Origin of the sequence: Bradyrhizobium sp. TM102 (genome assembly GCF_009176685.1) — a bacterium.
Lineage (GTDB): Bacteria > Pseudomonadota > Alphaproteobacteria > Rhizobiales > Xanthobacteraceae > Bradyrhizobium > Bradyrhizobium ottawaense.
Window position 1 is genome coordinate 1653112 of the sequence record NZ_AP021855.1, and the last position, 228775, is coordinate 1881886.

The 228775-nt window shown below is 64.9% G+C and carries 211 protein-coding genes and 1 other RNA gene (2 of these 212 running past the window's edge); 129 read left to right on the forward strand and 83 right to left on the reverse strand.

Features of this window, described 5'->3' with window-relative positions; translation table 11 throughout:
- Positions 1–65, reverse strand: the beginning of a protein-coding gene (gene metH / locus GDN70_RS07730; RefSeq protein ID WP_095424663.1) for a methionine synthase. 3787 nt of this gene lie to the left of the window's left edge; the window shows 65 of its 3852 coding nt (coding positions 1–65); it begins with the start codon at positions 63–65; its stop codon lies beyond the left edge, outside the window.
- 6 nt (positions 66–71) lie between these two features.
- On the reverse strand, positions 72–992 hold the full coding sequence (gene metF, locus GDN70_RS07735) for a methylenetetrahydrofolate reductase [NAD(P)H] (protein WP_038971331.1): 921 nt from the start codon (positions 990–992) through the stop codon (positions 72–74).
- 398 nt (positions 993–1390) lie between these two features.
- Here metF and GDN70_RS07740 point away from each other — a divergent pair, with 398 nt between their 5' ends.
- Positions 1391–2404: an LLM class flavin-dependent oxidoreductase gene (locus GDN70_RS07740; protein ID WP_095424665.1), complete on the forward strand. Its 1014-nt coding sequence runs from the start codon at positions 1391–1393 to the stop codon at positions 2402–2404.
- A 127-nt stretch (positions 2405–2531) separates the two neighbouring features.
- Here the strand turns inward: GDN70_RS07740 and GDN70_RS07745 are convergent, their stop codons facing one another.
- Positions 2532–3392 (reverse strand): prephenate dehydratase, encoded by an 861-nt coding sequence (locus tag GDN70_RS07745; RefSeq protein WP_028142118.1) that lies wholly within the window; start codon positions 3390–3392, stop codon positions 2532–2534.
- Between the two features lie 39 nt (positions 3393–3431).
- Positions 3432–4172, reverse strand: coding sequence for a 3-deoxy-manno-octulosonate cytidylyltransferase (locus GDN70_RS07750; protein WP_152102359.1), 741 nt, complete (start codon positions 4170–4172; stop codon positions 3432–3434).
- Between the two features lie 233 nt (positions 4173–4405).
- Here GDN70_RS07750 and GDN70_RS07755 point away from each other — a divergent pair, with 233 nt between their 5' ends.
- The 6 genes from GDN70_RS07755 (at position 4406) to GDN70_RS07780 (ending at position 12907) form a co-directional block, all read left to right on the forward strand.
- Complete coding sequence (locus GDN70_RS07755) at positions 4406–4960, forward strand: cytochrome c family protein (RefSeq protein WP_028142116.1); 555 nt, start codon at positions 4406–4408, stop codon at positions 4958–4960.
- Between the two features lie 212 nt (positions 4961–5172).
- Positions 5173–7074, forward strand: a complete 1902-nt coding sequence (locus GDN70_RS07760) for an extracellular solute-binding protein (RefSeq protein WP_038971333.1) — start codon at positions 5173–5175, stop codon at positions 7072–7074.
- A 14-nt stretch (positions 7075–7088) separates the two neighbouring features.
- The gene (locus GDN70_RS07765; protein WP_152102360.1) at positions 7089–8975 is read left to right on the forward strand and encodes an extracellular solute-binding protein; all 1887 of its coding nucleotides are present in this window, start codon (positions 7089–7091) and stop codon (positions 8973–8975) included.
- Between the two features lie 2 nt (positions 8976–8977).
- The gene (locus GDN70_RS07770; protein WP_028142113.1) at positions 8978–10087 is read left to right on the forward strand and encodes a microcin C ABC transporter permease YejB; all 1110 of its coding nucleotides are present in this window, start codon (positions 8978–8980) and stop codon (positions 10085–10087) included.
- Complete coding sequence (locus tag GDN70_RS07775) at positions 10087–11265, forward strand: ABC transporter permease (RefSeq protein WP_152102361.1); 1179 nt, start codon at positions 10087–10089, stop codon at positions 11263–11265. Before GDN70_RS07770 ends, GDN70_RS07775 begins: the two co-directional genes overlap by 1 nt.
- 4 nt (positions 11266–11269) lie before the next feature.
- On the forward strand, positions 11270–12907 hold the full coding sequence (locus GDN70_RS07780; RefSeq protein ID WP_095424668.1) for an ABC transporter ATP-binding protein: 1638 nt from the start codon (positions 11270–11272) through the stop codon (positions 12905–12907).
- An 80-nt stretch (positions 12908–12987) separates the two neighbouring features.
- Here GDN70_RS07780 and GDN70_RS07785 read toward each other — a convergent pair whose 3' ends face one another.
- From GDN70_RS07785 to GDN70_RS07800, 4 genes are all read right to left on the reverse strand, one after another.
- On the reverse strand, positions 12988–13215 hold the full coding sequence (locus GDN70_RS07785) for a hypothetical protein (RefSeq protein ID WP_028142110.1): 228 nt from the start codon (positions 13213–13215) through the stop codon (positions 12988–12990).
- A gap of 36 nt (positions 13216–13251) precedes the next feature.
- Complete coding sequence (locus GDN70_RS07790; protein ID WP_152102362.1) at positions 13252–13533, reverse strand: hypothetical protein; 282 nt, start codon at positions 13531–13533, stop codon at positions 13252–13254.
- 199 nt (positions 13534–13732) lie between these two features.
- Positions 13733–14575 (reverse strand): NlpC/P60 family protein, encoded by an 843-nt coding sequence (locus tag GDN70_RS07795; protein ID WP_152102363.1) that lies wholly within the window; start codon positions 14573–14575, stop codon positions 13733–13735.
- Positions 14568–15941 (reverse strand): M17 family metallopeptidase, encoded by a 1374-nt coding sequence (locus tag GDN70_RS07800; RefSeq protein ID WP_152102364.1) that lies wholly within the window; start codon positions 15939–15941, stop codon positions 14568–14570. Before GDN70_RS07800 ends, GDN70_RS07795 begins: the two co-directional genes overlap by 8 nt.
- A gap of 200 nt (positions 15942–16141) precedes the next feature.
- Here GDN70_RS07800 and GDN70_RS07805 point away from each other — a divergent pair, with 200 nt between their 5' ends.
- Positions 16142–16345 carry a hypothetical protein gene (locus GDN70_RS07805; protein WP_018318792.1) on the forward strand — a complete coding sequence of 68 codons (204 nt, stop codon included), beginning with the start codon at positions 16142–16144 and terminating at the stop codon, positions 16343–16345.
- Between the two features lie 234 nt (positions 16346–16579).
- Complete coding sequence (locus GDN70_RS07810; RefSeq protein WP_038950029.1) at positions 16580–17395, forward strand: tetratricopeptide repeat protein; 816 nt, start codon at positions 16580–16582, stop codon at positions 17393–17395.
- A 75-nt stretch (positions 17396–17470) separates the two neighbouring features.
- Here the strand turns inward: GDN70_RS07810 and GDN70_RS07815 are convergent, their stop codons facing one another.
- The 10 genes from GDN70_RS07815 to GDN70_RS07855 form a co-directional block, all read right to left on the reverse strand.
- The gene (locus GDN70_RS07815; RefSeq protein ID WP_028142105.1) at positions 17471–18445 is read right to left on the reverse strand and encodes a type II secretion system F family protein; all 975 of its coding nucleotides are present in this window, start codon (positions 18443–18445) and stop codon (positions 17471–17473) included.
- 9 nt (positions 18446–18454) lie between these two features.
- On the reverse strand, positions 18455–19432 hold the full coding sequence (locus GDN70_RS07820; RefSeq protein ID WP_028142104.1) for a type II secretion system F family protein: 978 nt from the start codon (positions 19430–19432) through the stop codon (positions 18455–18457).
- A gap of 10 nt (positions 19433–19442) precedes the next feature.
- Positions 19443–20912: a CpaF family protein gene (locus GDN70_RS07825; protein WP_028142103.1), complete on the reverse strand. Its 1470-nt coding sequence runs from the start codon at positions 20910–20912 to the stop codon at positions 19443–19445.
- Positions 20913–20933: 21 nt separating this feature from the next.
- On the reverse strand, positions 20934–22202 hold the full coding sequence (locus GDN70_RS07830) for an AAA family ATPase (protein WP_095424672.1): 1269 nt from the start codon (positions 22200–22202) through the stop codon (positions 20934–20936).
- On the reverse strand, positions 22199–22933 hold the full coding sequence (locus tag GDN70_RS07835) for a CpaD family pilus assembly protein (RefSeq protein WP_028142101.1): 735 nt from the start codon (positions 22931–22933) through the stop codon (positions 22199–22201). The genes GDN70_RS07830 and GDN70_RS07835 overlap by 4 nt, the downstream gene beginning before the upstream one ends.
- A gap of 20 nt (positions 22934–22953) precedes the next feature.
- Complete coding sequence (locus GDN70_RS07840) at positions 22954–24429, reverse strand: type II and III secretion system protein family protein (RefSeq protein WP_028142100.1); 1476 nt, start codon at positions 24427–24429, stop codon at positions 22954–22956.
- An 11-nt stretch (positions 24430–24440) separates the two neighbouring features.
- Positions 24441–25238, reverse strand: a complete 798-nt coding sequence (gene cpaB / locus GDN70_RS07845) for a Flp pilus assembly protein CpaB (protein ID WP_028142099.1) — start codon at positions 25236–25238, stop codon at positions 24441–24443.
- A 128-nt stretch (positions 25239–25366) separates the two neighbouring features.
- Positions 25367–25891: a prepilin peptidase gene (locus GDN70_RS07850; protein WP_028142098.1), complete on the reverse strand. Its 525-nt coding sequence runs from the start codon at positions 25889–25891 to the stop codon at positions 25367–25369.
- Between the two features lie 123 nt (positions 25892–26014).
- Positions 26015–26161, reverse strand: coding sequence for a hypothetical protein (locus GDN70_RS34870; RefSeq protein WP_162832269.1), 147 nt, complete (start codon positions 26159–26161; stop codon positions 26015–26017).
- A gap of 71 nt (positions 26162–26232) precedes the next feature.
- Entirely contained in the window at positions 26233–26397 is a 165-nt protein-coding gene (locus GDN70_RS07855) for a Flp family type IVb pilin (RefSeq protein ID WP_007599783.1), read from the reverse strand.
- 269 nt (positions 26398–26666) lie between these two features.
- On the opposite strand from GDN70_RS07855, the gene GDN70_RS07860 reads away from it, so the two are divergent.
- The 4 genes from GDN70_RS07860 to GDN70_RS07875 all read left to right on the forward strand — a co-directional run bounded on the left by GDN70_RS07860 (position 26667) and on the right by GDN70_RS07875 (position 29603).
- Entirely contained in the window at positions 26667–27494 is an 828-nt protein-coding gene (locus tag GDN70_RS07860; protein WP_028142097.1) for a sterol desaturase family protein, read from the forward strand.
- 150 nt (positions 27495–27644) lie between these two features.
- Positions 27645–28142 (forward strand): pilus assembly protein N-terminal domain-containing protein, encoded by a 498-nt coding sequence (locus GDN70_RS07865; RefSeq protein ID WP_038950036.1) that lies wholly within the window; start codon positions 27645–27647, stop codon positions 28140–28142.
- Between the two features lie 229 nt (positions 28143–28371).
- Positions 28372–28953, forward strand: a complete 582-nt coding sequence (locus GDN70_RS07870; protein ID WP_038950038.1) for a TadE/TadG family type IV pilus assembly protein — start codon at positions 28372–28374, stop codon at positions 28951–28953.
- A 23-nt stretch (positions 28954–28976) separates the two neighbouring features.
- Positions 28977–29603 (forward strand): TadE/TadG family type IV pilus assembly protein, encoded by a 627-nt coding sequence (locus GDN70_RS07875; RefSeq protein ID WP_028142094.1) that lies wholly within the window; start codon positions 28977–28979, stop codon positions 29601–29603.
- A 102-nt stretch (positions 29604–29705) separates the two neighbouring features.
- Here the strand turns inward: GDN70_RS07875 and GDN70_RS07880 are convergent, their stop codons facing one another.
- From GDN70_RS07880 to GDN70_RS07890, 3 genes are all read right to left on the reverse strand, one after another.
- Entirely contained in the window at positions 29706–29918 is a 213-nt protein-coding gene (locus GDN70_RS07880) for a cold-shock protein (RefSeq protein WP_028142093.1), read from the reverse strand.
- Between the two features lie 258 nt (positions 29919–30176).
- The gene (gene infA / locus GDN70_RS07885) at positions 30177–30464 is read right to left on the reverse strand and encodes a translation initiation factor IF-1 (RefSeq protein WP_008131890.1); all 288 of its coding nucleotides are present in this window, start codon (positions 30462–30464) and stop codon (positions 30177–30179) included.
- Between the two features lie 23 nt (positions 30465–30487).
- Positions 30488–32086 (reverse strand): DEAD/DEAH box helicase, encoded by a 1599-nt coding sequence (locus GDN70_RS07890; protein WP_050995607.1) that lies wholly within the window; start codon positions 32084–32086, stop codon positions 30488–30490.
- Between the two features lie 480 nt (positions 32087–32566).
- Here GDN70_RS07890 and urtA point away from each other — a divergent pair, with 480 nt between their 5' ends.
- The 15 genes from urtA (at position 32567) to GDN70_RS07965 (ending at position 46616) form a co-directional block, all read left to right on the forward strand.
- Positions 32567–33889 (forward strand): urea ABC transporter substrate-binding protein, encoded by a 1323-nt coding sequence (urtA, locus tag GDN70_RS07895; protein WP_026202068.1) that lies wholly within the window; start codon positions 32567–32569, stop codon positions 33887–33889.
- 84 nt (positions 33890–33973) lie between these two features.
- Positions 33974–35581, forward strand: a complete 1608-nt coding sequence (gene urtB / locus GDN70_RS07900; RefSeq protein ID WP_028142091.1) for an urea ABC transporter permease subunit UrtB — start codon at positions 33974–33976, stop codon at positions 35579–35581.
- Entirely contained in the window at positions 35578–36747 is a 1170-nt protein-coding gene (gene urtC, locus GDN70_RS07905; protein WP_028142090.1) for an urea ABC transporter permease subunit UrtC, read from the forward strand. Before urtB ends, urtC begins: the two co-directional genes overlap by 4 nt.
- 6 nt (positions 36748–36753) lie before the next feature.
- On the forward strand, positions 36754–37515 hold the full coding sequence (gene urtD, locus GDN70_RS07910) for an urea ABC transporter ATP-binding protein UrtD (RefSeq protein WP_028142089.1): 762 nt from the start codon (positions 36754–36756) through the stop codon (positions 37513–37515).
- Between the two features lie 3 nt (positions 37516–37518).
- Complete coding sequence (gene urtE / locus GDN70_RS07915) at positions 37519–38214, forward strand: urea ABC transporter ATP-binding subunit UrtE (protein WP_018318770.1); 696 nt, start codon at positions 37519–37521, stop codon at positions 38212–38214.
- Between the two features lie 32 nt (positions 38215–38246).
- Positions 38247–39077 carry an urease accessory protein UreD gene (locus tag GDN70_RS07920; RefSeq protein WP_028142088.1) on the forward strand — a complete coding sequence of 277 codons (831 nt, stop codon included), beginning with the start codon at positions 38247–38249 and terminating at the stop codon, positions 39075–39077.
- A 37-nt stretch (positions 39078–39114) separates the two neighbouring features.
- Positions 39115–39417 carry an urease subunit gamma gene (locus tag GDN70_RS07925; protein ID WP_028142087.1) on the forward strand — a complete coding sequence of 101 codons (303 nt, stop codon included), beginning with the start codon at positions 39115–39117 and terminating at the stop codon, positions 39415–39417.
- A 112-nt stretch (positions 39418–39529) separates the two neighbouring features.
- A complete protein-coding gene (locus GDN70_RS07930; RefSeq protein ID WP_035708642.1) occupies positions 39530–39835 on the forward strand; it encodes an urease subunit beta in 306 nt (101 codons plus the stop codon).
- Between the two features lie 57 nt (positions 39836–39892).
- Positions 39893–40432, forward strand: a complete 540-nt coding sequence (locus GDN70_RS07935; protein WP_038971343.1) for an HD domain-containing protein — start codon at positions 39893–39895, stop codon at positions 40430–40432.
- Between the two features lie 34 nt (positions 40433–40466).
- Positions 40467–42182 carry an urease subunit alpha gene (gene ureC, locus GDN70_RS07940; protein WP_097668322.1) on the forward strand — a complete coding sequence of 572 codons (1716 nt, stop codon included), beginning with the start codon at positions 40467–40469 and terminating at the stop codon, positions 42180–42182.
- A gap of 142 nt (positions 42183–42324) precedes the next feature.
- Positions 42325–42624 (forward strand): putative quinol monooxygenase, encoded by a 300-nt coding sequence (locus tag GDN70_RS07945; RefSeq protein ID WP_018318764.1) that lies wholly within the window; start codon positions 42325–42327, stop codon positions 42622–42624.
- Between the two features lie 14 nt (positions 42625–42638).
- Positions 42639–43289 (forward strand): urease accessory protein UreE, encoded by a 651-nt coding sequence (locus GDN70_RS07950; RefSeq protein ID WP_028142083.1) that lies wholly within the window; start codon positions 42639–42641, stop codon positions 43287–43289.
- On the forward strand, positions 43270–43998 hold the full coding sequence (locus GDN70_RS07955; protein WP_080670166.1) for an urease accessory protein UreF: 729 nt from the start codon (positions 43270–43272) through the stop codon (positions 43996–43998). The genes GDN70_RS07950 and GDN70_RS07955 overlap by 20 nt, the downstream gene beginning before the upstream one ends.
- 39 nt (positions 43999–44037) lie before the next feature.
- On the forward strand, positions 44038–44661 hold the full coding sequence (gene ureG / locus GDN70_RS07960) for an urease accessory protein UreG (RefSeq protein ID WP_008131868.1): 624 nt from the start codon (positions 44038–44040) through the stop codon (positions 44659–44661).
- Positions 44662–44957: 296 nt separating this feature from the next.
- The gene (locus GDN70_RS07965; protein ID WP_028142081.1) at positions 44958–46616 is read left to right on the forward strand and encodes an HWE histidine kinase domain-containing protein; all 1659 of its coding nucleotides are present in this window, start codon (positions 44958–44960) and stop codon (positions 46614–46616) included.
- 65 nt (positions 46617–46681) lie between these two features.
- Here GDN70_RS07965 and GDN70_RS07970 read toward each other — a convergent pair whose 3' ends face one another.
- The 5 genes from GDN70_RS07970 to GDN70_RS07990 all read right to left on the reverse strand — a co-directional run bounded on the left by GDN70_RS07970 (position 46682) and on the right by GDN70_RS07990 (position 50818).
- Entirely contained in the window at positions 46682–47290 is a 609-nt protein-coding gene (locus tag GDN70_RS07970) for a TetR/AcrR family transcriptional regulator (protein WP_038971346.1), read from the reverse strand.
- A gap of 84 nt (positions 47291–47374) precedes the next feature.
- Positions 47375–48517 carry an OpgC domain-containing protein gene (locus GDN70_RS07975; RefSeq protein ID WP_028142079.1) on the reverse strand — a complete coding sequence of 381 codons (1143 nt, stop codon included), beginning with the start codon at positions 48515–48517 and terminating at the stop codon, positions 47375–47377.
- Between the two features lie 189 nt (positions 48518–48706).
- A complete protein-coding gene (locus GDN70_RS07980; RefSeq protein WP_038950047.1) occupies positions 48707–49162 on the reverse strand; it encodes a hypothetical protein in 456 nt (151 codons plus the stop codon).
- Between the two features lie 93 nt (positions 49163–49255).
- Positions 49256–49627: a YqjD family protein gene (locus GDN70_RS07985; protein ID WP_028142077.1), complete on the reverse strand. Its 372-nt coding sequence runs from the start codon at positions 49625–49627 to the stop codon at positions 49256–49258.
- 78 nt (positions 49628–49705) lie between these two features.
- Positions 49706–50818, reverse strand: coding sequence for an AI-2E family transporter (locus GDN70_RS07990; protein ID WP_028142076.1), 1113 nt, complete (start codon positions 50816–50818; stop codon positions 49706–49708).
- 209 nt (positions 50819–51027) lie between these two features.
- Between GDN70_RS07990 and GDN70_RS07995 the strand changes: the two genes are divergently transcribed.
- Both GDN70_RS07995 and GDN70_RS08000 read left to right on the forward strand, forming a co-directional pair.
- Positions 51028–51807, forward strand: coding sequence for a L,D-transpeptidase (locus tag GDN70_RS07995; RefSeq protein ID WP_038971355.1), 780 nt, complete (start codon positions 51028–51030; stop codon positions 51805–51807).
- Between the two features lie 17 nt (positions 51808–51824).
- On the forward strand, positions 51825–52472 hold the full coding sequence (locus GDN70_RS08000) for a DUF2865 domain-containing protein (protein WP_028142074.1): 648 nt from the start codon (positions 51825–51827) through the stop codon (positions 52470–52472).
- Positions 52473–52689: 217 nt separating this feature from the next.
- Here GDN70_RS08000 and GDN70_RS08005 read toward each other — a convergent pair whose 3' ends face one another.
- Together GDN70_RS08005 and GDN70_RS08010 are read right to left on the reverse strand one after the other, a co-directional pair.
- Complete coding sequence (locus GDN70_RS08005) at positions 52690–54783, reverse strand: methyl-accepting chemotaxis protein (RefSeq protein ID WP_038971356.1); 2094 nt, start codon at positions 54781–54783, stop codon at positions 52690–52692.
- 198 nt (positions 54784–54981) lie between these two features.
- Positions 54982–57075: a methyl-accepting chemotaxis protein gene (locus GDN70_RS08010; protein WP_038971357.1), complete on the reverse strand. Its 2094-nt coding sequence runs from the start codon at positions 57073–57075 to the stop codon at positions 54982–54984.
- A 271-nt stretch (positions 57076–57346) separates the two neighbouring features.
- Here GDN70_RS08010 and GDN70_RS08015 point away from each other — a divergent pair, with 271 nt between their 5' ends.
- Entirely contained in the window at positions 57347–57502 is a 156-nt protein-coding gene (locus GDN70_RS08015; protein WP_007599832.1) for a Thivi_2564 family membrane protein, read from the forward strand.
- Between the two features lie 169 nt (positions 57503–57671).
- On the opposite strand, the gene GDN70_RS08020 is transcribed toward GDN70_RS08015, so the two are convergent.
- From GDN70_RS08020 to cysD, 4 genes are all read right to left on the reverse strand, one after another.
- Positions 57672–57872, reverse strand: a complete 201-nt coding sequence (locus GDN70_RS08020) for a CsbD family protein (protein ID WP_008546815.1) — start codon at positions 57870–57872, stop codon at positions 57672–57674.
- Between the two features lie 142 nt (positions 57873–58014).
- Positions 58015–60180: a malate synthase G gene (locus GDN70_RS08025; protein WP_038971358.1), complete on the reverse strand. Its 2166-nt coding sequence runs from the start codon at positions 60178–60180 to the stop codon at positions 58015–58017.
- Positions 60181–60573: 393 nt separating this feature from the next.
- A complete protein-coding gene (gene cysC / locus GDN70_RS08030) occupies positions 60574–62490 on the reverse strand; it encodes an adenylyl-sulfate kinase (RefSeq protein ID WP_152102365.1) in 1917 nt (638 codons plus the stop codon).
- Positions 62491–62509: 19 nt separating this feature from the next.
- A complete protein-coding gene (gene cysD, locus GDN70_RS08035) occupies positions 62510–63304 on the reverse strand; it encodes a sulfate adenylyltransferase subunit CysD (RefSeq protein ID WP_038950054.1) in 795 nt (264 codons plus the stop codon).
- Positions 63305–63549: 245 nt separating this feature from the next.
- On the opposite strand from cysD, the gene cysG reads away from it, so the two are divergent.
- The 12 genes from cysG (at position 63550) to GDN70_RS08095 (ending at position 74882) form a co-directional block, all read left to right on the forward strand.
- Entirely contained in the window at positions 63550–64974 is a 1425-nt protein-coding gene (gene cysG / locus GDN70_RS08040; RefSeq protein ID WP_152102366.1) for a siroheme synthase CysG, read from the forward strand.
- Positions 64971–65288: a DUF2849 domain-containing protein gene (locus GDN70_RS08045; RefSeq protein ID WP_028142067.1), complete on the forward strand. Its 318-nt coding sequence runs from the start codon at positions 64971–64973 to the stop codon at positions 65286–65288. Before cysG ends, GDN70_RS08045 begins: the two co-directional genes overlap by 4 nt.
- 11 nt (positions 65289–65299) lie before the next feature.
- Positions 65300–66955, forward strand: a complete 1656-nt coding sequence (locus GDN70_RS08050) for a nitrite/sulfite reductase (protein WP_038971363.1) — start codon at positions 65300–65302, stop codon at positions 66953–66955.
- Positions 66942–67457 (forward strand): DUF934 domain-containing protein, encoded by a 516-nt coding sequence (locus GDN70_RS08055; protein ID WP_038971364.1) that lies wholly within the window; start codon positions 66942–66944, stop codon positions 67455–67457. The genes GDN70_RS08050 and GDN70_RS08055 overlap by 14 nt, the downstream gene beginning before the upstream one ends.
- Positions 67454–68185, forward strand: a complete 732-nt coding sequence (locus GDN70_RS08060; RefSeq protein WP_038971365.1) for a phosphoadenylyl-sulfate reductase — start codon at positions 67454–67456, stop codon at positions 68183–68185. The genes GDN70_RS08055 and GDN70_RS08060 overlap by 4 nt, the downstream gene beginning before the upstream one ends.
- 108 nt (positions 68186–68293) lie before the next feature.
- A complete protein-coding gene (locus tag GDN70_RS08065) occupies positions 68294–69307 on the forward strand; it encodes a sulfate ABC transporter substrate-binding protein (protein WP_085968341.1) in 1014 nt (337 codons plus the stop codon).
- 87 nt (positions 69308–69394) lie between these two features.
- Positions 69395–70180: a sulfate ABC transporter permease subunit CysT gene (cysT, locus tag GDN70_RS08070; protein ID WP_038950061.1), complete on the forward strand. Its 786-nt coding sequence runs from the start codon at positions 69395–69397 to the stop codon at positions 70178–70180.
- Between the two features lie 10 nt (positions 70181–70190).
- A complete protein-coding gene (gene cysW, locus GDN70_RS08075; protein ID WP_038950062.1) occupies positions 70191–71114 on the forward strand; it encodes a sulfate ABC transporter permease subunit CysW in 924 nt (307 codons plus the stop codon).
- Positions 71104–72138: a sulfate/molybdate ABC transporter ATP-binding protein gene (locus tag GDN70_RS08080; RefSeq protein ID WP_038971366.1), complete on the forward strand. Its 1035-nt coding sequence runs from the start codon at positions 71104–71106 to the stop codon at positions 72136–72138. The genes cysW and GDN70_RS08080 overlap by 11 nt, the downstream gene beginning before the upstream one ends.
- Before the next feature lie 197 nt (positions 72139–72335).
- Positions 72336–72839, forward strand: coding sequence for a CAP domain-containing protein (locus GDN70_RS08085; RefSeq protein ID WP_018318739.1), 504 nt, complete (start codon positions 72336–72338; stop codon positions 72837–72839).
- Between the two features lie 77 nt (positions 72840–72916).
- A complete protein-coding gene (locus tag GDN70_RS08090; RefSeq protein ID WP_028142058.1) occupies positions 72917–74092 on the forward strand; it encodes a patatin-like phospholipase family protein in 1176 nt (391 codons plus the stop codon).
- Position 74093: 1 nt separating this feature from the next.
- Positions 74094–74882, forward strand: coding sequence for a 3-hydroxybutyrate dehydrogenase (locus GDN70_RS08095; RefSeq protein WP_028142057.1), 789 nt, complete (start codon positions 74094–74096; stop codon positions 74880–74882).
- A gap of 155 nt (positions 74883–75037) precedes the next feature.
- On the opposite strand, the gene GDN70_RS08100 is transcribed toward GDN70_RS08095, so the two are convergent.
- The 3 genes from GDN70_RS08100 to GDN70_RS08110 form a co-directional block, all read right to left on the reverse strand.
- Entirely contained in the window at positions 75038–75862 is an 825-nt protein-coding gene (locus GDN70_RS08100; protein ID WP_028142056.1) for a sulfite exporter TauE/SafE family protein, read from the reverse strand.
- Between the two features lie 197 nt (positions 75863–76059).
- Positions 76060–77427 carry a flippase gene (locus GDN70_RS08105; protein ID WP_173015768.1) on the reverse strand — a complete coding sequence of 456 codons (1368 nt, stop codon included), beginning with the start codon at positions 77425–77427 and terminating at the stop codon, positions 76060–76062.
- A gap of 300 nt (positions 77428–77727) precedes the next feature.
- Positions 77728–78567 (reverse strand): protein-disulfide reductase DsbD domain-containing protein, encoded by an 840-nt coding sequence (locus GDN70_RS08110; protein WP_038971368.1) that lies wholly within the window; start codon positions 78565–78567, stop codon positions 77728–77730.
- Between the two features lie 142 nt (positions 78568–78709).
- Here GDN70_RS08110 and GDN70_RS08115 point away from each other — a divergent pair, with 142 nt between their 5' ends.
- Complete coding sequence (locus tag GDN70_RS08115) at positions 78710–79354, forward strand: YqgE/AlgH family protein (protein ID WP_028142053.1); 645 nt, start codon at positions 78710–78712, stop codon at positions 79352–79354.
- A 247-nt stretch (positions 79355–79601) separates the two neighbouring features.
- Here GDN70_RS08115 and GDN70_RS08120 read toward each other — a convergent pair whose 3' ends face one another.
- Together GDN70_RS08120 and GDN70_RS08125 are read right to left on the reverse strand one after the other, a co-directional pair.
- Positions 79602–80489, reverse strand: coding sequence for a TauD/TfdA family dioxygenase (locus GDN70_RS08120; RefSeq protein WP_038971369.1), 888 nt, complete (start codon positions 80487–80489; stop codon positions 79602–79604).
- Positions 80490–80586: 97 nt separating this feature from the next.
- Positions 80587–81366, reverse strand: coding sequence for an SDR family NAD(P)-dependent oxidoreductase (locus GDN70_RS08125; protein ID WP_038971370.1), 780 nt, complete (start codon positions 81364–81366; stop codon positions 80587–80589).
- Positions 81367–81463: 97 nt separating this feature from the next.
- Here GDN70_RS08125 and GDN70_RS08130 point away from each other — a divergent pair, with 97 nt between their 5' ends.
- A complete protein-coding gene (locus GDN70_RS08130; RefSeq protein WP_038971373.1) occupies positions 81464–82201 on the forward strand; it encodes an SDR family NAD(P)-dependent oxidoreductase in 738 nt (245 codons plus the stop codon).
- A gap of 196 nt (positions 82202–82397) precedes the next feature.
- The gene (locus GDN70_RS08135) at positions 82398–82766 is read left to right on the forward strand and encodes a CsbD family protein (protein WP_028142049.1); all 369 of its coding nucleotides are present in this window, start codon (positions 82398–82400) and stop codon (positions 82764–82766) included.
- Positions 82767–82987: 221 nt separating this feature from the next.
- On the opposite strand, the gene GDN70_RS08140 is transcribed toward GDN70_RS08135, so the two are convergent.
- Positions 82988–84700 (reverse strand): SGNH family hydrolase, encoded by a 1713-nt coding sequence (locus GDN70_RS08140; RefSeq protein ID WP_152102367.1) that lies wholly within the window; start codon positions 84698–84700, stop codon positions 82988–82990.
- Between the two features lie 170 nt (positions 84701–84870).
- Complete coding sequence (locus tag GDN70_RS08145; protein ID WP_173015938.1) at positions 84871–86256, reverse strand: lytic murein transglycosylase; 1386 nt, start codon at positions 86254–86256, stop codon at positions 84871–84873.
- Positions 86257–86471: 215 nt separating this feature from the next.
- On the opposite strand from GDN70_RS08145, the gene galU reads away from it, so the two are divergent.
- Positions 86472–87347, forward strand: coding sequence for a UTP--glucose-1-phosphate uridylyltransferase GalU (gene galU, locus GDN70_RS08150; RefSeq protein WP_028142046.1), 876 nt, complete (start codon positions 86472–86474; stop codon positions 87345–87347).
- A gap of 178 nt (positions 87348–87525) precedes the next feature.
- Here the strand turns inward: galU and GDN70_RS08160 are convergent, their stop codons facing one another.
- On the reverse strand, positions 87526–89022 hold the full coding sequence (locus GDN70_RS08160) for a diguanylate cyclase (RefSeq protein ID WP_028142045.1): 1497 nt from the start codon (positions 89020–89022) through the stop codon (positions 87526–87528).
- A gap of 171 nt (positions 89023–89193) precedes the next feature.
- Here GDN70_RS08160 and GDN70_RS08165 point away from each other — a divergent pair, with 171 nt between their 5' ends.
- Entirely contained in the window at positions 89194–89457 is a 264-nt protein-coding gene (locus GDN70_RS08165) for a hypothetical protein (protein ID WP_026202061.1), read from the forward strand.
- 148 nt (positions 89458–89605) lie between these two features.
- On the opposite strand, the gene GDN70_RS08170 is transcribed toward GDN70_RS08165, so the two are convergent.
- A complete protein-coding gene (locus GDN70_RS08170) occupies positions 89606–92482 on the reverse strand; it encodes an EAL domain-containing protein (RefSeq protein ID WP_038974849.1) in 2877 nt (958 codons plus the stop codon).
- 140 nt (positions 92483–92622) lie between these two features.
- Complete coding sequence (locus tag GDN70_RS08175) at positions 92623–93621, reverse strand: NAD(P)H-quinone oxidoreductase (protein WP_038971376.1); 999 nt, start codon at positions 93619–93621, stop codon at positions 92623–92625.
- A gap of 109 nt (positions 93622–93730) precedes the next feature.
- Between GDN70_RS08175 and GDN70_RS08180 the strand changes: the two genes are divergently transcribed.
- Positions 93731–93922: a DUF1192 domain-containing protein gene (locus GDN70_RS08180; RefSeq protein WP_028142042.1), complete on the forward strand. Its 192-nt coding sequence runs from the start codon at positions 93731–93733 to the stop codon at positions 93920–93922.
- A gap of 576 nt (positions 93923–94498) precedes the next feature.
- A complete protein-coding gene (locus tag GDN70_RS08190; protein WP_018318720.1) occupies positions 94499–95008 on the forward strand; it encodes a DUF1465 family protein in 510 nt (169 codons plus the stop codon).
- A gap of 188 nt (positions 95009–95196) precedes the next feature.
- Here GDN70_RS08190 and rpmE read toward each other — a convergent pair whose 3' ends face one another.
- The gene (rpmE, locus tag GDN70_RS08195) at positions 95197–95424 is read right to left on the reverse strand and encodes a 50S ribosomal protein L31 (RefSeq protein ID WP_007599895.1); all 228 of its coding nucleotides are present in this window, start codon (positions 95422–95424) and stop codon (positions 95197–95199) included.
- Positions 95425–95620: 196 nt separating this feature from the next.
- Here rpmE and GDN70_RS08200 point away from each other — a divergent pair, with 196 nt between their 5' ends.
- Complete coding sequence (locus tag GDN70_RS08200; protein WP_152102368.1) at positions 95621–97471, forward strand: ABC transporter ATP-binding protein/permease; 1851 nt, start codon at positions 95621–95623, stop codon at positions 97469–97471.
- 245 nt (positions 97472–97716) lie between these two features.
- On the opposite strand, the gene GDN70_RS08205 is transcribed toward GDN70_RS08200, so the two are convergent.
- From GDN70_RS08205 to GDN70_RS08220, 4 genes are all read right to left on the reverse strand, one after another.
- Positions 97717–97932 carry a hypothetical protein gene (locus GDN70_RS08205; protein WP_028142040.1) on the reverse strand — a complete coding sequence of 72 codons (216 nt, stop codon included), beginning with the start codon at positions 97930–97932 and terminating at the stop codon, positions 97717–97719.
- Between the two features lie 88 nt (positions 97933–98020).
- Positions 98021–98467 (reverse strand): GNAT family N-acetyltransferase, encoded by a 447-nt coding sequence (locus GDN70_RS08210; RefSeq protein ID WP_028142039.1) that lies wholly within the window; start codon positions 98465–98467, stop codon positions 98021–98023.
- The gene (locus GDN70_RS08215) at positions 98467–99495 is read right to left on the reverse strand and encodes a peptidoglycan -binding protein (protein ID WP_097668377.1); all 1029 of its coding nucleotides are present in this window, start codon (positions 99493–99495) and stop codon (positions 98467–98469) included. The genes GDN70_RS08210 and GDN70_RS08215 overlap by 1 nt, the downstream gene beginning before the upstream one ends.
- A gap of 143 nt (positions 99496–99638) precedes the next feature.
- Positions 99639–100658: a flagellar motor protein MotA gene (locus tag GDN70_RS08220; protein WP_028142037.1), complete on the reverse strand. Its 1020-nt coding sequence runs from the start codon at positions 100656–100658 to the stop codon at positions 99639–99641.
- Positions 100659–100826: 168 nt separating this feature from the next.
- Between GDN70_RS08220 and GDN70_RS08225 the strand changes: the two genes are divergently transcribed.
- From GDN70_RS08225 to GDN70_RS08240, 4 genes are all read left to right on the forward strand, one after another.
- Positions 100827–101843 (forward strand): cyclopropane-fatty-acyl-phospholipid synthase family protein, encoded by a 1017-nt coding sequence (locus tag GDN70_RS08225; RefSeq protein ID WP_152102369.1) that lies wholly within the window; start codon positions 100827–100829, stop codon positions 101841–101843.
- Between the two features lie 300 nt (positions 101844–102143).
- Positions 102144–104756, forward strand: coding sequence for an autotransporter outer membrane beta-barrel domain-containing protein (locus GDN70_RS08230; protein ID WP_152103674.1), 2613 nt, complete (start codon positions 102144–102146; stop codon positions 104754–104756).
- A 310-nt stretch (positions 104757–105066) separates the two neighbouring features.
- Entirely contained in the window at positions 105067–106260 is a 1194-nt protein-coding gene (locus GDN70_RS08235) for an efflux RND transporter periplasmic adaptor subunit (protein WP_085968065.1), read from the forward strand.
- Between the two features lie 6 nt (positions 106261–106266).
- Positions 106267–109422 carry a multidrug efflux RND transporter permease subunit gene (locus GDN70_RS08240; protein ID WP_028142034.1) on the forward strand — a complete coding sequence of 1052 codons (3156 nt, stop codon included), beginning with the start codon at positions 106267–106269 and terminating at the stop codon, positions 109420–109422.
- Between the two features lie 120 nt (positions 109423–109542).
- Here GDN70_RS08240 and GDN70_RS08245 read toward each other — a convergent pair whose 3' ends face one another.
- The 8 genes from GDN70_RS08245 to tkt all read right to left on the reverse strand — a co-directional run bounded on the left by GDN70_RS08245 (position 109543) and on the right by tkt (position 119094).
- On the reverse strand, positions 109543–110334 hold the full coding sequence (locus GDN70_RS08245) for an inositol monophosphatase family protein (RefSeq protein ID WP_038971383.1): 792 nt from the start codon (positions 110332–110334) through the stop codon (positions 109543–109545).
- Positions 110335–110430: 96 nt separating this feature from the next.
- The gene (locus GDN70_RS08250) at positions 110431–111504 is read right to left on the reverse strand and encodes a tetratricopeptide repeat protein (protein ID WP_038971384.1); all 1074 of its coding nucleotides are present in this window, start codon (positions 111502–111504) and stop codon (positions 110431–110433) included.
- A gap of 8 nt (positions 111505–111512) precedes the next feature.
- Positions 111513–112202 carry a thiamine phosphate synthase gene (locus GDN70_RS08255; protein ID WP_038950778.1) on the reverse strand — a complete coding sequence of 230 codons (690 nt, stop codon included), beginning with the start codon at positions 112200–112202 and terminating at the stop codon, positions 111513–111515.
- 3 nt (positions 112203–112205) lie between these two features.
- Complete coding sequence (locus GDN70_RS08260) at positions 112206–113231, reverse strand: class I fructose-bisphosphate aldolase (protein ID WP_038971385.1); 1026 nt, start codon at positions 113229–113231, stop codon at positions 112206–112208.
- 256 nt (positions 113232–113487) lie between these two features.
- The gene (gene fba, locus GDN70_RS08265; protein WP_038971386.1) at positions 113488–114555 is read right to left on the reverse strand and encodes a class II fructose-bisphosphate aldolase; all 1068 of its coding nucleotides are present in this window, start codon (positions 114553–114555) and stop codon (positions 113488–113490) included.
- A 56-nt stretch (positions 114556–114611) separates the two neighbouring features.
- Positions 114612–115808 (reverse strand): phosphoglycerate kinase, encoded by a 1197-nt coding sequence (gene pgk, locus GDN70_RS08270; protein WP_152102370.1) that lies wholly within the window; start codon positions 115806–115808, stop codon positions 114612–114614.
- 144 nt (positions 115809–115952) lie between these two features.
- A complete protein-coding gene (gene gap / locus GDN70_RS08275; protein ID WP_028142027.1) occupies positions 115953–116960 on the reverse strand; it encodes a type I glyceraldehyde-3-phosphate dehydrogenase in 1008 nt (335 codons plus the stop codon).
- A 148-nt stretch (positions 116961–117108) separates the two neighbouring features.
- Positions 117109–119094, reverse strand: coding sequence for a transketolase (gene tkt / locus GDN70_RS08280; protein ID WP_152102371.1), 1986 nt, complete (start codon positions 119092–119094; stop codon positions 117109–117111).
- Between the two features lie 385 nt (positions 119095–119479).
- Here tkt and GDN70_RS08285 point away from each other — a divergent pair, with 385 nt between their 5' ends.
- From GDN70_RS08285 to GDN70_RS08305, 5 genes are all read left to right on the forward strand, one after another.
- On the forward strand, positions 119480–119800 hold the full coding sequence (locus tag GDN70_RS08285; protein WP_028142025.1) for a DUF4164 domain-containing protein: 321 nt from the start codon (positions 119480–119482) through the stop codon (positions 119798–119800).
- Positions 119797–120180, forward strand: a complete 384-nt coding sequence (locus tag GDN70_RS08290) for a cell division protein ZapA (protein ID WP_018318702.1) — start codon at positions 119797–119799, stop codon at positions 120178–120180. The genes GDN70_RS08285 and GDN70_RS08290 overlap by 4 nt, the downstream gene beginning before the upstream one ends.
- Before the next feature lie 242 nt (positions 120181–120422).
- Positions 120423–120583, forward strand: a non-coding RNA gene (gene ssrS, locus GDN70_RS08295) — 6S RNA.
- A 169-nt stretch (positions 120584–120752) separates the two neighbouring features.
- Positions 120753–121349 carry a 5-formyltetrahydrofolate cyclo-ligase gene (locus GDN70_RS08300; protein WP_152102372.1) on the forward strand — a complete coding sequence of 199 codons (597 nt, stop codon included), beginning with the start codon at positions 120753–120755 and terminating at the stop codon, positions 121347–121349.
- On the forward strand, positions 121327–122151 hold the full coding sequence (locus GDN70_RS08305; RefSeq protein WP_028142023.1) for a TIGR00282 family metallophosphoesterase: 825 nt from the start codon (positions 121327–121329) through the stop codon (positions 122149–122151). The genes GDN70_RS08300 and GDN70_RS08305 overlap by 23 nt, the downstream gene beginning before the upstream one ends.
- 211 nt (positions 122152–122362) lie before the next feature.
- Here GDN70_RS08305 and GDN70_RS08310 read toward each other — a convergent pair whose 3' ends face one another.
- From GDN70_RS08310 to GDN70_RS08330, 5 genes are all read right to left on the reverse strand, one after another.
- Positions 122363–123706 (reverse strand): cytochrome c, encoded by a 1344-nt coding sequence (locus tag GDN70_RS08310; RefSeq protein WP_152102373.1) that lies wholly within the window; start codon positions 123704–123706, stop codon positions 122363–122365.
- Positions 123703–125871, reverse strand: coding sequence for a xanthine dehydrogenase family protein molybdopterin-binding subunit (locus GDN70_RS08315; RefSeq protein WP_173015769.1), 2169 nt, complete (start codon positions 125869–125871; stop codon positions 123703–123705). The genes GDN70_RS08310 and GDN70_RS08315 overlap by 4 nt, the downstream gene beginning before the upstream one ends.
- Before the next feature lie 8 nt (positions 125872–125879).
- Positions 125880–126344, reverse strand: a complete 465-nt coding sequence (locus GDN70_RS08320; protein ID WP_028142020.1) for a (2Fe-2S)-binding protein — start codon at positions 126342–126344, stop codon at positions 125880–125882.
- Positions 126345–126978: 634 nt separating this feature from the next.
- Complete coding sequence (locus tag GDN70_RS08325) at positions 126979–128403, reverse strand: methyl-accepting chemotaxis protein (RefSeq protein WP_028142019.1); 1425 nt, start codon at positions 128401–128403, stop codon at positions 126979–126981.
- Between the two features lie 178 nt (positions 128404–128581).
- Entirely contained in the window at positions 128582–130327 is a 1746-nt protein-coding gene (locus GDN70_RS08330) for a methyl-accepting chemotaxis protein (protein WP_173015770.1), read from the reverse strand.
- 210 nt (positions 130328–130537) lie between these two features.
- Between GDN70_RS08330 and GDN70_RS08335 the strand changes: the two genes are divergently transcribed.
- The 8 genes from GDN70_RS08335 (at position 130538) to GDN70_RS08375 (ending at position 136599) form a co-directional block, all read left to right on the forward strand.
- Positions 130538–131284: a YebC/PmpR family DNA-binding transcriptional regulator gene (locus GDN70_RS08335; protein WP_028142017.1), complete on the forward strand. Its 747-nt coding sequence runs from the start codon at positions 130538–130540 to the stop codon at positions 131282–131284.
- Positions 131285–131519: 235 nt separating this feature from the next.
- Entirely contained in the window at positions 131520–132047 is a 528-nt protein-coding gene (gene ruvC / locus GDN70_RS08340) for a crossover junction endodeoxyribonuclease RuvC (protein ID WP_092254529.1), read from the forward strand.
- Positions 132048–132264: 217 nt separating this feature from the next.
- Positions 132265–132882 carry a Holliday junction branch migration protein RuvA gene (gene ruvA, locus GDN70_RS08345; protein WP_038971395.1) on the forward strand — a complete coding sequence of 206 codons (618 nt, stop codon included), beginning with the start codon at positions 132265–132267 and terminating at the stop codon, positions 132880–132882.
- A 149-nt stretch (positions 132883–133031) separates the two neighbouring features.
- The gene (ruvB, locus tag GDN70_RS08350) at positions 133032–134066 is read left to right on the forward strand and encodes a Holliday junction branch migration DNA helicase RuvB (protein ID WP_173015939.1); all 1035 of its coding nucleotides are present in this window, start codon (positions 133032–133034) and stop codon (positions 134064–134066) included.
- Positions 134067–134195: 129 nt separating this feature from the next.
- Positions 134196–135116, forward strand: coding sequence for a metallophosphoesterase (locus tag GDN70_RS08355; RefSeq protein ID WP_028142012.1), 921 nt, complete (start codon positions 134196–134198; stop codon positions 135114–135116).
- A gap of 239 nt (positions 135117–135355) precedes the next feature.
- Positions 135356–135796, forward strand: a complete 441-nt coding sequence (ybgC, locus tag GDN70_RS08365; RefSeq protein ID WP_244625873.1) for a tol-pal system-associated acyl-CoA thioesterase — start codon at positions 135356–135358, stop codon at positions 135794–135796.
- A gap of 98 nt (positions 135797–135894) precedes the next feature.
- The gene (locus GDN70_RS08370; protein WP_371731522.1) at positions 135895–136038 is read left to right on the forward strand and encodes a hypothetical protein; all 144 of its coding nucleotides are present in this window, start codon (positions 135895–135897) and stop codon (positions 136036–136038) included.
- Between the two features lie 93 nt (positions 136039–136131).
- Positions 136132–136599: a nuclear transport factor 2 family protein gene (locus GDN70_RS08375; RefSeq protein WP_028140373.1), complete on the forward strand. Its 468-nt coding sequence runs from the start codon at positions 136132–136134 to the stop codon at positions 136597–136599.
- A gap of 162 nt (positions 136600–136761) precedes the next feature.
- On the opposite strand, the gene GDN70_RS08380 is transcribed toward GDN70_RS08375, so the two are convergent.
- Together GDN70_RS08380 and GDN70_RS08385 are read right to left on the reverse strand one after the other, a co-directional pair.
- Positions 136762–137466 carry a type 1 glutamine amidotransferase gene (locus GDN70_RS08380; RefSeq protein ID WP_028140372.1) on the reverse strand — a complete coding sequence of 235 codons (705 nt, stop codon included), beginning with the start codon at positions 137464–137466 and terminating at the stop codon, positions 136762–136764.
- Positions 137467–137588: 122 nt separating this feature from the next.
- Entirely contained in the window at positions 137589–138515 is a 927-nt protein-coding gene (locus GDN70_RS08385) for a LysR family transcriptional regulator (protein WP_028140371.1), read from the reverse strand.
- A 184-nt stretch (positions 138516–138699) separates the two neighbouring features.
- Between GDN70_RS08385 and GDN70_RS08390 the strand changes: the two genes are divergently transcribed.
- Genes GDN70_RS08390 through GDN70_RS08430 form a run of 9 tightly spaced genes read left to right on the forward strand, consistent with a single transcriptional unit; the run spans position 138700 to position 147441 of the window.
- Positions 138700–139623, forward strand: a complete 924-nt coding sequence (locus GDN70_RS08390) for an N-carbamoyl-D-amino-acid hydrolase (protein WP_038951053.1) — start codon at positions 138700–138702, stop codon at positions 139621–139623.
- Between the two features lie 39 nt (positions 139624–139662).
- Positions 139663–140490 (forward strand): ABC transporter substrate-binding protein, encoded by an 828-nt coding sequence (locus GDN70_RS08395; RefSeq protein ID WP_038951052.1) that lies wholly within the window; start codon positions 139663–139665, stop codon positions 140488–140490.
- Entirely contained in the window at positions 140487–141344 is an 858-nt protein-coding gene (locus GDN70_RS08400; RefSeq protein WP_161966357.1) for an amino acid ABC transporter permease, read from the forward strand. The genes GDN70_RS08395 and GDN70_RS08400 overlap by 4 nt, the downstream gene beginning before the upstream one ends.
- Positions 141341–142105: an amino acid ABC transporter ATP-binding protein gene (locus tag GDN70_RS08405; RefSeq protein ID WP_038951050.1), complete on the forward strand. Its 765-nt coding sequence runs from the start codon at positions 141341–141343 to the stop codon at positions 142103–142105. Before GDN70_RS08400 ends, GDN70_RS08405 begins: the two co-directional genes overlap by 4 nt.
- A gap of 14 nt (positions 142106–142119) precedes the next feature.
- Positions 142120–142935 carry an ABC transporter substrate-binding protein gene (locus GDN70_RS08410; protein WP_173015771.1) on the forward strand — a complete coding sequence of 272 codons (816 nt, stop codon included), beginning with the start codon at positions 142120–142122 and terminating at the stop codon, positions 142933–142935.
- The gene (locus GDN70_RS08415; RefSeq protein WP_152102379.1) at positions 142922–143806 is read left to right on the forward strand and encodes a polysaccharide deacetylase; all 885 of its coding nucleotides are present in this window, start codon (positions 142922–142924) and stop codon (positions 143804–143806) included. Before GDN70_RS08410 ends, GDN70_RS08415 begins: the two co-directional genes overlap by 14 nt.
- An 8-nt stretch (positions 143807–143814) precedes the next feature.
- Positions 143815–144465 carry an aspartate/glutamate racemase family protein gene (locus GDN70_RS08420; RefSeq protein ID WP_097668337.1) on the forward strand — a complete coding sequence of 217 codons (651 nt, stop codon included), beginning with the start codon at positions 143815–143817 and terminating at the stop codon, positions 144463–144465.
- A gap of 22 nt (positions 144466–144487) precedes the next feature.
- Entirely contained in the window at positions 144488–146071 is a 1584-nt protein-coding gene (locus GDN70_RS08425) for an ABC transporter substrate-binding protein (RefSeq protein WP_152102380.1), read from the forward strand.
- Complete coding sequence (locus GDN70_RS08430) at positions 146068–147441, forward strand: amidohydrolase family protein (protein ID WP_152102381.1); 1374 nt, start codon at positions 146068–146070, stop codon at positions 147439–147441. The genes GDN70_RS08425 and GDN70_RS08430 overlap by 4 nt, the downstream gene beginning before the upstream one ends.
- Here GDN70_RS08430 and GDN70_RS08435 read toward each other — a convergent pair.
- Entirely contained in the window at positions 147431–148348 is a 918-nt protein-coding gene (locus tag GDN70_RS08435) for a LysR substrate-binding domain-containing protein (protein WP_038951043.1), read from the reverse strand. The genes GDN70_RS08430 and GDN70_RS08435 overlap by 11 nt on opposite strands.
- 272 nt (positions 148349–148620) lie before the next feature.
- On the opposite strand from GDN70_RS08435, the gene GDN70_RS08440 reads away from it, so the two are divergent.
- From GDN70_RS08440 to GDN70_RS08485, 10 genes are all read left to right on the forward strand, one after another.
- The gene (locus GDN70_RS08440) at positions 148621–149655 is read left to right on the forward strand and encodes an ABC transporter substrate-binding protein (protein WP_152102382.1); all 1035 of its coding nucleotides are present in this window, start codon (positions 148621–148623) and stop codon (positions 149653–149655) included.
- Positions 149656–149681: 26 nt separating this feature from the next.
- Entirely contained in the window at positions 149682–150722 is a 1041-nt protein-coding gene (locus tag GDN70_RS08445; protein ID WP_038951041.1) for an ABC transporter ATP-binding protein, read from the forward strand.
- Positions 150719–151594, forward strand: coding sequence for an ABC transporter permease (locus GDN70_RS08450; RefSeq protein ID WP_038951040.1), 876 nt, complete (start codon positions 150719–150721; stop codon positions 151592–151594). The genes GDN70_RS08445 and GDN70_RS08450 overlap by 4 nt, the downstream gene beginning before the upstream one ends.
- A complete protein-coding gene (locus GDN70_RS08455) occupies positions 151591–152400 on the forward strand; it encodes an ABC transporter permease (RefSeq protein WP_018317729.1) in 810 nt (269 codons plus the stop codon). Before GDN70_RS08450 ends, GDN70_RS08455 begins: the two co-directional genes overlap by 4 nt.
- A gap of 8 nt (positions 152401–152408) precedes the next feature.
- Entirely contained in the window at positions 152409–153605 is a 1197-nt protein-coding gene (locus GDN70_RS08460) for an FAD-binding oxidoreductase (RefSeq protein ID WP_038951039.1), read from the forward strand.
- A gap of 29 nt (positions 153606–153634) precedes the next feature.
- Positions 153635–153931, forward strand: a complete 297-nt coding sequence (locus GDN70_RS08465) for a (2Fe-2S)-binding protein (RefSeq protein ID WP_028140357.1) — start codon at positions 153635–153637, stop codon at positions 153929–153931.
- Positions 153928–155346, forward strand: a complete 1419-nt coding sequence (locus tag GDN70_RS08470; RefSeq protein ID WP_152102383.1) for an NAD(P)/FAD-dependent oxidoreductase — start codon at positions 153928–153930, stop codon at positions 155344–155346. Before GDN70_RS08465 ends, GDN70_RS08470 begins: the two co-directional genes overlap by 4 nt.
- A complete protein-coding gene (locus tag GDN70_RS08475; protein ID WP_038951036.1) occupies positions 155343–156464 on the forward strand; it encodes an FAD-binding oxidoreductase in 1122 nt (373 codons plus the stop codon). The genes GDN70_RS08470 and GDN70_RS08475 overlap by 4 nt, the downstream gene beginning before the upstream one ends.
- Positions 156465–156481: 17 nt before the next feature.
- Positions 156482–156829 carry a RidA family protein gene (locus tag GDN70_RS08480; RefSeq protein WP_038951035.1) on the forward strand — a complete coding sequence of 116 codons (348 nt, stop codon included), beginning with the start codon at positions 156482–156484 and terminating at the stop codon, positions 156827–156829.
- 161 nt (positions 156830–156990) lie between these two features.
- Positions 156991–158604: an ABC-F family ATP-binding cassette domain-containing protein gene (locus GDN70_RS08485; RefSeq protein WP_152102384.1), complete on the forward strand. Its 1614-nt coding sequence runs from the start codon at positions 156991–156993 to the stop codon at positions 158602–158604.
- Positions 158605–158790: 186 nt separating this feature from the next.
- On the opposite strand, the gene GDN70_RS08490 is transcribed toward GDN70_RS08485, so the two are convergent.
- Entirely contained in the window at positions 158791–160125 is a 1335-nt protein-coding gene (locus GDN70_RS08490) for a dicarboxylate/amino acid:cation symporter (RefSeq protein WP_152102385.1), read from the reverse strand.
- A gap of 140 nt (positions 160126–160265) precedes the next feature.
- Between GDN70_RS08490 and GDN70_RS08495 the strand changes: the two genes are divergently transcribed.
- The 9 genes from GDN70_RS08495 to GDN70_RS08535 all read left to right on the forward strand — a co-directional run bounded on the left by GDN70_RS08495 (position 160266) and on the right by GDN70_RS08535 (position 172165).
- Entirely contained in the window at positions 160266–161585 is a 1320-nt protein-coding gene (locus tag GDN70_RS08495) for a solute carrier family 23 protein (RefSeq protein ID WP_152102386.1), read from the forward strand.
- A 73-nt stretch (positions 161586–161658) separates the two neighbouring features.
- A complete protein-coding gene (locus tag GDN70_RS08500; protein WP_097668343.1) occupies positions 161659–162495 on the forward strand; it encodes an SDR family oxidoreductase in 837 nt (278 codons plus the stop codon).
- A 116-nt stretch (positions 162496–162611) separates the two neighbouring features.
- Entirely contained in the window at positions 162612–164411 is a 1800-nt protein-coding gene (locus GDN70_RS08505; protein WP_028140350.1) for a cation:proton antiporter, read from the forward strand.
- A gap of 76 nt (positions 164412–164487) precedes the next feature.
- The gene (locus tag GDN70_RS08510; RefSeq protein WP_097668345.1) at positions 164488–165309 is read left to right on the forward strand and encodes an NAD-dependent protein deacetylase; all 822 of its coding nucleotides are present in this window, start codon (positions 164488–164490) and stop codon (positions 165307–165309) included.
- Between the two features lie 141 nt (positions 165310–165450).
- Positions 165451–167535, forward strand: coding sequence for a hydantoinase/oxoprolinase family protein (locus GDN70_RS08515; RefSeq protein WP_028140348.1), 2085 nt, complete (start codon positions 165451–165453; stop codon positions 167533–167535).
- Positions 167536–167537: 2 nt separating this feature from the next.
- A complete protein-coding gene (locus tag GDN70_RS08520; protein WP_038951027.1) occupies positions 167538–169196 on the forward strand; it encodes a hydantoinase B/oxoprolinase family protein in 1659 nt (552 codons plus the stop codon).
- Positions 169197–169229: 33 nt separating this feature from the next.
- Positions 169230–170228, forward strand: coding sequence for a TRAP transporter substrate-binding protein (locus GDN70_RS08525; RefSeq protein ID WP_152102387.1), 999 nt, complete (start codon positions 169230–169232; stop codon positions 170226–170228).
- A 7-nt stretch (positions 170229–170235) separates the two neighbouring features.
- Positions 170236–170829 carry a TRAP transporter small permease subunit gene (locus GDN70_RS08530; protein ID WP_038951026.1) on the forward strand — a complete coding sequence of 198 codons (594 nt, stop codon included), beginning with the start codon at positions 170236–170238 and terminating at the stop codon, positions 170827–170829.
- 31 nt (positions 170830–170860) lie between these two features.
- Complete coding sequence (locus GDN70_RS08535; protein ID WP_095426690.1) at positions 170861–172165, forward strand: TRAP transporter large permease; 1305 nt, start codon at positions 170861–170863, stop codon at positions 172163–172165.
- A 980-nt stretch (positions 172166–173145) separates the two neighbouring features.
- Here GDN70_RS08535 and GDN70_RS08545 read toward each other — a convergent pair.
- The gene (locus tag GDN70_RS08545) at positions 173146–173790 is read right to left on the reverse strand and encodes a glutathione binding-like protein (RefSeq protein ID WP_095426689.1); all 645 of its coding nucleotides are present in this window, start codon (positions 173788–173790) and stop codon (positions 173146–173148) included.
- A gap of 103 nt (positions 173791–173893) precedes the next feature.
- On the opposite strand from GDN70_RS08545, the gene GDN70_RS08550 reads away from it, so the two are divergent.
- Positions 173894–174556: a TetR/AcrR family transcriptional regulator gene (locus GDN70_RS08550; RefSeq protein WP_152102388.1), complete on the forward strand. Its 663-nt coding sequence runs from the start codon at positions 173894–173896 to the stop codon at positions 174554–174556.
- Positions 174557–174723: 167 nt separating this feature from the next.
- Here the strand turns inward: GDN70_RS08550 and GDN70_RS08555 are convergent, their stop codons facing one another.
- Together GDN70_RS08555 and GDN70_RS08560 are read right to left on the reverse strand one after the other, a co-directional pair.
- Positions 174724–176691 (reverse strand): methyl-accepting chemotaxis protein, encoded by a 1968-nt coding sequence (locus GDN70_RS08555; protein ID WP_161966359.1) that lies wholly within the window; start codon positions 176689–176691, stop codon positions 174724–174726.
- A gap of 302 nt (positions 176692–176993) precedes the next feature.
- Positions 176994–177959 (reverse strand): glyoxylate/hydroxypyruvate reductase A, encoded by a 966-nt coding sequence (locus tag GDN70_RS08560; protein WP_152103676.1) that lies wholly within the window; start codon positions 177957–177959, stop codon positions 176994–176996.
- 142 nt (positions 177960–178101) lie between these two features.
- On the opposite strand from GDN70_RS08560, the gene GDN70_RS08565 reads away from it, so the two are divergent.
- From GDN70_RS08565 to GDN70_RS08580, 4 genes are all read left to right on the forward strand, one after another.
- Positions 178102–178470: a YciI family protein gene (locus GDN70_RS08565; protein WP_028140339.1), complete on the forward strand. Its 369-nt coding sequence runs from the start codon at positions 178102–178104 to the stop codon at positions 178468–178470.
- Entirely contained in the window at positions 178467–179759 is a 1293-nt protein-coding gene (locus GDN70_RS08570) for an RNA polymerase sigma factor (RefSeq protein WP_028140338.1), read from the forward strand. The genes GDN70_RS08565 and GDN70_RS08570 overlap by 4 nt, the downstream gene beginning before the upstream one ends.
- 124 nt (positions 179760–179883) lie before the next feature.
- Entirely contained in the window at positions 179884–180423 is a 540-nt protein-coding gene (locus GDN70_RS08575; protein WP_028140337.1) for an SRPBCC family protein, read from the forward strand.
- Positions 180424–180453: 30 nt separating this feature from the next.
- Positions 180454–180867 carry a VOC family protein gene (locus GDN70_RS08580; RefSeq protein ID WP_028140336.1) on the forward strand — a complete coding sequence of 138 codons (414 nt, stop codon included), beginning with the start codon at positions 180454–180456 and terminating at the stop codon, positions 180865–180867.
- Between the two features lie 112 nt (positions 180868–180979).
- Here GDN70_RS08580 and GDN70_RS08585 read toward each other — a convergent pair whose 3' ends face one another.
- The 4 genes from GDN70_RS08585 to GDN70_RS08605 form a co-directional block, all read right to left on the reverse strand.
- On the reverse strand, positions 180980–181342 hold the full coding sequence (locus GDN70_RS08585; RefSeq protein ID WP_028140335.1) for a hypothetical protein: 363 nt from the start codon (positions 181340–181342) through the stop codon (positions 180980–180982).
- Between the two features lie 543 nt (positions 181343–181885).
- Complete coding sequence (locus GDN70_RS08590; RefSeq protein ID WP_028140334.1) at positions 181886–182323, reverse strand: hypothetical protein; 438 nt, start codon at positions 182321–182323, stop codon at positions 181886–181888.
- A 128-nt stretch (positions 182324–182451) separates the two neighbouring features.
- Positions 182452–183240, reverse strand: coding sequence for an SDR family NAD(P)-dependent oxidoreductase (locus tag GDN70_RS08600; RefSeq protein WP_152102389.1), 789 nt, complete (start codon positions 183238–183240; stop codon positions 182452–182454).
- Between the two features lie 108 nt (positions 183241–183348).
- On the reverse strand, positions 183349–185013 hold the full coding sequence (locus tag GDN70_RS08605; RefSeq protein WP_152102390.1) for a PAS domain-containing methyl-accepting chemotaxis protein: 1665 nt from the start codon (positions 185011–185013) through the stop codon (positions 183349–183351).
- Between the two features lie 316 nt (positions 185014–185329).
- Between GDN70_RS08605 and GDN70_RS08610 the strand changes: the two genes are divergently transcribed.
- From GDN70_RS08610 to GDN70_RS08640, 7 genes are all read left to right on the forward strand, one after another.
- Positions 185330–185692 (forward strand): nuclear transport factor 2 family protein, encoded by a 363-nt coding sequence (locus GDN70_RS08610; protein WP_038948382.1) that lies wholly within the window; start codon positions 185330–185332, stop codon positions 185690–185692.
- A gap of 125 nt (positions 185693–185817) precedes the next feature.
- The gene (locus GDN70_RS08615) at positions 185818–186222 is read left to right on the forward strand and encodes a YciI family protein (protein ID WP_028140330.1); all 405 of its coding nucleotides are present in this window, start codon (positions 185818–185820) and stop codon (positions 186220–186222) included.
- Positions 186223–186280: 58 nt separating this feature from the next.
- Positions 186281–186646 carry a YciI family protein gene (locus tag GDN70_RS08620; protein ID WP_028140329.1) on the forward strand — a complete coding sequence of 122 codons (366 nt, stop codon included), beginning with the start codon at positions 186281–186283 and terminating at the stop codon, positions 186644–186646.
- 129 nt (positions 186647–186775) lie between these two features.
- Positions 186776–187516 (forward strand): TetR/AcrR family transcriptional regulator, encoded by a 741-nt coding sequence (locus GDN70_RS08625; RefSeq protein ID WP_038970904.1) that lies wholly within the window; start codon positions 186776–186778, stop codon positions 187514–187516.
- A gap of 122 nt (positions 187517–187638) precedes the next feature.
- Complete coding sequence (locus GDN70_RS08630) at positions 187639–188130, forward strand: DUF2852 domain-containing protein (protein WP_038948384.1); 492 nt, start codon at positions 187639–187641, stop codon at positions 188128–188130.
- Between the two features lie 401 nt (positions 188131–188531).
- Entirely contained in the window at positions 188532–189425 is an 894-nt protein-coding gene (locus GDN70_RS08635; protein ID WP_152102391.1) for a peptidoglycan-binding protein, read from the forward strand.
- A 44-nt stretch (positions 189426–189469) separates the two neighbouring features.
- Positions 189470–190234, forward strand: coding sequence for a peptidoglycan-binding protein (locus tag GDN70_RS08640; RefSeq protein ID WP_083859298.1), 765 nt, complete (start codon positions 189470–189472; stop codon positions 190232–190234).
- Between the two features lie 90 nt (positions 190235–190324).
- Here the strand turns inward: GDN70_RS08640 and GDN70_RS08645 are convergent, their stop codons facing one another.
- Positions 190325–191488, reverse strand: a complete 1164-nt coding sequence (locus tag GDN70_RS08645; RefSeq protein ID WP_095426681.1) for an acyl-CoA desaturase — start codon at positions 191486–191488, stop codon at positions 190325–190327.
- Positions 191489–191808: 320 nt separating this feature from the next.
- On the opposite strand from GDN70_RS08645, the gene GDN70_RS08650 reads away from it, so the two are divergent.
- Entirely contained in the window at positions 191809–192573 is a 765-nt protein-coding gene (locus tag GDN70_RS08650; protein WP_152102392.1) for a serine acetyltransferase, read from the forward strand.
- 92 nt (positions 192574–192665) lie between these two features.
- On the opposite strand, the gene GDN70_RS08655 is transcribed toward GDN70_RS08650, so the two are convergent.
- Positions 192666–193184, reverse strand: a complete 519-nt coding sequence (locus tag GDN70_RS08655) for a DUF2231 domain-containing protein (RefSeq protein WP_152102393.1) — start codon at positions 193182–193184, stop codon at positions 192666–192668.
- A gap of 523 nt (positions 193185–193707) precedes the next feature.
- On the opposite strand from GDN70_RS08655, the gene tolQ reads away from it, so the two are divergent.
- From tolQ to GDN70_RS08710, 11 genes are all read left to right on the forward strand, one after another.
- Positions 193708–194424, forward strand: coding sequence for a protein TolQ (tolQ, locus tag GDN70_RS08660; RefSeq protein WP_018641591.1), 717 nt, complete (start codon positions 193708–193710; stop codon positions 194422–194424).
- 43 nt (positions 194425–194467) lie between these two features.
- Complete coding sequence (gene tolR / locus GDN70_RS08665) at positions 194468–194917, forward strand: protein TolR (RefSeq protein WP_028140322.1); 450 nt, start codon at positions 194468–194470, stop codon at positions 194915–194917.
- Between the two features lie 3 nt (positions 194918–194920).
- The gene (locus tag GDN70_RS08670) at positions 194921–195880 is read left to right on the forward strand and encodes a hypothetical protein (protein WP_028140321.1); all 960 of its coding nucleotides are present in this window, start codon (positions 194921–194923) and stop codon (positions 195878–195880) included.
- Positions 195881–195922: 42 nt separating this feature from the next.
- Entirely contained in the window at positions 195923–197269 is a 1347-nt protein-coding gene (gene tolB, locus GDN70_RS08675; RefSeq protein ID WP_028140320.1) for a Tol-Pal system beta propeller repeat protein TolB, read from the forward strand.
- 252 nt (positions 197270–197521) lie between these two features.
- Positions 197522–199852, forward strand: a complete 2331-nt coding sequence (locus tag GDN70_RS08680; RefSeq protein WP_038974611.1) for a bifunctional diguanylate cyclase/phosphodiesterase — start codon at positions 197522–197524, stop codon at positions 199850–199852.
- A 190-nt stretch (positions 199853–200042) separates the two neighbouring features.
- The gene (locus GDN70_RS08685) at positions 200043–200783 is read left to right on the forward strand and encodes a hypothetical protein (RefSeq protein ID WP_028140318.1); all 741 of its coding nucleotides are present in this window, start codon (positions 200043–200045) and stop codon (positions 200781–200783) included.
- Between the two features lie 305 nt (positions 200784–201088).
- Positions 201089–201577 (forward strand): peptidoglycan-associated lipoprotein Pal, encoded by a 489-nt coding sequence (pal, locus tag GDN70_RS08690; RefSeq protein WP_018317777.1) that lies wholly within the window; start codon positions 201089–201091, stop codon positions 201575–201577.
- A 204-nt stretch (positions 201578–201781) separates the two neighbouring features.
- On the forward strand, positions 201782–202846 hold the full coding sequence (gene ybgF / locus GDN70_RS08695) for a tol-pal system protein YbgF (RefSeq protein ID WP_152102394.1): 1065 nt from the start codon (positions 201782–201784) through the stop codon (positions 202844–202846).
- A 77-nt stretch (positions 202847–202923) separates the two neighbouring features.
- Complete coding sequence (tilS, locus tag GDN70_RS08700) at positions 202924–203982, forward strand: tRNA lysidine(34) synthetase TilS (protein ID WP_152102395.1); 1059 nt, start codon at positions 202924–202926, stop codon at positions 203980–203982.
- A gap of 264 nt (positions 203983–204246) precedes the next feature.
- Positions 204247–206172, forward strand: a complete 1926-nt coding sequence (gene ftsH / locus GDN70_RS08705) for an ATP-dependent zinc metalloprotease FtsH (RefSeq protein ID WP_018317780.1) — start codon at positions 204247–204249, stop codon at positions 206170–206172.
- Entirely contained in the window at positions 206173–207789 is a 1617-nt protein-coding gene (locus tag GDN70_RS08710; RefSeq protein ID WP_244625874.1) for a hypothetical protein, read from the forward strand.
- Position 207790: 1 nt separating this feature from the next.
- On the opposite strand, the gene GDN70_RS08715 is transcribed toward GDN70_RS08710, so the two are convergent.
- The 4 genes from GDN70_RS08715 to GDN70_RS08730 form a co-directional block, all read right to left on the reverse strand.
- Positions 207791–208474, reverse strand: a complete 684-nt coding sequence (locus GDN70_RS08715; protein WP_173015772.1) for a class I SAM-dependent methyltransferase — start codon at positions 208472–208474, stop codon at positions 207791–207793.
- 8 nt (positions 208475–208482) lie between these two features.
- Positions 208483–209478, reverse strand: coding sequence for a glycosyltransferase family 2 protein (locus GDN70_RS08720; RefSeq protein WP_091956434.1), 996 nt, complete (start codon positions 209476–209478; stop codon positions 208483–208485).
- 165 nt (positions 209479–209643) lie between these two features.
- Complete coding sequence (locus tag GDN70_RS08725) at positions 209644–211206, reverse strand: hypothetical protein (protein ID WP_152102397.1); 1563 nt, start codon at positions 211204–211206, stop codon at positions 209644–209646.
- A 102-nt stretch (positions 211207–211308) separates the two neighbouring features.
- Entirely contained in the window at positions 211309–212799 is a 1491-nt protein-coding gene (locus GDN70_RS08730) for a hypothetical protein (protein WP_095426671.1), read from the reverse strand.
- 414 nt (positions 212800–213213) lie between these two features.
- Here GDN70_RS08730 and GDN70_RS08735 point away from each other — a divergent pair, with 414 nt between their 5' ends.
- The gene (locus GDN70_RS08735; RefSeq protein WP_028140309.1) at positions 213214–213378 is read left to right on the forward strand and encodes a Flp family type IVb pilin; all 165 of its coding nucleotides are present in this window, start codon (positions 213214–213216) and stop codon (positions 213376–213378) included.
- A gap of 248 nt (positions 213379–213626) precedes the next feature.
- Here GDN70_RS08735 and GDN70_RS08740 read toward each other — a convergent pair whose 3' ends face one another.
- On the reverse strand, positions 213627–215117 hold the full coding sequence (locus tag GDN70_RS08740) for a hypothetical protein (RefSeq protein WP_152102398.1): 1491 nt from the start codon (positions 215115–215117) through the stop codon (positions 213627–213629).
- A 289-nt stretch (positions 215118–215406) separates the two neighbouring features.
- Between GDN70_RS08740 and GDN70_RS08745 the strand changes: the two genes are divergently transcribed.
- Entirely contained in the window at positions 215407–216087 is a 681-nt protein-coding gene (locus GDN70_RS08745; protein ID WP_028140307.1) for a TetR/AcrR family transcriptional regulator, read from the forward strand.
- A gap of 151 nt (positions 216088–216238) precedes the next feature.
- On the opposite strand, the gene pyk is transcribed toward GDN70_RS08745, so the two are convergent.
- Both pyk and GDN70_RS08755 read right to left on the reverse strand, forming a co-directional pair.
- Entirely contained in the window at positions 216239–217675 is a 1437-nt protein-coding gene (pyk, locus tag GDN70_RS08750; RefSeq protein WP_018317789.1) for a pyruvate kinase, read from the reverse strand.
- Positions 217672–218265, reverse strand: coding sequence for a DUF1036 domain-containing protein (locus tag GDN70_RS08755; RefSeq protein ID WP_095426669.1), 594 nt, complete (start codon positions 218263–218265; stop codon positions 217672–217674). The genes pyk and GDN70_RS08755 overlap by 4 nt, the downstream gene beginning before the upstream one ends.
- Positions 218266–218436: 171 nt before the next feature.
- Between GDN70_RS08755 and GDN70_RS08760 the strand changes: the two genes are divergently transcribed.
- The 3 genes from GDN70_RS08760 (at position 218437) to GDN70_RS08770 (ending at position 219791) form a co-directional block, all read left to right on the forward strand.
- Positions 218437–218742, forward strand: a complete 306-nt coding sequence (locus GDN70_RS08760; protein ID WP_018317791.1) for a DUF1244 domain-containing protein — start codon at positions 218437–218439, stop codon at positions 218740–218742.
- A gap of 196 nt (positions 218743–218938) precedes the next feature.
- On the forward strand, positions 218939–219211 hold the full coding sequence (locus tag GDN70_RS08765) for a DUF2312 domain-containing protein (protein WP_014492426.1): 273 nt from the start codon (positions 218939–218941) through the stop codon (positions 219209–219211).
- Positions 219212–219353: 142 nt separating this feature from the next.
- Positions 219354–219791, forward strand: coding sequence for a hypothetical protein (locus tag GDN70_RS08770; RefSeq protein ID WP_095426668.1), 438 nt, complete (start codon positions 219354–219356; stop codon positions 219789–219791).
- Between the two features lie 46 nt (positions 219792–219837).
- Here the strand turns inward: GDN70_RS08770 and GDN70_RS08775 are convergent, their stop codons facing one another.
- The 3 genes from GDN70_RS08775 to GDN70_RS08785 all read right to left on the reverse strand — a co-directional run bounded on the left by GDN70_RS08775 (position 219838) and on the right by GDN70_RS08785 (position 225793).
- On the reverse strand, positions 219838–221466 hold the full coding sequence (locus GDN70_RS08775) for a DUF882 domain-containing protein (protein WP_095426667.1): 1629 nt from the start codon (positions 221464–221466) through the stop codon (positions 219838–219840).
- Positions 221467–221735: 269 nt separating this feature from the next.
- Positions 221736–223949 (reverse strand): murein L,D-transpeptidase, encoded by a 2214-nt coding sequence (locus GDN70_RS08780; RefSeq protein ID WP_152102399.1) that lies wholly within the window; start codon positions 223947–223949, stop codon positions 221736–221738.
- 347 nt (positions 223950–224296) lie between these two features.
- Complete coding sequence (locus GDN70_RS08785; RefSeq protein ID WP_152102400.1) at positions 224297–225793, reverse strand: sigma-54 dependent transcriptional regulator; 1497 nt, start codon at positions 225791–225793, stop codon at positions 224297–224299.
- Positions 225794–225920: 127 nt separating this feature from the next.
- On the opposite strand from GDN70_RS08785, the gene GDN70_RS08790 reads away from it, so the two are divergent.
- From GDN70_RS08790 to GDN70_RS08805, 4 genes are all read left to right on the forward strand, one after another.
- A complete protein-coding gene (locus tag GDN70_RS08790) occupies positions 225921–227828 on the forward strand; it encodes a M3 family oligoendopeptidase (protein ID WP_152102401.1) in 1908 nt (635 codons plus the stop codon).
- A 72-nt stretch (positions 227829–227900) separates the two neighbouring features.
- Positions 227901–228167, forward strand: coding sequence for an AbrB/MazE/SpoVT family DNA-binding domain-containing protein (locus GDN70_RS08795; protein ID WP_038948412.1), 267 nt, complete (start codon positions 227901–227903; stop codon positions 228165–228167).
- Positions 228164–228550, forward strand: coding sequence for a type II toxin-antitoxin system death-on-curing family toxin (locus GDN70_RS08800; RefSeq protein ID WP_038948414.1), 387 nt, complete (start codon positions 228164–228166; stop codon positions 228548–228550). Before GDN70_RS08795 ends, GDN70_RS08800 begins: the two co-directional genes overlap by 4 nt.
- 97 nt (positions 228551–228647) lie before the next feature.
- Positions 228648–228775: the 5' portion of an aa3-type cytochrome c oxidase subunit IV gene (locus GDN70_RS08805; RefSeq protein ID WP_028140297.1), read on the forward strand. Its footprint extends 25 nt past the window's final position; only the first 128 of its 153 coding nucleotides appear in the window; its start codon is at positions 228648–228650; the stop codon falls past the right edge of the window.

Below are 228775 nucleotides of genomic sequence, written 5' to 3' on the forward strand. Positions count from 1 at the left end.
ACGAGAATGCGCTCGCGCGCGGCGTTCAGCAGGGCAGTACGTTTCGCGGAAACAGGTACGGTCATGTTGTCTCAGGCCGCTTTCTGGGCGCTCTTGGCGCGAATGCCGAGCAGATGGCTGATCGCGAACACGAGATCGGCGCGGTTCATGGTGTAGAAATGGAAAGTGTCGACGCCGTGCTTGGCGAGCTTCTGCACCTGGCCGGCCGCGACGGTTGCGGCCACCAGCTTGCGGGTCTCGGCGTCCTCGTCGAGGCCTTCGAATTTCGCGGCGAACCAGTCCGGCACGGTGGTGCCGGCGCGCGTCACGAAATTGCGGGCCTGCTTGAAATTGTGCATGGGCATGATGCCCGGCACGATCGGAATGTTGATGCCGCGCGCCCGCACGCGGTCGAGATAGCGGAAGTAGAGGTCGTTGTCGAAGAACACCTGGGTGATCGCGCGCGTCGCGCCGGCATCGACCTTGGCCTGCAGCGTGTCGATATCATCATCGAAGTCGCGCGCTTCGGGGTGCTTCTCGGGATAGGCCGACACGGACACTTCGATGTCGGCATGCCGCTTCTTGATCCCCGCGACGAGCTCGGCCGAGCTCTGATAGCCGTCGGGATGGCTGGCATAGGGCGTGCCGATGCCGCCGGCGGGATCGCCGCGCAGGCCCACGATATGGCGGACGCCGACCTCGTGATAGCGGTCGACGATCTCGTCGATCTCGCCGCGCGAGGCACCGACGCAGGTCAGGTGCGCCGCCGGCAGCAGGGCGGTCTCTTTCAGGATACGGGCGATGGTCGAATGGGTGCGCTCGCGGGTCGAGCCGCCGGCGCCGTAGGTCACCGAGACGAATTTCGGGTCGAGCGGAGCGAGCCGGTTGATGGTCTCCCAGAGATTGCGCTCCATATCTTCCGTCTTGGGTGGAAAGAACTCGAAGGAGATCGCAGGCCGCTTCAGGTGCCCGTCTTGCCCGTCGGCTCGGGCAGGAATCGTCAGATCGGTCATGGCACCACTCGCTCCAGATGTGTCGCCAGATCCTGGCGGCCGACGGTCAGGTCCAGCTTGGGAGAGCCCAAGATAGGGCAAAGGCGGTCTGATCGACAGCCCATCAGGGATGGGAAATGGCCCACTTCTGTCGACAATAGATGAATTATTGAGCGTCTATCGATTTGAGTGGGATGTCGGTGGACTTACAATAATCTAGCTATTTCAACTATTTGTCAGAAAATTGGGGGCTGGCCGGGGCGGGCACGGTAGGTGGGCAATATGAAAGAAATGTTGTTTGGACTGCTCTTGGCCCACCGCCTCGCTTCGGTCGACTGCGCGGGCTCGCGGTCTGCACACGTCAGATCTGCGCAGCCGCCCCATTGTCGCCGCGCGGCCCTCCACTAGGTTAGCGCGCCATGATCCCGCTCTCAGTCCTCGACCTCTCCGTCGTCACCACAGGCACCAGGCCCGCCGCGGCGCTGCGCAACAGCATCGACCTGGCGCGCCATGTCGATGGGCTCGGCTATGTCCGCTACTGGCTCGCCGAGCATCACAACCTCGCCTCGGTCGCGAGTCCCGCGCCAGACGTCATGATCGGCCAGATCGCGGCGGTGACGAAGCATATCCGCGTCGGCTCCGGCGGGGTGATGCTGCCCAACCACGCCCCGCTGGTCGTCGCCGAGCGATTCAAGATGCTGGAGGCGCTGTTTCCCGGCCGTATCGACCTCGGCCTTGGCCGGGCGCCCGGCACCGATGGCGCCACCGCCTATGCGCTCCGGAGCCGGCTCGACCGCCGCGAGGGCGATGATTTCCTGGAGCGGCTGCACGAGCTGATTCTGTGGGAGACCCGTGAATTCCCCGCAGGGCACCCCTACCACAACGTCGTCGCCATGCCCGACGACACCAAGCTGCCGCCGATCTGGCTGCTCGGCTCCAGCGATTATTCCTCGGAATTGGCGGCACAGGTCGGCATGGGCTTCGCCTTCGCGCATCATTTCGCGTCCCACGACGCGGTCGACGCGATGGTGCATTACCGCAACCGCTTCCAGCCCTCGGCCTGGCGTGCGAGCCCGCAAGCGATCCTCGCGGTCGCCGTCGTCACCGCCGATACCGATGAGGAGGCCGAACGCCTTGCCAGCTCGTTCGACCTCAACCGGCTGCGCCGCGACCGCGGTCAATATCTGCCGCTGCCGAGCGTCGAGGAGGCCCAGGCCTATCCTTACTCCGACTCCGAGCGCACCTCGATCCTCCGCAACCGTTCCCGCCTGTTCGTCGGCAGCCCCGCGACGGTACGGAAGAAACTGCAGCCGCTGATCGACGCGAGCAAGCCGGACGAGCTGATGGCGATCACAGCGGTGTACGATCACGAGGCGCGGAAGAAGTCGTATTCGCTGCTCGCCGAGGCGTTCGGGCTTAAAGCGACCGCGTAAGAATATCGTGCCCCGGACGCAGCGCAGCGCTCCTTCAGCGATGCGCTGCAGAGCCGGGGCCCATCGCGCCTCCGGGTATCTTGGCCCCTGGGTCCCGGCTCGCGCTTCGCGCGTCCGGGACACGCGACTAATCCTGCTGCGCTTCGCTGAACGTGGCGCGGAAGGGGTGGCCGGGATACACGCCGACGATGCGGAATTCGCGCGAGAAGAATTTCAGCTCCTCGATCGCGAAGGCGAGGCCCTTGTCCTCGGGGTGGCCGTCGACGTCGGCATAAAACTGCGTGGCGAAGAAATTGCCGTCGACCATGTAGCTTTCGAGCTTGGTCATGTTGACGCCGTTGGTGGCAAAGCCGCCGAGCGCCTTGTAGAGCGCGGCCGGCAAATTGCGCACCCGGAACACAAAAGTCGTGACCAGCGGGCCGGAGCCTTGGGCGGCCCATTTCGGCTCGCGCGCCAGCACCACGAAGCGGGTGGTGTTGTGCGCCTCGTCCTCGATGTCCTCCGCGAGGATGTCGAGGCCGTAGATCTTGGCGGCGAGGCGGGAGGCGATCGCGGCCACCGTCTTGTCCTTGCGCTCGGAGATGTCGCGAGCGCTGCCGGCAGTGTCGGCATGCACGATCGGCTTGACGCCGAGCTTGCGGATGATGCGCCGGCATTGGCCGAGCGCATGCACATGGCTCTCAACGCTCTTGATGTCGTCGAGCTTGGTGCCCTTCACCGCCATCAGCTGATGCCGGACCGGCAAGAACCATTCACCGATGATGAAAAGGCCGGAGGCCGGCAAGAGGTGATGGATATCGGCAACACGGCCCGCGACCGAATTCTCGATCGGGATCATGCCGAGATCGGCCTCGCCGGAGGAGATCGCCGACAGCGCGTCCTCGAAGGTGGCGCAGGGCATCGGCTCGGCGTCGGGATAGGCCTCGACGATGGCGATGTGGGAATTGGCCCCGGGCTCGCCCTGGAATGCGATCTTCATCTTGCTCATGTCTTAAAAGTGCTCCTGGGTCGGCCTTGTAACAGCGGCTCAGGATTTGGAAAGGATGCTGCGGGCGGTTTCCAGGTCCGCCGGCGTGTCGACCCCGCGGGGGACGGTGTCGACGATGGTGAAGTCGATGCGCATTCCGGCCTCGAGCGCCCGGAGCTGTTCGAGCTTCTCCTGCAATTCCAGCGGCGAGGGCGGCAGCGAAACGTAACGCTCCAGCGCGGCGCGGCGATAGGCATAGAGGCCGATATGGTGGTAACGCGGTCCGTCGCCGGTCGGCGCGGTCGCGCGGGTGAAATAAAGTGCACGCATGCGCTTGCCGCCGAGCGAGGTTCCGATCGCCTTCACGACGCTCGGGGCGAGATCCTCCTCCTCGGTGTGGATCTGCGAGGCCAGTGTCGCGATGTCCACGGCGGGGTCCTGCAGCGGCGGCAGCACCTCGCGGATGTTGCCGATCGTGATCGTGGGGAAATCGCCCTGCAGATTGACCACGATCTCGGCCTTGCCGTCCGGATCGAGCTTCTGCATGGCCTCGTGGATGCGGTCGGAGCCGGAGGGGTGTGTGGGGCTGGTCATCACGGCCTCGCCGCCATGGGCCGTCACGACCGAAGCGATCTCGGGCGTATCGGTCGCGACCGCGACCCGGCCGATTGCCGCGGCCTCGGCGCGGCGCAGCACGTGCACGATCATCGGCAATCCCGCGATATCGGCGAGTGGCTTGCCGGGCAGGCGGGTGGCGGCCATGCGGGCCGGGATCAGCACCAGGATGCGAGGATCGATCATCGGGTTCAAAGGTCTGGGGTCAAGAGCCTGGAAACGGGGCGTTTTCCGCGCCGGGAAATGGGTGGGGACGGGCCGAAAGCCGGGTCGCTTATACGGGTTGCCAGACCCCGGGCAAACCGATATCTCAATGGCAAAACTCGGGGAAACGATAGGGAACGCTTGATTCTCCCGAGGCTCGTCCTGGCGGCCGCCTGGCCGCTCGATTCTTCTTGCGGTGTGGGGCCTGGCCGGAAATGGACTCTTTCGAACTCAATAAAATTCTCGGTGCTGTGCTCGGCACCTGTCTCCTTCTGCTGGTGACCAGCTTCACCGCCAATGCGCTGTTCACGCCGAAGCCGCTCGAGAAGCCGGGTTTCGAGATCGCCGTGAAGGAAGATGCCGGCCACGGCAAGGAAGGCGGCGCTGCCGCCGCGGCCTCCGAGCCGATCGAAAAGTTGCTCCAGACCGCCTCCGTCGAAAAGGGCGCCTCCGCCGCCAAGAAGTGCGGCGCCTGCCACACCTTCGAGAAGGGTGGCCCGAATCGCGTCGGTCCGAATCTCTATGGCGTCGTCGGCGAGAAGAGGGGTGAGGGCCGCGGCGGCTTCAACTTCTCCGCTGCCATGAAGGGCAAGGGCGGTACCTGGACGTTCGACGACCTCAACAAGTTCATCGCCAATCCGAAGGGCTTCATCCCGGGCACCGCGATGGGCTTCGCCGGCATTGCCAAGGATTCCGAGCGCGCCGACGTCATTGCCTATCTGAACTCGCTGTCGGAGCATCCTCAGCCGCTGCCGACCGCGTCGAAGTAAGGCCTCAAGAACCCGATCTTGGAATATGCGGCCAGGCTGAAAAGCCTGGCCGTTTGCTTATCCGGGCCTCGCGGCGAGTTTATCGGGGCGTTTGGCCGCATCAGACAGGCCGCCCGGCCTTCCAAGATGAGGAAAAAGCAACATATTCGGTCGAAACCTCGCCTATATTGGGACCTTAAAGGAGTAGCCTCCTTCAAGACAGGACTATTGATTTGGCCATAACCCGACGCGATCTCCTGCTCACCGGCACTGCGGCCGCAGCGCTCCCCGCCCTCGGTTCCGTAGCGGGCCTTTCCGTCGTCGGCCGTGCCGAGGCGCAATCGGCGAATGAGCTTCCTTGGCGCCATGCTTTGTCGCTGTTCGGAAAGGTCAAGTACCCCGCCGACTTCACGCGCTTCGACTACGTCAATCCTGAAGCGCCCAAAGGCGGCGTCGCGCGCCAGATCGCGGTCGGCACCTTCGACAATTTCAATATCGTCGTGTCGGGCGTGAAGGGGCAGGTCGCCGGCGCCGTCGCATTCATCTACGAATCCCTCACGACGCCCTCGCTCGACGAAGTCTCGACCGAGTACGGCGCGCTCGCCGAGGCCGTCAGCCATCCGGACGATTTTTCCTTCGTCACCTATCGTTTGCGGCCGGAGGCCAAATGGCACGACGGCAAGCCCGTTACCGCGGATGACGTGATCTTCTCGCTCGATTCCTTCAAGAAGCACCACCCGATGTACTCGGCCTATTACAGCCATGTGGTGAAGGCCGAGAAGCTCGGCGAGCGCGAGGTGAAATTCGTATTCGACGCGCCGGGCAACCGCGAACTGCCGCAGATCGTCGGGCAACTCACAGTCCTGCCGAAGCATTGGTGGGAAGGGACCGACGCGCAGGGCCGCAAGCGCGACGTGTCCGCCACCACGCTTGAAGTCCCGCTCGGTTCTGGCCCCTACAGGGTCAAGGACTTCGTTGCGGGACGGTCGATCGCGCTGGAGCGCGTCAAGGACTATTGGGGCCGCGACCTCGCCTCCAATGTCGGCCGCAACAATTTCGACGAGCTGCGCTACGAATATTTCCGCGACGCCACCGTCGCGATCGAGGCCTTCAAGGCCGACCAGGTCGATTGGCGCACCGAGAACAGCGCGAAGAACTGGGCGACCGCCTACGACTTCCCGGCCGTGAGCGAAAAGCGCGTGATCCTCGAGGAGTTCGCCAATCGCAGCTCGGGCGTGATGCAGGCGTTCGTGCCGAACCTGCGCCGCGGCAAGTTCAGCGACCCGCGCGTGCGGCGCGCGCTCAACTACGCGTTCGACTTCGAGGAGATGAACAAGCAGATCTTCTACGGCCAGTACAAGCGCATCAACAGCTATTTCGACGGCATCGACGAACTCATGGCGACCGGCTTGCCGCAGGGCAAGGAGCTTGAGATCCTCGAGACCGTCCGCACCCAGGTGCCGCCCGAAGTCTTCACCACGGCCTACACCAATCCGGTCGGCGGCAATCCGGAAGCCGTGCGCGATAATCTGCGCGAGGCGCTCCGCCTGTTCAAGGAGGCCGGCTACGAGGTGCGCGACCGCAAGCTGACCGACGTCAAGACCGGCGTCCAGTTCACGCTCGAACTGCTGAACTCGGATCCGAGCTTCGAGCGGATCACGCTGTTCTACAAGCCGTCCCTGGAGCGGCTCGGCATTGCCGTCAACGTGCGGACGGTCGACCCGACCCAGTACGAGAACAGGACGCGCGAGTGGGATTTCGACATCGTCACAAACTCGTGGGGCGAGTCGCAGTCGCCAGGCAATGAGCAGCGCGAGTTCTGGTCGTCCAAGACGGCTGACATCGCCGGCTCGCGCAACATTGCGGGCATCAAGAATCCCGCAATCGACAAGCTGATCGAGCGGGTGATCTACGCCGCCGATCGCGACGATCTCGTCGCGGCCACCAAGGCACTCGACCGCGTGCTGCTGTGGAATCATTATGTCGTGCCGCAATGGACTTATAACAAGGTGCGTACGGCACGCTGGGATCGCTTCGGCCGGCCGACGGAAATGCCCAAATACGGCCAATCCGGCTTCCCGTTCATCTGGTGGTACGACGCAGAGAAGGCGGCGCGGATCGCAAAGAAGTCGTGAAGGACATTCCCCGCATGACGCAGATGTCACGCCGCCACGTGCTGGCCCTCGGTGTCGGCGGCACCCTCGGGATGTCGCTGGGCGCGCAGCCGTGGCGCGGAGCGCATGCATCGGAAGCGGGGATCGAAGCTCACGGCATCTCGGCGTTCGGCGATCTCAAATATCCCGCCGACTTCCACCATTTCGACTACGTCAACGTCGATGCGCCGAAGGGCGGCACGTTCTCGCTCATTCCGTCGGTGCGCGCCTACAACCAATCCTACCAGACCTTCAACTCGCTCAACGCCTTCATCCTGAAGGGGGACGGCGCGCAAGGCATGGACATGACCTTCGCGCCGCTGATGGTGCGCGCAAGCGACGAGCCTGATGCGATGTACGGGCTTGCCGCCAAATCCGTTCAAATATCGCCGGACAAGCTGGTCTACCGCTTCACGATGCGTCCGGAGGCGAAATTCCACGACGGCACGAAGCTCACCGCGCATGATGCGGCGTTTTCGCTGATGACGCTGAAGACCAAGGGACATCCCCTGATCCTGGTGCAGCTGCGCGACATGGTCAGCGCAGAGGCGGTCGACGATGCAACGCTCGTCGTCACCTTTGCCAAGGGGCGGGCGCGCGACGTGCCGCTCTATGCCGCCAGCCTGCCGATCTTCTCGAAGGCGTACTATGCGTCTCGCCCGTTCGATGAATCGTCTCTGGAGATCCCGCTGGGCTCGGGTCCGTACAAGGTCGGCAAGTTCGAGGTCAATCGCTATATCGAGTATGAGCGGGTGAAGGACTGGTGGGCTGCCGATCTGCCGCCCTGCCGCGGTACCTATAATTTCGATGTCGTGCGCTATGAGTTCTATCGCGACCGCGACGTCGCTTTCGAAGGGTTTACCGGCAAGAACTATCTCTACCGGGAAGAGTTCACCTCGCGCATCTGGGCGACGCGATACGACTTCGGGGCCGTGAAGGACGGTCGCGTCAAGCTCGAGATCGTGCCCGACGACACGCCGTCCGGCGCGCAGGGCTGGTTCATCAACACGCGGCGCGAGAAATTCAGGGATCCCCGCGTGCGCGAGGCCCTGATCGACGCTTTCGACTTCGAGTGGACCAACAAGACCATCATGTACGGCGCCTATGCCCGTACGGTGTCGCCGTTCCAGAACTCCGATCTCATGGCCAGCAACGGGCCTCCGTCGCCGGAAGAGCTGAAGCTGCTCGAGCCATTCCGCGGTCAGGTTCCCGAGGAGGTGTTCGCTGCGCCCTTCGCGCCTCCGGTTTCCGATGGATCGGGGCAGGACCGAGCTCTCTTGCGCAAGTCGCAGCAGCTGCTCAACGAAGCCGGCTTTCCGATCAAGGATGGCAAGCGAATGCTGCCGAGCGGAGAGGTGTTCAAGATTGAATTCCTGGCGGAGGAGCCCTCGCTCCAGCCGCATCACGCGCCGTATATCAAGAATTTGGGGACGCTCGGCATCGAGGCGAGCCTCCGCCTCGTCGATGCCGTGCAATACCGCGCGCGCGTGGAAGATTTCGACTTCGACATGACGATCCAGCGCTTCAGCATGTCGGCAACGCCCGGCGATGCCATGCGGGCGTTCTTCTCGTCGCAAGTCGCGGCAACCAAGGGCTCGTACAATCTCGCGGGCGTCGCCAGCCCGGCGATCGACGCCATGATCGAGAAGATCATGGCAGCCGAGAGCCGCGAGGAATTGACTGTCGCCTGCCGTGCCTTTGACCGCTTGTTCCGCGCCGGCCGCTATTGGGTGCCGCAATGGTATAACAAGACGCACCGGCTCGCGTACTGGGATCAGTTCAGCCATTCCCAGAAGCTGCCGCGCTACGCCAATGGCGTCGGCGCTCCCGACATCTGGTGGTCCGACCGCGCCAAGGCGGCCAAGCTCGAGCAGGCGAAATAGCCATGAGTGCCTATATCGCCCGCCGCATCCTCCTGATGATCCCGACATTGCTCGGAATCCTGTTCGTCTCCTTCGTCGTCGTGCAGTTCGCGCCCGGCGGCCCGGTCGAGCGCGTGATCGCGCAGCTCTCGGGGGCCGACACCGGCGGCACCTCGCGCATTTCGGGCGGCAGCGATTTTGCGCAGCGCGCGCCCGGGCAGGTCGGGGCCGGCGGCGATGCCATCAACTCGAAATATCGCGGCGCGCAGGGCCTTGATCCCGACTTCATCAAGAAGCTCGAGGCACAGTTCGGCTTCGACAAGCCGGCGCCGGAACGCTTCGCGCTGATGGTTTGGAACTTTGCCCGCTTCGATTTCGGCAAGAGCTATTTCCGCGACGTCAGCGTTCTGCAACTGATCAAGGAGAAGCTGCCGGTCTCGATCTCGCTCGGTCTCTGGCTGACGCTGATCACCTATCTGATCTCGATCCCGCTCGGCATCCGCAAGGCGGTGAAGGACGGCACGCGCTTCGACACCTGGACATCGACCGTTCTCGTCCTGGGCTATGCCATTCCAGGCTTTCTGTTCGCAATCCTCCTCATCATCCTGTTTGCCGGCGGCTCCTTCTTCAACTGGTTTCCGCTGCGCGGACTGACCTCGGACGGTTGGTCGCAGTTTCCCTGGTACTGGAAGATCATCGATTATTTCTGGCATCTGACGCTGCCGCTGATCGCCATGGGGCTCGGTGCCTTCACGACCATGACGTTCCTGACCAAGAACTCGTTCCTGGACGAGATCCGCAAGCAATACGTCATGACTGCGCGCGCCAAGGGCTGCGGCGAGGGCCGGGTGCTTTACGGCCATGTCTTCCGCAATGCGATGCTGATCGTGATCGCGGGCTTCCCAGGGACGTTCATCCACGCCTTCTTTTCAGGCTCGCTTCTGATCGAGACCATCTTCTCGCTGGACGGGCTTGGGCTGCTCAGCTTCGAGAGCGTGCTCAATCGCGACTATCCCGTGGTGTTCGGCACGCTCTACATCTTTTCGTTGGTCGGCCTCGTGATCAATCTGGTCTCCGACCTGACCTATATGTGGATCGACCCACGGATCGATTTCGAGGCGCGGGAGGTCTGATGACGATTACCGCGCCGACGCCGATCGAGACCACGACCCAGTCCCCGCTGGGCGAGGTCGTTCCGATCACGCGCAAGCCCTTCGCGCCTTCGCCGCTCAACAGGCGGCGTTGGCAAAACTTCAAGGCCAACCGCCGCGGCTACTGGTCGTTCTGGATCTTCATCATCCTGTTCGTGGTCTCGCTGTTTGCGGAGCTGATCGCCAACGATCGGCCTTTCCTGATCAAGTTCGACGGCCGGCTCTATTGGCCCGCTTTCGTGACCTATTCGGAAACCACCTTCGGCGGCGACTTCGAAACCGCGGCCGACTATCGCGATCCCTATTTGCAGAAGCTGATCAAGGACAAGAACGGCACCATCATCTGGCCGCTGATCCGCTACTCCTACGACACCCACAATCTCGACCTGCCGACGCCGGCGCCGTCGAAGCCGACCTGGATGCTGACCGAAGCGCAATGCAAGCCGGTGGTGGAGAAGAAGGGGCTGAAGAGCTGCCGCGACCTCGAATACAACTGGCTGGGGACGGACGATCAGGGGCGCGACGTGGTCGCGCGGCTGATTTACGGCTTCCGCATCTCGGTGCTGTTCGGCCTTTGCCTCACCATCGTCTCGTCCGTCATCGGCATCGCAGCAGGAGCGGTGCAGGGATATTTCGGCGGGCGGGTCGATCTCATCTTCCAGCGCTTCATCGAGATCTGGACGGCGATTCCCTCGCTCTATCTTCTCCTGATCCTGTCCTCGGTGCTCGTGCCCGGCTTCTTCGTGCTGCTCGGCATCCTCCTGCTGTTCTCCTGGGTCTCGCTGGTCGGTCTGGTGCGGGCCGAGTTCCTGCGCGGACGCAACTTCGAATACATCCAGGCGGCGCGGGCGCTCGGCGTCTCCAACCCCGTCATCATGTTCCGCCACCTGCTGCCGAACGCGATGGTCGCGACCATGACGTTCCTGCCCTTCATCGTGTCGAGTTCGGTGATGACGCTGACGGCGCTCGATTTCCTGGGCTTCGGCCTGCCGCCGGGATCGCCGTCGCTCGGCGAATTGCTGTCGCAGGCCAAGGCCAATGTGCAGGCCCCCTGGCTCGGCTTCTCCGGCTTCTTCTCGGTCGCGAGCATGCTGTCGCTCCTGATCTTCATCGGCGAAGCCGTGCGCGACGCCTTCGATCCGCGCAAGACGTTCAGGTAAGCCGATGGACGCGATTAACCAGCCCCTGCTTGCCGTTCGCGACCTCTCGGTGGCCTTCCACCAGGGCGGCAGCACCACGCTCGCGGTCGACAAGGTCTCGTTCCAGATCAAGCGCGGCGAATGCCTGGCGCTGGTTGGCGAATCCGGCTCAGGCAAGTCCGTCAGCGCGCTCTCGATCCTCAAGCTGTTGCCCTATCCGAACGCCTCGCACCCCTCGGGCAGCATCCGCTTCAAGGGGCAGGAACTGATCGACAGATCCGAGCAGCAGATGCGGGAGATTCGCGGCAGCGACATCTCCATCATCTTCCAGGAGCCGATGACCTCGCTCAATCCGTTGCACACGATCGAGGCGCAGATCGGCGAGATCATCCAGCTGCACAATCCGACCAGCAACGCGGAGGCGCGCCGGCGAACGCTGGAATTGCTGACGCAGGTCGGTATTCCCGAGCCGGAGACGCGACTGAAGAGCTATCCGCATCAGCTCTCCGGCGGTCAGCGCCAGCGTGTGATGATCGCGATGGCTCTCGCCAACGAGCCGGATCTGTTGATCGCGGACGAGCCGACGACGGCGCTCGACGTCACGGTGCAGGCGCAGATCCTGGCGCTGCTCGCCGAGATCCGATCGCGGCTCGGCATGAGCCTGCTCTTCATCACCCACGATCTCGGCATCGTGCGCCGCATCGCGGACACCGTCTGTGTCATGAAGAGCGGCGAGATCGTCGAGCAGGGGCCGGTCGAGCAAGTCTTCAAGGGCCCGAAGCATCCCTACACGCGCGACCTGCTCGCGGCGGAGCCGAAGCCCGATCCGGCGCCGCCGCAGCCGGATGCGCCGTTGGTGATGTCCGCCAACGACCTGAAGGTCTGGTTTCCGATCAAGCGCGGCCTGATGCGCAAGACCGTCGGCCACATCAAGGCGGTCGACGGCGTCAGCATCGCCGTGCGCAAGGGCGAGACGCTCGGTGTGGTCGGCGAGTCAGGCTCGGGCAAGACCACGCTGGGGCTGGCGCTGCTGCGGCTGATCTCCTCAAACGGGCGTATCGTGTTCTTGGGGAACGACATCCAGGGCCTGCGCTTCAAGGAGATGCGGCCGTTCCGGCGCGACATGCAGATCGTGTTCCAGGACCCGTTCGGCTCGCTCTCACCGCGCATGTCGGTCGCCGACATCATCGCCGAAGGTCTCTCGGTGCATCAGCCGAAGCTGTCGCACGAAGAGCGCGAGGCGCGCGTCGTCAAGGCGCTGGAGGACGTCGGGCTGAAGCCTGACACCCGCCACCGCTATCCCCATGAATTCTCCGGCGGCCAGCGCCAGCGCATCAGTATCGCGCGGGCGGTCGTGCTGGAGCCGGATTTCGTCGTGCTGGACGAGCCGACCAGCGCGCTCGACATGCTGTTCCAGGCGCAGATGGTCGATCTGTTGCGCGAGCTCCAGCGCAAGCGCGAGCTCACCTACATGTTCATCTCGCACGATCTGCGCGTCGTCGCTTCGCTTGCGAGCCATCTGATCGTGATGCGCGGCGGCAAGGTCGTCGAGGAGGGGCAGGCCGCCCAGCTGTTCAAGAACCCGAAGACCGAATACACGCGCGCGCTGTTCGCGGCGGCGTTCCGGCTGGAGACGGCGGGCAACGGGTCGGTGGCGACGTAGCGCGTCATTCCAGACGCGCGACATTGCGGCGCCCTGAGCGTTTCGCCGGAGCAGGCTGCACGGGGCAGCCCGCCTTGATGTTACGCGGCGCGTTCCTTGTCTGGCGCTTCCTCGAGTGTGGCCGCAGTGTCTTCCAGCTTCTTGTCGTAATTGGCCTCGAGCCTCTCGATACTATCGGCCCACATCCTCAGCATTGAGACCTGGAAGTGCATCATCGGCTTCAAGGCATTCATGCCGATTGCTGTCGCTGCGGCGATGCGCCGTTGAGGGTCGCGCACGAAACGGTTTGCATTGGTGTCGTCTGCCATGCTGTTCGTTCCTTCGCTCTGGTGTTATGACCTAAGCTATCTGTCCTGTTGCGAACTGCTTGCTTCCAAACGCTCGGCCAGAAGTTCATCTGCCGCGCGGCGCGCGCATTCGTCGTCATGCAATTCATCGAGCTTTTTCAAGTAGGCGACCGCGGCTATCTGCAGGAGATCGAAATCATCCTCGCCGGTACCGCGAAGATTGGAGATGTAGCTGTAGAGGGCGGAACGCCTGTCGTCGTTCTCGCTGATGCCGCTGTGGAGCAGCAAATAGTTTCGCCAAGCGAACGCACACGCGCCTTCTCTGGCTTGAGAACTCATGGGCACCTCCTAAAGCCAGAGAAAGACTGGCGCCGCGTTTCGTTCCGCAAATCTCCTCAGATGTAACGTTGTTCCGTAGCTGCGCCGCAAGGTAAACCATACTTCCGGTGCCAATGCGCAGGTTCCGTCAGCAACCGCGTCCGAAACCTGTTCGGATGCCGAGAACAAAGATCGGGTATGATCCCCGCGATCCACGGCCCTAAAGCCGCTTGATCGCGACGACCTCGCTGCCGGCCTGCCTGATCCGCGCAATCGCAGGCTCGATCGCCTCGATCACCGTCGCCATGTGATGCGCGTTGGCGTGAACCATCGTGCTGCCATCGCGGACGATGGCGACATGGCCCTTCCAGAAAATGAGATCGCCGCGCAGCAAGCTGCTGCGCTCATGCGGCTCCAGCGCGCGGCCGAGCCCCGCCTGCTGCATGTCGCTGTCGCGTGGGCAGCCGATGCCCGCTGATGTCAGCGACACCTGGACGAGGCCGGAGCAATCGATGCCGAAACTGCTTTTGCCGCCCCAGAGATAGGGCGTGCCGGCGAAGCGTTCGGCGACCGTCACGAAATCCGGCTCGCGATGATCGAGCGGGGCGAGATGGGCCTTGGGCAAATATTGTCCATCGCGCGTCACGGCGAAGCTGCCGTCCTCGCGCGCCACAGCCAGCCTGGATCCCATCACGAGCGTATCGGCCGGCGGCAGCTTGATCGAGGGACCGGGGAAGACGAACGTCCGCAGCGCGCTGACCACATGGGTCGGCGTCGCCGAGGGTTTCATGAGCGCTGCATCCGGCAGCCAGCCGACATAGCCATCGCCATTGAGCTGGCCCCACGCCCAGCCCTCGCCGTTGCGGTCGTAGACCGTGACGCGTTCGCCGCGCAGCGCCTCCGTCATCAGCATCGCGCCCGACGACGGCTGCTCGCGCACCGGCGCGACCGGATCGACCACCTCGAATTCCTCGCCGGTGACGAAGCGATCAGCCTCGACCTTGCCTTCGAGATATTTCGCGGCGAGGTCGCCCCGCGCCGGGGTTATTCGCGGATCATGCATAGCGCTCGCTCAGCAAGGTGTAGATGGCGCGTGCGGCCTGGCACTCGCCGCCTTCGGGACGGGCCGGCTTTGCCGACGGCGTCCAGCCGTAGATGTCGACATGCAGCCAGCTCTTCGCCTGATCGACGAAGCGCTGCAGGAACAGCGCGCAGGTGATCGAGCCGGCAAAGCCGCCTGATGGTGCGTTGGTGATGGTAGCGGTCTTGGAGTCCAGCCAGGAATCGTAAGGCGGCCACAACGGCATGCGCCACAACGGATCGTTCTCCTGCATCGCGCAGCGCGATAGGTCGGCGGCAAGGCTCTCATCATTGGTGTAAAAGGGCGGCAAATCCGGTCCCAGCGCGACACGCGCGGCACCGGTCAGCGTGCCCAGATCGATCAGCAGATCGGGCTTTTCCTCATCAGCCAGCGCCAGCGCGTCGGCGAGCACCAGCCGGCCCTCCGCATCCGTATTGCCGATCTCCACCGTGATGCCCTTGCGCGAGGTGAAGATGTCGAGCGGGCGGAAGGCGTTGCCGGCGACCGCGTTCTCCACCGCCGGAATCAGCACGCGCAGCCGCACCTTCAGCTTCGCATCCATCACCATGCGCGCCAGCGCGAGGACGTTGGCCGCGCCGCCCATGTCCTTCTTCATGATCAGCATGCCGCTCGACGGCTTCAAATCGAGCCCGCCGGTGTCGAAGCAGACGCCCTTGCCGACCAGCGTCACCTTGGGATGATCGGGATCGCCCCAGCCGATGTCGATCAGCCGCGGCGCGCGGTTCGAGGCCATGCCGACGGCGTGGATCAGCGGGAAGTTCTTCTCCAGATCATCGCCGACGGTGCAGGCGAAGCTTGCGCCGAACTCTGCGGCGAGGTCTTGCGCGGCGGCAGCCAGCTCCGCCGGCCCCATGTCGTTGGAGGGCGTGTTGATGAGGTCGCGCGCGAGCATCGCCGCATCAGCGATCCGCTCGATCTCGGCCGCATCGACGCCATCGGGCGGCACCAGCCGGACGTCGGGCCTGTCAGCCTTGCGGTACCGCGCGAAGCGGTAGCGCCCGATCGCAAAGGCGAGCGCCGCCAGCCGTGCATCGTGGGGTGCATTGGCAAAGCGATAGATCCCCGGCGGCAGCAGGCCGGGCAGGGCGCCGGGCCGGAACAGGTCGCGCGATCTCGCCCCCTCGTCCTCGAGGCCGAACAGCACCTGTGCGATTGCGCCGTCGGGCGCAGGCAGCGCCAGATAGGCACCCGGCTTGGCGGCAAAGGCGCATGCCGCGGCGAACGCGCGTTGCTGCGGCGGCAGCGTCTCGGCGACCTGATCCCAGCTCGATTTGGTGACGAAGGTGATCGGGATGGCGGCGGGTGACGTCTCGAAGACAGAAGGCATTGGCGGGTCCGGATCGTCAGATCAAACGGGTCATGCGAATGGATGAGACTTCGCAGAGTTTCGCCGCGGCTGCAATCGGCTTTGCTGTCACCGTTCAGCGAGCCGCTACTCGCGGCGAGGGGGGCATGCTAGGTTCCGGCAACGGTCGCCAGAGTTGGAGATCAGGCGACCGACGACAAAGCGCGCCGGGAGGAAATGCAATGGAATTTGTGTGGAGCGTGGTCACATTCATTGGCGAGGCCATCGAGGCGATTTTCGGCTATGTCGAGCACCACCATTGGATCTTCGCGTTCCTTGCCGGCGGTTACGTCTTCTATCTCCACGACCGCTCCGTCCACGCGCGGTTCGATGCGCTCGACAGGCGCGTCGACGAAATCCGCAAACGGCTTGCCATCGAATATTGATCGGGCAAGACGAAAACGTCGTCGCACGGATCTCGTATCTCGTGTTGAGGGCTGCCGTTCCCGAGAGCGCGGCCTCGACCTGCTGCTGGATTGCAACCGCTCAAGCCTGACGACGCTTGCGAGCGGGAGTATCGACGAGAGCACGGCCCGGGGGCCGTGTTAACCGGCCGTTAGGGTTAACAGTCTATTGCTGGCGCGTTCGGCTCGATCAATCGGCTCGAGAGTCAAAGCGTCATGCGTCTACGGTTCAGTCTTGCCCGGCTTCTTGCGTCCACCTCGCTGGTCGCGGCGGTGGCCATGGGCCTCGGCGGCTGCACGGGCATGTCGAAACTCTCCGACGTGACGGGCTCGATCGGCGGACCACGGGCAGAGGCGACTCCCACCGATCCGGCGCGCGCCGTCGAGGTCTATGGCGAGCGCTACCGCGCCAATCCCAAGGACGCCGATGCCGCGCTCGCTTACGGTCAGGCGTTGCGCGCCAACGGTCAGCGTGCCCAGGCCGCCGCTATGCTCGAGCAGGCGACCATCGCGAATCCCGGCAACAAGGCGCTGCTCGCCCAATATGGCCGCGCCCTCGCCGACAACGGCAATTTCCAGCAGGCCTACGATGTGCTGTCGAAAGCGCATTCGCCTGACAATCCGGACTGGCGCCTGCTCTCGGTGCAGGGCACCGCACTGGACCAGATGGGCCGCCACGAGGAGGCGCGTTCCTACTACGCGAGCGCGCTCAAGATCGCACCGGGTGATCCCGGTGTGCTCTCCAATCTCGGCCTGTCCTACATGTTGTCGAGAGACCTTCCGAAGGCCGAAGAGGCGCTGCGGCAGGCCTACGCCTCGCCGCGTGCGAGCATCCGGGTGCGGCAGAATCTCGGCCTTGTCGTCGGTCTGCAGGGCCGCTTCGCCGAAGCCGAGACCATCGTAAAGGCAGATCTGCCACCGGATCAGGCCGCGGCCAACGTCGCCTATCTCAAGGAGATGCTCAGCCGCAGCGACGCTCCCCGCGGCGCACCGAAGCGGACGCCGGTCGCCTCGCTCAGCCAACCCGACTGATCAGAGCTGATCGTCTCTTCTATCGTCTCATCCTGAAAGCTGCCCGCGAGCCGCATGCGCGGCCCGGGTCCCGCGTCATTGCATCTCGGAGATCTTGATGCCGGTCGGTCCAAGAATGACCACGAACAGCACGGGCAGGAAGAACAGGATCATCGGCACGGTCAGCTTCGGCGGCAGGGCGGCAGCCTTCTTTTCAGCCTCGTTCATGCGCATGTCGCGATTTTCCTGCGCCATGACGCGCAGGGAATGTCCGAGCGGGGTGCCGTAACGCTCCGCCTGCTGAAGCGCGAGACAGACCGATTTGACGCCCTCGAGTCCGGTGCGTCGCGCCAAATTCTCGTAAGCGACCTTGCGATCCTGCAGATAGGATAATTCGGCCGTGGTCAGCGTGAACTCCTCCGACAGCGCGATCGACTGTCCCACGATCTCGGTGGCGACCTTCCGGAACGCCATCTCGACTGACATGCCGGATTCGATGCAGATCAGAAGCAGGTCGAGCGCGTCGGGAAAGGCGCGCTTGATCGAGAGCTGGCGCTTGGAGATCGCATTCCTGAGGAACAGCATCGGCGCCTGGAGGCCGAGATAGGCGGCGCCGATGCAGATGCCGATCTTGATCGGCATGGCCTGCTGCAGATGCGCGATCAAGAAGACGTAGACGACCGAGCCGATGAAGAGCACCATCGGCGCGACCATGCGGGCAAACAGGAAGGTGATGTAGGGCGCCTGACCGCGGTAACCCGCCATGATCAGCTTGTCGCGCGCAGCTTCCTGCGCGAGCCATTTGGTGAGGTTGAAGTCCTCGACGACCTTGGAGACGAGCTGCTTCGGCGTCTGGCGCAGCGTGACCTTTTCATTCTTGTGAAGGCGCTCACGCTCGCGCTGCCGGATGCGCTCGCGCTCGCTCGCCACCGCCTTCATGCGCTTGGAGAGGCCCTCGCCGGCGAACAGGGGCATCACCAGCGTATAGACGGTGGCGCTGGCGGCAATGGCCGCCAGCATCATGGTCATGAAGTGGACGTCATGTAGTTTCGCGACGAGAAACTGGACCATACTGCACCGTCAGAAATCGAAATTGATCATCTTCTTCATCACCATGATGCCGACCGCCATCCAGACGACGCAGCCGACCAGCATGAGCTGGCCGGTGGGATGGGTCCACAGCACCGAGATGTAATGTGGCGTCGTGAGATAGACGAGGAACATCACGATCGGCGGCAGCGAGCCGATGATGCCGGCCGAGGCCTTGGCTTCCATCGACATGGCCTGGATCTTTTCCCTCATCTTCTTGCGGTCGCGCAGCACCTTGGAAAGGTTGCCGAGCGCTTCGGAGAGGTTGCCGCCGGATTTCTGTTGGATCGAGATGACGATGCCGAAGAAGTTGGCCTCCGGCAACGGCATGCGATCATAGAGCCGCGAGCAGGCCTCGCCGAGCGGCATGCCGATCGCCTGGGTCTCGATGATCGCCAGAAACTCGCTGCGCAGCGGCTCGGGCGCGTCGGCCGCGACGACCTTGATCGATTCGAACAAGGGCAAGCCTGCCTTGATGCCGCGGACGATCACGTCGACCGCATCGGGCAGTGCCGCCAGGAACTTGGCCTCGCGGCGCTTTTTCAGGAAGCCCAGTGCCCAGCGCGGCAGGCCGAAGCCGCCGGCAAAGGCGAGGCCGGCAGCACCGATCAGGCCGCCGCCGGCGAACAGAGCGGCTGCGAAGAACGCGCCCGCCACGGCGGCGGAGACGATCCAGAACTTCTGTGGCGTCCAATCGAGCCCCGCCTGCGACAGGCGGACGGGGAGCGGAGCGCTCTTCTCCTGCAGGCGTCGCGCCTCGAGATCCTTCAGCGTGGTCTCGACCTGCTCGCGGCGCGAGCGCTGGGTCTTCTCGGCCTGGCGGGCCGTGGGCGCCTCGGCGCGGGAGATCGAAGCGCGGCGGCTTTCGGCCTTTCGTTCCCCGGACAGCAGCGGATAGAGGAAGACCCAGGCGATGCCGCCGACCGCTGCGGTGGCAAGGAATGCGAGGGCGAGGACCTGCATGTTCATGCTGAACTGCTCACGTCTTCGGCGCGACTTCCGCCGCGTCCAGCGCAGCGGCAAGGCGCTTCTCGTCGCCGTAATAGCGGGCGCGTTCCCAGAATTTCGGACGGCCGATGCCGGTCGAGCGGTGCCGGCCGATGATCTTGCCGTTGGCGTCCTCGCCGATCATGTCGTAGAGGAAGATGTCCTGGGTGATGATGGTGTCGCCTTCCATGCCCATCACCTCGGTGATGTGGGTGATGCGGCGCGAGCCGTCGCGCAGGCGCGCAGCCTGGACGATGACGTCGATGGAGGCGCAGATCATCTCGCGGATGGTGCGTGAGGGAAGCGAGAAGCCTCCCATCGTGATCATGGATTCGCAGCGCGACAGGGCTTCGCGCGGGTTGTTGGCGTGCAGCGTGCCCATCGATCCGTCATGGCCGGTGTTCATGGCCTGGAGCAGGTCGAACGCCTCGGGTCCGCGGACCTCGCCGACGATGATGCGCTCGGGGCGCATACGCAGGCAGTTGCGCACCAGCTCGCGCATGGTGATCTGGCCTTCGCCTTCGATGTTGGGCGGTCGGGTTTCCAGCCGCACCACGTGAGGCTGCTGGAGCTGGAGCTCGGCGGCGTCCTCGCAGGTGATGACGCGCTCGTCATGCTCGATATAGTTGGTCAGGCAGTTGAGCAGCGTGGTCTTGCCGGAGCCGGTGCCGCCGGAGATCAGCACGTTGCAGCGGACGCGACCGATGATCTGGAGGATTTCGGCGCCTTCCGGCGAGATCGCGCCGAACTTGACCAGTTGATCGAGCGTCAGCTTGTCCTTCTTGAATTTGCGGATGGTGAGCGTGGGGCCGTCGATCGACAGCGGCGGCACGATGGCGTTGACGCGGGAGCCGTCGGCAAGGCGCGCGTCGCAGATCGGCGAGGATTCGTCGACGCGCCGGCCGACCTGGCTGACGATGCGCTGGCAGATGTTGAGGAGCTGCTGGTTGTCGCGGAAGCGGATTCCCGTGCGCTGGATTTTGCCGGCGACTTCGATGTAGACGGTGTTGGCGCCATTGACCATGATGTCGGCGATGTCGTCGCGCGACAGCAGTGGCTCGAGCGGGCCGTAGCCGAGAACGTCGTTGCAGATGTCGTCGAGCAGTTCCTCCTGCTCGGCGATCGACATCACGATGTTCTTGATCGCGATGATCTCGTTGACGATGTCGCGGATTTCCTCGCGCGCGGACTCCGAATCGAGCTTGGCGAGCTGGGCGAGGTCGATTGCCTCGATCAGCGCGCCGAAGATGGTCGCCTTGACCTCGTAATAATTGTCCGACCGCCGGCTCTCCATGGCCGGAGGCGGCGGCGCCTTGGCAGGCGCAAGCGGCGGCGAGGCGACGGCCGGCGGAGGCGGGGCGCGCGACACCGTCGGCGCCGGAGCCTGGGCAGGCTCGGGCGACACGGCGCCGGGCTTGGGCGCCCGAAGGTCGGTGTCTGTTCCGCTACGCTTACCGAACACTTAACAACTCCATGCGGCGGCTTATTTTCCCCGCAACTTGTCAATCAGGGGTGAAAGCAGGGACGACTTTTGCTTCTTGGTCTCGCTTCGGCCGGTCAGGCGCTGGGCGATCTGAAGGAACATCTCGATCGACTTGTGGTTGGCGGAGATCTCCGCGATCATCTGGCCGTTGTTGGCGGCCGAGCCGAAGATCTGCGGCTCGAACGGGATCGAGACGATCGGCTGGCTCTCGATCGCCTTGGCGAACTCCGCGGCGGCGATTTCGGGGCGTTTCGGCACGCCGACCTGGTTCAGGCAGTAGAGCGGTGGCCGGTCGTTGGGGCGCGCGGCCTTCAACAGATCGAACAGGTTCTTGGTATTGCGCAAATTGGCGAGGTCGGGCGCGGCCACGATCAGGATGTCGTCCGCTCCGATCAGGGCGCGCTTGGTCCAGCCCGACCATTGATGCGGTATGTCGAGCACGATGCAGGGCATGGTGGAGCGCAGGGTGTCGAACACGGCGTCGAAGGCGTCGGTGCCGAAATCATAGACCCGGTCGAGCGTCGCCGGCGCCGCCAGCAGGCTGAGATGGTCGGTGCATTTCGACAGCAGGCGGTCGATGAAGGCGGTGTCGACGCGATCGGGCGAGAACACGGCGTCGGCAATGCCCTGCGGCGGGTCCTGGTTGTAGTCGAGCCCGGCGGTGCCGAAGGCGAGGTCGAGATCGGCGACGACGGCGTCCATGGCGAGGTCGCGCGCGATCGCCCAGGCGATATTATGGGAGATGGTGGAAGCCCCGACGCCGCCCTTGGCGCCGACCACGGCGATGATGCGGCCGACCGCCTTGGCTTCCGGTGCGGAAAACAGGTTGCAGATCGAGCGCACGACATCGATCGCGCCGACCGGCGCGAGCACGTAGTCGCTGACACCGCGTCGCACCAGCTCACGGTAGAGTGTGACGTCGTTGATGCGGCCGATCACGACCACGCGGGTGCCGGCGTCGCAGACGGTGGCGAGCTGGTCGAGCCCGCCCAGCAGGTCGTTGCGTCCGTCGCTTTCGAGCACGATGACGTTCGGCGTCGGGGCCGAGCGGTAGGCCTCGGTTGCAGCGGCCATGCCCCCCATCTGGATCTTCAGATGGGCCTTGCCGAGACGGCGGTCTTCGCCGGCCGACTGGACCGCAGCAGCAGTCTCCACGGTCTCGCAGAAGGCCTGGACCGAGACGCGCGGCGCGGGCGCAATATGCTCCTCGACTGGCGGAGGAGCTGCGTCCGGCTGCTCTTCGTGTATCTGGCGAGCGTAGCTGATCATTTGCCGGTGTCGCTGAGTTTGGCCTTGTCGGCCTCGGGATAGGTGGTCGTCGTCGTGACACCCTTGCGATACTTCTCGAGAGCGGTGATGCGCCGCGGCGTGTAGGACGGAGTTTCAGGCCGCGGCTGCTCGAGGTCCGACGGATTGTCGACCATCGCCGCGAGGTTGCGCTGATAGGCGCAGCCGTAATTGTAGTAGTCCTTGTTCTCGAACCACCTCTTGTTCTTCATCGAAGGGCCGACGTCTTCCGGCCACAGGCCGCAGGGACCCGCGACCGCGGCGATCTTGGAATAAGTGAGCCGGATCGGCGGCAGGAAGCGCTTGTCTTCCGGCTGGTAGGGCCGAACATTGACGCCGCGCGGCGGAACGCCTGCTCCCGCCAGCATCGCCTGGATTTCACGCATCGTGTCCGCGACCGGACGCGCATTGGGCGTGCCGGACGGCACGTCGATACGGATGGCGCCCGTGCCTTCGTGCAACCATGCCGATGCGACACCCATCACGTCCGCGCGCTGGGCGGCGGTCAATCCGCCGCGGGCATGGCCGACGAAGACGACGATCGAACGATTTTGCTCCTCGATCGCGATCGGATGGCGCTGCTTGTAGTCGTCGGGAATGGAGGCCGTGACGGCTTCGTCATGCTGGCACCCGCCGAGCGCGAGCGCCATGCCGATGAGCGCGCCACCGAGACGGATGGCGCGTTTGCGAAGCTGGGGTGGTCTTGTGATCATCGTGAAGTCCCCGTTCCGCCTCAGTCGGTGATGAAGCCGTAGGTGCCGCGGTAGTTCTTGGCCGGCTCGGTCCGGCCGGGCACGCCGTAGATGCGGTTGATATTGCCGAGCAGCTGGGCCTGTGGATCCGCAGGCGGGGCGAAGCCGTCATCCGGCCGCGACAGGTCCTTTGGCGCCACCGCGCGAACGACGTAGGGCGTCACGATCACGACCAGCTCGGTCGCGTTGTTGACGAAGTCGCGGCTGCGGAACAGCGTGCCGAGGACCGGGAGCTGCATCAGTCCCGGCAATCCGCTGACTGCCTGCTTGGTCTGCTGCTGGATCAGGCCGGCCATCGCCATCGCGCCGCCGGAGGGAATTTCCAGCGAGGTCTCGGCACGGCGGGTCCTGATCGAGGGCACCGTCACCGAGTTCACCGACGTCGAGGTCACGGCCTGCGACAGCGTGATCGCATTCTCGTTCGACAGCTCCGAGACCTCGGTCATCACCCGCAGGCTGATCTTGCCTTCGCTCAGCACCACGGGGGTGAAGTTGAGCGAGATGCCGAACTTCTTGAAGCTGATCTGGGTGGTACAGACATGCGTGGTGGGATCGCACGCATAGCCCGCCGGCACCGGGAATTCGCCGCCGGCGATGAACGTTGCCGATTCACCGGAGATCGCGGTCAGGTTCGGTTCGGCCAGCGTGCGGATCACGCCAGCGGTTTCCATCGCGCGCAGGGTGGCCTGCACCGACGGCGCCGCGCCGAACTTCGTGGTCAGATTGTTGCCGTCCACGAGGTTGTGGCCGAGAGCGGTGAACGGATTCGAGTTGGAGAAGCTCACCACCGACGTGCCGTAGTTGAGGTTCGCGGTCAGGTCGATGCCGAGCTGCTTGACGATGTTGCGCTGGACTTCGGCCACCGTCACCTTGAGCATGACCTGGTCGCGGCCGCGGACCACGATCGAGTTCACCACCTTGTCGGCGCCGCCGGCCAGGCGCGCGGCGAGGTCGTTGGCCTGCTGCGCTTCCATCGGGTTCGCCGCCGTGCCGGTCAGGACGATGCCGTCGCCGAGTCCGTCGATCTGGATGTCTGAATGCGGCAGGACCTGCTTCAGCGCCGCCCGCACACCGTTGAGGTCGCGCTTGACGGCGATGTCATAGGCCGCGATCTGCTGGCCTGCAGAATCGAAGAACACGATGTTGGTCTGGCCGAGCGCGGCGCCGATGATGTAGGCGCGCTGCGCCGAGCGGACCACCGCATTGGCGATCTTGGGGTCAGCGACCAGCACGTCCTTGATGTCGCGCGGAAGGTCGATCACCACGGACTTGCCGATGCCGAGCGAGAGGAAGCGGGCGTTCATCTGACCGTCGGCAGCGGCCGGCGCGCCGGGGCGATAGTCGGCGGCGACCACGGGGGTCAGCACCGGGTTGAATGCCAGCGCGAAGGCGGCCGAGAACGACAGGGCGCGGACCAATGAGGTTCGCATCGTCGCTATATCTGCCCTGCATTTCATGTCGCCTGTCCTCATCGTGCTTTCGCCGTCGAGCTCGGAATGCCGTAGCGAATGATCGAGACGCCGTCGCGCTTCTGGGCGGATTCGTCGAGCGTGATCTCGCTCATCTTGACGTCGGCAATGCTGCGCAGCGCCAGCGAGAGCGTTCCGGCCTGACGGGCCGAAGAAAGCGCCTGGGTCTGTGCGGAAGTGAGTTCCAGGGTCACGGTCTTGCCGACCACGGCGTTCTGGCCGTCCTTCTCCTTCGGGGCCTGGTCGATGGCGAGGACGCGCACATTGACCAGGATGATCTCGGACGTGACGACGTCCTGGCCCCCGGAGGCCTGGTCCGGGTTCTTGAGGCGGCGCGTGAGCAGGACGTCGACGCGGTCATTGGGCAGGATGAAGCCGCCTGCGCCGGTCTCCGGCGAGATTTCGGTCGAGATGGCCCGCATGCCGCTGGGCAGGATGGCCGCCATGAATCCGGAGCCCTCGGCCTTGACCAGCTTCTGGTCGCGGATCGGCTCACCCTGAATGAAGGGGGCGCGCGCGATCGAACCGGTCACCTGGGTCACGCCCTCGGGACGCTCGTTGCGGCGGATGAAGGTGGCGCTGGCGGTCGCGGCCGGCCAGGTCTGCCATTGCAGATCTTCCGGCTTCACGGTCTGGCCGAGGCCGATGTCGTTCTTGGCCACGAGGACGTCGACGGTCGGAAGCTGCGCGACCGGCGCCGGAGGCGGCGCAGAATTGTCCGAGCCGCTCGCCAGGTACGCGGCGACACCGCCGGCGCAGATGGCGACCGCCAGGACGACAATGCGTGCCCTATTCATACGCTTCACTTTCCAACAAAACGCCGCGACGCTGACGCCGCCGTAATCGGCAGTTGACCAGCTATTCGTCAAAGCATGGTTAATGAGGCGTATCTAAATCGCCTTAACGCCGGGTTTACCCGGTGCGTTCAGCGCAGCGCGAGGTGAGCGAGATCAATCGCCTTCACCCATTCGGTCTCCGGGTAGACCATCAGCGCACTCAGTGCGAGCGCGATGCCGTAGGGGATGCCGCTCTCCTTGGCATGCAGCCGGGCGAGCCAGGCCTGGCCCGCCAGCCCGTAGGGCAGCGGCCATTGCCGGAACTGGAGCAGGAGCAGCGTCAGCGCCCCGCCGAACAGCGAGGCGTAGAGCAGGAAGTTCATCAGTTGTGCGAAGCCGAACCAGAGTGCGACGGAGGCCGCGACCTTGGCGTCGCCGCCGCCGACCCAGCCCATCGCAAAACAGGTGAAGGCGATGACCAAAAGAAGCGCGCCGGCGCCGACATGACTGAGCATCTCGTAAGGTGCCATGCCACCGGCGAGGGCAAGTGCGAAGAAGCCAGCGACCAGCGCCAGCGACACGCGGTTCGAGATCGTCATCGTGAAGAGATCGCTCGCGGCTGCAAACGCCATCAGGGCCGGAAAGAGCAGAAGGCGCGCAAGGTCGAGGATCATGGCTGCGTCTTGAGGCCTGGGTTTGCCGCGGGAATTGGGCGTCGGGCGATGCTAGCCGGCAGTGCTAAACAAACCGACAACGGCAGCAAGCGACCCACGCGGCTGAAACCGCGGAACGCGTCGTTACCAGAGGCTGGCAATGCGCACGGCGAGCGCGGCCGTCGCAAGCAGCAGCGCAAGGCAGACCCAATAGACCGGCGAGCCGGCCTGAGCCGCCGCCGTCTCGTTTGCCGCGATCGCGGCATCGGTTCTGTACTTACGCAACGCCACTGGAAACTCGCCGTCTTCGGAAAAACAAAGGCCCCGGAGATCCGGGGCTTTTGCCGTCGTTCGTCGGTCGCTTACTTCAGCGAGCTGCTGATCGAGGTGAACTTGGCGTTCAGCGTGGTGCCGAGGTTGTTGACGACGGTGATGATGGCCAGCGCGATGCCGGCGGCGATCAGACCGTATTCGATGGCGGTGGCGCCGGATTCATCCTTCGCGAAACGTGCAATCAAGTTCTTCATGAACATAACTCCATCTGGGGTGGGGATCGCCTCGTTCGGCGCCGTCTTTGACCCGATGACCATGAGAGCCGAGCTCTTTCGGTAGAGTTAATTCGATCGGGCAAACCCGCTTGCTGCGCGATGCTTTGGCCCAGAGTGAATTTCGTCTTAAGGCGGCGCCTGTAATTCGTTCCGGTTCCAGATGTACCGTCGGCGCAGCACCGGCTTCACGCTCCCTTAAATTTAGCGGCGTAGGCGTAACAGAGCTGGAATTCGCAAGAGAGGCGACGATGTCGAGCCTGCCCATGCAAGTCGCCCTGATGCTCGGCGAGACCATCGTCAAGGTGATCCCCGTCACCTTCGCACTCGCGGCGGTCTTCACCGTGCTCGAGCATTTCTGGGCCTGCAATGCCGGCGCGCCGTGGTGGCGCAAGCGCGAGATCGTCACCGACATCTGCTACTGGTTCTTCGTTCCGGTGTTCGCCCGCACGATGCGGATCGGACTTCTGATCGTCGGCGCGAGCCTCGTCTTCAACATCCACGACGCCGACGAACTCATCGCCTTCTACGACAATGGCCACGGCCCGCTGTCGTTGATGCCGCTCTGGGTCCAGGCCGTATTGTTCCTGGTCCTGTCCGACTTCATGCTGTACTGGCTGCACCGGCTGTTCCACGGCGGCGGGTTCTGGAAGTACCACGCGATCCATCACTCCTCGGAGGAGATAAGCTGGATTTCGGCGGCCCGCTTCCATCCCGTCAATCTCGTGCTCGGCACCATCGGCGTCGACGTCGTGCTGCTGATGGCCGGCATTTCCCCGAACGCGATGGTCTGGCTCGCCCCGTTCACGACCTTCCATTCGGCCTTCGTGCACGCCAACCTGAACTGGAGCTTCGGGCCGTTCAGATATTTGTTGGCGACGCCGGTGTTCCACCGCTGGCACCACACCTCGCTCGAGGAGGGCGGCGACACCAATTTTGCCGGCACGTTCCCGATCTGGGACGTTCTGTTCGGCACCTTCCGTATGCCCGAGGGTAAACTGCCGCAGGATTACGGCAAGGACGAAGCGACCATGCCGAAGGAGATCGCGGGCCAGTTCGCCTATCCATTCCGCCGCTAGCCTCGAAGGCGGTAAAACGCCAGTCTGTTCAAACAATAGTCGGCGAGTTTGCGGAACGTTCACGAATTAAGGGCAGGTTAGCCGGGTCGGGCACTGGCTCTGTTGTATCGAGTCGCTTCTGCCGGTTTGTGACGTCCCGGGGGTAAGAGTATGCGTAAAGAATTGCTGCGCCGTCGGGCGCGCGTTTGTCTTCTGGTTGCGGCCGCGGTGCTGGCATCGCCGGCTGCCGGCCTTGCCGACCCCACCGCCGACACCATCGCTGTCAATGTCGACCAGGCCAAGCTGGTGCGGCTGCCCGGCAAGGTGGCGACCATCGTGGTCGGCAATCCCCTGATCGCCGACGTCACGCTCCAGCCCGGCGGCATGATCGTCGTGACCGGCAAGGGCTATGGTGCCACCAATTTCATCGCGCTCGACCGGGCCGGCGAGATTCTGGTCGATCGCCAGATCCAGGTCGAAGGTCCGAGCGACCGGCTCGTCACCGTCTATCGCGGGATCGAGCGCGAGTCCTACAGCTGCGTGCCGCTTTGCCAGCGTCGCGTGACGCTCGGCGACAGCGACACCTACTTCAACAACACGATGAGCCAGGCCGGCTCGCTGAGCGCCAGCGCCAGCGGTGGTGGTGGCGGTCCGCCCAAGTCCAACTAGCGGCACCGATCGGCGGGTTTGCCCGGACAGTATCCTGGCAGACCGCTTTGCAGATGCGAGCCAGAGGGCTCTGCGCGCCCGCCGCGCTTTCCGTGGGCTCGGGGCGCTGCTGGTTAACGCATTCTTAACGGCGCGGTCCGCCGGCTGCGGATCGCCTGAAACACTTAAACAATCAGTTTCCGCTATTGAACGGGACAGTTGATCGCCCGTTGCTGGGGAATTTGACGCGATGCCATCGCCTGCACCTACGAGGTTCACACTCCGGAAAGCGCTGGGCCGGTTTTGCGGCAACCGCCGCGGTTCCGCGGCCGTCGAGTTCGCCCTGGTCGCGCCGATGTTCTTCGGGCTGCTGTTCGCCATCATCGAAACGGCGCTCATGTTCTTCGCGAGCCAGGTGCTCGAGACCATCTCGCAAAATTCCGCGCGCGCGATTCTGACCGGCCAGGCGCAAGCGCAGGGCGGTTCGGTGGCGGCTTGTCAGACCACGCCCAACGTTGTCATGGCGTGCGACCAGACGACGTTCAAGGCCTATGTGTGCACGCAGATCCCGGCACTGTTTGATTGCAGCAAACTCTACGTCGACGTCGTGAGCACCAGCTCCTTCGGGGCGCTAAGCCTGACGAACTACGGCGATTCCTGCAATTTCAACCCGACCGGCATGCAGTACAGTGCCGGGACCTCCGGCCAGGTGGTCGTGGTGCGGCTGTTCTATCAGTGGCCGCTCATCGTCACCGGCCTCGGTTACAATATCGGGTGCAGCAACAAACGGCTGATGGTGGCGACCACGGCCTTCAAGAACGAACCCTTCTGAGACAGATGGATCCGAGCGGACCGATGCAGGCGATTGCGAATATCTGGCGGAATGGATGTTGTTCCGTGCGCGACTTCGTCGCCGACAAGCGCGCGCTCGCGGCGACCGAATTTGCGGTCATCGTTCCGCTGATGCTGGTGATGTTCTTCGGCACCGTCGAGTTTTCGTCGGCCGTGGCGATAGATCGCAAGGTCACGTTGATCGCGCGGGCTCTGTCCGATTTGGCATCGCAGTCGGTCAAGCTCACCGATGCCGACATGAAGGATACGTTCACGGCGAGCATCTCGGTCATCATGCCCTACGACGCTACCCTGGTGAAGGGCACGGTCTCCCAGATCCAGATCGATGCCAACAGCATCGCCACGATCCAGTGGAGCAGGGCCGGCACCATTGCGAGCGGTGCGACGCAAGCGACGCTGGCGACCTCGGCCCGCAAGCCCGGCGACAAGGTCACCAGCATGATTCCTGCGTCGCTGTTGATTCCGTCGACCTACCTCATACTCAGCGAGGCAAGCTACACTTACACGCCTTCCGTAGGCTATGTGTTGAAGTCGAGCTTACCCTTGAGCGATGTGTCCTACACCCGGCCGCGTCAGGTCGCCTGCGTTCCCTATCCCTACCCAGATAACAACAACCAAACGACGTGCTGACATCGGCGAGCAGGCGCCAAAATGAAAAAGGCCGTGCGTTGCGCACGGCCTTCTTGCTTTCTTTGGCTTGCGCGAGCCGATCGGGCCAAGCGCCCGGCGGACTCAGCCTTCGGAGCGGAGGTTGTCCGCTGCCGACTTGCCGGAACGGCGGTCGGCCACGATCTCGTAGGAAAGCTTCTGGCCTTCACGCAGCGTGCCGAGGCCCGCACGCTCCACAGCGCTGATGTGGACGAACACGTCCTGGCCGCCGTCGTCGGGCTGAATGAAGCCGAAGCCCTTGGTCGCGTTAAACCACTTCACGGTTCCCATGCTCACGGGGATAGTCCCTTCTCAGATAACACAATGTTAGAGCCTGCTTGCGCAGGCCGGTTAGATCGAATTTTGGAAGGGTCGTCAGCGTGTCTGAACCGGCTGTACCGGTGGATGCTAATGTCGTCCGGCCGAAAATCGATAAATTCATTTTATCGGAATTGAGGCCTCAAAACAATCCGGACATGCACGATTTTTTGATCCGCCGCGATGTCCGCGGCGGATCCACATAAAGGTCGGAATCTTACTTCCGCGCTCAAGCGCCTAGCGACGGCGGAACTGGCCGCCGCGCTGGCCCGGGCGAGGCGGTCCACCCACCCCGCTGGGACGCTCGTCCTTGTGGCGGAAAATCAGCCGGCCCTTCTCGAGGTCATAGGGCGACATCTCCACCGTCACGCGGTCGCCGGCCAGCGTCTTGATGCGGTTCTTCTTCATCTTGCCGGCGGTATAGGCGACGATCTCGTGTCCGGCGTCGAGCTGCACGCGGTAGCGTGCGTCGGGGAGGATTTCGGTGACCAGTCCTTCGAACTGGATCAGCTCTTCCTTAGCCATGAATTTCTCCAGGTCGTGGACGGCTAGTGCGAATAGGGTTTGCGGTTCGGTTGGCCGTTCGGCCGACTCTCACGGCGCAAAAAGGCAACGCCTTGTATCCCATCAGCTGCCCCGGCGCTATGCGCGGAACGCTGTTCTGGACGACTGCCTGCAGAAGAATGCGGCTTCCCGCCAGAGCGTGGACGACGAGACCCCTTTGAGCCCTTCGGGCCATTGCCGGGCCGCCCGTCAGCATGTCGCGCTTCGCCGCCATGTCGGCCTTCACCGGGGCGTCCATCGCCGTGCTTGCCGGCGCTATGGTGGCGTCCGTCGGAATGTCGTTCGTCGCTACGGCGCCCGTCACCGTGGCGTCCCTCGCCGTGCCTTGCGCCTTGCGGACGTTGGCCCGGGCGGCCTCCGCGGCCCTGTCGTTGCTGCGGCGCGGGAGGACCCGCATCGCGGCGGCCGGCGTCGGTGCGGAGATCTTCGCGCGGCAATGCCACCTTGATCAGCCGTTCGATGTCACGGAGATAGCTGAGTTCCTCGCCGCCCGCGACCAGCGAGATCGCGGTGCCGTCGGCGCCGGCGCGCGCGGTGCGGCCGATGCGGTGGACGTAGGTTTCCGGCACGTTGGGCAGGTCGAAATTGATGACGTGGCTGATGCCGTCGACGTCGATGCCGCGGGCGGCGATGTCGGTGGCGACCAGGGTGCGGATCTCGCCCGAGCGGAACTGGGCCAGCGTCCGTTCGCGATGGTTCTGCGACTTGTTACCGTGGATGGCGCTGGCGGGGATGCCGGCCTTCTCGAGTGACTTCACCACCTTGTCCGCGCCGTGCTTGGTGCGGGTGAAGACCAGGGCGCGGTTGACCGGCTCGTCCTTCAGAAGCTTGGTCAGGAAGGCGGGCTTGGCGGAGAAATCGACCTGGACGATGCGTTGATTGATGCGCTCGGCGGTCGAGGAGACCGGGGTCACCGCGACGCGGGCGGGGTCCCGCAGCATCGCGTTCGCCAGCTCGGCGATGTCCTTCGGCATGGTGGCCGAGAAGAACAGCGTCTGCCGCTTGATCGGCAGCTTGGCGACGATTTTGCGGATGTCGTTGATGAAGCCCATGTCGAGCATGCGGTCGGCCTCGTCGAGCACGAGGAACTCGACGCTCGACAGTTTCAGCCCGTTGCTCTGCACGAGGTCGAGCAGGCGGCCGGGGGTGGCGACCAGCACTTCGACGCCCTGCATCAGCGAGCGGACCTGACGGCCCATCGGAACGCCGCCGATGGCGAGCGTCGAGGACAGGCGGATGTGACGGCCATAGGCGTTGAAGCTGTCGAGGATCTGGCCGGACAACTCGCGGGTCGGCGACAACACCAGGACGCGGGTCGTCTTGGGCTGCGGCTTGATACGGTGCTCAAGCAGGCGGTGCAGGATCGGCAGTGCGAAGGACGCGGTCTTGCCGGTACCGGTCTGGGCGATACCGACGACGTCGCGGCCGGTCAGCGCCGTGGGAATGGTCTGGGCCTGGATGGGGGTGGGGGTGACGTAATTCTCTTCTTGAAGAGCGCGCGCGATGGGTTCGGCGAGGCCGAAGTCCTGAAACGAAGTCAAAAGAGGGGTTCTTTCCATGTCAAAAGCGGGCGCCCGGCGCATTCAGCGCGGCGCACGCAAAAGGGTGTCGAGAAGACACCTGCGTGTTTGGGGTGTCGGATGGCTTGGGAGATATGGGGCAAGCCAGAGGCCCGTAAGGGCTTAAGAACACGCGGCTCGCAACGACCCCGTGATTCGCAAGAGGTCTCGGCCGCTTATATGGAACATCGAGGGGGCGCTTTCAAGGCAAGCTCGCTCAAAATGGCGATTGCGGTGCAGAAATAGTTATGCCGGAAATTTAGCCAGAACGGCCATTTTGCTCAGAAAATGACCAGCCTGCCGCTTTGGCATACATTTGGATGGCTCAATTTTTAGGCTGTCTTGAGGTCGGGATACTTTGATTTCGGCCAGTTTTGTTAGCAAAACCAATTGGTTGGAAGGTGCCCAGGCCATGGCATGGTTCTTGCGAATCCGTTAATCGCAGGCGGCCGTGGGGCCGTTTCGCAGCGTTTTTCACGTCTGCGTCAGGGAGATGAGACACTCATGTTTAGCAAATCCACTCACGATATAGCGGCGTCATTTAGCCGCCGCGGCGTGCTCGCCGCGACCGCCGGACTGGTGCTGGGTCTGGCTTCATTGACTGGCGCGAAGGCCGCGGATGACACCATCAAGGTCGGCGTGCTGCACTCCCTTTCCGGCACCATGGCCATCAGCGAAACCACGCTGAAGGACACCATCCTTTTCCTGATCGACGAGCAGAACAAGAAGGGCGGCGTTCTCGGCAAGAAGCTCGAGGCCGTCGTCGTCGACCCCGCGTCGAACTGGCCGCTGTTCGCCGAAAAGGCGCGCGAGCTGATCACCAAGGACAAGGTCTCGGTCGTGTTCGGCTGCTGGACCTCGGTGTCGCGCAAGTCGGTGCTGCCCGTCTTCAAGGAGCTGAACAACATCCTGTTCTACCCCGTGCAGTACGAGGGTGAGGAGAGCGAGCGCAACGTGTTCTACACGGGTGCGGCGCCGAACCAGCAGGCGATCCCCGCCGTCGATTACCTGATGAAGGACGAGAAGGTGAAGCGCTGGGTGCTCGCGGGCACCGACTACGTCTATCCGCGCACCACCAACAAGATCCTGGAAGCCTATCTGAAGTCGAAGGGTGTCGCCCAGGAAGACATCATGATCAACTACACGCCGTTCGGTCACTCCGACTGGCAGACGATCGTGGCCGACATCAAAAAGTTCGGCTCGGCCGGCAAGAAGACCGCGGTGGTCTCGACCATCAACGGCGACGCCAACGTTCCCTTCTACAAGGAACTCGGCAACCAGGGCATCAAGGCGAAGGACATCCCGGTCGTCGCGTTCTCGGTGGGTGAAGAAGAGCTCGCCGGCATCGACACCAAGCCGCTGGTCGGCCATCTTGCCGCCTGGAACTACTTCCAGTCGATCAAGTCGCCGGAGAACGAGAAGTTCATCAAGGCATGGCAGGCCTACACCAAGAACCCGAAGCGCGTGACCAACGATCCGATGGAAGCGCACGTGATCGGCTTCGACATGTGGGTCAAGGCGGTCGAGAAGGTGAAGTCGACTGATCCGGACAAGGTGATCGACGCTCTCCCGGGCATCGAAGCCAAGAACCTGACCGGCGGCGTGTCGAAGATGCTGCCGAACCACCACATCACCAAGCCGGTGTTCATCGGCGAGATCAAGGGCAACGGCCAGTTCGACGTGGTCTGGAAGACCCCGGGTCTCGTCGCGGGCGATGCCTGGTCGAAGGAACTGGACGGCTCCAAGGACCTGGTCGGCGACTGGGTCGGCAAGAAGTGCGGCAACTTCAACACCAAGACCAACAAGTGCCTCGGTTCGGGCTCCTGATCCTGATCTGACACGCCATAGCACGCCCGGAGAAGGCGGCGATCCCGCCGCCTTCTCCACTCATTTCTGCCGGGGTCATTCACAGTGCCAGCCCATTTGTCCGCGCGCCTCTGCTCGCTTGCGCTCTCGTTGTTCCTGATCGCGTTCGCGCTGCCGGCCCTCGCCGGTCCGTTCGAGGATGCGGTCGCCAAATTCGCCAACGATGATTATTCCGATACGGACGAGGCGATCGGCGTGGTCGCAAGCAGCGGCAATCCGCTGGCTTTCCCCATCATCAGTGCGCTTCAGGACGGCCGCCTGATGGCCGACCCTGACAGCAAGAAGGTTTACGTCACCGGTACCGACGGCAAGTCGATCGACGCCGCGACCGGCCAGGCGGTGGCCAGCGTTCCCGACAGCGCGAGCGCAGTTCGCCTCAACAACCGCCTGCGCCGCAGCGTCGACGCAGCTCTCGGCAGCCTGACGCTCCAGTCGCCGGACGTCGGAACACGGCTGCAGGCCGCGCAATCCGTCTTCAAGTCGCATGAGGAGACCGCGCTCGAGCCGGTCGATGCCGCGCTCGCCAAGGAAACCAACAGATCCGTCAAGGCTGCGCTCGGCGACGCCCGCGCGGCCATCCTGCTGTTCAAGCCTGATGCCACCGAGGTCGAGAAGCTGGAGGCGGTGGCCACCCTCAAGGGGCGCGGCGACCAGGAGGCACTGGCCCTGCTCACAGGCATGGGCGACCAGCCGGCGTCGGTGACCAAGGCTGCCGCGAGCGCGATCGGCTCGATCCAGAACTCGCTCGCGGTCTGGTCCATGGTGCAGAACGCCTGGTACGGCCTCTCGCTCGGCTCGGTGCTGCTGCTCGCCGCGATCGGGCTCGCCATCACCTTCGGTGTGATGGGCGTGATCAACATGGCGCATGGCGAGATGGTGATGATCGGGGCCTACACCACCTTCGCGGTGCAGGAGGTGATCCGCACCCGCTATCCCGGCCTGTTCGACTATTCGCTGCTGATCGCGGTGCCGCTGGCCTTTGTCGTCGCCGGCGCGATCGGCGTGCTGATCGAGCGCAGCATCATCCGTTTCCTCTACGGTCGTCCGCTGGAGACGCTGCTCGCGACCTGGGGCCTGTCGCTGGTGCTGCAGCAGGCCGTGCGCACCATGTTCGGCCCGACCAACCGCGAGGTCGGCAATCCCTCCTGGATGAGCGGCGCCTTCGAGCTCGGCCAGATCACCATCACCTATAACCGGCTCTGGATCCTCGTGTTCACGCTCGCCGTGTTCGCGATCCTGCTCGCGATGCTGCGCTACACGGCGCTCGGCCTCGAGATGCGCGCGGTGACGCAGAACCGCCGCATGGCGGCCTCGATGGGCATCGCCACCTCGCGCGTCGACGCGCTGACCTTCGGGCTCGGCTCCGGCATTGCCGGCATCGCCGGCGTGGCGCTGTCGCAGATCGACAATGTCAGCCCCAATCTCGGCCAGAGCTACATCATCGACAGCTTCATGGTCGTTGTGTTCGGCGGCGTCGGCAATCTCTGGGGCACGCTGGTCGGCGCCTTCACGCTCGGCATCGCCAACAAGTTCCTGGAGCCGGTCGCCGGCGCCGTGCTCGGCAAGATCGCCATCCTGGTTCTCATCATCCTGTTCATTCAAAAGCGCCCGCGCGGCCTGTTCGCGCTCAAGGGCCGTGCGGTGGAAGCATGACCCCTCACATGCTGACGCGATCGCTGGACCGCAGCGCGACGATCTTCCTTGCCGTCGTCGCGGCCTGCGGCATCCTCATCCCGCTCTCCAATTTGCTGCTGCCCGCGGGCTCGTTCCTGCAGGTGCCGACCTATCTGGTCGCGCTCTGGGGCAAATATGTCTGCTACGCGATCCTCGCGCTTTCGATCGATTTGATCTGGGGCTATTGCGGCATTCTCTCGCTCGGCCACGGCGCCTTCTTCGCGCTCGGCGGCTACGCCATGGGGATGTATCTGATGCGGCAAATCGGCACCCGCGGCGTCTACGGCAATCCGATCCTGCCCGACTTCATGGTGTTCCTGAACTATTCGAAGCTGCCCTGGACCTGGTACGGCTTCGACATGTTCTGGTTCGCGGCGCTGATGGTGCTGCTCGTGCCCGGCCTGCTCGCCTTCTGCTTCGGGTGGCTCGCGTTCCGCTCCCGCGTCACCGGCGTGTATCTGTCGATCATCACCCAGGCGATGACCTATGCGCTGCTGCTTGCCTTCTTCCGCAACGACTTCGGCTTCGGGGGCAACAACGGCCTGACCGACTTCAAGGACATCCTGGGCTTCAACGTGCAGGCGGAGGGCACCCGCGCCGCGCTGTTTGCGCTGAGCTGTCTGGCACTGATCGCAGGCTTCCTGATCTGCCGCGCGATCGTCTCCTCCAAGCTCGGCAAGGTGCTGATCGCGGTGCGTGATGCGGAGTCGCGCACGCGCTTCCTCGGCTACCGCGTCGAATCCTACAAGCTGTTCGTGTTCACGGTGTCGGCCTGCATGGCCGGCGTCGCCGGCGCGCTCTACGTGCCGCAGGTCGGCATCATCAATCCTAGCGAATTCGCGCCCGGCAATTCGATCGAGGCGGTGATCTGGGTCGCGGTCGGCGGCCGCGGCACGCTGGTCGGCGCCGCGCTCGGGGCCGTCGTCGTCAACTACGCCAAGACGTTTTTCACCTCGGGCGTGCTCGCGCCGTACTGGCTGTTCATGCTGGGCGCATTGTTCATCCTGGTGACGCTGCTGCTGCCGAAGGGCATTGTCGGCACCTTCAACGCCTGGTGGGACCAGTCGAAAGAAAAACGCAACGCCGCGACCACCGTGAGCGCTGCGGCCGAGGACGGCGTCACCGAACCCAAGATGGCGGAGTAGGCGCAAATGAACGTCATGGACAACCGCGCAACCTCCGCGATGCTCTATCTCGACGGCGTGCACGTCTCCTTCGACGGTTTCCACGCCATCAACAATCTGTCGCTGACGCTCGAGCCCGGCGAGATGCGCGCCATCATCGGCCCGAACGGCGCCGGCAAGACCACGATGATGGACATCATCACCGGCAAGACCAAGCCCGACGAGGGTACGGTGCTGTTCGACGGCGTCACCGATCTGACGCGGCTGGACGAGACCCGCATCGCCGAGCTCGGCATCGGCCGCAAGTTCCAGAAACCGACCGTGTTCGAGAGCCAAACCGTGCAGGACAACCTCCTGCTCGCGCTCAATGTCGACCACAGCGTCAAGGGCACGCTGTTCTGGCGCGGCAGCAAGGCCGAGTCCGAGCGCATCGACAAGGTGCTGGAGACGATCCGTCTCACCGAGGCCCGCAACCGCTTCGCCGGCAGCCTCAGCCACGGCCAGAAGCAGTGGCTCGAGATCGGCATGCTGCTGGCGCAGGACCCAAAACTGCTCCTCGTCGACGAGCCCGTCGCGGGGATGACCGACGTCGAGACGCATCTGACTGCCGAGCTGCTGAAAGAGATCAACAAGACCCACACCGTGATGGTGGTCGAGCACGACATGACCTTCGTGCGCGAGCTCGGCGTCAAGGTCACCTGTCTGCACGAAGGCACCGTGCTGGCCGAAGGAACCATCGACCAGGTCTCGTCCAACGAGCGGGTCATCGAAGTCTATCTGGGACGCTGAGCGATGCTTGAGGTCAAGGATATCAATCTGTTCTACGGCGCGGCGCAGGCGCTGCGCGGCGTCTCGATCTCGGCCGAGCCGGGCAAGGTGACCTGCGTGCTCGGGCGCAACGGCGTCGGCAAGACCTCGCTCTTGCGCGCCATGGTCGGGCAATATCCGATTTCGTCGGGCGCGATCGTGCTCGACGGCAGCGACATCACCGGCCTGAAGCCCTATGAGCGGGCGCGCAAGGGCATCGGCTTCGTGCCGCAGGGCCGCGAGATCTTCCCGCTGCTGACGGTCGAGGAGAACCTCAAGACCGGCTTCGGCCCGCTCAAGCGCGAGGACAAGCATATTCCGGACGACGTGTTCTCGCTGTTTCCGGTGCTGCAATCCATGCTCGGCCGGCGCGGTGGCGATCTCTCCGGCGGCCAGCAGCAGCAGCTCGCGATCGGTCGCGCGCTGGTGATGCGGCCGAAATTGCTGCTCCTCGACGAGCCGACCGAGGGCATCCAGCCTTCGATCATCAAGGACATCGGCCGCGCCATCTCCTATTTGCGCAACCTCGGCAACATCGCCATCGTGCTGGTCGAACAATATCTCGACTTTGCCTGCGAACTCGGCGACAGTTTTGCCGTGATGGATCGCGGCGCGGTGAAATTCACCTGCGATCGCGCCAATTTGGACGCGAGCGAGATCAGCCGCCAGATGGCGCTGTAAGAAGTTCTGTCGCGATCGGCTGGGGGAGGCGGATGCGCAGCGACGTTTCGGTCACGTCAGGGGTTTTCGAGGCAAACCGTGCCCGCGGCGCGGTGCGTTTCGACGTCCATGCGCGTGACGGCGTGACGCGGCGCGGCGTCTTGCATGAATCCGGCTCGCTGCGCGTGCGCTTTCCCTCGCCGGAAGGCGAGGGGCTCTCCGGCGTGTTCGTCAACACGGCAGGCGGCGTTGCCGGTGGCGACAGTTTCGATATCAACATCACGGCGGGCCAAGGCTCGCGCCTGACGCTGACGACCGCCGCCGCTGAAAAGGTCTATCGGGCGCCCGGGGCCGCGGCGCAGCTCAGCATTGCCTTGAAGGTCGATGCAGGTGCGCATCTGTCCTGGTTGCCGCAAGAGACCATCCTGTTTGACCGCGCCCGGGTCCACCGCCGTTTCGATATCGAGCTTGATGATGCCGCCTCGCTCCTGCTCTGCGAGATCGTGGTGTTCGGCCGCACTGCCATGGGCGAGCGGATGGAGCAGGGTGAGTTTGTCGACCGCTGGCGGCTACGGCGTGGTGGCAGGCTGGTGTTCGCCGAGACCATCAGGCTCGACGGCAATATCGGCGCAAAACTTGGGCGATCCGCCGTCGCCAAAGGCGGTGCCGCGATCGGCACGGCGCTGATCGTGCCCGGCGACGAGGCCCTGGTCGAGCGCATCCGCGAGGCGTCGGACTCATTCTCCGGCGAGGTTGGAATCTCGGCGTGGAATGGCTTTGCAATGGCCCGGTTCTGTGCCCAAGATGCGGCGCGGTTGCGGGTCGACATGATGACGGTGCTGGCGCGCACTGGAACGGCCCTGCCGCGACTCTGGCTGAACTGATTGGCCGAATTGACGTGTTGAACGGAAGAGATTCTGCATGAACCTGTCTCCCCGCGAAAAGGACAAGCTTCTGATCTCGATGGCGGCCATCGTGGCCCGCCGAAGGCTGGATCGCGGCGTCAAGCTCAACCATCCCGAGGCGATCGCGATCATTTCCGATTTCATCCTCGAAGGCGCGCGCGACGGCCGCACGGTCGCCGAGCTGATGCAATCCGGCGCTGAGGTCCTCACCCGCGACCAGGTGATGCCGGGCATTCCCGAGATGATCCACGACATCCAGGTCGAGGCGACCTTTCCGGACGGGACCAAGCTTGTCACCGTCCACGAGCCGATCAGGTAATTCGAATTCGTCATTCCGGGGCGCCCGCAGGGCGAACCCGGAATCCAGATGTTTTGGTTTCGAGATTCCGGCCTTCTCGCTGCGCGAGCCCCGGAATGACGAGGAGGATAGAATGATCCCCGGCGAACTCTTCATCCAGGACGGCGAGATCGAACTCAATGCCGGCCGCAAGACCGTGACGCTGACGGTGGCCAATACCGGTGATCGGCCGATCCAGGTCGGCTCGCACTACCATTTCTTCGAGACCAACCCGGCGCTGAAATTCGACCGCAAGAAGTCCCGCGGCATGCGCCTCGACATCGCCGCCGGCACCGCCGTCCGCTTCGAGCCCGGCCAGACCCGCGACGTCCAGCTTGTGGCCATGGCGGGCAAGAAGACGATTTACGGTTTTCGTGGTGACGTGATGGGGAAGCTGTGAACCCCACAGGAACGAGCGCGGTGTGGCACGGTTGAGGCGGAAACGGAGGTCTTTGCCATGCTGTCGCCCGTCCGCCTCGTCTCAGAAGCCGCCGAACTCGCTGCGCACCGTCACAATGGCATGGCGCGCAAGGGGCGCGGCAACGAGCCCTACATCAATCATCTCGCCGAGGTCGCGAACCTGCTGGCGACCGCGACCGACGGCGCCGATGCCGAACTGGTCGCGGCCGGCTGGCTGCATGACACCATCGAGGACACCGCCACCACGCGCGAGGAGCTGGCGCAGAAATTCTCGGAGCGTGCTGCCTCCCTCGTCGTCGAATGCACCGACGACATGAGCCTTCCCAAGGCAGAGCGGCGGCGTCTGCAGATTGTCGATGCGCCGAAGAAATCTGCTGGCGCGAAGCTGATCAAGATCGCCGACAAGATCAGCAACATCGGCGCGCGCATTCAGACCGATCCGAGTGCAGAGGAGCGCGACGATCTCGCCGACTACGCCGGCTGGGCCACGCAGGTCGTTGCGGGCTGCCGCGGCGGCAATCCCTGGCTCGATGAGAAATTCGACGACGCCGTGAAAGCAGCGAGGGCCTTGCTGTGAGGCACCAAACATTCAAACGCAAACGGGGCTTGTGATGTCCGTCAAGATAAAACGTTCCGTCTATGCCGACATGTTCGGCCCGACCACCGGTGACAGGGTGCGGCTGGCCGACACCGACCTCATCATCGAGGTCGAGAAGGATTTCACCACCTACGGCGAGGAGGTGAAGTTCGGCGGCGGCAAGGTGATCCGCGACGGCATGGGGCAGTCGCAGGTGACGAACAAGCAGGGCGCGGCCGACACCGTCATCACCAATGCGCTGATCGTCGACCACTGGGGCATCGTCAAGGCCGACGTCGCGATCAAGGACGGCATGATCGCAGGCGTTGGCAAGGCCGGCAATCCCGACATCCAGCCGGGCGTCACCATCATCATCGGTCCCGGCACCGACGTGATCGCCGGCGAAGGAAAAATCCTCACTGCCGGCGGCTTCGACAGTCACATCCATTTCATCTGCCCGCAGCAGATCGAGCACGCGCTGATGTCTGGCGTCACCTCGATGCTGGGCGGCGGCACCGGCCCATCGCACGGTACCTTCGCGACGACCTGCACGCCGGGCCCGTGGCATATGGGGCGGATGATTCAGTCGTTCGACGCCTTCCCGGTCAATCTCGGCATCTCCGGCAAGGGCAACGCATCGCGGCCCGCTGCCCTGGTCGAGATGATCAAGGCCGGCGCCTGCGCGCTGAAGCTGCACGAAGACTGGGGCACGACGCCGGCGGCGATCGACAATTGCCTGTCGGTCGCCGATGCTCACGACATCCAGGTGATGATCCATACCGATACGCTGAACGAATCCGGCTTCGTCGAAGACACGATCAAGGCGTTCAAGGGCCGCACCATCCATGCCTTCCACACCGAGGGCGCCGGCGGCGGTCACGCCCCGGATATCATCAAGGTCGCAGGGCTCAAGAACGTGCTGCCGTCCTCGACCAACCCGACGCGGCCCTTCACGCGCAACACCATCGACGAGCATCTGGACATGCTGATGGTGTGCCACCACCTCGATCCCTCGATCGCGGAGGATCTGGCATTCGCCGAGAGTCGTATCCGCAAGGAGACCATCGCGGCCGAAGACATCCTGCACGATCTCGGCGCGCTCTCGATGATGTCGTCGGACTCGCAGGCCATGGGCCGCCTCGGCGAGGTCATCATCCGGACCTGGCAGACCGCGGACAAGATGAAGAAGCAGCGCGGGTCACTGCCGCAGGACAAGGGCAAGGACAACGACAATTTTCGCGTCAAGCGCTACATCGCCAAATACACCATCAATCCCGCGATCGCGCACGGCGTGTCGAAACTGATCGGCTCGGTCGAGAAGGGCAAGCTCGCCGATCTCGTGCTGTGGTCGCCGGCCTTCTTCGGCGTCAAGCCGGATTGCATCGTCAAGGGCGGCACCATCGTCGCAGCGCCCATGGGGGATCCCAACGCCTCGATCCCGACGCCGCAGCCGGTGCATTACCAGCCGATGTTCGGCGCCTTCGGCAAGGCGCGCACCGCGTCGTCCGTGGTGTTCACCTCGAAGGCAGCGATCACCGGCGGCCTCGCGCGAAAACTCGGCATCGACAAGAAGCTCTATGCCGTGCAGAACACCCGCGGCAAGATCTCGAAAAAGAGCATGATCCACAACGACGCCACGCCCAATATCGAGGTCGATCCGGAGACCTATGAGGTCCGCGCCGACGGCGAATTGCTCACTTGCGCACCCGCCGAGGTGCTGCCCATGGCGCAGCGATATTTCATGTACTGAAAATAGCGCCTCAACGCATGTCCCCGGGATTATGTCCAGAGGGCATGTCCCGGGATGGCTTTTACGGTTTTGCGTTCGATCCTGCCTGGTCTAATGTCCCGCCCGGTATCCAACCTTAGAAGAAAAGCCGGGAGGATTTCTCGTGATCTACGTCGTTGCCACCTTGACCATCAAGCCAGAGACGCGCGCCGAATTCATTGCAGCCGCCACCGCCTGCATCAAGGAGACGCGGAAGGAGCCCGGCAATATCGCCTATGATCTGCATGAAAGCGTCACCGATCCTGCCAAGATGGTGTTCGTCGAGCAGTGGGAGAACGCCGAGGCGCTGGTGCCGCATCGTGGCATGGAGCACATGAAGACGTTCGGGCGCGTGGCGGTCAAGTGCTTCACGGCACCGCCGAAGATCGAAGTGATCACGCCCGAGAAGGTCGAGACAAGGTAACGGGGTAAAAGCGCATGATCCGGGCGACGCAGGTCAGGGGACAGCACCGCTTCACGGAAGCGCCGGCGGATACGGTGGTGCTCGATTTCGACGATCGGCACCGCCGCCGCATGGCGATGACGGGAACGCGGGGGCTCGAATTCCTGCTCGACCTGGAGCAGGCCGTCGCGCTGCGCGGCGGCGATGCGCTGGTGCTGGAGGACGGCCGGCTCGTCGAAGTGGTCGCGGCGCCCGAGCCGCTGCTGGAAATCCGCGGCCGCGATCCGCATCACCTCATTCGCGTCGGCTGGCACCTCGGCAACCGCCATCTGCCGACGCAGATCATGGCCAAGGCCTTGCGCATCCGCCGCGATCACGTCATCGAAGCCATGGTGAAGGGTCTCGGCGCGCGCGTGATCGAGATCGAGGCGCCGTTCGATCCCGAAGGCGGCGCCTATGCCGATGCCGGCCACGCGCATGGCCACGACGATCATGCGCATCATGATCACGGGCATCATCATGACCATGGTCACGATCACCATGGCCATGATCATCACGCGCATGACCACCACCCCCATGATCATGCCGCGCATGATCATGGGCACGATCATCACCATCACCACGACGAGCATTGCGACCATCCCGACCATCACCACGGCCACAAGCATGCTCATGACCACAAGTGAGTCGGTCGGCGCCGGCGACCTCGCCGAGGGCGAGGCGGCGGCGCTGTACCGGCTGATGACCTGGCTGTCGCCGGCATTCCCGGTCGGCGGCTTCTCCTATTCCAGCGGCATCGAATGGGCGGTCGAGGCGGGCGACATCGTCGATACGGCCACGCTGGCCGACTGGCTCGACGCGATGCTCGGCGACGGCTCCGGCTTTTGCGACGCGACGCTTCTGGTGCATGCCTATCGTGCTGCAGAGATGGGCGAGGATGCGACCTTGAGCGACATCGCAGAGCTCGCCGCGGCCATAGTGCCGTCGCGCGAGCGGCAGCTGGAGACGATCTCGCAGGGCCGCGCCTTCATCGACATCGCTCGCGCTGCCTGGGATGCAGACGGCCTTGATGCCATGGTTGCGGCATGCCGCACGCCACTGGTCTATCCCGTCGCGGTCGGCGTGGTTGCAGCTAAGCACGGCGTGGCGCTGGCGCCGACGTTGCACGCGTTCCTGCATGCGCTGGTGTCCAACTGGATTTCGGCCGCCAGTAGGCTCATTCCGCTCGGCCAGACCGACTGCCAGCGCGTGCTGGTGAGGCTGGAAGCCGCCGTTGCCGCCACCGCCAATCGTGCGTTGAACGCAGCATTGGACGATCTTGGCAGCGCGACCTTCCGCGCCGATCTCGCCAGCCTGCGGCACGAGACGCAATATACCCGGCTGTTCCGGTCGTGAGCGGTGCGACCTTTGACCCATCGAGAAAGAGCCAATGACATGTCGAAATCTCACGGCCCCTTGCGTGTCGGCGTCGGCGGTCCCGTCGGATCGGGCAAGACCGCGCTGATGGACCTGCTCTGCAAGACCATGCGCGAGCGCTATGACATTGCCGCGATCACCAACGACATCTACACCAAATGGGATGCCGAGTTCCTGGTGCGTTCGGGATCGCTGACGCCGGACCGCATTGCCGGCGTCGAGACCGGCGGCTGCCCGCACACCGCGATCCGCGAGGATGCCTCGATGAATCTCGCCGCGGTGGCGGACATGCGCGCCAAGTTTCCCGGGCTCGATCTCGTTCTGATCGAGTCCGGCGGTGACAATCTCGCTGCCACTTTTTCCCCGGAGCTGGCCGACCTGACCATCTACGTCATCGACGTGGCCGCCGGCGACAAGATCCCGTCCAAGGGCGGCCCCGGCATCACCCGGTCCGACCTGCTGGTCATCAACAAGATCGACCTCGCCCCCCATGTCGGCGCCTCCCTGGAGAAGATGGACACGGACGCCAGGCGCATGCGCGGCGAGCGCCCCTTCGTCATGACCAATCTGAAGAAGAGCGAGGGCCTTGACCGCATTGTCGGCTTCATCGAGGCCAAAGGCGGCCTGAAACGGGCGGGCTGACAGCGCGCGACGACTTGGCGCATGCTTTTTTCGCCGTTAACCCTGGGGCCGGGCCGCAACCACGGAACAAATTTCGGACACGGCGATTAACTACCTCCGGTGCCCGGGCAATTCATCCCGGCCAGACCATTGGCCGGGCGGATTAAGCTTTCCAGGCGACCCAAGTTGCGTACTGATGCCTCCTCCTTCATTATCTCTGCCACCGGGGTTCACCCTGTTTCGGCACATGGCCGTTCGAGCGGCGTACATATGCTCCTTGTTTATTGCCGACCTCCTGCTTTCGCCTGAGTAGTCGCGTGGTCCGGCTGGGTTTCATCATCGGTTTCATCGCTCTGCTCGGAGCCTTGCTCTCCGGGCTTGCGGCCTATCGCGTCCACGACCAGGAGCTGGCGCTGGATCGTATCGCGCTCGCGCGCGCGATCGACGTTCATGCCAGCCTGGTGCAGGACCGGCTCACTGAGCGCGAACTGCTCGCACGTGTCGCCTCAGGCCTGTTCCGCACACCATCAGTGATCAAGCCGAACATGCTGGAGCCGCTGCGCTCGGCCATTTACGCCTTCAAGACCGATTTCGTGGTGGCCGGCTGGATCGCCCGGCTGAAGCCGAACGAGCTTACGGCGGCGCAGGCTGCCATTGGAGGCGCCGGCTTCCCCAATCCAAAGATCCGCACCTTTGACGACAAGCCGATCAATCCGGCCGAGATCACCCAGCCGATCGACGTGCTGTTGGATCTCGAGCCGCGCAGCGACGAGACCAAGGCTCTGCCTGGCCGTAGTTACGACCAGGATCAGGTTCGCAGCGCCATGTTGACACGGGCCCGGCTCGAGAAGCGGTCGGTGGCCTCGGACCCGATTCCGCTGTTGCGCGGCAACGGGCCGGTCGGGATCATCGTGGCAGCTCCCGTCATCCCCGAGGGTGCGACCGAGCCGGCCGGGTTCGTCACGTTTTCCTACGAACTCGCCTCGCTGATGCTGACCAATGACGACATGTCGTTGTTCTCGGTCGCGCTCAGGGACCCGCGCAAGGAAGGTGGCGAGCTCGTCGCCAACGATCAGGGAATCGTCTCCACCCGCATGACGACGACGGACGGGCCGACGCCATCGGCGACGCGCACGGTGAGCTTCGGCGGCCGTGACTGGCAGCTGGGTTATTACGCGAAGACCAACTCGGCGCGTCGCGCCGAGCAGACCGCGATCATCGTGGCGGCGATCGGCTTTGCGATCACTGCGATGGTGTGCGGCCTGTTTGGCTATGTCGCCTACAACAACTTAAGGCTCAGCCGGGAAATCCAGGTCAGAATCGGCTTCGAGCGCCGGCTGACCGCGGTGATCGACGAGCTCAACCACCGGGTCAAGAATATCCTCGCGGTGATCCAGTCTATCGTGACGCGCACCTTGCGTCACGGCTCGGACATCGACGTCGCCCGCGAGCTCCTGATCGGGCGCATCCACGCCATGTCCAACGTGGTCTCGCTGCTCAGCGAGAGCCAGTGGCAGGGCGTCAAGCTGAAGGGCCTGTTCGAGGCGCGCGCCATCCCGCATGCCGACCGCATTGCCGTCACGGGTCCTGATATCGCGGTCAGCGCGCGCGCGGCGCAGAGCCTCTCGCTGCTGTTCTTCGAACTTGCCTCGCATTCCGACGAGGGCCTGTCGCTGGTCGGAAAGCATCCGCACATCACCGCTAGCTGGACCGTGACGGGCGAGGGGGCGGGCGAGGTCTTCCATTTCCGCTGGGAGGAGCTCAACACCAGCGAGGCGACCCGCCGCCCCGATTCCGATTTCGGCCTGATCCTGCTCGACCGTGTCGCCCCCGAGGCTCTCGGCGGCACCGCCAAGCGCTATTTCACCGACGCCTCCTATGTCTACGAGCTGACCGCGCCGATGGAGACGGTGGTCGACATGACCGAGCGCGACCGCACGGACAAGATCTCCGCACCGGTGAGGTCTGCGCGATAGAAGCCGCCGGCTTAAGCCTCGGACTAACCCCTTGGGCTTAACCCCTTGGGCTTAACTCCTTGGGCTTAGCCCTTGGGCCTCAACACCAGGTCGACCAGATTGCGGGCATAGGCCGGCGTGATTGGCGCGATGCCGAAGACGTAGCGATAGAACAGGCCGCCATAGATCGCGTCGTAAAGATCCTCAGCCGGCCCTTCGGCCAGGATGCTGCCGTCGTTCTGGCCCGCGGCAATCATCTCGACCAGCGCGTCGCGACGGAATTGCAGATAGCGGGCATAGAACAGCTCGGCCGAGCCGGTTTTGGAAATGCATTCGGAGATCACCGCGAGCTGGACCTTGCCGAACTCGCCCTGGAGCGCCTCGGCGTAGGCTGCGGCATGGCGGCGGGCGCGCGCCGCGGGGTTGCCGGAGCCCTCCGGAGGCAGCGGCAGCATCTGCGCGGCATGTTGAAGAAAGGCGTCGATCAAGAGCGCCTCGCGGGACGGCCACCATTTGTAGATCGTCATCTTGGAGACGCTGGAGTGGCGGGCGACCGCGTCGATGGTGGTGGCGGCAAGGCCGGTGGAAGCCATCAGCGCATAGGCGCTTTCGAGAATGGCGTTGCTGGTCTCGATCGACCGAGGCCGGCCGCGCCGGGGCGTGCTCCCGGTCTCTTCCCCCCCGCTTTTCGCCATCGCCACGCCCGGTCTCCTCACGCAGAGCTTCTCCGCATAGCGCAGCCGCCGCTTTCGGCCTAGCAGAATCGCACGGTTCTCTGGCTAGGCCTGCTGCCGCAAGGCCGTGGGGAGATCCTGCCACCTCGACCAGGCGACGTAGTAGGCCACCGCGGTCATCGCGGCGAAGCCGGCGAGGCTCACCACGATCTGCATCGCCACCAGATTGGCGCTGGTGATCAGGATGAGATGGCCCGCAAACGACAGGAACACCCCGACGCAGAACACGGCGAGCCATTCCTCGCCACATCGGATGACCGCCTGCAGCGGCTTCAATTGCAGGCCGGGATGATTGGCCGGAATGAGATGGGTCGCCAGCAAGGCGAGCGCGAGGAAGTGAATCACGCGATAGGGCGCCAGGTTTTCCTTTTCGGTCGGCGCGATGCTGTCGAGGAGCAGGTCCGGCAGGTAAGCCGACACTGCCGGCGAATGGCGCAGCAAGGTGATGGCCATCGCGAATACGAGATAGGTGCCGGCGAGAATCCGCAGCCAGGGCATGTCGCGTAGCGCGCGCCCGGGCGCGCCTGTCACGGCGAACCAGCCCCCGAGCACCATCAGCATCTGCCAGCAGAGCGGATTGAAGGTCCATTCCTGGTCCGGATAGACCCGAAAATTCCAGTCGAACCAGCGTGCGGCGAGATACAGCGCGACCGATGCCGCCAGGGTCAGGTTCGGCCACCGCAACAGACCCCACAGCGCGAACGGAAAAAAGGCCATCAGCGGGATCATCAATTGCAGGAGGTCGAGGTTCAGCGGCTCCTCCTGGAGCACGAGGCCGCGGACCAGGATCCGCAGCGGGTGCTCGAGAATGCCCGAGATATTGTATTCGTGGATGATCTCCGGCGCCATCGACTGCGAGGCGACATAGGCGATGGTGTCGATGTAGATCACGAACAGCACGACATAGGCGGCGTAGAGCCGCCAGACGCGGCGGAAGATGCGCGTCGCCGCCACGAGGTAGCCCCGTTCAAGCGCCATCCGGCCGTGGATGATGGCGACGCCATAGCCGACGACGAACACGAACAGGTCAGCCGCGCCGCTGAAGCCGAAATTGCGCAGCGTCAGCAGGTTGACGACGTTGTTCGGGATATGGTCGACGAAAACCGACCAGTTGGCGATACCGAGCGTCAGATACAGCCTGGCGTCGTGATGGAATGCGGCGAGGTTCGCCTTAACGGACGGTTTCATTGATTAAAATAGCTTTGGGAATCAGGGTGGTACTTTTAACGGCAACCGCCTGCCCATCCGAGTAGCGTTTGCGTGATGGCTGGGGGCAGCCGCGCCGTTATGGCGCGAAATTGCGCGGCGTCTTATGGACGAATTCTGTTAGATGCCCTCGGAGGACTTACAACGAAATTTTCTGACCCGCTCGGATCTCTATTCGGCCGGTTCAGCCGACGCCTCGTCGGGAACGCCCGCGCGGCTCGCCATGATGCCGAGGGCGACGCCGCCGATCGCCAGGATCGGCAGCAGCCGCTTGACGCCGATGGCACGGACGATCTGCAGCCCCGTGGCGAGCAGCATGGGATCCGCGAGCATGCTCTGCGCCGCCGACTTCGCGGCGCGCTCGGCCGCGATCTGGGCGCGCTTCCGCACCTCCCGCTTGTAGCCCCAATAAGAACCTGCCGCAGCCAGCGTCAGCAGGAAGAAGATGCCAGCGCCGGCAAGACAGGCCTGCACCGGGCCATATTTCTCCAGCACCGAGATGAAGGCAGCGGCGCAAAGGAAGCACGTCGTCACGAACAGCGCGAAGGCCGCGGCTGCGGCAAGCGAGGTCAGTCGCACCGTCGTGCCGGTGGATGCACTGATCCCATCGATGATGCGCTGAAACATGGCCCTCGCTCCTCAATTCCCCGCAAGCCAAACCGTCACGTGCCGACACCGGCAACGCGCCGGTGCCGACACCTCAACACGCGTCCGCAAATCTTACCGGCGCCAGGCGGCACCGATCAGGAAGCCGATGCCGAGCGCGAGTCCGACGGTCGCAAGCGGCCGCTGTGTGATCGCGTCTTCGAGCGTCTCCTCGATCGAGCCGTAGGCTTCCTGGGCCGCGCCCATCATTGCACTGCCGCGCTCCGACACGTCGTCGAGCGCGGTATCCATGTTTTCGCGCGCCTGGCGATAGCCGCGGCGAGCCTGCTTGCTGGTGGAATTGGCAAAGGTGTTGAGCGCGTCGGTGATCTGGTCGGTGAGGGCGGCGATATCGCTTTTCACGGCTGCTACATCCTTCTCGAGGCGTTCTCGGGTGGCTTTGTCGGTCCAGTCCTTCATCCCGGCTTCGGCATTGGTCGTGGACATCGGGAGCTCCAAACTGTTGACGGCTGAGATAGCCGGAAAACGTTTCGTCGTCGGGGAAGTTCCGTTCGCGGAAACCGGTCAATCCTGCGGCAGCTGCGGCGCATCCGCCGGCAACAGATGCTCCTTCAGGATCAGCGCGACGATCAGGAGCGGCGACGACAGGAAGGCGCCCATCGGCCCCCACAGCCAGGTCCAGAACGCGAGCGCCAGCAGCACGGCGAGCGCGTTCAGCGCCAGCCGCCGCCCGATGATCATGGGCGTGACGAAGTGCCCCTCCAGGAAGGTGAGGCCGCCGAAGGCGAGCGCCGCCATCAGGCCGCCGCTGATGGTCGGGAAGGCGACCAGCCCCACCACGATCAGAACGGCGAACATCGCGATCGGCCCGATGATCGGGATGAAGTTGAGGGTTGCGGCGAGCGCGCCGAGCCCGGCCGGATTGGGCATGCCGGTGAGCGCACAGACGAGGCCGGTGGCGACGCCGACCCCAATATTGATGAGCGTGACGGTCAAGAGGTAGTTGCCGAGATGGACCTCGATCTCGTTGAGGATCCGAAGCGTGCGCAGCCGGGCGTCGCGGTCGCTGAAGGTCATGATCAGCGCCCGACGCAGGTCGCGCCAGCTTGCGATGAACAGGATCAGGGTGACGAAGAACAGCAGGAATTCGGTAAAGGTCGGTGACAGGAATTCCAGCGTCGGCTGCACCCAATCGAATTTCGGCATCTGGAAGTTCGGCAGTCCTTCCGAGCCGCCCACCATGGCCTGCAGCTCGCGCCACAGCGCGAGCGGTCGGTCGAACACGTGCAGCTTGTCCTTCAATTGCGCGCCGAGCTCCGGCAGGCGCGTGCTCCATTCCATCGCGGGGGAGGCGATCAGCGCCACCACGAAGGCCACCACCGTGGTCACCGCGACCACGATCAGGACGGCGCCGAGCCCGCGCGGGACCTTGCTCCGTTCGAGGAAGCTGGCGGCCGGCGACAGCATGGTGCCGGTGACGAAGGCCATCACGACCGGCAGGAAGAACGCCTTGCCGACATAGAGCACGGTGACGATGGCGATCAGCAAGAGGCCGGCAAGCGCGAAGGCAACGAACTCGGTGCGACGGATCACCGGCGGCAGCTCGATATGGCTGTCGGGAAGCGGACTGCCTTCGCTGTTGCCGGGAGTCAGACGTTCACTGGGAAGGACGCGCACAATCTCTCTCCGGCACGGAAGCCTCGATCCGCGCGCCCATTGGCGACCTGACAATGCGCGGGCGGTGCGGCGGTTCCATCGCGGCTTCGTGAACACGCGCTCGCTTGACTGTGACAAGGATGCCGCGCGCAGGGCCGGAACCTGAATCGCCCCCGCGGCGTTTGTTCGCAAGCGCATCACCCTGATGCACGCATCCAACGGGGCAGCACATGACAAAGTTCTCTGCAGTCCGTCGCAGCTTCTCGCCGCGCGTCGTCACCGCCTTCGCCTTCGCGACCGCTCTGCTGGCGGTGCCGTTCGCTGGCGCGAGCGCGCAGACCTACGGCTATGCGCCGATGCAGCCGCAGGCGTATCCGCAGGACCAGGGTTACGCGCAGGGCTATGTGAACGAAGCGCCGCAGCGGCAGGCGGCGGACGAGGATGCCCAGCTGCCCGATCGCCTGCGCAAGCAGATCGTCGGCTTCGACCGCAGCGAGCCGGCCGGCACCATCGTCATCGATACCAACAACACCTATCTCTATTACGTGCTCGGCAATGGTCGTGCGATCCGTTACGGCGTCGGCGTCGGCCGCGAAGGCTTCACCTGGTCCGGCGTGCAGAGCGTCAGCCGCAAGGCGGAATGGCCGGACTGGCATCCGCCGGCCGAGATGATTGCGCGCCAGCCCTATCTGCCGCGCTTCGTCGCCGGCGGTCCCGGCAACCCGCTCGGGGCGCGTGCGATGTATCTCGGCTCCAGTGAATACCGCATCCACGGCACCAACGATCCCTCCACGATCGGCAAGTTCGTCTCCTCCGGCTGCATCCGCATGACCAACGAGGACGTCACCGACCTGTTCGGCCGCGTTAATGTCGGCGCCAAGGTCGTGGTGCTGCCGAAGAACGCGCCGCTGATGGCCAAAGGCGGCGACCCCACGCGCAAGCGTCCAGCCGTGACGGCGATGCCGTCGGGCCGGCAGGCGCTGAACATCGCGACGTCGGCCGTGAACTGAGAGTAAGAGTGAGTCATATGAGCAGACGCCTGATTGGCAAAGTGGCTGGCGGTACGGCGATCATGGTCGTTGTCTCCGCCGGTCTGGCATTCGCACCGTCGGCGCATGCGGAAGATTTCTTCTCGGCGCTGTTCGGTGCGTTCGGAGCGCGGCCTCCACAGATCCGGACACCGTTCCCTGGCGATGACATGCCACGCTACGACGCCCCTCGCCAACGCGCGGCCTATGGCGGCGGCACGGCCTATTGCGTGCGCGGCTGCGACGGCCGCTACTTCCCGGCGCAAGGCAATGATGCCGAGAGCAAGGCGCAATCCTGCAAGAGCTTCTGCCCGGCTTCCGAGACGTCACTGGTCTATGGCAGCAATATCGACGACGCCACGGCTGAGAATGGAAAGCCCTATTCCGACCTGCCGAACGCGTTCCGCTACCGCAACGAGATCGTCGCGGGCTGCACCTGCAACGGCAAGGATCCGGCCGGGCTCGCATCGGTCAAGGTCGAGGACGATCCCACGCTGCGCAAGGGCGATATCGTCGCCGGCGCTGACGGCCTGGTGGTCGCCAGCCGCAACGCCAACGACCGCCGCGGCGTCGCGATGAATTTTTCGCCGCTGCCGGCATCGGTGCGCGCCAAATTCCGCCAGGTGCCTGTGGTGGCGAAGGAGTAGGGCGGCGGCTTCACGTGGGCCTAGCGCTACCGCCTCAATCTCCGCTGTCATCCCGGACAGGCGAAGCGCAGATCCGGGATCCATAACCACAGGGAGGCGTTACGGCACGAGCCGGCAACCACGAGTCTTCGCCGAACTACTCCCCGTGGCTATGGATCCCCGCGTTCGCGGGGATGCCACCGAAGGTGTAGAGCAGTTTGCTATCTAACTTACAACGTTACGCCGCGCGGATCTTGCCGAGGAAGTCGCTGACCTGATGGCCGAGCTGGCGGCTCTGGGTTTCCAGCATCTCGGAGGCCTGCTTGACGTTCTCCGCGGCACCGGCTGCGGTGTCGGCGTCGGCTTTCACGCCGGAGATGTTGTCCGAGACGTTCTTGGTGCCCTGCGCCGCATATTGCGTGCTGCGGGTGATCTCCTGAGTGGCCGCGCCCTGCTCCTGGACGGCGGCGGCGATCGCGGTCGCGACCTCGTTGACTTCGCCGATGATGCCGCCGATCGCCTGGATCGCATTGATGGCATCGCCCGCGACCTTCTGGATCTCGGCGATCTGCTCGGAGATCTCTTCGGTCGCCTTGGCGGTCTGGCTCGCCAACGACTTCACCTCGGAGGCCACGACCGCAAACCCGCGGCCGGCTTCCCCGGCGCGTGCCGCCTCGATCGTGGCGTTCAGGGCCAGCAGGTTGGTCTGTGCCGCGATGGTGTTGATGAGACCGACGACTTCGCCGATGCGCCCCGCCGACTGCGCGAGCCCCTGGACGGTGCTGTCGGTCTCGCGTGCCTGGTTGACGGCGCGGCTGGCGATGCCTGCGGCATGCGCGGCCTGCTGGCTGATGTCGTTGATGGATGCGCTGAGCTCCTCGGCGGCTGCCGCGACGCTCTCGACGCTGGTCGATGCGTCGTTCGAGGCCTTGCCTGCGATCTCGGCGCGTTCATTGGTCTGGCGTGACACCGTGGAGAGGTCGCCCGAGGTCTTGCGCATTTCGCCGGACGCCTCGCTCAGCTCGCCCAGCGACTTGTGCACCACGCCTTCGAACTCGCCGACATAGGCTTCCATCGCGCGCTGTCGCGCGGCGGCACCGGCGTTGCGCTCGCGTTCCTGCTCTTCGATCTTCTGCTTGTCGATGGCCTGCTGCTTGAAGGTCTCCAGTGCGCCGGCGAGCGAGCCGATCTCGTCGCGTCGGTCGAGATAGCCGCTGTCGACGGTGAGGTCGCCGCCGGCGACCCTCAGCATGGCATCGCGAATCCGGTGCAGCGGCGTGATCACGCGGCGGCTGACGGCCAGCATGGCGGCACCGGTCAGGACGATCGCGGCGACGAGCAGGGCGGTGTTGACGATCAGCAACTGCACTGCGGCCGCCCGCTGCGCGGCGGAGTGATCCTTGGCGGCCTGCAGCGCGGCGTCGGCGAGCCTCACCGCGGTCATCATGCGGGGCACCGAATAGGGACTCCACTGGTTGGCGGTCATCGACGGCTTCTCGCCCTTGGCGACCGTCGTGATGACGCCGTCGCGCGTGGCGGCGTATTGCGGATCGAAATAGGTCGACTTGGTCTCGGTCATCGCCGCCGCCAGCGCCGGCGGCAATGGCATGCCGGATGCGGCGAGCTCGATCGCGGTCCAGGCGGTGTCGGTGCCGCCCACCAATTTGGTGTAGGCGAGCTGCACCTCGGGCGCGATCTTGCCGGCGTTGAGTGCATTGCCGACGATCTGCGAGGACTCGCCGGCCGTGTTGCGGAGCAGCCAGGCCATCTGCTTGATGGACAGGAGCTGGTCGATGGTCGCGTCCTGGTGGTTGACGCTCGCCGCGAGCGCGCCCGAGAGTTTTTCGAGCTGCGCCATCAGCGCGTCCTCGGTCGCGACATATTCCTTGGCGAGGCCTGCGCGGCGCTCGGCCTTGGGCTTGACGACCTCGGTCCAGAACTCGGCCTGTGCGGCCAGCAGCGTCTTGTTCAGCTTGCCGAGATCGGCGAGGAACGCCTCGCGCTGGACGATGTCGGTCGTGGGCAGGAGCTCAAGCGTGAGGGCCAGCGCCGGCATCAGCGCCGCGCGCAGCTCGCGGATGTACTTCTCGATGTCCTTGTCCATCGCGACATCGGAAGTGAGCTGGCGGCTGCTGGTCGAGCGGTCGGCCCGAATGTTGGCCATCGCCTTGAACACTTCGGCCGAGGCGGCCGAAACCGCGACGATCCGGTTGGCCTGTTGAAGACGGCCCCATGAGCTCCATGCGCTGATCGAGAAGCCGATGACGACGATGAATGCGGTGGAGAGGATTACCGCCTTCAACAGCGTGGATACGGTCAAGCGATTGAGCATCGGACACCCCGGGTGCGCGTTTCGAGTTCGTGGCCCTGAACGGCAGCCCCACGAATTTCGAAGAGACCAAGGGATGCACGCAACAGATGCGCCCGCCAGCGGCGAGCGCGTGAGGCGCATTTGGCCCGAAAAGGGTAAAAACTTAGGCAGCGTTCCTGCCGTAAAATTACGGGCGCGGCGCCCTCTCCCGATCCGCGCCTACGCCGCGCGGATCTTGCCGAGGAAGTCGCTGACCTCATGGCCGAGCTGGCGGCTCTGGCTCTCCAGCATCTCGGAGGCCTGCTTCACATTGTCGGCGGCTGCGGCGGCAGCGTCCGCATCGGCTTTGACGCCGGTGATGTTGTCCGAGACGTTCTTGGTGCCCTGCGCCGCGAATTGCGTGCTGCGGGTGATCTCCTGCGTCGCCGCACCCTGCTCCTGCACGGCGGCGGCAATGGCGGTCGCCACTTCGTTCACTTCGCCGATGATGCCGCCGATGGTCTGGATCGCGTTGATGGCGTCGCCCGCGACTTTCTGGATGTCGGCGATCTGCTCGGAGATCTCCTCGGTCGCCTTCGCGGTCTGGCTTGCCAGCGACTTCACCTCGGAGGCGACCACGGCAAAGCCGCGGCCGGCTTCGCCGGCGCGCGCCGCTTCGATGGTGGCGTTGAGCGCGAGCAGATTGGTCTGCGCCGCGATGGTGTTGATGAGACCGACGACCTCGCCGATGCGCCCCGCCGACTTCGCCAGGCCCTGCACGGTGCCGTCGGTTTCGCGCGCCTGCGTGACGGCGCGACCGGCGATGCCTGCGGCATGCGCGGCCTGCTGGCTGATGTCGTTGATCGAGGCCGAGAGCTCCTCGGCGGCGGCGGCGACGCTGTCGACGCTCATGGAGGCGTCGTTGGAGGCCTTGCCGGCGACCTGGACGCGATCGTTGGTCTGGCGCGACACGGCGGAGAGGTCGCCCGAGGTCTTGCGCATCTCGCCGGACGCCTCGCCCAATTCGCCCAGCGTCTTGCGCACCGCGCCCTCGAACTCGCCGACATAGGCTTCAACGGCGCGCTGGCGTGCGGAAGCGCCCGCATTGCGCTCGCGCTCCTGCTCTTCGATCTTGAGCTTGTCGGTGGCCTGCTGCTTGAAGGTCTCCAGCGCGCCGGCCAGTGCGCCGATCTCGTCCTGACGATCGAGATAGCCGCTGTCGACGGCAAGGTCGCCGCCGGCGACCTTCAGCATGGCGTCGCGGATGGTGTTGAGCGGATGGATCACGCGGCGGCTCACGAGCATGACCGCGCCGACGGCAAGGCCGATGGCGAGCCCCAGCAATCCAAGCTGCACGATTAGCGCGCGCTGCGCGGCGCCGCGCTGCTCCAGCGTATGGACCTTGGCGGCGTCAAGGGCGGCTTCCGCCACGGTGACAGCGCTGGAAAGGCGGCCGACCGTGAGCGGGCTCCACTGGTTGGCGGTCATCTCGGCCTTCTCGCCCTTGACCAAAGTGTCAGCGAGGCGGTCCCGCAGGGTCAGATATTGCGGCTCGAAATAGGCGGTCTTGGCCGCGGCCATGGCGGAGACGAGCGCGGGCGGCAACTGCATGCCCGAGGCTGACAATTCGAGCGCCTTCCACATCGCCGACGTGCCGCCGACATGCTGGGTGTAGTTGTTGCGGGCTTCCGGTGTGATCTTGCCGGCGGCAAGACCGGTCGAGACGACCAGGGAAGCTTCGCCCGCGGTGTTGCGGAGCAGCCAGGCGTTCTGCTTGATCGACAGCAGCTGGTCGATCACGGCGTCCTGGTGATTGACGGTGGCGGCCAGGACGTTCGACAGCTTGTCGAGCGTTTCGAGCAGGCCGCCCGTCGTCTCCATATATTCCTTCGGCAGGCCAGCGCGGCGCTGATCCCTGGGCTTGGCCATATCCGCCCAGAACTGTTTCTGCTCTTCGGTCAGCAACTTGTGGAGGCGCGCAAGCTCCGGCACCAGCGTGCCCGATTGCGGGAAGTCCATGACCGGCAGCAGCTCCAGCGCGCGTGCCATTGCCGGCATCTCGGTGTCCCGGATCGCGCGCAGATATTTCTCGATCTCGGCATCCATCGGTTCGGCCGAGTTGAGGAGCCGCGTCGTGGTCGATCGGTCGGTGCGCAGGCTGTGCATCGCCTTGAACAAATCGGCGGATGCGTCGGCGGTCTGCGAGATCCGGTTGGCGGTCTTGAGGCGATCCCAGGATTCGTAGGCGGTGAGCGAGAGCGCGAGCACCACGCAGGCCGACGTGATCGCGATCACCGCCTTCAGCAGCGTGGATACGGTCAGACGATTCAGCATCGAAGTCCCCCCAACTCCCATTGCAAAGCTCTTGAAAGCGCCCGGCAACATCGACAAGCCCGGCGCGGCAGAACGGCAATCGCACGCCGTTTGCGGCCCACGGCACCGGCGTCATTTCCGCATCTGAATGGAAAAGGGTAAAATTTTGGGCAGGCCGTCCGATCGTAGAAGTACGTATTTACTAGAAGTTGCAGTGGGTTGCCGCGATGGAACCAGCGCGGGAGACAGGCGTTAGAGCGGTGGTCGCAATTTGCCTGAAGGGGGTTTCGCGATGCTGGTGGGCGTACTCGTCACTTTTCTCGTCGTTATTCTCGTCCTTTATCTCATCAACATGCTGCCGATGGACGGCCGCGCCAAGCAGATCGCGCGCGTGGTCGTCATCATCATCGGCATCGTCTCGCTGCTGAAATATCTCGCGGTGTTCTAGCAAGGGATCAAAGCCGGATGAGCGCAGCGATATCCGGGGTGCCGCAACAAAGGTCCCGGATGTCGCGGAGCCTGTCATCGGGCGGCGCTTCGCGCCGACCCGTTGGCTCATCCGGGCCACTCGCCAAACAAGAAGCCCCGGCTTTCGCCGGGGCTTCGTTTGCGCTGCTTCAGTGCAGCGATTTCAGCCAGTCGTCGACGTCCTGACGAACCTGGTCCTTGGCCTTGCCGTAGCGTTCCTGGAGCCGGCCCTCGAGCTGTTCGCGGCGTCCCTCGATCAATTGGAGGTCGTCGTCGGTGAGCTTGCCCCACTTCTCCTTGGCCGAACCCTTGAACTGCTTCCAGTTTCCTTCGATGCGATTCCAGTCCATGACCATCTCCCATGGGTTGATGGCCGTACAACGCGACCGCCGCGCGGCCGTTCCGCTGCGCGGCGCGACGTTTCGCCCGCTGCGCTCAACAAAAAAGCCCCGGCGTGAGCCGGGGCTTTCGGTGTTTCGAGCCGGCTGACTATCAGCCGTTCGCCTTAGCCTCGCGGCGGCGCGCGGTGAGGATGTATTCGGTGTAGCCGTTCGGCTGCTCGCGGCCTTTGAAGATGAGGTCGCAGGCGGCCTTGAAGGCGACGCCGTCGAAGGCGGGCGCCATCGGCTTGTAGATGGCATCGCCCGCGTTCTGCTTGTCGACAACGACCGCCATGCGCTTGAGCGATTCCATCACCTGCGCCTCGGTGATCACGCCCTGGTGCAGCCAGTTGGCGAGATGCTGGCTGGAGATCCGCAAGGTGGCGCGGTCTTCCATCAGGCCGACGTCGTGGATGTCGGGCACCTTGGAGCAGCCGACGCCCTGGTCGATCCAGCGCACGACATAGCCGAGGATGCCCTGGCAGTTGTTGTCGATCTCCTGCTTGACGTCATCGGGCGCCCAGTTCGACTTCGACACCGGAATGGTGAGGATGTCCGAAAGCTTTGCGCGCGGTCCGCCTTTGGTGAGCTCTTCCTGGCGAGCGATCACGTTGACCTGGTGGTAGTGCAGCGCGTGCAGCGTCGCCGCAGTCGGCGAGGGCACCCAGGCGGTGGTGGCGCCGGCCTGCGGATGGCCAAGCTTCTGCGCCAGCATGTCCGCCATCTTGTCGGGGGCGGCCCACATGCCCTTGCCGATCTGGGCGTGCCCGGGCAGGCCACAGGTCAGGCCCATGTCGACGTTCCAGTCCTCATAGGCCTTGATCCAGGCCTGCGCCTTCATCTCGTTCTTGCGGATCATTGGGCCGGCTTCCATCGAGGTGTGGATCTCGTCGCCGGTGCGGTCGAGGAAGCCGGTGTTGATGAACATGATGCGCTTGGAGGCGCGCTGGATGCAGGCCTTGAGGTTGACGGTGGTGCGCCGCTCCTCGTCCATGATGCCGACCTTGAGCGTGTTCTCCGGCAGCGACAGCATCTTCTCGACGCGGTCGAAGATCTCGCAGGTGAGCGACACCTCGTCCGGGCCGTGCATCTTCGGCTTGACGATATAGGCAGATCCCGTGCGGCTGTTCTTGACCTTCGAATTGCCCTTGAGGTCGTGGATCGCGAGCAGGCCGGAGACGGCGGCGTCCAGAAGGCCTTCCGGAATCTCCTCGCCCTTCTCGTCCAGCACCGCGTCGGTGAACATGTGGTGACCGCAATTGCGCATCAAGAGCAGGCTGCGGCCGTGCAGCTTGACCTCGCCCTTGCCGTCCGGGGTCTTGTAGCTGCGGTCGGCGTTGAGCGAGCGCGTCAGCGTCTTGCCGCCCTTCTCGAAATCGGCCGACAGCGTGCCGTTCATCAGGCCGAGCGTGTTGCGGTAGACCAGCACCTTGTCCTCGGCATCGACGGCTGCGACCGAATCCTCCATGTCGAGGATGGTGGAAACCGCGGATTCCATGATCATGTCGGCGACGCCGGCCGGATCGTCCTTGCCGATCGCGCTGCTGCGGTCGATCTTCACCTCGACATGCAGGCCATTGTTGGCGAGCAGCACGGCCGAAGGCGCGGCCGCATCGCCCTGGAAGCCGGCGAACTGCGCCGCGTTCTTCAGCGCGGTGGCATTGCCGCTCTTCAGCTTCACTGCGAGCTGGCCCGCGACGACACTGTAGGCGGTGACGTCGGTGTGGCTGCCGGTGGCAAGCGGCACAGCGGCATCGAGGAACGCCTTGGCCTTGGCGATCACCTTGTCGCCGCGCGCCTTGTTGTAGCCCTTGCCGCTCTCGGACGGATCATGCGGGATCGCATCGGTGCCGTAGAAGGCGTCATAGAGCGAACCCCAGCGCGCATTCGCCGCGTTCAGCGCATAGCGCGCGTTGGTGAGGGGCACGACGAGCTGCGGGCCGCAGATCTTGCCGATCTCCTCGTCGACATTGGCGGTCTCGACCTTCTGGGTCGCCGGCTCCGGAACGAGATAGCCGATCTCCTTCAGGAAGGCGGTATAGGCGTTGAGGTCGAACGCCTTGCCTTTGCTGGCGCGGTGCCAGTCGTCGATCTTGGCCTGCAACGTGTCGCGCACCGCCAGCAATGCGCGGTTCTTCGGCCCCAGATCCTTGATGATGGCGGCAAGCCCGGCCCAGAACGCATCCGGCGCGATCCCCGTTTTCGGGGCCGCTTCCTTGGCGATGAAATCAAACAGGACGGGAGCGATCTTCAATCCGTGGGCGTCGACGCGTTTCATGATGGGCTTTCTTGTTGGAAATGGCTGTTTTTGGCTGCTTTTGACCCGACAGCAGCAAAATGCGCCCACGAGGGAGCGGCTTTCGGGGCCTATTAGCCCCAAAATCGGGGCGGTGAGAAGACCCCCAGGGGTTTGTCAAAATGTCAAGAGCAGGTGTGGCGGGCAGCTGGCTTTACAAATTTGATCCCAACTTCGCGCCACGGACACAACTGCGCTCCCTCCCCCTTGTGGGGGAGGGCGGGGGAGAGGGGTGGCTCAGGAAAAGGTGTGTGTCGGGATTCGACGGGAGCGGAGTGCTCTGATTGATTGAGAGAGTCCCCGTGTGGACCCCTCTCCCTAGCCCTCCCCCGCAAGGGGGAGGGAACGCAGCTGCGCAAGCGGATGGAGCCTGCCTCAAATATTCGCGGCGAGGTCCACGGTTTCGTCGAACAGCACGCCCGTCGTCTTCAGCATCTGCTCGATCTCATCGGCTGCCTCGGCGACGGTCCGCGTCGAGGTGTCGATCACGAGCTCGGCCGCCTGAGGCGCTTCGTAGTCGTTACCGATGCCGGTGAACGACGCCAGCGCGCCGGCGCGGGCCTTCTTGTAGTGCCCCTTGGGGTCGCGATCCTCGCAGACCTCTGCCGGCGTCGCGACATGGATCTCGCGGAACGCGGTGTCGGCGATGCGGCGCGCCGTGGCGCGGTCCTCGCGCGCGGGCGAGACCGCGGCGACGATGGCGATATGGCCGTTACGTGCGAGATGCGTTGCGACTTCGGCAAGGCGGCGGATGTTCTCGCTGCGGTCAGCCGTGGAGAAGCCGAGATCGCTGTTGAGCCCGGCGCGCAGCGTGTCGCCGTCGAGCAGGATCGGCGAGCCGCCATTGGTGAACAGCCGCCGTTCCAGCGCCTTGGCGAGCGTCGACTTGCCCGAGGCCGGCAGGCCGGTGAGCCAGACCACCGCGCCGTTGTGCTGATAGCGCGCGGAGCGCTCGTCGGGACGAAGTGCGGATTCCACCGGCACGATGTCCACCGGCAAGGCGCGCTGGCCGGCATCGACCGACAGCACCAGACCGCCGCCGGCGATGCGCCCGGAGACTTCGATCACGAGACGGCCGGTGCTAGGATTCTCGGTGTAGGGATCGGTGGCAATCGGATTCGACAGCGAGATGTCGATCTCGCCGACATGGTTGCGGCCGATCGCCTTGTTCTCGCTGCTCGAGAGCTCGCCCGGATCGACCGCCTTCTCGATCGCGACGACCGTGGCGCGGCTTTCCTTCGGCCCGCAGCGGACCAGGAGCTGGTCGCCCTTGGCGAGCGGCTTGTCGTGCAGCCAGAAGATCCGCGCGCGCAGCCGCCGCGTCTCGCGCGGGGCGGCGCTCGCGTGCGCGATGATATCGCCGCGCTCGACGAATAGTTCGCGGTCGAGCGTAATGCCGACCGAGCGGCCCGCGCCCTGCCGTCCCGCAACCGGCGTCACCGGCCAGCTCTCGACGGTCTTGATCTTCGCGATCTTGCCAGCCGGCATGATCACGATCTCGTCGCCGGCAATGAGGCTGCCGGATTCGATGCGGCCCGCGACGATGCGGCGGTCGTCGAACTTGTAGATCGCCTGCACCGGCAGCCGCAGCGCCAGCGCTTCCAGCGGCCGGGCCGGCTCGAGAGCGTCGAGCGCCTCGACCACCGTCGGTCCCTTGTACCAGGAGATGCGATCGGTGCGCATTGCGACGCCGTCGCCGTCGCGCGCGGAGATCGGGATCACCGCCGTGGGCTTCACGCCGAGGCCGTTCAGATGCGCGGAGATCTCGTCGCTGATCTCCTTGAAACGCTCTGCGGAGAAGTCGACTCGGTCCATCTTGTTGACGACGATCGCGACCTGCTTCACGCCGAGCAGATGCAGGAGATAGCCGTGCCGCCGTGTCTGGTCGCGCACGCCTTCGAGCGCGTCGATGATCAGCACCGCGCCGTCGGCCTGCGAGGCGCCGGTGATCATGTTGCGCAGGAATTCGGCGTGGCCGGGCGCGTCGATCAGAACGATGTCGCGCGAATTGGTGCGGAAGCGGATCTGCGTGGTGTCGATGGTGATGCCCTGGTCCCGCTCGGTCTGCAGCGCATCCAGCAGGAACGACCATTCGAACGGCATGCCGCGTCGCGCGCTGACGGCTTTCAGCATGTCGAGCTTGCCGTCGGGCAGGCTGCCGGTCTCGTGCAAGAGGCGGCCGACCAGCGTCGATTTGCCGTGATCGACATGGCCGACGATGACGATGCGGACCTGCGGACGGGTGGTGCCGTTCGGGGTGGCCGGCGAAGCGGGGGTGACGATCATGTTCATATCGCGCTCGCGTTCTTGATCAGAGATAGCCGGCGACGCGCAGGCGCTCGAAGGCGTCCTCGGTCTCGTGGTCGAGTGCGCGGCCGGCGCGCTCCGGCACCTTGGTCTGCTCGAGCTCGATCAGGATCTCGTCGATGTTGGACGCGGTCGACGCGACCGGATTGGTGATGTCCTGATCCCCCAGCGAGCGATAGCGCTTGCCGTCCCTGGCGAGATATAGCGGGATGATCGGGATGTTCTCGCGCTTGGTGTAGGCCCAGATGTCGGCCTCGGTCCAATGCAGGATCGGATGGATGCGCAGATGCGCGCCCTGCGGCGGCGAGGCGTTGAAATGGTCCCAGAACTCCGGCGGCTGGTCGCGCACGTCCCAATTGCCTTCGAGCCCGCGCGGCGAGAACACACGCTCCTTGGCGCGCGTTGCCTCCTCGTCGCGGCGGATGCCGGCGATCAGGCCGTCAAAGCCGAATTTGCCGAGCGCCATCTTGAGGCCTTCGGTCTTGCGCGCAGCGGAGCGCGCGGCCGGCGGCAGCGTCGGATCGACGGCATCGATGGGCGGGCAGGGCTCGACGCGCAGATCGAGATCCCATTCTTTGCCGTAGTGATCCCGAAAGCGGTACATCTCCGGAAACTTCTTGCCGGTGTCGACATGCAAAGCCGGGAACGGCACGCGGCCGAAGAACGCTTTCCGCGCCAGCCAGATCATGACGTTGGAGTCCTTCCCGAGCGACCACAGCAGCGCGATCTTCTTCAGCCGGGCGAAGGCCTCGCGGAAGATGTAGATGCTCTGCGCCTCGAGCTGGTCGAGATGGTCCATGCTGGGGGCAAGGTCAGCAGAAAATTCTTGCGTGCGTGCGCGCTCGGCCGGGGCCGCGCTGCTCAGTCCGCTCGCTGCGGAATCGTCCTTGAGAAGATGCATCTCTGCCACTTTGCGTTTGGAGGCGAAAATTCTATAGTTGCGGTGCGGAAGAGAAGAAAAAATTTTCTCTTTGCGCGCTCGAAACGACACATATATAGAAAATAATTCCAGTCAACCCCGGATGTGGGGGAAGCGAGTATCGCATGCGGTTCTTGCCGGTGTTTCTCGATCTCAAGGCCGGTCCGGTGGTCCTCATCGGCGCGGGTGAGCTTTTGCGTGCCAAGCTGCGCGTGCTCGCTGCGGCCGGTGCGCGCATCCGCGTGCATGCGATCGACGGCAATCATGATTTGGGTCTCAACTCGGAGGACGCGGTGCGGATCGAGATCGCTGCCGGCGATCCACTGACCGCCGATCTCGCCGGCGTCATCGCCATCGTCTGCGCTGGTGCGGGTGATGTCGGCGTGGCGATGTCGGTTCGCGCCAAGGCTCTCGGTCTGCCCGTCAACGTCATGGACGATCTCGAACATTCCAGCTTCATCTTCCCGGCGATCGTCGATCGCGGCGATGTCGTGGTCGCAGTCGGCACCGGCGGCACCTCGCCCGTCGTGGCACGGCGCGTGCGCGAGAAGATCGAGGCGCTGCTGCCGGCCCGTATCGGCGAGCTCGCCGAGTTCATCGGCGGCTTTCGCAAGTCCATCAACGAGCGCATCACTGAGTTTCCGCTGCGCCGCCGGTTCTGGGAGCGCGTCATCGACGGCCCGATCGGCGCCGCCGTGCTCGGCGGCCGCAGGAGCGAGGCGGATGCCGCGCTCAAGGCGATTGCCGATCCCTCCGAATTCGCGCGTGCCGACGAGCCCGAAGGCTCGGTCGCGTTGGTCGGCGCCGGTCCCGGAGATCCCGATCTTCTCACCATCAAAGCGCTGCGCGCATTGCAGGACGCCGACATCGTCTTCCATGACGAGCTGGTCTCGGGCGAAATTCTCGACCGCATCCGCCGTGACACCACGCGCGTTGCCGTCGGCCGCCGCGTCGGCAAGCCCGGCATCGGCCAGGACGCCATCAACAAGCGCATGATCGAGGCCGCGCAATCCGGTCAGCGCGTGGTGCGGCTGAAGGGCGGCGATCCCTTCGTGTTCGGCCGTGGTGGCGAAGAGGTCGAAGCCCTGCGCGCGGCAGGCGTCGCCTATTCGATCATCCCCGGCATCACCGCGGGGCTCGGCGGCGCCGCCGATTTCGAGGTGCCGCTCACCTACCGTCACGAAGCGACCCGCATCACCTTCCTCACCGCGCACAAGGCGCGCGATGCGGAAGTCGTGGACTGGTCGACGCTGACCGACACCAAAATGACCGTCGTCGTCTACATGGGCATGACCGCGGCGCCGGCCGTGCGCGCCGGCCTGTTCGCCGCCGGCCGTTCGCCGGAGACGCCGGTCGGCGTGTTCGCGCGCGTCACCCGTCCCGACGCGCAGAGCGCGATCGGCACGCTGCGCGACCTTCCCGAGCTGGTGCGGCGGGTCAGCGGCGGTCCCGCCATTCTCATCATCGGCGAGGTGGTCCGGCATGCCGGTTCCCTTCGCCGCGAAACCCCAAAGCAAATCATCTCTGACCTATTGGATGCAGCCGAATGACCTCCCCGCTTGAACAGAAGAAGATCAAGATCGCCGGCCCCTCGATCGTGACCGCCAACCGTACCTGGGACGGCATCGTGGTTTATCGCACCGCCGCCAGGAGCTGGTCCCCGGACCTGTCGGAAGCTGCGATCGTGCGCAACTCCGACGAGGCCAAGGCGTTGCTTGCGGAGTCCGTCGCCGATGACGTCGGCGCGATCGGTCCCTATATCGCCCCGGTGCAGGTCGGCGCGGACGGCAAGATCGAACCCGGCAATCTGCGCGAACAGATCCGCCGCACCGGTGTGACCATCGGACAGTCGGCCCAGGTTTAAGGCGCTTTCTTATGTATGCTTACGACGAAATCGACCGCACGCTCGTCAATGAGCGCGTCTCGGAGTTCCGCGACCAGGTGAAGCGGCGCCTCTCCGGCGAGCTCACCGAGGACGAGTTCAAGATCTTGCGCCTGCAGAACGGCGTCTATCTGCAACTGCACGCCTACATGTTCCGCGTTGCGATCCCCTATGGCACGCTGGCGACGAACCAGCTGCGGGCGCTCGCCCATGTCGCGCGCAAATACGACCGCGGCTACGGCCATTTCACCACGCGGCAGAACATCCAGTTCAACTGGATCAAGCTCGCCGAATTGCCGGACGCGCTGGAAGATCTCGCCAAGGTTGGCATCCATGCGATGCAGACCTCCGGCAACAACATGCGCAACGTCACCTCGGACCAGTGGGCCGGCGTCGCGCCGGGCGAGATCGAGGATCCCCGCATCTGGTCGGAGCTGATCCGCCAGCACACCACGCTGCATCCGGAGTTCTCGTTCCTGCCGCGCAAGTTCAAGATCGCGATCACCGCGTCGGACCACGACCGTGCCGCGATCAAGATCCACGACATCGGCCTTCGCCTGATCAAGAACGAAAAGGGCGAGACCGGCTTCGAGGTGCTGGTCGGCGGCGGTCTTGGCCGCACGCCGTTCATCGCCAAGACCATCAAGCACTTCGTGCACGGCCGCGATATTCTCAGCTATATCGAGGCGATCCTGCGCGTCTACAATCAGTACGGTCGTCGCGACAACATCTACAAGGCGCGCATCAAGATCCTGGTGCACGAGCTCGGCATCGAGAAGTTCTCCCGCGAGGTCGAGGAGGAGTGGCAGCACATCCGCAACTCCTCGCTCCAGATCGACGACGAGGTGATCGAGGACATCCGCTCGCGCTTCACCTATCCTCCTTACGAAAAGCTCCCGCACATGCCGGACGAACTTCGGCAGGCGGCGGCCGATCCCGATTTCGAAGCGTGGCGCAAGAACTCGGTGGCCCCGCACAAGAACCAGGGCTACTCCATCGTCACGATCTCGCTGAAGCCGATTGGCGCGCCTCCGGGCGATGCCACGGCGGAGCAGATGGATGCGCTGGCCGATCTCGCCGACAAATATTCCTTCGGTGAGATCCGCGTTGGCCACGAGCAGAACCTGGCGCTGCCGCATGTCGCCAAGCGCGATCTGCCGGCGCTGTGGAAGGCGCTCGACAAGCTTGGCCTCGCGACGCCGAACGTCAACCTGATCACCGACATCATCGCCTGCCCGGGTCTCGACTATTGCTCGCTGGCGAATGCGCGCTCGATCCCGATCGCGCAGGAACTGACGCGGCGCTTCGCCAACCACGAGCTCGCCAACCTGATCGGCCGGCTCCACATCAACATCTCAGGCTGCATCAACGCCTGCGGTCATCACCATGTCGGCCATATCGGCATTCTCGGCGTCGAGAAGAACGGCGAGGAAGTTTACCAGATCACCATCGGCGGCCGTGCAGACGAAAACGCCGCGCTCGGGAACCTGATCGGGCCGGGCGTCAAGTTCGACGAGGTCGCCGACGTCGTCGAGGACATCGTGGAAGCCTATCTGGCGCTGCGCGAGCGGCCCGACGAGCTGTTCATGGACACAGTGAAACGCCTCGGCGTCGAACCCTTCAAGGAGCGCGTCTATGCCACTCGTTAACGGCGGAAAGATCGCCGACGACAGCTTCGTCAAGCTGGCCGTCGACACGCCGCTGCCCGAGGGCGGCGACATCCTGGTGCCGGCCGAGCGCTTCATCGGCGAGGCCGATGCGCTGCTCAAGCGTGCCGGCAAGGTCGGCGTGATCTGGCCGAACAACCGCGACATCGCCGAACTGGTCCCCTATCTCGGCAAGATCGCCGTCGTTGCGCTGGTGTTCCCGACCTTCCGCGACGGCCGTGCCTACAGCCAGGCCCGGCTGCTGCGCGAGCGTTACAATTACCGCGGCGAATTGCGCGCCACCGGCCAGGTGCTGCGCGACCAGTTCGTGTTCATGCTGCGCGCCGGCTTTGATTCCTTCGACGTCAAGAAGCAGGCCGACGCGGAAGCCTTCATGCAGACCGCCAAGCGCTATTCGGTGTTCTACCAGCCGACCGGCGACGGCCGCATCACGGCCTTGCACCGGCGCATGCAGCTGCGCCATTCCGAAGGCGTCGGCACGTGAACGCGATCGCGCCTCAGGTTTCGCCGACGTCTGCCTCTGCGCTGCCGTCGGCGGACGAACTCGATCGCGCGCTGCGCGATGCCTCGCCCGCGGAGATCGTCGCCGCGGCGCTGAAGACGGTCGGGCGCGAAAAGCTGGCGCTGGTGTCGTCGTTCGGCACGGAATCGGCGACGCTGCTGAAGGTCATGGCGGACGTCGACCCCGCGATCCCCGTGATCTTCCTCGATACCGGCTGGCTGTTCGAGGAGACGCTGGCCTATCGCGACACGCTGATCGCGACGCTTGGCCTGAAGGACGTGCGTTCGATCAAGCCTGCGGAAGAAACATTGTCGCGTGACGATCCCGATCGCGACCTCTGGTTCTCCGATCCCGACGCCTGCTGCCGCATTCGTAAAGTCGAGCCGCTGGCGCGGGCATTGAAGCCGTTCTCGGCCTGGCTCAATGGCCGCAAGCGCTTCCAGGGCAATGCGCGCGCCGACATTCCGGTGGTCGAAGACGATGGCGCGCGGTTGAAGTTCAACCCCTTCGCCAACGTCTCGCGCGAGGAACTCGAGGCCATCTTCGTCCGCGCCAAATTGCCGCGTCATCCACTGGCCGCCTCCGGTTTCCTGTCGGTTGGGTGTATGCCTTGCACGAGCAGAACGGCCGAGGGTGAGGATGAACGTGCCGGTCGCTGGCGCGGCCGGGCCAAGACAGAATGCGGCATCCACACGATGAAGACTTCGTAGCACAGTCACGCTGCCACGCTGCGAACAAGAAAATCCGGTTTCGTTGACTTAAGCGCGTTTCGCCGCGAGTTTCGCCTGCCTTCGCTGACACTGATGTCGTCGAAGTGAATGGAGATGGACATGATCCGCCGTATCGTTCCGCTCGCTGCAGGACTTCTCGCGACGGGTTTCTTGGCAAGCGCGGCTCTCGCTGCTGACATCAATCTGCTCAACGTGTCGTATGATCCGACGCGCGAGCTCTATGCCGAATTCAACAAGGCGTTCGCGAACGCCTATCAGAAAGAGACCGGCAAGAGCGTCGAGATCAAGCAGTCGCATGGCGGCAGCGGTTCGCAGGCGCGGGCGGTGATCGACGGATTGCAGGCCGATGTGGTGACGCTCGCGCTCGCCTACGACATCGACGCGATCGCCGGCAAGGGCCTCACGGCGACGGACTGGCAGAAGCGGTTACCGCAGAATGCGTCGCCCTACACGTCAACCATCGTGTTCCTGGTGCGCAAGGGCAACCCCAAGGCGATCAAGGACTGGGACGATCTGATCAAGCCGGGCGTTGCCGTGATCACGCCGAACCCGAAGACGTCGGGCGGCGCGCGCTGGAATTATCTGGCGGCCTGGGGCTTTGCGCAGAAGAAATACGGCGCCGCCGACAAGGCCAAGGACTTCATCGGAAAGCTCTACCAGCAGGTGCCGGTGCTCGATACCGGCGCGCGCGGCGCCACCGTGACCTTCGTCGAGCGCGGCGTCGGCGACGTGCTGCTCGCCTGGGAGAACGAGGCGTTTCTCGCCCTGAAGGAATTCGGCCGGGAGAAATTCGAGATCGTGGCGCCGCCGCAATCCATCCTCGCCGAGCCGCCGGTCGCGATCGTCGACAAGGTTGCCGACAAGAAGGGCACCCGCAACGCCGCCGATGCCTACCTCCAGTATTGGTACACCAAGGAGGGGCAGGAGATCGCCGCGCGCAACTTCTACCGCCCGCGCGATGCCGAGATTGCTAAAAAGTACGAAAATGCCTTCGCAAAGGTCGAACTATTCACGATCGACGACGTTTTCGGTGGTTGGACCAAGGCGCAGAAGGAACATTTCGCCGACGGCGGCATCTTTGACCAGATCTATAAGAATTGATCTGGCGCTGTCTTATGGGCTTTAGCAGGGGGCCTGGTGAGCGCACGCGCAGCACGACGCCGGACATTGCCGGGCTTCGGTCTCACCATGGGACTGACGCTTTCCTGGCTGTCGATCATCATCCTGATTCCGCTCGCCGGGCTGTTCCTGAAATCGCTCGAGCTCAGCCCCGAGCAGTTCTGGAACATCCTCTCCAGCCGGCGCACCCTGAATGCCCTGCGGGTTTCCTTCGGCCTCGCGTTCGCGGCGGCCTGCGTCAACCTCGTCATGGGCAGCATCATCGTCTGGGCGCTGGTGCGCTACCGCTTCCCCGGCCGGCGGCTGTTCGACGCCATCGTCGACGTGCCCTTCGCGCTGCCGACGGCGGTCGCCGGGGTCGCGCTGACCGCGCTGTTCGCCGAGAAGGGCTGGCTCGGGGCGCCGCTCGCGGCGCTCGGCATTAAGGTGGCGTTCACGCCGGTCGGCATCTTCGTCGCCATGATCTTCATCGGCATTCCCTTCGTGGTGCGCACGGTGCAGCCGGTGCTGCAGGATCTCGACCCCGAGATCGAGGAGGCCGCGGGCAGCCTGGGCGCCAGCCGCTGGCAGACCATCATCCGCGTGATCCTGCCCTCGCTCGCGCCGGCGCTGCTCACCGGGCTCGCGCTCGCCTTTGCCCGCGCGGTCGGTGAATACGGCTCGGTGATCTTCATTGCCGGCAATCTGCCTAATGTCTCCGAGATCGCGCCGCTCTTGATCGTGATCCGGCTGTCCGAATTTCGCTACGCCGACGCGACCGCCATCGCTGTGGTCATGCTCGTCGTCTCCTTCGTCATCATTTTCGCCGTCAACCGGCTCCAGCGCTGGGCGCGGAGCCGGATCCCGGCGCGCTGAGGAGGATGCGATGACGATGCAGATCGCAGACTCCGTGTCGCTCTCGGCTCCCGACGCCAAGGCACGTGCGAAGGCACGGGCACATGCGGCGGCGGCGCAAGACAATTTGCGCACCGAACCGCGCGCGGTGCGCATCACCATCATCGCGCTGGCGATGATCTTTCTTTCCGTCTTCGTCGTGCTGCCGCTGGTGGTCGTGTTCGCGCAGGCCTTTTCGAAGGGAATCCTCGCCTATCTCTCCGCGCTCGCCGAGCCGGAGGCGCTGGCCGCGATCAAGCTGACGTTGATCGTCGCGGCGATCTCGGTCGGCCTCAACCTTGTCTTCGGCCTCGTCGCCGCCTGGGCGATTGCAAAATTCGATTTCCCGGGCAAGACCTTCCTGATCACGCTGATCGACCTGCCGTTTTCGGTCAGCCCGGTGATCTCCGGTCTCGTCTTCGTGCTGCTGTTCGGCGCGCAGGGTTATTTCGGCGGCTGGCTCAGGGATCACGACATCCAGATCCTGTTCGCCGTGCCCGGCATTGCGCTCGCCACCACCTTCGTGACCTTCCCGTTCGTCGCGCGCGCGCTGATCCCGCTGATGCAGGAGCAGGGCACGCAGGAGGAGGAGGCCGCGGTTTCGCTCGGCGCTTCGGGCTTGCAGACCTTCTTCCGCGTCACCCTGCCCAACATCAAATGGGGCGTGCTCTATGGCGTCCTGCTCTGCAATGCGCGTGCGATGGGCGAGTTCGGCGCGGTCTCCGTCGTCTCAGGCCATATCCGCGGTGAGACCAACACGATGCCGCTGCTGGTCGAGATCCTCTACAACGAATACCAGTTCGTCGCCGCCTTCGCGATCGCCTCGCTGCTGGCGATGCTGGCGCTGATCACGCTGATCGCAAAGACCGTTCTCGAACGTCACCTCGACGAAGGAGACGACGCAAGTGACCATTGAAGTCAAGAATCTCGTCAAGAAGTTCGGCAGTTTTGCCGCCCTCGACGGCGTCGACCTCAAGGTCGACAATGGTGAATTGCTGGCGCTGCTCGGTCCGTCAGGCTCCGGCAAGACCACGCTGCTGCGGATCATCGCCGGCCTCGACTGGCCTGATTCCGGCGAGGTCTCCTTCAATGGCGAGGACGCGCTGGCGCAGGGTGCGCGCGAGCGGCATGTCGGCTTCGTGTTCCAGCATTACGCGCTGTTCCGCCACATGACCGTGTTCGAGAACGTCGCCTTCGGCCTGCGCGTGCAGCCGCGCGGGGTACGCAAGGACGAAACCGCGATCCGGGCGCGGGTCAAGGAACTGCTCGACCTCGTTCAGCTCGACTGGCTCGCCGACCGCTATCCGAGCCAGCTCTCCGGCGGCCAGCGCCAGCGCATTGCGCTCGCCCGCGCGCTCGCGATCGAGCCGCGCATCCTCTTGCTCGACGAGCCCTTCGGCGCGCTCGATGCCAAGGTGCGGAAAGAACTGCGCCGATGGCTGCGCTCGCTGCATCACGAGATCAACGTCACCTCCATCTTCGTCACCCACGACCAGGAGGAGGCGCTCGAAGTCGCCAACCGCGTCGTCGTCATGGACAAGGGCAGGATCGAGCAGATCGGCTCGCCCGACGACGTCTATGAGACCCCGGCGACGGCCTTCGTGCACGGCTTTATCGGCGAGTCCATCGAACTGCCGGTTCAGGTCGAAGGCGGCGTGATCAGGCTGGGTGACCGGCCGCTCACCCTCGCGGCGGACGGGCTTGCGCCTGGCGCGTCAAAACTGTTCGTGCGGCGACATGACATGCTGGTCGGGCCCCCCGGCAGCGGCGCCTTCGAGGGCGCGGTCCAGCACGTCCGCAATTTCGGTCCCGTGCAGCGCGCCGAGGTCGCATTGTCGGGCGGCGAGACCATCGAGATCGACGCCCCCCGCGACAAGGAACTGCGCGCCGGCGACACCATCGGCCTCGAGCCGCGCCGTTACCGGATATTTGCGGGCTAAACGCTCTGTCATTCCGTGGCGATGCGAAGCATCGCCCCCGGAATCTCGAGGTTATGGCGCGAGAGTCTCAGGTGCGCGATTGCGCACCACAGTTCAGCGCTACGCGCTGCCCCGGAATGACAGGAACGATTTTCTTCAAAATTCACCTTTCAGCCACGGTTGGTATGCAACAACGGCCCCTCATTCGGGGGCTTTACATGCGCGCTGCGGCCGCAATTCTCATCACTTTGCTGCTTGCCGGCTGTGCCGGCAACGAGGCACCGGTCCAGCAGCCGTCCATGTATGCCGATATGGCGGTCCCGGGCTCCAAGCTCGATGCGCAGGCGGCCGCGATCATGATCTCGCAATACCGCCAGAACAACGCCCTCGGCACCGTCGTCATCGACCCTGACCTGATGCGGCTCGCCGAATCCCAGTCCCAGGCTATGGCTGCGGCCAACAAGATGGATCACGACGTCCGCGCGCCGCTGGCCAAGCGCCTTGCCACCGGCGGCTATCCCGCCACCGTTGCCGTCGAGAACGTCTCGGCCGGCTATCATACGCTGGCGGAAGCGTTTTCCGGCTGGCGCGATTCGCCGCCCCACCGCGCCAACATGCTCAAGGGCGGTGTCACAAAATTGGGCATCGCGGCGAGCTATGCTCCCGGCACCAAATACAAGGTGTTCTGGACCATGATCCTGGCCTCGACCGAGCCCCGATAAGCCAGACTTGATCCGGGATGCATTGACGCCGCGGCGGAGGGTCGCCACGGTGGCTCGCCTTTTGCTATTGTTCCTGCATGATCGATCATAGCCCGGAATCCGCCAGCATCCCCGCGAATGCGCAACGCGTCCTGGTCCTTCAGGGCGGCGGCGCGCTTGGCTCCTATCAGGCCGGCGCCTATCAGGCGCTGTGCGGCCACGGTTTCGAGCCGGAATGGGTCGCCGGCATCTCGATCGGCGCGGTCAACGCCGCCATCATCGCCGGCAACGAGGGCCCGACGCGCGTCAAGCGGCTCAAGGAATTCTGGGAGATGGTCTCCGCGCCGGTGCCGTGGAAACCGATCGGCAAGAGCGACCACAGCCGCGAGCTGTTCAATTCGACCAGTGCCGCGCTGATCGCGACCTTCGGCGTGCCCGGCTTCTTCACGCCGCGGATTCCGCCGGCGCCGCTCTGGCCGCCCGGCAGCCCGCAGGCCGAGAGCTATTACGACACCGCACCGCTGAAGAAGACGCTGGAGCGTCTGGTCGATTTCGACCGCATCAACGATTTGAAGACGCGCCTGTCGGTCGGCGCGGTCGGCGTCACCTCCGGCAACTTCAAATATTTCGACAATTACGAGTTCAAGAAGCTCGGCAAGACCATCGGCCCCGAGCACATCATGGCCTCCGGCGCGCTGCCGCCCGGCTTTCCATCCGTGATGATCGAGGGCGAGCATTATTGGGACGGCGGCATCGCCTCCAACACGCCGCTCGACTACGTGCTCGACGCCGAGGTCGATCGCGACATGCTGATCTTCCAGGTCGACCTGTTTTCCGCGCGCGGCGATCTGCCGACCTCGCTGCTGGAGGCCGCCGAGCGCGAGAAGGACATCCGCTATTCCAGCCGCACGCGGATGAACACCGACAAGAACAAGCAGATCCACAACGCCCGCAGGGCGGTGCGCGACCTGATCGGCAAATTGCCGGATTATCTCAAGAACGATCCTTCCGTCGAATTCCTGGCGAAGGTGTCGCGCGAAAGCACCGTCACCGTCGTGCATCTGATCTACCGCAGCAAGAACTACGAATCCTCGTCCAAGGATTACGACTTCTCGCACGTCGCCATGGTCGAGCATTGGGAGGCCGGCGTGCGCGACGTGCATCTGTCGATGCGCCACAAGGACTGGCTCGAGCGGCCGCAGTCCGGTGAGACCATGGTGACCTACGATCTCACGGGGGACGTCACCGCGCCCCCGGCAAAAAGGAGCGAATAGAATGGGTAGTCTGTCAGGCAAGAATGCCGTCGTGACCGGGTCCACTAGCGGCATCGGGCTCGCCTATGCACGCGCCTTCGCCGCCGCCGGCGCCAATGTCGTCATCAACGGCTTCGGCACGCCGGAGGACATTGAGAAGGAGCGCGCGAAGATCGAGGCGGACTTCAAGGTGAAGGCGATCTATTCGCCCGCCGACATGACCAAGCCGGCCGAGATCGCCGGCATGATCGCGCTCGGCGAGAAGACCTTTGGTTCAGTCGACATCCTCGTCAACAATGCCGGCATCCAGTTCGTCTCGCCGATCGAGGAGTTTCCGCTCGAGAAGTGGGACCAGATCATCGCCATCAACCTGTCCTCGGCCTTCCACGCCATCCGTGCCGCCGTGCCCGGCATGAAGAAGAAAGGCTGGGGCCGCATCATCAACACGGCATCGGCGCATTCGCTGGTCGCCTCGCCCTTCAAGTCGGCCTACGTCTCGGCCAAGCACGGCATCGCAGGCCTGACCAAGACCGTGGCGCTGGAGGTCGCGACCCACAAGATCACCTGCAACTGCATCAGTCCCGGCTACGTCTGGACCCCGCTGGTGGAGCGGCAGATCCCCGACACGATGAAGGCGCGCAATCTGACGCGCGAGCAGGTCATCAACGACGTTCTGCTCGACGCGCAGCCGACCAAGGAGTTCGTGACGTCCGAGCAGGTCGCCGCATTGGCGCTGTTCCTGTGCGGCGATGATGCCGCCCAGATCACCGGCACCAATCTCTCGATCGATGGCGGCTGGACGGCGGAGTAACGGCTCGATGCCGTAGGGTGGGTTAGCCCTGCAGATACGCGAAGCGTATCTGCTCGGCGTAACCCACCGCGTCTGTCACCGCGGAAACAAAAGAGGTGGGTTACGCCTTCGGCTAACCCACCCTACGAAACCGAGAAGGAGGCGTCCGCTCCCGCTCAATGCGTCCAGGCCAGCGCCGTCACGAACGCCGACGACAGGTTCAGCTCCGCAAACATGATCTTGCCTGCGACCACGAACAGCACGCTGGCAAGCGTCAGCCGCAGCACCGTCTCCGGCACCCGCGTCGCGCTGTAGCTGCCGATGATGATGCCGGGCAGCGAGCCCATCAGCAGCACGCCCATCAGGGCCCAATCCACGTCGCCGAGCGCCCAGTGCCCGATGCCGGCGACCAGCGTCAGCGGCACCGCATGGGCGATGTCGGAGCCGACGATGGTCGCCATGGGCAGGCGGGGGTAGAGCAGCAGCAGCACGGTCACGCCGACCGCACCGGCGCCCACCGACGAAATCGACACCAACACGCCGAGCACGATTCCGGTGACGACGGTGGCAATCGCGGTGGTGCGCTCGTCGACCTGTTCGAGCCGGCCGCGATAACGCTCCATGATCGATTTGCGGAAGATCAGCGAGGTCGCGGTCAGCAGCAACGCAAAGCACAGCACCAGATTAACCAGGCTGCGCTCGGAATCGCTTCTGAGGTCGAGCTTCCACAGCACCAGCAGCGTCACTGCGCTCGCGGGAATGCTGCCGCAGGCGAGCCGCAGCACCGCCGGCCAGTGCACGCTGCGCGACCAGCCATGCACCACGCTGCCGCCGGTTTTGGTGGCGGCGGCATAGAGCAGATCGGTGCCGACCGCGGTGGAGGGATGAACACCGAACAGCAGGATCAGCAGCGGCGTCATCAGGGAACCGCCGCCCACGCCGGTCATCCCGACGAGCAGGCCGACGCCGAAACCGGAGGCGACGTAGAGTGGATCGATCATGTCTGGAGAATCTTAGGTTGATCTCGTCGGTTGAGCAATACGACGTAGAATAAACTTTCCCTGGGGCGCAACCGCTTGGGCGGAATAAGAAAAATTGTGCTGCGTGTCGGAAATGGAGAGGTGTTTCCGGTTGTTCCCAGGCGCACTGCGAAACAGTCGTTCCCCACGGGGAGTGAGCAAGGGCGGCGCCGTAGTACCTATTTACCAAACGCCAGCACGTGCAGCCCCAACCGCTGTCGCACGATCCAGAACAGCAGCACCGTCTCGAAGGTGAGCGAGATCGAGGTCGCGGCCGCGGCGCCGTGGCCGCCGTAGCGCGGCACGAGTGCGATGCAGAGCATGAGGTTCATCACGAAGGCCAATGCATAAGCGAGCGCACAGATCTTCTGCTGGCCGAGCATGTTGAGCAGCCGCTCGACCGGTCCGATCGCGGAGCGCACCACGAGCCCGATCGCGGCGACGAACATGATGTCGTAGCCGACCACGAATTGCGGCCCGAACAGCCAGAGCAGCGGCTTGCCGAGCGCGAGCAGCACGATGGTCGCCGCCAGCGACGGCCAGAACGTCCAGTTGATCGCATGTGTCACATAGGCCGACAGGCGTGCCTTGTCGCCGCTGGCGTTGTATTCGGCGAAGCGGTGCGCCGTAGTCGCCGACATCGCGTAGTGGATGAACGAGACCAGCGCCAGCGTCTTTACCACCGCGAAATAGACGCCGACCTCGTCGGAGGGGCGGAACTGCTGCAGCACCAGCACGTCGGTGTAGGACAGCAGCAGGTAGAAGCTCTCGACCAGCAGGATCGGCAGCGAGACGGCGAGCCAGCCGCCGATGTCATAGGTCTTGGGGCCGGGCGCGATATGGCCGGCGAGCTTGCGGTTCAGCACCACCATCTGCCCGGTCATCGCGATCCACACTGCGCCGGCGCTCGCAATCATCGCGGCGACGGCGCCGAGATGGTAGCCGAGCAGGAAGGCGATGGCCGTGATGCCGATGATCAGCCCCTGGCGGATGATGAATTGCGGCATCAGGCCGAGTTGCATCCAGTCATGCGAGCGCGCGATGCCGTCCTGGGTGTTGGCGACGACGAAGGCGGGCAGCGTCATGCAGCCGATATAGAGTGGCAGTACCTCGGCCGGGTCGATCCAGGGCGACAGCAGCCTGACGATGCCGGCAAGAGCGAGCGAGACCAGCGTGGACACCGCGAAGGTCAGCCAGCGGCTGCCGGAGAGAAAGCCGCGCAGCAGCGCCTGCTCGCCGCTGGTGCGATACTCCGGAATGATTTTCTGCGCCGAGGCCGAGATGCCGAAATCCATCATGCTGCCGAGCAGCAGCACCCAGGTCCAGACATACACGTAGATGCCGTAGTCGGAGGTGCCCATCCAGCGCGCGAGCAGGACCTGCGAAAAATAGGCAAGGCCCGCGCTGTTGACCCGGATGATGAAGATGGTGCCGGCCAGCCGCCGCGTCAGCGATGCCTCGCTCGGGCCGCCCGTCAGCCTGGCCCGCAGCCGCGCGATCAGCCCGGCCGGTCCGGTCGTTGCAGGTTCTGCATCCATCACGGCCAATTAAAGTCCCCAGGCTACCGCATGACGCAGGCTTGCTGCGGTGGCCCTGGGGCTTAGCAACCATTCGTTAAGATTCGGTTGGGTGGCGTTCCATACTCGGTGTCGTCCCGGACGAGCGAAGCGAAGATCCGGGACCCATAACCCCGAGAAGAAGTTGTGGGCGAGCTGGTCACTCCGAGTCTTCGCCAAACCACGCCTGTGGCCATGGGTCCCGGATCGGCGCGCGCTGAGGCGCGCTTGTCCGGGACGACAGCTGAAAGTGGGGCGCGAGCCGTGCAACTTCCTCGCGCTAACCGGTACTCACTCCAAATTCGTATTGAACTCGTACGCCTTGTCCGGCCCGACCAGCGTGAATTTCAACGCCGCGCCCTCCGGCTTGGCGCCAGGCGGCAGGCCGTCGAGCTCGAACGAAAATCGCTTCACCCCTGGCGGGCTCTGCTCGACCGGAGCCGGAATCGGCAGCGCCCAGTCGGGCGTCGGACCTTCCACGAACAGATTGACGTCGCGCGCATCCGGCGTGACCACGTCGACCGTCACCTTGGTGGCGCCGTCGCGCTTGACGTCGCGGATGGTGAGTGGATTGGGATCGCCGATATTGGCGGGCTTCGGCACGTTGTCGAGGGCCGCACGTAGATTGGCATCCTCGGTCGAGGCCACGCTGTTGAAGCCGAGCTCGGCGCTGGCCTCGACCGGAATGCAGAGTTTTTCGCACACCGCGTAATTGATCTCTGCGCGCAGGGTCACGGGCTTGTCGGCCGCCTTGGCGACGATGCGCAGGGGCAGCACGATCTGGTTGTGATAGCCGATCGAATGGCCGCCGGCGCCGTCGTTGAATTTCAGCGGCGCAGGCCACATCACCGTCACCGCCTCGACATTGTCCGACTTGGAAAAATCGAACCGCGGCGGGACACCGGAATCGCCGGGGGAGCGCCAATAGGTCTTCCACCCCTGCTGGAGCTGGATGGCGATACCGCCGAGCAGGACGGCGCCGCTGCGCGATCCCGCCAATAGCCGCACCGCGGAATGTCCGTCGCGCTGCCACGGCGAGGCGTCATCGGCCCGGGCTACGATGGCCAGCGACGACGCAAACAGGGTTGTCGCGACGCCAATCGCCGCACGTAGGGGAACTCTTGTGAGCATGGCACGTCTTTACAGGGTCGCCCTGAGGCAAACCATTGAATTGCTTGTGATGGATGCACTTGAATCAAGTCTCTGCAAGCCTTGATTTGACAGCGGCCCGGCCCGACATCAGGATAGGAATTGAAACCGGAGTGCTTAACCGATGGCTCCCACAGGCAAGAGGACGGGCGAAAGCACCCGCAGCGCGGGACCCGTGCTCCCTAATTCGGCCGGTTATCTCGACGGCCGGCTCTTGATCGCGATGCCGGTGATGGGCGATTCCCGCTTCGAACGCTCGGTGATCTATCTCTGCGCCCATTCGGCGGAGGGAGCGATGGGCATCATCGTGAACCACCCGGCTGGCAGCATCGACTTCCCCGAACTCTTGCAGCAGCTCGGCATCATCAAGAAGGGCGAGCACATCAAGCTGCCGGAGAACGCCGAAAGCATGAAGGTGCTGCGCGGCGGCCCGGTCGACACGGGGCGCGGCTTCGTGCTGCATTCCAGCGACTTCTATATCGAAAACGCGACGTTGCGGATCGACGACGGCGTCTGCCTCACGGCGACCGTCGACATCCTGCGCGCGATCGCCAACGGCTCCGGCCCCAAGCACGCCATCCTCGCGCTCGGCTATGCCGGCTGGGCGCCGGGCCAGCTCGAGACCGAGATCCAGAGCAACGGCTGGCTGCATTGCGATGCGGATGCGGATCTGATCTTCGGAGACGACGTCGACGACAAGTACGGACGCGCCCTGCGCAAGATCGGCATCGACCCCGGCATGCTCTCGAACGAGGCCGGGCACGCGTAGCTGGCTAGTAGCTGTTGCAACAACCTCCCGTGTCGTCCCGGACAAGCGGAGCTTCTGGCAACGCGTAGCGTTGTCCAGAGCGAAGCGCAGATCCGGGACCCATAACCCCAGGCCGGAATTAGAGCGTGGGAACTTAACTCCGAGTCTTCGTCAAACCACTGCCGGTGGTTATGGGTCCCGGATCTGCGCTTCGCTTTGCTACGCTTGTCCGGGACGACGGCCGAATTTGTGGCTACTCCAATGCCACTCACTCTGCCGCCTGCTGCTGCACCGTCGGCTCCGTCCCCGCCACCGTCGCGCGGCGCATGTCGCGAGGTTGCGACTGGTCGTAGCGGCGGACGCGGTGCATGGTCTGGCGGTTGTCCCACATCACGAGGTCGTGCAGCTTCCATTTGTGGACGTAGACGAACTCTCCTTGCGTCGCGTGCTCGTTGAGATCGCGCAGCAACAGGCGGCCCTCGGGCACGCTCATGCCGACGATCTTGCCGGCATGCGATGACAGATACAGCGACTTGCGGCGATGCACGGGATGCGTCCGCACCAGCCTTTGCAGCACCGGCTTGAACATCTCCTTCTCATCCTCGGTGTATTCGGTGAAGCCGAGCGATCCCCGCGAATACATCAGCGAGTGCTCGCAGATGAGATCGTCGATCTCCGCCTTGGTGTCGTCGTCGAGCGCGTCATAGGCGGCGCGCATGTCGGCGAATTCGGTGTTGCCGCCCTTCGGGTTCACGACCCGCGCCGACAGCAGCGAGAATTTTGCAGGGATGGGCCGGAACGAGCTGTCGGAGTGCCACAGGCAATTGCCGAGGTTGAACAGATTGGCGCGGCTGTCCTTCGGCAGCGGCTTGCCGTCCTTGCCGAGGTTGGAGACGTCGTTCAGGCCCGAGTTGAGGCGGTATTCGCTGGCCTTGGTAATGTTGCCGCCACGCGCATCCTCACGCTGACCAAAGTTCAGCGCAAAGGCCATCTGCTGCTCGTCGGTGATGTCCTGGTCGTGGAACACCAGCACCGCGTATTTGTCCATGGCGGCCTCGACCTCGCGCGCCTCGACCTCGGTCAGAGGCTTTCGCAAATCGAGGCCGGAAACCTCGCCGACAAAATGCTTCTGAAGCTGCCGGATGGCGATCGTCATGGCGTTTTCTCCCGCATGTGCGAGCGGTTGGCCCCGCTCTGTCGGCGAAAAAGCTACTCTCGCACTCGCCGTTGTCAACGCTCGGCGCGCATGGCTCTCACGCGTTGCGCGCCATCAGACCGCCGTCGACCGGGATCACCGCGCCGGTGAGGAAGGACGCCGCCGGCAGGCACAGGCTCAGCGTCATATGCGCGACCTCCTCGGGATCGCCGTAGCGGCCGAGTGCGGTGCGGCGCTTGGCGTAGATCGTCTTGTGCTCCTCCGAGATGCGGTCGGTGATTGCGGTGCGGATCGGACCCGGGCAGATGCAGTTGACGGTGATGCCCTCGCGGCCGAGCTCGACGGCAAGCGAGCGCGTGAGGCTCGCCACGCCGCCCTTCGCCGCCGAATAGGGGCTATGCAATGCGGTGGCGCCGAGGGCCTCGGTCGAGGCGATGTTGACGATGCGCGGGCTCTTCGATTTGCGCAGGTAAGGCAGTGCCGCGCGGATGATGCGCGGATGCGCCGTCAGCATCACGGCGATGCCCTTTGCCCAGGCGTCCTCATAGGCCTCGTCGTCGATCGCGACGCGCACGGAGATGCCGGCATTGTTGACGACGATATCGAGCCCGCCGAAATGTGCCGCGACATCATTCACCACGCGCTTGATCTCGGTGCCATCGGCGACGTCAAGCTTCCAGGCTTTCGCCGAACCGCCGCTTGCCGCGATCTCCTCCGCGACGGCGAGCGCACCCTGCTCGTCATAGTCGGTGACGGCAACGTTCGCGCCCTCTGCGGCGAACACGTGCGCGGTCGCGCGTCCCATGCCGCTGGCCGCGCCGGTGACGAGAACGATCAGGCCCTTTACGGACCGGCTGAGCCGTTTGAACTCGGACATGCTGTTTCCTCGCGCCCTGCTTGTTCTTGTTATGATTGACAAGGCTGGCATCGATCCGCAGACAGGTCAAACAAGCAAGACAAAAGGGGAGGCCGCGATGGCGAACGAGCTCGATTTCTCAGGCAGGCAGGTGCTGGTGGTCGGCGGTTCCAGCGGGATCGGCAACGGCATCGCGCAAGCGTTTCGCACGAGGGGCGGGCATGTCGCGGTTTGCGGCACGCGTGCGCAGCCAAAGGATTATTCGATCGAGGAAGGTTCTGATCTCACGGGCCTGTCTTACGCGCAGCTCGACGTCAGCAACCCCAGTGCGATCGAGGCATTCAAGCCGTCCTTCGAGCGGCTCGACGTGCTCGTGCTGGCGCAGGGCGCCGTGCTCTATCGCCGCGGCGAATTCGAGATGAGCGGCTTTCGCAAGGTGGTCGAGGTCAATTTGATGAGCCTGATGGCCTGCGCCACGCGATTCCATTCCATGCTGCGGGATGCGAGGGGGTCGCTGATCATGGTGTCCTCGACCGCGGCCTATCATTCCACCATGGGCAATCCCGCCTATAACGCCTCGAAGACCGGTGCAGTCGGATTGACGCGGACGTTGGGCGAGGCCTGGGCCGAGGATGGCATCCGTGTCAACGGCATCGCGCCGGGACTCGTCGACACCAAGATGACGAAGGTGACGACCGACAATCCCAAGCGGCTCGAAGGCGCACTATCACGCATTCCGCTGCGGCGCCTGGGAACGCCGGCCGACATGGCCGGCGCGGCCCTGTTCCTGGCCTCGCCGCTGTCGTCCTACATCGTCGGACAGACGCTGGTCGTCGATGGCGGGCTGATCCTGTAGATGGGGTGAGCGCAGCGATACCCGGGAACGGTGTAAGCAAAGTCCCGGATGTCGCGGAGCCTGTCATCGGGACGGCGCTTCGCGCCGATCCGTTGGCTTATCCGGGCTGCGCACTACGCCTTCTACACTTTCGTCATGATTTGGAACTGCGCCGCGCCTGATCGGTTACTTCGGCTGACCACCGAGGAGGATCATCATGGACACGGATCGGATTGTTGGATCGGCCAAGGAATATGCCGGACGCGCGGAAGGCGCGGTCGGAGACATGGCGGGCGATGCGAAGACGCAGGCATCGGGCAAGGCGCGGGAAGCCGCGGGCACGGTGCAGAATCTCTACGGCCAGGCCAAGGATGCCGTACGCGAGGCCGGCGAGACTGCGGCTGACTACGCCAAGGACGCCTACGACAACAGCGGCGAGACTCTTCGCGATGGTACGCAGGCATTGTCGAAGAAGGTGCAGGACAATCCGCTCGGCGCGCTGCTGGTCGCCGGCGGCATCGGTTTCGCGCTCGCGCTTCTGATGTCGCGACCTGCACGCCGTCCGCCGACGCGCTGGCGCTATTAGGATTTGTGACCAAGTCCCGTAACTAACGCCCGAACTCTCGTGCCCCGGACGCAATGCGGCCTAGGCGATGCGTAGCATCGTCCGGCAAAGCCGCATTGCTGAGCCGGGGCTCGTTCTTTTGTAAGCGCCGCTCAAGCTGGGTCCCGGCTCTGAGCAGCAGCATTACACGCTGCTGCCCGTCCGGGACACGCGAGCAACTCCGGGAAGAGCAACTCCGGGAACTACCGGAACATCTCCGCCGAGCGCCCGACGCTGCCGGGCGGACGCGGAATCCCTGGATTGGCGTTCGGATTTGGGTTGCGCGGCGCAGGCGCCAGTTGACGCGGTGCTGGCGCCGGCTGCGGAGAGCCGAAGCCGAAGAAATCGCGGAACGACGGCTGGGCCTGTGCCGGCTGCTGCACCACCGGCGGCTTCTTCGGCGCGAGCTTTGGCGGCGCGATCGCCGCGGCTGCGCCCGGCGATGCGGAAGGCGCGCCGCCGTCGGGCGTTGTCGCGGCCATCGGCGTATCGCCCTTGGCCTGCTCGCGGCCGACTTCGCGGCGCGGCCAGGCATAATCGTCGGCCCGGCCGGCTGGAGCGGCCAGCGGCTCGCCCTTCACCATCGTCTTCGCAGCCAGCGCATCGACGGCGGCGGGACGCGAGCCCGGGCCGCCCAGCAATTGATCGGTCGAGATCGAGGCCGCAACCAGCGGCACGATCGGCCCCGCCAGCGGCCGCGGTGCGGGTTTGCCGGGCTCGGCGCTGGTGTCGGGCGTCGCCGGCTCGCTCGGCAGCGCGATCGGGCCGGAGCGTCCTGCCAGCAGGCGCGTGATCTCGCGCTCGACGTAATGCGCGAGCTTGCGCGCGCCCGGCTTTGTGAAGAAGACGCCGTCAGAGCTGCGGAGCTGACGGATCTGGCCTTCGAAGTCCGGACCCTTCTGAAGGAAGCGACCGGCCTCGTCGACAAACCCGTCCCAGACGTCGACATAGGTAATGCCGGCCTTGGCCGCGCCTTCGCGATAGAGCGAATCCAGGAACAGCATGTCCGCCGTGCCCTTCTGCCCGCGGATGGCGGGAAGGCCGACCCACAGCACCGGCACGCCCTTCGTCTTGAGGACGTTAGCGAGCTCCTCGATCTTCTTGCCGTAGAGCTCGACCCAGCGGTCGTCGCGGAATTCGTAGAGGCCGTTCGGATTGCGGGCCGTCTTTTCGGGCGCGGCCGCCGGCGCATCGGCATTGTCGGCGTCGTCCTGCGGCAGATCAGCATCGGCAGGCTTGTCGTCGGGCTTGGCGGCGGTGTCGTTGCCGGGCTTGGCGTCCCCCGGCTTCGCTGGCTGTTTGGCGCGCGCGCCCTTGTCGTTCTTCTTGTCCTTGTCTGCGGCGGCCTTGTCCGTCTTGTCGGCGACGGGCTCGCGGATCGCGCTGCGGTCGTTGAGGCCCAGCATGACGACGATCACGTCGGGCTTTTCGGTCTCGAGGATGCCCCTTGCGGCAGTCGTCCAATCCGCGGGCTCGCCGCGCGGCTGGTACTTGATCAGGCCGGACGTGGTCTTGTGCTTGCGGATCACGCCCATGTCGGGCTGCTCGGTGTAGGCGTCTTCCAGGCCATAGGCGAGCCAGTCGGCCATGGCGTCGCCGATCACCAGCACGTTCTTCTCAGGGATGGTGTCGCGCTTGGCTGGCGCCGGCGCGCGCGAAAAATCCTGGCGTGGCGCCTGCGGCTGTTGCTGCTGGAACGGCGTGAAGAAGTCGCCGCCGAACCAGCCGCCGCCTCCGCCACCGCCCCGTTGTGGTGGCGGAGCCGAACGCTGCGGCGGGCCGCCGAAGCCGGGGAAGTTGAAGAACTGCGCCGAGGCAGGCCCTGCGACCGAGACCAGAATCGCAAGCGCCGTCCCCAGCGCGATCAACGGGCCGGTCTCGGTCAGCGCCTTGAACAGGGACTTCGGCTTCGACATGCGATCTCGGGCCAACGCAATGGGGATCGGAGGTAGCTCAATATAATAACGGAATCAGGCGCCAAACGGGCAAATTCCGTTGCAGATTCTTGACCCATACACCGGGGAACAGCCGCCTACGTCAAGGCTGCCTGCCAAAATCCCCGTTCAGGGTTACTTTCGGCGCGATTTTACCGTCCGCGCAGCCGTTCCAGTGCGTCCGAGGAGGCAAAACCGTCCGCGGGCACTCCGATCGAGGCCTGGAAATTGCGCAGGGCTTCCCGGGTCTGGCCGCCGAACTGGCCGTCCGGAGTGCCCTTGTAGAAGCCGCGCTGGGCCAGCAGCTGCTGCAGCTCCAGCCGCTCGGTGCGCGACAGCTCGCGCTCCTGCCGCGGCCAGGGCTGCACGAAGGGCTGCCCTCCGCGCAGGCGGTCGGCGAAATGGCCGATCGCCAGCGCATAGGCCTCGGCCGGGTTGTATTTCATGATGACGCGGTAATTCTGCAGCATCAGGAAGCCGGGCCCCTGCGCGCCGGCGGGGGCCAGCAGATAGGCTTTCTCCGCCGGATGCGGGAACGGCTGGCCCGTCGCCCGCTTCAGCCCGAGCTTCTCCCATTGCGCGATCGTCATCGCCTTGGCGCGGTCGGCCAGCATGTAGTTGAAACCCTGGGGCACCACGACCTCAAAGCCCCAGGTCTGACTGGCCTGCCAGCCGTCCTTCTTCAGGTTGTTGGCGGTCGATGCGATCAGGTCGGTCGGATTGTCGACGACGTCGCGCCGCCCGTCGCCATCGCCGTCGACAGCAAAGCGCTTGAACGCGGTCGGCATGAACTGGGTCGGGCCGAACGCGCCGGCCCAGGAGCCGCGCATCTGCTCCGGCCTGAGGTCGCCGCGGTTGAGGATCTCCAGCGCGGAGAGGAACTCGTCCTTGAAATAGGCCTGGCGGCGGCCGATGCAGGCGAGCGTCGCGGTCGATTGCAGCACGCTGCGATCGCCCATCTGCGTCGAGTAATTGGACTCGATGCCCCAGATCGAGGCGATGATGTAGCGGTCGACGCCAGTGGCCTTTTCGGTGGCGTCGAACTGCGCCTTGTACTTGGCGAGGATCTCGCGGCCCTTGGCGAGGCGGTTGTCGTTCACGAGGATGTCGAGATAGTCCCAGATCGATTTTGTGAACTCCGGCTGCGAGTCCATCAGGTCCATGATGCGCAGATCGGGTGAGAGCCCGGCCGTGAAGCGCTGGAAGTTTTCCTGGGTGATGTTGCGCCGTGCGGCATCGGGCCACATCGCGGCAACGCAATTGCTGAAATTGCCGGCGGCCTCGCGGATCGCCGCGGCCGTCATCAGCGGATGGCCGGAAGCCCCGTCCTCACCGCTCCAGGGGAGAGCGCCGCCGGGACCGGGCGCAGGTTGCGAGGGCGCAGCGTTGGGGCCCGAGAAGATGCCGCCGAACAGATTGGACAGGCCGTTCTGCGCCTGGGCGTGCGCGCTGACGGGCAGCAGCAGAGCGGCCGCGATCATCGCCGCGCCGGTCACGGATCCCGCCCGTCTTGCCTGCCCTGCCACCAATTGCATCATGTCCCACCCATCGGCCTTCCAAAAATCTGCCATCAGGAGGCCCGGTTACGGTTGCCAATAGCTTAACAAAGGTGAAATTTTGGTGGCGGCCTTTTTCTTAACTCTGCGCGGGTGAGGCCCCACATCCGCCTTTGTTGGCGGCTGCAAACAGGCTAGCAAGATGCCATTGCTCCGTTCCGCCGTTCCCATGTGCCCCCAGGTATTCGATCAATCACATGAAAATTCGCAAAGCCGTATTCCCCGTCGCCGGCCTCGGCACCCGTGTCCTGCCCGCCACCAAGGCGATGCCGAAGGAAATGCTGACCATCGTCGACAAGCCGCTGATCCAGTACGTCTATGACGAGGCGAGGGAGGCCGGCATCGAGCACTTCATCTTCGTCACCGGCCGCAACAAGAATGTCATCGAAGATCACTTCGACCGGATGTTCGAGCTCGATGCGACGCTCAGCCAGCGCGGCAAGAAGGCCGAGCAGGAGATTTTGGCGCAGAACCAGCCTGAAGCCGGCGCCGTCAGCTTCACCCGCCAGCAGGCGCCGCTCGGCCTCGGTCACGCGGTCTGGTGCGCGCGCGACATCGTCGGCAACGAGCCGTTCGCCGTCGTGCTGCCCGACGAGCTCGTGCTCAACTCGCCCGGCTGCCTCAAGCAGATGATCGAGACGGCGTCGACGCTCGGCGAGAAATCCAACCTGGTCGCGGTCGAGGCGGTGCCCGACCATCTCACCCATCAATACGGCATCTGCGGCGTCGGCAAGCGCAACGGCAAGATGTTCGAGGTCGACGGCATGGTCGAGAAGCCGGCCAAGGGCACCGCGCCCTCCAATCTCTCGATCACCGGCCGCTACATCCTGCAGCCTGAGATCTTCAAGATCCTCGAGACACAGGAGCGCGGCGCCGGCGGCGAGATCCAGCTCACCGACGCCATGATCGGCCTTGCCAAGTCGCAGAAGTTCTACGGCGTCGAGTTCGAGGGCGAGCGCCATGATTGCGGCTCCAAGCCCGGCTTCCTCCGCGCCAACATCGCCTACGGCCTGAAGCGCCCGGAGCTGCGGGACGGGCTGATCGCGGAGATGAAGAAGTATCTGGGGCAGTAGTCGCTACACTCTCGGTGTCGTCCCGGCGAAGGCCGGGACCCATACCGCGTGGTTCATCGATTGCAGTCGGTAGCAGTACCGAACTGCGAGTCTTCGCCCAACTCTTCCCTGTGGCTATGGGTCCCGGCCTTCGCCGGGACGACACCGGGGATGTGGCGCGCGGCTCCGCTTACAACACTCACGCCACCAGCGACAGCTTCGGCAGGCTCGCGACCACGGACTGATTACGTCCGCCCGCCTTCGCCGCATAGAGCGCCTTGTCGGCGGCGGCGACCAGGATCGCCCAGTCCATGCCGGCGGTGGGAACGAGGCTGGCGACGCCGCAGGAGACCGTCAACATCACCTCGTCGTCAGACCAGCCCTGCACCTTGAGGCGGATCGTCTCGGCGACCTTGAAGGCGTCGGTCGCAGAGGTGTTGGGGAGCAGCACCGCGAATTCCTCGCCGCCATAGCGCGCGGCGCAGTCGCCGGCCCGGCTCACCGAATCGGAAATGCAGATGGCGATGCCGACCAGCACCTGGTCGCCGGCCTGATGGCCGAACGTGTCGTTGTAGGCCTTGAAGTGATCGGCATCGATCATCAACAGCGCGACCGGCGCCTTCTGCCGCATTGCGCGCCGCCATTCGACGTCGATGACGGTATCGAACTTGCGGCGGTTCTTCAGGCCGGTGAGCGCGTCGGTCGTCGCCATCTCCTCGAGCTTGCGCTCGGCCTCGGCGCGGCGGCCGATCTCGCGCGCGAGCACCAGCGTCGATCCCAGCACGAACAGCGCGAGCGCCAGCACCACGGCGCCGATGCGATACGCCTCCTTCTGCCAGAGCGCGAAAACCGCGGTCAGCGGCTTGCCCGCCACCACGAACAGCGGCCCGTTGTCGGCGCTGCGGACATAGAGCCGCGGCGTCGGATCGACCGGGCCCTTTCCCGAATAGGCGGTGCCGACCGGGAGATTGTCGGCCTTCCACGTCCGGCGGTCGTTCAAATTGGTGCCGATGATGTCGAGATCGAACGGCCGCCGCATCATGATGGTGCGGTCACGCCTGAGCACGGTGATGGTGTCTTCAGGATCGAGATTCAGCCGCTCGAACAATTCGTGGAAATAGCTGAAGCGGATCGAGCCGGCGACGACGCCGAGGAAGCCGCCGTCGGTATCGCTGATGCGACGGCTCAGCACGATCGCGTAGGCGCCGCGGAACAGCATCGGGCGGCTGATGAACAGCCCGACGTCCGGATTGTCGCGGTGAACCCTGAAATACTCCTCCTCGCTCCGGTTCTCGGGGAGGGGATCGAGCGTGGAAGCGTCGATGGCCAGCCTGCCCTCGGCGTCGAACACCTGGATGGCGCCGAAATGCCTCGCCGTCGTCGCATGATCGAACAGGATCAGGTGACGGATCGGCTTCGACACGGTCGCGAGCTCGGGCAGCAGCATGTTGCTGGCGACCGCCTTCAGCGCCAGGTCGTAGATCTCGACGTTGCGGCTGACGTCGGACTGGATGGTGGTCGCGAGGTTCTCCAGCGTCTGGCGGGCAAGCGCCTCCTCGCCCCGGCGCATGTCGAGCATGACGTTGACGCAAATGGCGGAAAAGCCGATCACCGTCACCACGGACGAGATGATCAGCAGCTTCGCCGAAATCCGCCACGGCCGGCGGGCCATGACTTCGCGCCATCCAGACAGCATCGCTTGCTCCCGATCCCCATAGTGGATGCGCCCGAAATCTTGAGTAGTGTTTAAGGTGGAACAGCGCTGCCGTAGTGAGTTAAGAATCGGTTTACGCCGCTCACGGTTTTGGGCAGCCCGCATGTGAGCGGGCTCATTTGAGCAGGTTGGGGTTCGGACGAGAGGACAATTGTGAACGACTACGACGCGTTGCGCGACTATCTGCTGCGGCAGAAGCAGGCCGAATTCGTCCTGAGCTTCGAACAGATCGAAGAGATCATCGGCGCGGCCCTGCCGCGCGCGGCCAATCGGGCCTCATGGTGGGACAGCCTGCGCAGCCCCGACATCCAGATGCCGCAACGCGAAGCCTGCCTTGCTGCCGGGTTCAAGGCAGTGCGGATGCCGGACGGCCAGAGCGTGCGGTTCACGAAGATGAAGAAGGACGGGCGGCGGTAGCGGCGTGCGTTCGTCCTTCACCAGGGGGAAAGTATCGTAGGGTGGGCAAAGCGTAAGCGTGCCCACCACTTCTTTGCGGTGCTGGATGTATGGTGGGCACGACGCTTCGCGCCTTTGCCCACCCTACGATACCGGACGCGCGGCGAGTTCAGCTCGCCGCTTCGAGCCGCACTTCGGTCAATAGCCGCATCGCGGCGTCCGCGTCCATCGGCTCGCCGAAGGCAAAGCCTTGCGCGTATTCGCAGCCCATCTGGTAGAGCTCGACCGCGTCGGAATCGGTCTCGGCGCCTTCGGCGACCACATCCATGCCGAGATCATGCGCGAGCGCGATGATCGACTTCAGGATCACCGGGCGCGTGCCGCGATTGGTGGTGCGCACGAACGACTGGTCGATCTTGATGGTGTCGAACGGGAAGCGCTGGAGATAGGCCAGTGACGAATGACCGGTGCCGAAATCGTCGAGCGAGAGCCCGGTGCCGAGCTCGCGGATCCGCGTCAGCATCTGCGCTGCGTGCTCTGGATTCTCCATCACCAGCGATTCCGTCAATTCCAACTTGAGCGTGCCGCGCGCCACCGAGGAGCGCGACAGCACGGTGCGGATGTCGTGGATCAGATCGTGCCGCAGCAATTGCCGCGAGGAGACGTTGACCGAGGCGAAGATCGGCTCGCGTGAGCGCATCGCGCGCTGCCAGATCGAGAGCTGCTTGGCGGTCTGGTCGAGCACGAACATGCCGAGGTCGACGATCAGGCCGGTCTCTTCGGCGATGGTGATGAACTCCGAGGGTGCCATGCGGCCGAGCTTCGGGTGATCCCAGCGCACCAGCGCCTCGAAGCCGGCGACCGAACGATCTTCCAGCCGCACGATCGGCTGGTACAGGATCGTGAGTTCCTGCCGCTCGATGGCGCGGCGCAGCTCGCTCTCCAGCGTCAGGCGATCGGTCTTCCGCGCGCGCATGGCGGGCTTGTAGACGTCGATGCGGTCGCCGCCGATGCGCTTGGAGTGATACATCGCAAGCTCGGCATCCTTGATGATCTCGTCCGTGAGCTGAACCTGCGGATCAGAAAGGGCGAGACCGATCGAGGCCGTGAGAAAAATCTCGCGATCGTTGAAGGCGATCGGCGCCCGGATGGTCTTGCGGATGGTCTCGGCGAAGGCGGTGATGCGGGCCGGGTCCTGCTCCGAGAGCAGGATCAGGCCGAACTGGTCGCCGGCAAGCCGCGCCAGCGTGTCCTGCGGCTTCAGGATGCGGGTGAGGCGGCGGGCCAGCGTCAACAGGATGGAATCGCCGACCGCGATGCCGACGGAATCGTTGACTTGCTTGAAGCGGTCGAGGTCGATCACCATCAGCGTCGGTCGCAGCGTCGGCATGGTCTTGGCGAAATGCGCCACCGCACCCAGCCGGTCCATGAACAGTTTGCGGTTGGGCAGGCCGGTGAGGTTGTCATGCACGGAATCGTGCAGCAGGCGTTCCTCGGCGTTGCGCAGCTCGGTGACGTCGGTGAGTGTGCCGACCACGCGCGAGACCTCGCCGTCGGAGCCGACCACCGGCCGCGCCTTCAGCGCGAACCACATGAAATGGCCGTCCGGCGTGCGCAGGCGGAAATCCTGCACCAGGCGGCCGCGGCGCTGGTCGAGCACACTGTCGAGCGCGGCGCGGAAACGATCCTGGTCGAGCGGATGCAGAACCTCTAGCCAGGAGGCCGCGGGCCCTTCGAGCGTGCCGCGCTTGAGGCCGAGCAGGGCTTCGGTTTCGGGGCTGGTGAAGACCTTGTCGGCGGAAACATCCCAGTCCCAGATCAGATCGCCGGAGCCGGCCAGCGCCAGTGCGCGCCGCTCGATGTCGGAGACCACGCCGGTGGTGGCGCCGCCGCCGGCAAAAGCGTGCTGCATCACCGTGAACCCGATCAGCATCACGATCAGCACGAGGCCGCCGAGCAGGGCGGGACCGACGATGTCGTTGGTCACGGAACCCGCGACCGTCATGCCGGCCGCGACCACCCAGACCACCAGCAGGAACCAGGTCGGGATCAGCAGCACGGCGCGATCGAAGCCGTGGGTGGAGAGATAGACGATCAGCGCGAAGCCCGCGAAGGCGATCAGCACCAGCGAAATGCGCGCGATGCCGGAGGCCACCGCCGGATCGAACAGGGCCAGCGCCACCAGCGACCCCAGGAACGCGAGCCAGCCCACCGTGATGTGCGAATAGCGCACATGCCAGCGGCTGAGGTTGAGATAGGCGAACAGGAACACCAGCAGCGTGGCCGCCAGAATCGCTTCACCCGCCGCGCGCCAGATGCGCTCGGCGTTGTTCGACATGTCGAGCACCTTGCCCCAGAAGCCGAAATCGACGCCGATATAGACCAGCACCGCCCAGGCCAGCGCCGCGGCGGCCGGGAACATGATGCTGCCCTTCACCACGAACAGAATGGTGAGCACCAAGGCCAGCAGGCCCGAGATGCCGATCACGATGCCCTGGTACAGCGTGAACGAGTTGACCTTGTCCTTGTAGGCTTCAGGCTCCCACAGATAGAGCTGCGGCAGCTTGTCGGTGCGCAGCTCCGCGACGAAGGTGATGACGGCGCCGGGGTCGAGCGTGACGCGGAACACGTCGGCGGTCGGGCTTTCCTGCCGCTCCGGCCGGTCGCCGGTCGAGGGCGTGATGGTCGCGATGCGCGACAGGCCGAGGTCGGGCCACAAGAGCCCCGAGGAGACGATACGGTAGTGCGGGGCGACGATCAGGCGGTCGAGCTGGTCGTCGGTGTTGTTGGCGAGCGCGAACACCACCCAGTTCTGGCCTCCCTCGCGGGCGCGCACCTCGATGCGGCGGACGATGCCGTCGGTGCCCGGCGCGGTGGAGACCTGGATGCGATCGGCATCGCTGCGCTGATGCTCGAGCACGCCGGTGAGGTCGATCGCGGGCGCGTCACTGCGGACGCTGACGGCGTCGAGCGCGCGCGCGGGATGCGCGGCGACAAGAATCATGAGGCCCAGCGCGATGGGCGCGAGGCACCTGATCAGACGCAAGGCCAGTTCTCCGCGTTCGACGCAAACTCTTCAGGTGAAGACGATTTCAGACCGGACGGAAACCGTTCGGTGCGTCGCGATAGATGCCACGAAAGCAAGGAAAATCAAAGGGTTTCCGCCGCCGCCTGTGGGCCGGAGGCCTAGACCTCCAACACAATTTTGCCAATATGTGCGCTCGTTTCCATGCGGCGGTGCGCATCGGCTGCCTTTTCCAGGGGGAAAGTGCTGTCCATCAGCGGTTTGACGCGGCCTTCGCGCAAAAGCGGCATCACTTTCGCCTCGATCGCGGCCACCATCGCCGCCTTGTCCGCATTACTACGGGGACGCAGTGTCGAGCCGGTATGGGTCAGGCGCTTCACCATCACCTTGGCGATGTTGACGTTGACCTTGGGCCCGTTGAGGGTCGCGATCTGCACGATGCGGCCATCGAGCGCGGCGGCATCATAGTTGCGGTCGACATAGTCGCCGGCGACCATGTCGAGGATCAGGTTGACGCCTTCCTTGTTGGTCGCTTCCTTGACCACGGCGACGAAGTCCTCGGTCTTGTAGTTGATGGCGCGGTCGGCGCCTAACTTGAGGCAGGCATCGATCTTGTCCTGCGATCCGACGGTGACGAACACTTTCGCACCGAACGCTTTCGCCAGCTGGATCGCCATGGTGCCGATGCCGGAGGAGCCGCCATGGATCAGCAGCGTCTCGCCTTCCTTCAGGCCACCCCGCTCGAACACATTGTGCCAGACCGTCATCAGGGTTTCCGGCAGCGCGCCGGCCTCCTTCATGGACAGCGCGGGCGGTACGCTCATCGCCTGGGCATCCTGGGCGATGCAGTACTGCGCATAGCCGCCGCCGGCGACCAGCGACATCACCTTGTCGCCGATCTTGTGCCGCTTGGCATTGCTGCCGACGGCAACCACTTCGCCCGCGATCTCGAGACCGGGCAGGTCGCTGGCGCCGGGCGGCGGCGGATAGGCCCCCGAGCGCTGCGCAACGTCGGGCCGGTTGACGCCGGCGGCCTGCACCTTGACCAGGATCTCGTCAGGACCGGGCTGCGGCAGCGCCCGTTGTTCTGGCACCAGCACTTCCGGTCCGCCGGGCTTGGAGATGGCGACCACGGTCATTTGCGCGGGCAGCTTGTCCATGATGTGTCCTTGGGTGAAGGTGCGGGATGAACGAGGCCCTTGCTTAGCCAGCGTGATCCAAGCTGGCAACCGCCTCGGCATTGTGTGCGCGAACGCAGGAGGAACGAGGATGGCGACGGAAGACGACGACCGCCCGCGCAAGAAGATCAGCCATGACATCGGGCAGGACCTCTCGCTCTTGTCGGTCGAGGAACTGGCCGAGCGCGTCACGCTGCTCAAGACCGAGATCGCAAGGCTGGAAGAAGCCGCCACGAAGAAGCGCGCCTCGCGCGACGCGGCGAACAGTTTTTTCAAGAAGTAGGGGCGCATATCGGCTGTCGTCCCGGACAAGCGCGCCATAGGCGCGCGCAGATCCGGGACCCATACCCAAAGGATGAAGTTTGTCGCGAGGTCGGCCACTCCGAGTCCCCGTCACCACGTCCGCCAGTGGCTATGGGTCCCGGATCTGCGCTGACGCTTGTCCGGGACGACAGCTGAATGTGTCGTTGCACCGGGGGACTGCCGATTATGTTCCGCCGCCCGCTCGGTCACTGGCCGACATGGCTAACGAACCCTCAAAAAATTCGCTCGTTTACGGTCGATTAAGCTTTCGGGTTTATGACTGGAACTGTCCTCGTTTGGACACCGAGTGGCTCCTGTCCACTCTGTTTGACGCCTCCCTGTTATCAACTTTCAAAGCCGCCGGTCTCCGGCGGCTCTTTTTTTGCGTTTACTCCCGCTATTTGGCGTCTCGTCCCGGTTGAATTCCTGGGAATGACCCGCGGAAACCATATCCGCGCTTGTCACTGGACTCCGCGTCCCGCCCGCGCAATGATTTGTTCATCATAAGCCGGCGCCAAAGCCGGGCAGTCAAACAGTTGCGTAAGAGGCGTTAACCATGGAACGTTTGCAGGCCGACGGCGCTCTCGTTCAACTCAGCGAGCGGTTCACCAATTCTGCGGCGTTCGGCGTCCTGTTCCGCGAGGGCATGGACCTCGTCGAAGAGACCGCTGCCTATCTCGACGGCGCCGGCCGCACCGAGGCCAAGGCGCTCGACCGTGCCGTCAGCCTCACCTACGCAACCGAGAGCATGCGTCTCACCACCCGCCTGATGCAGCTCGCCTCGTGGCTGCTGCTGCACCGCGCGGTGAAGGAAGGCGAGATGACGCTGAGCCAGGCCAATCGCGAGAAGACCAAGGTCAAGCTCAGCGCTGCCGATCCCGGCCCCACCGACACCATCGAGAAGCTGCCCTCGCAGCTTCAGGATCTGATCCATCGTTCGATGAGCCTGCAGACCCGCGTCCGCCGCCTCGACACCACCATCCACACCCCGCCGGCCGAACACATCGCGATCGGCAATCCGCTGGTGCCGCACCTCAACGCGCTGAAGGCGGCGTTCGAGCGGTAAGCTCCATCGACAATCTCGGTCGTCATTCCGGGACGCGCCTCTTGGCGCGGGCCCGGAATCCATACTCCCGATCGTGGTTATGGATTCCGGGCTCGCGACTTCGTCGCGCCCCGGAATGACAGCCGGAAAAAACAAAAACGCCCCCGGTCTCCCGGGGGCGTTTTTCGTGTCCAACCCTGCGGGCGGGATCAATCCTTTTTGAGAAAGCCCGAAAACTTCTTCTGGAAGCGCGAGACGCGGCCGCCGCGATCCATCAGCTGGGCGTTGCCGCCGGTCCAGGCCGGGTGCGACTTCGGGTCGATGTCGAGGTTCAGCGTGTCGCCTTCCTTGCCCCAGGTCGAGCGGGTCAGGTACTCGGTTCCGTCGGTCATCACGACCTTAATTGTATGATAGTTCGGGTGAATTTCGGCTTTCATGGCAATTCCTCGGCGCCCCGGCGCCTTCTTGGGTGGCTATCGAATGACGGATTTGGGCGGGTCTATACCTCACGAAACCCGCTAAAACAAGCCATCCCGGGCGGTGAACCGGGTTTGCCCCTAAGGGACTTCCCGGATTTGCCACTACCCTTGCACCGGCCTATTGGGAGCAAACGAATGCAATGGGTTGGATCTCATGAGCGCAGTGGAACGGCTTGATGACCAGTATGTCGATCAGCCCGGAATGAACGCCGCGGACACCCCCTCGATCGAGGCCGAGCTGATCGAAGAGCCGGCCAAGGGTCGCGCCAAGCTGCGGCCGCTGCTTGCGCTCGCGCCCTATGTGAACCGCTATCGCGGTCGGGCGGCGCTGGCCTTCGTCGCACTCACGGTCGCGGCCCTGACCACGCTGCTGGTGCCGGTCGCGGTGCGCCGGATGATCGATTTCGGCCTGACGCCCGAGGGCATCGAGCTGATCAACAGCTACTTCTCGGTGATGCTCGCGGTGGTCGGCGTGCTCGCGCTCGCCAGCGCGGCGCGCTACTACCTCGTGATGACGATCGGCGAGCGCATCGTCGCCGACCTCAGGCGCGACGTGTTCGCCCATCTGCTGTCGCTGTCCCCCGCCTTCTTCGATTCCGCACGCAGCGGCGAGCTGATCTCGCGGCTCACCGCCGACACCACCCAGCTCAAATCGGCCGTCGGCGCATCCGTGTCGATCGCGCTGCGCAATCTGATGATGTTCCTCGGCGCCGCGGCGATGATGGTGATCACGAGCCCAAAACTGTCGGGCTTCGTGCTGCTGGCCATCCCCTTGATCGTGCTGCCGCTGGTTGCCTTCGGGCGCTGGGTGCGGCGTCTGTCGCGCAATGCGCAGGACACGCTTGCCGAGGCGTCGGCTTATGCGGGCGAGCTGGTCGGCGCGATCCGCACCGTGCAGGCCTATACCAGCGAGCAATTCGCCGAGAAGCGTTTCGGCGGCGAGGTCGAGCAGGCCTATGAGGCCGCGCGCACCTCGACCCAGGCGCGCGCCGTGCTCACCGCCATCATCATCTTCATCGTGTTTGCAAGCGTGGTCGCGATCCTCTGGATCGGCTCGCATGACGTCCTCACCGGCGCGATTTCGCCGGGCCGGCTCGGCCAGTTCGTGCTTTACGCGGTGTTCGCCGCAGCTGGCCTCGGCCAGCTCAGCGAGGTCTGGGGTGAGGTCTCGGCGGCATCAGGCGCGGCCGAGCGGCTGTTCGAGATCCTGCATGTGCAGCCCGACATCAAGGCGCCCGCGTCTCCCCGCGCGCTGCCGGTGCCGGCACGCGGCGAGGTCGGCTTCGATCGGGTCAGCTTCGCCTATCCGGTGCGGCGCGACGTCAATGTGCTCGATGCCGTGTCGTTCACGGTGCGCCCCGGCGAGAAGGTCGCGATCGTCGGTCCGTCCGGCGCCGGCAAGAGCACCATCTTTCACCTGTTGCTGCGCTTCTACGACCCGCGCAGCGGCGCGATCTCGCTCGACGGCGTGCCGGTCAAATCCGCAGATCCCCGCGATTTCCGCGCGCGCATCGCGCTGGTGCCGCAGGAATCGAACGTGTTCGCCGCCAGCGCTCGCGAGAACATCCGCTTCGGCCGGCCCGATGCGACCGATGCCGAGGTCGAGCGCGCCGCCGAGCTCGCGCATGCCGCCGAATTCATCCGCCGCCTGCCCGAAGGTTTCGACACCCCGCTCGGCGAGCGCGGCGTGACGCTGTCCGGCGGCCAGCGCCAGCGCATCGCGATCGCCCGTGCCATCCTGCGCGATGCGCCGCTCTTGCTGCTCGACGAAGCCACCTCCGCGCTCGATGCCGAAAGCGAGACGCTGGTGCAGACCGCGCTGGAAGAGCTGATGCGCCACCGCACCACGCTGGTGATCGCCCACCGCCTCGCCACCGTGCTGTCCTGCGACCGCATCCTGGTGATGGACCAGGGCAAGATCGTCGAGCAGGGCACCCATGCCGAACTGGTGGCCGCGAACGGGCTCTATGCGCGGCTGGCGAGGCTGCAGTTCGAGGGGGCGTGAGGGCGTTAGCGGCACAGCTCCCGCCGGTTCGTTCCGTCCTGCAAGGCAAGTCGCACAAACTCGCGCCGCTGATCCATTACCGACACCTCGTTCCAGGGCATGGACGGCCTCCCGAATCGACCAATCCAGCCCAGTTTGATGTGTCAGCTATGTCTCCGAACACCTGTCAGTGATCTGTCCGGGCTAAACATTTCGCGGGTGATGACAGCGGAGCTTGGGGCAGGTGCTTTGCGCCACTCGGTCAGCTACCGGCACTTCGGCGACAGCGCAGGCACGTTTGGCCACGGCCAGTTCTTCCAGCTGCCGTCCTCTCCGACGCAGGCTGAGACTGATGCCGTCTCTGTTGATTTGGAGACCTCGGGCGCAGCAAAACGCTGGTCGACATAGGTCGTCGATAAATATCCGGCGACGATGACGGCCAGAAACACCGAGGAACCCTTGGCAAGATCGCGCAGCCGCATCGATCGCCTCCATTCGCTTGTCATCGCTGACACAACGAATAACCGACCTCGCAGGATCCCTGCGTGACAGGCCTCACGCCCGCCAGAATTACGCCCGCCACGCCATCTTCAGCACCGGCCGGCCCGAGGTCGGGTTCACATCGTCGCCGGCATGCGCAAAGCCGTTGCGCTCGTAGAAGCGGATGGCGCGGGAATTGTCCTTGTTGACGAGCAGCGTGATGCCCGATGGTGACAGGCGTTTCGCTTCGTCAACCAGCAGCCGGGCGGCGTCCGAACCCCAATGATCAGGGTCGACCACGAGCTGGTCGAGATAGCCGTCGCCGTCGATGGTGACGAAGCCGGTGAGGGCACCATTCTGCTCGGCGACGACAATGGACGCCTTCGGTACCAGATCCCTCAGCCAACGCTCGCGCCACCATTCCAGCCGTGCCGCGAAGTCGATCTGCGGATAGGCCCGCTGCCAGGTGCGATGCCAGAGATCGATCGCGGCGGCTTCGTCGGAGGCCGCGTAGGGGCGGAGGTGGATCGCGCTCACTACCGCTCCGTCAGCTTCAGCTCGATGCGGCGATTGCGCTTGTAGGCCTCTTCCGTGTTGCCGGGATCGAGCGGCTGGAATTCGCCGAAGCCGGCGGCGACGAGGCGCTGGGCGGGCACGCCGAGCGAGACCAGATATTGCACCACCGAGATCGAGCGGGCCGCGGACAGGTCCCAGTTCGACTTGAAGTTCGGACCGTTGACCGGACGCACATCGGTGTGGCCATCGACGCGCAGCACCCAGGGGATGTCGCTCGGGATCTTCTTGTCGAGCTCGATCAGCGCGGCTGCCAACGTGTCGAGCTCGGCGCGGCCCTCGGGCAGCAGCACCGCCTGGCCAGTGTCGAAGAACACCTCGGACTGGAACACGAAGCGGTCGCCGACGATGCGGATGTCCGGGCGGTTGCCGAGGATCGTGCGCAGGCGGCCGAAGAATTCCGAGCGGTAGCGCGACAATTCCTGCACGCGCTGCGCCAGCGCCACGTTGAGGCGCGAGCCCAGATCGGCAATTCGATTTTGCGATTCCTTGTCGCGCTTCTCGCTCGCATCGAGCGCCTCTTCCAGCGCCGCCAGTTGCCGCCTGAGCGCGCTGATCTGCTGGTTCAGCACCTCGATCTGGGCCAGCGCCCGCGCCGAGACCGCCTTCTCCGAATCCAGCGCCTTGCCGAGCTCGGAGGACTTGCCTTGCGCGTCGCTGCCGGCGGCAGCGAGGCCATCGTAGAGGCCCTTGATGCGGTCGCGCTCGGTCTCGGCCGAGGCGAGGCCGGCCTTCAATTGCGAGACCTGGTCGTCGAGCGTGAGCTTTCCGAGCTTCTCCAGCGACAGAAGCTCGTTGAGCTGGGCGATCTTGGCGTTGAGCTGCTCCAGCGCCTTGTCCTTGCCGGTGACCTCCTGCGACAGGAAGAACTGCACCACCAGGAACACCGACAGCAGGAACACGATCGACAGCACCAGCGTCGACAGCGCGTCGACGAAGCCGGGCCAGTAGTTGAAGGCGCCTTCGCTGCGGCGGCCGCGCGCTAGAGCCATGTTGTCCGTCTCCACTTTCGTGTCCCGGACGCGATGCAGCGTGCAACGCTGCTTCGCAGAGCCGGGACCCATGTCTCGTTCCCTGGGCCCCGGCTCTGCAGCGCATCACTTCGTGCTGCGCAGCGTCCGGGGCAAGCGAGCCGCTAGCTCTTTTCCGGCTGGCGGGCGATGCGCTCCAGCAGACGCCGGATCTCGCGGTTCTGCTCGCCCTGGCCGTCGGCCCATTCGCGGATCATCTGCTGCTCGGTGCGCATATGCGAGACCAGCGCCTGGATGGCTTCGGCAAGGCTCGCCATCGCCGCCGTGGTGCCGCGGCTGGCGCTGCCTTCCTCGAGCACGGAGCGTAAGCGTTCGACCGCGGCCTGGAGTTCGCCGCTGGCGACCCCGCCGCCGCCGGAAGCGACCGCGACCTCGCCGCTGCCATATTCGCGCACGGTGGTGGCGAGCCAGTCTTCGAGGTCGGTGTAAAAGCGGTTCTGCGCCTGGCTCGATTGCAAATCGAGGAAGCCGAGGATCAGCGAGCCGGCAAGGCCGAACAGCGAGCTGGAGAACGAGATGCCCATGCCGCCGAGCGGGGCTGCGAGGCCCTCCTTCAGCGTGTCGAACAGTGCGCCGGAATCGCCGCCGACCTTGAGCCCGTCGATCACCTTGCCGACCGAGCCGACCGTCTCGATCAGGCCCCAGAAGGTGCCGAGCAGGCCGAGGAAGACCAGAAGGCCGGTCATGTAGCGCGAGATGTCGCGGGCTTCATCCAGGCGCGTCGCGATCGAATCGAGCAAATGCCGCATGGTGGTCTGGGTGATCGACATTCGCCCGGAGCGCTCGCCGCCGAGGATCGCCGCCATCGGCGCCAGCAGTTTCGGGTGCCGGGCCGGCGCCAGGCCGGGATCGGCGATGCGGAAATTGTTGACCCAGGAGACCTCGGGGTAGAGCCGGATGACCTGGCGGAAGGCCAGGATGATGCCGATGAACAGCACGCCGCCGATCAGGGCATTGAGGCCGGGATTGGCGAAGAAGGCCTGGATGATCTGCTTGTAGAGCACCACGCTGACCAGCGTGCACAGCACCAGGAAGACCAGCATCCGCACCAGGAAGACGCTGGGTGAGGACAGCTTTGTATACTCAATATCCATGGTGGAGCGGGGCGAGGCGCCTGACGGCATGGCCGGTATCATCCATTCCAAAAGCTTGCTTGCGGCGCGCACTATGGCACAGCGCCGGCCCAAAAAAAGCGCCGGATGCGCCGATTTCGGGGACAGCTGGGGGAACCCGCACCGGAAGCGGCGCTTTGATAAGCTGGTGTCTGCAGAGATTCGCCATTCGGGGGGCGCATGAGCGTCGTTTCCGCGATCATCGGGACTGCCGAACGCGTGCCGCTGCCGGACGTCGTGATCCGCGCCGCGATCCAGCGCCTGTGCTCCCGCAGCGCAACCCGCCTCGCCGCGCATGATGCGCCCGCCGATGCCGCTTTCGCAGGCCGGATGATGCTGCGGCCGATCGCCGAAAACGCGGAGGCCCGGCGTGAGGACGTGCCCGCGGCGTTCTTCGCCGAAATGCTCGGCCCCAGCCGCAAATATTCCTGCTGCTTCTACAAGACCGATGCGACCACCTTGCAGGAGGCGGAGGAGGAGGCGCTGCGCCAGACGGTCGAGCATGCCGGCCTCGCCGACGGCCAGACCATCCTCGAGCTCGGCTGCGGCTGGGGCTCGCTGTCGCTGTGGATGGCGCGGCAGTTTCCGCACGCCAGGGTGACGGCGGTGTCGACCTCGCAGGCGCAGCGCGCTCATGTCGAGGAGGAGGCGCGGCGGCGCGGCTTGCTGAACCTGCGCGTGGTCACGGCGGACATGAACGTGTTCGCGCCCGACGGCCAGTTCGACCGCATCGTCTCGGTCGAGATGTTCGAGCAGATGATGAACTGGCGCAAGCTGATGACGCGCCTGCGGTCATGGCTCGCCCCCGACGGGCGCTTCTTCATGCAGATCGTCACCCATCGCTCCGGCTCCCAGCTGTTCGACCGGCTCGACCGCGAGGACTGGATCGCCCAGCACGTCTTCACCGGCGGGCTGATGCCGAGCCATCACCTCGTCAGGCAATTCCACGACATCTTCACGGTCGAGAAGGAATGGTGCTGGAGCGGCGCGCATTATCAGCGCACCGCCAACGACTGGCTCGCCAATTTCGACGCGCACCGGGATGCAATCGAGGCGGCCTTGCGCAACGTCTACGGCGCGGAGACGCACCTGTGGATGCGGCGCTGGCGCTGGTTCTTGCTCGCGACAGCGGGCCTGTTCGGCTACGCCGCCGGCAGCGAATGGGGCATCAGCCGCTACCGGATGAAGGCGGCGTAGCGCGCGGCCACTCGAAAGATTTGTTAAGTGTCTTTCGTTGCCCAAACGGCACACGCCGCGTGCTTTCTTTGTAGGAACATGTGGCAATTGTTGTCTGAACGTTTCCGCTCGCCTATCGTCGTGGTTGTCCCTCGTGGACGACACGACAAGAAATCCGCACCCTCGAACGGCGCGGACGCAATTGGAATGAGCATGCGCGAATGCATCGGGGCTGCCTCAACCCGACCACACCACGATGATTCGCTGCACAGGAGTCCGAATCGGACGCAGCGCTCTCCATCCAGTAACCTCCGGACCCGAATGCTTCGCTTGCAGCTGGCGAGCGCGGCAGCGGCGGCGCTGATAGCGCTGTCCCCCCGGTCTGCTTCGGCCCAAAGCTGGACCGGAACGACAAGCAGCGACTGGACGGTCGGGAGCAACTGGTCCGGTGGCGCGGTCCCAATCGCGGGCAACCTCGTCAACATCAATACGACGTCGCCAAACCCGACGATCCTCGGCGTAGGCGGTGCTGCTGCCGGCGCGACAGGTCGACTGACCGTCGGCAATACGACCGGATCATTCGGCAACCTGACAATTCAGAACGGCAGCACGCTGACGACCAGTGGCGCGACGATTGCGATTGGAGTCGCAGGCGGAAGCAACGGCACCGTCACCGTCAGCGGGGCCGGATCACAATGGACTACATCCGGCGCTCAGATCGAAATCGGCGCCAGTGGCAATGGTACACTCAACATTCAGAACGGCGCCAGAGTTGTCGCCCAAGCAGGAGTGTTGCTCGGAAGCTTCGCCGCCGGCACGGGCACGCTCAATATCGACGGCGGCAGCACGCTCGAGACGACCATCCTGTCTCGCCCCGGTGGGGGAGGAACTGGCCAGGTCAATTTCAATAATGCCATCCTGCGCGCCCGAATAAACAGCGTCGGCTTCATCTCCGCATTCGTGCCGGGAAGCCTCAATATCGCCGCGGGCGGTCTGACTGTCGACACGCAGGCCTTCACTGTAAGCGCGAACAGCGGCTTTTCCGGCGTTGGCGGAATGACCAAGACTGGCGCGGGCACCTTCAATCTCCGCGCCGCCAATACCTATACCGGTGCTACGGTGATCCAGGCCGGCACGCTTGCGCTCGCCAGTAGTGGCTCGGTTGCCGCGTCAAGCCGGGTCGTCGCAAACGGAACCTTCAGCGTCTCGGGCATCACGGCCGCCGGCACGAGCATTCAAAGCCTGGCCGGAACTGGCGCCGTCGCGCTTGGCGCGAAGAACCTCACCATCACCAACGCGAACGATCAGTTCGCCGGTGTGATCGGTGGCACCGGCGGTCTGACGCTCACCGGCGGCATCCAGACGCTGGCGGGAGCCAATACTTACAACGGCGCGACGACTGTGAACGGCGGTACTCTCCGCGCCGGAGCCACAAACACATTCAGCGCGGCCTCGGCCATCACGGTCGCCGCCGGCGGCACACTCGACCTTGCCGGCTTCAATCAGACGCTCGCCTCGCTCGGCAATGCCGGCACGGTCACCCTCGGTGGTGCGCCGGGAACGACGCTGACAGTGACCGGCAATTATCTCGGCAATGGCGGAATCGTGGAGCTCAACAGCCGGCTCGGCGGCGACAGCTCGCCGACCGACCTGCTGCGGGTGCACGGAAGCACGTCGGGCGCGTCGTCGCTGCGTGTCACCAATGTCGGCGGCGCCGGTGCGCAGACCACCGAAGGCATCAAGGTGATCGACGTGGTCGGAGCGTCCAACGGCAGTTTTTCGCTTCTGGGCAGCTACGTCTTTCACGGCGAACAGGCCGTGGTCGGCGGCGCCTATGCCTATACATTGCAGAAGAACGGCATCGCCACTCCCGGCGACGGCGATTGGTACCTGCGCTCGAGCCTGCTCAATCCGCCGGTGGCGACGCCGCCCGGTCCGCTCTATCAGCCGGGCGTTCCGCTTTACGAGAACTACGCGCAGGTGCTGCTCGGCATCAACGATCTGCCGACGCTGCAGCAGCGCGTCGGCAACCGCTATTGGGGCGGCAGCGATGCGATGGCGCGCGCCGGCGCCGCGCCGGTGCCGGGCGTGGCTTCGCCGGCGCCCACGGCGTTCTGGGGCCGCATCGAAGGCGGGCATTCCGACTTGCAGCCCTCCAACACCACCGGCTCGACCTATAAGGCCGATCATTTGAAGGTGCAGACGGGACTCGATGGCCTCGTGCTCGAGAACGAGCGGGGCCAGTTGTTCGTCGGCCTCACCGCGCAATATGGCCTGACCACCGCCGATGTCGCCTCGTTCTTCGGCAATGGTCGTATCCGCGTCGAGGGAACGGGGGTGGGCAGCACGCTCACCTGGTATGGCGACAACGGCTTCTATGTCGACGGTCAGGCGCAGTCGATGTTCTACCGCAGCGATCTGTCGTCCGTGCTGGCCGGCAGCCTGATCCACGGCAATGAAGGGTTCGGCTATGCCTTCAGCGCCGAAACCGGCAAGCGGATCGGCATTGGCCGTGGCTGGTCACTGACGCCTCAGGCGCAGCTCTCCTATTCGAAGGTCGCTTTCGACAGCTTTGCCGATCGGTTCGGCGCGCCGGTGTCGTTGCGCGATGCTGACAGCCTGCTCGGCCGCGCCGGCCTTGCCCTCAACCATCAGAGGACCTGGAACGATGGCACGGGTATCGTGCGTTCCGATGTCTACGGCATTGCCAATCTGCGTTACGAGTTCCTCGGCGGCACCAATGTGGACGTGGCAGGTACCGGATTTGCAAATGCGCAAGATCGGCTGTGGGGCAGCATCGGCGGTGGCGGCAGCTACAGCTGGGCCAACGGGCGCTACACCATCTTCGGCGAGGGCACTTACAATACGAGCCTCAACAACAGCGCGGACAACCGCCATTACAGGGGTAGCGGAGGTTTTCGCGTCACCTGGTGATTCATGCGATGTCGCAGGGAATTTGGGTAGTCCGAGGAACCGTGTGCTTTGGGTGCACACCGCAGTCCGTAACGTTTCGTTGCGATGTTCCGCCGCAGCACGCCGCGATGGAACCTGTCTCACAATCAGGTGAGTCCATAAAAGCTGCATAAGTTCAACAGGATACATTGTGTGACAATGAGCCGCCCGCAGCATGCGTTGCATCGCAGCAGGTGCATTCTATTTTGACGGTATCAGCCGCACGGAATCGCCCAGAACGGGCCGCGCGCGGAGCGTGATCAGTTTCAACAACATCGGGGCACTTAACTTCATGTCAGGACTTCGCGCGCGATCGGCATGCGTTGCAATGATGCTCGCGGCCCTGGCGCCGCTGCTTGGTGCTTGCGACGAATCCAGCTCCGCCGTGTCTGCAGCTCCGCCCGCCTATCCGGACGTCAGCATCGTCATCGTCAAGCCGCAGCCGCGCGCCGTGGTCCGGGAACTGCCGGGCCGCATCGCGCCGACGCGCGTCTCCGACGTGCGGCCGCGCGTGTCCGGCATCGTGGTCGAGCGCCTGTTCCGCCAGGGCAGTGAGGTGAAGGCCGGCGATCCGCTCTACCGCATCGATCCGCGCCCGTTCGAGGTCGAGGTGCTGGCGAACGAGGCGGCGCTCGCCAAGGCCGAGGCCGCTGCGATGCAGGCGCACCAGCAGGCACGCCGCGTCGCTGCGCTCACCAAGGACCGCGCCGCCCCGGAAGCCGAGAACGAAAAGGCGATTGCGGCCGAGCGTCAGGCCCATGCCGAGGTCGAGGGACGCAAGGCGGAACTCTCGCGTGCCAAGCTCAATCTCGACTATGCCACCGTGCGCGCGCCGATCGACGGCGTCGTCGGTGCGGCTCTCGTCAGCGAGGGCGCGCTCGCCGTGCAGAACGAGACCAATCTCGCCACCATCCAGCAGCTCGATCCGATCTATGCCGACTTCACCCAGTCGGTGAACGAGCTCAACCAGCTCCGCCGCGCCTTCGAGACCGGCGACCTCGAGCGCATCGCCTCCGATGCCGCCAAGGTGCATCTGGTGCTCGACGACAACACGCTCTATTCGCTCGACGGCAAGCTGCTGTTCTCCGACGCCAAGGTCGATGCCCACACCGGGCAGGTGACGTTGCGCGGCGAATTCCCCAATCCCAAGCGCGAACTGCTGCCGGGCATGTATGTGCGCGTCCGCATCGACCAGGGTCTCGATAGCGACGCGATCGCGGTGCCGCAGCAAGCGATCCAGCGCAATGGCGGCGGCGGCAGCGAGGTGTTCGTCGTCAAGGACGACAACCACATCGCGGTGCAGCCGGTGCGCACGGGTTCGGTGCAGGACGGAATCTGGTTCGTCACCGAAGGCCTGAAGGCCGGCGACAAGGTCGTGGTCGAAGGCTTCCAGAAGTTCGCCGCCGGCGACAAGGTCAAGCCGCAATCCTGGTCGGAGGCGGACGCGACCGCGGACAACCGGCACGCCCAGAAGCTCACGCGGTAACGCGCCATGGCGAGTTTCTTCATCGACAGGCCAATCTTTGCCTGGGTGGTCGCGCTGTTCATCTGCTTGATCGGCGCGATTGCCGTGCCGCTGCTGCCGATCGCGCAATATCCGATCATCGCGCCGCCCTCGATCTCGATCTCGACCAGCTATCCCGGCGCTTCGCCCGAAAACCTCTACAACAGCGTCACGCGCCTGATCGAGGAGGAGCTCAACGGCGCCTCCGGCATCCTCAATTTCGAATCGACCAGCGACTCGCTCGGCCAGGTCGAGATCATCGCCAATTTCGTGCCCGGCACCGATACCAGCGCGGCCTCGGTCGAGGTGCAGAACCGCATCAAGCGGGTCGAGGCGCGCCTGCCGCGCGCGGTGATTCAGCAGGGTATCCTGATCGAGGAAGCCTCGAGCGCGGTGCTCCAGATCATCACGCTGAATTCGACCGACGGCAGCCTCGACGAGGTCGGGCTCGGCGACTTCATGATCCGCAACGTGCTCGGCGAAGTCCGCCGCATCCCCGGCGTCGGCCGCGCCACGCTCTATTCGACCGAGCGCTCGCTTCGCGTCTGGGTCGATCCGGCCAAGCTCGTCGGCTACGGGCTTACCGCCGACGACGTCAACAAGGCGATTGCCGCGCAGAACGCGCAGGTCGCCTCGGGCAGCATCGGCGCCGAGCCCTCGACGTCGAGCCAGCGCACTTCCTCGCTGGTGCTGGTCAAGGGCCAGCTCTCTTCCCCGGATGAATTCGGCGCCATCATCCTGCGCGCCAATGCCGACGGCTCGACCGTGCGCCTGCGCGACGTCGCACGTATCGAGGTCGGCGGCCTCAGCTACCAGTTCAACACGCGCCTGAACGGCAAGCCGACCGCCGGTCTCTCGGTGCTGATGTCGCCGACCGGCAATGCGCTGGCGACCGCGAGCGCGGTCGAAGAGAAGATGAAGGAGCTGTCGCGGTTCTTCCCGGCCAACATCTCCTACGAGATTCCCTACAACATCACGCCCGTGGTCGAGGCCTCGATCAAGAAGGTGCTGATGACGCTGGTCGAAGCCGTGGTGCTGGTGTTCGTGGTGATGTTCCTGTTTCTGCAGAACATTCGCTACACCATCATCCCGACCATCGTGGTGCCGGTGGCGCTTCTCGGCGCCTGCACCACGCTGCTGCTCGCCGGCTACTCCATCAACATGCTCTCGATGTTCGGCATGGTGCTCGCGGTCGGCATCCTCGTCGACGACGCCATCGTCGTGGTCGAGAACGTCGAGCGCATCATGGCCGAGGAAGGCCTGTCGCCGAAGGAAGCGACCCGCAAGGCGATGTCGCAGATCACGGGTGCGATCATCGGCATCACGCTGGTGCTGATGGCGGTGTTCGTGCCGATGGCGTTCTTCCCGGGATCGGTCGGCATCATCTACCGCCAGTTCTCGGTCACCATGGTCGCGGCGATCGGCTTCTCCGCCTTCCTCGCGCTCTCGCTGACGCCGGCGCTGTGCGCGACGCTGCTCAAGCCCATTGCCAAGGGGCATGGCCATTCGACCAACTTCGTGTTCAGCCGGTTCAATCATATGCTCGAGGCCTGCCGGTTGCGCTACGCGCGCACCGTCGGCTTCTCGCTGAAGCGGACCGGCCGGCTGATGCTGGTCTATGTCGCGCTGCTCGTCGGCCTGTCCTGGGCCTTCGTCAGCCTGCCGGGCGGCTTCCTGCCGATCGACGACCAGGGCTTCGTCACCACCGACGTGCAGACGCCGTCGGATTCGTCCTATCCCCGCACCGAGGCCGTGATCGAGAAGGTCGAGAAATATCTCGCCGAACGGCCGGGCGTGAAAGATGTCACCTTCCTCACCGGCTTCAGCTTCTCCGGCCAGGGCATGAACACCGCGCAGGCCTTCATCACGCTGAAGGACTGGTCGGAGCGTGGACCGAAGGATTCCGCCGCGGCGATCGTCAACGACATCAATCGCGATCTGGGGGCGTCGATCCGCGATGCCAAAATCTCCGCGCTGCAGCCGCCGCCGATCGACAATCTCGGCAATTCGTCGGGCTTCTCGTTCCGCCTCCAGGACCGCGGACAGAAGGGCTATCCGGCCTTGATGCGCGCCGCCGATCAGTTGATCGCGGAAGCCAACGCCAGTTCCGTGCTTCAGAAGGTCTATGTCGAGGGCCTGCCGGAGGCCGGAGTGGTCAATCTCATGATCGACCGCGAGAAGGCCGGCGCCTTCGGCGTCACCTTCGAGGACATCAACAACACGATCTCGACCAATCTTGGCTCGAACTACATCAACGACTTCCCGAACCGCGGCCGCATGCAGCGCGTCGTGGTGCAGGCCGACGCCCGCGACCGCATGCGGACCGAGGACATTCTCAACTACAACGTCAAGAACAGCCGCGGCCAGTTGGTGCCGTTCTCGTCCTTCGCCACGGTGGAATGGGCGCGAGGCCCGACCCAGATCGCAGGCTTCAACTATTATCCGGCGGTGCGCATCTCCGGCGAGGCCAAGCCCGGCTTTACCTCGGGTGATGCGATCGCCGAGATGGAGCGCCTTGCCGGCCGGCTGCCGCGCGGCTTCGGTTACGAATGGACCGGGCAGTCGCTCCAGGAGAAGCTGTCGGGCTCGCAGGCGCCGTTCCTGCTCGGTCTGTCGGTGTTCGTGGTGTTCCTGTGCCTGGCCGCGCTCTACGAGAGCTGGACCATTCCGCTCGCGGTGCTGCTCACCGTGCCGCTCGGCATCGTCGGCGCGGTGATCGCGGCCATGCTGCGCGGCCTGCCCAACGACGTCTATTTCACCGTCGGCCTGATCACCATCATCGGCCTTGCGGCAAAGGACGCGATCCTGATCATCGAATTCGCCAAGGATCTGCGCAAAGAAGGCAAGCCGCTGGTGGAAGCCACCATCGAGGCCTGCCGCCTGCGCTTCCGCCCGATCCTGATGACGGGCCTCGCCTTCATCTGCGGCGTGCTGCCGATGGCCATCGCCCACGGCGCCGGCGGCGCCAGCCAGCAGGCGCTCGGCAGCATCGTGATGGGCGGCATGATCGCCGTGGTGATCCTGGCGCTCTTGATGGTGCCGGTGTTCTTCGTCTCGGTGCAGCGCGTGCTGGCGGGGGACAGGGAGCCGAAGGCGGCGAAGCAAGGCGAGCCGTACGGCCCGCCGGCGCCGGTCAAGTCATAAGGCAAACTGTCATGCCCAGCCTGGTGCGCAACTGCGCACGGGGGCGGGGCATCCAGTACGCGGCGGCTTCTCCGGATCCCACTAGCGTCTCAGCGGAGTGATTGGCTCGCGCGTCTACTGCTACGCCGGCTTCCGCAAAATCTTCACCAGCTCCCCGTGCACGTACTCATTCCCGCACACCACGTGCCCGGTGACGAGCGCATCGCCGGGCGTCGCGATATCGCTCACCGTTCCCCCCGCTTCGCGCACCATCAGCATGCCGGCGGCGATGTCCCAGGATTGCAAATTGCGCTCCCAATAGCCGTCGAGGCGACCGGCGGCGACGAAGGCGAGGTCGAGCGAGGCGGCGCCGAAGCGGCGCAGGCCCGCGACGCGGTCCTGGATCGCGGTCATCTCGCGGCGGAATTCCTCGTGATCGCCGCGGCCGATATGGGGCAGGCCGCAGGCCACCACGCATTCGTTGAGCTGGCGGCGGCCGGCGACGCGCAGGCGCTGGTCGTTGAGGAAGGCGCCCTTGCCGCGCTCGGCGATGTAGAGCTCGTCATTGGCGGGATTGTAGATCACGCCCGCAATGATCGTACCCTCGCGCACGAGGCCGATCGAGATCGCGAATTGCGGGATGCCGTGCAGGAAGTTGGTGGTGCCGTCGAGCGGATCGACGATCCAGGTGTGGCTCTTGTCGGAGCCCTCGCGGGTGCCACCCTCCTCGCCGATGAAGCCGTAGCCGGGCCGCGCCTTGGCGAGGTCCTGGTAGAGAATCTCCTCGGCACGCTTGTCGGCGAGCGAGACGAAATTGGCCGGCCCCTTCAGCGAGACCTGCAGATGCTCGATCTCGCCGAGATCGCGCTTGAGGCTGCGGCCGGCGCGCCGCGCGGCTTTGACCATGACGTTGATAGTGGCGGAATACAGCATGAGCTCTGGTCTTGATCGGGGGAAAGGGCGGGAAATCGCGCCTGTTTGGGGATTGGGTGCCCTGCAAGGGCCCTCAGGTCAAGTCATTGCGTCAAGTCATTTGGTCCCGAGCCATTTCTTGGCGGCGGCCTCCGCCTTGGTCCGGTCCTCGGCGGGCAGGTCGGACAATTGCTTGTCGAGCTCCGGGTCGCCCTTGCCGGCGGTTTTGGCCACCAGGTGCCATTTGAAGCCCTCGACCTTGTCCACGGACGTGCCCACGCCGTTGATCAGCACCCACGCCAGCCGGTTCTGCGCGATCGCGCTGCCCTGGCGGGATGCCTTGCGGAGCAGGGCGACGGCAGCCGGCTGGTTCTTCGGGGTGCCGGTGCCGTTGAACATGGCGATGGCATATTCGACCTCGGCGTCGACATTGTCGGCGAGCGAAGCGGCCTGGAGGAGCCGCACCGAGCGTTCCGGGTCCTTCGGCACGCCGGTGCCCTCCTTGTAGAAGGTCGCCAGCGCGTATTGCGCCTCGGGCAGGCCTGCATCGGCGGCCTGGCGTAGCAGCTCGGCCGAGCGCTTCACGTCCTGCGGCAGGGTCTGGCCGTCGAGATAGAGCAGAGCGAGGTTATAGGCCGCCCTGGGCTCGCCGAGCTTGGCGGCGGACGCCATCAGCTTGACCGCCTCGCTCTTGTCGATCGGGCCGCCGCGGCCCGAAATGCGCAGCATGGATAGCGCGAACATCGCCTCGCGGTCGCCGGCATCGGCCGCGCGCTTGTACCATTCGGCTGCCTTGGCGTAGTCGCGCCGCATGCCCATGGCATTGGAATAGAGCTCGCCGAGCATGGTCATCGCCTTGGGATCACCGGCTTGCGCGCGGGCGGTGGCGAGGTCGAACGCGGTCTTGTACTGGCCGCGCTGATAGGCGCCGAACACCAGATCGACATTGGAATTGTCGCTGGAAGGCGCGGGGATCACGGTCGCCGGCTTGGGCGAGGAGGTCGGCTTGGGCGAAGCTGACGGCTTCGGCGCCGGCGCGGCCTCCTTCTTCTTGGTGATCGTGTGCGGCTTGGGCTTTTGCTTCTCGGCAGGCGCGCTCGGCGTCGCAGCCGGCGGGGTGATCTGGAGCTGCGCGGCTGCGGGCACTGTGAGCAGCAGCGTGGCCAGCATGGTGATGCAGGGAAGCTTCATGTTGGGCGCTAGCCGTGCTCCTGGCTCGCAGGATTTTGGCTGGCCGTCGCCGTCGCATGGGCTTTCTTGATCGCAGCGTCGACCTCGATCAGCGCGGCCTTGGGCCCGCGCGGATCGGCCCAGATGAACTCGCCGACCAGGACGAAATCGGCGCCACTGGCAGCAAAGTCGTGGGCTTCCTGCAGCGACATGGCAAAGCCGACGCAGGGCGGCTCGAACAGCTCGGCCCACCAGTCGAGCCGTTCCGCGATCGCTTGCGCCGAGGGGCGCTGGCCTTTCGCATCGGGCTCGCCGAACAGCACGTAATCCGCTCCCATCTCGCCCGCATCCATGGAATGGTGCCGCGTCGTCAGCCCGCCAACACCGGCGATGCGATCTGGCTTGAGCGATGGCAGTGCCTCTTTCAGCGCGGCGATGCCGGGGAGGTGCGCGCCGTCGGCGCCGCCGCGCGCGACCAGCTCGGCATGGTCCTCGACGAGCAGGGCGGCGCCCGCTTTCTGCACCGGCGGCGCGAGCGCCTTGATGCGCGAGATCATGGTGCGCTGGTCGGTCTCCTTCAGCCGCAGCAGCACGGCTGCGACGTCGGCGGCGGCGAGCAGGCCCGGCAGCTCGGCGACGAGCGCAACGGGATCATCGACGACGGGCGTCGCGAGATAGAGGCGCGGCGCCGGGCGCGGCGGAGGCGGTTTGTTCGACAAGATCTAGGCTGCCTTCTTTTCCAGGCTGTTTTGCCATTCGCCCTTGGAGGCGAGGCCGTTCATGCGCGCGCGATGGCTGAAGGCGCGCTGGCCGGCCGCGACGTTCTCGGCCTTGCCGGACCAGGCCTTCTGCGGCGCGGCCTGCAGGGCGCGGCCGTAAGAGAAGGTCAGGCCCCAGGGCAGCGGACCGAGCTTGTGCATGGCGTTGAGATGCGCGGTCGCCTCTTCATCCGACTGGCCGCCGGAGAGGAAGGCGATGCCGGGCACCGCCGCGGGCACGCAGGCCTTGAGCAGCCGGACCGTCTTTTCCGCGACCTCCTCGACGGAGGCCTGCTTCGGGGACTTCTTGCCGGATATCGCCATGTTGGGCTTGAGCACCATGCCTTCGAGCGCGACGCGCTGCACGCGCAATTCCTGAAACGTCTTGTTGAGCACGCGGGTGGTCACCTCATAGCAGCGGTCGATGTCGTGATCACCGTCCATCAACACCTCGGGCTCGACGATCGGCACGATCTGTGCGGCCTGGCACAGCGCGGCATAGCGCGCCAGCGCATGGGCGTTGACGCTGATCGCGGTCATCGAGGGGATGCCGCTGCCGATGTCGATCACCGCGCGCCATTTTGCGAAGCGCGCGCCGCGCTCATAGTACTTCTTCAGCCGTTCGGCGAGCCTGTCGAGCCCGACCGTCACGAGCTCGCCCGGGCACATCGGCAGGGCCTGCGTGCCTTCGTCCACCTTGATGCCGGGAATGGCGCCGCTCTGTTCGATCAGCTTCACCAGCGGCGTGCCGTCCTTGGCATCCTGCCAGATCGTCTCGTCATAGAGGATCACGCCGGAAATATACTGGCTCATGGCCTCCGTGGAGCGGAACAGCATCTCGCGATAGTCGCGGCGGTTGTCTTCGGTCGAGTCCACGCCGATCGCGTCAAAACGCTTCTTGATGGTGCCCGAGGATTCGTCGGCGGCGAGGATTCCCTTGCCTGATACGACCATGGCGGTCGCGATTCTGTTGAGCTCAGTCAGATTCATCGAGAGGTCCTCCCAAAACGATTCTGCCCTTGCCCGTGAAAATAGACCGTTCTCGGGCAATTGCCGAGTTAACGTTCGTCGCAGGGGTAAGGGGCTTTCCGTCATTCCGGGATGCGCCGAAAGGCGCAGGCCCGGAATCCATAACCCCAGGCTGTGGTTATGGATTCCGGGCCCACGCGGAGCCTGTCATCGTGCCGCGCATTCGCGCGGACCCGTTGGCGTGTCCCGGAATGACCCGGGAATGGGCTCGAGGGGATTACGCGACCTTCGGATCCAGCTCGCCCTTGGCGTAGCGCTTGGCCATCTCGGCGGTGGTCAGGACCTTCTTGATCTTGGAGGCCTGGCCCGCGGTGTTGAACTCCTGGAGCCGCTGCTTGCACAGCTTGGTCATGGCTTCCATCGCCGGCTTCAGATATTTGCGCGGATCGAACTCTTCCGGATTGTCCTTGAGCACTTTCCGGATCTGGCCGGTCATGGCCATGCGGTTGTCGGTGTCGATGTTGATCTTGCGCACGCCGTTCTTGATGCCGCGCTGGATCTCGGCCACCGGCACGCCCCAGGTCGGCTTCATCTTGCCGCCATTGGCGTTGATGATCTCCTGCAGGTCCTGCGGCACCGAGGAGGAGCCGTGCATCACCAGATGCGTGTTCGGCAGCTTGCGGTGGATCTCCTCGATCACGTTCATGGCGAGGATGTCGCCGTCCGGCTTGCGGGTGAACTTGTAGGCGCCGTGCGAGGTCCCCATCGCGATCGCGAGCGCGTCGACCCTGGTCTCCTGGACGAACTTCACGGCCTCGTCCGGATTGGTCAGGAGCTGGTCGTGGCTGAGCTTGCCCTCGGCGCCGTGGCCGTCTTCCTTGTCGCCCATGCCGGTCTCGAGCGAGCCGAGCACGCCGAGCTCGCCTTCCACCGAAATGCCGCCGAGATGGGCCATGTCGGTCACGGTCTTGGTGACGCCGACATTGTAGCCCCAGTCGCCGGGGGTCTTGCCGTCGGCCTTGAGCGAGCCGTCCATCATCACCGAGGTGAATCCGGCCTGGATCGCGGTCATGCAGGTCGCCGGCTCGTTGCCGTGGTCGAGATGCACGCAGACCGGAATGTGCGGATAGATTTCGGTCACCGCGTCCATCATGTGCTTGAGCATGATGTCGTTGGCGTAGGAGCGCGCACCGCGCGAGGCCTGGATGATGACGGGCGCATCGACCTGGTTGGCCGCGTCCATGATCGCCAGCGCCTGCTCCATATTGTTGATGTTGAAGGCCGGTACGCCGTAATCGTTCTCTGCCGCGTGGTCGAGCAATTGACGTAACGTGATCCGAGCCATCTGTCTTTTTCTCCCGTTGGGGCCTTGCGGGGCCGCTGATTACTCGCCGATCTGGCTTACTTGACGCGCAAAACCTCGACGCCGGGCAGAGGCTTGCCTTCCATCCATTCGAGGAACGCGCCACCGGCGGTCGAGACATAGGTGAAGTCACCGGCCACATGGGCCTGGTTGAGCGCCGCGACGGTGTCGCCGCCGCCCGCGATCGAGATCAGCTTTTTCGCCTTGGTGCGCTCGGCGGCGTGCTTGGCGGCCGCGACCGTGCCGCGATCGAACGGCTGCATCTCGAAGGCGCCGAGCGGTCCGTTCCAGACCAAGGTCGCCGCGTCGTCGATCGCGGCGTGGACGCGGGCGATCGATTGCGGCCCGACGTCGAGGATCATGCCGTCGGCCGGGATCGCATCGAGCCCATAGGCGTGCGACGGCGCGTTGGCCGCGAAATGATAGGCGACGGTGGCGTCGACCGGCAGGATGATGGCGCAGTTGGCGGCTTCCGCCTTCTCCATGATACGCAGCGCGGTCGGCGCGAGATCCTTCTCGGCCAGCGACTTGCCGACGCCGACGCCCTGGGCGTGCAGGAAGGTGTTGGCCATGCCGCCGCCGATCACGAGCGCATCGACCTTGCTCACGAGATTTTCGAGCAGGTCGATCTTGGTCGAGACTTTTGCGCCGCCGATGATGGCGATGACCGGCTTGGTCGGCGAGCCCAGCGCCTTCTCCAGCGCATCTAACTCGGCCTGCATGGTGCGGCCGGCATAGGCCGGCAGCTTGTGGCCGAGGCCTTCGGTCGTGGCGTGGGCGCGGTGCGCCGCCGAGAACGCGTCATTGACCCAGATGTCGCCGAGCTTCGCCAGCTCCGCGACGAAGGCCGGATCGTTCTTTTCCTCTTCCTTGTGGAAGCGGGTATTTTCGAGACACAGGATGTCGCCGTCGTTCAGGCCAGCGACGGCCTTCGCCGCGGGCTCGCCGATGCAGTCGTCGGCGAAAGCGACCGGCTTCTTCACCACCTTCGACAGCGCTTCAGCGACAGGCTTGAGCGAGTCCTTGGCATCGCGCCCCTTCGGCCGGCCGAAATGGGCGAGCAGGATGACCTTGCCGCCCTTGTCCGAGATCTCGGTGATGGTCGGCGCGACGCGCTCGAGCCGGGTCGTGTCGCTGACGCGGCCATTGTCCATGGGCACGTTGAGGTCGACGCGCAGCAGCACGCGCTTGCCCTTCACATCGACGTCGTCGAGGGTGCGGAATTTGTTGGTCATCTCTCTTGTCCCGGGCGCAGCGCAGCGCGGAGCGATGCGCTGCAGAACCGGGACCCACATGACAGCGAGTCCCGCAATTGAATGGGTCCCGGCTCTGCGGAGCAGCGCTTAGCGCTGCGCCGCGTCCGGGACACGAGACCTTGCTTAGATCACCTTCGCGATCGCGACGGCGGTGTCCGCCATGCGGTTCGAGAAGCCCCACTCGTTGTCGTACCAGGACATCACGCGCACCAGCGTGCCGTTCTGCACCTTGGTCTGGTCCTCGTGGAAGGTCGAGGAGTGCGGGTCGTGGTTGAAGTCGATCGAGACGTTCGGCGCGGTGGTGTAGCCGAGGATGCCCTTGAGCTGCTGCTCGCTGGCGCGCTTCATCGCCGCGTTGATCTCCTTGGCGTCGGTGGCGCGCTTGGCGATGATCTTGAGGTCGACGACCGAGACGTTCGGGGTCGGCACGCGGATCGCGACGCCGTCGAGCTTGCCCTTGAGCTCCGGCAGCACGAGGCCGATCGCCTTCGCAGCACCCGTCGATGTCGGGATCATCGACATCGCCGCCGCGCGGCCGCGATAGAGATCCTTGTGCATCGTATCGAGCGTCGGCTGGTCGCCGGTATAGGCGTGGATCGTGGTCATGAAGCCGGTCTCGATGCCGACGAGATCGTTCAGCACCTTGGCGACCGGCGCCAGGCAGTTGGTTGTGCAGGAGCCGTTCGAGATGACCAGGTGCTCCTTGGTCAGCGTCTCGTGGTTGACGCCGTAGACGATGGTGGCGTCGGCGCCGTCGGCGGGCGCGGAGACCAGCACGCGCTTGGCGCCGGCGGTCAGATGCGCGGACGCCTTGTCCTTCGAGGTGAAGATGCCGGTGCATTCCATCGCGATGTCGACGCCGAGATCCTTCCACGGCAGCTTCGAGGGATCGCGCTCGGCGGTCACCTTGATCTTGCCGCCACCGAGATTGATCGAGTCGCCGTCGACGGTCACGGTGCCGGGAAAACGGCCATGGACGCTGTCGAAACGAAGCAGATGGGCGTTGGTCTCGACCGGACCGAGATCGTTGATGCCGACGACCTCGATGTCCTTGCGGCCGGACTCGGCGATGGCCCGCAGGATGTTGCGGCCGATGCGGCCAAAACCGTTAATTCCGACGCGGACTGCCATGCTTCGTCTCCTTCAATGACCGTTGTCATCCCGCACAACGCGCTATGCGCGCCTGCGAGGGTTTTTTAGGGGCGGGCGCCCGGTTCGGCCGGGCGGTGCTTGATCATATGAGAGACTACGTAGTCCTTTTTTGCGGCAAGCTCAACTCTCAGGAAACGCGCTTCAGCACAGCGTTAACCGCGGCCTCGGCGGTAATGCCGAAATGCTTGTAAAGCTCCTTTGCAGGGCCGCTTTCGCCGAAGGAATGCATGCCGATGAATTCGCCATCCTGGCCGATCACGGCATCCCAGCCCCAACGCACGGCGGCCTCGATCGCGACCTTGACCGGCGCGTTGCCGATGATGGCGGCGCGCTTGGCCTCTGGTTGCGCTAACAACAGCTCGAGCGAGGGAACAGAAACAACCCGTGACGCGATGCCGCGTTCGGCGAGCTGCTTCTGGGCGGCGACCGCGATCTCGACCTCGGAGCCGGAGGCGAACAGCGTCGCCTTGGCTTCGCCCTGGGCTGCGACCAGCTCGTAGGCGCCCTGTGCGCAAGGGTTGTCGTTCGGCACGGTGGAGCGCAGCTGCGGCAGGTTCTGGCGCGTCAGCGCCAGCACGGTCGGGCCGTCGATGCGGTTGAGCGCAAGCTCCCAGCACTCGGCGACCTCAATGGAATCGCAGGGACGGAACACGCGCATGTTGGGAATGGCGCGAAGCGCGGCGAGATGCTCGACCGGCTGGTGGGTCGGGCCGTCTTCGCCGAGGCCGATGGAATCGTGCGTCATCACGTAGACGACGCCCGAGCCCATCAGCGCGGCAAGGCGCATCGCAGGACGTGCATAGTCGGTGAACACCAGGAAGGTCGCACCGTTCGGCGCGAAGCCGCCATGCAGGAAAATGCCGTTCATCGCCGCGGCCATGCCGTGCTCGCGAATCCCGTAATGGATGAAGCGGCCCTTCGGCGTCTTGGCCGAGAACGCGGTCGCCGATTTCGCCTTGTTGTTGTTGGAGCCGGTGAGATCGGCCGAGCCGGCCAGGAATTCCATCGGCATCGCGCCGGCGATGACCTCGATCACGGCTTCCGAGGATTTGCGGGTCGCCGCGGTCATCGGCTTTTCCAGCAATTCCTTCTTGTATGCGCGCACGGCCTTTGCGAGCGAGGCGGGACGTTCATGGCGCAGGCGGCGCTCGAACTCGGCGCGCTTGCGGCTGCCGAGCTCGCCGAGCCGGCCCTCCCATTCCTGGCGCGCCGCGGCGCCGCGGCTGCCGGCTGCACGCCACGCCTTCAGCACGTCGTCGGCGACCGCGAACGGCTCGAGCGAGATGCCGAGATTTTCCTTGGCGGCCTTGAGCTCCTCGGCCCCTAACGCCTCGCCATGCACCTTCGAGGTGCCCTGCTTGTGCGGCGCGCCGAAACCGATGGTGGTGCGGCAGGCGATCAGCGTCGGCTTGCCGGATTTCTTCGCGCGCGTGATGGCGTCGGCGATCGCCGCCTGATCGTGGCCGTCGATTCTCTCGGCGGCCCAGCCCGCCGACTTGAAGCGCTTCACCTGGTCGACGGAATCGGAGATCGAGGTCGGGCCGTCGATCGAGATGCCGTTGTCGTCGTAGAGCACGATCATCTTGTTGAGCTTCCAGTGCCCGGCCATCGCGATCGCTTCCTGCGACACGCCTTCCATCAGGTCGCCGTCGGAGGCGAGCACATAGGTGTGGTGATCGACGATCTTCTTGCCGAACTCGGCAGCGAGCATCTTCTCGGCGAGCGCCATGCCGACCGCGGTCGAGATGCCCTGGCCGAGCGGACCGGTCGTGGTTTCGATACCCCTGGTGCGGAAATTCTCGGGGTGCCCCGGGGTCAGCGAGTCGACCTGGCGGAACTGCTTGATCTGGTCCAGCGTCATCTCGGAATTGCCGGTCAAATACAGCAGCGAATAGAGCAGCATCGAGCCGTGGCCGGCCGAGAGCACGAAGCGGTCGCGGTCGGGCCAGGCGGGCGTGGCGGCGTCGAATTTCAGGAATTGCGTGAACAGCACCGTGGCGATGTCGGCGGCACCCATCGGCAGGCCGGGATGACCCGATTTCGCCTTCTCGACGGCGTCCATCGAAAGGCCGCGGATCGCGTTGGCCATACGGGTGTGATCGACCTGCGTCATGTCTGAAATCCGTCTGAAATGAGGCGCTTGGAGGCGGTGTACGCCCGCGCGGGAGGAGCCTGGCGGCCACTGAAGGTCGGGGCTGGGATAGCATCTCGGTTCCGGGAGTCCAAGGCAGTCAAACGCCGATTCGGCCGTAAAAGTTGCCTGCGGCACGCTGCGAAAGTGGCGGCTCCGTTTCGATGCCATCGCGCGGGCAGGAACCCATGGGTCGGGACGATCCGCGCCTGATCTAGCAGTGCATAGTTTCGCGGCGGCGTTGCGCTCGGCTAGCTTGCCACGTAAATTTCTGCTTCTAACCGCTTGCCGAACCGAGTCTTTTGCCGGACGGCACGCCCCAGGAAAAGGCCACTGGGCAAAGGCCACAGGTTCCGCCGCTGACTACATGAACGATCGCGTGTCCAACAGTTCCGCCATGACGGAGTCCTCCGCGGTCGAGATCGAGATCGCGACCCGCAGGCTGATGTCGGCGCTCGACGCGCTCGAAAGCGCGGTCGAGCGGCGGCGCGACGCTGATCGCGACGAGAACGAGCTTGCGGCACGAATCCAGGCGCTCGGCGCGGACCGCTCGCGGCTCGCCGACGAGCTCGACGGCGCGCTGGTGAAGGCGCGCAAGCTCGAGCGCACCAATCGCGAGATTTCCGATCGGCTGGATTCCGCGATCGTCACGATACGCTCGGTGCTCGATACCGGAGAGGACGGATGAGCCACATCAACGTCACCATCAATGGCCGGCAATACCGCATGGCCTGCGAGGAGGGCCAGGAGGTGCGGCTGCTCAAGCTCGCGGAAAGCCTGGAGACGCGGATCCAATCGCTGCGCGGAAAATTCGGCGAGATCGGCGATGCGCGCCTCACCGTGATGGCGGCGCTGACCGTCTGCGACGAGCTGGTCGATGCCGGCAACCGTGTCCGCACCATGGAGCAGGAGCTGACCGAGCTCAGGGACTTCCGCAACGCCGCGGTCGAGCGCGCCAGGATGACGCAGACCGCCGTGGTGAATGCCCTGAACGCGGCGGCCGAACGCATCGAGAAGTCGACCCAGGTCCTGAACCGGACCGTCGGCAACGGGATTGCGATCGGCTGACGTTCACCCTCCCCTGGAGGGGGAGGGTCGATCGCGCGTAGCGCGAGCGGGGTGGGGTGATCTCTCCACACGAACACTGTTGGAGGTGGAGAGACCGTCACCCCACCCCGCTACGCATTTCGCTTCGCTGCATGCGTAGCGACCCTCCCCCTCCAGGGGAGGGTGGCATTGCGAGCGAGGGCCGCGAAAGCGACCCGCTCGCCGGGCTGGCGATTCGTCAGTATCGTTGTTACATTGCCCGGGCGAGGCTGCGACGCGCGTCAGGAGCCATATATCCCCGGGGCCTTATCGATCCTTTAGGGAACTGTCCCTGGCCGGGCCCGTGGGCCCGGACATATGGTGCCCACCTACTTTCGTAGGGAACTCCGGGATCGAGTGCTTCAACGGCGTACGCGGCTTCGCACTTTTGTTTGCTTGGTTTGTGCCTGTTGAAACGACTGCGGCCAGTCAACAGGTGTCATGCCCCGGTTTGGCGGGGCATCCAGTACGCCGCGGCCTTTGTGTGAATCACTGCCGCCTCTGGAATACTGGATCACCGCATTCGCGGGTGATGACGTGGGGGACCAAAGCGCATGCCCAACTCCAAAGCCGAGCTCCGCGCCAAAGCCCTCGCGGCACGCGACGCGCTGAGCGAAAAGAAGCGCAGCGCTGCCGCCGCAAAGCTCGCCAAGCGCGGACTGCCGTTCGATCTCTTGCCCGGCAGCATCGTCTCCGGCTATTCGCCGATCCGCAGCGAGATCGATCCGATGCCGCTGCTGAAGAAGCTCGCCGAGCAGGGCGCAAAGCTGGCGCTGCCTTGCGTCACCGCGCGCGGCCAGTCGCTGATCTTCCGCATCTTCCACCCGAACGATCGCCTGATGCTCGGCCCGCTCGGCATTCCCGAGCCGTCGCCGGCCGCAAGCGAAGTCATCCCGGATGTCATGCTGACGCCGCTGGCGGCGTTCGATCGCCTCGGCCATCGCATCGGCTATGGCGCGGGGCATTACGACTTCACCTTCGCGCATTTGCGCAAGGCCAAGAGTATCGTCGGCATCGGGCTCGCTTTTGCAGCGCAGGAGATCAAGGCGGTTCCGGCACTATCCCACGACGTCGCGCTGGATTATGTGCTAACGGAATCGGACGTGTTCGATTTCCGGAGTTCTGAAGTTGCGCATTCTCTTCGTGGGTGACGTCGTCGGCCGTGCAGGACGCACGGCAATCGCCGAATATCTGCCCGGCATGGTCAAGGACTGGTCGCTCGATTTCGTCGTCGTCAACGGTGAGAATTCCGCGGGCGGCTTCGGCATCACGGAAGCGATCTATCAGGAGTTTCTCGACGCCGGTGCCGACGCGGTCACGCTGGGCAACCATTCCTGGGACCAGCGTGAAGCCCTGGTGTTCATCGAGCGTGCCGAGCGCCTGATCCGGCCCGCGAACTATCCGCGCGGCACGCCCGGCCGCGGCGCAGCCCTGGTCGAAACCAAGAACGGCAAGCATGCGCTCGTCGTCAACGCCTTGGGCCGCGTCTTCATGACCCCGTTCGACGATCCCTTCGCGGCGCTGGAGCGTGAGCTCGGCGCCTGTCCGCTCGGCGTCGCTGCGGACGCCATCGTCGTCGACTTCCATTGCGAGGCAAGCAGCGAGAAGCAGGGCATCGGCTTCTTTTGCGACGGCCGCGCCAGCCTCGTCGTCGGCACGCACACCCACGTGCCGACCGCCGACCACCAGATCCTCGCGGGCGGTACCGCCTACATGACCGATGCCGGCATGACCGGCGACTACGATTCCATCATCGGCATGCAGAAGGAAGAGCCGCTGCGCAGGTTCACGTCGGGGATTCCGTCGGGACGGTTCGAGCCGGCCGCGGGCGCGGCGACGCTGAGCGGCGTCGCCGTGGAGACGGATGATGTCACCGGCCTCGCGCTGAAGATCGCGCCAGTGCGCGTCGGCGGAAGGCTGGAGCCGGCGACGCCGAAGTTCTGGTTGAGCTGAGTAGCGGCGCGTCAAACTCAGTGTCGTCCCCGCGCACGCGGGGACCCCATACCCACAGGGAGAAGTGTGAGGCAAAGCTCCCACTCCGAATTCTCGCCAAACCACTCCCTGTGGGTATGGGTCCCGGATCTGCGCTTCGCTTGTCCGGGACGACAGCGGAGATTGACACGCGCGATTGCGCATCAATCTCGCTGCAAGTACCGCCACCGTACTACTCCGCCGTCTGTCCCCGCAGCTCCGCGACATCCTTCGCCGTCAGCTTCGAGCCCTTCGTCCCGAACCGCGCCGTGACGTAGTTCGCCACCGCCGCGATCTCGTCGTCCGTGTAGGCGTTGCCGAACGCCGGCATCGACAGCGCGCCATCGGGCGTGTGGCGCTTGGTGCCTGACAGCACGATCTGCGCGACGTTGGTGGCGGCGGGGTCGTTGACGGCCCAGGTGCCGGTCAGCGTTGCCATCGGCGAGACCGGGCTCTCGCCGCTCCAGCCGTGGCAGCTGGCGCAGGCGCTGGCGAACACCTTCTTGCCGCGTGCGTCCGCCGTGATGCCGTCCTTGTGCGAGGCGGGGGCGACGGGTGCCGTGGTGGCGGGCAGGTCGGGCGAGGGCACCGGCGGCACGCTGCGCAGATAAGCAACGATGCTGCTGATGTCCTCTGGCGCGAACTGGCTAAAGCTGTGGTCGACGGCTTCACCCATCGGGCCCGAGGCCGAGCCGTGGCCCGGCGCATGGCCGAGCGACAAATACGAGATCAGATCCTGGTCGCTCCAATTGCCGAGACCCGTCGCCTTGTCGGAGGAGATGTTGAAGGCGCGCCAGCCCGCCGTGATCGCGCCGGCGAACTTCTTGCGGTTATCCAGCGCAAAACCGAGATTGCGCGGGGTGTGGCATTCGCCGCAATGCGCCAGCGCTTCGACAAGGTACGCGCCTCTGTTCCATTCCGGGCTCTTCGAAGTATCAGGCGCAAAGCGCGTGTCCGGATTGAACACGGCCGACCAGGCAATCATGGCCCAACGCTGGTTGAACGGGAACGACAGCGTATTCTCCGGCGCCTTCGCGCGCACCGCCGGCAGGCTGAACAGATAGGCCTTCACCGCCAGCACGTCCGCGTCGGTCATGAATGTGTAGGACGTGTACGGCATCGCCGGATAGAGCCGGGCGCCGTCGCGACGCTGGCCGTGCTGGACCGCGTTCAGGAAATCCTGGTCGCTGTAATTGCCGATGCCGGTGTCCTTGTCCGGCGTGATGTTGGTGGAATAGAGCGTGCCGAACGGCAGCTTGAAGGCGAGCCCGCCCGCATAATCCTTCTCGCCGGGCTTGGTGTGGCAGACCATGCAGTCGGCCGCCTTGGCGAGATATTCACCGCGTTCGACCAGGCTCGCTTTCTCCAGCTTGGCCGGCACGCCGGTCGGCTTGCCGGCGCGGTAATCCGTCAGCGCCACCTTCGTGCCGCCCGCGAAATCGAGCGGGCCGGGCCCGCGGATGATCCAGACGCCGAGCCCTGCTGCGAGGATGGCGATCGCAGCGACGCTTGTGAGGATACGCATCTTCCCGCTCATGCCTTCTTCCCCGCAGCCAGCAGTTTTCGGTCAATGGGCAGGCGCCGCAGCGCCACGCCGGTTGCGGCAAGAATCGCGTTGCGCAGCGCCGGCGGTCCGGCGTTGACGCCGGCCTCGCCGATGCCGCCGGGCGCCTCGCCGCTCTTGACGACGATCACCTCGATCTTCGGCGTCTCGTTGATGCGCATCATGCGATAGTCGTGGAAGTTCGACTGCTGCACGCGGCCCTTGTCGATCGTGATCTCGCCATAGAGCGCGGCGGTGAGGCCGAAGATCAGCCCGCCCTCGATCTGCGCCTTCACGGTGTCGGGGTTGACGGCAATGCCGGTGTCGACCACCGAGGTGATGCGGCGGAGCACGATCTCGCCGATGTCGTCGATCTCCGCCTCCACCACGGTCGCGATGAAGCTCGCGAATGACGGCTGCACGCAGACGCCGCGGCCGACGCGCGGAGGCAGCGGTTGAGCCCAGCCGGATTTCTCCGCGACCTGGTTGAGCACCGCGAGCATGCGCGGGTTCTTGGTCAGCATGGACTTTCGGAACTCGATCGGGTCCTTGCCCGCCTTGCGCGCGAGCTCGTCCATCGCGCATTCGACCGCGAACACGTTGTTGTTCGGGCCGACGCCGCGCCAGAAGCCGGTCGGCACCGACAGCGGCTCGGCGCGGACATATTCGACGTGGAAATTGGCGAAGTCGTAGGGTGCATCGACCGCGGCATCGATCGCGTCGATGTCGATGCCCTTCTGGAACGCCGGCGGCAGCCAGCGCGCCAGCACGGCGGAGCCGGCAACCTTGTACTTCCACCCCGCGACCTTGCCGTCGACCAGCGACGCAGTGATCTGGTCGCGATAGACCGGACGGTAGACGTCGTGCTGGATGTCCTCCTCGCGGGTCCACACCACCTTAACGGGGTAGTCGACCTGTTTTGCGATCTTCACCGCCGCGATCACCATGTCGGGTTCGAGCTTGCGGCCGAAGCCGCCGCCGAGCAGATGGTTGTTGACGATGACCTTGTCGACCGCAAGCCCAGCGGCCTTCGCCGCCTCCGACTGCACGCGCGTCATGATCTGCGTGCCGGTCCAGATCTCGCAGGAATCGGATTTGACATGGACGGTGGCGTTGATGGGCTCCATCGATGCATGCGCCAGGAACGGCAGCTCGTAAGCCGCCTCAAACTTGTCGCCGCTCGCCAGCGCCTTGGCGATGTCGCCGTCGGATTTGGCGACCGCGCCGTCCTTCTGGCTGGCCTTGCGCAGATCGTCCCAGACATCCTTCGTGGTGATCGCAGCGTTGGGTCCCTCGTTCCACTCGATCTTGAGGGCTTCGAGGCCCTTCTTGGCCGCCCACATGTGATCGCCGATCACGGCGACCATGTCGTCGAGCACCACGACCTTGCGCACGCCAGGGAGCTTCACCGCGGCGCTGTCGTCGACCTTGCCGACCTTGCCGCCGAACACGGGGCAGGCGGCGACGGTCGCGAACTTCATGCCGGGCAGGATCGCGTCGATGCCGTAGACGGCCTTGCCGTTGACCTTGTCGGGCGTGTCGAGCCGCTTCAGCGGCTGGCCGATGATGACGAAGTCCTTGGGGTCCTTCAGCGCGACATCCTTCGGCGGGGTCTGTCCCTGGGCAGCGAGCGCCAGCGCGCCGTAAGCGAGCTTGCGGCCGCTGGCTTCATGCGCGACCTCGCCCTTCGACGCCGTGCAGCTCGCGGGCTCGACGCCCCATTGGGCGGCCGCGGCCTGCACCAGCATCGCGCGCGCGGTGGCGCCGGCCTTGCGCAGCGGCGTCCACCAGGCCCGGATCGAGTTGGAGTTGCCGGTGACCTGCAGGCCGAAGGTCGGATTGCCGTAGAGCTTGTCGTTCGGCGGGGCGTGCTGCACCTCGACCTTGCTCCAGTCGGCATCCAACTCTTCGGCGAGCACGGCGGAGATCGAGGTATAGGTGCCCTGGCCCATCTCGACCTGCGGCATCATCAGCACGGTGCGGCCGGTCTCGTCGATGCGGATGAAGGCGTTGGGCGCGAACTTGCCCTCGGTTGCATCGGGCGGCTGCACCGGTTCGTTGACGGCCGCGCGCAGCGGCAGATGGAAGGCGAGCAGGAAACCGGTGGCGAGACCGCCGGTCAGCAGCGCGCGGCGGGAGACGCTGTTATGTGCATTCATGGTGGACCTCAGGACTGACGGCCGTTGGCGGCCTGCTTGACGGCCTCGCGGATGCGGACATAGGTGCCGCAGCGGCAGATGTTGCCGGCCATCGCAGCGTCGATGTCGGAATCGTCAGGATTGGGCGTAGCGGCCAGCAATGCGGCGGCCGACATGATCTGGCCGGACTGGCAATAGCCGCACTGGATCACTTCGAGGTCGAGCCAGGCCTTCTGCACTTTCGCGCCCGCAGGCGTGCTGCCGACATGTTCGATCGTGGTGATGGCGCGGTTCTCGACCGCGCTGACCGGCAGGACGCAGGAGCGCACGGCCTTGCCGTCGACATGCACCGTGCAGGCGCCGCATTGCGCGATGCCGCAGCCGAACTTGGTGCCGGTCATTCCGAGGATGTCGCGCAGCACCCACAGCAGCGGCATTTCAGGCGGCGCATCGAACGATTTCGTTTCGCCGTTGATGGTGAGAACAGTTGCCATATGCATCCCCTTGCTCGCTCGATCGCTTACGTCGATCTAGTCAGCCAATTCGCGCGCGACAATGAAGCGTCGCAATCTCCGGCAATGCATATTTGCGCTGCTGACGCGTCAGCCCATGACGTTCACGAATTTGTGCGGCGCTCGCTGCCAGCGTTTTGGGCTAATTGATATGATAATCGTCATGTTTTGATGCTTTTTCGGCGCGCGCGTCGTCGATCACCGCAGATTGTCGTGCGGATGCGCAAAATCATGCGATGACGAAAGTCGTGCGATTGGGAAAGTTTCGTGACCGGAGAGCCGCGCGACGGCGAACCTCGCCTGCGGCCCATCCTTCGAGACGCCCGCCTCCGGCGGGCCCTCAGGATGAGGACGGAGTCCGCAGCAGCAGTTTCAACCGGACACCGGTGCAGTGAAGCCTCATCCTGAGGAGCCCGCGTGAGCGGGCGTCTCGAAGGACGAGGCGCTTGCTCCGGCCTTGCCAAGCTCAGATGCCGAACTTCGGAATAATAGCATTGTGCCCTTGTTTTGCCCGACGAGTCAAAACGGGCCGGAGGCTGCCGGCGTAAGCCATTGATTTCGGACGCCCCGGCTACTGTGCATGGGGTTGTTTTTCAGATTTTTGACTGAGCGGCCCTCAGCTCTGCCGGAAACCCATCCGGAAGGCGCCCCAACGCTTGCCGCGGATCACGATCGGCGAGGACAGGTCCTTCATCAGCACGAACTGCCCGCCGCCCATGTCGCGCCGGTAGGTCTGGAGCAGGAACGGCTTGGTGTTCGCCGCGACCTTCTGCACTGCCCGATCGTTGAACAGGCGGCGGTTGCGGCAATTGGCGTTGTTCCAGACCGGGTCCTTGCCCTGCGGCAGGCGGTAGTTGGGGTTGTGGGTCGGCAGATAGCCGCCCTTGGCCCAGGCGACACAGAACACGATGCGGGGATCGGATTTCTGGATCGGATCCTGGATCGCGGGCAGCACGCGGTCGGTGAAGTCGACGTAGCTGGTGAGGTACTGCTTTGGATCGGTGCCGGGAATTTCGCGATACGTCTCGTCCATGAGCTGGTCGAGCGTGATGTCGCCGCGATCGATCGCGGCCTCGAATTCGGTCGAGATCCGCTTCGCGGTCTCGACGACGATTCGGATCAGCGGTGCGTCCGATGTCTCGACGCCGCTGTCGGCGATCAGCGCGATCAGGCCTTCGGAGGTGTCGAGCAGCTTTGTCACGCGCTGATCGGCGCTCTTGAGATCGCGCGAGGAGAGGTCGACGCCCTTGGCGAGTTCGTTCAGCTCGCTGATGACGGTGTCGCAATGTCCGAGATTGGAGGTCGCCGCGCGCGTGACGCTGCCGATCTCCGCCTCCACGGAGGCGAAGCCCTGCTGAACCCGCGAGATGATGCCGGAGATCTGCTGGGCGCCTTCGCCGGCGGTCTTGGCGCGCTGCGAGGCGTCGCTGCTCTCGCCGATCAGGCCTTCGATCTGGCCGTCGAGATCGCGCACGGTGTCGGAGATCTGGTGCGTGGCTTGGCGGGTGGCTTCCGCGAGGTTCTTCACCTCGCTTGCCACCACGGCAAAACCGCGACCGGCATTGCCGGCGCGGGCGGCTTCGATGGTTGCGTTCAGCGCCAGCAGATTGGTCTGCTTCGCGATCGCCTCGATCGAGCCGGAGACTTTCGCGACCTGCGCCAGCGCCGAGCCGACGGCGCTGAGGCGCGCCTCGATGCGCTCCACCGCCGCGACGAGCTCGGAGATGTGGTTGACCGCGGTGTCGACGGCGCTGCGCGATTGCGCGATCTCGCCAACCGCCGCGGACGTGGTGGTTTGCACGGCCTGCGATGCATTGGCGATATCGTGGTTGGCCGAGACCATCGTCTCGGCGGTCTCCTGGAGATGGTGGAACCGTTCCGACTGGTTTGCGACGCGATTTGCGACTTCCTGGACGTTGCCGGCGATATCGGCGAGTTCCACGCCGAGGCCGCCGATGCGGTCGGCAAGCTGATCGATCAGCCGCTCGGCCAGCGTGCGATTGGAGCCGGTGTCCATGACTGCAAGTTGTACGACGGACATGTTCGATGAGTCCTCCAGTCAGAGCCGCACCCCGGCTCACGGCGGCATTCCCATTCCAATTCAGCTTAAAAGGATGATTCGCGGTCGGCGTCTTGCCTGAGCGTGCACTCAGGCGCAATTCGCGCCTTATTTCTCTATTCCGCTCGAAAAATTGCGGGACATTTTTTCGGACCAGGCTCTAGAGCTTGTAGGCCGTGCGGAATCCACCCCAGTGCCGGCCCTGCACGCGGATCGGAACGTCGATCTCGCGCATCATCACCGTATTCCCATTGCCCATGTCGCGCGCATAGCTCTGCACCAGGTACGAGCGCAGGTTGCGTGCGGCCGCCAACCCCGCCGGGTCGTTGAATATCCTGCGGTTGCGACTATTGGCTGTGTTCCAGGCGACGTCGCCCGGCCGCTGCGGGTGCGAATAGATCTTGTTGTGCACCGGCAGGAAGCCGTTGCGGTCGACCATGGCGCAGAACGCCAAGCGCTGGTCCTTGGCCAGAAAGACCTCCTGGAACGGCGGCAGCGCGCGGTCGGCCCAGTCGAGATATTTCGTGCGGTATTGCTGCGGATTGGTCCCGGCGATTTCGGCGTAGTCGGTGTCGAACAGGTCGTCGATTCTGATTTCGCCGCGGGCAACGGCCTGCTCGAAGATCTGGGTCAGCGCGTTGCCCGCTTCCATGGCGCGGGTGACGAACTCCGTGTTCTCTTCGTGGATCGCCCAGAGCCTGTCCTCGATTTTTTCGCGGAGCTCGGCATTGGGGCTGGCGAATTGCGCGCGGGCACCGGCCTTGGATTGCTCGACCACGCGCAGGCGGCAGGCGCCGACGGCTTCGAGGGTGCCTTCGATCATCGCTTGCGGTGCAAGCCGGCCTGCATCCGCACCGCCGATCAGCACGCCGTCCATCGAGATTTCATAGACCGGCATCACGCCGCGCGGGCTCTCGAACTTGAGATGGCAGGGCAGCCGTTCGGTCTTGCGGCGGTCGTCGTGCTCGCTCTGGCGGAGCAGCACGGCGCAGCGCGATTTCAGCTTCTGTGCGAAGGTGGTGACGGCTTTGCCGGCACTGGCGACGTTCTCGCCGTGGCTCTCGGCGGCCTTGGTCGCGGCATCGATCTCGGCTGCGCTCTCGCCGACCGAGACGATGAACTCCGAGGCGCTGGCGGCGTTGCCGGAGACTTCGCTGGTGGTGGCGTTCTGTTCGGCGACCGCGCCGTTGACGGTCTCGAAGACCGGGCGGATCGCCTCGATCGCCTGCGAGATGCGGTGCACGGCATCCGCAGAGCCGGCGGCGTCGCGCTGCAGTGCGTCGATCTTCTTGGTGATCTCTTCCGTCGCGCCTTGCGTCTGCACCGCGAGGGCCTTGACCTCGGTTGCGACGACCGCAAAGCCTTTTCCGGCAGCGCCTGCGCGTGCGGCCTCGATCGTCGAGTTGAGCGCGAGCAGCGTCGTCTGCCGCGCGATCTGCGCGATCAGGTTGACGACATTGCCGATGGCGGCGGAGGATTCGCGCAAGCGATCGACATTGGCGCGGGCTTCCTGCGCCGCGGCGCTGGCCTCGTCGGCGAGCTTGCCGGCCTCGCGAACCTGCGCTCCGATCCCCAGCGCCGACTGGGTGAATTTGTCGGCGGCATGGGCGAAGGTCGAGGCGGTTGATTGCGCGGCATTGGTCCGGCCGGTCAGGGCGTCGGTGCGGTCGCGGATGGCGGCAAGCGTCGATGCGGTCGCTTCGGCGCCGCCCGCCACCGAATTGGCGGCGCGCTCGAGCTGGCGGATCATCGCGCCGAGCTCGAGTTCCAGTAATTCCAGGATCTCCCGCGCCGAATCACCTTCGGCTGGGGCGGGCTCGGACTGGGTCACCGGCGGCGCGGCCTCTGCGGCTGCCACCGGCGCGGCCATATCCGGCAGACGCTTCCGAAATAGTCCGAATGCCATCAGGTCTCTCTTGTCGGGGGACGCTCGGAGGTTATTTTCGCAGGCTGGAATGAAGTCAGGGTTAACGATGCCTCACCTCTAGGCAGGGGCCTGTACGGTGTTACCTTAAAGTATCCGAGACCCTTTCATTCCGGTGGGTTGGCGGCCTATAAGGCCGCGTTTCCCACCCTCATTGGCGTACGCTTCCAAGAGACCCCCGAGAGACCACGCATGGCCGGACATTCCCAATTCAAGAACATCATGCACCGCAAGGGGCGGCAGGATGCCCAGAAGTCGAAGCTGTTCGGCAAGCTGGCGCGGGAAATCACCGTCGCGGCCAAGCTGGGCACGCCCGACCCCAACATGAACCCCCGCCTGCGCGCCGCCATCATCGCGGCGCGCCAGGAGAACATGCCGAAGGACAATATCGAGCGCGCCGTCAAGAAAGCGCTCGGCAATGAGGGCGAGAACTATGACGAGATCCGCTACGAGGGCTATGGCCCCGGCGGCGTCGCCGTCATCGTCGAGGCGCTGACCGACAACCGCAACCGCGCCGCCTCCGACATCCGCTCCTTCTTCACCAAGTCGGGCGGCAATCTCGGCGAAACCGGCTCGGTGTCCTTCATGTTCGATCGCACCGGAATCATCGAATACGACCGCAGCGTGGCCTCCGACGACGCCATGCTCGATGCGGCGATCGAGGCCGGCGCCGACGACGTCGTCTCCGGCGAAGCCGGTCACGAGATCTATGCCTCGACCGAGGGCTATCGCGACGTCGCCAAGGCGCTGGAGGCCAAGTTCGGCGAGCCGCGCAAGGCCGCGCTGATCTGGAAGCCGCAGAACACGGTCGCGGTCGACGACGAGACCGGCGAGAAGCTGCTCAAGCTGATGGATCTGCTGAACGAGCACGACGACGTCCAGCACGTCTACGCCAATTTCGAGGTGTCGGACGCGCTGGTCGCGAAGATGGGCGGCTGAAGTTCACCGTGCCCCGGACGCGCTGCAGCGTCCCCGGCGATGGGAAGCATCGTCCGGTGCGCTGCTGCGCAGAGCCGGGACCCATCGTTCTCTAAGCATCGGTGGCAAAATGGGCCCCAGTTCAGCGCCGCACCGCTTTGCGCTGCGTCGCGCCCGGGGCACCAGACGCCACTTCCCCTGTTACTTCCGTTCTGTTTCTGTTTCCCCCACGGCAGTCAGCCGCTATCACTGGCCCATGACTGCGCTTCCGATTCGTGGCCCCGTTCGCATCATCGGCATCGACCCTGGCCTCCGCCGCACCGGCTGGGGCGTGATCGAGGCCGAGGGCAATCGCCTGATCTATGTCGCCTGCGGTTCGGTGGAACCGCCGGACGATTTGCCGCTGGCGCGCCGGCTGCTCGCGATCCACGAGGGGCTCGCGGCCGTGCTCTCGAACCATCAGCCGATGGAAGCCGCGGTCGAGCAGACCTTCGTGAACAAGGACGGCGTTGCGACGCTGAAGCTCGGCCAGGCCCGCGGCGTCGCCATGCTGGCGCCCGCGATGTTCGGTATCTCTGTCGCCGAATACGCGCCGAACCAGGTCAAGAAGACCGTGGTCGGCGCCGGCCATGCCGACAAGCAACAGATCGCAATGATGCTGAAGATATTGCTGCCCAAGGCCGAGCCGCCGTCCGCCGACGCCGCCGACGCGCTCGCCATCGCCATCACCCACGCCCATCACCGCCAGAGCACCGCGCTCAGGCTGAAGGTGGCGGGGTTATGAGCTGCACGCTCGAACAGCTCCCTCCCCCCTTGTGGGGGAGGGCTGGGGAGGGGGGTAGCCGCAGCAGCGGTGTTGCCGTCGTTGATGAGCCGGGCACGCCGTCCTCGCGCTCTCGAGAGAATCCCCGTGTGGCACCCCCCTCCCTGACCCTCCCCCACAAGGGGGGAGGGAACGCACCGACATTGCCGCGCGTCCTTCAAGCAGTGGGTGCGCAGCGATGATCGGCAAGCTCAAGGGCCTGATCGATTCCTATGGCGAGGATTATGTGCTCCTCGACGTCGGCGGCGTCGGCTATCAGGTGCATTGCTCGGCGCGTACACTGCAGCATCTGCCCTCGCCGGGAGAGGCTGCCGTGCTGTCGATCGAGACCTATGTCCGCGAGGACCAGATAAAACTGTTCGGCTTCCGCACCGACCAGGAGCGCGAATGGTTTCGCCTGCTCCAGACCGTGCAGGGCGTCGGCGCAAAAGTCGCGCTCGCCGTGCTCGGCACGCTGGCGCCGTCCGATCTCGCCAACGCCATTGCGCTGCGCGACAAGGCCGCGGTGGCGCGCACGCCCGGGGTCGGCCCCAAGGTCGCCGAGCGCATCGTTACCGAATTAAAGGACAAGGCGCCGGCTTTCGCCAATGTCGATCCGGCTGTGGTGCATCTTGCCGGCGCCGTCGACGATCAGCGGGCGCCGCGGCCCGTCGCCGACGCGATCTCCGCGCTGGTCAATCTCGGCTATGGTCAGCCGCAAGCGGCCGCCGCCATTGCATCCGCCTCGCGCAGCGCGGGCGAGAATGCCGAGACGGCGCAGCTCATTCGCCTCGGCCTGAAGGAACTGGCGAAGTGAGCGCGGCAATGGTCGGTCTCGTAGGGTGGGCAAAGCGCAGCGTGCCCACCATCTTTCAACCGATCGGAGACATGGTGGGCACGGCGCGAAGCGCGCCTTTGCCCACCCTACGAGGAGTTCGCTGAGTGAGCGATCCCAAGGCCAACCGCATGGTCTCGCCCGAGCGCCGCAGCGACGATGTCGGCGACACCGCGCTACGCCCGCAATCGCTGTCCGATTTCGTCGGCCAGCAGCAGGCGCGCAAGAACCTCTCGATCTTCATCGAGGCGGCGCGCAAGCGCGGCGAGGCGCTGGATCACGTCCTGTTCGTAGGTCCCCCGGGCCTCGGCAAGACCACGCTGGCGCAGATCGTGGCGAAGGAGCTCGGCGTCGGCTTTCGCGCCACCTCGGGCCCCGTCATCGCCAAGGCCGGCGATCTCGCCGCGCTGCTGACCAATCTCGAAGAGCGCGACGTGCTCTTCATCGACGAGATCCATCGCCTCAGTCCGGCGGTGGAAGAGGTGCTCTATCCCGCGATGGAGGATTTTCAGCTCGACCTCATCATCGGCGAGGGCCCGGCGGCGCGCTCGGTGAAGATCGAGCTGTCGAAATTCACCCTGGTCGGTGCCACCACGCGCGCCGGCCTGCTCACCAATCCCTTGCGCGACCGCTTCGGCATTCCGGTGCGGCTGAACTTCTACACGATCGAGGAGCTGGAGAGCATCGTCGGCCGCGGTGCGCGCGTGCTCAATGTCGGCATGAGCGCCGACGGTGCCAACGAGATCGCGCGCCGTGCCCGCGGCACGCCGCGCATCGCCGGCCGTCTGTTGCGGCGCGTGCGCGATTTCGCTTCGGCGGCCGATGCCGACAAGATCGATCGCAAGATTGCCGACCACGCGCTGAGCGCGCTCGAGGTCGACGCTGCGGGCCTCGACGCGATGGATCGCCGCTACCTCACGACCATCGCGATGAACTATGGCGGCGGCCCGGTCGGGGTCGAGACCATGGCTGCTGCACTGTCCGAGCCGCGCGATGCGATCGAGGACATCATCGAGCCCTATCTGATCCAGTGCGGCTATCTCCAGCGCACCCCGCGCGGCCGTCTGCTCACCTCGCACGCCTTCCGTCATCTCGGCATCGCCGAGCCCTCGCGCGATGCGGCGGCACAATTCGGCCTGTTCGGCACGGACGAGAGCGACGACTGAGCTGCGCCAATGCAGCGCGCTCCTTCTATCATGAATTTCTGGTAATCTCGTGCAGACGTTCTGCACGAACGCACCCCAATTCCGCTCCAATCGGACCGCATCAACAAGGCGCATTACGATCGGGTCTTCATGATCACGCGCCGTCATCTCATCCGTTCCATCGGCGGTCTGTCCGCCCTCGGCGTCTCGACCGCCGCCTATGGCGTCGGCATCGAGCCGGTGCTGCGGCTCCGCGTCACCCGCTATCATCCGACGCCGCGGCAATGGCCGGCGGATCTTCCGCTGAAGATCGCCGCCATCGCCGACATTCATGCCTGCGATCCCTGGATGTCGCTGGAGCGGATCGAGTCGATCGTCGACCGCACCAACGCGCTGAAGGCCGATCTCGTCGTGCTGCTCGGCGACTATGTCGCCGGCCTTCATCAGGTCACGCGCATGATTCCGGCGAGCGAATGGGCGAGGGTGCTGGCCCGCCTGAAGGCGCCGCTCGGCGTCCATGCCGTGATGGGCAACCACGATTATTGGGACGACGGGACAGTGCAGCAGGCAGGGTATGGGCCGACGATCGCCCATCGCGCGCTGGAGACGGCCGGCATCCCCGTCTACGAGAATGACGTGGTGCGCCTCACCAAGGACGGCCGCCCGTTCTGGCTTGCGGGGCTCGGCGATCAGCTGGCCTTCCTGCCGGCGCGGCGCTTCCGCAGCATCGGCCGCTTCGGCGCCGACGATCTTAACGCCACGCTGGCGAAGGTCACCGACGATGCGCCGGTCATCCTGCTCGCGCACGAGCCCAACATCGCGCCGCTCGTACCCGGGCGCGTCGCGCTGCAACTGTCCGGTCATACCCATGGCGGCCAGGTTCGCCTGCTTGGCTGGTCGCCGGCGGTTTCGCCCAAGAACGGCCTGCGCCTCGCCTATGGCCACTTCCGGCTGAAATGCGACCTCATTGTCTCCGGTGGCCTCGGTTGCAGCATCATGCCGATCCGCGTCGGCGTGCCGCCCGAGATCGTCGAGGTGACGCTGGGAAGGACAGGGCTCGCCGTGTCCTAGCTGCGCTTGCGCGTCCGGCCGTTTTTGCGCAAAACGGGGCGGTTAGCGACAAGCGAAGAGGCTCGCGACGTGACAGCTCATCTCGACGGCGAGATCCGCGACGGCCGCCACCACATGCAGGTCCGCGTCTATTACGAGGACACGGATTTCAATGTTTTGCCTCCGTTCCGACATCGTATAGAAAAGTCAATCACGACCTTCCGAAGCTTTCAGTGCTGCTCTGATACGGGCGAACGATTGTGACGACTTTTCTTGATGGCGAACTTCGCAACGGTGTGCACCACATGCAGGTTCGTGTCTTTTACGAAGATACGGATTTTAGCGGAGCGGTTTATCACGCCAGCTATCTTCGCTTTATGGAGAGGGGCAGGACGAATTTCTTGCGACTTCTTGGGACTGATCAGCGCGCCCTCTTCGAAGAGACAGATGGCGACGCTTCCGGATTTGCATTTGTAGTGCGTTCCATGCAAATCGATTTTTTCAGGCCAGCATTCATGGACGACGTCCTGGAAGTCGTCACTCAGCCAGATCAAGTCAAAGGCGCATCGATTACGCTGCTGCAACGGTGCACGCGCCGCGACGAATTGATAGTCGAGGCGCGCGTGCGCGTGGCCTTCGTCGCTGCGGGAAGGGCTCAGAGAATTCCCAAAGCGTTGCGGGTCGCGATGAATGCGGAGTGAACAGATGGTTAGTCAGCTAGGTAAGTTTGGCTGCTAAAGCATCCAACAATGTTTTTGCGCGTGTATGGAATGTCGATCCCAAGTCGCTGACTTTTGACATGGCCATGCTGGCGCAGGAAGTGCGTCGCGGCGAGGAGGTTCTGGTGAAGGCCGAGGTGCGCGTCGCCTTCATCAGCGGCGGCCGCGCCCAGCCGATCCCGAAATCGATCCGCGCGTTGATGAAGGCCGATCTGATTTCCTGATCGCCCGATAAGTGATCGCCCGATTTGTGATCGCCTATCGACTCCACCAGTCGCGGCGATAGATTGCGGCCTCGACCAACCGATGAGGCCATCATGTCGCGCCCGCCGCTTCCGCCCTTCACCCGTGAGACCGCCGCGCAAAAGGCCCGCATGGCCGAGGACGCCTGGAATTCACGCGACCCGGTGCGGGTCTCGCTCGCCTATACCGAGGACAGCCGCTGGCGCAATCGCTCAGAGGTCTTGCAGGGCCGCGAGGCCATCGTCGCGTTCCTCACCCGCAAATGGGAGAAGGAGCAGGACTACCGCCTGATCAAGGACCTCTGGGCCTTCGACGAGAACCGCATCGCCGTGCGCTTCCAGTACGAATGGCACGACGCGAGCGGCCAGTGGTATCGCTCCTACGGCAATGAGCAGTGGGAGTTCGACGAGGACGGGCTGATGAAGCGCCGCGAAGCGTCGATCAACGACATCGCCATTGCGGAGAAGGACCGCCGCTTTCATTGGGCCGCGCCGGGGCCGCGGCCGGCCGATGTGCCGGGATTGGGGGAGAGTCCGTTCTGAGGCGCTTCCTCTCCCTCTCCCCGTTCTTACGGGGAGAGGGTTGGGGTGAGGGGCTGCTTCAGCAAATTCGATGGCAGACGGACTCGCGGGAGAGTCCCCCTCACCCGGATTGCATCTTCGATGCAATCCGACCTCTCCCCGCAAGCGGGGCGAGGTGAAGTCTCACCGCCTTGCCAGAAACCGCGTAATCGCCCCACCGAGCTTCGCATTGTCCATCGGCTCGGCTAGCGATGCGCGCGCCGTCGCCACCACGTCATCCGGAGCCTTGCCGTCGCGCAGATCGCAGCACACTTGCGCAAACGCCACGTCGAACTCCGGGTGCGGCTGCACGGTCAGCGTCGTGCCATTGGCGTAGAGCAGGCCGGCATGCGGGGTGAACTCCGACGACAGGATCGTCAGCGCGTCGTTGGGCGGCTCGATCACCTGATCCTGATGTGAGGCGGCGATTGCAACCTCCTCGCAGGCAATGACGCCGTTCTCCGGCAGCACCTGATAGACGTGCCGGCCGATGCCCCAGCCTTTCTCCGACTTGCGCACGGTGCCGCCGAGCGCCTGCGCGATCAACTGATGGCCGAAGCAGATTCCGACCATCGGCGTCTTGTTGGCGTAAGCGGTACGGACGAAATGCTCCAGTGGCGCGATCCAGTCGAGCCCGTCATAGACGCCTGCTGCCGCGCCGGTGATCAGCACGGCCTCGAGCTTGCCCGGATCGGGAAGCGCGTCGCCGTTCGGGATGCTGACGACGTCCACCGTGGCCGTCGGGTCCTCGGTGCGGACCATGCGTTCGAACATGTCCGGGAACGAGCCGTGCTGCTCCCGATATTTTTGCGGGACCTGTCCGGTCTCGATGATGGTGATGCGTGCCATGTGCCCCCCGGAAGGTTGCGAAGCCAAAGCGCGATGAGATCAGAATGAATCGTCATCGCGCTTTGTTTGTTGTTCAAGCATGATCTTTCCGGAGAACCGCTTCACACTTTTCCGGATCATGCTCAGCCGCCTTCTGCCCTATATTGCTGGTGTGACGCTGTACGCTCCAGCAGTGCACTTTCCTTGCGGACCTCGTTGAGAAAGGCCTTGGCCAGGCGCGACAGCGGCTCGGCCTCCGACCATAGCATATAGGCGACCGCGTGCGTCGTCGGCGTGAACGGGCGGACAACGAGGCCGCTGCCGCCGTTCTGTCGCGGCGAGTAGGGATCGACCACCGCGGCGCCGACGCCGGCGGCAGCTAACACGCAGGCCGTGTTGCAGTAGCGCACCTCGACGGTCGGCTGAAACGGCGCGCCGGCGCGGGCAAAACTGTCGCGCACGGCTTCACCCAGCCGCGTGCCGCGTTCGAGCCCGATGAAAGGCAGGCCGGACAGATCCGAAGCCGAGATCACGGGCCTTTCGGCGAGCGGGTGCTGCGGCGGCAATACGCACACCATCTCGCCGGTATGCACCACCTCGTGCGCGATGCCGGGATGATGCGTCAGCCCGAGCGCGAAGCCGAGCTCGGCGACACGGCTGAGCACGCCCTCGATGATGCCCTCGTAGCGGCGCACGTCGAAGAACACGCGCGTTTCCGGGCGACGCCGCAGGAAGCCTGACAGCGCGGAGGGGATGATGCTGTAGGCCAGCGGCGGCGTCGCCACGATGGCAAGGTGCCCGGAGCGGTTCTCGCGCAGATCGCGCACGCGGTTCTCGAGTTTTGCGTGCAGCGCGAAGATCGCCTCGCTCTCCTTGTACAGCGCCATCGCTTCCGCGGTCGGAAACAGCCGGTTGTTGACCCGCTCGAACAGCGCGAAGCCCGCCTGCGCCTCCATCGTCTTCAGCGCATTGCTGACCGCGGGCTGCGAGAGGGCCAGTTCGTCCGCCGCCGCGACCGTGGTGCGGTGGCGGATGACGGCGCGCAGGATTTCGAGCTGACGCAGGTTCATATCACTGCTGATTATACTCAGGGCCAAAACATCATAGCAGAATGAATTGATTTTGCAGCCCCGCTCGCCCGTAATGGCAGCGGATTTGCACGTCGCATCAAAGGGTTCATTCGCCCATTGAGGCAGCACTGCGCACAGATTGGAGGCAAACTTGGTTCGTGTCCTTCGCGCCGCCGCCGCTCAAATGGGGCCGACGCAAAAAGCCGATACGCGCGAGCATACGTTGTCGCGGATGCTTGCACTGCTGGAGGAGGCGGCCGGCCGCGGCGCCAGCCTCGTGGTGTTCCCCGAGCTTGCCTTCACCACCTTCTTCCCGCGTTGGCTGCTCGAGGGTGAGGCGCTCGACAGTTATTTCGAGCGCGGAATGCCGAACCCTGCGGTGGCTAAACTGTTCGATCGTGCGCGGGCGCTGCGCGTCGGCTTCTATGTCGGTTATGCCGAGCAGACCGCTGACGGCCGCCGCTACAATTGCGCCATCCTGGTCGATCGCGACGGTGAGATCTTGGGCCGCTATCGCAAGGTTCACCTGCCGGGTTCGGTGGAGCCGCGGCCGGGCGCACGTTACCAGCAACTCGAGAAACGCTATTTCGAATATGGCGATCTCGGCTTTCCCGCCTTCCGCGCCGGCTCGGCCTGGGCCCACGCCATCATGGGCATGATGATCTGCAACGATCGCCGCTGGCCGGAATCCTGGCGCGTGCTCGGCCTGCAAGGCGTCGAGCTTGTCTGTATCGGCTACAATTCGGCTGCCTACGATCCCAATGGCGGCACCACCGAAGACGGCGCCCTGCGCACCTTCCACTCGACATTGGTGACGCAGGCCAACGCCTACATGAACGCGACCTGGGCGATCTCGGTGGCGAAGGCGGGCGAGGAGGACGGCTCCGGACTGATCGGCGGCTCCTGCATCGTCGATCCGAATGGGCGCATCGTCGCGCAGGCGCAGACGCTCGCAGATGAAGTGATCGTCGCCGACATCGATCTCGACCTGTGTCGCCAGGGCAAGGACAAGATGTTCAACTTCGCCGCCCACCGGCGGCCGGAGCAATACAGGGTGATCACTGAACGTGCAGGCGTCATCGAGCCGGCCGTTCTCGATGCGGATTGATTTCAAACGGCCGGTCGCGGCGTTGGCAAAGGAGCTGACATGACACGCCTTTCGCATTTCCTCGCCCTTGCAACCCTGGCTGCCGCGACGTCGGCACAGGCGGCCGAGCTTCCCGCGGAGATCAAGCAGGCGGGCACGCTGAAGCTCACGGTCAACTCCACCTATGCGCCGATGGAGTATCGCGATCCCGCGACCAATGAGCTGGTCGGGCTCGACATCGATCTTGCCAACGAGCTCGCCAAGCGGCTCGGCGGCCTCAAGATCGTCTGGAGCGAGACGCCGTTCGCCGAGCTGATCCCTTCGCTGCAGACCAAGCGCGCCGACTTCATCATGTCCGGCATCTCGGACCGGGCCTCGCGGCGCGAGACCGCCGATTTCGTCGATTACCTCCAGACCGGCCCGCAATTCTTCGTCGTGGCGGACAATGGAGCCAAAGACGCGACCGATCTCTGCGGCAAGAAGGTCGGCACCACGCGCAGCACCAGCTTCCCGGTCGAGATCGAGAAGTGGAGCAAGCAGAATTGCGAGCCGGCCGGCAAGCCTGCCATCCAGTACGTTCCGGGCGAGAACTCGATCGACGTCCGCAACCAGCTCAAGCAAGGCCGCATCGATGCCGCCGTGCAGGGCAGCGAGACGCTGCCTTACGCGCAAACGCAGGAGCCCGGCAAATACCGCGTCGTCGGCGAGCCCTTCGCCAAAGGCTATCAAGGCATCATGTTCCGCAAGGACGATGCCGCCCTGCGCGAGGTCGTGACCGAGAAGCTCACCGCCATGATCGCCGATGGCTCCTATAAGGCTGTTCTCGACAAATGGGGCTTAGGGGCCAACGCGGTCGCCCAGCCTATGCTCAACGCGGCGCCGCAATGAAGCCGGCGCCGGCACTCGCGGAAGGTTTCCCTGATCTGTCGGGGATGAGGATCGCGCGCGAGCCGCACTGGTTTCGCTGGCTCAGCGCCGCGCTGATCATTCTCGTGCTCGCGGCCATTGCGCGCGCGTTTGCGAACGGGCAGATCGAATGGTCCTATGTCAGCCGCTTCCTGACCGCAAAAGTCATTCTCGAAGGCATCGTCAACACCATGGTGATGGCGGTGCTGGCGATGACGCTCGGCATCGTCCTGGGCATCATCGTCGCGATCATGCGGCTGTCGCCCAATCCGGTGCTGAAGACGGCCGCCGCCGGCTACACGTGGCTGTTCCGCGGCACGCCGCTGATCCTGCAGCTGCTGCTCTGGTTCAACCTCGCGCTGGTGTTCCCGACCATCGGCATTCCCGGCTTGTGGAGCGCGCGCGCCGTCGACGTCATGACGCCGTTCCTTGCCGCGCTGCTCGGGCTCGGCATCAACCAGGGCGCCTACACCTCGGAGGTGATGCGTGCCGGCATGTTGTCGGTCGACATCGGGCAGTATGAAGCGGCGCAGGCGATCGGCATGGGACGGTTGCGCGCGTTGCGCCGGATCGTGCTGCCGCAGGCGATGCGCGTGGTGATCCCGCCGCTCGGCAACGAGTTCATCGGCATGGTGAAGGCGACCTCGCTCGCGAGTGTCATCCAGTATCCGGAGCTGCTGCACAACGCCGAGAACATCTACTACGCCAATTCCCGCGTGATCGAGCTCTTGATCGTCGCCGGGCTCTGGTACCTGCTCGTGGTCTCGATCCTGACCCCGCTCCAGATGCTGCTCGAACGCCGTTTTGCGCGCGGCACATTGCGGCTCGCGCGATGACAAAGCCCCTCGTCGCGATCCGCTCCGTCGCCAAGAATTTTGGCGAGTTCCAGGCTCTCAGAAGCGTCTCGCTCGACGTCTGGCCCGGCGAGGTGATGTGCCTGATCGGGGCCTCCGGCTCCGGCAAGACCACGCTGCTCCGCTGCATCAACCAGCTGGCCACGATCGATGCCGGCGGCATCTGGCTCGACGGCGAATTGCTCGGGGTGCGCGAGCAAAGCGGACGGCTGCACCGTCTCAGCGAGCGCGAGATCGGGCGGCAGCGGCTGAAGACCGGTATGGTGTTCCAGCGCTTCAATTTGTTTCCGCACAAGACGGCGCTGGAGAACATCACCGAAGGCCCGGTCCAGGTGCAGGGACGCAAACCCGATGAGGTGCGCAGGGAAGCGCTCGAACTGCTGCGCCGCGTCGGATTGTCCGCGAAGGCGGACTGGTATCCCGCCCAACTCTCCGGCGGCCAGCAGCAGCGCGTCGCCATCGCGCGTGCGCTGGCGATGAAGCCGATGCTGATGCTCTTTGATGAACCGACCAGCGCGCTCGATCCCGAGCTCGTCGGCGAGGTTCTTGCCGTGATGAAGGAACTGGCGAAGAGCGGCATGACCATGATGGTGGTGACGCACGAGCTCGGCTTCGCGCGCGAGGTCGCTGATCGCGTCGTCTACATGGACCAGGGCGCGATCGTCGAACAGGGCCGCGCATCGGACGTATTGGGCGCCCCGCGCGAGGAGCGCACCAGGGCTTTTCTTTCCGCTGTGATCTGAATGGGAGCGTGTTGATGAAGAGACTTTTGGTTGCGGCAGCGTTCCTCGGCGTCATGAACGCGTCGGTGATGGCGATCGATCTGCCCGCGGAGATCGCCAAGCGGGGCAGCATCAAGGTGGCATTGGTGCCGAACTATCCGCCGATGGAGTTCCGCGATCCCGCGACCAACGCGCTGTCCGGCTTCGACATCGATCTCGGCGAAGCCATCGGCCGCAAGCTCGGCCTCAAGATCGAATGGACCGAAACCAGCTTTGCCGAGTTCATGCCGTCGATCTCGACCGGGCGTGTGGACGCCATCCTGTCCGGCTTCACCGACTATGCCAGCCGACACGAGATCGCGTCCTTCGTCGATTATCTGCGCAGCGGTCCGCAGTTCTTCGTGCAGCAGTCGCGCAAGGCTGAGTTCAAGGACGCCGCATCGCTCTGCGGCAAGAAGGTCGGAGCCAGTCGCCGCACCATGTTCCCGGCGCAAATCGCGGCGTGGAGCGAAAAGAATTGCGGCAGCAGTCCGATCCAGTTCGTCGGCACCGACGGCTCAGCCGACGCCCGCACCCAGCTCAGGCAGGGCCGCATCGATGCCGCCGCCCAGGGCAACGAGACGCTGCCTTACATCATGGATCTCGAGCCCGGCACCTATGCAACGGTGGGCGAGCCCATCGCACAGCAATTCACCGGCATCGCGCTGCCGGTCAAGGAAAAGGCGTTGCAGCAGGCGATGCTGGAGGCGGTCGACGCGCTGATCGCGGACGGCACCTATCGCACGCTGCTTGCCAAGTGGAAACTGACGGACAACGCACTCGAGAAGGCGACCATCAATGCTGGACAGTAAAGTACTCCAGAGCATCCCGCTCGTCCCGGCCAACACCGCGGATCCCGCGCCGGACTATCCCTGGCCGAAGCCGTACAATTCGGCGATGTTCCTGTCGTTCGACGTGGACGCCGAGAGCGCGTGGACCAGCAAGGACGCAGGTCACGCCCAGCGGCTCATCACCATGAGCTATGGCGGCTATGAGGCCCGCGTCGGCACGCCCAAGCTGCTGGAGCTGCTCGACCAGCTCGATCTCAAGGCGACTTTCTTCGTCACGGGATGGTCGGTCGATGCGCATCCCGCGATGGCCGAGTCTATCCTCAAGGCCGGTCACGAGATCGGACATCACGGCTATCATCATCTGCTGCCCGATCCCGGCGATCCCTGGATCGAGGAAGAGCTGGAGCGCGGTTTCGAGGCGCTGAAGCGCCGGCTCGGCGTGAAGCCGATCGGCTATCGCGCGCCCTATGGCGAGTTCACCGAGGAGCTGCGCGTCGCGCTGGTGCGTCATGGCATCGTCTATACCTCCTCGTTCCGCGACGATGTGCGGCCCTATCGCCATCGACTTGCCGACGGCAAGCCCGGCACGATCGAGCTGCCGGTGACCGCGAGCTATGACGACTGGATGCATGGTCTCTCCGCCCGCTTCAGCCCGCGCTCGATCTTCCCCAAGGAACATGTGCTCTCGATCTGGAAGGACGAGCTCGACGAGGTCCGCGACTGGGGCGCGATGGTGACGACGGTGCTGCATCCGCAATGCAGCGGCCGCCCGATGCGGCTGCGCCTGTTGCGCGAGTTCCTGACTTACGCAAAATCCTGTCCGGATGTCTGGATCACGACCGGCGAGAAGATCGCGGAAAACTTCCTGCGGCATGAGGCCGGTAACCGTTAGGGAGCGCCATGACCCGCATCCTCGTCATCAACCCGAACTCCTCGACGTCCGTGACGGCGGCGATCGACGAGGCGGTCGCGCCGCTGCGGATCGCCGGCGGGCCTGACATCGAGGTCGTCGGCCTTGCCGAGGGGCCGCCGGGCATCAGCTCGCAGCGTGATGCCGATAGCGTCGTCATGCCGCTGGTGAATCGTGTGTCGCGCGACGACGCCGATGCCTTCGTGCTCGCTTGCTTCAGCGATCCCGGTCTGCATGCGGTGCGCGAGGCTGCCGGCGGCCGCCCGGTGCTGGGCATCGCCGAGTGCGGCATTTTTCGCGCGCTGATGCTCGGCGAACGTTTCGGCATCATCGCGCTGTCGCCGTCGAGCATCCGGCGCCAGCAACGGATGGTGCGGGTGATGGGCGTCGACGGCCGCTATGCCGGAAGCTGGTCGGTCGGCGCGAGCGCTGCCGAGACCGCAGCTGCCGATATCCGGGGACGATTGATCGGAGCCGGCCGCGCGCTGGTCACGCAGTGCCGTGCCGACGTCGTGGTGATGGGCTGCGCCGGCATGGCCTCGCACCGCGCGGCAATTGCGGAGGCAATCGGCGTGCCCGTGGTTGAACCGGCGCAGCAGGCGGTGGCGGCTGCGATCGGCGCGATCTTGTTGAATACGTAAGACCCTTCAGGAGCCTTCTGTAATGCCCATCTCCCGCCGTTCGCTCCTCAAGGCCGCCGCAGCCATGCCGGCACTTTCGTTTCCGGGCATCGTCCGCGCCGAATCCCAGTCCACGCTGCGCTTCATCCCTGTGATCGATCTCGCCTTCGTCGATCCCATCTACTCGACCGCGCAAGTGTCGCGGAACCACGGCTTCATGGTCTACGACACGCTCTATGGCATGAGCGCCTCGCTCCAGGTCTCGCCGCAGATGCTGTCGGGCCACGTCATCTCCGGTGACGGGCTGCAATGGGATCTCAGCTTGCGCGACGGCCTGTTCTGGCACGATGGTGAGCGCGTGCTCGCGCGCGACTGCGTGGCGAGCATCCGGCGCTGGGCCGCGCGCGACGGCTTTGGCGGCGAGCTGATGGAGGCGACCGACGAGCTGTCCGCCGCCGACGATCGCACCATCCGCTTCCGTCTCAAGCGTCCGTTCCCGCTGCTGCCGCAGGCGCTCGGCAAGGCCGCGATCAATGCCTGCTTCATGATGCCGGAGCGGCTGGCGAGCCAGGATCCGTTCAAGCCGCTGACCGAGGTGATCGGCAGCGGCCCGTTCCGCTACCTCGCCGACGAGCGCGTGCAGGGCGCGCGCAACGCCTACGCCAAATTCGAGCGCTATCAGCCCCGCACCGACGGCAAGCCGGATTGGACCGCGGGCCCGAAGATCGTGCACTACGACCGCGTGGTCTGGACCACCACGCCCGATGCCGGCACCGGCGTCGCCGCGCTGCAGACCGGCGAGCAGGACTGGCAGGAGACCACGCCGCACGATCTGTTGCCGGTGATCAAGGCCGCCGGTGACATTGAGACGCGCATCCTCGATCCCAGAGGTTACGCCTGCATGCTGCGGCTCAATCACCTGCAGCCGCCGTTCGACAATCCCGCCATCCGCCGCGCGCTGCTCGGTGCGATCGACCAGTCCGCGTTCATGACGGCGGTGGCCGGTGTCGATCCCACCTTTCAGGTCTCGCCGATCGGCTACTTCGCGCCCGGTACGCCGATGGCGAACGAGGTCGGCCTCGATGTGTTCCGCGGGCCCCGCGACTACGCCAGGGTCAAGGCCGACCTGAAGGCGGCCGGCTATAATGGCGAGAAGATCGTGGTGCTCGTGCCCACCAATTCGTTGGCGCAGAAGCCGCTCGGCGAGATCGCGGTCGATAGCTTGCGCAAGGCCGGCATGAACGTCGAATATGCCGGGCTCGATTTCGCCGTCGTGTTACAGCGCCAGCTCAAGAAGGATCCGGTCGGGCAGGGCGGCTGGAGCGCGGCGGTCGGCAATTGGCAGGGCATCGACTGGCTCAATCCGGCCGGCAACACCAACATCCGCGGCGAGGGCAAGGTCGCCGGCTGGTATGCGAGCGAGAAGATGGGCGCCTTGCGCAGCCAATGGCTGGCCGCTTCCGAGCTCGCCGAGCAGCAGCGCATCTGCCGCCAGGTCCAGGCGGTGGCGTTCGAGGAGATTCCCTACATCCCGATCGGCCTGTACAAGCAGCCGACCGCCTATCGCAAGGCCATCACCGGCATTCTCGACGGCACCGCCGTCTTCTGGAACGTACGCCCCGCATGAGCACGATCGCAATCTTCGGCAGCTATGTGCTGTCACGGAAAGACGGCGCGCAGGATGTGCTGCGCGACCGTTGGGTCCTTATCGAAGGCAAGAGGATCGCCGCGGTCACGCGCGACAGGCCGCGCGCGGACGAGGTCTACGACCGCCCCGGCCGCTTCGTTCTGCCGGGCTTGCTGAACCTGCACAATCACTGCTTTTCTGAGGCGGTAGCGCGCAGCCACACCGAGGACGGCAACGGCCGCAAGAACAACCAGAGCATCGTCTACACGGTGCTGCTGCCGCTGACCAAGCGCGGCGCCGATCTGCTGTCGGCGGAAGAACGCATGGCGGTGGCGCGGCTCGGCATCCTCCAGCTCCTCAAGGGTGGTGCTACCACGGTGATGGAGCCGTTCCGCAATTCGATCCCTGAAATGTTCGACGCCGCCGAGGAGATGGGCATTCGCTTTTATGGCGCGCCCTATCTGTTCTCGACGTCGGACGCCAAGGCCGGCCCCGACGGCGTAGTGCAATATTCCGGCGATGACGGCGCCGCCGACATGGCGACGTGGGATGCGCTCTACCAGCGCTGGAACAATCGCGGCGACGGCCGCATCGGCCTCGCCATGAGCCCGCACGCCACCGACACCTGCGGCCCCGACCTCCTGAGAGCTTGCGCCGTGCGAGCGCGCGAGCTCGGCGTGCCCATCACGACGCATATGGCGCAGAGCCGCGCCGAGGTCGAGACCATCGGCAGGCGCTATGGCGGCCGCACGCCGGCGCAATATCTGGATTGGCTCGGCCTGCTCGCGCCCGATTTGATGGCGGCGCATTGCATGTTCAGCAGCGACGACGATCTCAAGTTGATGGCCGCGCGCGGCATGACCGTTCTGAATTGCCCGCGCGTGTTCGCGCGCGCCGGCGTCACCGCGGCCTTCAGCCGGTTCGCCGAGCATGGCGTGCGCACCGTGGTCGGCACCGACGGCTACAACATGGATCTGCTCGGTGAGCTCAATGCGGCGTCACTGATCTCCAAGACCACCTCGCAGCGCGCCGATGTCGCCAATTCGCCCGAGTTGATCGAGGCGAACACGGCCGTGGCCGCCGACGTCATCAAGCGACCGGATCTCGGCCGGATCGAGCCGGGCGCGACCGCCGATCTCACCGTGGTCGATCTCACCCATCCGCATCTCCAGCCGCTGTTCGATCCCCGCCGCGCGCTGATCGCGCTCGCCAACCGCGCCAATATCGATCAGGTGATCGTCGATGGCCGCGTGCTGGTCAATGCCGGCCGCTATCTCGGCGCCGACGAAGCGGCGATCACCGCAGCGGGCAGCGCCGCGATCGGCAAGATCTGGGATCTGCCGGAGGCGCAGGCGGCATTCAACGGCTGAGACCAGCGTCGCCCTCGAACTCCATCAGCGCCTTGCGCATGGTCTCGACGAGATCCAGCGCGACCGGCGAGGGGCTGCGTTGTGCGGGAAACACCGCTGAGAATTCGAAGTCGATGCGCGGCAGGAAGCGCCGCACGACGACGCCGCGCGTCGCGAACTCCTGTGCGGTGAAGGGATCGCAGATCGAGACCCCGAGCCCCGATGACACCATCCCGCACATGATCTCCGACAGCGTGGTCTCGACCCTGAGCACGCGGCGGACGTCGCTGCGGTGAAACACCTGGTCGACGAGGTGCCGACTCGACGATCCCGCCGACAGCGAGATGAACGTCTCGCCCTCGAAATCGCGCGGCTCCAGCACTTCCTTCTCTGCGAGGCGATGTCCGGTCGGCACTACTGCGACACGTGCCAGCGCCGGCAGCCGCAGGCTCGGCAGGCCGGAATGGGCAATCGGCACCTCGGCAAAGCCGATGTCGCATTGATTGTTCAAGACCCAGTCGACCACGATCGGCGAGATCACGCCGAAGAAGGCCAGGTTGAGGTTGGGCCGTTCCATCAGGAAATGCCCGGCAAGTCGTGGCAGATAGCCGTTCGCCAGCGCCGGCAGCGCGGCGATGCGCAGCGAGCCAGTGCGGCGGCCACGGATTTCTTCGGCCGCAGCCGTGATGCGTTCGAGACCGACGAAGGACCGTTCGACCTCGGTGTAGAGCGCCATTGCCGCGGCGGTCGGCACGAGGCCGGTGCCGCGCCGCTCGAACAACTCCATCTTCAACAGCGCCTGGAAGTCGCGCAGCAACCGGCTGACAGCGGGCTGCGTCACCACCATCAGCTTCGCGGCCTCGGTGACGCTGCCGGTCAACATCATCGCGCGGAAGGCCTCTACCTGCCGCGAATTGATCCGCGCCATCCCAAATCTATCCATAACATTTAGGCATACAGAGGTTGCCATTATTCATTGGACGATGGAAGTATAGGTTGCGATCTTTTTCATCAGGACTGGAGACGGCCCGCTTTTTCGGCAGATTGGAGGGGTTCAAGCCTCCAGATCGCGCCAAAACCCGCCGTACGGGCGCCGGAGCCTGCTTGGAGACGGGATTGCGCGGAAGGAAATGCGGAAGAGGCTTCAGCCAGCGAGACTCGTCGGCACGTCACCTCATTCCGGTATGGAGATCGGTCCACATGAAGACTCTTCGCCTTCTGACCGCGGTCAGCATCGCAGCGCTCATTGCCGCCCCGTCGGCCGCTTCGGCCCAGCAAAAGACGCTCTACGTCGCCGGCTATGGCGGCTCGTTCGAGAAGACGATCCGCGACGAGGTGATTCCGGCCTTCGAGAAGGAGAACGGCGTCAAGGTCGAATACGTCGCCGGCAATTCCACCGACACGCTGGCAAAACTCCAGGCGCAGAAGGGCAACCAGCAGATCGACGTTGCCATCGTCGATGACGGCCCGATGTACCAGGCGATCCAGCTCGGCTTCTGCGGCAAGCTCGAGGGACTGCCGGCCGATCTCTACGACACCGCGCGCTTCAAGGACGATAGCGCGGTCGCCATCGGCATCGTCGCGACAGGGCTGATGTACAATACCAAGGTGTTCAAGGAGAAAGGCTGGGCGCCGCCGACCTCGTGGAATGATTTGAAGGATACGAAATACGCAAAACAGCTGGTGATCCCGCCGATCAACAACACCTACGGTCTCGAAGCGCTGGTGATGCTGTCGAAGATGAACGGCGGCGGCGAGACCAATGTCGATTCCGGCTTCAAGATCTTCAAGGAAGAGATCAATCCGAACGTGCTCGCTTACGAGCCGTCGCCGGGCAAGATGACCGAGCTGTTCCAGTCCGGCCAGGCCGTGATCGCGGTGTGGGGCACCGGCCGCGTGCAGAGCTTTGCCAATACCGGCTTCCCCGTCGACTTCGTCTACCCGAAGGAAGGCGCTGCGACGCTGCTGACCACGGCGTGTCCGATCACCAAGCCGAACGCCTCGCCGCTGGCATCAAGTTTCGTCAAGATGCTGCTCGACCCCAAGATCCAGCTCGTGATGCTGAAGGATTACGGCTACGGCCCGGTGCTGAAGTCGCTGGTGATCCCGCCGGAGCTCGGCAAGATGGCGCCGATCGGCGAGCGTGCGGCCAAGCTCTATAATCCGGACTGGACCGTCATCAACGAGAAGCGCGAGGAGTGGACCAAGCGCTGGAATCGCGAGGTCGAGCGTTGATCTGATCGTCGCAGCGGAGACAGCGTATGGCCTATCTCGAGCTCGATCGGGTCGCCAAGCAATTCGGGGCGCAGACTGTGGTCGATGACTTCAGTCTCTCGGTGGGGAAGGGGGAGTTCATCTCCTTCCTCGGCCCGTCCGGCTGCGGCAAGACCACGACGTTGCAGATGATCGCGGGCTTCCTCGATCCCACCCGCGGCGCGATCCGCCTGGAGGGCAAGGACCTGACCGCGATCCATCCGGCCAAGCGTGGCCTTGGCATCGTGTTCCAGAGCTACGCGCTGTTTCCGCACATGACGGCGGCGGAGAACGTCGCCTTCGGTCTCGAGATGCGCAACGTGCCGCGCACTGAAAGAGCCGAGCGCGTTCGTGCCGCGCTCGCGATGGTCGGCCTTGCCGGCTTCGAGGATCGCCATCCCCGCCGCATGTCCGGCGGCCAGCAGCAGCGCGTGGCACTCGCCCGCGCGCTGGTGATCAAGCCGAGCGTGCTCTTGCTCGACGAGCCGCTGTCCAACCTTGACGCCAAGCTGCGCGAGGAGATGCAGATCGAGCTGCGTCAGATCCAGCGCACCATCGGCACCACCACGATCCTGGTCACCCATGACCAGAACGAGGCGATGTCGCTGTCCGATCGCATCGTGGTGATGAGCCAGGGCAAGATCGAGCAGATCGGGACGCCGCAGGAGACCTATGAGAAGCCGGCCTCGGCCTTCGTCTCGCAATTCCTCGGCAAGACCAACGATTTCGCCGCGGCGGTCGATCGGACCGCCACGCCAGCGCGGGTGACCGCGGGCTCCTGGAGTGCGCCGGCCCCGGCGGGCCTCAGCGGTCCCGTCACCGTCAGCATTCGCCCCGAGAGAATCGGCTTCGGCGATGCCGGCCTCAGCGCAAAAATCGTCACCCGCATCTTCCAGGGCAATCACTGGCTGTTCCAGTGCGACAGCGAATGCGGCCCGGCAATCGTGATCCGCCAGAATGACGGCAAGGCGCAGCCGGCCGAAGGCGAGACGGTTCGTCTTACCTGGCGGCCCGAGGATATGAGCGTCCGCGCGAGGGCTGGCGCATGAGCGCAGTCGCCGAGGAACGCAGCGCGCGTGCGCCCTGGGCGCTGACGGCGCCTGCCTTGATGCTGTTCGTCGGCGTGCTGCTGATTCCGCTGGCGATGACGGTGATGCTGTCGTTCCACGATTGGGGCCAGTACAAGGGCATCGAGCCGGTCTTCATCCTCAAGAACTGGCACGAGATCGCGACCGATCCCTATTACGCCGAGATGTTCTGGCGCACCTTTCGCATCGCGATCCTGACCACGCTGCTCACCGCGCTGCTCGGGGCGCCCGAAGCCTACATCCTCAACCGCATGAGCGGCCGTTGGAAAAGCTTCTTCCTGCTGGTCATCCTCGGGCCGCTTCTGATCTCCGTGGTGGCTCGCACGCTGGGCTGGGCGCTGCTGTTCGGCGGCAACAACGGCCTCGTCAACAAGCTCTTGATGTCGCTCGGGGTGATTAGCTCGCCCATTCCCTTCATGTTCACCGAAACCGGCATGGTGGTCGCGCTCGCACACGTGATGATGCCGTTCATGGTGCTCTCGGTGTGGGCTGCGCTGCAGCGGCTCGATCCGCAGATCGAGAATGCCGCGATGTCGCTCGGCGCCGGCCCCGCCACCATCATTCGCCGCATCATCATGCCGCAGATCATGCCGGGCGTGCTGTCGGGTGCGATCATCGTGTTTTCGCTCTCGGCCAGCGCGTTTGCGACGCCCGCGATCATCGGCGGCCGCCGGCTCAAGGTCGCCGCGACGCTCGCCTATGACGAGTTCCTCAACACGTTGAACTGGCCGCTCGGCGCAGCGGTCGCGACGCTGCTGCTGGTCGCGCTGGTGCTGATCGTCGTCGGCAGCAACGCATTGATCGAGCGGCGCTACGCGGAGGTGTTCCGATGAGACGGAACGGCCCGCTGGCGCTGATCTTCCATACCTTCTTCGTCATCGTCATGGTGGCGCCGATCCTGGTGGTCTGTCTCGTCGCCTTCACGCCCGAAGGCTTCCTGTCGCTGCCGACCAACGGCTTTTCGCTGCGCTGGTTCAGGACGATCGCGAACTACCCCGAATTCATCCACGCCTTCTGGGTCAGCCTTGGCCTCGGCGCGCTGTCCTCCTTCGTCGCGCTCCTGTTCGCGGTGCCGGCGGCATTGGCGATCGCGCGCTATCGATTCCGCGGCCGCGATGCGCTCGCCGCGCTGTTCCTGTCGCCGCTGATGATCCCGCATGTCGTGCTAGGCATCGCCTTCCTGCGCTTCTTCACCTCGGCCGGCCTGGGCGGCAGTTTTGCCGCGCTGATCATCGCGCATGTCATCATCGTGTTTCCGTTCGCGCTGCGGCTGACGCTTGCGGCAGCGACAGGCATGGACCGCACCGTCGAGATAGCCGCGGTCTCCCTCGGCGCCGGCGGCTGGACGCTGTTTCGCCGCGTGACCTTGCCGCTGATCCTCCCCGGCGTCATCAGCGGCTGGGCGCTCGCTTTCATCCAGTCCTTCGACGATCTCACCATGACCGTCTTCCTCGCGGCACCCGGTACCGAGACGTTGCCGGTGCGCATGTTCCTTTATATCCAGGACAACATCGATCCGCTGGTGACGTCGGTCTCGGCCTGCGTGATCGCTGTGACCATGACCGCCCTCATTCTGCTCGACCGCTTCTACGGGCTCGACCGTGTGCTCGCCGGCAAGGGCGGCGATACGGGGCGATAGGAGAACTTATGTCTAAAGCGTTTTCGAGCGAAGTGGACGCCGGTTCGCGTAAAGAAAACGCGTCTAAACAAAAATCTGATTACGACGTCGCCGTCGTCGGCGGCGGGTTGCTCGGCTCCGCGATTGCCTGGGGCCTCGGCCGGCTTGGCAAGTCCGTTGCCGTGCTCGACGAAGGCGACATCACCAAACGCGCCTCCCGCGCCAACTTTGCGCTGGTCTGGGTCCAGAGCAAGGGGCTCGGCATGCCCGCCTATACGGTGTGGACCGTGCAGGCGTCGCAGGCGTGGGGCCGGCTTGCGGAGGAGTTAAAGCAACAGACCGGCCTTGATGTCTCGCTTCAGCAGAATGGCGGTTTTCATCTCACCCTTGGTGAAGAGGAGTTCGGCCAGCGCACCGAGCTGGTCAAGCGCATGCACAACCAGGCCGGTGCTGCCGACTACAAGATGGAGATGCTCTCCGCATCCGAGGTCAAGAAGTCGCTGCCGCTGATCGGGCCGGAGGTCTCCGGCGGCAGCTATTGCCCGCTCGACGGCCACGTCAATTCGCTGCGCACGTTCCGCGCCTTCCACACCGGCTTCAGGGCGTTCGGCATCGATTATTTTCCGGAGCGTCCGGTCTCGGCGATCAGCAGGAGCGGCGGCGAATTCCGCCTGACCACGCCGAAGGGCGAGCTGCGCGCGGCCAAGATCGTGCTCGCCGCCGGCAATGCCAATCAGACGCTGGCGCCCATGGTCGGCCTCTACGCGCCGATGGGCCCGACCCGCGGCCAGATCGTGGTGACCGAGCGCACCATGCCGTTCCTGCCGCATCCACTGACCACGATCCGCCAGACCGACGAGGGCACGGTGATGATCGGCGACAGCAAGGAAGACGAGCTCGATGATCGGGCGCTGAAGCATTCGATCAGCGCCGTGATGACCGATCGCGCCCAGCGCATGTTCCCGCATCTGTCGCGGCTCAACGTGGTCAGGAGCTGGGCCGGCATCCGCGTCATGCCGCAGGACGGCTTTCCGATCTACGACCAGTCGGAGACGCATCCCGGCGCCTTCGTCGCCTGCTGCCATTCCGGCGTGACGCTGGCCTCCAACCACGCCTTCGAGATCGCGCGCATGGTGGCGCAGGGCGCGCTCGAGCCCGAGCTGGTCGGCGCGTTCTCGGCCAGCCGGTTCGGCGCCGCGGGCGCTGCGAACAACAGCGGCTATTAGAGAGTTTGAAGGAGCCAAGAGGCATCCCCATGTTTAGACGATCCGAACAGGACAAGCGACCGCAGGTCGAGATCTTCGTCGACGGCGTTGCCGTTGCGGCGCGCCAGGGTGACACCGTCTCGGCTGCGCTACTGGCCTCCGGCCGCGACGCACGGCGTTCCACCGCTGTGAGCGGCGCACCGCGTCTGCCCTATTGCATGATGGGCGTGTGCTTCGACTGCCTCGTCACCATCGACGGCGTCGGCAACCGCCAAGGCTGCCTCGTGCCCGTCGCCGAGGGCATGCAGATCGAGATCCAGAAGGGCAAGCGGGAGATCGGAAAATGACTGTGGCTCCCAAGCGCGAAGACTATGACGTCGTGGTGATCGGCGCGGGACCCGCGGGCCTTGCCGCCGCTGCGACAGCCGCCGAAGCCGGCTTGTCCACGCTGCTGCTGGACGAGAATGTCGGCCCGGGCGGTCAGGTGTTTCGCGCGATCTCTTCGACGCCGGTAACCGATCGCAATCAGCTCGGCGCCGATTATTGGGTCGGTGCCGATCTCGTGCAGTCGCTGCGTGCGACCAGCGCCGAGGTCATTCATCGCGCGACGGTCTGGAGCCTCGACCGCAACCTCGAGATCGCCGTCTCGGTCGGCGGCGCCTCCGCCTTCGTCAAGGCGCAGCGCGTGATCCTTGCGACCGGCGCACTGGAGCGGCCGTTTCCAATACCCGGCTGGACGCTGCCGGGCGTGATGACCGCGGGCGCGGCGCAGACGATGCTGAAATCATCGGCGCTGGTTCCTGATGGTCGTACGGTGATCGCGGGGCAGGGGCCGCTGCTGTGGCTGCTCGCCGCGCAGATCCTGCGCCTCGGCGGCCGCATCGACCGCATCCTCGACACCACCGAGCGCGGCAATTACTTTGCGGCGCTTCCGCACGCCTTCGCGTTCCTGACCTCACCCTATTTCGCCAAGGGTCTCGCGATGATGCGCGAGGTGAAGGCCAAGGTGCAGGTCGTCTCCGGCGTCGCGGAGCTCTCGGCGGCCGGCGACGGCCAGCTCGCCAGCGTCAGCTATGTCGCGGGCGGCAAGCGCGAGACCATTCCCGCCGATCTGCTGCTGCTGCATCAGGGCGTCGTGCCCAACGTCAATCTCGCGATGGCCGCCGGTGTCGAACATCGCTGGGACGATCTGCAACTGTGCTGGTCGCCGGTGCTGGACGCCGGCGGTAGTTCGTCGGTCGCCGGCATTGCGATCGCCGGTGATGGTGCGGGCATCGGCGGTGCCAATGCCGCCGTGGTGCGCGGCCGCATCGCGGCGCGCGCGGCGGTCGAAGCGCTGGCGCCCGCGGCTGCCGCAAAACTTCCGTCGATGGCGACACTGCGCGCCGATCTCGCCAAGGCCGAGCGGGGCCGCGTCTTCCTCGACACGCTGTTCCGCCCCGCGCCGCAGTTCCGGATTCCGTCGGGCGACACCATCGTCTGCCGCTGCGAGGAGGTGACGGCAAAGGACGTTCTCGACTCTGTCGCGATCGGCGCGACCGGTCCGAACCAGCTCAAGGCCTATCGCCGCACCGGCATGGGCCCGTGCCAGGGCCGGCTCTGCGGCCTCACCGTCACCGAGCTCATGGCGCAGGCGCGCGGCAAGTCTCCGCAGGAGATCGGCTATTACCGGCTGCGCGCGCCGGTGAAGCCAATCACGCTCGCCGAGCTCGCGGCCGTTCCGAAAAGCGAGGCCGACGTCAAGGCGGTGGTGCGCGGATGACAAGATGCGTGGATGCGATCGTCGTCGGCGGCGGCATCCACGGATGCTCCACCGCGTTGCATCTGTGCCTCGCCGGCCTGAAACCGGTGTTGATCGAGAAGGATTATGCCGGACGCCACGCCTCCGGCGTCAATGCCGGCGGCGTCCGCCAGCTCGCACGGCACATCCCGGAGATTCCGCTCTCGATCCGCTCGATGGGAATCTGGGAGAAGATCAAGGATCTCCTCGACGACGATTGCAGTTTCGAGAGCCACGGCCAGGTGCTGGTCGCCGAGAACGAGGAGGAGCTCGCGGTCTGCCGCGTGCGCGTGGCCGAGCTCAATGCGCTCGGCTTCACCCACGAAGAGCTGATCGACGCGACTGAATTGCGCCGGCTGGTGCCGGCGGTGGCTGAAAGCTGTCCCGGCGGCGTGGTTTCGCGCCGTGACGGCGCGGCCAATCCGGCGCAGACGACGACGGCGTTCCGGCGCAAGGCCGAACAGCTGGGCGCCACAGTGCGCGAAGGCATGGCCGCCAGCAACATCCGGTACAGTGATGGGCTCTGGCATGTCGATGTCGGCACTGAAACCTTTGCCGCGCCGGTGCTGGTCAACGCCGCCGGCGCCTGGGCCGGCAAGATCGCGGCGGCGCTCGGCGAGCCCGTGCCGGTCGAGACCGTGGCGCCGATGCTGATGATCACCTCGCGCGTGCCGCACTTCATCGACCCCGTCGTGATCCTGCGTGGGCGTAAACTCTCGTTCAAGCAATTCTCCAACGGCACGGTGCTGATCGGCGGCGGTCATCTGGCAACGCCCTATCAGGATCGCAACGAGACGGTGCTGGACTGGAAGAGCCTCGCGACCAGCGCACGCACCGTGTTCGAGCTGTTTCCGGTGATGCGCAGCGCCACCATCGTCCGTGCCTGGGCCGGGATCGAAGCGAAGATGAAGGACGATATTCCCGTGTTCGGACCGAGCAGCCGTCACAAGGGCCTCTATCACCAGTTCGGCTTCTCGTTGCACGGCTTTCAGCTCGGCCCCGGCGCCGGTGCCGTGATGGCGGAGCTGATCGTCAACGGCGGCACCCAGACCCGCGTCGGTGATCTCGGCATCGACCGCTTCCATCCCTCAACGCCCTAGCAACAAGAGGATATCTCATGAGCATCACCCGCAGCATTCGCACGCCCATCATGCACCGCGCCGTCGAGGCCAATGGCTTCGTCTTCCTCGGCGGCACCATCGCCGATGACACCAGCGTGTCCATGGGCGATCAGACCCGCAACATCCTCGGCAAGATCGCCGGTTATCTGAAAGAAGCCGGCACCGACAAGAGCCGCATCGTCAGTGCGTCGATCTTCGTCACGGATCTCTCCAAGAAGAAGGAGATGGACGCGGCCTGGACCGAGTTCTTCGGTGACAATCTGCCGACCCGCGCCACGGTCGGCGTCGCCGATCTCGGCGGCAGCGCGCTGATCGAGGTGGTGGTTACCGCGCTCAAGGGCTGATCGCGACAGGGACGTCGGCGCTCTCCGCGCCGTCGTCCCTCGAGCCGCGCCTTGATCTCGCGCTTCGATGGGACTAGTTAGAGGGTCCCCGATCAGGAACTTCGCAGCCATGGATTTTACCCCGACCGCAAAGCTCATCCGCCTTGCTCACGGGGAATTCCATGCCTGCTTCAATCATCCTGTCGAATCTGTCGCTGTCCACGCCTGACGGCCGTCCTCTTCTCTCGAACATCGATCTGACGTTCGGCGCCGAGCGGACCGGCCTCGTCGGTCGCAATGGCGTCGGGAAGACGACGTTGCTCGGGTCGATCCCCGGGGAGCATCTTCCCCAGGCGGGGCGCGTCGTCGTCAACGGAACCGTCGGTTTGCTGCGCCAGGATATCCAGCTACTTGCCGGTGCGACGGTGGCCGATTTGTTCGGAGTGCGAGGTCACCTCGCGCTGCTTCGCCGCGCCGAGCGGGGGGAAGTCTCGGCCGACGACCTCGCCGAGGTCGATTGGACTATCGAGGCACGCCTACAGGCTGCGCTTGCACGTCTCGGGTTTGATCTCGCTCCCGACACCGAGCTGGAGCGGCTGTCCGGCGGCCAGATCACGCGGGTTCGCCTCGCCGCATTGGTCTTTGCCGAGCCGGACTTCCTGCTGCTGGACGAGCCAACCAACAATCTCGACCAGGACGGCCGCAAGGCCGTGATCGATCTCCTCGCGGCCTGGCGCGGCGGTGCGATCGTCGTCAGCCACGATCGGCGCCTGCTCGATACGATGGACGCGATTGTCGAGCTGACGTCGCTCGGAGCCACGCGATACGGCGGCAATTGGAGCCGTTACCGCGAACAGAAGGCGGTCGAGCTCGCCGCCGTCAGGCACGACCTCGCGCATGCCGAGAGGAAGCTATCCGAGATCGACGGCAAGGCGCAGGAGGCCGCGGAGAAGAAAGCGCGCAAGGACAGCGGCGGCAGGAAGAAGCGCGCCAAGGGCGACATGCCGCGCATCCTGGCGGGGGCGCGCAAGGATCGCAGCGAGGATACCGGCGGCAAGACCGCGCAAATCGCCGAGCGGCTGCGCGCGGAAGCGCTTCAAGCCGTCGACACGGCGCGCGGGCGCATCGAAATTCTTCAGCCGCTCTCCGTCAAGCTGCCCGCGACCGGCCTGCCGGCGGCCAGGGAGGTGCTTTGGCTCGACCGCGTCAGCGCCGGCTATCGGTCGGAGCAGCCGGTCCTGCGCGATCTCTCATTCGCCGTCGTCGGTCCGGAGCGGATCGCGCTGGTCGGGCCCAACGGCTCCGGCAAGACGACGCTGTTGAAACTCATCGCGGGGGATCTGCGTCCGCTTTCGGGCACCCTGCGGGTCAGGCCGGATTTCGCGCTGTTCGACCAGAAGGTCAGCCTGCTCGACCCCTCGATCTCCATCCTGGAGAATTTTGGGCGTCTCAATCCGAAGGCGGGAGCGAACGAATGCCATGCCGCGCTGGCGCGGTTCATGTTTCGCGCCGATGCCGCCTTGCAAGTCGCCGGAAGCCTGAGTGGCGGGCAGATGTTTCGCGCGGGCCTCGCTTGCGTGCTGGGCGGGTCATCGCCGCCGTCGCTGCTGATCCTGGACGAGCCGACCAATCATCTCGACATCGAGTCCATCGAAGCGGTCGAAGCTGGCTTGAGGGCCTATGACGGCGCGCTGCTCGTCGTCAGTCATGACGAAGCGTTCCTGCAGGCGATTGGGGTCACGCGGCGGCTCGACCTCGCCGCCAAGGTGTTGCGCACTCACGGCGGGATCGTCTGATCCCGGCCGGTGGTCCTGATATGGCAGTGATTTTCAAAAACCCGACGCCCTGCCCCCAGCGCGTCGGGTGGAAAAAATGAGTATCAATCCGTGATCCCAACGCAACTGTTGTGACGCGTCCCGCAGCAATTGACCACTCCGGGAAACTACCGCGTCGGAATCGCGCTGAGACGGCTGGTTTGCAACCTACGATGCTGCACTCCCGCCCGGCTCGAGCGCCTCGCCGATCTCGAGCGGATGGGCCATGGTCTCGTGCAGCGCCTCGCGGTCGAGCTCGCCTTCGGAGATGCTGATGACCACGCAGGCGACGCCGTTGCCGATCAGATTGGTCAGCGCGCGGCATTCGCTCATGAACTTGTCGATGCCGACCAGGATCGCGATCGATTGGATCGGGATGTCAGGCACGATCGAGAGCGTCGCGGCGAGCGTGATGAAGCCGGCGCCGGTCACGCCGGAGGCGCCCTTCGAGGTGATCATGGCGATGCCCAGAATGCCGAGCTCCTGCCAGATGGTCAGATGCGTGTTGGTCGCCTGCGCCAGAAACAGCGTCGCCAGCGTCATGTAGATGTTGGTGCCGTCGAGGTTGAAGCTGTAGCCGGTCGGAATCACGAGGCCGACCACGGACCGCGAGGCGCCGAGATGCTCCATCTTCTGGATCATCTGCGGCAGCACCGTCTCGGAGGACGACGTGCCGAGCACGATCAGCAGCTCGTCCTTGATGTAGGCGATGAAGCGGAGGATCGAGAAGCCGGCGAGCCGCGCGATCGCACCTAACACCACGAGCACGAACAGCATGCTGGTGAGATAGAACGTGCCGATCAGGGCGGCGAGATTGATCAGCGAGCCGAGGCCGTAGGCGCCGACCGTGAACGCCATCGCGCCGAAGGCGCCGATCGGCGCCACGCGCACGATGATGCGGATGATGCCGAAGAACATCTTGGCGGCCTTGTCGATCGCGTCCGCAATGGGCTCGCCGGCCTTGCCGAGAAAGGCGATGGCGAAGCCGGACAGGATCGAGATCAGCAGCACCTGCAAAAGGTCGCCGCGCGCGATCGCGCCCAAATAGCTGTCGGGGATGATCGCCATCAGATGGGCGACGATGCCCTCTTCCTTGGCTTTGGTGACGTAGGTGGCGACCGAGTTCGGGTCGATCGTGGCGGGATCGATGTTGAAGCCGTGCCCGGGCTGCAGAATCTCACCAACCAGGAGGCCGACCGCGAGCGCGACGGTCGAGACCGTCTCGAAATAGATCAGCGACTTCAGCCCGACCCGGCCGACGCGCTTGAGGTCGCCCATCGAGGAGATGCCGTGCACCACGGTGCAGAAGATCACCGGCGCGATCATCATCTTGATCAGCGCGATGAAGCCGTCGCCGAACGGCTTCAAGGCCTTGCCGAGATCGGGGTAGAAATAGCCGATCAGTACGCCGAGCGCGATCGCGATCAGCACCTGCACGTAGAGGATCTTGTACCAGGGCTGTTGCCGGCGATGGATGGCTGGCTGGATCGCGACTTGTGTCATAGAGTGGCCCAGGAACGCATTGAGTTTGCGTGATTTCGATCTTGCATGGCTTGCATCATGTGATGGTCGCCGCAGAAGCGACAATCACATTTTTGTCTGTTCGCACGAAGATCGGTCGCTGCACCGCAACTGGGGGGAACATGTCGACTTCATCAGGCTCCGGCCGGCGACAGCAGGGCTATTTCCCGCGTTGGACGTTGAAGACCTCGGGCGTGATCATGCCGGAGGAGCGGCTGTCGTGGGGTCAGACCATCGTCTCCGGTCTCCAGCATTGCGTCGCAATGTCCGGCTCGACGATCATCGCGCCGCTGCTGATGGGGTTCGATCCCAACGTCGCCGTCCTGTTCTCCGGCGTCGGCACGCTGATCTTCTTCGTCATCGTCGCGGGGCGCGTGCCGAGCTATCTCGGCTCGAGCTTCGCGTTCATCGCCGTCGTCATCGCCGCCACCGGCTATGCCGGGCAGGGGCCGAACCCGAATTTGTCGGTGGCGCTCGGCGGTATCGTCGGAGCCGGAGTGCTCTATGGCGTGATCGCGCTCATCGTGATGTGGTCGGGGGTCGGCTGGGTCGAGCGGCTGCTGCCGCCGGCTGTCACCGGTGCGGTGGTCGCGGCGATCGGCCTCAACCTCGCGCCCGTGGCGGTCAAGGCGGTGAGCGCGAATGCGTTCGATACCGGAATCGGACTTGCGACCGTTCTGATCATAGGCGTGGTGGCCGTTGCGGCGCCAGGCTTGTGGCGCCGCCTGCCGATCATCCTTGGCGCGATCGGCGGATATCTTCTGTACCTGCTGTTCGCCAACGGGCTCGGTTTCGGCAAGCCGATCGACTTCACTCAGCTTTCAGCCGCGCCGTGGTTCGGCATGCCGAGCTTCACCACGCCGACATTCCAGGCCGATGCGATCTTCCTGATCGCGCCGGTTGCGATCATTCTCGTCGCCGAGAATCTCGGGCACATCAAGGCCGTCGGCGCCATGACGGGCCGGAGTCTCGATGCCTATCTCGGCCGCGCCCTGTTCGCCGACAGCTTAGCTACCATCGTGGCGGCCTGCGGCGGCGGCACCGGCGTCACCACCTATGCCGAGAACATCGGCGTCATGGCGGCGACGAAGGTCTATTCGACATTGCTGTTCGCCTTCGCCGCCATCGTGTCGATCCTGCTTGGCTTCTCGCCGAAATTCGGCGCGCTGATCCTGTCGATCCCGGGGCCCGTCATCGGCGGCCTCTCGATCGTGCTGTTCGGGCTGATCGCGGCGATGGCGGGCCGGATCTGGGTCGAGAACAAGGTCGACTTCGCCAATCCTGCAAACCTGATCACCATCGCCGTGGCGCTGACCGCCGGTGCGGGCGACCTCACGCTCAAATTCGGCGCATTCACGATCGGCGGGATCGGCACGGCAACTTTTGGCGCCATCATCCTCTACCAGATCCTGACCTCGCCGCTGGCGCGGCGCGCGGAGTGATTCCCAGGGATGCACGAAAGGGATGGAACAAAACGCCGGTTCCATCGATGATGAGACATCCCGGAGAGAACCCATGCCGCAAGCCGATCGCTCGACCTCCTTTCCCTCGCGCCTCGTTGGCCAATACGCCCTGGTGACCGGCGCCTCGCAAGGCATCGGTCGCGCCGTCGCCATCCGGCTCGCCCAGGAAGGTGCGACTGTTGCGATCAATTATTTCGAGCACGATGAGCGGGCGGAGGAGACGCTGGCGCATGCACGCACGGCATCGGGCGATCGTGGCCATGGCAAGCTCGATCATCTCATCGTCAGGGCCAATGTCGGCAACGAGCAGGAGATCGCCGCGATGTTCGAGACGATTCTGGCGCGCTGGAAGCGTCTCGATTGTCTCGTCAACAACGCCGGCTTCCAGAAGGAATCGCCGAGCGAGGCGCTCGACGTCGAGACCTATCGGCGCATCATCGACGTCAACCTCAACGGCGCCGTGCTCTGCGCCCAGAAGGCGCTCGCACATTTCGTGGCGCGCGGGGGAGGGGGCTCCATCATCAACTGCTCCAGCGTGCACCAGATCATCCCGAAACCCGGCTATCTCGCCTATTCGATCAGCAAGGGCGGCATGGCCAATCTGACGCGCACGCTGGCGCTGGAGTTCGCCGGCCGCGGCATTCGCGTCAACGCGGTCGGGCCCGGCGCGATCGACACGCCGATCAACGCGGCCTGGACCGGCGATCCCGAAAAGCGCGGCGTCGTCACCAGCCACATTCCCATGGGACGCGTCGGTACGCCGGAGGAGATCGCCGCCGTGTTCGCCTTCCTCGCCTCGGACGATGCGAGCTACATCACCGGGCAGACCCTCTACGCCTGCGGAGGCCTGACGCTCTTTCCGGAATTCCGCGAGAACTGGGCGAGTTGATCTCAGTTTGGGACTGTGAGGATGGCGGTCGGGCCGGGTAGGGGTCTGCGGCGCCGTGTGCTATCGACCGTGGACGACGCTGCCGCTATTGGCAAGCGTCGACACATGAAGGGCTCGTGACCACAACCATCAACATCAATGCCTACAGCGACGCGCTGGTGGTCCTCGGCACTGCCGGCGTCGTGGTGCCGATTGTCCGCCATTGGGGCATCAATCCCGTGCTGGGCTATCTCGGTGCCGGCGCCATTCTCGGTCCGCTCGGGCTCGGCTCGCTCGTTCAGCAGCTCCCGTTGCTGTACTGGGTCACCGTCGCCGACGCGCAGAATGTCGAGGGTATCGCCAATCTCGGTATCGTCTTCCTGCTGTTCCTGATCGGGCTCGAACTATCTTTCAGGCGGCTCGTCACGATGCGGCGCCTGGTGTTCGGGCTTGGTGGCCTGCAGGTGCTGGCGACGTCCGCCATGATTTTCGGCGTGACGCTTCTCTCCGGGCAAAGCTCGGATACTGCCGTCATCCTGGGTGCGAGCCTTGCGTTGTCCTCGACGGCGATCGTGCTCGAGCTTTTGTCCACCGAGAAACGACTTGCGACCACTGCCGGTCGCGCCAGCTTCTCGGTGCTGCTGGCCCAGGACCTCGCAGTCGTTCCCATTCTGGTTTTCGTCTCGGTGCTCGGCGCGGAGAGTGGCGGCTCCGTCCTGGCGCACATCTCCAGCGCGATCCTGAAGGCCGCGCTGGCGGTCGCTGTCCTCACTCTGCTCGGACGGCTGCTGATGCGGCCGCTGTTCCAGATGGTTGCGGGCACCCACTCGACGGAGCTGTTTGTCGCCGCGACCTTGTTCGTCATCGTCGGCGCAGGGATTGCCGCGCACCAGGCGGGCCTGTCGATGGCGCTCGGAGCATTCGTTGCGGGACTGATGCTGGCGGAAACGGAGTATGGCAAGGCCATTGAGGCCACCGTCGAGCCGTTCAAGGGCCTGCTGCTGGGCATCTTCTTCTTCACGGTCGGCATGGCCATCGACTTCCGCGTGTTCATGCGCGAGCCTGGTTGGCTGCTGGCTGCGGTCATCGGCATTCTCGTCGGCAAGGCGATCGTGCTCATCATGCTCGGCCGGCTCTTCAGGCTGTCCTGGGCGACGGCGATCGAGATCGGCTTCCTACTGGGTCCCGTCGGCGAATTCGCGTTCGTCAGCATCGGAATGGCGGCGGCCGGCGGTCTGATCGAGCCGCGCGTGTCGAGCTTTGCCGTCGCCATCACCGCCGTGACGATGGCCTTGACGCCGCTTTTGGGCGCGCTCGGACGCCGACTGGCCGCGAAGCTGGGTCCTGAGCGCTCGCCCGATCCAGAGCTGGCGGTCCGGCCGCCCGGCGACCGGGCGCAGGCCATCGTGGTCGGCTACGGCCGCGTTGGAAAAGTCGTCTGTTCGCTGCTGACCAGCCACGGCCTGAACTACATCGCGGTCGATCACGAGGCCGTCGCCGTGGCGCGCGACCGCCGCGACGGTCACAAGGTCTATTTTGGCGATGCGACAGAGCTCGGTTTCCTCGAGGCTTGCGGCCTGATGCAGACGACCGGTGTGATCATCACCATCCAGTCGCGGCCGGCGATCGATGCTGTCGTCGAGCGGATCCGGGCGGTGCGGCCGGATGTGCTGATCGTTTCACGTGCGCGGGATGCCGACCATGCCCGTCACCTCTATGCGATCGGCGCAACCGATGCGGTGCCGGAAACCATCGAGGCAAGCCTGCAGCTTTCCGAAGCCGCACTGGTCGGCCTCGGAGTTGCGGTCGGGAATGCGATAGCCTCGGTGCACGAGAAGCGGGATGAATTCCGGCTGACGCTGCAGCAAGCCGCCCGCATTGCCGGACAGGAGAAAGTGCGCCCGCTCGATCTCACGGGGCGCCGGTCCCCGCGATAACCGCCCATCCGGGTCGCTATGCGCTGCGGACTGCGATGATCTGGCAAAACCCGCCCGCGCAGACTACATCTGCGCCATGGCAAACGCTCCACTGGCAAGCTCCCCGCTCCAGGATTTCGTCGGCCGGCACGAAAAACTGTTCGTGCTGACCGGCGCCGGCTGCAGCACCAATTCTGGCATTCCCGATTATCGCGACAGCAACGGCAACTGGAAGCGGACCCAGCCGGTCAACTTCCAGTCCTTCATGTCGGACGAGCATACGCGGCGGCGCTATTGGGCGCGCAGCCTGATCGGCTGGCGGCGGTTCGGCCAGGCTCGCCCGAACGATGCGCATCGTGCGCTGGCCCGGCTCGAGGCGAACGGCCGGTGCGGGATGCTGCTGACCCAGAACGTCGACCGGCTGCATCAGTCGGCCGGCCACCGCCAGGTGATCGACCTGCACGGCCGGCTCGATCTGGTTCGCTGCATGGGCTGCGGCCGCAAGACGCCTCGCGATGAGTTTCAGCACGCGCTTGGTCGCGCGAATGCGGCGTGGCTGACGCTCGATGCGGCCGATGCACCCGATGGCGACGCCGATCTGGAGCACGAGGATTTTTCGTCCTTCCAGGTGCCTCCTTGCGAAGCCTGCGGCGGCATCCTCAAGCCCGACGTCGTGTTCTTCGGCGAGAACGTGCCCCGCGACATCGTCGCCACCGCGCAGGATCATCTGGCGCAGGCCGACGCCATGCTGATCGTCGGCTCCTCGCTGATGGTCTATTCCGGATTCCGCTTCGTGCAGGCTGCCGCGCAGCGCAATATTCCGATTGCGGCGGTCAATCTCGGCCGCACCCGCGCCGACGATCTCCTGACGCTGAAGGTCGAGGAGCGCTGCGAGGCGGCGCTTGCATTCCTGCTCTGATCGCGCAGGCGGTGAACTCAGCTTGCCTATTGCATAGGTGCCAAGCAGAATGGCCGGGCGCGGCGTTGTCCTCGTCGTCCATGGCATGGAAATTGCTGCGCTTTCGACCTCAGTCTTGACGATCAGCGCGGAGAATTTGGAATGCTTGAGGGAGCCGAGGTGCGGCTTGCCGTCGATATCGGTGGTACGTTCACCGACATCGTGCTGGACGTGGGGCAGGATCGCAAGACGCGCAAGCTGCTGACGACGCCGCAGCGCCCCGAACAGGCCGTGCTGGACGGGATGCGTCTCATTCTCGCCGATGCGCGCGCACATATCAGCGACATCGACGTCTTCATTCACGGTACCACGCTCGCCACCAACGCCATCATCGAGCGCCGCGGTGCCAAGACGGCCCTGATCGCGACCGAAGGCTTTCGCGACGTGCTCGATATCGGCACCGAGAGCCGCTACGATCAATATGATCTCGGCATCGACAAACCGAGGCCGCTGGCGCCGCGCAGCCTGCGTTTCACCGTGCCCGAGCGCGTCGACGCCCACGGCGCCGTCCGTCTCCCGCTCGACGAAGCGTCGGTGCGTGCACTCGCGCCGAAATTGCGTGAGCTGGGCGTCGCGAGCGTCGCGATCGCGTTCCTGCACTCCTATGCCAATCCCGAGCACGAGCGTCGTGCGGCCGCGATCCTGGCGGAGGAGATGCCTGATATCTCCGTGACGGTGTCCTCGGCCGTTTGCCCGGAGATTCGCGAGTATGAGCGCACATCGACAGCGGTCGCGAACGCCTATGTGCAACCCCTGATCGACGGCTATCTCGCCCGCATGGCCGACGCCTTGCAGGTCGAGCAGTTCCGCGGCGCGATCTATCTCGTCACCTCAGGTGGCGGCGTCACCTCGATCGAGACGGCGCGGCGCTTTCCGGTGCGCCTCGTCGAGTCCGGGCCTGCCGGCGGCGCAATCTTCGCGGCGCAGATCGCGGCGCGTCTTGGCGAGAGCAAGGTGCTGTCCTTCGACATGGGCGGCACCACGGCAAAGATTTGCCTGATCGAAAAGTACCAGCCCGAGACCTCGCGCGTGTTCGAGGTCGATCGCGCCGCGCGCTTCCTCAAAGGCTCCGGCCTGCCGGTGCGCATCCCCGTGATCGAGATGGTCGAGATCGGCGCCGGGGGCGGCTCGATCGCCCATGTCGACGCGATGAAGCGCGTCACCGTCGGGCCCGAGAGTGCATCGTCCGAGCCGGGCCCGGCCTGCTACGGCCGCGGCGGCCAGCGTCCGGCGGTGACCGATGCGGACGTCGCGCTCGGCATGATTGATCCCGACGCATTTGCCGGCGGTACGATCAAGCTCGATCCGGAGCTTTCGAAGCAGGCGCTGCTGCGCAGCGTCGGCGAGCCGCTCGGCCTGTCGGCAGAGACTGCTGCCTATGCCGTGCACGAGGTCGTCTGCGAGAACATGGCGAGTGCGGCGCGTGTCCATGCGGTCGAGCGCGGCGAGATCGTCGGCCAGCACACGCTGATCGCCTTTGGCGGCGCGGCGCCGTTGCATGCGGCGCGCGTCGCCGAGAAGATCGGCGTCTCCCGCGTGATCGTGCCGTCGAATGCCGGTGTCGGCTCGGCCGTCGGTTTCCTTGCGGCACCGATCGCCTATGAGCTGGTGCGCAGTCGACATGTCCGGCTCGATGATTTCGACACCGAAGCGGTGTCGGATCTCCTGCAGGAGATGGTGACCGAGGCGCGCGCGCTGGTCGAGCCTGGTGCTGCCGGTGCGCCGGTGCGCGAACGACGCGCCGCCTTCATGCGCTATGTCGGCCAGGGCCATGAGATCTCGGTCGAGTTGCCGAACCGGCGGCTGACGGGGGCCGATCTCGCCGGCCTGCGCCAGAAGTTCGAGGCGGACTATTCCGCGATGTTCGAGCGGCCGATCCCGGGCGCCGCGATCGAGGTGTTGAGCTGGTCGGTGCTCGCTACGACGGAGGCGCGCAATCCATCTGCTGTCGCCGCCGTCACGCGCAAGCCTGCCGGCAAAGCTGTCGGCAGCCGCAAATTCTTCGACGGCCGCGCCGGCGAGGTGATCGAGATCCCGCTCTATCGCCGCGAGGACATGGTGCCGGGCGCGACCATCGCAGGCCCGGCCGTGATCGCGGAGGACGAGACCTCCACCTTCGTTTCCACCAGTTTTGATGCCCATATCGACGGTGCCGGCAGCATCGTCATGGAACGGAAGGCGGCCTGATCATGAGCAAGGCAAATGGCGCGAGCCTGATCGACCTTCAGATCATGTGGCACCGGCTGATCGCCGTGGTCGAGGAGCAGGCCCAGGTGCTGCTCCGCACCGCCTTCAGCCCGATCGTGCGCGAATGCGGCGACCTCTCGGCCGGCGTGTTCGACCTCAAGGGGCGGATGCTGGCGCAGGCGGTGACCGGCACGCCCGGTCACGTCAACTCGATGGCGGAATCGGTCAAGCACTTCATCAACCACTTCCCGATCGAGACGATGAAGGAGGGTGATGCCTACATCACCAACGATCCCTGGATGGGCACCGGTCATCTCAACGACTTCGTCGTCACCACGCCCTGCTTCAAGGACGGCAAACCGGTCGCGCTGTTCTCCTGCACCAGCCACCTGATGGACATCGGCGGCATCGGCTTCGGGCCTGACGCCACCGACGTGTTCATGGAGGGGCTCTACATCCCCATGCTGAAGCTGATCGACCAGGGCGTCGTCAACGAGACGCTGATGGCGATGATCCGCACCAACACGCGGCTGCCGATCGATACCGAAGGCGACACCTATTCGCTCGCCGGCTGCAACGACGTCGGCTGCGAGCGCCTGGTCGAGATGATGACCGAGTTCGGCATCGATACGCTCGACGGGCTCGGCGACTACATCTGCGACCGCTCCCGCGAGGCGGTGCTCGCTGAAATCGCAAAGCTGCCGAAGGGCAGCTGGCGCAACACCATGGTGGTCGACGGTTATGATGCCCCGGTCACGCTGGCTGCGACGCTGACGATCTCGGATGCGGGCATCCATGTCGATTTCGACGGCACCTCGGCCGCCTCGAAGTTCGGCATCAACGTGCCCTTGTCCTACACCACCGCCTACACCGTGTTCGGCCTCGGCTGTGTCGTGGCGTCGCAGATCCCGAACAATGCCGGCTCGCTGTCGCCGCTGACGGTGTCGGCACCCGCCGGCGCGATCCTCAATGCGCCGAAGCCCGCGCCGGTCGCCTCGCGCCACATCATCGGCCAGATGCTGCCCGACGTGGTGTTCGGCTGCCTGCGTCAGATCATTCCCGAGCGCGTTCCGGCCGAAGGCACCTCGTGCCTGTGGAATCTCAACGTCCGCGGCCAGACCCGCTCCGGGGTCGGCGGCAATTACGGATTCTCGATGGCGGTGACCTCCAATGGCGGCACCGGTGCGCGCTTCGGCAAGGATGGGCTGTCGGCCACCGCCTATCCCAGCGGCGTGCGCGGCACCCCGGTCGAGATCGCGGAGACGCAGACGCCGCTGATCTTCTGGCGCAAGGAGCTGCGTCCGGATTCCGGCGGGGCAGGGCGCACCCGCGGCGGCCTCGGCCAGATCATCGAGGTCGGCAGCGGCGTCGATGCGCCGTTCGACATCCTGGCGGCGTTCGACCGCATCGATCATCCCCCGCGCGGGCGCGATGGCGGCAAGAACGGCGAGGCCGGCTATGTCGGCCTCAAGTCAGGCAAGAAGCTGCGTGGAAAAGGATTTCAGCAGGTGCCGCCGGACGACCGGCTTGTTGTGCTGACGCCGGGCGGCGCCGGCATCGGCGCCCCCACGACGCGCGATCGCGCGGCGGTCAGGGACGACATCGAAAGCGGGCTCGTGTCCGCCGACAATGCGGCTGCAGTTTATGGGTACCCGCGCTGACAAGTCAGTGCGCTTGGTAAACGGAGGGGAGCAATGATCACGCGACGGAACTTCACCGCGGGCGCAGCGACGCTGCTCGCCGCCAACCACATCTCGACCCGCGCCCGGGCGGCGACGGCGAACTGGGACATGTCGACGGTCTGGCCCGACGGCAATTTCCACACCCAGAACGCGATGGCCTTCGCCGAGGAAGTGAAGAAGCAGAGCGGCGGCTCGGTCGCGATTACCGTGAAGGCCGGTGGCCAACTCGGCTTCAAGGGACCCGAACATCTGCGCGCCGTGCGCGACGGCCTGGTGCCGCTTGCCGACGTCCTCAACATCCAGCAGGTCGGCGACGAGCCCTTCATGGGCGTCGAGAGCATTCCCTTCCTCTGCAGCTCGATGGACGAACTGAAGGTGCTGCACAAATATGTGCGGCCCGAATACGAGAAAGTCGCCGCACGCAACAACCAGAAGATCCTCTACATCGTGCCGTGGCCGACGCAGTATCTGCATCTCAAGGTCAAGGTCGCCGATGTCGACGGATTGAAGAACATCAAGATCCGCGTGCCCGACAAGAACGCCGTCGACATGCTGGCCGTGGTCGGCATGGCGCCGGTGATGATCCCCTGGGGCGAGACCATCCCCGCGCTCGCCTCGGGCGCCGTCGCGGGCGTCTCGACCTCGGCGGTCTCGGGCGTCGACGGCAAGTTCTGGGAATTCCTGAAATACGTCTACCCGACCAATCACGTCTGGTCCTCGCAGATGCTCACCGTCAATCTCGATTCCTGGAAGGCGCTGAGCGCCGACCAACAGCAGATGGTCGCCGGCATCGCCGCGAAGATGGAGCCGGGGTTCTGGGCGAACTCGCTCAAGGCCGATGCCGACAGCCTCAACCGCCTGAAGGAGGGCGGCATGGAGGTGGTGCCGGTCTCGGGCGCGATGATGACGGATATCCGGGCCAAGACCGCGCCGCAGCTCGACGCCTTCCTCAAGCGCGTGCCGGCGGCCGATAAGCCGGTGCGGGCCTATCTCGCCGAAATGAAGCGCTGAGGCCGATATGGTCAGCGTTTCGCCCGCGGCTTCACAAAGTCTCAACGCCGCGGCGCCGGCGCCGCTGCGCATTCTGCTCGACGGCATCGACCGTCTCGGCCGGCTCGACGGCTGGATCGGCGGCGGCTGCCTGTTGACGCTGACACTGCTGATGCTGTGCGAGGTCGCAACGCGCTTCCTCTCGAATTTCCTGTCGTTCTTCCCGCCGACGATCTCGATTGCCTGGGAATACTCATCCTATCTGATGGCGGCGTCCTTCACCTTCGGAGCCGCCATGACCTTGCGTGTCGGCGGCCACATCCGTGTCGTGCTACTGCTCAAGAACGCGCCGGCGCCGTTGCAACGGGCGCTGGAGATCCTGTCGGCCGCGGCCGGTTTTGCCTTCATGGCGTTCCTGACCTCGGCCATGGCGAAGTTCGCTTTCGGCGCCTATGTGCGCGGCCAGGTCTCGACCTCGAGCGACACGCCGCTGTGGTTTCCGGAAGCCGTCGTCACCTTCGGCATGCTGCTGCTCACGCTGCAATTCCTGGCACGCGCGATCCAGGCCGTGCTCGGCCTGCCGCTGGAGGATCACCGCATGAAGGCCTCGCCCGTCGAATGACAGCTTTGCTCGCTCCTGGATTCCAGATCGCATGACCATCGAAGTCGTCGCCCTCTTCGCGATCCTGTTTGCGCTGCTGGCCTGCGGCGTGTGGATCGGCCTCACGCTCGCGCTGACAGCGACATTGCTGCTCGCGATGTTCCGCTCGATCCCGCTGGACAAGCTGTTGCCGCAATACGCCTGGAACATCCTGACCACGCAGGAGCTGCTGGCGCTGCCGCTGTTCATCCTGATGGGCGAGCTGCTGTTCCGCACCCGCCTGTCGCGCTCGCTGTTTCAGGGGCTGGCGCCCTGGGCGGGGTTGCTGCCCGGCCGATTGCTGCATGTCAACGTGATCGGCTGCACCATCTTCGCGGCGATCTCGGGCTCGTCGGCCGCGACCACGCAGGTGATCGGCCGCATGTCGCTCAACGAGCTCTTGCGCCGCGGCTATTCGCGCGACATCGCGATCGGTTCGCTCGCCGGTGCCGGCACGCTCGGCTTCCTGATCCCGCCGTCCAACATCATGATCATCTACGGCGTGCTCGGCGACGTCTCGATCCTGAAACTGTTCACGGCCGGCGTGCTGCCCGGACTTCTGCTCGCCGCAACCTTCATGGGCTGGGTGATGCTGCACACGACCCTCAACCGCAGCATGGTGCCGGAGACGGAAGCCAAACTGTCGCAGGTGCCGTGGCGCGAGCGCTTTGCCGCGCTGAAGGATCTCGCGCCCGCGCTGTTCCTGATCGCCTGCGTGCTCGGCTCGATGTATGGCGGGCTCGCGACCCCGTCGGAAGCCGCCGCCGTCGGCGTGCTCGGCGCGGCGCTGGTCGCCTGGGCGCAGGGCTCGATGTCGCAGCAGGTGATACGCGACGTGCTCATCGGCTCGGTCGTGACCTGCTCGATGATCGCGCTGATCGTGCTCGGCGCTTCGATCCTCGGCAATGCCGCGGCCTTTCTCGGCATCCCGCAGGCCGTCGCCGCCTTCGTCAAGGGGCTCGGCCTGTCGCCCTTCATGCTGATCGTCGTGCTGATCGTCTTCTACCTGATCCTCGGCTGCTTCCTCGACGGCTTCTCGATGATCGTGATGACCTTGCCGATCGTGCTGCCCATCGTGAAGGGGGCAGGCTTCGACGAGATCTGGTTCGGCATCTTCCTCGTGCTCGCGGTCGAGATGGCGCAGATCACGCCGCCCGTCGGCTTCAACCTGTTCGTCATCCAGGGCCTCACCGAGGACGGCCTCGGCTACATCGCGCGCGTGACGCTGCCGTATCTCGTCATCATGATCGGCTTCGTGCTGCTGCTGACGCTCTGGCCCGGCATCGTCACGATTCTGCCGCGGGTGCTGTACGGGTAGATTGGTCGAGGGCGGGTGCCGCAGCCGTCAGCGGAATGGCGTTGCGGTGCGGCGGGGATCGCAGGCCTGCCCACCTACCATCCGTTGTGTTGCCTGACGGGCAAAACACTCCAGCGCTGGGTCGATACCCGTGCGCGAAAATATTCGCATTTACAGAAATTCGGTTTTGCCGTACAAGCCAACACATCCCGCCCGCCACAAGGGGCGTTTCGCGATCGTCACGGGACGCGGGCCGGGATGCGGTGGCCGCGACGGCGTCGGCGCGCGATGATGGCTGCAGGGCGGGAAACCGTGAGCAGCGACAGGCGCGATACGACACGGCGCTGACAGCGTCCTTGTTCGGCCCCGATGGCGAGCGCACGCCAGCCGTCGGGGATGCGGATGGGGATGTGCGCGGACGGAGAAGTCGTGTGGTCCTGACGCCCGGGGTCTGTGCGTCAAGGCTTGCGGTGATGTGGCGGCCCGACCGGGCGCGTGCATCAGCCATCTGCAAGGCGACGGGGGCAATAGTGCATCGCTCCCCGGGGAGAGCACGAAGGACACCGTGAAAACCATCGCGCAGGGAAGGCCGGGCGACCGGCATCACCTGTCGTCCACCCCGTGCGCGTTTCTTTCGCACACGCGGGACCTCGGGTGCCAGCCGGCGCCCGGCCTTCCCTGCGCCCTTGCTTTTAAAGGGCGGAAGAGATCAGCAAAGCTCGGGCAAGTCAGGCCGCGAGAATAAGCAGTCATGTCCATCGCTAAACAACGGTCTCGTGCCCCGGACGCAGTGCAACGCGCCGCGTCTTCGCGGCGTGGTGCGCTGCAGAGCCGGGGCCCATGCATCAGCGAAGTGTGTAGCCTTCTGGGTCCCGGCTCTGCGCAGCAGCGTAAGAACGCTGCAGCGCGTCCGGGACACGAGAGAGGCGCGCCAAACGTCGTCCCGGCTTGTCGACCGGGACGACTTGCGCGAGCAAGAGCGAAGGGGTGTTCAGCCCGGCCTAGGCCGCCGCCTTCTTGCGCGCGAGCTCGGCCTTGTACAGTTCGAACTCTTCTGCAACCGCCTTCGCGACCGACGGCCGCTGGCGCAGGCGCTCGTAATAGGCCTTCACGTTCGGCCATTTGGCGAGATCGATCGGCGGCGTCGCCATGGTCCAGTTGATGACCGTGACCAGATAGGCGTCGGCAACGCTGAAATGGTCGAGCAGGAAGTCGCGCCCCTTCAGGTAGTTGTCGAGATAGTCGAGCCGCGACAGGTTCTTCTCGAGGGCATAGGCCTTGGTCTCCTGCGGGGCCTTGCGATCGAGCACCGGGATGAAGAGGCCCTTGTGAAGTTCGGTGCCGATGAAGCACAGCCATTGATGCAGCCGCGTGCGCTCGATGCCCTCTGCGGCGCCAAGCCCGGATTGCGGGAAGCGGTCGGCGACGTATTGCAGGATTGCCGCGTTCTCGGTCAGAACCACGCCCTCGTCGGTGCGCAGCGTCGGCACCAGGCCGATCGGATTGACGGCGCGGAAGTCGGAGCCGTCGCTCAGCACGGTCTTGGTCGGCGGGTCGACCTCGAGATAGTTCGCTTCGGCGCCGGCTTCATACAGCGCGACGCGTGTTGCCATCGAACAGGCGAGCGGCGAGAAATAGAGATCCATCTGTAGCCTCCTTGGGCAATTTCTGAGATTTCGCTCAACCTGGCCAGATTGATTTTTGTACCATGTTGCATAATATGGGATCGGTCAAGGATTAGTTTGCGAAATGGTACAAAAATCGAAGCCGCCAGCTGCTGCCAATGAACCCGAGGGCGCCGGCCAACCTAAGCGCCGCGGCCGTCCGCGCGCCTACCAGCCCGATATCGCGCTCGGCAAGGCGCTGGATCTGTTCCGCCGGCAGGGTTTTGCCGCGACCTCGCTCGATGATCTCAGCGAAGCGACCGGGATGAACCGCCCGAGCCTTTACGGCGCCTTCGGCGACAAGCGGGAGCTCTACATCAAGAGCTATCAGCGCTACCGCGAGGATGCGCGGGCCTCCATGGCTGCGATCTTCCGCGAGGAGATGCCGGTGCGTCAGCGGCTGGAACGCATCTTCGCCTCCGCGCTGAACATCTATCTCTCGGGCGAGACCGGTCCGCGCGGCTGCTTTACGGTGGTGACCGCGGCGTCAGAAGCCGTTGGCGATCCCGAGATTCGCGCCATGGTGCTCGACGGTCTCGCCGAGCTCGACAAGGCCTTTGCAAACTGCTTCCGCCGCGCCAAGGAGAACGGCGAGCTGCCGGCGAGCGCCGATCCGGTCGTGCTGGCGCAGATCGCATCAGCCACCGTCCACACCATCGCCATCCGCTCGCGCGCGCGTGTATCGCGCAAGGAGCTGGAGGCGATCGTGAAGGGGGCGATCGACGTGATGGTGGGGGCCAAGAGTTAGGCTGTCGTCCCGGGGCGCGCGTAGCGCGAGCCCGGGACCCATAGCCACAGGGAGGTGTTTGGCGAAGACTAGGAGGTACCAGCTCGCCTAACAAACTTCTCCCTGGGGTTATGGGTCCCCGCCTTCGCGGGGACGACAGCGAGTATGTCGCCCGATCCCGCGCTCAACTACGCCGCGCGGATTTGCGCGAGGAAGCGATCCACCTCGTCCCGCAGCCGCTGCGACTGCTTCGACAGCTCGATCGCCGAACCCAGCACCTCCTCGGCCGCCGTGCCTGTTGCGGCGATGCCGGCAGTGACACCGGAGATGTTCTGCGAGACCTCGCCGGTGCGGGCGGCCGCCTGCTGGACGTTCTGTGCGATCTCCTGCGTCGCCGTGCCCTGCTGGCCGACGGCTGCGGCGATCGCGGCGGAGATTTCGTCGACTTGCTGGATCGTCGCGCAGATCGACTGGATGCCGTCCACAGCGCCTGATGTCTCGCCCTGCACCGCGTTGACCTGGGCGCCGATCTCCTCGGTCGCCTTCGCCGTCTGCGTCGCCAGTGCCTTGACCTCGGAAGCGACCACGGCAAAGCCGCGGCCGGCTTCGCCCGCGCGCGCCGCTTCGATCGTCGCGTTCAGCGCCAGCAGGTTGGTCTGGCCCGCGATGCCGTTGATGAAGGAGACGACGTCACCGATCTTTTGCGCCGCGTCCGCCAGGCTCTGCACGCGCTCGTTCGAGCGCCGTCCGTCGCTCGCGGCCTTGCCCACCACTTCGGTCGCGTGGGCGAGGCGCCGGCTGATCTCGGTCATCGACGAGGACAACTCCTCGGCTGCTGCGGCGACGGTCTGCACATTTTCCGAGGCCAGCGCCGACGCGGATGATACGGCGCCGGTCTGCTGTCGGGATTGCTCGACGATGGCCGACATCGAGCGCGCCGTATGCTCCATCTCGACCGCAGCCGAGGACACCGTGGTGACGACGTCGCGGATGCTGGCCTCGAAATTGTCGGCAAGCGCGGCGAAGGCACGCCGCTTCTCCGCTTCGGACTGCGCCTTGGCCTCCAGCTGCTCGGCCTGAAGCTTGCCAAAGTTGACGGCGTTGTCGCGGAACACCGCGACCGCCTTCACCATCGCCCCGACTTCGTCATTCGCCTTGCTGGCGGGGATGGTGACGTCGGTCCGGCCGTCTGCGAGCTCGCGCATGACGGACGTGATGGAGAGGATCGGACGCGAGATGCTGCGGGCGATGAGATAGCCGACGATGGCGGCAAGCACGAGCCCGATCGCGGCGATCGCAATCGCGAGCATCCAGGCGCGGTCGGCCGAGGCCTCGTAATCGGCATTGTCCATCACCAGTTCGACGGCGCCGAGCGGCTTTCCGGAAAAATCCCTGATCGGTCCGAGCAGCGCCGCCACCGGCGTATTGTCGAGCTTGGCCCGCTTCACCGTGAAGCTGCCTGTGGTAGCGCGGCCGTAATCGGCCGCGTCGAAGAAGCTCTTGCCCTTCAGCGTGCCGCCGAACAGCTTGAAGCCCGAGCCGTCGGCGAGGTGGAAGGCGACGTCGACATGGCGGTTGGTCTTGAAATCGTCGAGGAAGGACTGGCCGAAGGTCAGGCCGAATTCGACCGAGCCGAGCTGCTTGGCTCCTTGCGCGATCGGCACCACGCCGCGGATGCCGAGCCCGGCGACGCCGCCTTCGAGGCCGACCACGACCTTGCGATCCTGGTTGGCGACGACGACGGTCTTGCGGAATCCGCTGAGGTCGTCGCCGAACTTGGCGGGCTGGTGCACGCGCAGGAACGAGGTCGCCGGCGCCACATGGAACTGGAACTGCTCGACACCGTATTCCGATTTGGTCGCGGCAAAGACCGGCCCGAACAGGGCTATCAGGGCGTTGCGGTCCTGCTTGGCCATCGCATCCTGCGTCGCCGGCATCGCGGCCACGACCGTGCTCATGGCGGCGGCCCGGTGCGATTCCTCGGCGATGCGCGACTGAAGGGCATCATAATGGCTGTGCAGCTCGCGCTGGTCGGCGCGGTCGATGATCCCCGCGATGATCCACATCGCCCCGAGCACCGCAAACAGGGCGGTTGCCGCCGCCGTCACCGCGAGGGCAACCGTGATCCGCATCCTGAGGCCGAGGCTCGCGCGCATGTTCGACTCGTTGTTTGAGCGTTGGTTAACAACGCTTATCAACTTCTCGCTAAGAGAGGGTGAACGGGATACCGGCGGAGCGCTGTGGTTGTGAGCGATCGTTAGGCCAGCCCGGTTGCCTCCCCACAAACGGGGTCGTCCCCGCGAACGCGGGGACCCATACCGCGGAATCTATCAAGTAAAGACAGTCGCAGTACCGAGCTACGACTTTTCGCAAAACTTCACCCTGTGGTTATGGATCCCCGCGTGCGCGGGGATGACACGGAATTTGCAGAACCAGCGTTCGCAAAATTCCGAGCGCCTCAATAGCCCCTGGCCCGGTCCACCACGTTCTCCAGCGTGCCGCCGGCCTCGAACCGTGCGATCTGCTCGGCGACATAGGCCGAGATCGCGTCCGCGTCGGTGTCGGCTGCGTTGTGGGGCGTCAGCACCACCTTGGGATGGGTCCAGAACCGGCTGTCCGCCGGCTGCGGCTCCTGCACGAAGACATCGAGCGAGGCGGCGCCCAGCGTGCCATCGTCGAGGCAGGCGAGGATGTCGGCCTCGTTCTGCAAGCCCCCGCGGCCGGCATTGATCAGCACCGGCGCGCCGAGCGGGCTGTTGCGGTTGAGCTTGGTGAAGACGTCGCGGTTGAGGATGCCGTGCGTCTCCGGCGTCAGCGGCAGCAGGCAGACCAGGATATCGGTCGCGCGCAGGAACGTATCGATCTGGGCCGAGCCATGGAAGCATTCGACGCCGTCGATCGCGCGCGGGCTGCGGCTCCAGCCGGCGACGCGGAAGCCGAGCCGGCGCAGCACGTCGGCCGCATCCGCTCCTAACGTGCCGAGCCCCATGACGCCAACCGTGACCGCGCTCGCAGGCCATTGATATTTCGGCTCCCAGCGTTTTGCGCGCTGCGAGTCCCGCAAATAGAGCTCCTGGCGGTGATGCATCAGCACGTGCAGCACGACATATTCAGTCATGCGGCCGGTCAGGTCGGGTACGGCGACCCGGACCAGCGGCACATCGGGCAGGCTCTTGTCCGCCATCAGCGCATCGACGCCGGCGCCGAGATTGAAGATCGCCCGCAGGTTGGGGAAGGCGCCGAGATCGCCGGGCACCGGCTTCCACACCGTGGCATAGTGCACCTCGGCGGGATCGAGCGTGGAATCCGGCAGCAGCACCACACGGCGGCCGCCGCAGACAGCGTCAAACCGGGCCTTCCAGCGCTCGGGCAACCAGTTCTGCTGCGTGCTGTTGATCAGGACGGCCAGTGTGCCCTTGGTCATTCGAAGTGCCTCGTCGGTTCCGCTCAAGAAGGCCCTCCTTGGCACGACCTGCCGGATTTTTCCTGCTATTTTTTTCCGCAGTCCTGTCGGACCGGGGCATAGTGGATCGTCTTCACAACAAGACCCGAGGAAAATGTCGCCCATGCTTTATGCAATCCTTTGCTATCACGATGAGGACTTCGTCGGCTCCTGGAGCAAGGAGCAGGACGAGGCCGTGATGAAGAAGCTCGCCGTGGTGCAGGAGAAGCTCACCCAGCAGGGCCGGCTCGGGCCGGTCGCGCGGCTGCTGCCGACCACGGCAGCGGCGACCCTGCGCAAGGAAGATCCGCCGCTGGTGCTCGACGGGCCCTATGCCGAGACCAAGGAGCAGCTGCTCGGCTTCTACATCGTCGACTGCAAGAATCTCGATGAGGCGCTCGACGTCGCCCGCGACCTTGGCGCAGCCAATCCCGGCGGCGCCTATGAGGTGCGTCCCGTCGGCGTGTTCCGGCCCGGAGGAAACCTGACGTGAGCGAGACCGACACCGCCTGGATCGAGACCGCGCTGACCTCGGCGCGCCCCCAGGCGGTCGGCGCGCTGCTGCGTTATTTCCGCGATCTCGACACCGCCGAGGAGGCGTTCCAGAACGCCTCCCTGCGCGCGCTCAAGACCTGGCCGCAGAACGGACCGCCGCGCGATCCTGCGGCCTGGCTGATCATGGTCGGCCGCAATGCCGCCATCGACGAGGTGCGCCGGACCCGCAAGCAGCAGCCGCTGCCGGAGGACGACCAGGCGATCTCCGATCTCGACGACGCCGAAGGCGCGCTGGCCGAACGGCTGGACGGCTCGCACTACCGCGACGACATCCTGCGGTTGATGTTCATCTGCTGCCATCCGCAATTGCCGGCGACGCAGCAGATCGCGCTGGCGTTGCGCATCGTCTCGGGGCTTACCGTGAAGCAGATCGCGCGAGCCTTCCTGGTGTCGGACGCGGCGATGGAGCAGCGCATCACCCGCGCCAAGACGAAGGTCGCGGAAGCCGGGACGCCGTTCGAAGCGCCCGGCGCAATCGAGCGCTCCGAGCGGCTCGCCGGTGTCGCGGCGATGATTTATTTGATCTTCAACGAGGGCTATTCGGCGAGCGGCGACACCGCGGAGATCCGCAAGCCGCTCTGCGAGGAGGCGATCCGGCTGGGGCGCCTGCTGCTCAGGCTGTTTCCGAGCGAGCCGGAGATCATGGGGCTCACGGCGCTCATCTTGCTGCAGCATGCACGCAGTGCCGCGCGCTTTGCCGCGGACGGTTCGCTGATCCTGCTGGACGACCAGGACCGTTCGCTTTGGAATGACACCATGATCGCGGAAGGGCTGGCGCTGATCGACAAGGCGATGCGCCACCGCCGCAGCGGGCCCTATCAGATCCAGGCCGCGATCGCCGCGCTGCATGCCCGCGCGTCGACGCCGGAGGAGACCGACTGGACGCAGATCGACCTGCTCTATGGCGCACTTGAAGTTGTGCAGCCGTCTCCCGTGGTGACGCTCAACCGCGCGGTTGCGGTCTCCAAGGTGCGGGGGCCGCAAGCCGCGCTCGATCTGATCGAGCCGCTTGCGCCGAAGCTCTCCAACTACTTCCATTTCTACGGCGTGCGCGGCGCCTTCCTGATGCAGCTCGGCCGCAACGAGGAGGCGCGTGTCGCCTTCGACCGCGCCATCGCGCTTGCCAACACGTCCGCAGAAGCGGCCCACATCCGCATGCACATCGATCGCCTGATCCGGGACAGCCAGCCGAAGGCTGGCGCGCGGCAGGGTGCGAAAGTGAAGTGACGCCGCACGCGTCATTCCGGGATCACCCTTCGGGTGCCCCGGAATGACGGCAGAATAATTTCGTCTTCAATTGTCGGCCTCCGCCGTTCCCGTTCGTCCTAAGCCCGTATCCACGGAGCTCCTCATGCTGAAAGCCGTTGCCGTCATCGCCATCCTGCTCGCCGCCGGACTTGCGGGCGTCCTCGCCTTTGCCCTGACAAAACCTGACACGTTCCGCGTCGAGCGGAGCCTCGCGGTGAAGGCGCAGGCCGGTGCGATCTATCCGCAGGTCGCCGATTTCCGCCGCTGGACCAACTGGTCCCCCTATGAGACCCGCGATCCCGCCATGAAGCGCACCTTCGGTGGATCTGAGGGAGGCAAGGGCGCGACCTACGCCTGGGACGGCAACAACAATGTCGGCGCCGGCCGCATGGAGATCCTCGAGGCGACGGGGCCGTCCAAGCTTCGCATCAAGCTCGATTTCGAGCGGCCGTTCGAAGGTCACAACACCGCCGAGTTCACCTTTGTGCCGCAAGGCGATGCCACTCTGGTCACATGGGCGATGTACGGTCCGGCTCCGTTCATGTCCAAGATCATGCAGGTGTTCATCAACATGGACAGCATGATCGGCAAGGATTTCGATGCCGGCCTCGCCAGCCTGAAGAAGCTGACCGAGAAGCAATAAGCCTCACTGCAAACGAAGAGGAGAGAAACGATGCTCAACGCTTATCTGTTCTATCAGGACACCTGCGAAGCTGCGTTCAACTTCTACGCCAAGGTCCTGGGCGGCAAGATCGACGCCATGATGCGGTCATCGGACGCGCCGCCGGACATGCCCGCCGCGCCCGGCCGCGAGAAGATGATCATGCACGCGCGAATGTCGTTGCCCGACGGCAGCGTGCTGATGGCTTCCGACGCGCCGCCGGAGCATTTCGCCAAGCCACAAGGTTTTTCGATCTCGTTCACGGTCAAGGATCCCGCAGATGGCGAGCGTAAATTCAACGCGCTCGCCGATGGCGGCACCGTCACCATGCCGTTCAGCAAGACGTTCTGGGCCAAGGGCTTTGGCATGTGCGTCGACAAGTTCGGCATTCCCTGGATGGTGAACTGCCCGGCCGAAGGGATGTGACAGGCGCGACCGCCTGCATGATCTGTTGAGTCCGCAATCCCCTCTCTGCACTGTCGCGCGAGAGGGGACGCCTGGATTTATCGCGTCATATCCGGATCGGTCGTGCGCTCGCTCAACGGATCGATCCGGTCGCGTCCTCGCTTTGCTGCGGCGGCTGAACGCAGCGAGGGCAGATCACGAGCTTGGTGCCGAGCTGCTTGTCGTTCTCGGCTTCGATCTCGTCATGGACCGCCCACCACGCCTCCGAGTATGGCCGCAAGGTGCCGAGCACTCGTTGCCGCTCCTGATTGGGATCACTTGCGGCGGGCGCGGGGTTCGTCGCGCGCCGCTTGGCGGCATGCGGGCGGTTCGAGCCTTTGTTGGGGTCCTGGCCGAGGCCATCCCATGCGATCGGGCGGCGCTCCTGCGCCGGTGCGACTGCACATCCAAGCAGCGCTGTGCAGAAAGTAAGCAAAATGAAGCCGCGTCGTATCATGCCGGACCCAAAGTTCGATGCGCAATGCGCAAGCTTCCGCACGGGAAACTTGCATCGCGTCGGTCAAATGGAACTTAAGGCAAACGATTGGCCGGCGTGGCCGAGGAATGAACGCGCGATTCGCATCACTTTGCGGGAGCAGTGAGGCCGCTTCGTGAAGCCATGCGGACTGCATCGCACAACAATTGACGCAATATTGGGCTGTAATCTGTACGTCAGAATCGCTATTGGTGACTCACAAAATCTAAAAAGCTGGGGTGGACGTCACTTGGAAGGGGAGCGACCGATGGCGGCGGCGCTACAGATCAATTTTGCCCTGTGGGGGATGCTTATCTGCGTCAGCATGAAGCTGGGGCCGGTGATCCAGACTCTTTATTGACGGCAGCCAAAGTGTAATGGCGTGGAGACCCCGGTGCGCACATTGGGTGCGAGCACAGGGAACCTGCCGTGTGGCCTCGGGCCGGCCAGGCCAATGCCTTTGATGTGACGTGACGCGGTTCACAGAACTCATTCACGTCACATGCGTGGCGGCTGCCACATTCGTCAGCGGCAGCGCGGATAGATCGCGGCGAGATCGCGCCCCTTGAGCAAGAGTAGCCGCGAAGTGAGGCCGCCACGGCGGCTGATCCAGTCGCGCACTGGGCCGGGATAGGCGGCAAGTACCGCGACCGATGCTTCCGGCTCGGCATAAAAGCGCCCGCGCCGGTCGACCGAACGTGCCGCATGGAAGCCGAGCACGGCGCGCTTGGTGACGCAGATGCGCTCGCCCGGCACGATGCTCAGCACCAGCGTGCAGGCAGACAGGCAGGGACCATCGATCACCACGCGCTCGCCGCTCTCGCGCACCTTCTCGAACAAATCGAGGAACGGCCCGACCTGTCCGCCCGGAGACTGGATGATGCGGATTTCAGCGGACGCGGGCGCGGCGGCGAGCAGGGCGGATGCGAGGATCAGGGCTTTGAGGGAGGTGACGCGTCGCATGAACTCTCCACCAACTCGGTTTCGTAGGGTGGGCAAAACGTAGCGTGCCCACCTTCAGCATCGCAGATCCGGAAGAACGTGGTGGGCACGGCGCAAGAGCGCCCTTGCCCACCCTACAGAAACAGTGCCTACCCGTTCCGCCTTTGCCCGCGCAGCGTCGGCAGGCCGATACCCGCCGCATCGAACCCGCCATCAACGGCCAAAATTTGACCGGTGATGTAGCTCGATCGTTCCGAGCACAGGAAGTAGATCGCTTCCGCAAGCTCCTCCTCCAGGCCGTAACGGTTGAGCGGAATGGCGTCGTGATAGTCGGCGCGGATCTCCTTGGAATGCACCTGCTTCGCCATCGCGGTGTCGACCGGCCCCGGCGCAACCGCGTTGACGCGGATGTTGAGCGAGGCGAGTTCGACAGCGAGCTGCTTGGTCAGGTGCGCGAGCCCGGCCTTGCTGGTGCCGTAGGCCGAGCGCAGCGTCGAGGCGCGTACCGCCGAGATCGAGGTGATGTTGACGATCGCGCCGCCATGGCCTTCGCGCATCAAGGGAACCGCGGCCTTGGTGCAGAGGAACGGGCCGGTGAGATTGACCTCGAGCACGCGGCGCCAATCGGTCTCGGACGTCTCCATCAGCGGTGCGAACACCGCGATGCCGGCATTGTTGACCAGTGCATCCAGTCGGCCGAACCGGCGCTCGACCGCCTTCATTGCATCGCTCACCGCGGCGGCGTCCGAGACGTCGCAGGTCAGCGCCAACGTCGCCTCGCTTTGGTCGATTTCGGCGACCGCCCGGCCGAGCAACTCGCCCTCGATGTCGAGCAGCGCCACGCGCCAGCCCTCGCCAAGGAACTTCTTCGCGGTCGCAAGCCCGATGCCGCGGGCGGCTCCGGTGACGAGGGCGATTTTCTGCGGGGCTTGCGGCATGGGAGATTTGTCCTCGAGTAGCATATGGGCGCAGGAGTGCTGGCTCCTTTTACTGCGCTTTTGTGCTGACGAGGAAGGGGCAGGCGAGGGCTGGAGGGGAAGTCGCCCTTACGCCAGCTCCGCCGAGGCACGCTGCATGTTGGCCGACATGTCCGCGGTCACGATGCTCTGCTCCTCGACCGCGGCTGCGGTGGAGGCGATGAACTCGTTGACGCCTGCGATCGCGGCCTTGATCGCGGTCAGGGAGCTCGCGACGTCGCCGGAGATGGTGTTCAGCGCGTCGATTTCGGACGTGATCGTGTCGGTCGCCTGCTTGGCCTGGCTCGCGAGGTTCTTCACCTCGGACGCCACCACCGCAAAGCCGCGTCCCGCTTCGCCGGCGCGGGCCGATTCAATCGTGGCGTTGAGCGCGAGCAGATTGATCTGGCTGGTGATGCCCGAGATCATCTCGACGATGCCGCTCATGGCCTGTGCGGCGGCCGTCAGCTTCTGGGCCTGGAGGTCGGCGGACTCGACCCTTGTGGTCGCGACCTTGGACGTCTCGCGCGACTTCGTCATGGTCTCGGAGATTTCGCGGATCGATGCGCTCATCTCTTCGCTGCCGGCGGCGACCGCCTCGATCAGCCCGCGCGCGTTGTCGGCCTTCTTGCGGCCGATCGCCTGCGCGGTGATGTCGGTGGCGTATTTCACCACCTTGTACGGCTGGCCGTTGAGATCGAAGATCGGGTTGTAGGACGCCTGGATCCAGATCTCGCGGCCGCCCTTGGCGATGCGCTTGTATTCGGCCGCCTGGTATTCGCCGCGATTGAGCGCTTCCCAGAATTGGCGGTAGGCGGCCGAATTCTTCTCGTTCGGCTCGACGAACATGGAATGGTGCTGGCCCTTGATCTCGGCCAGCGAATAGCCCATCGCCTTCAGGAAATTCTCGTTGGCGGTGCGGATCGTGCCGTCCATGTTGAACTCGATCACCGCTTGCGACTTCTGGATCGCGGCGAGCTGACCGTCATTGTCGGCTGCCTTCATCTTCTGCGCGGTGACGTCAGTGGCGAACTTCACCACCTTGAGCGGCCTGCCCATCTCGTCGAGGATCGGGTTATAGGTCGCCAGGATCCAGACTTCCTTGGCCCCCTTGCCGAGCCGCTTGTATTCGGCCGCCTCGAACTGGCCGCGGTTCAGCCGCGCCCAGAAATCCTTGTAGGCGGAGCCCGCGCGGTCCTGCGGCGTCACGAACATGGAGTGGTGCTTGCCCTTGATCTCGTCGAGCGAGTATCCCATCGTCTTGAGGAAGTTCTCGTTGGCGGTGACGATGGTGCCGTCCATGTTGAACTCGATCATGGCCTGCGCACGACTGATCGCCGCGAGCTTCCCCGCGTCCTCCATGGTCCGCATCTTGTAGGCCGTGATGTCGGTGGCGAACTTGATGAAGCTGACCACCTTGCCGGTCTCGTCGAGCAGCGGCGCGTAGGAGGCATGGATCCAGAGCTCTTTGCCGTCCTTGCCGTAGCGCCTGTATTGCGTGGTCTGGAACTCGCCGCGGTTCAGGCTGGCCCAGAAGTCGCGATAGCGGGCGCTTTCGCGCTCGGCCGGGCTGACGAAGATGCTGTGGTGCTTGCCCTTGATCTCCGCGAGCGTGTAGCCGCTCATCTTGAGCAGGTTCTCATTGGCATCGAGGATGGTGCCGTCGAGCCCAAATTCGATGACCGCCTGCGACCGGTCGAGCGCCTCGACCTCCGCGATGGCGTGCCTGACCTTCTTGCTCAGGAAATTGAACACGTAAGCCCCGCAATGCTCGGATGCGATCCGATAGGATCGCCATACCGTTTCCCCTGAGCTGAAAAGTTGCATTGCTATCGTTGAGCATCGGTAAATCCTGAATAACGCTGCGACGAGCTCCGCGAGTCCGCGTGCGACAGCCAACTACTTCAACTGACAGCTGCTCTTGGTTTATATGCACGGTGGAGTTCACAATGCGGAGCCGTACTTGTACGGGGGCGCAGCCGAGATATTTTTCGCGCCGCCTTGCATGGCGGTGTCGGCGCGGTCAGGGGCGAACCGTCTTTAACAGGATGCCTCGTTGCGGAGACTAGCGATGCCCGACCATGAATGCCTGATCCGAGACCTCTTCGCCGCCTATCTCGCCAACGACCGGCAGCGGGTCGCCGACGCATTGGCCGACGATTTCCGCTTCACCAGTCCGTTCGACGACGACCTCGACAAGGCGACCTATTTCGAACGCTGCTGGAGCGACAGCGGCTGGATTGCACGGCATGACATCGAGCGCATCTTCGCCCGGGGCGAGGAGGCCTTCGTTACTTATCTCTGCCTTGCGACAGATGGCAGGAGTTTTCGCAACACGGAGTTCTTCACCTTCGCAAGCGGCAAGATCCGGCGCATCGATGTCTATTTCGGCGCTGCCCGGCAGGATGGTCGTTTCCTGCCGCAGCCGCGCTAGGGCCAGGCCCCTCAGATTATTTCCGCGGGCGTGTCGGTTCGGTGAGAGTTCGTTCGTCTTGAAGGCGAGCGGGCCTGCGCCTCACGGCGCATCCCGGAACCACCGCAGAAGCCAGGATACGACCCATGCGATTCATGATGTTGATGATCCCGCTCGGCTACGAGGCCGCGCCGCCGGACGTCCAGCTCGATCCCGAGCGCGTCGCGGCGATGATGCGCTACAACGAGGCGCTGAAGGACGCGGGCGTGCTGATCACGCTCGATGGCCTGCATCCGCCGTCGATGGGCGCGCGGGTTTCGTTTGCGACCGGCGAGCCTGTCGTGACCGACGGCCCATTCACTGAAGCCAAGGAAGTCCTTGGCGGCTATTGGATGATCGAGGTTGCCTCGCGCGCCGAGGCGATTGCCTGGGCGAAGAAGTGTCCAGCTTCGGCCAACGAGATCATCGAGATCCGGCAAGTCCAGGAGATGAGCGACTTTCCGCCCAACGTGCAGGAGGCCGCGGCCGGTTTCGGCGACCTGAAGAGGTAGCCACAGCGATCGCGATGAAATCGCGTCTGTCGTCAGTCAATCAGCAAGGAGAGAACCGATGAGCACCGAACATAAATTCCTCGCCGTCTATCTCGGCAGCACGAGCGGCGAAAAGATGAAGGCCTGGCATGCGATGCCCGAGGCTGAACGGAAGGCAAAAGAGCGCGAAGGCATGGCCGCCTGGCACGGCTGGGTCGAGAAGCACAAGGATGTCATCGTCGAGCTGGGCGGCCCGCTCGGCAAGACCCGCCGGATCGACGGACGCGGCATTGCCGAGATCAGCAATGCGCTGACCGGCTTCACGGTGGTGCGGGCCGCCTCGCAGGAGGAAGCTGCAAAATTGTTCGAGAACCATCCGCATTTTGCGATCTTCCCGGGCGAGGCGATCGAGGTCATGCCCGTGCTGCCGATTCCGCAGATGTAGCTGCGGACGAGGCCAATTGCGGGTGTGATGCCGTCGCTCCGGGCCGGCATCGCCCGTGAAAGTACGGGGTTAATCACGCCCGATTCCTGCTAGTGACCTTCACCGCCGGCTCATGTAAAGATCGTTCACATGAGCTGGCGCAAGGAGCAGCGCCGCGCCGAGCGCGGCTATCACCACGGAAATCTGAAGGAAGCCCTGTTGCAGGCCGCTCTCGGGCTGATCGCCGAGAAGGGCGCGGCTGGCTTCACCTTCGCCGATGCCGCACGCATGGCCGGCGTCAGCGCAGCGGCGCCCTATCGGCATTTCCGCGACCGTGACGAGCTGTTGTCCTCGATTGCCCAGCGCGGCTTCGAGCAGTTCGAGCAGCGCCTGACCGCGGCCTGGGACGACGGACGCCCCGACACAGTCACCGCGTTCGAGCGCGTCGGCAAAGCCTATCTCGCCTTCGCCCGTGAGGAGCCCGCGTTCTACAACGCGATGTTCGAATCGGGCGTGCCCGTCGACGCCAATCCCGCACTTCAGGCCGCCAGCGAACGCGCCTTCAACATCATTCGCGCTGCAGCCGAGCGGCTCGCGGCGCTGACGCCGCCGGGTAGGCCGCGGCCGCCGGCGATGATGATGGCGCTGCACATCTGGTCGATGGCGCACGGCGTGGCTTCGCTGTTCTCCCGAGGGGACGCCGCGCGACGAAAACTGCCGATGTCGCCGGACGAACTGCTCGAGGCCGAGGTGCTGATCTATCTGCGCGGCCTCGGCTTCCCGACCGACCGCCGTCCTGCAGGCAAGGGCGCCGAGCCGCCGCCGGTGCCGCCGGAGGCGTCCTCCAGTTCAGGCGTGCCGCCGGCTGGTCCCTGGGGCAAGCCGAAATAAAACTGCGCAAAATAATCACGTGGGCGTGTCTGGCGGCCAGCTTGACAAAATCGCCGGATGGTCTAGCTATGTAAATGTTATTTACATTCACAACGGCGCTGGTGCCGTGATGGAGATGGGAAATGGCCTACACCGCTGACGTTAATCGCTGGCGCGGCCCTTCGGACCAATACCAACAATACGAGCGTCCCCGCATGCTCGATACGCCCTGGCATCCCGGCTGGATCGCCGTGACCATCCTCGGCTTCATCATCTGGTGGCCGATCGGACTTGCCCTTCTCTTTTTCACACTCGGGAGCAGAAGAATGTCGTGCTGGAGCCATCAGGATCGCTGGCAGAACAAGATGGAAAAGATGCAGTACAAGATGGACCGCATGCGCGGCCGCATGGAGCGCCGCGGCTTCGGCTTCGGCTTCGGCCCGCCGTCCTCCGGCAACCGCGCCTTCGACGAGTACCGCTCGGAAACGCTGCAGCGGCTCGAGGAGGAGCAGGTCGAGTTCAGGAACTTCCTCGACCGTCTGCGCCACGCCAAGGACAAGGAAGAGTTCGACCAGTTCATGGCGCAGCACAAGACGCGTCCGACCCCGCCGCCGACCGACCAGCAGCAGGGCTGATCTTCAAGGCTGACACCTCTCAAAGCCTTCAGGCGCATGCCCCCAAAGTCCTGATGGCCCCGAGCCGCCCGTCTGCGCAACCCGCAGGCGGGCGGTTTGGTTTTTGGGATCTTGCTTCAATCTCTCGCGTGCGCGAGAGGAGGCATCGGCGGGCTTCGGCCGTCATCGTTGCTCGCATTGCTCGTTGTGCCGCGGCTAGCCCTGTCGCGAGATGCAGGTTGCAATTTATCGAGATAGCAACTGACAATCACTAGACCGGACGTTGCTGCGAATGTCGCTAAGTTGCGGCGATGCGGCCTGTCCGGAAAATCGAATCTCCTCTTGCAACCAAAGGGTGTTGCGCATAATCTTCGGACGTTTTTCAATCGATGATATTTGGCTGAATATTAGGGAGTATTTTCGTGCGGATCGTAACGATCGTTCGGAAGGTAGCCCCTCGCTGCTATCCCAATTACCTCAAGGCTTTTGAAGACGGCGACGAAATCTTCGACCGCTTCAAGATCAACACTCCGCTTCGCATCGCGCACTTCCTGGCTCAGGCGCTATATGAAACCGGCCGCGGTACGGTTCTGTTCGAGAGCCTCAAATACAAAACCACGGCGCGACTTCTCGAGATTTTCGGCATCGGCCATCATAGCGCGGCCATCCGGCCCGACGAGGTCGATCAATATCTCAACAATGATCGTGCCTTGGCCGAGCGCGTCTACGGACTGGGCAATCCGAAGAAGGCGAAGGAGCTCGGCAATACCAAGCAAGGAGACGGATACAAATATCGCGGTGGCGGCCTGTTGCAGACGACTGGCGGCGCCAACTACCTGCGCATGGGCAAACTCGCAGGCGTGGACTTCTACAATAACCCGGATCTGATTGTCTCACCCGAAGCGGCTCTGCTTCCCGCCCTTCACGAATGGAATGAGGGAGGCCTGAACGCATATGCGGATCGGAACGATATCCGCACAATCACGCGGCTCATCAACGGTGGCTACAACGGCCTGAGCGGTCGCACGGAGCTCTTCGAGGTCGTGTGGAGCGCAATAGGCAAGAGCGGCGCGAACCAGGTGGCCTGGAAAGCCGCAACCACGTCGGACGAAACGCGCGAGCTTCAGGAGGCCCTGAACGATCTCGGGGCTGAGCCGGCGCTTGTCGTGGATGGACGATATGGTCCCGCCACCGCGCAGGCGGTCGAGTGGTTTCAAAACCACGCCAAGATCCCGGTCGATGGAAATGCAGGCGTGGTGACGCAGGCGGCGTTGAATCTCCGCCTGAATTCCCGGACGGCTTCAGAGCGCCCCTGAGAGCGTGCCGCCTGTGACGCGCGAAGGTCGCCGGAGCTTCGCAAATGGATGTCTCGATTATTGAGGGCCGAATTTTAGCAAGTTTCATTACGCAGAAGGAATTGAGCATGACCGACGGCGAAAAGATGCTGAAGCTGGCCGAGTCCCGCATCGGCGAGAAATACGTCAATGTCTGCGTTCCCAAGAACAACAAGAACTGGCACGGTCCATGGGACTGCGCGGAGTTCATGTCCTGGTTGGTGTGGCAGGTCGGTGGATTCCTGTACGGATGCGTCGACGACAACGGCAATCCAGCAACGGTCGAGGCCTATACCGGTGCCTGGAAGAGCGATTCACAAAAACTTGGAAAGCGCGTGCCGTGGCGGCAGGCAGCCTCTACGGTGGGAGGCATTCTTCTCCGCTATCCGCCCGGACCGGGCATGATGGGGCACATCGTCGTTTGCGACGGCGAGGGCGGCACCGTGGAGGCGATGGGAACGGCCTATGGCGTTCGTCGCGGCAAGGTGTCGGGCCGGAATTGGGATACCGGCGTCTTGCTGCCGAACTTCACGTATGGGGCGGCGGGTGGAGCACTCGACCTGGTTGAGCCGAGCCAGCTGTATGCGCTTGGGCAGCCGAATATGAAGGCGTCCGTCGTTCGGGACATCCAACGCGCGTTGAAAGAGCTGGGGTTCAATCCGGGGCCGATCAACGGTGAATATAATGACCTGACGGTGGCGGCGGTCGCAGCGTTTCAGGCGACCAAAGGACTCATTGTCGACGGACAGGTAGGACCGCAGACCGCAAAACGGTTGAAGATCGAACTCTAGGGATCGGCGGACTCTTCCACCTGCTCCGCGCGCGACGGAGGCGTCCCGGCGGCATGACTGGCGCCGGGCTGCATCGCATGACCGCCAGCTTCAGCGCGCGGTGGCCAGCTGCGCGTGAACCGAAGCCAGGAATTGTTCGTAGGCGTGATCCACGATCTCGTTGAGCGATCGCGTTCGTGCGAACATCGCCTTGGCCTCGGCGAGAAACTCCTCGCGGGTCGGTATCTTCGGCAGATGCAGGTGTGTCAGCGCGTCGACGCCGTCATGCGCGCGATTGAGGATGTCGTGCAGCGTCGGCAGCTGCAGCTGGGTCGGGTCGGCCCGGTGCAGCGCCGAAGAGATCGCATGTGCAAGCTTCGGCGCGTCGAACCGCCCGGCAAGCTCGCGGGCGGCCCGATTGATGACGCGGGCGCCGAGCGGCTGCTCATTGCGCAGCACCTGTTCGGGCGGCGCCTTCATGTTCCAGACGATTCCGAACCAGGACAATACCGTCAGCACGTAATAGGTGACGTCGATCTCCCACCAGCGAAAACCCTGCCGCACGCTGCTCTGATAGGCGTGGTGATTGTTGTGCCAGCCCTCGCCCATGGTGAGCAGCGCCAGCAGCCAGTTGTTGCGGGAATCATCGCCCGTCACGTAGCGCTTGCGTCCGTGCACATGGGCCAGCGAATTGATGCAGAAGGTCGCGTGATAGACCAGCACCGTGCTCCACAGGAAGCCGACGATCAGACCCGACCACCCGGCCACCAGGAAGCAGAGCGCTGCAAGCACGAAGGCCGGCAGCAGCTCCAGCCGATGCAGCCACATCAGCTCAGGATAAACCGTGAGATCGCCGACTTTCACGAGATCGGTCGCGTCGTGCTCCCGGTAAAAGATCCAGCCGAGATGGCTGTACAGGAAACCGCGCTGACGCGGCGAATGCACATCCAGTTCGGTGTCGGAGTGCAGATGATGATGCCGATGCTTGGCCGCCCACCACAACACGCTCTTCTGCGCGGTGCTTTGCGCAAGGCAGGCCAGGATGAACTGAAACACGCGGCCGGTGGCGAAAGCCCGATGGGAGAAATAGCGGTGGTAGCCGGCGCCGATCGCAAACATCCGAACGACATACAGCGCACCACAGATCGCGACGGCCTGCCACGTGACGCCTGACCAGATCGCCGCAAAGCATCCGAGATGGACCAGCACGAACGGTATGGCGGAGGGGTACATGACGTCGTCGTGGTGGTCGTCGGCGGGCGCGTTGGGCAACATGTTTCAGCGTGACCTCAGGTAACGGGGATCCGGAATTTGCATCGGCAGCACCGAGGGCTGCCGGGTACGAAAAACCCGCGGATGGCGGACCACCGCGGGGCTTGAGCGAGCTGCTTTGCGTGTCATCCCGGCTAAAGCAGCATCAGCCGAAAATCCGACTGAATATATGGGCGCGGATGGCTGGCATGCAAGCTCGTAGCCTCACGGGGAGCTGCGGCATGGTGCTCAGGTAGTCACGGCGGCCGCCGCGTGGCGCGCGGGTCGTCCGCGGCCTATATTCGACACGTGAAGGAAGCACCAAAGCACCGGAGGCGGCCTTGATGGCAGCTGCGACCGCAACGAATGATCGCCTCTGGCAGAACATACGCGCGGAGGCGCAGCGCGTGTGCGAATCCGATCCCGTCTTCAGCAAGTCGCTTGCCGATGCAGTGCTGGCGCATGATAGTTTTGCCGCGGCTCTGGCCGATCTGATCGGGCGCAGGCTTGGCGGCAACGCCGCCGGGCAGGCACGCTTCACGGCCTTTTCTATCGACGCCTTTCGTGGCGCGCCGGAATTGATCGAAGCGGCCGGCCGCGACTTGCAGGCGATCGTGCTCCGCGATCCCGCCGTCGCCGGCCTGTTGCTGCCGCTGCTGCATTTCAAGGGCTACGTGGCGCTACAAGCCTGGCGCGTCTCGCACCGGCTCTGGCGTCATGACCAGCGCGACGCGGCGCTGCTGTTTCAGAACGAGGCCGCGAACGTCCTGCAGGTCAGCATTCACCCGGCGGCCAGCATCGGCTCGTCCGTGTATCTCGACCACGCCACCGGGATCGTGATCGGCGCCAATGTGCTGATCGGCGATGACGTCACCATTCTCCAGAATGTCAGCATCGGCCGCGGCAGCGAACTGCCGACGCGCTCGCCGCGTATCGGCCGCGGCGTCTTCATCGGCGCCGGCGCGACCATCTTGGGCGATATCCGGATCGGCGATTTCGCCAGGATCGGCGCCGACACGGTCGTGACTTCCGACGTTCCCGGCGGCTGCACCGCGGTTGGAAATCCTGCGCGGTTGACCAATTGTCCCGCGCCCGCTTCGGCGGCCTGAGGCACCGTCACGTCATGAGATGCGGCGGAGCGCGGCCCGATCAGCCGCAAAGGCAGGGTCGCCGAGGTCTGCCCCGGCGACATCCCGTTGCCTCAGGCGGCGCGGCGATGGCTCTCGCCGCCATGCTGGGGCATGACCGGCTCCGAGCTGGTCTGGCCCGGCGCATCCAGCACCGCGACGTGATGACGATAGACCATCTCCCAGCCCTTCCATCCCGTGAACAGGAGGATGCCGACCACGATCAGGGAGAGCACCACGCCCCACGGCTTGATCGCAGCCTCGGCGCCTTGCGCGTAGCGCAGGTAGAAATTGATCAGGGCCAGCACGACCGCCGCGAGATTGCCGACCATGTGGTACCAGGCATCGTTGAGGCGGCGGATGCGGGGCTCGCTGAAGAAGTCCGTAAAGCCGGCCACAGCCGCGACGAGCGCCGTGACGATGCCAGCCCCGATCAGCCATATCGCGGCTCTGGCCCAGAAATTGTCGCCGGTTCCGATGAAGGCCAGATCGGCGATGGGCGCGCCGACCAGACATGCGACCGGGAACGGGATCAGCATGGGGTGGAGCGGGTGATCGCCGATGGCGGCGGTCGTCTTGGGGTTGATGGTCATGGCAACACCTCGCGGAAAGTGATTTTTGGGACAATTTTTCGGGCGAGGGCTGGTTCCTCCGGTCGCACGGACACGCGGAACTCTCGTGCGCCGGACGCAGCGCAGCGTCTCTTTGACGATGCGCTGCTGAGCCGGGGCCCATCTCACCGCACATGCACGCCGCATCCCGGGTCCGGGACACGGACTAGGCCTGTCCGCCCATCCCCCTGCGCCACCTACCTTTCCGGCAACCAAATTCACCCCTGGTAACCCCGCATTAACCAACGCCGGGCTCTGGTAAGGGCGGACAATCGCGCCCAAAGCCCGAAGCCAGGGACCGTCAAGGCCCGGGGCCAAAGGCCCATAGTTTTGACATCTTGGCAGGGAATGCAGACGGCCGGCTCTGGACGAGCCCCTGCACCCAGAAAGACAAGGCTTTGAGCGGGCTTGCCGGCCGCGCCGGTGCTAGCGCGGCCATTGGGGAACCGGCAGCCATTTGCTGGCCGGTACATCGGGTAACGATCGCCTTGAGAGGATACTGCTTATGAATCCGGCCGACGTGGCTCAGTCAGCCCTTCCGGTTGCCGCTTCCGCGGACGTGTCGCTGATCGCGCTGTTCTGGCAGGCTCACTGGATCGTGAAAGCGGTGATGCTGGGACTTCTGTCCTGCTCCGTCTGGGTCTGGGCGATCGCCATCGACAAGATCTTCCTGTTTGCCCGCACCCGCCGCTCGATGGACCGTTTCGAGCAGGCGTTCTGGTCCGGCGAATCGATCGAGGAGCTCTATCGCACCCTCTCGGCCAAGCCGACGCATTCGATGGCGGCCTGTTTCGTGGCGGCGATGCGCGAGTGGAAGCGCTCCTTCGAGAGCCACGCCCGCTCGGTCGCGGGCCTGCAGATGCGCATCGACAAGGTCATGAACGTCTCGATCGCGCGTGAGGTCGAGCGGCTGGAACGCCGGCTGCTGGTGCTTGCGACCGTCGGCTCCGCCGGTCCCTTCGTCGGCCTGTTCGGCACGGTCTGGGGCATCATGTCGAGCTTCCAGTCGATCGCGGCGTCGAAAAATACCTCTCTGGCGGTGGTGGCACCGGGCATCGCGGAGGCGCTGTTTGCGACCGCGGTCGGCCTTATCGCCGCCATTCCTGCCACTATCTTCTACAATAAGTTCACGTCCGAGGTGAACCGGCAGGCCCAGCGGCTGGAAGGCTTCGCCGATGAATTTTCCGCCATCCTGTCGCGTCAGATCGACGAGCGGGGCTGACGGACGGCATGTATAGTGTGAAGGGCAATTTGGGCACGCGATCATGGCGATGAACGTTGCGAGTTCGTCCGGAGGCGGCGGCCGCCGCGGCCGGCGCAAGCCCGTCGTGGCCGAGATCAACGTCACGCCGATGGTCGACGTGATGCTGGTGCTGCTCATCATCTTCATGGTGTCGGCGCCGATGCTCACGGTCGGCGTGCCGCTCGACCTGCCGCAGACCCAGGCCAAGAGCCTCGAAAACAACGACCAGAAGCCGATCCAGATGTCGATCGACATCAAGGGCAAGGTGTTCATCAACGACGCCGAGATCGCGATCAACGAGTTGATACCCAAGCTGAAGGCAATCACCGACGCGCGCGGCGGGCTCGAGGAGCGCATCTATTTGCGCGCCGACAAGAAGGCGGATTACGGCACGGTGGCCAGGGTGATGGGCCAGTTGTCCGGCGCCGGATTCAAGAAGCTCGCCCTCGTCACGGAAGCGGATCAGGGGTAGGCCGTGAAGGTGAAGGTCGACAAGACACTCGTTGCGTCGATTGCCCTGCATGTCCTCGTGCTGGGATGGGGGCTGGTCACCTTTAGCAGCAAGGCCTACGTCGCGCCGGAAGAGTCACTTCCGATCGACATCATCTCGACCGATCAGCTCGCGAAGATGATGGCCGGGCAAAAGACCGGCAAGAAGGAAGAGCCCAAGCCCAAGGTCGAGAAGATCGCCGAGCCCAAGCCGGAGGAAGACGCCGTCGGCAAGGTCACCGAGAAGAAAGAACTGATCAAGACCAATTCGCAGCCGGAGCCGCCGCCGAAGCCGGTCGAGAAGCCGGTGGAGAAGAAACCCGAGCCGCCGAAGCCCGTGGCCGAGGCGAAGCCGAAGGAAGAGCCGAAGCCGCAGGAAAAGAAGCCTGATCCGGCCAAGGAAGATCCGATCGCCGAGCTGCAGAAGAAGCTGGAGACCAAGAAGCCGCCGCCCAAGCCCGTGGAGCAGAAGGTTGCGGCGGTGCAGCCGCAGCAGCAGCCCAAGCCCAAGGAGCGCAGCTTCGATCCCGCGCAGATCCAGCGCGACCTCGACAAGCGTGCCGCGACCCGGCACGAGCTCACGGGAACGGCGCTGAACGCCTCGGCCTCGCTGGGATCGGCGACCGGCACTGCCGCCAACAACATTGCGACCTGGCGCGGTGCGTTCCAGGCCGCGGTCAAGCGCTGCTTCACGCCGACCTATAACGGGCAGGACGCCGACCAGTACGAAGCCGACATCGACATTCCCATGAAGATCGACGGATCGCTGGCGTCCGAACCCATCGTGGTCGCGGTGAGGGGGCCGTCGCGGTCGATCGCCCAGGCGGTGGCGGAGAGCGCCAGGCGCGCCATCGTGCAGTGTCAGGTCTACGCGTTCATGCCGAAGCAGCAGTACGAGAGCTGGAAGCTCATTCCGATGACTTTCGGCCTGAAAGATATGTTGTGACATCCGAACAAAAGAATTTTTGCAATGAATGACGTCCGATCGATGAACCGCCGCCGCTTCATGACCCTGACCGGATCAACGCTCGCGATGCTCGGGGGCGGACGTGCCCTCGCTCAAGGCCAGGACGGCCGCATCCGCATCGATCCCACGGCATTCCAGCCGATCCCGATCGCGATCACCGGCTTCGTGCCGGGCTCGCCGTCCGACGGCGACGTCGGCAACGGCGTCACTCAGGTCATCACCAACAATCTGAAGCGCTCGGGCCTGTTCGCGCCGATCGACCAGGCCGCCTTCATCGAGCGCATCAGCAACATCGACGTCGCGCCGCAATTCCAGAACTGGAAGACGCTCAACGCGCAGGCCCTCGTCACCGGCCGCATGACGCGGCAATCAGATGGACGGCTCAAGGCCGAATTTCGCCTGTGGGACGTGGTCTCCGGCCAGCAGCTCGCCGGACAGCAATATTTCACCTCGCCGGAATATTGGCGCCGCATCGCCCACATCATCTCCGACCAGATCTATGAGCGGATGACCGGCGAGAAGGGCTATTTCGACAGCCGCGTGGTGTTCGTGGACGAGAGCGGTCCGAAGGAGCGCCGCGTCAAGCGGCTCGCCATGATGGACCAGGACGGTGCCAATGTGCGCTACCTGACCCGCGGCTCCGACCTCGTGCTGACGCCGCGCTTCTCGCCGAACTCGCAAGAGATCACCTATATGGAGTTCGGCCAGGGCGATCCGAAGGTCTATTTGTTCAACATCGAGACCGGCCAGCGCGAGATCGTCGGCAACTTCCCGGGCATGACCTTTGCGCCGCGCTTCTCGCCGGACGGCCAGCGCGTCATCATGAGCCTGCAGCAGGGCGGCAATTCCAACCTGTTCGTGATGGATCTGCGCTCGCGCTCGACCACGCGCCTCACCGACACGCCGGCGATCGATACCTCGCCGTCTTACTCGCCGGACGGCACCCGCATCTGCTTCGAGTCCGATCGTGGCGGCAGGTCGCAGATCTATGTGATGGCCGCGGGCGGAGGACAGGCGCAGCGGATCTCCTTCTCCAAGGACGATACCAACGCCAGCTATTCGACCCCGGTATGGTCGCCGAAGGGCGATTACATCGCCTTCACCAGGCAGGGCGGCGGGCAATTCTCGATCGGCGTCATGAAGCCCGACGGCTCCGGCGAGCGGCTATTGACCTCCGGCTTCCACAATGAAGGCCCGACCTTCTCGCCGAACGGCCGCGTGCTGATGTTCTTCCGCGATCCCGGCGGCAATGGCGGGCCGTCGCTGTACAGCGTCGACATCTCCGGCCGCAACGAGCTCAAGGTGCCGACGCCCGGCTTCGCCTCCGACCCGGCATGGTCGCCGCTGTTATCCTCGACGGCGGGTTGACAAGAGAGCGCTAAAACATCGCGCGTTCAGACGCGCGATGTTGTCGAAAAACGCGCCGATTTTTTCGACTTTTCTGCGCAAAGCAAGCCTTCCTTCACCTTGTGCCCGGCAAGGCTTGCCTAGTTGCTTGATATTTAAGCGGAAATCGGTTCGCTGATACCGAAAAACAACTCGACTTTAACGATGTTCCCTCAGAAAGACTTCATCTGGGCTGGGTAAGACTACGCGCCAAACAGGACGCGTAACAAGCCAATGCAACTGGCCGACCAGAAGCAGAGTGATCGAGACGAGCTGGAGCCGATACTCTACGCCGCTCTCATCAACTCCATGGTGCAGAATTTCTGGGCGATCTTCCTCGGCTCGGCCTCCGCGGCCGTGGCCGCGGTGATGACTGCGTTGAAGACGGGCGACGTCTGGCTGTGGCCGCTCGCATTCCTGCTGATTGCCATCGGCACCGCGCGGGCCTTCCAGATGCGCGGATATGAAAACCGCACCGAGGTGCTGTCATTCGAAGAGGCCAAGCACCTGGAGCCGCGTTACTGGATCGGCGCGCTGAGCTATGCGGCCGTGCTCGGTGTGTGGGCCTTCGTCGTCATCTACAACAACAACGATCCGGTCGCCGACATGCTCTGTGTCGCCATCGGCATCGGCTACACCGCGGGCGGCGCCGCCCGCAATTACGGGCAGCCCCGGGTGATCCAGTGGCACGTCGCACTGGCCTGCGGTCCGATGTCGCTCGCCTTGCTGCTGCACGGCGGCTTCTACCACATCGGTCTTGCCATTCTGCTGGTGTTCTTCTTCATCGGGCTCAAGAACATCAACCTCAGCCTGCATGCGATCTTCGTCAAGGCGCTGACCTCGAGCTTCCGCGAATCCGCGCTGGCGAGCCAGTTCGACACCGCGCTCAACAACATGCCGCACGGGCTGTGCATGTTCCGCGCCGACGGCCGCCTTGCGGTGATGAACCACCGCTTCGGCGAGCTGATGGCCTTGCCCGAGGACCTCGTCAAGCGCGGCGCCACTGCCGCCGATATCGCGGCGGCCTGCGTTTCCGCCGGGTCGATCTCGGCGGAGAGCGGCAACCACATCCTGGCCGAGATCGAGCATGCGCGGATCTGCGAGATCGTCACCGCCGATCCGGATTCCTCGCGCGGCCGCACCCTGGCCTGGACGTTCCAGCCGATGACCGGCGGCGGCACGGTGCTGCTGCTGGAAGACATCACCGAACGCACCAATGCGGAAGCCCGCATCAGCCATCTCGCCCGTTATGACGAGCTCACGGCGCTGCCCAACCGGGTCAGCTTTCACGACGAGATCGAGCGGCTGCTGAAGAATTCGCATCATGCCGAGCGGCTCTCCGCGCTGCTCTTCGTCGACCTCGACCAGTTCAAGCAGGTCAACGACACGCTCGGTCATCCCTGCGGCGACCAGCTGCTGTGCGCCGTCGCCAACCGTCTGCGCGAAATGCTGCGCCCCGAAGATTTCGTCGCCCGTTTCGGCGGCGACGAATTCGTCGTGTTCCAGCAGAACATCTCCTCGCCCGAGGACGCCGCCGCGCTGGCCCGCCGCATCGTCGAGCGGCTGAGCGAGCGCTACCGCATCGACAATCATTTGGTCGAGATCGGCGCCAGCGTCGGCATCGCGCTGACCTCGCCGGGCGATGCCAGTGCCGATACGCTGCTCAAGAACGCCGACATGGCGCTGTACCGTGCCAAGGCCGACGGCCGCGGCACGTTCTGCTTCTTCCGCGACGAGATGGCGGCGACCGTCGAGGCCCGCCGCATCCTCGAGCTCGACCTGCGCAAGGCGCTCGCCAACGAGGAATTCGAGCTGTTCTACCAGCCGCTGGTCAATCTGAAGTCCGGCAAGATCACCACTTGCGAGGCGCTGCTGCGCTGGAATCATCCGGTGCGCGGCACGGTCTCGCCGATCGACATCATCCCGGTCGCCGAGGACATGGGCCTGATCGTCGATCTCGGCCGCTGGATCCTGCGCCGCGCCTGCATGGAATGCATGAAGTGGCCGGAGGGCGTCAGCGTCGCCGTCAACTTCTCGCCGCAGCAATTCCACCAGCGCGACGTGCTGAGCGAAATCCGCTACGCGCTGGAGGTGTCGGGCCTGCCGGCGCATCGGCTGGAGATCGAGATCACCGAGTCCTCGCTGCTGCGCAACACCCAGCTGACCCACGACATCCTGTCGCAATTGCATGCGCTCGGCGTGCGCATCTCGCTCGACGATTTCGGCACCGGCTATTCCAGCCTCAGCTATCTGCACAATTTCCCGATGCAGAAGGTGAAGATCGACCGCTCCTTCCTCGAAGGCATCGACACCGACCGCCCGCTGACGCTGTTGCGCGGCGTGGCGCGGCTGTCCGCCGATCTCGGCATGGCCGTCGTGGTCGAGGGCATCGAGACCAACGAGCAGCTCGATCTGATCAGCGCCGACGGCACCGTCTCCGAGGCGCAAGGCTATCTGTTCAGCCGTCCGGTGCCCGCCGTGCGGATGCGCCAGCTGCTCAACGCCTCGCATGGGCGGCGCGGCGAAGGCCAGCTCCACGTCGCCAGCTCGCGCTCCTTCGCTTAACTCCGTTTCTCGGAACGTCCCATCATTTCAGACTGTTGCAGGGTACCGTAGTGCTACGGAGGTTAACCCTAACCCTTCGATTGCTTTGCATACTTGTTAAGAAGGTGTTAATAAATCATGGCGCGCGCGTAAGTTGTCTTGCAGGAATTGCCTTCGAATGCCGCGACGTGAGTGTGTTTAAGGAGTTGGAATGCAGTCCTCAGCCAGATCTGTCATTTCGGCTGTTGGACGGGGAGCAGAGCTTCTGACCGACGTCGATTATCATCTTGCCGAAACCGTCGCGGAGAAGGAGGAGATCTACAATCTCCGCTACCGCGCCTATCTGCGGGAAGGCGCGGTGAAGCCCTCCGCCGATGCGCGGGTGACCGACCGCTACGACGAGCTGCCGAACGCGTGGACCTTCGGCGTCTATCTCCATGGCGAACTCTGCAGCTCGGTGCGCATCAGCGTGCTGACATCGGAATGGCGCGAGTCCACCTCGGCCGATGTCTTCCCGGACATCCTGCTGCCGCGGCTCGATCGCGGCGAGGTCATGATCGACCCGACCCGCTTCGTCGCCGATCCCGACCAGGTCAAGCGGGTCCCGGAATTGCCCTATCTGACGACGCGTCTCGCTTACATGGCCTGTGAGCATTTCAATGCCGATCTCGGCCTCGCCATCGTGCGCCCCGAGCATCAGGCCTTCTACCGGCGGGTGTTCCTGCATGAGACCATCGCCGAGCCGCGGCTGGTTCCCGGCCTCACCAAGCCGTTCGGACTGATGGCGGCGGACTTCCCGACCTTCCGCAAGAAGGTGTTCGAGCGTTATCCTATCATGCGGTCGACTGCCTTCGAGCGGCGGATGCTGTTCGGGCGCGGCGGCCAGCGCCAGGTGCCGCAGCGGCCGGTGCTCGTGGCGGACGCTGCGCACGCGGACGCCGCGCACGCCTGAGTCGGCGATGGCGTGGATGCGGCTCCAGGTTTGAGCCTGGGCTCTGCCCCTTACCCGTCACGCGTCGCCACGCATCGCGCCCTGGGCCCAAAATTCCGGCGAAAGCCGGGTTTTTGCCGGCCGCCGCGGCTTGCCTTCACCCTCGCGCCACATTTACAACCCATTAACCATGACGGGTGCTTTTCGCTGGTTGGGGGCATTTGATCGGCTGAGGCAAGGTTCCGTCAAGGTTGACGGAACGTTCGCTTAACCAACCCCCTGTAGACCGGACAGCAGTGGACTAACGTGAGCGTGGAGGCTCCGGAATGAAACATCCTATGCGTATCCTCCAGGGATTGAAGCTGGTCGCGGTGCTCGCCGTCGCGCTGTCGATGGGCGCCTGCGCCAACAAGAATGCCGCGACGGATGCGATGGCCAATGCGGCAACACCTGGCAGTCAGCAGGATTTCGTCGTCAACGTGGGTGACCGCGTGTTCTTCGAAAGCGACCAGACCGATCTGACCCCACAGGCGATCGTGACCCTGGAGAAGCAGGCGCAGTGGCTGCAGACCTATCCGCGCTACAGCTTCACCGTCGAGGGCCACGCCGACGAGCGCGGCACCCGCGAATACAACATCGCGCTCGGCGCCCGGCGAGCCCAGTCGGTGCGTTCGTTCCTGGCCTCGCGCGGCATCGATCCGAACCGCATGCGCACGATCTCCTACGGCAAGGAGCGGCCGGTCGCCGTCTGTAACGACATCTCCTGCTGGTCGCAGAACCGCCGTGCCGTCACCGTGCTGAACGCGAGCTCCTGACGCCGAGATACTGACACTCAGTCAGGCGCCGTTCATCTTCCAAAACCGATTATGCCGGCGCCCTCTCGGGCGCCGGTTTCGTTTCAGCAAACCGTGACCTAAAACCCCTTGGTTCAAGTCACGGTTTTGGCGTACTCCCTTCCTCATTATGTGGCGCGGCGAATGGTCCGCCGTGGGCCACGTCGCTTTTGTCGTCAGGGCAAGATGTCATCGAAATTCAAGGCAATTACCGGCACCGTGGCAACCGTCGCGCTGCTCTCTTTGTGTTCGCCCGCAACTGCGCAGTCGGTCTTTGCGCAGTCGGATGATGCCGATCCCGAGATGCGGATCGAGCGGCTGGAGAACCAGCTGCGCCAGCTCACTGGCCAGAACGAAGAGCTGCAATACCGCAACCGCCAGCTCGAAGAGCGGCTGCGGGCGCCCGAGGGCGGCGCCCAAGGCGCGCCCGGACAGGCGCCCAATGTCGCGGCGATGCCGTCCGCCCAGGTCGGACCAGGTCAGGTTGTGCCCGGCTATCGCCAGCAGCCGCAGCAGCAGGCCGTGCAACCGAATTACGAGCAGCCGCAGAGCGCGGCTTCTGCGCCGATCGTTCAGGAGCAGCCGGCGCCCGGCGCTCCCGGCACGCGCCGTCGCGGCGATGCCTTCGATCCGAACCAGAACCCGAACGCGCCGGGTGCGCCGCGCGCGCTCGGCGGCGGCCCGCAGCCGATGCCGTCGGGAGCACCCGGCGGCCGCGGCGCCGGCGAGCCGCTCGATCTCGCCAACACCGGCCCCCGTTATCAGCAGCAGGCCGCTCCCCCGGCCGCGCAGCCCGGCTATCCGCCGGCCCAATCCGGCTCTCCCGCGCCCGCCGGCGGCGCCGGCCTGACCACGCTGCCGCCCTCGGCAACGCCGCGCGACGAGTTCGACCTTGGCATCGGCTACATGCAGCGCAAGGACTACGCGCTCGCCGAGCAGACCATGAAGAACTTCACGCAGAAATATCCGAGCGACCCGCTGCTCGGCGACGCGCAATACTGGCTCGGCGAGAGCTACTTCCAGCGCCAGCAATATCGGGACTCCGCGGAAGCCTTCCTCGCCGTCACCACCAAATACGAGAAATCGGCCAAGGCCCCGGATGCGCTGCTGCGGCTCGGCCAGTCGCTCGCCGCGCTGAAGGAGAAGGAGGCCGCCTGCGCCGCCTTCGGCGAGGTCGGCCGCAAATATCCGCGCGCCTCCGCCGGCGTCAAAGCCGCGGTCGACCGCGAGCAGAAACGGGTGAAGTGCTGACGTCGGGGTCCTGACAACGCGGATGGCGCTGCGCTAGACAATCGTAACCATCCGCCTGCGACGGTCAGGGCCGCGTCATGTCAGACGACGACAAATCTCCGATCTCGACACGCGAGGCGAGGCGGCTCTTCGCCGGCCTGAAGAGCGCGCCGGCGCTGGTGCTCGCCGTGTCGGGCGGGCCCGACTCGGTCGCGCTGATGTGGCTTGCGGCGCGCTGGCGGCGCAGCCTCGCGCGCGGCCCGCATCTCACCGTCGTCACGATCGATCACGGCCTGCGGCGAGAGGCGGCGCGCGAGGCGCGCGAGGTCAAGCGGCTCGCCACTGAGCTCGGATTGCCGCACCGGACCCTGCGCTGGCGCGGCGCAAAGCCGAAGACCGGACTGCCGGCGGCGGCGCGCGAGGCGCGTTACCGCCTGCTCGCGCAGGCCGCGCGTGCCGTCGGCGCGAGCCATGTGCTGACCGCCCACACCCGCGACGACCAGGCCGAGACCCTGTTGATGCGCCTGTTGCGCGGCAGCGGACTTGCCGGGCTGTCGGCAATGGCCTCCCTCAGCGAGCGCGACGGGATCGTGCTGGCGCGTCCGCTGCTCGAGGTCCCGAAGGCGCAGCTGATCGCGACCTTGAAGCGGGCCAGGATCGGCTTTGCCGACGATCCCACCAACCGCGACACCGCCTTCACCCGGCCGCGGCTGCGGGCGCTGCTGCCGCTCCTTGCGGCCGAGGGTGGCGATGCCCGCACGCTGGTGCGGCTCGCGGCCCGGCTGGCGCGGGCCAATGCGGCGGTCGAGCTGCTGGCCGACGGCGCCGAGCGCTTCCTCCATTTGAGGGATCGCGGCGATGCGCCGCAGGCAGGTGTTCGAAGCTTCGAGGCCTCGGCCTTTGCCGTCCTGCCGGAGGAGGTCCGGCTGCGGCTCCTGCTGCGGGCCATCAACGCGCTCGGGCACGAAGGGCCGGCGGAACTCGGCAAGGTTGAGTCTCTCCTTGCCGCGCTCGACCAGGCCATCGCCGCAAGCCCTCGCACGGGCGCAAATGGCCGGCAGGCCTTGAGGCAGACCCTTGCGGGAGCCTTGATCAGCCTAGCCGGCGGGCGTATCCACATCGCACCGGCGCCGGTCCGGCGTCGCACGGGCGGATAGGCGCGGACGAGGGCGGATCATGACACCGGCCAATTCGGCCCCGCGCCGTCAGGACACCTTAACCAGGCAGGAAAAACCCCGCTCCGGACGCCATTATTTCAGCGGGAATCGCTCTAAGATGGGATAAATAGTCCCACCTCGTTCCCTTGGCAGCGACCGGGACGGCACCTAAATTGTATGCGTCTAACGATGAGGATTCCTTGGGGATTTCCTCGTAGAGCCCAAGGATGAGGCCGCGATCCGCGCGACCACGAAGGAAGATCGATGAACGCCAATCTGCGCAATTTCGCCCTCTGGGTCATCATTGTCTTGCTGCTTTTGGCGTTGTTCACGCTCTTCCAGAATCCGGGTCAGCGGGCCTCCTCGCAGGACATCGCCTTCTCGCAGCTCCTGAGCGAGGTTGACCGCGGCAATGTGCGCGACGTCGTGATCCAGGGGCCGGACATTCACGGCACCTTCACCAACGGCTCCAGCTTCCAGACCTATGCGCCCAGCGACCCGACGCTGGTGAAGCGCCTCTATGACAGCAAGGTGCAGATCACCGCGAAGCCGCCCGGCGACAACGTGCCGTGGTTCGTCTCGCTGCTGGTCTCCTGGCTGCCGTTCATCGCCCTGATCGGCGTGTGGATCTTCCTGTCGCGGCAGATGCAGGGCGGCGCCGGCAAGGCGATGGGCTTTGGGAAGTCGCGCGCCAAGATGCTGACCGAAGCGCATGGCCGCGTCACCTTCGAGGACGTCGCCGGCGTCGACGAGGCCAAGCAGGACCTGCAGGAGATCGTCGAATTCCTGCGCGACCCCGGCAAGTTCCAGCGCCTCGGCGGCCGCATTCCGCGCGGCGTGCTGCTGGTCGGCCCTCCCGGCACCGGTAAGACCCTGATCGCGCGTGCGGTCGCGGGCGAAGCCAACGTGCCGTTCTTCACCATCTCCGGTTCTGACTTCGTCGAGATGTTCGTCGGCGTCGGCGCGAGCCGCGTCCGCGACATGTTCGAGCAGGCCAAGAAGAACGCGCCCTGCATCATCTTCATCGACGAAATCGACGCGGTCGGTCGTCATCGTGGCGCCGGCCTCGGCGGCGGCAATGACGAGCGCGAGCAGACGCTGAACCAGCTGCTGGTCGAGATGGACGGCTTCGAGGCGAACGAGGGCGTGATCCTGATCGCCGCGACCAACCGTCCCGACGTGCTCGATCCCGCGCTGCTGCGTCCGGGCCGCTTCGACCGTCAGGTCGTGGTGCCGAACCCCGACGTCGTCGGCCGTGAGCAGATCCTCAAGGTTCACGTTCGCAAGGTGCCGCTGGCCCCCGATATCAACCTCAAGACCATCGCGCGCGGCACCCCGGGCTTCTCCGGCGCCGACCTGATGAACCTCGTCAACGAGGCCGCTTTGACCGCCGCCCGCCGCAACAAGCGGATGGTGACGCAGGCCGAATTCGAAGAGGCCAAGGACAAGGTGATGATGGGCGCCGAGCGCAAATCGCTCGTCATGACCGAGGAAGAGAAGTTGCTGACGGCCTATCACGAGGGCGGCCACGCCATCGTCGGCCTCAACGTCGTCGCGACCGACCCGATCCACAAGGCGACCATCATTCCGCGCGGCCGTGCGCTCGGCATGGTCATGCAGCTCCCCGAGCGCGACAAGCTGTCGATGTCTCTGGAGCAGATGACCTCGCGGCTCGCGATCATGATGGGCGGCCGTGTCGCCGAAGAGCTGATCTTCGGCCGCGAGAAGGTGACCTCGGGTGCGTCTTCCGACATCGAGCAGGCGACGCGCCTAGCCCGGATGATGGTGACGCGCTGGGGCCTGTCCGAGGCGCTCGGCACCGTGTCCTATGGCGAAAACCAGGACGAGGTTTTCCTGGGCATGTCGGTGTCGCGCACCCAGAACGCATCGGAGGCGACGGTCCAGAAGATCGACACCGAGATCCGGCGTTTCGTGGAAGAGGGCTACAACGAAGCGACGCGTATTCTCACCGAGAAGCGCGCCGATCTCGAAGCGCTCGCCAAGGGCCTGCTGGAGTTCGAGACGCTGAGCGGCGACGAGATCGTCGATCTGCTCAAGGGCAAGAAGCCGAACCGCGAGTCCGTGCTCGAGCCGAGCACGCCGCGCGCCTCCGCGGTGCCCCCGGCCGGCAAGTCGCCGCGCCCGCGGCCCGATGCGGATCCCGGCCTGGAGCCGCAGCCGCAGGCGTAATTGCGAGCGGCAGGTGAGATTGCAAAACGCGGCGGAAACGCCGCGTTTTTTGTTGGCTGGCGGTTCGCGGATGCAGGGCGCTCCCGGCGCGAGCGAAGCGCGCGGGCTTCCGGGGCAACCGCGGGAATCACTAAAGAAGAACTTAACGCTTGCGTCCTATTTTGGCCCGCCATGACTGACCAGGTCGTCCACAGCGCGGTTCAACCGTTTTCGGCACGTGCAGCGCTCCCTTGGGCAGTGGGCCTCGGCGTCTATGCCCTGTTGCTGATCGTTGGGCCGTGGCTGCTCGGTGATCCCGACAGCTATTCTCATATCGAGGTCGGGCGTTGGATCATCGCGCATGGCACCCTGCCGGAGAGCGATCCCTTTTCGTTTTCGAAGCATGGCGCGCCCTGGATCACGTTCGAATGGCTCTCGGAAATCGTCTACGCCGGAGCCTACGCATTGTCCGGCTGGCCCGGCGTCGTCGTCGTCGCAGCAGCTGCGATAGCGCTCGCCTTTGGCCTGTTCACCTTCTTCCTGCTGCGCGAGCTCTCGCCGGCCCTGACGCTGCTCATGGTGATCGCGGCCGTCATCCTGTTGGCGCCGCATATGCTGGCGCGGCCGCATGTCCTCGTGCTGCCGGTGATGGTGATTTGGGCGGCGACCCTGGTGCGCTGCATGGATCGCGGCGGGCCTCCGCCATACTGGGCGCTGCCGCTGCTGGTGCTGTGGACCAATCTGCATGGCAGCGTGGTGCTCGCGCTCGGGCTGATCGGTCCGGCCGTGCTCGAGGCGCTGCTGCGTGAGGAGCGAAGCGAATGGCCGCGCGTGCTGCTGCGATGGCTGCCATTCTCGGCGCTTGCCCTCGCAGCATCATGCCTGACACCACACGGGCCGGAACCGCTGCTGATGCCGTTGACGACACTCGGCCTCGGCTCTGCGCTCGCCTGGATCGGGGAATGGCGGCCGCAGGATTTCAGCCATGTCGGTGGCTTCGAGTTGCTGCTGCTGGCTGGCATCTTTGCGCTCGCGCGCGGCGTGACGCTGCCGGTCGTGCGGGCCCTGGTGGTGATCGGCCTGCTCCATTTCGCACTGGCGCAGGTACGCAATGCGGATCTGCTGGCCATGCTGGCGCCGCTCTATCTGGCGGCCCCCTTGGGTCGGACATTCGGCGGGCGGATCACGGACGATGCAGAGGGCGCGTCGCGCGGCCTGAATCTGGCCGCGTTCGGTGTTCTGATCGCGATGAGCGGGGCGGCGCTGGCGCGCGACATACGGCCGGCTCCCGTCATCACCCCTCAAGCTGCCGTCGCGCAAGCCGACCTCGCCAAGGCGGGGCGCGTGCTCAACGATTATTCCTTCGGCGGCTACTTGATCTTTGCCGGCATTCCCACCTTCATCGATGGTCGCGGCGAACTGTATGGCGGGCCGTTCATCGACCGCTACAATCGTGCCCTGGCGCTGGTTGACCTCGCAGATTTTCTCAAGCTGCTCGACGAATACGACATCGGCGCGACGCTGCTCGCGCCGCGGACACCGGCGGTCGCGATGCTCGACCGGCTGCCGCAGTGGCAACGCGTCTACAGCGACGACGTGGCGGTCGTGCACAAGCGGCGGGATACGGCGCAAAGATAAGTCAGACGGACCCGAAGGCCGCGTATTGGCCGCCGAGCGACACGCCGCTCAGGGCATCTTCGAGGCGACGCGCCGGTTTGGTGTCCCAGGGGAGCAGCAGAAAATGGCGGGCGCCGATCTCGCGCAAGCCGCCCGCAGCCATCAGCTTTCGGACTTTGCCGGCACTGAGCAGGACGGCGTCCCGGTCGAACTCGCAGCGCGCAACGGCAAGACGTGTCAGCGGGTTGTAGGGATTGTGCTCGATCACGCAGACGAGCCCCCCGGGCCGCACCACCCGCCGCATCTCGGTGATGAAATGCGTCCATTCGGTCGGCACGATATGGTGCATCACGCAGATGGCCGTGACGAGATCGAAGCTGGCGTCCTCGAAGGGAAACGTGCGGCCGTCAAACTCGCGGTAGTCGACCCCGCTATTGGCCGCGCGGGCCTGCGCCAGGCTGGCCGACGAAACGTCGATACCGCTCAAGCGGCCGACCATGCCGTGCAACAGGGGATGAAGGCTGCCCACGCCGCAGCCGACGTCGAGCATGTCGGGCCTCTCGGTGTTCAGCCGCTGCGCGATCAGATCGCCCAGGAGATCGGCCTTCGCGCGCATGAAGAAATCATGCGGCAAGCCGGAGAAGTCGATCGAGGACTGGACAACGTCACGGTAGTTGGCGTGATAGCCGTCGAAGAGCTCGCTCATGCGCAGGGTCACTCGTTGACTGCGTGGATTGCAGGCGCTGCCGCCGCCTCGTTGCGATCGAAGCCGGCGCGCGTCTGCACCACATAGAGCGGGCGGCGTTTCACCTCGGCATGGATGCGGCCGACATACAGCCCCACGATACCGGTCATCAGCATGTTGATTCCGCACAGCAGGGACACGACGACGATCGTCGACGACCAGCCGGTCACGAGATGGCTGTCCTTGCTGAGCCACAGCAGGATCACCCAGCCGCCGTAGAGCAGGGCCAGTCCCGAAACCGTCAAGCCGCACCAGATCGCAAGCCGCAGGGGCAGATCGGAAAAGCCGAGCGCGGCGTTCACCGCGAGCCGCACCATCTTGAACAGCGGGTATTTGGTTTCGCCCGCGGCTCGCTCGAGGCGGTGGAAGGCGACCTCGGCCTGCCGGAAACCGAGCCAGGCGATCATGCCGCGTACGAAGCGATCCTGCTCCGGCATCTGCCTGAGTGCGTCGAGCACCTTGCGATCGATCAGGCGGAAGTCGCCGACATCGGCGGGGATGCCGACCGAGGACATCCTGCCGAGGAGCCGGTAGAACAGATGCGCAGTCGCACGCTTGAACCGGCTTTCGCCTTCGCGTGACAGGCGGCGGGCGTGGACGACGTCGTTGCCTTCCTGCCATTTTGCGATCAATTGCTCGATCACTTCGGGCGGATCCTGCAAATCGGCATCCATCACGATGATCGCGTCACCTTCCGCGGCGTCCATGCCGGCGGTGATGGCGACCTGATGGCCGAAATTTCGCGACAGGCCGATATAGCGAAAGCGCGGATCGCGCTTGGCGAGCGCCTGGAGCACGATCGAGCTGGAATCGCTGCTGCCGTCGTCGACGAAGATCGCTTCAGCCGGACCGTCGAGCCGGGACAAGACCAGGTCGAGCCGGCGCAGCAGGACCGGCAGCACGGCTTCCTCGTTGAACACGGGGATGACGAGGCTGTAGCGGATCGATCTGGAATTGGCCGCCATGCGAGAGATTCCGGCTGGGTTGCAGGGGCGGGAGTCTAGTTCGGCGGTGGTTAAGGTCGCCTTGCCGCGACTGTTAAGGATCTAGGGCACTCGGGCGATTGAGGGCGGAGGCGGAACGGAATGGCGATGCACGATTAACCATGCTTGCGCAGCCGTGGCGTCGGTCTAGGACCTGCGGCGGATCTTGTAGAGAACAAATCGCTCCGAGGTATCCAGCACCTCGAGCAGTTCCGGCAGCGGGTTCGCGGCCGACGGTCCGAGCACATAGAGATAGTCGTAGTCCCGGTACCAGGTGCGGATGAACGGCGGAACGTCCGCCGGCGGCCGGCTTGTCGCAATCGCGGTGAGCAGCTCCGACGGCACCGGCCCTCCATAGGGAATGGCAAGGCGGCGCACGCCCTCGCGGGGCCGCACCGGCTGCTTGCCCGCTTCCGTGAAGAGGTTGGGCACGAACGCGTTGGCATAATGCACGGCCAGCGTCGGCGCATAGTACATCGGATACGAGGTGAGGTCGGCGAAGGGCGGATCACCATTGTCGCCCGTGCTTCCAACGAGAACGCGTGAGCCGCGCTCGATCTTCTGGAACGAGGCGATGATCGCCGCATAGTCGGCGCGGTAAGGCAGCCACACCGCGAGGACGATCGCGAGATTGATCAGTGTGATCCCACTGATCGCGGCGAGCGCAGCCGTTCTCCAGGCCCGGCTCGGCAGCGACAGCGAGCAGAAGGCCGGCAGGATCAGAGCTGCAGCGGGAATCACGCGAAGGTCCACGAACGAGGTTCCGAACAGCTTGGAGGGAATGACCAGGTAGAGCAGTGCAAAGCCGATCGCGAGCCAGAGGCCGGCCGGCTCGAGCTTGAGGACGCCGCGCCTTGCGGCAAAAAGCAACGAGATCATCAGCGCCAGCCCGGTCACTGCCGATGCCGTCAGGCTGTAGCCGTTCAGGATGCGCAACGGCCAGATTGGCTTGAATCCGAAGAACCAGCTCGTCCCCTCGCTTCCGATCGAGCCCGCCGTCATTTGCATGATCCCAAACAACACGAGCGCCGGCAGGGCCAGCGCGCCGAGCCGCGCGGCCACGCCCAGGTACGATGCTCGCTGCTGACGAATGCGCGAGAGCTCGTAGAGGCCAAGCGTCGCGCCGTAGATACCGAGGGAGAAGAAATGCGCCGCATACAGCGCGGCGACGAACAGCAAATTGGCGACGAAACGCAGCGGCCATGGGCCTTCGGCCAGCATCAGGTAGATTGCGATGCCCCAGAGAGCGAAGCCGAGGCCAAACTCGAAATTCACGAAGCCCCAGCTGAACGGCAGACAGTAGAGGAAAGCGAGCGCAGCGAAGCCGGCAAGATGAACCCGGCCCTTCCGCGCCCATTCCAGCAGCAGCGCGCCCCCGACGATCAGCAATTGGCTCAGCAGCAGAAACAGCCGCGTGGCGTGCTCGACGCTCATCAGCCGCGCCAGCTGCGGCACCAGCAGATCCATTCCAAGGTTGGGATAGAAGGCCCAGGCCACCTCGTAATACGGATTGGCGTCGGGGGTGCCGTTCCGGCTCAGAATGTACATGCGGGCGAGGTGATTGGGATAATCCACCATCGCGGGAATGGGGGTCAGTAGCACCGGAAGAAGGGAGACCGCCGCCAGCACCGCAAGAACGGCGATCGCCACGGACCGCTCCGAGTCGAGCCGAGCCGGGATTGCCAAAGTCGGCCTGTCAAAAGAAGACATGTCGCGGGATCGCCGGGGTTTGAGCGTGGTGTGCCAGGTCGCGTCCACGTCGCCTTTGGAGGGACATCTCACGGTTACGAGTGCGCGCCCTCAAGGAGGTTCTCACTTCGAAGGCGTCGCGGTCGCGCTGTCCGCATGGTCTCGCACATGGATCACCGCGATGTCGTCCGCATAGATCCGCTTCCAGCCCTTGAGCTGGTCGAGGATCTGCGGGCCCGGCGCATCGGCAACCAGGAGCGTCGCGTCGATCTTGTACTCGTCGAGCAGGCGCGGCAGCAGCTCGGGCTTCTTGCCCTCCGTCGCCTTGAAGAAGTCCATGACGAACTTCTCGCCATAGAGCTCGGCACGGCCGTCAACGAAGACCGGAATATCGCGCGAGATCAGATAGCCGCCGAACTGGTAGGCATTGAAGATGCGCTGCATCTTGCGTTGCTCGAGCACGTCGACGGCCGCAACCGGCGTGTGCGTCGTTGTGAAGGTGAAGCGGTGGTGCGCCATGTAGAGCGACGTCGAGGTCCAACTCGCCGCCACGATCATCAGCGCGCCAAGCGCGGTGACATAGCGGGCGGGCCAGCGCCCGGCACCGGCGGCGTCAGGCGCCGGGCGCGGGAACATCTCGCCGAGCGGCTTTGCCAGCACCAGCGGTACCACGAACGCAAATGCCTCGATGCTCCTGACATGGGTCAGCGCGCTCCAGGTCAGGAACAGGATCAGGAAGATCCGGGGCGCCGACAGCACCAGGCCGCGATAATAGCCGAATGCGATCAGGCCGAGCAGGGCGCCTTCGAATGGGGTGAACGTGGAGAAGTTCGCGGGCATCCATTCGAAGATCAGCGACAGCAGTTCGCCGAGGCCGAGAATATTGGTCGCGCCCAGCAGCGTCCGCCAGCCATACGGCGTGCAGCAGCTCGCGATCAGAGCACCGATTCCGAACAACACCCAGCGCATGAACAGCTGGAGCCGTCGTCCCTTCTCGGCGTGCTCGACGGCCTCGAGCGCGATCGGGCCGATCAGCACGAGGCCCAGCACGAAGCCGCCATGCAAATTCGCCCAGAGCGCCATCAGCGGCAGCCAATACCAGGACGGCGCGCTCTTGCGGTCGGCAGCTGCCATCAGCAGACCGACCCACGCCACCATGACGGGCAGCGCCAGGATATGCGGCCGCGCCAGCACGTGATGGGCCGACAGCAGCAGCGCCAGCATCGCGAACAGCACTGCGCGTGGTGCCTCGATCTGCACGTCGAGCAGATAGACGAAGATCGCGACCGTGACCGCGACCGCGACCGCGGTGAGTATGACGGGACCTGCCCAGTCCCATTGCGCGTGGGAATAGGCGAACAGCACCTGCGACAGCCACGACGTCGACATCCATGGCGCGCCCGTTCGCGTGAACGAATAGAAGTCGGTGGTGGGCATGGCGCGGTGATCGAGGATCCATTGCCCGATCTTCACCTGCCAGAACGAGTCGGAGTCCTGTAGCCGGGTGTCGCCGAGGTAGAGGAAGAACAGATAGACGCCGGCGCCGACGCATAGCGGCACCAGGGCCCTCGCGCGGCTCCGCGCCGCGATGCTGTTGGCAAAGGAAAGTGACATGCCGCCTCGTCGTCCTGTTGTTCTTGTCGGTCGGGCATGATCCGGACCCGGCGGGCCGCGTTGGCGCAAAGTGAGGTGCGGTTTCCGAGAAGATCATGCTCAAGCAATCACCTGAAGCGCGATGAAGGATTCATCTCATCGCGCGCCAGTCCGAGCGGGCGGCATTGGATCACGGGCGGTCATAACTTCGGGTAAACCGGCAGGCTACGCCGGTTTCATGTCCCGACAATTTAACGGACTGTTTTAGATTTCGATTTACCATCGGCGAATACACGCAAACCGCTCGATGTTTACGCAGACGAATTAACTGCGGCGCAATTCTTTGCCTCTACGTTTGGTTCCATGGTCGGGCGGCGCTGGGAAGCCGAAAAGACCAGATCAGTTGTAGCCTCGTGTACTCATTTGGAGCACTCTATGAAGAACCTCGTTGCGCGTTTCCTGAAGGATGAATCCGGCGCCACCGCCATTGAATACGGCCTGATCGCTGCCGGCATCGCGCTGGCCATCATCACCGTCGTCAACAATCTCGGCACCACGCTGAACGCCAAGTTCACCTCGATCTCGAGCAGCCTCAAGTAAGGCCGGCCGACCTGAGAATTCTGAGAGCCTCGTCCAAGACGAGGCTCTTTTCTTTTGTGCGCGGCTTGCCGCCGGCCGATCGGCTAACGGACGAGGTGGCGTTTCGCGGGGAGGTGTCCGGCTCTCATTTTGGCGAGCCCTTGGCTTGTGTCTTGAGCCGTGTGGCCGGCGTTCCTGCCCGTGCGAGGCGCGCGAGAGCTGGGAGCCTGAAGCATGATCCGGATCATGCTCGAGATTTGGTTCGTGCCTCACTGTGACGTGGAGGGTTTGGTCGGTGCGTCGTTGCGGACATGGACCACGGCGATGTCATCCGCATAGAGTCGTTTCCAGCCCGGCAAATGGTCCATGATCATCGATGCCGGGACCGTCCTGTTCAGCAGAGTCGCGTCGATCCGGTAGGTTTCGAGCAGGCGCAGCAGGGTCTCGACGTTCTTGCCTTCGACAGCTTCGAAATAGTCGAGCACGAATTGCTCGCCATACAGTTCGGCGCGGCCGTCGATGAAGGTCTTGATGTTGCGGGTGACCAGATAGCCGCCGATCGGCGCGGTGCTGAAGATCCGCTGCGCGTGCCGCCGCTCGAGCAGGTCGACCGCGGCCGCAGGAGACGGATCGCTGATGAAGGCATAGCGGTGCGGCGTGGCATAGGACCTCGTGATGCTCCAGCCGGCCGCGACGATCGCGAGCGCCGCGGTCGCGGTCAGCGCAAAAGAGGGCCGCGTTTCCGTTCCCCTGGGCGCGACGGCCCTCGTTATTCCAAAATGTTCGGCGAACGGTTTCGACAGCACGAGCGGCGTCAGCAGCGCAAAAACCTCGATGTTCCTGAAGTGGCTGAGAGCCGCCCAGACCAGGCCGAGCAGCAGAAGAATACGGGTCGCGGTCAGCACCACGCCGCTGTAGTAGCCAATGCCGATCAAGCCGAGCAGGCTGACTCCGAACAGATCGAGCGAACTGAAGTCGGCTGGCCTCCACTCCCCGATCATCGAGAGCAGCTTGCCGAGGTTGAGGATTTTCGTCGACGCGAGGAGCGTGTTCCAGCCATAGGGCGTGCAGCAGCTTGCCGCAAGCGCGGCAAGCCCGAACACGGTCCAGCGTGCGGCCAGTGCAAAGCGGTCCTTGCGATCGGCGGACGCGATCGCGTCGAGGCCAACGGCTCCGATCAGCGCTAGACCCATGACGAAGCCGCCGTGAAGATTGGCCCACAGCGCCATCAAGGGCAGCAACAGCCAGGATGGCGCGGTGCGCCGGTCGGCGGCCGCCAGCAGTCCGCCGACAAAGGCCAGCATGACAGGCAGGGCCAGCATGTGCGGGCGCGCGAAAAAATGGCCCATCGACATCACGAGAATTGGGGCGATGAGCAGCAAGGCGCGCGCGGGATCCAGATAGGGGTCGATCAGGTGCGCGAAAATCGCCGCGGTCGCGCCGATCGCGAGCGACGTCAGGATAACCACGCCCGCCCAGTTCGACGGTTCATAAACCAGCGCGAACAAAACTTGCGACAGCCAGGAACTCGAGATCCAGGGCTCGCCGTCGCGCGTGAACGAATAGATGTCGTTGTGGGGCAACGCGCGGTGTTCGAGGATCCACTGGCCGATCTTGATCTGCCACAGCGTGTCGGCATCCCGAAGCATGATGTCCCCGACGCCAAGAAAGAACAGGTAGGCACCGGCACCGATGCAGAACGGCAAGATCCAGCGTGCTAAGCCGCGCGCGGGAGCGCTGCTTGTCAGGGAAACCGACATTGAACTCTCGGGGTTGGATCGACCACGCAGTGACGGCGCATCCGCACATCACCATGATCGCGTTTAAGTTGAGGTAAACCAAACTGATCCTCCGCGGTCATCCCGCGTAAGGATGCGTTTATTATGCTCACGCGTGCTCTCCCGAGGTGCCGGGCGTTCGGATGATCATTTGCGTCTTGTCATCCCGCCTGAATAGTTGTTCAGTCTTTGCGGGGCGATTTGCATCTTTTGCGTGACGAAGCGTTTTGCCGCAGGGCGTGCGGCAGGCGTGTGGGACAGGAAGCGCGCCATGGTTTATCGGCGGACGCATCAAGTGGTGAAGCGCCTTGCGGCGCGGCGCAGTGCGATCTTGACGGCGGCACGGGAGACTGCAGCGGAAGGCGGGATGGCGGCGGTGCAGATCGCGCCCGTCGCGGTCCGGGCCAATGTCGCGGCCGGCACGGTCTACCGCTACTTCCCCTCCAAGGCCGAGCTGATCTCTGAGCTCATTGCCGAGGTCTCGCGCGATGAGCTCGCGGCGATCCGCCGGGCGGCCGATGCCGCGCCGGGGCCATCCTCGGCGCTGGCGGCCGCCGTCACCACCGTGGCGGTCCACACCCTGTCGCAGCGGCGGCTGGCCTGGGGCATTCTGGCAGAACCTGTCGATGTCGATGTCAGCGCCTCCCGCCTTGCCAGCCGGCGGGAGATTGCCGGCGAGATTGCCGCCCGGATCGACGCCGCGGTGCGTGCCGGTCACCTGCCGGCCCAGGACACCGCACTCGCCGCCACCGCCTTGCTCGGCGCGCTGCATGAGGCCCTGGTCGGGCCGCTAGCGCCTGACAATCTCGACGATCCCGTCAAGATGCGCGATGCGGTGCAGACCGTGACGCTGCTGGCGCTGCGTGCGGTCGGCGTCATGGACGCCCGCGCCCGGGGACTCGTGGTGCAGCAGACGCTGTTGCCGGCCGCGAAGGCGCTCGTTGGGGCGTAAAATCGCCCTGTGCACGAAGCGGCCGGCCTGACGGCGCTCAGGTGGTTGACTGAGCGAGCCTTTTCGCAAAACCACAGCAGGATCGCCGGGCCCTCCGGCTACTGTGCATGGGGTTGTTTTTCGACTTTTTGTTTGGCGTGCCCTGGCGGGCCTACATGATCGCGTCGCCCTCGGGGCCGACCGAGGCGATGCGCACCATGTTGGTGGTGCCGGGGATGCCGAGCGGCACGCCGGCGACGATGATGACACGCTGGCCGGCGCGGACGAAACCGTCCCGGAACGCGATCTGGCCGGCGCGGCCGACCATGTCGTCCTGGTCGCGCGCGTCTTCCGCCACCACGCAATGCACGCCCCAGACCACCGCGAGCCGTCGGCCGGCGGTGATGTTCGGCGTGATCGCCACGATCGGCGGCTTCGGCCGCTCGCGCGCCACCCGCACTGCGGTCGAGCCCGAGCTGGTCCAGCAGATCAGGGCGGGAAGGTCGAGCGTCTCGGCGATCTGCCGCGCGGCGTCGGCGATGGCATCGCCCGCGGTGGATTCCGGCGCGGGACGCTGTGCGGTGAGCACGGAACGATAAATCGGGTCGCGCTCGACCTCCTCGCCGATGCGGTTCATGGTCGAGACCGCCTCGACCGGGAATTTGCCGGCCGCCGATTCCGCCGACAGCATGATGGCGTCGGCGCCCTCATAGACTGCCGTGGCGACGTCGGAGACCTCGGCGCGGGTCGGCACCGGCGACTGGATCATCGATTCCAGCATCTGGGTTGCGATCACCACCGGCTTGCCGGCGCGGCGTGCCATCCGCGTCATCTGCTTCTGCAGGCTCGGCACGCGCTCGAGCGGCAATTCGACGCCGAGGTCGCCGCGCGCCACCATCAGCGCGTCGGAGGCCTCGATGATGTCGGCGAGGCGGTCGATCGCCTGCGGCTTCTCGATCTTGGCCATGACCGCGGCGCGGCCGCGGATCATCTTCTTGGCTTCGATCACGTCGTCGGCGCGCTGCACGAAGGACAGCGCGATCCAGTCGATGCCGGTGACGAGCGCCGCCTCGAGGTCGGCGCGGTCCTTCGAGGTCATGGCGGAGACGGGCAGGTCGGTGTCGGGCAGGCTGACGCCCTTGCGGTCGCTCATCTTGCCGCCGACCACGACCCGCGTCACCGCGTGCTCTTTCGAGGTCTCCTCCGCGATCAGGCGCACCTTGCCGTCGTCGAGCAGCAGCGCGTGGCCGGGCCGCAGCGCCGCCAGGATCTCGGGATGCGGCAGGTGGACGCGCGTGGTGTCGCCGGGGGCCTTGTCGGAATCCAGCGTGAAGGTCTGGCCGTTCTGCAGCTGCACCGAGCCTTCGGCGAAGGAGCCGAGCCTGAGCTTCGGGCCCTGCAGGTCGACCAGGATGCCGATCGGCCGGCCATAGCTGCTCTCGACGTTGCGGATCGTCGCCACCAGCTCCCGCATCTTGTCATGCGGGGTGTGGCTCATGTTGATGCGAAACAGGTCGGCGCCGGCCTCGAACAGGCGGCGGATCATCGCGAGGTCTGAAGAGGCTGGGCCCAGGGTCGCGAGAATCTTGATACGGCGAAGACGCCTCATGGCTTATTTCCAGACGGGGGCGAGGGAGCTGGCGGGAGGCCAGGCGGGGCGGGGGGCGTACCACCGGGCGGGCTATTGGGCAAACCCGGAACCCCGCCCGGGCCAACCGGACCGGGGAGGCCGGGTACGCGCTGCTGCGCCGGCTGTTCGTTGGCATCGGTGAGCTGCACCGTCCACGCCCGCTGCTCACCGGTATCGACCTCGAAATAGCCGGTCCGGTCATAGCCGCGCGCGAGGCAATCCTCGGTGCCGCGGATGGTGAACTCCTTGTCGCGCGAGCACATGAAGGCCTGCCCCGACCACTCGCCGCCGCGGTCATAGTCGATGGCGTAGATGTAATAGTAACGGGCGACCAACGTTCCCCGCAGCAGGGTCTCGCAGGAGCGGGACGAGATGTTCCACCAGCCCTCGGTGGTCCAGCCCTCGGCGTCCTTGTAGCCGAGCGCAATGCCGACCCGGCTCGACGTGTTGTTGCAGAGACGGAAATCGGCGGAGGCCGGGCTGCTCCACAAGCACAGCAGACCAATCGCCAGCACCGGGACCAACCGGGCGAGCATGCGAAGGGGGTAGCGGGGAGATTCGGCGATCATTGTCGCGGAAGCTATATCAGATCATTGGCGATTTGGCGTAGGGGGCCGGGGAACTGCCTCAAGGCCGGGTTCGGGTCGGTTTGCGTGGCAAAATCTGTGACAGGACCCACCTGATCCCGTAAGGGTGACCGCAATCGGGGCAGGCCCAAAGGGATATCAAGGGACATAGCCATGGCAATCGACGACAAAACCAGAACGGAGCTCGAGGCGGCCGCTTTCCGCCGTCTGGTCGATCATCTGAAATCGCGGACGGATGTCCAGAACATCGACATGATGAATCTGGCGGGCTTCTGCCGCAACTGCCTGTCCAACTGGCTCAAGGAAGCTGCCGACGCCCAGGGCGTCGCCTTAAGCAAGGACGAGAGCCGGGAGGCCGTCTACGGCATGCCCTACGAGACCTGGAAGTCGAAATACCAGGGCACGGCCACGCCAGAACAGCTCGAGACGATGAAGAAGGTCCATCCCCACGGGCACTGAACGGCCCGGGTGCGCCTCGCCTGAGTCGCACCACACAACAGCTTTCTTGGCCTCGCCGCAGGAAGGTGTGGGCGCGCTGTGGACGAGCGCGATGCTGCCTTGAACGCAGTCGGTACCAACCCTAAGGGTCTACCAGCACGCGCGGTGAGGGATGCCGGCGTCACCTCGTTTTGCCAGTTCCATTGGGAGTACCTAGATGGCCACCTCCGCCGCCGTCCGCGACGACGAGCCCGCGACGAAATTTGCCAAGGACCAGCTCAAATCCATCATCGAGCGCATCGAGCGGCTGGAGGAAGAGAAGAAGGCGATCTCCGACGACATCCGCGACGTCTATGCCGAAAGCAAAGGCAACGGCTACGACGTCAAGGCGCTACGCACCATCGTGCGCATGCGCAAGCAGGACCCCAACGAGCGCGCCGAGGCCGAGACGATTCTCGAGACCTACATGCAGGCGCTGGGCATGCTCTGAGGCGTTCGCGCCTCAAGCACGACTGCGGCAGCCCGGAGTACAGCGAAATCCGGGTTCTCGCAGTGTGAAAGCAACCCCGGATTGCGCCGCGCTCCATCCGGGCTAAAAATTGCGCGTGTTTCGTTTGCGAACGGAGTCGCGAATGACTGCGCCACCGCTGCCGCGCGAGGTGAACCGTGCCTTCGGCGCTCTGCCGGCACCGATCGGCAAGCGGCTGCTTCAGGTGCGCGCGCTGATCTTCGCGACGGCCGCGGCGTATGAAGAGGTCGGCCGGCTCACCGAGACTCTCAAATGGGGCGAGCCGGCGTATCTGACCGACGAGACCGGCAGCGGCTCGACGATCCGGCTCGGCCGCGTCAAGGACTCCGCACACGCCGCCATCCTGTTCAATTGCAAGACGACGCTGATCGATAGCTTCCGCGAACGCTTTCCCGATCGGTTCGAGTACCGGCAGACCCGGGCGCTGTTGTTGCCGGTGGTGGGCAAGCTGCCAAGCCGCGAGCTATCGGTCTGCCTGTCGCTGGCGCTGACGTATCATCTGGACCGGCGAGCGCGAAAGCGCGGTAGGGCGTTCTTGTAGCCTGGATGGAGCGAAGAGACTGAATTCGTGGAGGTAGCTCGGCGCCTCAGCGCAGCGCGGCCGTGCGCATGACGAAAGACGTCGTCTGGAGCTTCGCGGTCGCGCTGCCCGAAAAACTGTCGCAGGACAGGCCGTGCATCGGGTCGTCGGCAAAGCCCATTGCGATCACGGCCTGCGGCTTGACGAAATAGCCGCGCAGCGCGGCCGTATCGAGCTCGCCCATCAGCGTGACCGACATCGCGCGGCTGGCGCTCGGCGATAGCATCACGATCTTGAGCCAGATGCTCTCGCTCTTGGCGGCCGAGAGGCGGGTCGCGGTCGCGACCGCGCCGTCGACGCTCTTGCCGACCACCGTGTTGATTTCGGTCGCCTGGGCGATGCTGCGCGACGCGGGACGGGCCGAGCGCGGGATCGGCGCGGAGGCGGCGACGACATTGGCGCGATCAACCGGGGAGGCGGCCGGCGCGAAAGCCAGCGCCTGAAGGGCCGCGTTGGACACGCTCGCGGTTGCTTGCGGATCGGTGGCAGAGGCGAGCGCCTGGCGGGCCTTCAGCGCAGCGATTTGCGCCGGCGTCGCCTGCTGCGGCGCGGCCGGGACATCATCCCAGAAGCCGCGGGCGTTGATGATGTCGGCCGGAGTCTCCGGCTTGCCCTCCGCAGATTTGGGTGCCGGCTTGTCAGCCACCGGCGCGGGCTTCGGCTTGGGCGGCGCGACCAGCTGTGCGTCGGCCGAGGCGAGCTGGATCGCGGCGGCGATCTGCGGCTTGGCGCGCGGCGTCGGCACCGGATCGGCGGGCTTGGCTGCGGCTGCGACGACAGTTGCTGCCGCCGGCTTGGCGGCCGGCGCGGGCGCGCCCTCGTCGTCCTCGTCGCTGCTGGCGGCCGGAGCGGCGGACTTGCCCTTGAACAAAGCGGCGAAGAAGTTCGGCTTGCTGCTGCTGGAGTCGTCGCCATTGCCGCGGCGCTCGATCTCGGCCTTGGCGAGCTCATAGCCCTTGAGCGGGGTGCCGTCTGTCGGCAAGTGCACCGTCTTTCCGTCCGGGAAGACGCGGGCGAGCTGGTCATGCGTCATGCGCGGCCAGTGCCGGATGCTGCCGGTGTCCAGATGCACGAAGGGCGAGCCCGACGTCGGGTAGAAGCCGACGCCGCCGCGCTGCAGGCGCAGGCCGGCGAAGCGGATCTGCTCCAGCGGCACGCCCGGAATGTAGAAGTCCATCGCATGTCCCAGCATGTGCTGGCTGAAGCGCGCCACCCCGGAGGAGCGGCGGCGGAGCATGGCGTTGGTGGCGGGGGAGCGGTAGGAGGAGATGATCTGGATCGGCTGCTTGGCGTCGACGTCGCGGTAGACTTCCCAGAGGATATCGAAGAGGCGGCGGTCCATGACCGTCTCGTCCTGGGTGCGCCAGTCGCGCAGGAAGTGATTGAGCTGCTTCAGCGCCGCTTCGTCATAGCGGCCATCACGCTTGAAGGTGACGGTCAGGTCTTCGCCGGAATGGGTGTGGTGGAAGGAGAGGGTCTTGGTTTCGCTCAGCGCGGCGGCGTTGTGGACTGAACCCGCGGCAGCAAGCAGCAATACGGCAGCGAGGCCGATCCGGGATCCGGCCTTCACTCCCGCATGGGACAACGACAGCACAGTAAATTGGCGTGCGAGACCAGTCAGCACGTATGAGCCCACCCAGTCGACGAGCGTTCAAAATGGACTCTCCCGCCAACCCCGTAGCAGTGCGAAAGAGGATGAACGCTTTCTTAAAGCGAGAAGGTTAATTCGAGGTTGACCTTCCCGCGCCCAAACCAAGTCAGGCTACAATCCTAACCCGTTGAGTGTGGCAAAAAAACGCCCGGTGCCGGGAGCCAGGTGGACAATGGTTAACGTTAAACGGCCCCATCCATGGAACGGGGCCGTTGATATCGTTGTGGAATTCGAAAAGCTGAGCTCCCGCAGCCTTACCGGGTGAACACCCGCTGCTGCTGGGACCGGCGGCCGACCGGAGCCGGCGGCGGGGTCGGCGCCCCGCCTCCGAACAGCCGTTCGAAGAAGTTCGGGCCCGACGAGCCGAAGCCACCCCCATTGTTGGCCACGGCAACGCCTGAGGGCAGGGTCGTCGCCGGGCGCGAATAGCTCGGCTGCGAATGCGCAACGACGGCCTCGAGATCCTTGCCGCGGTTGTTCTTCAGGATGTTGATCATGGTCGCGTCGCGGCCATAAACGTCCTTGCGGAACTGCAGTTTGCCGGCATCGTCCACGAAGGCGGTCTGATAGGTGATGTTGACCGGGACCGGAGTCGGGAATTTCAGGTCGATCTCGCTCTTGCCGTACATGCTGCGCACGCGCTCGGGCGTGTACTTCTCGTTCGGCATGGTGATGTTGAGCAGTACGGACGCGTACTGATCCGGGTTCTGCACGCGCATGCAGCCATGGCTGAAGGCGCGATCTTCCCTGGCGAACAGGTTCTTGTCCGGCGTGTCGTGCTGATAGACCAGGAACTTGTTCGGGAAGTTGAAGCGGATGCGGCCGAGCGCGTTGGCTTCACCGGGCGGCTGCGAGATGTGCACCGAGCCGTCGCGGTTCTGTTCGAGCTTGAGGCCCATGCGCTGCAGCACTGTCGGGTCCTGCTGCAACGCCGGCAGATACTCGTTGTAGACGATCGACGGCGGCACGTTCCAGGTCGGATTGACCGTGATGTACTTCATCGTCTCGGTCAGCAGCGGGGTCGCATGCGTGCCCGGCTTGCCGGTGACGACGCGGGTGGTCCAGACCTGCTGGCCGCGCTGCATCACCTTCAGCGTGTAGTCGGGAATGTTGAGGATCACATAGGCATCGCCCAGCGCGGGCGCGCCGAGATCGCGCGGCAGCCAGCGCCAGCGCTCCATGTTCACCAGCACCACGTCGATCTGCTTGTCGCGCTTGGGGGTGTTGAGCGCCTTGACCGTCTTGTCGTCGAGGACGCCGGTCACCTTCATCTCGGCGCCGCTCTGGAATTTTCGCACGGCGTCGGCGACCGCTGCGTCATAGCGGGTGTCGCCGGCATTCTCGGCAAGGCCGAGCTTGGCGCGAAGCTGCGGCACACGCGCATCTTCCACGACGACCTCAGCCTGCTTCTTGCTGGCCGGGGTGTATTTCAGCGCCGGACCGTCGGCGATCTCGATCACCGGGCCGCTGCCCTGACCACGAAGCTCCGCGAGCTTGGCCTTCAGCTCCTTGTAGAGCTTGTGGGGCGGATTGTAGCTGTCGAGCGCAGCGGAGGCGTCCGTCGCGGTCGTGACCTTGGCGAGCACCTCGTTCGGGTCGACCGGATGCTCGGGATAGAGGATGTCGCCGCTGACCTGCGACCAGTGCATGCGGCCGCTCTGGGCCTGGCGCGCATAGTCGAACATGCTGGCGGTGAGCTTGAGCTCGGCATCGGCCAGCGCATCGGGCGTGGTGGCGCTGGCGAAGTCCGGCACCGGATAGTCGGCGGGATTGAGGCCGTCGGACGCCGCATCCTTCAGCCGCGCGATGACGCCCTTGGCCGCGGTGGTCAGGCTGCCGCCTTGCGTCCAGACCGGCGCGAAGTCGCGTGCGCCATAAAACTTCTCGATCGCCGCGCGCTCGTTCTTGCGATCGAAATGGCGCGAGGTCTTGGCGCCGATGATGTCCTTGAGCTTGTCGGCGACCGGCTGGTCGGCGGCGGGAACATTGCTCGCGGCCTTCACGGGCTCAACGGTAGGTGCCGCAGCCGTGGCCGGTGCCGCAGGCGCAGCCGGCATGGCGGTGTCTGCCTTGGCCGGCTCGGTCTTCACAGGCTCGGTCTTGGCAGGCTCGGTATTGGCCGTTTCGCCCTTCGGCGCCTCGGCGGCGGGCGTGGTGGCGACGTCGGAAGGCTTGGTCTCGACCTTGTTCGGGGCCGGTGCGATGTCAGCCTTCACGGGCGCCTGTGCCGGCTCCTTGGCGGAATCCTGCACCGTGGCGGTGGTGTCGAGCTTGATATCGGAGGCGGTCGGGGGCGGGACGTTGGCCGGCTCGGGGCGCGGGATCGCGGCTTCGATCGCGAGCTCGGCAGCGCTGCTGCGCGCCTGATCCTGCGCCAGGGCTGAGCTGGCCGACACCGTGAGGAAGGTCGCCGCGACCGTCATCAAGACACGGTCGAAGCCCGCACGGTGGTTCAAACAGTCACGCATTGTGTCGCACCCCTCGGGTGAACTGTCCCTCGTGGAACAGCTTTGTTATCGCCTATTGAGCTTCGGCTAAATCGCGCCGGCCTCTCGAAAGTTGCACGCCTGCACGCAACGATTCATACGCAGACGATATACAGGCCCCGGTTTTGCAGCCAGCGCTAACCGGGACAACTCACGCCAAACTGACTTCAAGGGAGCCTCTTGGCAACGGATTGTGCGCCTGCACAGCGCGCTTTTCCCTGTGTCTGTCACTTCCAAGTCACGGTTCAAGAAGCAGTCGAATTCTGTCGTCGTGCGAACGGCTTACAGCCGCTCCCGCATCGCCGCGCGAACCCTCGTTCGCATGATGCTCAGTGCGTCTCCTCGCCGCTTTTCCCGCCATGTCCGGGAACCCCGGCCTCGTCGAGTTTGCGGTAGAGGGTGGACCGGCCGATTTTGAGGCGGCGAGCCACCTCGGACATCTGGCCGCGGTAGTGCGAGATCGCGAAGCGGATGATCTCGTTCTCCATGTCCTCCAGCGAGCGGACATCGCCGGTCGCGGTGAGCAGGGCGAGCGTGCCTACCGCCGGGAGCGGCGCGATCGGTATTTCATTACCCGATACCACCGACGGGGTCGCCGCCGGCTCGAGCATCAGCGGGGCGGTCGGAATCTCGGTTACGGGATGCGGCTGCGAAGCGAGCAGAGGGAAGTCGCCGAGGCCGAGCTGGTCGCCGTCGCTCATCACCACGGCGCGGTAGACCGCGTTCTCGAGCTGGCGGATGTTGCCGGGCCAGTCGAGCTGGGCAAGATGGGCCATGGCCTCGCCGCTGATGCCGGTGATCGCGCGGTTCTCCTCGGCGGCAAACCGCGCCAGGAAATGCCGGAGCAGATGCGGGATGTCCTCGCGCCGCGCCCGGAGCGAGGGGATCGTCAGCGGCAGCACGTGCAGGCGATAGAACAGGTCTTCCCGGAAGTGTCCTTGTTTCACCCGCTCCAGCAGCCGGCGATTGGTTGCCGAGACGATGCGGACATCGACCTTGACGGGCTTGCGGCCGCCGACCGCCTCGACTGCGCCTTCCTGGAGCGCGCGCAGCAGCTTGACCTGCGCAGTCAGCGGCAGCTCGCTGACCTCGTCCAGGAACAGCGTGCCGCCATGGGCCTCGACGAACTTGCCCATGTGCCGCTCGGTCGCGCCGGTGAAGGCGCCCTTCTCGTGGCCGAACAGAATGGACTCGACGAGGTTGTCGGGGATCGCGCCGCAATTGACGGCGACGAAGGGCTTGGCCTTGCGCTCGCCGCTGCCATGGATCGCGCGCGCGAACATCTCCTTGCCGACGCCGGACTCGCCTTCGATCAGAACGGGAATCGCAGAGTTCGCCGCCTTCTGCGCGGCGCGCATCACGGGTGCCATCGCCTCGGCGCGGGTGATGATGTCGGAGAACGTCAGCCGGCCCTCGCGGCTGTGCCGGATGCGCTGCAATTCGCCCTTGAGCGCGGAGGCGTTGAGCGCGTTGCGCAGCGAGACCTGGAGCCGCTCCACACCAACCGGCTTGACCACGAAATCGGCCGCGCCGGCGCGCATCGCCGAGATCACGTTGTCGATGCCGCCATGGGCGGTCTGCACGATGACGGGGACGCTGAGACCCGCTTCGCGGATTTTCGCCAGCACGCCCATGCCGTCGAGGCCGGGCATCACGAGATCGAGGATGACGGCGTCGATGGCCGGCGCGTCGGGAGCGGTAAGGGCGGCGATCGCGGCGTCACCGGAGTCCACGACGACCGTCTCATAGCCGCATTTCTGCACCATGTTCTCGACCAGCCGGCGGGCTACGGCGTCGTCGTCAGCGATCAAAATACTGGCAGCCATGGTGTTCCCCGCACGCTACTACTATCTGTCTCGAATCGGGGCACTCTGGCCGAAGCCGATTAACGCACTCTTAAACCTTGATGCCTCCGCCCGCCGTCGCGCTTGTTGAACACAGGTTTCCCACACAATGAATTCGCGCTCCAAGACTGCTCTCCGCAAGCCTGCCGCCAAAACATCCGCCCCCAGAACATCCGCCGCCAAGAAATCCGCCGCCAAGGCAAAGTCCTCCAAAACGCCGCTCGCAAAGCCTGCGAGCAAGACCGGCAAGCTTCCGGAGTGGAACCTTGCCGATCTCTATTCCGGGATCGATGCGCCGGAAGTGGCGCGCGATCTCGAAACGATGGATGCCGACTGCGTCGCGTTCGAGACCGACTACAAGGGCAAGCTGGCGACAGGGACAGCAAACGAAGATGGCGGAAAATGGCTCGCGAAAGCCGTGCGACGCTATGAGGCAATCGACGATCTTGCCGGCCGGCTCGGTTCCTATGCCGGGCTCGTCCACGCCGGCGACAGCGTGGACCCTGCGATTTCAAAGTTTTACGGCGATGTCTCCGAGCGGCTGACGGCGGCGTCCACGCATTTGCTGTTCTTTGCGCTCGAGCTCAATCGTGTCGATGACGATATTTTGAACCGGGCGATGCAAGCGCCCGAGCTCGCGCACTACCGTCCCTGGATCGAGGATCTGCGCAAGGAGAAGCCGTATCAGCTCGACGACAAGCTCGAGCAGCTTTTCCTGGAGAAGGCGCAGACCGGCTATTCCGCCTTCAATCGGCTGTTCGACCAGACCATCTCCGGACTGCGCTTCAAGGTCGGGGCCAAGGAGTTGGCGATCGAGCCGACGCTCAATCTGTTGCAGGACCGCGACGGCGCCAAGCGCAAGAGCGCAGCCGAGGCACTGGCAAAAACCTTCAAGGCCAATGAGCGCACCTTTGCGCTGATCACCAACACGCTCGCCAAGGACAAGGACATCTCCGACCGCTGGCGCGGCTTCCAGGACGTCGCGGATTCCCGCCATCTGAACAACCGTGTCGAGCGCGAAGTGGTGGATGCGCTGGTCGCCTCGGTGCGGGCGGCCTATCCGAAGCTGTCGCATCGCTATTACGCGTTGAAGGCGAAGTGGTTCGGCAAGAAGCGGCTGGCTTATTGGGATCGCAACGCGCCGCTGCCCTTTGCCGCGACCGATACCATCGGCTGGCCCGACGCGCGCAACATGGTGCTGACGGCCTATCGCGGCTTCTCGCCCAAAATGGCCGATATCGCCGAGCGCTTCTTCACCGATCGCTGGATCGACGCGCCGGTGCGGCCGGGCAAGGCGCCGGGCGCGTTCTCGCATCCGACCACCCCGTCGGCGCATCCCTATGTCCTGATGAACTACCAGGGCAAGCCGCGCGATGTGATGACGCTCGCCCACGAGCTCGGCCATGGCGTGCATCAGGTGCTGGCGGCGAAGAACGGTGCGCTGATGGCGCCGACGCCGCTGACGCTGGCCGAGACCGCCAGTGTGTTTGGCGAGATGCTCACGTTCAGGCGGCTCCTTGCCCAGACCAAAAATGCAAAACAGCGCCAGGCGCTGCTCGCCGGCAAGGTCGAGGACATGATCAACACCGTGGTGCGGCAGATCGCGTTCTACTCGTTCGAGCGCGCGGTCCACACCGAGCGCAAGAACGGCGAGCTCACCGCGACGCGGCTCGGCGAGATCTGGCTGTCGGTGCAAGGCGAGAGCCTGGGTCCGGCGATCGAGATCAAGGCGGGCTATGAGAACTACTGGATGTACATCCCGCACTTCATCCATTCGCCGTTCTACGTTTACGCCTACGCGTTCGGCGATTGCCTCGTGAATTCGCTCTACGCGGTCTACGAGAACGCGAACGAGGGCTTTGCCGAGCGTTATCTCGACATGCTAGCCGCCGGCGGCACCAAGCATTATTCCGAGTTGCTGCGGCCGTTCGGGCTCGATGCCAAGGACCCGAAGTTCTGGGACGGCGGCCTGAGTGTCATCGCCGGGATGATCGACGAGCTCGAGGCGATGGGCTGAGTGTAGGGCCGTAAAACATTTGTTGAACAATTGGGTGGGTCGTGTTATACAGATGTATAACGAGGTGCTGCCATGAACGAGAACGCGAGCTCGAAGGACTTGAAGAACGAATCCACCGTGCTTCAGGTGCGCAAGATAGGCAATTCGATCGGCGTTATCCTGCCGAAGGAGCTCGCGGGTCGTCTGAATCTCAAAGAGGGTGACAGGCTGTTTCCGGTCGAGCAGTCGGACGGTGGCGTGTTGCTGACGCCGCATGATCCTGACTTCGAAAAAGCAATGGAAGTCGCACGGCGAGGCATGAAGCGTTATCACAACGCTCTCGCCGAGCTTGCCAAGTGAATGAGCCGTTCTGGCTGACGCGTCGGATCATCATTGCGATCCACCACGAACAACTGGCGATCCATGGCGGCGCAAGCGGCCTTCGAGATGAAGGCATGCTCGAATCCGCGCTCGATCGGCCCAGAAACAAATGGTCTTACGAGAGCGCCGATCTTCCCGAATTGGCGGCGGCGTACGCCTTCGGCATCGCGCGCAACCATCCGTTCGTCGACGGCAATAAGCGCACGTCGCTGCTGGCGCTGTACACGTTTCTCGGCGTGAACGGCATCGACTTCGTTGTACCCGAGGCTGAAGCGGCAGCCATCATCCTGTCGCTCGCTGCCGGCGAGGTCAGCGAGGAGAACCTGACGCGTTGGATCCGCGACAATTGGGATTCCAAATGAGCCGATTTGCGGGAAAACCGCTGCCCAGCGCCGTTGCCCTGCTCGAAGGTTTCAGGTATCCCAGCCCAAGAATTCGACTTTCGACTGGGGACAATCCATGGCTGATCATAGCGAAGTGGCGTACAGCACCGCCGACGGCAACGACTACGTTGCCCACGAGCAGACCTACGAGGGCTTCATCAAGCTGGTGAAGTACGGCACGGTCTCGGTCGCGCTCATCGTGAT

Bases quoted from the DNA above. Each gene is read 5' to 3' on its own strand.
- GDN70_RS08065 (WP_085968341.1), top strand. From the start codon at position 68,294: ATGGAGATGGACATGATCCGCCGTATCGTTCCGCTCGCTGCAGGACTT.
- metF (WP_038971331.1), bottom strand. From the start codon at position 992: ATGACCGATCTGACGATTCCTGCCCGAGCCGACGGGCAAGACGGGCAC.
- GDN70_RS08160 (WP_028142045.1), bottom strand. From the start codon at position 89,022: ATGCTGTCTGGATGGCGCGAAGTCATGGCCCGCCGGCCGTGGCGGATT.
- tilS (WP_152102395.1), top strand. From the start codon at position 202,924: ATGTCAGACGACGACAAATCTCCGATCTCGACACGCGAGGCGAGGCGG.
- GDN70_RS08300 (WP_152102372.1), top strand. From the start codon at position 120,753: ATGCCCAACTCCAAAGCCGAGCTCCGCGCCAAAGCCCTCGCGGCACGC.
- ftsH (WP_018317780.1), top strand. From the start codon at position 204,247: ATGAACGCCAATCTGCGCAATTTCGCCCTCTGGGTCATCATTGTCTTG.
- GDN70_RS08610 (WP_038948382.1), top strand. From the start codon at position 185,330: ATGCCCGACCATGAATGCCTGATCCGAGACCTCTTCGCCGCCTATCTC.
- GDN70_RS08310 (WP_152102373.1), bottom strand. From the start codon at position 123,706: ATGAGCGGGAAGATGCGTATCCTCACAAGCGTCGCTGCGATCGCCATC.
- GDN70_RS08780 (WP_152102399.1), bottom strand. From the start codon at position 223,949: ATGCGTGACTGTTTGAACCACCGTGCGGGCTTCGACCGTGTCTTGATG.
- GDN70_RS08110 (WP_038971368.1), bottom strand. From the start codon at position 78,567: ATGCTCACAAGAGTTCCCCTACGTGCGGCGATTGGCGTCGCGACAACC.
- GDN70_RS08455 (WP_018317729.1), top strand. From the start codon at position 151,591: ATGAGACGGAACGGCCCGCTGGCGCTGATCTTCCATACCTTCTTCGTC.
- GDN70_RS08790 (WP_152102401.1), top strand. From the start codon at position 225,921: ATGAATTCGCGCTCCAAGACTGCTCTCCGCAAGCCTGCCGCCAAAACA.
- GDN70_RS08590 (WP_028140334.1), bottom strand. From the start codon at position 182,323: ATGCGACGCGTCACCTCCCTCAAAGCCCTGATCCTCGCATCCGCCCTG.
- ruvC (WP_092254529.1), top strand. From the start codon at position 131,520: ATGACTGCGCTTCCGATTCGTGGCCCCGTTCGCATCATCGGCATCGAC.
- galU (WP_028142046.1), top strand. From the start codon at position 86,472: ATGAAAATTCGCAAAGCCGTATTCCCCGTCGCCGGCCTCGGCACCCGT.
- tolQ (WP_018641591.1), top strand. From the start codon at position 193,708: ATGAATCCGGCCGACGTGGCTCAGTCAGCCCTTCCGGTTGCCGCTTCC.
- GDN70_RS08685 (WP_028140318.1), top strand. From the start codon at position 200,043: ATGCAGTCCTCAGCCAGATCTGTCATTTCGGCTGTTGGACGGGGAGCA.
- GDN70_RS08405 (WP_038951050.1), top strand. From the start codon at position 141,341: ATGACAAAGCCCCTCGTCGCGATCCGCTCCGTCGCCAAGAATTTTGGC.
- GDN70_RS08055 (WP_038971364.1), top strand. From the start codon at position 66,942: ATGCCACTCGTTAACGGCGGAAAGATCGCCGACGACAGCTTCGTCAAG.
- tkt (WP_152102371.1), bottom strand. From the start codon at position 119,094: ATGACGCAGGTCGATCACACCCGTATGGCCAACGCGATCCGCGGCCTT.
- GDN70_RS08730 (WP_095426671.1), bottom strand. From the start codon at position 212,799: ATGTCACTTTCCTTTGCCAACAGCATCGCGGCGCGGAGCCGCGCGAGG.
- GDN70_RS07850 (WP_028142098.1), bottom strand. From the start codon at position 25,891: ATGATCCTCGACCTTGCGCGCCTTCTGCTCTTTCCGGCCCTGATGGCG.
- GDN70_RS08655 (WP_152102393.1), bottom strand. From the start codon at position 193,184: ATGACCATCAACCCCAAGACGACCGCCGCCATCGGCGATCACCCGCTC.
- GDN70_RS08625 (WP_038970904.1), top strand. From the start codon at position 186,776: ATGAGCTGGCGCAAGGAGCAGCGCCGCGCCGAGCGCGGCTATCACCAC.
- GDN70_RS07740 (WP_095424665.1), top strand. From the start codon at position 1,391: ATGATCCCGCTCTCAGTCCTCGACCTCTCCGTCGTCACCACAGGCACC.
- GDN70_RS08615 (WP_028140330.1), top strand. From the start codon at position 185,818: ATGCGATTCATGATGTTGATGATCCCGCTCGGCTACGAGGCCGCGCCG.
- GDN70_RS08335 (WP_028142017.1), top strand. From the start codon at position 130,538: ATGGCCGGACATTCCCAATTCAAGAACATCATGCACCGCAAGGGGCGG.
- GDN70_RS08325 (WP_028142019.1), bottom strand. From the start codon at position 128,403: ATGTCCGTCGTACAACTTGCAGTCATGGACACCGGCTCCAATCGCACG.
- GDN70_RS07765 (WP_152102360.1), top strand. From the start codon at position 7,089: ATGACGCAGATGTCACGCCGCCACGTGCTGGCCCTCGGTGTCGGCGGC.
- GDN70_RS07925 (WP_028142087.1), top strand. From the start codon at position 39,115: ATGAACCTGTCTCCCCGCGAAAAGGACAAGCTTCTGATCTCGATGGCG.
- GDN70_RS07790 (WP_152102362.1), bottom strand. From the start codon at position 13,533: ATGAGTTCTCAAGCCAGAGAAGGCGCGTGTGCGTTCGCTTGGCGAAAC.
- GDN70_RS07755 (WP_028142116.1), top strand. From the start codon at position 4,406: ATGGACTCTTTCGAACTCAATAAAATTCTCGGTGCTGTGCTCGGCACC.
- GDN70_RS07890 (WP_050995607.1), bottom strand. From the start codon at position 32,086: ATGCGCCGGGCGCCCGCTTTTGACATGGAAAGAACCCCTCTTTTGACT.
- GDN70_RS08130 (WP_038971373.1), top strand. From the start codon at position 81,464: ATGGCGAACGAGCTCGATTTCTCAGGCAGGCAGGTGCTGGTGGTCGGC.
- GDN70_RS08020 (WP_008546815.1), bottom strand. From the start codon at position 57,872: ATGGACTGGAATCGCATCGAAGGAAACTGGAAGCAGTTCAAGGGTTCG.
- GDN70_RS07955 (WP_080670166.1), top strand. From the start codon at position 43,270: ATGCTCATGACCACAAGTGAGTCGGTCGGCGCCGGCGACCTCGCCGAG.
- GDN70_RS08465 (WP_028140357.1), top strand. From the start codon at position 153,635: ATGTTTAGACGATCCGAACAGGACAAGCGACCGCAGGTCGAGATCTTC.
- GDN70_RS08045 (WP_028142067.1), top strand. From the start codon at position 64,971: ATGACCTCCCCGCTTGAACAGAAGAAGATCAAGATCGCCGGCCCCTCG.
- GDN70_RS08410 (WP_173015771.1), top strand. From the start codon at position 142,120: ATGAAGAGACTTTTGGTTGCGGCAGCGTTCCTCGGCGTCATGAACGCG.
- GDN70_RS08520 (WP_038951027.1), top strand. From the start codon at position 167,538: ATGAGCAAGGCAAATGGCGCGAGCCTGATCGACCTTCAGATCATGTGG.
- GDN70_RS08145 (WP_173015938.1), bottom strand. From the start codon at position 86,256: ATGATGCAATTGGTGGCAGGGCAGGCAAGACGGGCGGGATCCGTGACC.
- urtA (WP_026202068.1), top strand. From the start codon at position 32,567: ATGTTTAGCAAATCCACTCACGATATAGCGGCGTCATTTAGCCGCCGC.
- rpmE (WP_007599895.1), bottom strand. From the start codon at position 95,424: ATGAAAGCCGAAATTCACCCGAACTATCATACAATTAAGGTCGTGATG.
- GDN70_RS08530 (WP_038951026.1), top strand. From the start codon at position 170,236: ATGGTCAGCGTTTCGCCCGCGGCTTCACAAAGTCTCAACGCCGCGGCG.
- cysT (WP_038950061.1), top strand. From the start codon at position 69,395: ATGGGACTGACGCTTTCCTGGCTGTCGATCATCATCCTGATTCCGCTC.
- GDN70_RS08535 (WP_095426690.1), top strand. From the start codon at position 170,861: ATGACCATCGAAGTCGTCGCCCTCTTCGCGATCCTGTTTGCGCTGCTG.
- GDN70_RS08770 (WP_095426668.1), top strand. From the start codon at position 219,354: ATGACTGCGCCACCGCTGCCGCGCGAGGTGAACCGTGCCTTCGGCGCT.
- urtE (WP_018318770.1), top strand. From the start codon at position 37,519: ATGCTTGAGGTCAAGGATATCAATCTGTTCTACGGCGCGGCGCAGGCG.
- GDN70_RS08250 (WP_038971384.1), bottom strand. From the start codon at position 111,504: ATGAAGCTTCCCTGCATCACCATGCTGGCCACGCTGCTGCTCACAGTG.
- GDN70_RS08575 (WP_028140337.1), top strand. From the start codon at position 179,884: ATGCTGAAAGCCGTTGCCGTCATCGCCATCCTGCTCGCCGCCGGACTT.
- GDN70_RS08510 (WP_097668345.1), top strand. From the start codon at position 164,488: ATGGCAAACGCTCCACTGGCAAGCTCCCCGCTCCAGGATTTCGTCGGC.
- GDN70_RS07950 (WP_028142083.1), top strand. From the start codon at position 42,639: ATGATCCGGGCGACGCAGGTCAGGGGACAGCACCGCTTCACGGAAGCG.
- GDN70_RS07870 (WP_038950038.1), top strand. From the start codon at position 28,372: ATGCCATCGCCTGCACCTACGAGGTTCACACTCCGGAAAGCGCTGGGC.
- GDN70_RS08180 (WP_028142042.1), top strand. From the start codon at position 93,731: ATGGCGACGGAAGACGACGACCGCCCGCGCAAGAAGATCAGCCATGAC.
- GDN70_RS08010 (WP_038971357.1), bottom strand. From the start codon at position 57,075: ATGCTGAATCGTCTGACCGTATCCACGCTGCTGAAGGCGGTGATCGCG.
- GDN70_RS07810 (WP_038950029.1), top strand. From the start codon at position 16,580: ATGCGTCTACGGTTCAGTCTTGCCCGGCTTCTTGCGTCCACCTCGCTG.
- GDN70_RS08120 (WP_038971369.1), bottom strand. From the start codon at position 80,489: ATGACGATCGCCATCCGGCAGCTTCAGAAGCATTTTGTCGGCGAGGTT.
- GDN70_RS08200 (WP_152102368.1), top strand. From the start codon at position 95,621: ATGAGCGCAGTGGAACGGCTTGATGACCAGTATGTCGATCAGCCCGGA.
- GDN70_RS08420 (WP_097668337.1), top strand. From the start codon at position 143,815: ATGACCCGCATCCTCGTCATCAACCCGAACTCCTCGACGTCCGTGACG.
- GDN70_RS08515 (WP_028140348.1), top strand. From the start codon at position 165,451: ATGCTTGAGGGAGCCGAGGTGCGGCTTGCCGTCGATATCGGTGGTACG.
- GDN70_RS08115 (WP_028142053.1), top strand. From the start codon at position 78,710: ATGGCTCCCACAGGCAAGAGGACGGGCGAAAGCACCCGCAGCGCGGGA.
- GDN70_RS08050 (WP_038971363.1), top strand. From the start codon at position 65,300: ATGTATGCTTACGACGAAATCGACCGCACGCTCGTCAATGAGCGCGTC.
- GDN70_RS08000 (WP_028142074.1), top strand. From the start codon at position 51,825: ATGAGCAGACGCCTGATTGGCAAAGTGGCTGGCGGTACGGCGATCATG.
- urtD (WP_028142089.1), top strand. From the start codon at position 36,754: ATGAACGTCATGGACAACCGCGCAACCTCCGCGATGCTCTATCTCGAC.
- GDN70_RS07875 (WP_028142094.1), top strand. From the start codon at position 28,977: ATGCAGGCGATTGCGAATATCTGGCGGAATGGATGTTGTTCCGTGCGC.
- GDN70_RS07770 (WP_028142113.1), top strand. From the start codon at position 8,978: ATGAGTGCCTATATCGCCCGCCGCATCCTCCTGATGATCCCGACATTG.
- GDN70_RS08245 (WP_038971383.1), bottom strand. From the start codon at position 110,334: ATGCTGTATTCCGCCACTATCAACGTCATGGTCAAAGCCGCGCGGCGC.
- pgk (WP_152102370.1), bottom strand. From the start codon at position 115,808: ATGACCAACAAATTCCGCACCCTCGACGACGTCGATGTGAAGGGCAAG.
- GDN70_RS08735 (WP_028140309.1), top strand. From the start codon at position 213,214: ATGAAGAACCTCGTTGCGCGTTTCCTGAAGGATGAATCCGGCGCCACC.
- GDN70_RS08435 (WP_038951043.1), bottom strand. From the start codon at position 148,348: ATGGCGCGGATCAATTCGCGGCAGGTAGAGGCCTTCCGCGCGATGATG.
- urtC (WP_028142090.1), top strand. From the start codon at position 35,578: ATGACCCCTCACATGCTGACGCGATCGCTGGACCGCAGCGCGACGATC.
- GDN70_RS07800 (WP_152102364.1), bottom strand. From the start codon at position 15,941: ATGCCTTCTGTCTTCGAGACGTCACCCGCCGCCATCCCGATCACCTTC.
- GDN70_RS08550 (WP_152102388.1), top strand. From the start codon at position 173,894: ATGGTACAAAAATCGAAGCCGCCAGCTGCTGCCAATGAACCCGAGGGC.
- GDN70_RS08580 (WP_028140336.1), top strand. From the start codon at position 180,454: ATGCTCAACGCTTATCTGTTCTATCAGGACACCTGCGAAGCTGCGTTC.
- GDN70_RS08330 (WP_173015770.1), bottom strand. From the start codon at position 130,327: ATGGCATTCGGACTATTTCGGAAGCGTCTGCCGGATATGGCCGCGCCG.
- GDN70_RS08650 (WP_152102392.1), top strand. From the start codon at position 191,809: ATGGCAGCTGCGACCGCAACGAATGATCGCCTCTGGCAGAACATACGC.
- GDN70_RS07930 (WP_035708642.1), top strand. From the start codon at position 39,530: ATGATCCCCGGCGAACTCTTCATCCAGGACGGCGAGATCGAACTCAAT.
- cpaB (WP_028142099.1), bottom strand. From the start codon at position 25,238: ATGAATAGGGCACGCATTGTCGTCCTGGCGGTCGCCATCTGCGCCGGC.
- GDN70_RS08135 (WP_028142049.1), top strand. From the start codon at position 82,398: ATGGACACGGATCGGATTGTTGGATCGGCCAAGGAATATGCCGGACGC.
- GDN70_RS08240 (WP_028142034.1), top strand. From the start codon at position 106,267: ATGGCGAGTTTCTTCATCGACAGGCCAATCTTTGCCTGGGTGGTCGCG.
- GDN70_RS08395 (WP_038951052.1), top strand. From the start codon at position 139,663: ATGACACGCCTTTCGCATTTCCTCGCCCTTGCAACCCTGGCTGCCGCG.
- GDN70_RS07865 (WP_038950036.1), top strand. From the start codon at position 27,645: ATGCGTAAAGAATTGCTGCGCCGTCGGGCGCGCGTTTGTCTTCTGGTT.
- GDN70_RS07860 (WP_028142097.1), top strand. From the start codon at position 26,667: ATGTCGAGCCTGCCCATGCAAGTCGCCCTGATGCTCGGCGAGACCATC.
- GDN70_RS07840 (WP_028142100.1), bottom strand. From the start codon at position 24,429: ATGAAATGCAGGGCAGATATAGCGACGATGCGAACCTCATTGGTCCGC.
- GDN70_RS08355 (WP_028142012.1), top strand. From the start codon at position 134,196: ATGATCACGCGCCGTCATCTCATCCGTTCCATCGGCGGTCTGTCCGCC.
- GDN70_RS08175 (WP_038971376.1), bottom strand. From the start codon at position 93,621: ATGGACAAGCTGCCCGCGCAAATGACCGTGGTCGCCATCTCCAAGCCC.
- GDN70_RS08755 (WP_095426669.1), bottom strand. From the start codon at position 218,265: ATGATCGCCGAATCTCCCCGCTACCCCCTTCGCATGCTCGCCCGGTTG.
- GDN70_RS08620 (WP_028140329.1), top strand. From the start codon at position 186,281: ATGAGCACCGAACATAAATTCCTCGCCGTCTATCTCGGCAGCACGAGC.
- infA (WP_008131890.1), bottom strand. From the start codon at position 30,464: ATGGCTAAGGAAGAGCTGATCCAGTTCGAAGGACTGGTCACCGAAATC.
- fba (WP_038971386.1), bottom strand. From the start codon at position 114,555: ATGGCTCGGATCACGTTACGTCAATTGCTCGACCACGCGGCAGAGAAC.
- GDN70_RS08290 (WP_018318702.1), top strand. From the start codon at position 119,797: ATGAGCCACATCAACGTCACCATCAATGGCCGGCAATACCGCATGGCC.
- ruvA (WP_038971395.1), top strand. From the start codon at position 132,265: ATGATCGGCAAGCTCAAGGGCCTGATCGATTCCTATGGCGAGGATTAT.
- cysW (WP_038950062.1), top strand. From the start codon at position 70,191: ATGACGATGCAGATCGCAGACTCCGTGTCGCTCTCGGCTCCCGACGCC.
- tolR (WP_028140322.1), top strand. From the start codon at position 194,468: ATGGCGATGAACGTTGCGAGTTCGTCCGGAGGCGGCGGCCGCCGCGGC.
- GDN70_RS08645 (WP_095426681.1), bottom strand. From the start codon at position 191,488: ATGTTGCCCAACGCGCCCGCCGACGACCACCACGACGACGTCATGTAC.
- GDN70_RS07745 (WP_028142118.1), bottom strand. From the start codon at position 3,392: ATGAGCAAGATGAAGATCGCATTCCAGGGCGAGCCCGGGGCCAATTCC.
- GDN70_RS08235 (WP_085968065.1), top strand. From the start codon at position 105,067: ATGTCAGGACTTCGCGCGCGATCGGCATGCGTTGCAATGATGCTCGCG.
- GDN70_RS08090 (WP_028142058.1), top strand. From the start codon at position 72,917: ATGATCGATCATAGCCCGGAATCCGCCAGCATCCCCGCGAATGCGCAA.
- GDN70_RS08375 (WP_028140373.1), top strand. From the start codon at position 136,132: ATGTCGCGCCCGCCGCTTCCGCCCTTCACCCGTGAGACCGCCGCGCAA.
- GDN70_RS07920 (WP_028142088.1), top strand. From the start codon at position 38,247: ATGCGCAGCGACGTTTCGGTCACGTCAGGGGTTTTCGAGGCAAACCGT.
- GDN70_RS07795 (WP_152102363.1), bottom strand. From the start codon at position 14,575: ATGCATGATCCGCGAATAACCCCGGCGCGGGGCGACCTCGCCGCGAAA.
- GDN70_RS08795 (WP_038948412.1), top strand. From the start codon at position 227,901: ATGAACGAGAACGCGAGCTCGAAGGACTTGAAGAACGAATCCACCGTG.
- GDN70_RS08565 (WP_028140339.1), top strand. From the start codon at position 178,102: ATGCTTTATGCAATCCTTTGCTATCACGATGAGGACTTCGTCGGCTCC.
- GDN70_RS08125 (WP_038971370.1), bottom strand. From the start codon at position 81,366: ATGTCCGAGTTCAAACGGCTCAGCCGGTCCGTAAAGGGCCTGATCGTT.
- GDN70_RS07750 (WP_152102359.1), bottom strand. From the start codon at position 4,172: ATGATCGATCCTCGCATCCTGGTGCTGATCCCGGCCCGCATGGCCGCC.
- GDN70_RS08745 (WP_028140307.1), top strand. From the start codon at position 215,407: ATGGTTTATCGGCGGACGCATCAAGTGGTGAAGCGCCTTGCGGCGCGG.
- GDN70_RS08400 (WP_161966357.1), top strand. From the start codon at position 140,487: ATGAAGCCGGCGCCGGCACTCGCGGAAGGTTTCCCTGATCTGTCGGGG.
- GDN70_RS08385 (WP_028140371.1), bottom strand. From the start codon at position 138,515: ATGAACCTGCGTCAGCTCGAAATCCTGCGCGCCGTCATCCGCCACCGC.
- GDN70_RS08015 (WP_007599832.1), top strand. From the start codon at position 57,347: ATGCTGGTGGGCGTACTCGTCACTTTTCTCGTCGTTATTCTCGTCCTT.
- GDN70_RS08085 (WP_018318739.1), top strand. From the start codon at position 72,336: ATGCGCGCTGCGGCCGCAATTCTCATCACTTTGCTGCTTGCCGGCTGT.
- GDN70_RS08390 (WP_038951053.1), top strand. From the start codon at position 138,700: ATGGGGCCGACGCAAAAAGCCGATACGCGCGAGCATACGTTGTCGCGG.
- GDN70_RS07820 (WP_028142104.1), bottom strand. From the start codon at position 19,432: ATGAACATGCAGGTCCTCGCCCTCGCATTCCTTGCCACCGCAGCGGTC.
- ureC (WP_097668322.1), top strand. From the start codon at position 40,467: ATGTCCGTCAAGATAAAACGTTCCGTCTATGCCGACATGTTCGGCCCG.
- GDN70_RS08495 (WP_152102386.1), top strand. From the start codon at position 160,266: ATGTCGACTTCATCAGGCTCCGGCCGGCGACAGCAGGGCTATTTCCCG.
- GDN70_RS08715 (WP_173015772.1), bottom strand. From the start codon at position 208,474: ATGAGCGAGCTCTTCGACGGCTATCACGCCAACTACCGTGACGTTGTC.
- GDN70_RS08525 (WP_152102387.1), top strand. From the start codon at position 169,230: ATGATCACGCGACGGAACTTCACCGCGGGCGCAGCGACGCTGCTCGCC.
- GDN70_RS07805 (WP_018318792.1), top strand. From the start codon at position 16,142: ATGGAATTTGTGTGGAGCGTGGTCACATTCATTGGCGAGGCCATCGAG.
- GDN70_RS08720 (WP_091956434.1), bottom strand. From the start codon at position 209,478: ATGGCGGCCAATTCCAGATCGATCCGCTACAGCCTCGTCATCCCCGTG.
- GDN70_RS07970 (WP_038971346.1), bottom strand. From the start codon at position 47,290: ATGGCGAAAAGCGGGGGGGAAGAGACCGGGAGCACGCCCCGGCGCGGC.
- pal (WP_018317777.1), top strand. From the start codon at position 201,089: ATGAAACATCCTATGCGTATCCTCCAGGGATTGAAGCTGGTCGCGGTG.
- GDN70_RS08630 (WP_038948384.1), top strand. From the start codon at position 187,639: ATGGCCTACACCGCTGACGTTAATCGCTGGCGCGGCCCTTCGGACCAA.
- GDN70_RS08545 (WP_095426689.1), bottom strand. From the start codon at position 173,790: ATGGATCTCTATTTCTCGCCGCTCGCCTGTTCGATGGCAACACGCGTC.
- GDN70_RS08560 (WP_152103676.1), bottom strand. From the start codon at position 177,959: ATGACCAAGGGCACACTGGCCGTCCTGATCAACAGCACGCAGCAGAAC.
- GDN70_RS08760 (WP_018317791.1), top strand. From the start codon at position 218,437: ATGGCAATCGACGACAAAACCAGAACGGAGCTCGAGGCGGCCGCTTTC.
- GDN70_RS08315 (WP_173015769.1), bottom strand. From the start codon at position 125,871: ATGAATGCACATAACAGCGTCTCCCGCCGCGCGCTGCTGACCGGCGGT.
- GDN70_RS08480 (WP_038951035.1), top strand. From the start codon at position 156,482: ATGAGCATCACCCGCAGCATTCGCACGCCCATCATGCACCGCGCCGTC.
- ruvB (WP_173015939.1), top strand. From the start codon at position 133,032: ATGGTCTCGCCCGAGCGCCGCAGCGACGATGTCGGCGACACCGCGCTA.
- GDN70_RS08585 (WP_028140335.1), bottom strand. From the start codon at position 181,342: ATGATACGACGCGGCTTCATTTTGCTTACTTTCTGCACAGCGCTGCTT.
- GDN70_RS08205 (WP_028142040.1), bottom strand. From the start codon at position 97,932: ATGCGGCTGCGCGATCTTGCCAAGGGTTCCTCGGTGTTTCTGGCCGTC.
- GDN70_RS07995 (WP_038971355.1), top strand. From the start codon at position 51,028: ATGACAAAGTTCTCTGCAGTCCGTCGCAGCTTCTCGCCGCGCGTCGTC.
- GDN70_RS08450 (WP_038951040.1), top strand. From the start codon at position 150,719: ATGAGCGCAGTCGCCGAGGAACGCAGCGCGCGTGCGCCCTGGGCGCTG.
- GDN70_RS08555 (WP_161966359.1), bottom strand. From the start codon at position 176,691: ATGCGCGCGAGCCTCGGCCTCAGGATGCGGATCACGGTTGCCCTCGCG.
- GDN70_RS08600 (WP_152102389.1), bottom strand. From the start codon at position 183,240: ATGCCGCAAGCCCCGCAGAAAATCGCCCTCGTCACCGGAGCCGCCCGC.
- GDN70_RS07775 (WP_152102361.1), top strand. From the start codon at position 10,087: ATGACGATTACCGCGCCGACGCCGATCGAGACCACGACCCAGTCCCCG.
- GDN70_RS07855 (WP_007599783.1), bottom strand. From the start codon at position 26,397: ATGAAGAACTTGATTGCACGTTTCGCGAAGGATGAATCCGGCGCCACC.
- GDN70_RS08025 (WP_038971358.1), bottom strand. From the start codon at position 60,180: ATGAAACGCGTCGACGCCCACGGATTGAAGATCGCTCCCGTCCTGTTT.
- GDN70_RS08370 (WP_371731522.1), top strand. From the start codon at position 135,895: ATGGCCATGCTGGCGCAGGAAGTGCGTCGCGGCGAGGAGGTTCTGGTG.
- GDN70_RS07780 (WP_095424668.1), top strand. From the start codon at position 11,270: ATGGACGCGATTAACCAGCCCCTGCTTGCCGTTCGCGACCTCTCGGTG.
- GDN70_RS08005 (WP_038971356.1), bottom strand. From the start codon at position 54,783: ATGCTCAATCGCTTGACCGTATCCACGCTGTTGAAGGCGGTAATCCTC.
- GDN70_RS08725 (WP_152102397.1), bottom strand. From the start codon at position 211,206: ATGTCTTCTTTTGACAGGCCGACTTTGGCAATCCCGGCTCGGCTCGAC.
- GDN70_RS08440 (WP_152102382.1), top strand. From the start codon at position 148,621: ATGAAGACTCTTCGCCTTCTGACCGCGGTCAGCATCGCAGCGCTCATT.
- GDN70_RS08190 (WP_018318720.1), top strand. From the start codon at position 94,499: ATGGAACGTTTGCAGGCCGACGGCGCTCTCGTTCAACTCAGCGAGCGG.
- GDN70_RS08100 (WP_028142056.1), bottom strand. From the start codon at position 75,862: ATGATCGATCCACTCTACGTCGCCTCCGGTTTCGGCGTCGGCCTGCTC.
- GDN70_RS08095 (WP_028142057.1), top strand. From the start codon at position 74,094: ATGGGTAGTCTGTCAGGCAAGAATGCCGTCGTGACCGGGTCCACTAGC.
- GDN70_RS08500 (WP_097668343.1), top strand. From the start codon at position 161,659: ATGCCGCAAGCCGATCGCTCGACCTCCTTTCCCTCGCGCCTCGTTGGC.
- GDN70_RS08460 (WP_038951039.1), top strand. From the start codon at position 152,409: ATGTCTAAAGCGTTTTCGAGCGAAGTGGACGCCGGTTCGCGTAAAGAA.
- GDN70_RS07835 (WP_028142101.1), bottom strand. From the start codon at position 22,933: ATGATCACAAGACCACCCCAGCTTCGCAAACGCGCCATCCGTCTCGGT.
- GDN70_RS08785 (WP_152102400.1), bottom strand. From the start codon at position 225,793: ATGGCTGCCAGTATTTTGATCGCTGACGACGACGCCGTAGCCCGCCGG.
- GDN70_RS08415 (WP_152102379.1), top strand. From the start codon at position 142,922: ATGCTGGACAGTAAAGTACTCCAGAGCATCCCGCTCGTCCCGGCCAAC.
- GDN70_RS08220 (WP_028142037.1), bottom strand. From the start codon at position 100,658: ATGCCGTCAGGCGCCTCGCCCCGCTCCACCATGGATATTGAGTATACA.
- GDN70_RS08225 (WP_152102369.1), top strand. From the start codon at position 100,827: ATGAGCGTCGTTTCCGCGATCATCGGGACTGCCGAACGCGTGCCGCTG.
- GDN70_RS08740 (WP_152102398.1), bottom strand. From the start codon at position 215,117: ATGTCGGTTTCCCTGACAAGCAGCGCTCCCGCGCGCGGCTTAGCACGC.
- GDN70_RS08485 (WP_152102384.1), top strand. From the start codon at position 156,991: ATGCCTGCTTCAATCATCCTGTCGAATCTGTCGCTGTCCACGCCTGAC.
- cysG (WP_152102366.1), top strand. From the start codon at position 63,550: ATGCGGTTCTTGCCGGTGTTTCTCGATCTCAAGGCCGGTCCGGTGGTC.
- GDN70_RS08285 (WP_028142025.1), top strand. From the start codon at position 119,480: ATGAACGATCGCGTGTCCAACAGTTCCGCCATGACGGAGTCCTCCGCG.
- GDN70_RS08260 (WP_038971385.1), bottom strand. From the start codon at position 113,231: ATGAATCTGACTGAGCTCAACAGAATCGCGACCGCCATGGTCGTATCA.
- GDN70_RS08640 (WP_083859298.1), top strand. From the start codon at position 189,470: ATGGATGTCTCGATTATTGAGGGCCGAATTTTAGCAAGTTTCATTACG.
- GDN70_RS07935 (WP_038971343.1), top strand. From the start codon at position 39,893: ATGCTGTCGCCCGTCCGCCTCGTCTCAGAAGCCGCCGAACTCGCTGCG.
- GDN70_RS07815 (WP_028142105.1), bottom strand. From the start codon at position 18,445: ATGGTCCAGTTTCTCGTCGCGAAACTACATGACGTCCACTTCATGACC.
- gap (WP_028142027.1), bottom strand. From the start codon at position 116,960: ATGGCAGTCCGCGTCGGAATTAACGGTTTTGGCCGCATCGGCCGCAAC.
- cysC (WP_152102365.1), bottom strand. From the start codon at position 62,490: ATGAACATGATCGTCACCCCCGCTTCGCCGGCCACCCCGAACGGCACC.
- GDN70_RS08470 (WP_152102383.1), top strand. From the start codon at position 153,928: ATGACTGTGGCTCCCAAGCGCGAAGACTATGACGTCGTGGTGATCGGC.
- GDN70_RS08475 (WP_038951036.1), top strand. From the start codon at position 155,343: ATGACAAGATGCGTGGATGCGATCGTCGTCGGCGGCGGCATCCACGGA.
- GDN70_RS07985 (WP_028142077.1), bottom strand. From the start codon at position 49,627: ATGTCCACGACCAATGCCGAAGCCGGGATGAAGGACTGGACCGACAAA.
- GDN70_RS07785 (WP_028142110.1), bottom strand. From the start codon at position 13,215: ATGGCAGACGACACCAATGCAAACCGTTTCGTGCGCGACCCTCAACGG.
- GDN70_RS08320 (WP_028142020.1), bottom strand. From the start codon at position 126,344: ATGGCAACTGTTCTCACCATCAACGGCGAAACGAAATCGTTCGATGCG.
- GDN70_RS08680 (WP_038974611.1), top strand. From the start codon at position 197,522: ATGCAACTGGCCGACCAGAAGCAGAGTGATCGAGACGAGCTGGAGCCG.
- pyk (WP_018317789.1), bottom strand. From the start codon at position 217,675: ATGAGGCGTCTTCGCCGTATCAAGATTCTCGCGACCCTGGGCCCAGCC.
- GDN70_RS08425 (WP_152102380.1), top strand. From the start codon at position 144,488: ATGCCCATCTCCCGCCGTTCGCTCCTCAAGGCCGCCGCAGCCATGCCG.
- GDN70_RS08490 (WP_152102385.1), bottom strand. From the start codon at position 160,125: ATGACACAAGTCGCGATCCAGCCAGCCATCCATCGCCGGCAACAGCCC.
- GDN70_RS08140 (WP_152102367.1), bottom strand. From the start codon at position 84,700: ATGTCGAAGCCGAAGTCCCTGTTCAAGGCGCTGACCGAGACCGGCCCG.
- GDN70_RS08230 (WP_152103674.1), top strand. From the start codon at position 102,144: ATGCTTCGCTTGCAGCTGGCGAGCGCGGCAGCGGCGGCGCTGATAGCG.
- GDN70_RS07830 (WP_095424672.1), bottom strand. From the start codon at position 22,202: ATGATCAGCTACGCTCGCCAGATACACGAAGAGCAGCCGGACGCAGCT.
- tolB (WP_028140320.1), top strand. From the start codon at position 195,923: ATGAACCGCCGCCGCTTCATGACCCTGACCGGATCAACGCTCGCGATG.
- GDN70_RS07975 (WP_028142079.1), bottom strand. From the start codon at position 48,517: ATGAAACCGTCCGTTAAGGCGAACCTCGCCGCATTCCATCACGACGCC.
- GDN70_RS08430 (WP_152102381.1), top strand. From the start codon at position 146,068: ATGAGCACGATCGCAATCTTCGGCAGCTATGTGCTGTCACGGAAAGAC.
- cysD (WP_038950054.1), bottom strand. From the start codon at position 63,304: ATGGACCATCTCGACCAGCTCGAGGCGCAGAGCATCTACATCTTCCGC.
- ureG (WP_008131868.1), top strand. From the start codon at position 44,038: ATGTCGAAATCTCACGGCCCCTTGCGTGTCGGCGTCGGCGGTCCCGTC.
- GDN70_RS08445 (WP_038951041.1), top strand. From the start codon at position 149,682: ATGGCCTATCTCGAGCTCGATCGGGTCGCCAAGCAATTCGGGGCGCAG.
- GDN70_RS08765 (WP_014492426.1), top strand. From the start codon at position 218,939: ATGGCCACCTCCGCCGCCGTCCGCGACGACGAGCCCGCGACGAAATTT.
- ybgF (WP_152102394.1), top strand. From the start codon at position 201,782: ATGTCATCGAAATTCAAGGCAATTACCGGCACCGTGGCAACCGTCGCG.
- GDN70_RS07980 (WP_038950047.1), bottom strand. From the start codon at position 49,162: ATGTTTCAGCGCATCATCGATGGGATCAGTGCATCCACCGGCACGACG.
- GDN70_RS08380 (WP_028140372.1), bottom strand. From the start codon at position 137,466: ATGGCACGCATCACCATCATCGAGACCGGACAGGTCCCGCAAAAATAT.
- GDN70_RS08215 (WP_097668377.1), bottom strand. From the start codon at position 99,495: ATGGCTCTAGCGCGCGGCCGCCGCAGCGAAGGCGCCTTCAACTACTGG.